The sequence below is a fragment of the Paenibacillus sp. J31P190 genome (assembly GCF_059692075.1).
The window spans coordinates 115343-346028 of sequence record NZ_JCAUAS010000005.1 but is presented as its reverse complement, the minus strand read 5'-3'; the positions used below and the strand labels follow the sequence as shown (position 1 = coordinate 346028).

The window sequence follows — 230686 nt, the reverse complement described above, 5'->3', positions numbered from 1 at the left end:
TTCACTTGTTCTCGAAAAAGGAAGAGGAGCAAGTCCTGAAGCGATATTCAGCCAACTCTATACGAATCCTGACTACACCTATGACTTCTGGAAACGGGAGTTCGACCAAAAAGTCTTCTTCAAAATGTATCCGGCGGCTACCTTTACGGAGGCTCCCAATCTTAGTCCTGTTTCACAAACCGGCCTTGTTTTTCCTTTAATGATAAAAAGCGATTTTTATCCCGACTATATTATGCTTGCCTTTATCGATACCAATAGGTTATACAAGGCGTTTCATCAATCGATCAACGATAACTTTTATATGTTGGACAATCTAGGGCATCCTTTGTTCTCATCCGATTCAACCAGTCGGCATCAGCTTCCGGTTTTGGAACCCGGTAAAGATTGGATCAAGGAAAACGGGAATTACTATTTTTATAAAAAAGGGGAGGTTACTGGATTTACGTACGTCAATATTGTCCCGGATGCCGCGATTTCGTCTCAAGTATTCCGTTTGAACATGACACTGATTGCGCTCCTCGTCATTTCGGTCCTTATAAGCATTGCAGCGTCCGTCTTCTTCAGCGTGAGGTTTAACAATCCGGTCAAAAAAATAGTGGATTCGATCCGACATTTTAACGAAAAAAATACGCTCGCCAAACACACGAACGAATTTGAACTGATTAAAGAAAATATTGGTTTCATGTTGAAATCGAATCAGGACGCCCACATGAACTTGGAGAAAAAAACATCTCTACTACGTTATTACGCATACATGAAGCGGTTAAAACGTATTCATAGTGATTCCGACGAAATCCATGCTTCAGATGAAATGAACCAGCCGTTTCGCTTTGTCTTGTTTCAACTAACTTTCAAAATGCAGTTTTCTCAGGATATCAGCGAGGAAAAGGAACGTGCCACTTATTTTATTAGGGAGTATGTCAACCAAGCGATGGGAAAAGAATTAAACGGTGCCCACACCTTTCAGATCGAAACGGATCAAATATTGTCTATTGTTTATATGAACGATCAGACCCAGCAATGGATGGAAGTTTTAAATAATATTAAGCACGTCCTGACAACCGATAAGGACTACTTTTTTTTCACAATAGCCGTTAGTGATGTATACGATCATTCTTCTGAACAGACATCTGCCTATGAACAAGTCGTGAAATTACTCAAACATCGCCCATTTGACGATGAAACAAGGATTTTATTTGACGAGGATGTAAAAGAGGAGTCTTTCTTGCTCCCAGGTACCCTTGAACAGGAAATAAACGTCAACCTGCAGGAAGGAAACGATACCCTTGTCCTACAAACGCTGCGCCGTGTTCTTAAGCAAATGAAAAAGAAAGAGGTGAGCACGGCTGTTTTCTATCGGTTTGCGGAGGAAATAACAGATAAAGTCCAGCGCATACTAATCTCTCTGCATCTAGAAACAAACCATGTGGCAGGTTCGGCGAAATCGATCCGACTTATGCATACAATCGAGGAATTGGAACAATATTTCGAGATGATCCTGAATGAAACTGGTCAGTTGATCCGGTTAAAAAAGGAAGAACGCGACCCGATCGTCAGCTTTATAGTCGACTATTTACAGGACCATTACTCGGAGGATATCACATTGGATCTAATAGCCGGTAAACTTAACATTACCGGAGGTTATCTTTCCACTTATTTCAAGGAAAAAACAGGAACCAACTTCGTTGACTTCGTTAATGAGTTCCGCATCAAGCAGGCGGTTAAGCTGCTAATGCAAACAGATATGAAAATTCAAGATATTGCTCTCCAGGCAGGTTATCAAACCATGAGTTCCTTCAACCGTATCTTTAAAAAGTTTCTAGGTGTTACGCCAAGCGAATATCGGAGAAACAACATCCAGCTTAACGAGCGTACGAGCGGTTATTGATGTATAGCCAACTCATATTTCATTATTATGGATAATAGTCGTGAATTTGGTCATTCTAATGCTATCGCCCACTGTGCGACGAATGATACTGAAGACGACGGGGAGTGAACGTAAACGCATGTTACAGGGTAAAAAAAAGCATGTCTGGATTATTCTAATCTGTATCGCATTGTTCTGCTCATCCACAACCACCGCTTTTGCCTATGGTAAAGGGGCTAAGGGACCTGATGTCTATGCGGTGCAAGGGATGCTGAAGTCACTTGGCTACTATAGCGGACCTATTACGGGCTACTATGGTAATCAAACTCAATCGGGTGTTAAAGCGTTTCAAAGCAGATATGGCCTTCCTGCGACTGGGAATGTAGATGATCAAACACTGCAATCCATCCTGTGGGCTTACGGTAATTTAAAAATTGCCAAGAAGCAGACACCAACACCAGCTCCTCCGCCAGCTGCACCTAAGCCTACACCTAAACCGCAAGTCCCATCGACTACGGAATTAACGGTGGAGGAGCAGCAAATGCTGGACTTGGTTAACAAGGAGCGTGCTGCTGTAGGGCTTTCCCCGCTAGCTGTCGATCCGGCGCTTACCAAAACGGCTAGACTAAAAAGCCAAGATATGGTCGATAACCAATACTTCTCCCACGACTCACCGACGTATGGTTCGCCATTCGATATGATGGAGAAATTCGGTATTACGTATAACGCGGCTGGAGAGAATATTGCTTGCAATCAAGGTGTACAAGCAGCTCATGAGGCGCTGATGAATTCTCCAGGACACAAAGCAAATATACTCAGCAAAGATTACACCCATATTGGGATCGGCATCGTAAACGGCGGTCCGTGTGGTAAAATGTTTACCCAACAGTTTATCGGAAAATGAAAATGAAAAAAGAGCCCTTTGGGGCTCTTTTTTCATAAGTATAAAAATTAAGTGGCAGATACCGGCTTAATCGCTTCCGTCCACTCGGTGAATTTTTGTAGGGCAGTCCCTTGCTCAATCGCATGTCGGGCCAAATAAATACCTTCTTCAATGGAGCCGGCCTTTTGGGAAACCCACAGACGCACAGCACTGTTCAGTAAAACCATATTCAAGTAGGGGAGCTCGGCTTCTCCGCGAAGAACGGATAGAGCCGTTTCTCCTTGCAGTTGAGCGGTCCATTCAACCTCCGGCACCTCGACCATTAATTCATAAATCTCAGGATCAACAATGAATAATTCACTGGCGCCCTCTTGAATAAGGTATGTCCGTGTGCGTTTGTCAACGGAGAGGTCTTCGGAGCCTTCCATACCCTGCACAACAATACCGCGAGAGACGCCCAGTTCGATTAATAAATTGGTAATTTTCTCGAACACAGTGCCGTGAAATACACCGATAGCCATGAAGGGTGCTTCCGTAAAGCGCAGCAGTTTCTCTGCTGTGTTGAACACGGTCCGAAGACCGAGTTCCTTGCGCAGTTCGCGCAGCTCGCCGAGCGGTGCACACCAGCTCTCCGTTGGTACGAACAAGAAGCCTGTTCGCGCTGCAGCGGATATGAGCGCTTCACGTGATGCGTCAAGCGCGGGTACATCAAGTGCCGCTAGCACATCGGACAGCGTGATGCCCCATTTGGGCGGCATGCTCGGACTGCCGTGCAGCGTAGTGGGAAGTCCGCAGGCTGCGAGAACGAACGCGGTCGGTAAAGTCGCGATGAACGTGCGTGAGCGTCCATCATAAGGTCCGGCGCAATCCATGCTGCCGGGTACCGGATAGGTATGGATACGCTGGCGCAAGGCATCGATGAAAGCCTTCAACTCATCGGGGGATTCCATTTTGATACGTTCAGCAACGAGAAAAGCACCCATTTGAGCTTGTGTAGCGGCTCCGGTTAGGATGAGCTCTGCTGCTTGGGAAGCCTCTTCATAGGTAAGATCTCTGGCTCCGCGCTTTCCGCGGCCTACTTCTTTTAATAGAGATATCATCGTTTGCGACCTCCTTGGTTCTGATCCTGTAGTATTTGATATACCTTGACGATGGAGGTAGCGACGTCTACCATACGTTTACGTTCATTCATGGCTTGTTTGCGTAAAAAATCATAAGCTTCTGCTTCGGAGATACCCTTGATTTCACATAAGATTCGCTTAGCCTGATCGACCCATTTGCGCTCCTCCAGTTTGGAGAGAAGCTGTTCGCGCTCTTGATGCCATTCGGTTCGTTGGAAGTAATGATTCACACCAAGGAGCAGCGCACAGTGAATTTCTAGAGGACTCATCGTAGAACCGATCAAACCATCAATACCCGCGTCCATTCTACATTCATTAGAAGGAAAAGTGCGGGCATCGCACCACCAGAAAAGGGGGAGGCTGCGATGAGCAAGCACACGAGAGCGCCATGGCTCTACTTGATCAGGGCCTACTGATAATAATACGGCATCGACCTTGGGAATCATAAATGAAATTTCTTTTACATTAGATGCTACATATATGCGAAATCCCAAATCCTTCAATATCGCTTCAGGCAAGGATTCCTTTTCATTATCCGTAACATTCATATTGGTAGTCGACGACGAAGAGGAGGTAGCTGAGCGAGTTTGTTTAAACTCGTCGATCAGAATAAATGATTGTAACATTTGAATACCTCCTATCGTGGATAGCTTAAGACCAGATGGCAACTTCATGTGAGGTTTTGTGGATAAAATGATTTATTATACGGCATTACTATAGCATATGTATCTAAAATTTGTCGATATGTATTAGAAATCTCACATAAAATTTTTTGTGTTATGTTTATTGACACGACGGAAATGTCATACTATAATCAAATTAGAAATCGGCACAATGATGTGCCACTAACGAAGGCAATGGCGCCTATCCCCTTACAAATACGTAACCGGATAGGCTATTTATGTTCTTTTAACTGAAAATCATCTAACATGCTGTTCACGATGAAGTGGCAGCAGTGGCAAAGAGGCCGATAAGCATCCCGTACATGATGGGGGTTGTTTGTCGGCCTTTTCTGTCAAAGAACAGTCAAACACGTCTGGTAGGAAAAAAAAGAAGGCGAAAAGCCTCACAAAAGGAGAGGGAATGCATGGTTGATCGGAAAAGTTTTATGCAAGTGGGGCACAAAGGGTCATTGTTCAGTTCATTCTTATATTTTGACATGAGCTTCATGGTGTGGGTGCTTCTTGGGCCGCTAGCGGTTATTCTCGCTAATGATTTTCATCTGAATGCTGCCGAAAAGGCGAATCTCGTTGCATTGCCTACCTTGGGTGGAGCCGTACTTCGATTGGTGCTGGGTGTTCTGACAGATAAGATAGGTCCTAAGCTTACGGGACAAATCGGATTAACCTTAACCTTAGTACCTTTGTTCTGGGGATGGCAGTTTGCAGACACGATGGGTGATATGTACTTCGTTGCTCTGATGCTGGGTATCGCAGGAGCAAGTTTTGCGGCAGCATTACCACTTGCCAGCAGCTGGTACCCGCCGCAGTATCAAGGATTAGCGATGGGCATTGCAGGGGCAGGCAACAGTGGAACGATCTTCGCTACCTTATTTGCAAACCGAATTGCGCAGCATTATGGAGATTGGCATGTTGTTTTCGGCATTGCGATGATTCCGATTGTGTTAACCTTAATCATCTTTAGTGTCCTGGCAAAGGATAGCCCGAATAAACCAGCGCCCAAAACGATTAAGGAATACGGAAAAGTATTAAAACAGAAAGATGCCTGGTTGTTCTGTATTTTGTACAGCGTGACATTCGGCGGGTTCGTTGGAATGGCATCTTACTTGACCATCTTCTTTAATACGCAATATGGCCTTTCTCCAGTTAAAGCGGCTGATTTTACAACATTATGTGTAATCGGCGGCAGTTTCTTCCGACCAGTAGGCGGCTGGTTGGCAGACAAAATTGGCGGCATTCGGATGTTAATGGTCTTGTACGGCGTTGTCGCTTTGATGATGGCTGGCATTTCCACACTGCCATCACTTTCCTTAACAACGATTATGCTCTTCATCGCCATGATGTCCTTCGGTATGGGGAATGGATCCGTTTTTCAACTTGTTCCGCAGCGTTTCAAAGCTGAAATCGGCGTTATGACCGGAATCGTTGGAGCAGCAGGCGGTCTGGGCGGATACTTCTTGCCCAAGATTCTAGGTAACTTGAAACTAACGACAGGTTCTTTTACACCAGGCTTCCTAATCTTAAGTGCTATTGCGATTACATGTCTCTTGTTGATCGCTATTGTGCAAGGGCAATGGAAGCGTACTTGGATCGGCGAAGGCGGCAAAGTGAAGGCAACTCCTGCTTCTATGGATAGTGTGCATGCATAAGTAATAAGTTCAAGCCGCTGGTCGTATGGCCAGCGGCACAAGAGTAAAAGCTTTTGCGCATGCAGCTTGATAGTCCAGGCTGCATGCGCAAAGACGTTTACGACTAACCGTCTTTGGTAGTTCAGATTGAACTACTCAAGCTCCATATCCCAATTTTGTCATTTGGGAGCGTGAGCTCCCGGATGGCCCTTTTTTAACGGATGTGGATAAGAAAAATGGGATATAGAGATACACATAATAGAGAGGAAGATGGCCATGACTCAAAAAGAAAAGTTGGTAGTAGTCGGAAACGGTATGGCGGGCGTTAACGCCGTTGAACATTTACTTAAACTTACTCCTGATAAATATGAGGTTACGATTTTTGGCAGTGAACCGCATCCGAACTATAACCGGATTTTGTTGTCCTACGTACTTGCGGGGGATTCTAAAGTAGAGGATATCGTCATTCATCCATATGAATGGTATGCGAATAACCACATCACCTTGCACACCAACCAAACGATTACAGACATTGATACTGCAGCTCAAACCGTAACGAGTGACAAGGGACTGACGGTTTCTTATGATAAATTGATTTTGGCTACAGGGTCTAATCCCTTTATGATTCCAATGCCAGGCGCTGATAAAGAAGGGGTTATGGCGTACCGGACCATTCGTGATTGTGAGATTATGATCGAGTCCGCTAAAAAGTATAAAAAAGCGATCGTGATCGGTGGCGGCTTATTAGGATTAGAAGCGGCGAGAGGTTTCCTAAACTTAGGTATGAAGGTTGATGTTGTTCATATTGTAGATACAATTATGGAGCGTCAGCTTGATCGAACGGCGTCCAAAATGCTGCAAGCAGCACTTGAAGAGCAAGGCATCAACTTCCTGCTCGAGAAGCAGTCCGCGGAAATCGTGGGCGACAAGCGGGTAACCGGCTTGAAATTCAAGGATGGTACCGTTGCTGAAGCCGATCTTATCGTTATGGCTGTAGGGATTCGTCCCAATGTTGAACTCGCGAAAAAGGCTGGCGTTGAGTGCAATCCTGGCATCGTTGTGAATGACTATTTGCAAACGAGTGTTCCAAACGTCTATGCGGTTGGGGAATGCGCGATGCATCGCGGGATTGCTTATGGATTGGTAGCGCCGCTCTACGAGCAAGGTGCTGTGCTTGCTAAACATTTGGCAGGTGTGGAAACTGGTCCTTATGAAGGATCTATCCTGTATACGAAGCTTAAAGTTTCTGGTGTTGATGTATTCTCTGGCGGACAGTTCGGCGATACGGAAGGCACGAAAGCCATTCGCATACATGATGAGTTCACCGGTGTTTATAAGAAAGTTGTGATTAAAGACAATAAAATCATCGGTGCGGTTCTCTTCGGAGATACGGCGGATGGTACGCGACTTATGCAAATGATTCGGGAAGAAACAGATGTTAGCGGCTTGGAAAAAACGGCCATTTTGACGGATTCATCCGGGGGCGGAGCGGCATCAGGTGTTGCTGACATGAAAGACGATGCCATCATATGCGGTTGTAACGGCGTCACAAAAGGAACGATTTGTTCAGCGATCAAGGATCAAGGGTTAACGACAGTTGATGAAGTGAAAAATTGTACGACAGCTTCTCGTTCTTGCGGCGGTTGTAAGCCACTGGTTAGTGATTTGTTGGCATTTACACTAGGTGCTTCCTATGATAAAAACGCTGCGAAAGAGACGATTTGCGCTTGTACAGACCATACACGGGATGAAGTCGTTGCAGCAATTCGTGATAAAGGGTTATCCCATGTGCGGGAAGTGATGAACGTCCTTGGCTGGAAAAGCGAAGAAGGCTGCTCGAAATGCCGTCCTGCACTTAATTATTACCTGGGTATGGTAAGTCCAGATACGTATAAAGACGATAGTACTTCACGTTTCGTAAATGAGCGTATGCACGCTAACATTCAAAAAGATGGAACGTATTCCGTAGTTCCACGGATATACGGCGGAGTAACTAATCCAACGGAATTGAAGCGTATTGCAGAAGTAGCTGAGCAGTTCAATGTCCCTACTGTGAAGTTTACAGGTGGACAGCGTCTTGATTTGCTTGGTGTGAAGAAAGAAGATCTAACCGCAATGTGGGAAGCCTTGGATATGCCTTCCGGTTATGCTTACGGTAAAGCCTTAAGAACTGTAAAAACGTGCGTAGGTGAAACCTTCTGCCGATTCGGCACGGGTGACGCGATGGGGGTAGGTATTGAGCTGGAGAAACGTTTTGAACGCTTGAACACACCTGCCAAAGTAAAGTTGGCTGTATCTGGATGTCCTCGAAATTGTGCGGAATCAGGAATCAAAGATTTAGGCGTCGTTTCGGTTGATGGCGGTTGGGAGCTTTATGCCGGAGGAAATGGCGGTGTGAAAGTACGCGTTGGTGACCTATTAACTACAGTTAAGACGGAGCAAGAGATTATCGAATATACAGAAGCTTATCTGCAGTACTATCGTGAAACGGGTAAATATGGTGAGCGCACAAGTGAGTGGGTACACCGACTTGGTATCGAGCATATTCGTGATGTGGTGGAGAATGAGGAAGAGCGCAAACAGTTGTGTGCACGGATGGATCTAGCGCTTTCTGTGACGCAGGACCCTTGGAAACAAGCAATTGATAGCAAAAAAATTCAACGTGACCTTTATGAAGTCGTAGAGCTTAACTAGAAAAAGAGGAAGTCGGGAGGAGCAGACTATGAAAACACAAGAAGAGCAAATGATTTGGGTACAGGCCGTTTCTTATGACGAGTTAGCTGTTAACACAGGAAAAACAATTCGGTATCAAGGAGAAGAGGTAGCACTTTTCAAGCTGAAAAGCGGTAAACTTCAAGCCATCCAGAACCGTTGTCCGCATAAAGAGGGCGTCCTTGCAGAAGGAATTGTATGTGATGACCACGTCTTCTGCCCGATGCATGATCGCAAGATTCATCTTCCTTCCGGTCTCGTTCAAGCTCCGGATACGGGTTGTGTACAAACGTATTCAACGAAAGTTCATGATGGTACGGTATTTATTGGATTTCCGATCAACAAAGAATTAGCCTGCTAATGCTTTGTTGACCGCGTAGGCACATGAAAATACATTGAGATTTCATAGAGAGCTTTATCATCGGGGGTGGGGTGCGTTGAAATCGGCACTATTGACATTACCTAAAGAACAGCCCTCCTCCCATTGTTGCTTTTGCAGCATGCAGTGCGGATTGGAGATTATGCCGAGTGAGAAGACATCAGGTCTCACGATTAAACCAAGCCCTAACTTTCCTGTTGCGACTAGCCGTCTTTGTCAGAAAGGATTGAATGCACTGGATCATGTGCTTCATGCCGATCGGATTCTTGAGCCATTGACGAGGGAAAATGGTGAGCCACGGCGGTGGCGAACGGTCTCTTGGGACCATGCGTTTGCAGACATTGCTGAACGGATTCAAGGCCTTCAAGCAGCGCATGGCCCTGATGCCATTGGCGTTTATGGCGGAGGCTCGCTTACTAATGAAGTTAGTTACTTACTTGGTAAGTTTACCCGAGTAGCACTCAGGTCCAAATATATTGATTATAATGGAAGATATTGTATGTCCTCAGCGGCTGCAGCCAGCAATCAGGCTTTCGGGATCGACCGCGGGATGACAATGCCGCTAACCGAAATTCCAAATGCGAAATATATCATTCTTGCAGGAACGAATATAGCGGAATGCCAGCCGACGATGATGCCTTATTTGCTTGAAGCAAAGAAAAAAGGCGCAGTGATCGTTACGATTGATCCGCGTAATACCATGACTTCGAAGGTAGCGGATATCCATGTTCGGCTACAACCGGGATTCGACTCTGTTTTTATAAACGGACTCCTGCATGTCATGGTAGAAGAGAAGCTCGTTCATCATCGATTCATTGAAGAACGTACGGTTGGGTTTGAGCAATTGAAGGAGGCTGTTAAGCCCTTCACTCCAGCGAGAGTGGAGGAGCTAACCGGCGTTCTAGAAGCCGTAATTCGTACGATTGCTCGTGGATTCGCGAAGGCGGAGACGGGGATTGTGTTTACAGCACGAGGCTTGGAACAGCAAGTGAATGGTGTAGAGAACACGCTGAATTACATTAATTTAGCCTTGATCACCGGTAAAATAGGGCGCAAAGGCTGCGGCTATGGCGCCGTAACGGGCCAAGCGAACGGGCAAGGCGGACGCGAGCATGGGCAAAAGGCGGACCAACTGCCGGGCTATCGTTTGATTGAGGATCCAGCTGCACGTGAGCATGTTGCCAAGGTATGGGGAATCGATCCGAGTGAGCTGCCTGGCAAAGGGGTTTCTGCTTATGAGCTGCTGCAAAAGATAGATGAAGGTGAAATCAAAGCCTTGATCGTTCTCGGATCGAATCCGCTGGTATCCAGTCCTAATAATCGGATGGTGGAGCGGGCTCTGCAGAAGCTGGAGTTGCTTGTTGTCGTTGACATGTTCGAAACGGAAACGGCGCGTTACGCTCATTATTTGTTGCCAGGGTCATCCTTTGTGGAAGCGGAAGGTACGATGACCAATCTGGAAGGACGCGTGTTTCACCGCCAGAAAGCGATGGAGCTTCCAGGAAACAGCAGACTTGATTTCCATATTATTTGTCAGCTAGCGGAAGCGTTGGGTAGGGGAGCCTATTTTCAATATGCGGGTATTGAAGATGTGTTTCGCGAGTTAGCAGCTGCTACGGCTGGAGGGAAAGCGGATTACAGTGGTATTACTTACCAAAGGCTTCAGGAGGAGAAAGGCATATTCTGGCCGTGCCCAGCTCCTGACCACCCGGGAACACCGCTATTATTCGAGAATCATTTTAATCATTCCGATGGCAGAGCCAAATTGTTCGGTATTAAGCCGAAAATGCCGGCAGAACCAATCGATTCAGATTACCCCTTCGTGTTAACAACGGGGAGGCTGGCGAATCATTATTTAAGCGGCGCACAAACACGTCGAACGGAAGCTCTTAATAAGAAGGCTCCCGTTCCCGTTGCCGAGATTCATCCGTGGCTTGCTAAGAGAATCGGACTGAGTATGGATAACAAGATCCGCATTACAAGCCGCCGTGGATCCTTGGTTTTCGAAGTCAAAGTGACGGAAGGTATTCAGCCTCGTACGGTTTTTGTGCCCTTTCATTGGGGTGATGAGCATTCGATTAATCAATTAACGAATGATGCGCTGGATCCCACGAGTCGGATGCCCGAGTTTAAAATATGCGCAGTAAAAGTGGAGCGTGTCGAGTAGACCGCACTCAGCTTAGTTGGCTTGGCCAAAGAACTAAGTTGATGCGGTCTTTTTCTGTGGGTATAGAGAGGTATGAGCTTACAAAGCATGCTTTTTTGAAATCGAATATACAGTAAGATTGGCGTATTCGGCGATAAGAGGAGCCATCTGGCGAAAGCCGATTTTTCCTCCGGTAAGGGGTTTCCCAAATGTTTTTCCGTCATCGGTCCAATGAATGACAGTCAGACCATTGATGGCGAATAAAATTTCATTTCCCCATTTAAACAATTTCATTCGGTATGGACCTTTGGCATCGGTTACGGACGGGATCGGATCTCCCCCCTGCGAAACCAGATGAAAGCCATAGCTTTTACGCAGATTGCACGTATGAAAACTCCGCTCCTCTTCTTCCTTGCGTCTGAAGTAGGATACATGGAAAGCATCGATATCTCCATGGTGATATTGGTCGTACGCACCTGATCTTACGGAAAGCCGGCTGTCAAACAAATCCTCACCGCGGATCCCTTTTGCGGCAAAAAACAAGATGCAAAGCCCCGGCTCATGAATCGGCCAAAAATCCCAAGTGATCGCGATGTTGTCTGGAAATTCAATCGGACACCAATAAACAAAATTCGATTTTTGCCCAAGCTTTGGGTCAAGCTTATTTTCCAGCCGCATTCGATTCAGTGGAAAACTGGCAGCGGCCTGCCCTTCCATGTTGAAATCAAACACATCGCTTTCCATGGCTAAAGGATTTTGATATAAAAGCTCATCTAGCATAAATATTTCGTTCCAATCCATGTTGTACGTCACCCTCACTCAACGATTGGTGTACTACTTATCTTTTGATCCAAACAAGGTTATAAGGCTGCTCCAATCTCCGCCCAACGCCTTCCAAAACCAGGAGCGCTGCTGTTCAGGAAGCATCGAAGGCGGAACTCTGGAATCCCAAGGCATTCGCGAGAACGGCCTTGGGTTCATTTTGGCTTCTTGAGGCTGAAAAGGAATTACTTTCAACTTATAGCCTGTTTCATCGAGTGCAATTTCAGGATTTCCATAGTTTTTGACCCAACTAACGGCTGCCGTTTGATGCTCTTTTTTAACATGCTGAAAGTCTGGATCATCCGCTAAATCAATAAGCTCATGCGGATCACTAAGGAGATTGTACAGCTCTTCGTAACCGCCATTCTGATAAAAGAGGTATTTCCACTCTTTGCTGCGGACATGGAGCATATAGTTGGGTGCCACATAGAATTCAGAACAGACGACATCTCGGCGAACCGAGGAAGGTTCCGTGAGCAGTTCCAATAGATCCAAACCCGACCTTCCGTCGTAATTGCAATTTTCACTGGCCCGATTAACCAGAGTAGGGAAAATATCGAGGAGGGTAGTCAATTCATTACAGCGGGTACCCGGATGAATAACGCCGGGCCACCATGCTAACATCGGGATGTGCAAACTGCCCTCGTGCCCTAAGTTTTTAAACCATAATCGGTGGTCGCCGAGCAGTTCTCCATGATCCGATGTGAAAATAACGAGTGTATGATCCGCCAGCCCCTCTTCCTCTAGCGTTTGCATGATCCGACCTATTTGTTCATCGATAAACGTTATGTTGGCATAATAATAAGCCCTGTTTGTGAGATTAGCGTACTCCGAGTACAAATCGGCTTCCATGGCTTGACGATGCGATTTCAAATAAGGATTTTTCGAAGTTCCATCCTTATCGGAAACCCAAGGCCTCGGCATTTCTTCCGGAGCATATAGATCCGTCAAGTGTGATGGACAATCGAAAGGAGCATGAGGCTTGACGAACGACGTCCATAAGAAAAAAGGTTTGTCTGAGGGTCTTTCCGTTTTTAGCCACTCTACCGTTCGATCCCCGCACCATTGTGTGATATGAAGCTCTTTGGGTAGGCCGTTCACAAGCGGCTTTAGTTCGTTATAACCGATCTCTGGAGGTTTCTCCCACCCCCAGGCACCATGCTCCATCAGGTATCGGTCATAATCATCAAAGCGGATATCCTGTATCCGTTCAGCCGCACGTACGCCCCTCATTTCTTCCGATAAAATGAGATGATCCATGCCATACGTTTGCTCATCTGGTGTAAAATGCATCTTTCCAATGGCCTGATTGTGATATCCTGCTTTGGACAAATAAGCCGCAATCGACTCATCGGCGGCAATAGCAGAGGCTGATTCGTTGTTGAACACATGCGTTTTTCCCGCAGCAAACCCCGTCATCGTGCAGGCTCTGGCAGGAGCACAGAGAGGGTACGGGGTAATCGCATTTTCGAATACTGCACCTTCGCGCGCCAACCGATCCAAATGCGGCGTCTGAATCGTTGTATTTCCGTAAACCCCCAACGTATCCCATCGCTGCTGGTCCGTAAAGATGAGAAGTAGATTCGGTTGTGTCTTCATGTAACTGGCATCTCGGGCAAAGATTCGAATTCCGGCATGTCGACCATGTACAAGTTCCCATATCCCGACATATCACTCGTAAATAGCACATGCTTACCATCCGGGCTTAGCCTCGGATGAACGTGAAGAATTTGTGAATGGAAACTTCCACGATGCTTACATAGTATACGTGGACCATTAAACCCGGATCCGTCATTCCGCCATACCTGCAGCGTATCCTGGAATTGCTGTCCATGATAAGCGCTCGTTTGCTGACCGTCACCGATAACAAGCGATAGATCATTTGAATGTACATGCATATTTTGAAAAGGAAATTCGTACTGCTGGGCATGACTGTTATCAAAAAGGACAGCCCCAATTATTTTCCCGGTGTGATCCTCAAGAGAATTGGTAAAACCGTGGTAGCCGATATGAATGCCGTCTGCCAACCAATATTCGTGGCCGACATATTCATTAGGCTGCTTATCCTTTACCTTCCAATATTGGCCGGTTGCGATATCCAACACCCAGATCCGATGATCGATCTGCTCCCAAGGCCCTTCATGGCAAAATGTCAGCAGATGTGCTTGCGTTGGCGACGTATTGACGTGACCGATCCACAGCTGGTCCTCAAGAAGCTTTTTCACTTTCCCGTTGATAGGGGAAACCGCCATAATCATACTGTGCGGCTTCGCACGGAAATACTCCTCAAAACCCAAGTAACCATTCTTGGTATCCATCGCGATGCTTTGAGTTAAGTCCTTGTTAAGGCCGAAGCATAACCACTGCCCGTCTGCGGTGCAGCTCAAGCTGCCGAATTTATATGTTTCGGGAATCGAATAGAGAGTCCGTTCTTCCATCGTTCCCAAGTCGATTGCCATAATCGAGTGATCATAGTAGAAATAGGCCTCATGTCCTTCAGGATGAAGAAAGGTCCCTTGAATCCGTGATTCACGGCCGCGTTCCAAATCCGTTAATTGGGTAATCACGCCATCGTGCAGATCCATGCTGTACAGATTGGTAACATTCTCGCGATCCGACCCAAAGATCAACTTCCCATCTCCATAGAAGCCGTTATTCGTAAAATAGATATGGTGACTGTGAGAGCAGTGATTCGTTAACTGAGTTACGGTTACGCCTGTTATCAGATCTGTAAAACAACGCCTTTCCGAAGGCCAAACGGTTCCTTTTCCGCCTCTAGCTCTTGTCATTGTCATCGTTTCTGCTCCTTTGGTTATAACGTTATTCGTTCCACCCGGAACCCTTTCGAGATAAAGTCCAGTCCTACTGAGCGACTGGACTTTATCTTCAAAGAGTAATTCTATTCACTTAACTTACTTAGCCTTGCTTGCAGCGTAGGCTTCGCTTATTTCTTTTGTATAGTCGTCACCGCCACTCTTTTTCCACAAATCCATGTCGGCTTTAAAGCCGGCTTCATCGATTTTGCCGACAATAAATTTAATTCGTGCGTCTTCCACCATTTGATCCAACTGCGCGCCTTTTTGCGTATAGGTTGCCGTTGTAAATGGTTCTCCGGGATTTGTAACAATGATTTTTTCATTTGCCTTTTGTACTTCAATCGACTTCGTGCGAAGCGGTGTAGACGGTTTGAACATGTCATTTATAATGTACGGAATCGAAGATAAGATCTGGTTCATATTCTTGTTATTAATATCAGGAGCCATCGGATCAGTTGGAACAATAAGAATAACTTGTTTGCCGTCTTCAACTTTATAATGAACACCTTCAATACCAAAGTTGAGTAACGCTTGCATATCTTTATCGTTGGTCTTATCCAAGAAAGTAAGCACTTTCTTCAGGTCGGCTTCTGTTTTAACGCTAGATTTCGAGATGAGGAACATACCGTTGTGTCCAGCTGTCGGTTGATTATGAAGACCGGTAGGGCCGCTTACAGCGCCAATTAAATCTATACTGCCCTTCGGATTGACTTGTTTCATTTTCTCTTCAATCTGATAGGAACGTTCTGTGACGTCAACCGCTACACCCGCTTGTCCGTTAATAATCGGATCATTCCATTTGGCCGAATCATACACCGCAAAATCTTGATTGATTAACTTCTCATCATATAGTTTTTTGAAGAATTTGAGCGCATCCATGTATTCCGAAGTCAAATGAGCAGGAACCAGCTTACCGTCTTTCTCAGCCCATTTATTCGGAGCACCGAACCAAGTTTGCATGATATCAAAGGGTCCCGCATATTTGGTTATGACCATGCCATACGTGTCATTTTTGCCGTTTTTATCAGGATCATTGGTGGCGAATGCCTTTAACATCGCGTAAAATTCATCGATCGTCTTCGGTTCCTTCATGCCTAAATTATCAAGCCAGTCCTTACGGTAGCTGATTCCCATTCGTCCGATCGGGCGGGATACATAAAGGCCATAGAATTTACCGTTTACCGACGTATTGTTAAGAACAGTGGGGTTCGCTTGTTTAAGATTCGGATAATCTTTGAGATAAGGGCCTATTTCCCAGAATGCGCCTCCTTTGATGGCGTTGGCAACAGCGGGCAATTTCGCATTATTAACAAATAGAAGAGAAGGAATAGAGCCGGAAGCAAGCGTTATGTTCAGTTTGTCGTTATAGCTTGCATCAGGAACAAATTGGAAATCTAGCTTCGTGTTCGTATATTCTTCAACTTTTTTCCATACTTTACTTTCCGGGGTAGCTGTATCATTGTAGTAGCTCTTTAACATGATACTGACGGGGAATGGCTTTTCTTTTGCTGCGGTCGTCGCTCCTGCCGTTGCTTTAGATGTGTCTGTCGCTTTAGACTCATTGGTACTCGAGCTGCACCCCGCTATAACTGTGACTGCTACTATGATGCTAGTAGTGGCAAGCAATGGTTTTTTCTTTTTTTCCCAATTCATATTCATGTTCCTCCCTTTTTCTTATCAAAAATATACTTGTTTATGATGAAGCATGCACCTGTCGTCAATACCTTACTGGACTTGGACCGATGCTGCGACAATCCTAAAATAGTCCTCTGCCGTTATTAAAGGGTTCACCCTTTTACCGCACCAATTAAAACCCCTTTAGCAAAATACTTTTGAATAAACGGGTAAACCATCAAAATCGGTAATGTACCCACGACGATGATTGCCATTTTAATCGATTGATCCGGTGGTTTTACATAAGTGGGGTCATAAGTTCCCATTTCAAGCGCACCCGTTGCCAAAAGTACAATTTGCCGCAATAGAACCTGCATCGGCCACTTTTTGGCGTCAGATAGATAGATCAAAGCATTAAAGAAATCATTCCAATGGGCAACAGCGTAGAAAAGAGCGAATGTTGCGATAACCGGTTTGGAGAGCGGTAAAACAATTCGCCAAAGTACACCTATATCATTACATCCGTCTATTCGGGCCGATTCAATCAATTCGCCCGGAATTTCCTGGAAAAATGATTTCACGACAATCAAGTTAAAGGCGTTGATAGCGACAGGCAGCATGACCGCCCAGTAGGTGTTCAATAGTCCTAAGCCTTTGACAACCAGATAAGTAGGAATAATCCCGCCGCTAAACACCATCGTGAAGATGATTAGGTTCAAGACGACATTTCGGCCAATCATGTGCCGCCGTGATAAAGCATAGGCCATCGTAAAGGTAAACAATAGGTTTACAAGAGTTCCCCCTACGGTTATAAATACGGATACGAATAAACTTCGCGGTAACGTATTATCTTTAAAAACGAACTTGTAAGCATCAAATGTAATTTCTTTGGGAATTAGAAAAAAGGATCTGCTTCCAATCTCAAGATCGCTTGCGAACGACCCCGCCACGATATACATAACCGGAAGGATCATAGTAAGGGCAACGAGAGCAAGAAAGAGATAATTGGCGATATCAAACAATTTTTCGCCTGCTGACGAATGACGCGTGTTCATAGTGCTCTCCTCCTAAGAGTTTTGCGATAGCAAAACTTTCTTCGTAAACATCAAAATATACCGGAATGCCCAGCCCTTTTGGCTAAATAATTCGTTGAAAAGACGAGAATGACGCCGATGATGGCTTTAAATAACCCTACTGCCGCACTGTAGCTGAAAGCGCCCTGTACGATCCCCGCCGTGTAAACATAAGTGTCAAACACTTCGGCCACAGGCCGGTTTAGCGGGTTGATCATTAATAGGACTTGTTCAAATCCACGATCCATAAAGTGACCCATTCGTAGAATCAGCACGATAATGATCGTTCCTTGAATGGCTGGCAGCGTAATGTGCCAAAGTTGGCGAAAACGGTTTGCTCCATCGACGATGGCCGCTTCATACTGCTCTTGATCCACCCCTGCAAGCGCTGCGAGGAAGATGATTGTTCCCCAACCCATCTCTTTCCAAATACTCTGTGTGATAATCATGGGGCGAAACCAGTTTTCACTTGTCAGAAAGTCGATTTTATACCCGAATAGCTTAAGCATCAGTTCATTGATGACTCCACCTTCTGTCGTCAAAAGAAGATAGGAAATACTTGCAACAATAACCATCGAAATAAAATGCGGGATATAAATTAGTGATTGGATAAAGCGTTTGTAAAAAGATTTGCGGACTTCGTTTAACAATACCGCCAGTATGATTGGCGCCGGGAAGAAAAACACCATATCGTACAAACCAAGCAAAAGCGTATTGCGTATCAATCTAAAAAATACGGGATCTTGAAAAAATTGCTTAAAATTATCTAGTCCAACCCACTCGCTTTCAAAAAAACCGACGTAAGGCTGATAGTTTTTGAAGGCAAGGAGGACCCCCCACATCGGAACATATTTAAAAACAATAAAGTAGGCCAATCCCGGCAGCAGCAGCAGCAATAAATATTTATCTCTTAGGACTTTGCCAATTAGCGTATTGCGCTTGGAATTTCTTACGGATGGGACAGGCGCTATGTGCTGTTCAGCACCTGATGCTTTGATCATGTTCTCACTCCTTCGCAAATTGAATTGAAATTGTTGCTTGCGGCTTTGTAAGTTAAACACTATAAGATTCAAATATTTCTGACAACAACACTATTTTGAAACCGTTTTCTCAAAAAAGTATGAAGTTAGAAAAAAAGTATTATCATCATGAGGGGGAGGGAGGAAGTAGAAAACCGGATGCCACGGCAGCCGGTCTCATTCGAAGTATGAATAGGTTGAACATTCCTTTACTCGGTTTGTGAAATGTCTTTCAACCATTTGTACGTTAGAAGCGAAGAGAGGAATACTAAGGTCAGCCCCTGTCCCCAGCCTTGAATCCGTTCATGGGCGACCCCTTTGTAGCCGTCGGCGTCTTTCATAACAGCCGTTCCAGCCGAAACGTCCAACACTGTACCGTTATTCGAAATTTTCGATAATACGGCAGGCACCGCCTTCTGAATATACTTATTGTACATAGGAGCGCCGATGGCTTCGTTATATCGAATCAATCCGGCGGCAAGACCCGCAGAACCCGATGTTTCCTCATAAGAGGTCGGATCATTCAGCACGGTGTGCCAGAGCCCATGATCAGATTGGAGCCGGACGATGCTGCTAAGTTGATCACGCAGCGAATCGTATATTTTCATATAGGACGGATGTGTGACTTCTACGATATGCAGCGCTTCCGACATCGTATAAGCTGCCCATGAATTGCCACGCGCCCAATAGACAGCGGACATGTTGTTCTGGGCGATATGATCCCAACCGTGAGCATATAGATTTGTTTCACGATCCTGCAAGAAGCGCTCGTGTGCATGGTACTGAAGTAAGCCATCCTCGAGCCAATCGTTTCTTTTAAGTAAAGTGCCAATGCGGATGAGAAAATATCCGGCCATAAACATCGTATCGACCCAAGCCTGTTGCGGGAAATCGTAATTTTGCGATACGGTGTGCTGAAACACGCCATCCGCGAATCGTACCGCATCCGTTCTTAAGAACTCCGCCATTTGGATCGCTATATCCAGATAACGTTCCGATTTGGTTTGATTGTACAGAGTAAGCAATGTATGACCAATAGATACAGCATTGACGGTTAACCTAGGAAGGCCGTCCTCCAACTGCTCATCGATCCACGCTTGCAATTGATCCAAATACGTTGATTCACCAGTAGCCAGATAAGCTTGGCCTACGCCGTAGAAAGCGACTCCTGCAGGCCAATCCCATGTCATATCCATCTGAAACGTTCTGCTTACGAGCTTGTCGATGGCTTGTTTAATTTCCGTTTCATTGCTCGTTACGTATTTCAAAACAATTCCTCCTCGAATATTGAAATTTGAAATTTTAGACTGCATCGATTATTTCTTCTGATCCGAAGCATAGGAAGCACTCAGATATTCAGCATTCAGCTCCGTCGGCAGTTCGTTCCCAATTAGCTCCAGGCACATAATCGCGTTCAAGGACCATTGCGACGTTACATTTGTCGTGATGCTCGGCAGTTCTTGAATAGGTCGAACATACGCGTGCTCCGGCACTTGATATGTTCGCGTTGCGTCCTCGCTGCCTCCCGGCAGTCGATTCTCCAGCATGATCCGCCATGTTAACACAGCCAGAGCAGTATTACTGCGTCGGTTGGCTGCGTAAGCCGCCATTGATGCCGCAAACATTGGCCAGCTGAATTTATTATGATCGATGACCCCATTTGTTCGAGCTAACTTTTCCTCAGGTTCTAGGTAATAAAATTCTCCAAATTCTACGAGCATGTCGTCCCAATCAGGATCGGAGAGCAGTTGCGAAAGCTCGATCCACACTTGCGGCGCGCCGAAGGAAATGACCATATGATATCCGTAGTTGCCGTCGCCGATATGGGTAAGAATCCCAGTATTCGGATCGTATCCGAATGTCGTGCCTGATAAGAGCCGGAACGGTGCGGCCTTCAAATTCTTAATCCCTTGCAGGATCTTATCTCGGTATTTCGAATTCTCAAAGCGTTCCCATTGCGACATCCAATTTGAGCTAAAGGCTGCCCAGTCCGGACCGCTCCTCACATGGGTAGGATGCTCGTCCTTCGGGAAATAAGCTCTCATCGGATCGATCCCGACGGTGGCGAAATCTGCATCGGCCACTTCCGCCAAAATATCTCCAATTCGTTCATCTGCAGTCAAGAAGTAATAGTAACGATGCAACCCCGCCATTGCTATGCGCGCTTCCTTGCATCCGCAACCCCAGTGAACGACATTATGCCGAGACCCGAGTCCTGCATATTCTCCGGAATGATAGACATCCACTTCACTCGTATGACGCGTCATGGCCTCCGCCATGCGGAACAAATCTGCACGTCCCGACCGCAAGAACGAGAGCCAAAGCCAGATGTTCGGCACAAGCTCGGTGTTCTGCCAGGCAAACCCGCCTACATCGTATCGCCATTCGTGCCGTACGGGATCGTACGTATGCATGAAATCTCCATAATCCCAGAAACCGTACCACCGCCGCCCCTCGATCTCTTGCTTATAGAAGCTCAAACAAGCGTCCAGTTGCTCTTCAATCCAAGCTTTAGCAGGCGTACTATGATCAGGCAGGCTCCAGATACCGAATACGTTAGTATCATGATAACGTGCTGGCTCACATAAGAGCTGTGGCGGGGTTTGAATATGGCTGGTCATGTTTGTAAGTTCGGCAGCAGCGGGTGTCCCATCGCAGCACCACAGCATAAGCTCGTTCGTATTTCCGATTCCATATGGTGTACTGCGCAGCTCTTCGGATCCCTCATAGGCGGATTCCACATAAGTTGTCGTATCGTAATGACGCATATCCATAGCTGCCGCATCCGGAGACCAGAACCAGAGTGTTAGCTTGGCTTCATCTGTCGTCATACCGTTTACTTCCAAAGAGGATGGATGCTTCTGCCAAAAATTGCGAAGCCCTGCTGCAAGCCCGCCGTGAGTGTCACCGGCATATACGAGCCCTTTCGCACGGTTACCGCTGACGGCCTTCACTGGGCTGCATTCTTCGTATGTTTGCTTGACGACAGAATAGGAGTCGGCGGAAAGCTGCGTCAACTTAAAGCTGTCCCAGGCAGCGGAATCATCAAGCAGTGCTTTGAACTTCGCATCTTTCTCATGATCAAATGCAATGGCTTCTCCAGCTTGCTGACGCCAGAACATGTCCATGTAGACGCCCTTCGTCCGCCATGTCGACAAATGTCGGGGCGATTCACTGAAAAAGCCTGTATCGCCCGCAAAACGAACATACCTGTTATACAGGGGGGCTTTCAGCGGCAAAGCAAAAGAGATGCCAAGCCCTTTCACGAAGTCCTCCTGTGGATCTCCATTGAACAATGTGGTATGGACAATCCGAATCGATGCTTGGTTGGCATAGAAATACAGACGCAGCCGGAAGGGCAGCCAAGAACGATCGGCTTTCTTGGAGATATGCTCGCCCTCTACCATGAGTACGACCCTTAAAGGACCTTCCTGTTCGATGGTTACGGATGTGATCTCGCCACGAAACGATTCTTCCTGGTAAAGACGCCCGCTCGATGTCGTTCGTCGTTCTTCGCGAATACAGACAAGTGAACCATCCGAGCTGATTAGCCTCTCCCCGTGATATAGAGCACGGATGAATGACTTTCCTTGTTTTCCAACGATACACCGGATGACCCCGGTATCAACGGTCACTTCATCAGCCGATAGAGTAACCTTCATACGGGAACTTACATGGATCGCAATAGACTGTTCATCGGCGGCTTGTAGTGTATAGCCTTCACCTTCAGGTTTATCGAACGATGCGGCGTGGGCTGTCCATTTTACGCTGCCGTCAGGCCAATAAGCAGTTGGCCAGCTTTGAAGCGCGAGCGGATTTCCTGACGGATCATGAAGTATGCAAGTACCAGCTTGAGACCGATTTAATTCACCTATGTGCCAAGGTACTCCCCATGTAACACCGCAAGAGTTTGGAAGTTCTTCCTCCAACCATTGCACGCGGAGTTGCTTTTTCTCTCCCATGTATTCTTTACCCCTCTCCGAATTTGTTTCGCGCCTTGGTTCAAGATTAGTATCTGGGGGAATTTCCATCAACTACACTTTCTAACTCCCTGCATGACAGGACATTTCACTTTTTTGCGGGATTAAGACTTTTTTTCCAAACCCAAAAAACAAACCGCCATTGCAGGCGGTTTACGAGTTGAAGCTATTCATTTCTGTTTAACTCCCGATATCGGCTTGGTGTTATATCTTCTTGTTTCTTAAAGATCCGGTTAAAATAGCTTGGCTGATATCCAGCCTTTTCGGCAATATCATTGATTTTCATATCCGTGTCGCGCAAAAGCTCCTTCGCTTTTTCAATACGCAGCTCGGTTAAATAGTCAATAAAATTTTTGCCGCTGACCTGCTTGAACGCTTTGCTTAACGCAACCGTATTCGTGCCCGCGTAGTCGGCGCAGCTATCCAGAGATATTTCCTTCATGTAATTGTTCTGAAGATAAATCATCGCTGTTTCCACAGTCTTTTTCACTTCGGCGTCGGATCGCGATTCCAGCTCCACCATGCATGGACTCACTACTTTATCATGGAACCAAGCGATCATTTTCTGCGGGTCCCCGATTTGCATAAGTTGTTCGTATAAATTAGCCGATTTAAATATTCGGTTTGGATCCAAATTCGCAAGTCGAATAGCATGCAAGATACTACCGAGTAATTGAAGATTACCTTGCTGAATGTCGATCACCTTAGCTCCGCGTTCGAGCAGTTCTTCCATGAAAGCCTGAATAAGCTGCTTCGCTTCTTCATTCTGGCCGATTCGAATAGCCTGAATAATCGCTCTTTCGAGTGCGAAAGGATAATGAATTTCGTGGTTCTCTTTCTCGAGTTCATCCAGAGATTCCAGGTCGATAATTTGGTTCCGGCTTTCGAAGCGGCGTCTGCTTGATGCCTGCATCGCTTCCTCGAAGCGAGAGGGCACATGTACGATAGACATAGCAAGATTGCCGATCGTGACCGATACGTACATTTTCAGCGTATGATGAATCCCTTGAGCCAGTTCTTGACTGAACGTTTTGATTATTTCCGGCTTTTCAATTTCTTCCGGAAGGATGATGAGAATACCGATCGACAAATCGTGAAAGTTCAACACTTCCGCTTGATCGAAACGACTCGATGCGAGCTCCTTCGTAATATTGGCAGCAGCGAAAGTGACAAGTCCCTCATCACCTGACGAGAAGCGCCCCTCCAAGTTTTCAAATCCGCTTAATTGAATATACAGCATAGCATATTGCCTATTGTCCACTGACCAGCCGAAATTGCGCATTCTCTCCAGAAGTGATTGCTCGGAGTATGAGTATAGATACCCTTGAACAAGTTGAAGCAAGAAGCCTTCCTTGAGATGAGGGAGCTGCTCCTCCAGCTTATTCTGAAGCGTTATACTCTCTCTAGTCAAATGCAGCCATTCTTTCTCAATGATTTTAAAATCATCATTTTGTTCTTTCCGGAGCGCTGCTAAACCTGTCTTTCCAGTTAACAAGTTGACTAATTGTGCGATAGGTGAATAGATACGCCGTGAAGCCAGCCAAGATAAAACGAACGCGAGCATCAGCATCGCGATGCTTAGCGTCAAGACCAATTGAGAAATAAAAACGACAGGCTTGGTAATTGCGCTAATCGGCGACGCAGTGACATAAGTCCAATCGGCACCGACACGCGACATGGTGCCGAAGGCTACAGTGTACGTCGTTTGGTTCCAATCAAACAGGAATGAGCCTGATTTCGCCTTACTGGTAAGTACCTCTCTCTTAATAGCTTCATCTAGCTGCGATGCAGGTTCTTTCCCTGAGCTAGACAGTAATTGATCACCATTTTCCTCCAGCAGAAACGTACTCCCGTCGTTATAAGGGGCTAACGTTTGCAGCAGTTTGGCAACCTTCGCGGTGTCGATCCGAACCGCAATGACCCCATACGGGTTCTCGTTAGTTTCAGGTATTTTTACCATTAAAGACAATGAATGATCACGCGGAAGTCCGGACTCCGAAGTATGCTGGGACCAGAAAACCTTCTTATCATTCGCGAGCAAATTCCTGTATCCTTCGATCTGTACAGCGCTGGTTAATGCCTCGTATTGCGGGTGAAACCGCACGGGCGCTGCCCCTTCCAAGAACAATTCTGTTTCCGCAGCCAGTGGATTGGCGCCTTTCATATTGGCTAGTGTCTGTGTCATGTTGCGAGCAATCTCGAAATCACGCGATAGTTTTAAACTCGCTAATGAGTAACTGAAGCTTGGATCGAAAGCCCAATGCATAACCGACGTCTCCAAGTAAGAGAACTGCTCGTCAATATTGGCAGCTCTAAGTTGAATCTGCTTATTGTGCATCTGAAGCAGCTCGTTCTCAAGACGCTCGCCGGCAAGCCAATAAATCACACCGCCGAAGATAAGTCCGGGAATACTGGAGATGATCAGAATTAAAATCCAATTGTCTCGGAAGCGCTTACTTCTGAACACGATTTATTCCCCCTGACATCTTCTTTTAAACTTATATGGATATGGATAGATTGCAGTTGTAACCCTTCAACGATAAAAGGTTACTTCATATAATACCATGTGAATGGTCAACCGAGAATTGACTTTTGATCCTATTTTTAAAGCAGAAGGTAAGAGCAGGCCGCACTCAGCTTAGTTGGCTTGGCCAAAGAACTAGACTGGTGCGGTCTTTTTCTGCGCCTAGAAGTTTTAAATATTCCTGTTCGGGCGCTTCTGCGATACGTACGCCGTTCCAAGCTTCGATAACGATTTTACGTAGTTGATGTTGTTTAAGAAACTGGCGAAACATACTTTTTAGCTCAAGGACGATGGTCATCTGATCGTCGTTTTGGTTCGTTTCTGGTGCAATTTGATAAATCCGCTTGCCATTATTCTCGATCCAATACAACCACTCACTGCCTTTGAGGGCTAAGTAATTTCCGCTTTTACGTGAAAATGAGATGTTTGAAACCTCAGGCCATGGGACAATCAGTCCAAAGGGATTAGCCGGATCAGTAGCACTTAAAAGCGTGAATTTTTGTTGACTATCGGAAGCGTTACCTGCTTGCTGGTACAGGTGAGTGATGAATTCTTTGGATGCGAACTGCAGAGCATGTAAATCGGAAATGAATAGCCCTCTGACGACAAGACCCCATTCTTCCAACTGACGAAGCGCTGTTTGAATGGCTTCCCATGGAAACGGGCAGTGAGCAGAGACGAGATCTTTGGTGATGATGCCAAAACGCTCCAGCAGATGATGCGTCCACTGCATGGCTGACGATTGCTTATCGAAAGCAGGGCTAAGCAGGGAATCGAGAGGATACCATCGACCAAGACCTGACTGGAATTTATCCGGTTTCTTAGAAGCTCCTGCGGCATGTAATCGAAGCGGAGCGAATTGGTCGTTAGCAGCCTGTCCATCCCACACTAATTGCAGAAGCTCCTCTAACAAGGAAGAAGGAGCTCGCCCTGTTTCAATACCCAGCTTGCTCAGAAAGATGGCCCCTTTTTTCTGCAAAAGGCTAAGGAGCTCAGGGTGTGAGGCTGGTCTTTGGTTGGCTAAAGTGAGGCAGGGCTCATACAGCGAGCTGCTTTCTGCCAGAAAGAAGGCGATGCGGCCTTCCTTTTCGTCGGGCTCTTTGCGGCCTATCCAGACAATTTGACCTGACGAGCACAAGGTGTCTAGGTCCTGTTTGCGGTACGATAGCTGACGCGTAGGAAATAAGACAGTCTCCCAAAGTGAGACGGGCAGGAAGAAGCCTTGCAAATCTTCAATAATCTCGCGGAGATGGTCCATTCCAGGCACGTCAATTCTATCTGCGAGTTTGCGCCTTAGCGGCATATGCGTCATATAGTTCAGTGGGGATACGGCCTCGCCGCCACGTCGATAGGACTGAAGGGACAGGCGAATTAATCGTGAAGCAACCTTGCTGCTTGTCCACAGCTCCTCGATTTCTGGAACGGCAAAAGGTGCAACAGATAACATACCATCTTGAACGGCGCTCTGAACCCAATCAGCTGCAATGGCAGAATCTACCTCAAAACGGGCTGCCAATTCTGCCGTTGTGAAAGAGAGCTTCCCGTCGGCAAATCTTTGAAACACAAACGATCTGGCAACCATAGAATCCGAGAGTGAAGAATAGAACTCCAATTCATCACTGCAGATATAGCGGGTCTCTTTCGAAAAAAAGGCTGTTGCTGCCTTACCTTGCCCAAGGAGATCATTGATCCATGCTGTGACAGTTACTTCGGATGCTGAACTAGCCAGGACGAGTTCAGCCAAAGAGGAATCGCCACGTTCTTTCAAATAACGAAACACCTCTTGTGCTGAAGCTAAAGGATCATCCGTCAGGGCGAGTTTATGTTCCTCTGCCTCGATGACTTGAGGGCTAACGGCGCTGCGGATCGCCTCAGATCCGAAAATATCGGCTGCCATTTGACGGCTAAAGCCAAGTAATTCAACCTGCAAATCCTGCGTTAACGCATCGGATTCATATAATTTCTGCGACACGTAGTCGAATTTAAACTGCGCAGCGAGCGGCGATGGGAAATGGTTGCGATGAACGGCAAATTGGATATTTCCTGAATGAATGGCTTCTAAAATGCGCTGAAGATGCTGAATATCAACATGCTCATCCAGGCATTCTCGCATGGCTTCCTGAAACAAAGGAAAACGTTCTTTAAAGGGCAGAGCCTCTTTCATGAGTTCTTGTCCGCGCAGTCGCTTAATCCAAGCAGGCATACGTGTGAAGCTGCGGGAAAGAAGCAAGGACGTTTCTGCGAGTCGCTGGAAAGCTGCTCCGAACATACCGGATTCAGCCACAGCCTCAATGACGAACTGTTCTGCTTCTATAGAAGAGATGGACATAATGGCATGCAAAATCGACTGATGGAAGCTAGGGAAAATTAGCTCGATGCCATTGTCTTTGGCATTGGTATAGAGGGCGGTATGCCCTATTTGTTTGAGATGCCTATCGATAGCCATTAACCAAGTTCGGTTGAGCATGCGACCAAATAGGCTGTGCAAAATATAATGGGTTTGATTATTTTCATCGGTGAAAGTTTCGATGACAACGGTTGTATCTGTCGGCACCGTATTTACAGCAATCTGATTGCGAACGAGACTGATGAGCGCATGGCTAGCATCCGAATCAAAGTGAAAATACTCCAAGAGCCAGTCTTGGACGTCGAGATCGGCTTGAGTGTGAGGAAGCGGCTGCAAACGATCACGCAGTTCTCGCCATAGTTGACCCGTTTGAACGCCGAGCTCAAACGACTTTCCGCCGGTTTCCCCGCGCCAGAAGGGGACTTCGCTGTAACGATTGTCGGCTTCCTGGACATAGATACGCTCTGGACGCTTGCGGACGATACGCCAAGATGCCGTACCCAATTGAAATACGTCCCCAACAGACGATTCGTGGATGAACTCTTCATCCAGCTCACCGAGGTGAAGCCCGGTTTCATTGTGATGCACAGGGTATGCCGTGCTCTGAGGGATTGTGCCCGCGCCAGTGAGTGCAGCCATCTGTGTGGCCGCCAACCGCTCTAAGCGGCCGTTTTCACGATCCCATGCGATGAGAGGACGCACGAAGGGGTACAGGCCTGCGAGCACCTCGAGCATCGCGAGCCAGCGTTCGCGCGGCAGCTCGCGAAAGGAGTCGCTCTGCGCGAGAAGGCGCTCTAGGCGAGTCACATCCAGCTCGTCGCCCATGGCTGCCATGGCGACGAGCTGCTGCGCGAGGACATCGAGGCTGCCCCGCGGGATGCGGATGGCCTCGATGTCGCGCGCCGCGATCCGCCGGCTGAGCACGGCCAGCTCCGGCAGCAGGCTGCGGCTGCGCGCAAGCAGCACGCCGCGGCTGACGCTGCCGACGGCGTGGCCGGCCCGGCCGATCCGCTGGATGCCTGCGGCAGCGGTGAAAGGCGAGTCGATCTGGATCACCAGATCGACATGGCCGACGTCGATGCCGAGCTCCAGCGACGACGTGGCAACCAGGCAGCGAAGCTCGCCGGCCTTGAGCAAGCGCTCGACCTCGAGCCGCTTCTCGCGGGCGACGCTCCCGTGGTGGCTACTCGCGATCTCATGACCGACATGGTCATTGAGTCGCAAGGTCAAGCGTTCGCAAAGCCTGCGGCTATTTGCGAAGATCAGCACTGTGCTGCAGCCTTCCATGAGCTGCAGCACACGTTCGACAAGAGGCGTCCATATCGCCTCTTTATCAGCCCCAGCCCGCGCAGGTTCCGGCATCGTCACCTGAAGTGCATACTGCTTCTCGGCTTTGCTCTCGATAATAGCTACATTGCGAGGCTGGTCAGCTTCCCAGCCGCCAAGATAACGAGCGACCCGCTCGATAGGCTTTTGTGTGGCTGACACGCCGATCCGCTGGACGGATCGCCCGCACCACGCATTGAGCCGTTCCAGCGTGAGCGACAAGTGCATGCCGCGCTTGTCCGCTGCCAGATCGTGGATTTCGTCGACGACGATCTGTTCCACGCTCTTTAGCATTTCTCTCGCGCGCGGAGAAGTCAGCAGTAAATACAACGATTCTGGCGTGGTCACCAGCAGATCTGGCGGCTGCTTCAGCATCGATGCCCGAGTGCTTTGTTTGGTATCGCCGGTACGAACCCCAATCGTGAGTCCCCGCCAGGGGGTTTCCTTTTCCTTTATGAAAGAGGAAGCAGTCTCCTCAATTTCTGCCATAAAATGAATCAAATGATCATGAATATCATTATTCAACGCTTTAAGCGGTGTCACGACAAGCACGCGAACACCGGCTGTGTAAATGTCCTCAAGTTCCTGTTTCTTTTTAAGAACTCCGTCCAAACAAGGCAGTAAGGCTGCCAATGTTTTACCTGAGCCTGTAGGGGAAGAGATGAGAGTGTGCGTGCCAGAACGTATTTGTTTCCATGCCTGCTTCTGAACATCTGTAGGTTCACCGAAACGAGAAGCAAACCAAGCCCTCAGAACGGGATGAAAATGAGATAGATCCAGCGCAATTTCCGTCATTGCCTTCGCTCCCTTACTCACAATTTCTTCCAACATAGCACATTGTGAGGGTCATCGCCAGCGGGACAGAATATGACAGTTTATTTGCATCTCGTATGCTAAAGTGGTTAAAGATGTACTTGATCACTTTGTTGGATAAATGAAGGAAAAATTCTTAATGGAAAATAAAAGGCCACCCTCCTAAAAATAACCAATCAAACGAATTCTTCTGATACATGTAGTATTCAAATAAAGAAGGAGAGTGTGTAAAGCGTGACGTTCAAAAAAGTAATCGCGACAGGACTTGCATTCGTTATGATCATGGGAAGCGGCACAGCAGTATTAGCCAAAGACAATGGAAATAAAAAAGATGACAGTAAGGTTGAGATACATCTCACCTTTGACGATTTGCAATCGGCAGAATGGGCGATACGCTATATCGCGAGCTTAGCATCGAAGCGTGTGTTTGAAGGGTATGAGGATGGTACCTTTAAGCCTCATAATACGGTTTCCCGAATCGAAGCGATTACGGCTGCCGTTCGTTTGATGGGACTTCGCAGCCAAGCAGAATCAGCAGCAGAAATGAGCACTCATTTGAATTTTAAAGATGCGGATAAAGTTCCTTCTTGGGCTGTCGGTTATGTAGCTGTAGCATTAGAAAATGATTTGTTCTCGGAAAATGATGATATGGTTCAGCCTCAAAAAGAAGGCGACCGGCTTTGGGCGACAACACTTTTAGTTAAAGCTTTGAAGTTGGAAGCTCAAGCGAAAGCGAAAATGAACACGACACTGCCATTTAAAGATGCGAAACAAATTCCTGCAGGCGCTGTGGGTTATGTAGCTGTTGCCATCGAGAAAGGTTTGATCGATGGTTTCGAAGACAATACGTTTAGGCCTAATCAACCGGTAACACGGGCTCAGCTCGCAGCTTTGCTCGATCGTACGGGCGGTCAATTGCCAGACCAAGTGAATAACACGATAAATGGAACTGTAAGTAGTGTTGTGACCAACAACACGCTTAGTATTACAAGTTCAGGCACAACATCAACCTATCCTCTGCATCCAGACGTTTTCATTTATCGGAACGGGGCCAAAGTAAACGCATCTGCGTTGCAGGTAGGGGACGTAGTGAAAGTACGAACATTTAATGGTCAAATTGTCTTCATCGAAGTGACCAATGCCGTACAATCAATTATCTACAGCGGCACCGTAAGTGCGGCAGTTACGAATAATACATTGACGCTAACGAAGGCTGGAGCTACCTCTACACTACCGCTTCATCCAGATGTCGTCGTTTATCGCAACGGCATTAAAGTGAGCGCGTATGACCTAAAAGTGGGTGATGAAGTTAACATTCGCACTTCGGATAATAAGGTCATCTACATCGAAGTCACTAAATCGATTGTACCTATTTCAAGCAGCGGTACAGTTAGCGCGACCGTTAGTAACAATGTACTTAAGCTTACGAAAGCAGGCGTTACAACTTCATACACCCTGCATCCAGATGTGGTCATTTATCGGAATGGCGTGAAAGTCACTGCTGCCTCCCTGCTGGTTGGCGATGAAGTGAACGTTCGCACATCCGACAATAAAGTCATTTTCATTGAAGTAACGCAAACGGCACAAGCCATTACGAATAGCGGGACAGTTAGCGCAGTTGTCAGCAATAACGTACTTAAGCTTCAGAAGTCAGGTGTTACATTTGAGTTAATACTTCACTCGGATGTTATCGTCTATCGGAATGGGTTGAAAGTCAATGCTTCCGATTTGAAAGTTGGAGACGAAGTCAATATCCGCACTACCGAAAATAAAGTCATTTATATTGAAGTGACCAAAATGGTTCAACCCATTACAAACAACGGTACGGTTAGCGCCTTGGTGAGCAACAATGAACTGAAGCTCACGAAGTCGGGAGTTACAACTGTATTCACCCTTCATCCGGATGTCGTTGTTTATAGGAACGGTGTGAAGGTCAGGGCTGTTGATTTAAAAGTAGGCGATGAAGTCGATATCCGCACCTCTGATAATAAAGTCATTTACATTGAAGTCACCAAATTGATTGATGCGAATCTACCATTTGAACTTTTAGGAAAGTTAAAAGGAACCACCCTCAATGCCAAAGGTGAACTTGCTACGATTTCCATCACTCAAACCATTAATGGTGTGGAACAAACAACGATCTATCAGGTATCCTCTAGTGTTACGCTTTCCGGTAACCTGGCCTTATTTAAGGAAGGGAATCTTATACAGCTTAAAGGTGTTAATAGGCTCGTAACCTCCATTACGATCAAATAAAATGCGGAATGAAGCCCACTCAGATTTATGGGGGCTTCTTTTTTTGGTTTTGTTTTGCCGTAAAGCCTAACTCACAGTCATCTTCAGGGACTTTTTGCACGGCCACTTTTTCTGCAATGATGTATTTGCGCTTATTCAAAACGAACGCGCGTGACGATCTGCTGAGACAACGAGTCCTCATGAAGGACCAATTAGATTACGATAATTTTTTTACATGGAAGCACAAAGAAAAAAGCCCTTCAGTAATGGGCCAGGATAACAGCGATATCTCTATCATTAAATTGAAGGGTACCCTCTTCCGATTTCGTAAAGAAATATCCTCTAGATTCAATATAATGGCAAAGTTTAAGCAGAATTTTGGGTTCTATATTCAGAAGCGTTGAAAGTGAAAAAATGTTTTTTTGATCATTGGTTGCTTCAACCATTTAACATAATAACCTCCTAATAATGAATGATATATGTATCATAGTACATGCCCCAAGTCACTTGTTGTCGAAACATCGGGTTAACAAAACTTTCAATATTTGGATGATTTCTAATCATTCTGCCAAACATAAAAGCCCTTGAATCCTCCACAGGGAGGCTCAAAGGCTTACATGGATCCGTCTGTTGACGGAATCAGATCTTTAATTCCCCAAGCTTGATCAGTTCTACAACCGCTTGTGAACGACCCTTTACGTTCAGCTTTTGCATGACGTTAGAAATGTGATTCCTCACAGTCTTTTCGCTTATGAAAAGCTGCTGCGCGATATCTTTCGTGGTTTTGTCTTGTACTAAGAGTTCGAATACTTCTCTTTCGCGGTTAGTAAGTAGAAATTTGTTTTTGTGGTCGCTGCCCATGGATGTGTGTCACCCCTCCTTGCTCGGGTATTGGGAATTACAAGGTTTAGGGATACAGTCAAAATTAGTTTATGAAGGGCTGTTGTCAATGGTGCGGTATATGCATAAAAATAGGCGGTATCCCCTTTTGAGTTTCCTTCCGAGGCGTGGTAAGCTAAAATGAAGCATTTCTTTTGAACAAAGGAGGCTCAAATGATGTTCAAGCGTGATTATTTTATGCGGCAGATTGAGCAAATGACCGTGGTGCTGCATCGCATACTTTTTAATAAGGAACATATTCCATTAGAAGATGCCCAGCAGCAGCTGGATGAGGCAAGTCGCCATCTATTGGGGCTGAATATTCGCTCTTTGCAGGCATTATCGAGTAAGGATATCCTTGATTTATTGTCCTATCATGGCAGCGTGGATACCGCCAAAGCCCTGGTGCTTAGCGATATGTTTGTAGGACAAGGCGACCTGCTTCAGCGGCATGAACAGACTGACGAGGCTTATCACGCTTATCTGAAATCCGTTGATTTGCTGCTTCACCTATCACTCTCACCGGAAGTTGAACCTAGGGATGAAGTGAACGATGAGATCACGTCCCGATTGAACCAGAGCTTGGAACGTCTTCAAGGATGGATCATCCCGGAGGAGATCAAGAGGCTTCTTTTCGCGCATTATGAGAAACAGGGCAATTTTGCCAAAGTAGAGGATGTTCTATTTCATTATATGGAAGATCATCCGGACCGATCGGTAATACTCGAACAAGGGGTAAGCTTTTACGAAAAATTAATGGATATGGAAGAAGAACTCCTGCAAGCAGGCAATTTTAGCAAAGAAGAAGCGTTTGATGGTTTGCGTATTGTGAAGCAGAAATTGCAATCATTTGAACTTCCTAACATTTATAAATCGTAGAAATTGAAGGTGTAAAGAAATGGCTTGGTATCAGGAAAGTTTTGGGAATGATTATTTAATTGTTTATAAACACAGAGATTTGCAAGGTGCTTACCATGAAGTGAAGAAGATGATCGATTGGCTGGGGCTGAAGCAAGGGGCCGAAGTGCTTGATTTATGCTGCGGCATGGGCCGCCATTCCATGGCGCTGGCTGAGTTCGGTTACGATGTAACAGGCGTTGATTTATCCGAGGTGCTTTTGAATGAGGCGGTTAAGATAGACGATGGCAAGCAAGTAACATGGCTGCGCGGAGATATGCGTGAAGTACCGCTCGATCGGCAATACGATGCTGTTGTGAATTTGTTTACTTCGTTTGGCTATTTTGATGAGGATGAACAGAATGAGAAGGTGCTTCATGAAATTCATCGGCTTCTAAAAGAGGGCGGCCGTTTCATCATCGATTTCTTGAATCCGGTTTATGTTCAGTCGAATCTCATTCCTCAATCGGAGCGAACGGAAAAAGATTTATTGATTCGTGAAGTAAGAGCCATTGAAGATGGCTGTGTGCGTAAACGGATTGTGATTTCGCAAAAGGGTACTGCTGATCGGCATTATGTGGAGCAGGTTAAGTTGTATGATCGAACGGCGTTTGAAGCTATGCTGTTAAAAGCGGGTTTACATATTGATTATGTCTACGGTGAATATGATGGACAGGCTTATGATGCTGAAGCATCTAGCCGGTTGATTTTTGTAGGGCATAAGGAAGGATGAGTACTTGGAAATGAACATCGTGACTGAACATACGGATGAGATCACGCAAGTGAAAGTTCCGCTGCCTTTTCCTCTGCGATGGGTGAATGCTTACCTCGTACGAGGCAGCAGCGGGTATACCGTGATTGATCCGGGGCTCCACACCCCGGATGCGGAGGCGCTCTGGCAGCAGGTGCTGCAGGAGCGCGGGATTGGATTTGAGCACGTTGAGCAAATCGTGCTCACCCATCACCATCCCGACCACTATGGGATGGCGGGTTGGTTCCAGGAGCGCACGGGCGCGCCGGTTCTCCTCTCGGAGACCGGCCTAGCGCAGGTGCAGCTCCTGTGGGGCCCGGAGCAGCCGATGTCGGCGCTGCTCCTGACGCTCTTTGCCCGGCACGGCTTCCCGGAAGCCGGGCTGATCGAGATGACGAAGCACATGGTGAGCTTCGTCTCGCTGGTGTCGCCGCAGCCACAGGTGACGGTGCTGCGTGAAGGGCCTGTGCGCCTCGGGGACCGCGTGTACGAAGCCATCGAGACCCCCGGCCATGCCGCGGGTCATCTGTGCTTCTACGACGCCGCGGCGGAGGTGATCTTTTGCGGCGACCATGTCCTGCCGCAAATATCGCCGAACGTTTCCTTCCTCCCTCAGGTGGAAGAAAACCCGCTCGGCGCTTACCTCAGCAGCCTGCAGGAGATCGGCAGGCTGCCTGTGAAGATGGCTTACCCGGGGCACCGGGAGCCATGGTCCGGCTTTGGCGCACGCGCAGAGGAGCTTGTGCGCCATCATCATGAGCGGCTTGCGCTCATGGAGGGGCAGCTAAGCGCGCCGCTTAGCGCTTATGAGGTGTGCCGCGCGGCGTTCGGCGACCGGCTGAGCATACACCAGATGAGGTTCGCGCTATCGGAGACGATCGCTCACCTCATTCTGCTGGAAGCAGAAGGCCGCATCCAGCAGGTAGACCCAGCCGCGGAGCTCATTCAATATTTAGCAGCATCGAAATAATAACGAGAGCCCCAACCGAGAATGAATGGTTGAGGCTCTTCAATTCCGAAAGAAGTACACATTTAGTATATTTAGGGAACCAGAAGCCTCTATTTTTGTGAAAACCCACGTATTTCTATTCTTGCGGAACTAGAAGCCGCTAATTCAAGAAAATAAGGTTCTCTGGAAAGAAAAACAGTGAAATAACGACTCCTAGTTCCTCTTAATCATGAAAAGGGGTCATTTTACTGAAATAAGGTCCTCAGGTTCCGTCAATAATTGTTTGACCAACATTCGTCCCATATTCTTTAATCCTCCCAATAGCACAACACACAATTCCCTCACAGGCACCTTACTCTACCGCACACGGCGCAATTTACCCACATCACTTCACTCTACCTCAAAACACGTAATTCACCCATAGGACTTCACTCTACAGCTAACACTTAATTCTCTCCACGTCATATCACACGCATTTGAATGACAACCAGACTCACTTCAAAGGCTTACTATAAGTAGGAATATTATTATGCGCCAAACGGCCACAGGCAGCAGCAACGATGCCGCAAACCATATCATCAATAAACGTATTGCATTTTCCTTCGGAATGATCGCTATCGAGATCTTTAATAATCCCGATTTTCTCTTTGTCCAGGTAACCGAAATTAGTGAGAGCGATAGTCCCGTACATGAGTGGAACAGCTGTTGCGATGCTTTCATCTACCCCGAAAAGACCTTCGTCTTGTCCGACAATATGATTGTATTGGGGATTGAATTCTCCTGCTTCAACAGCTGTATCAATTTTGATAGCCAACTGGAGGGCATGGAATGTTTGCTGTTTTCGTAATACAGCAAGAACATGCTCTTCACAGAGGCTGCGCTCCATATCTGGATTGTAAGGACGTTGAAGCTGATCCAGAATATCCACCATATCCTCCAAAGCTACGCCTCTCGACGCGAACAGAGCCAGGTTACGCGCGGTGTAGTCTTCTTTCACATTTTCAGAAATGATTGAACTGGCTGTTGATGCAACAATGGCACAGATCCCTTTGGAAATGAAAGATTTAGGACGTTTGGTCGGAAAAAAGAAACGGAATTTACAATCCATAAATCCAAAAAGAGAAATCGCGCCGCTGCCATATAGGCCACAGATAGACATAGCAATGGTGCGATGAACATTATATGCGGGGTCTTTCATACTAGCTAGCAGCTCGGAATCATGTTTGACCTTCTTTTGGAGCTCCATGAGCGTGGACATAACGTTATAGGTTTCTGTTTTGCTTAATACACCTAGCAAGGTTGTTGTGATCGTTTCATAGGGAATTTTCTTAATTCCTTTGATTTCGACGAGTAAGCGAGCAACAGCTTCTTCGATGACAGCTTGGGAATAGTGACTGAAAACCTCTTCACGGAATTCGTTGAAAATGTTTGCTTTTTCTTTAAGGAATGTTCTCATTGAAGCGCCTCCGAATTAGGTTAATTCTTTATTTTTGAGTATAGCATATCTTTAAAAAATGCCGAAGGAAGGTAACTCCCAGAATTTTACTTGTTGCTATGTTCTACAGGTGCAGGGGTTAAATCCTAGTGCATGACTTTTTTTCAAGTGAGGACAAAAAGTAGTTATAAATCGGACAAAGCCCCGTATACATAATAATACGAAAAAGCAGTGTACAGGCCATGCAAAGAAAATACAGGGCAGATGCTTCAGAAAGCTTCTGCGAAAACTTGGAGGAGGAAATAAGCTAATGAAACATCAACATTGGATTCGTTCAGCCGCTATCGCGGGGGTAATTGCCTTGCTGACCACGGGATGTTCGGTTCTGGGCACTGGGAAGAAAAGTGACATCGATGCACCTCCGACAACGGGTGCGGAAGCTGACGCGAAGACGACATCAGCGGCCGTTACGATCGATATGATCGAGGACAATTCATCACAGATGACGGTTTATGTGAAAGATGCTAAAGGATTCGTTGCTCCACTTAGTCTTGGATTACCAAAAACGGTTTCTGTCGCCAAAACGACTCTCGAGTATATGGTGGACGGAGGACCGGTTGCAAGTTTGCTTCCATCGGGTTTCCAAGCACTGCTGCCTAAAGGTACGAAGGTCGTTAGTTTGAATGTTACATCAGACAAGCGTGCCATTGTTGATTTCTCTAAGGAGTTCCTCAATTACGATGGGCCGAATGAGAGAAAGATTTTGGAGGCCATCACTTGGAACCTGACGAGCTTCCCAACCGTAGAGAAAGTACAGCTGCGTGTAGATGGGAAAGATCTGAAGGAGATGCCGAAAGGGAAGACACCGCTGGATACACCTCTTGCACGCTCTATGGGGATCAACATTGAGAAGGCTGAGGACGCTGAATTTGGTCAGTCCACACCGGTTACACTCTATTTCTTGAATCAAAATGATCAAAATTACAAATATTATGTACCTGTTACAAGGCTGGTCAAAAGGACGGATGATGTCGCGAAAGCGGTCGTCGAACAATTGATCAAAGGGCCTGACCAGAAGAAAGGTCTGGCTGCTGTTCTGAATGCTACAACGGAAGTGAAGAGCATTAAGCCGGCAGATGGCGTTATAACGGTTGACTTCTCCAACAAATTCCTTGGCGCCGATCAGAAAGCATCCGCAGAGGCTATGCAGTCTGTTATTCTTTCATTGACGGAGAACACAAGTTTTAAACAAGTCCAAATTAAAGTGGATGGCGCAGTGAAACCTGTAACTAAAACTGCTCATATTAATCCGGCTAAGCTTTAAGAAGCTTGCCCGGTTCTAACGACCTCTATGCAAAAGCGCTGACTTTGACAAGGCGCTTGCATAGGGGTTTTCTCAGCATTATAATCATGTTCGACATCATTGTTTATGGCTTGGGGTGCTTTTCGCTGGCTACTTTGCTACAATGGGGCGTAGGAACAAAGCTTCTGATGGAAGCAACAGGAGGAGAACAACATTTATGAGAATTGGCGGAAGAACGAATCAAGAACTGCGACCTATGAAAATAACCCCTCATTATATAAAACACGCGGAAGGCTCGGTGCTTATTGAGGTCGGGGATACCAAAGTGATTTGTACAGCGACGATAGAAGAACGCGTACCGCCTTTTATGAAAGGTCAAGGGAAAGGTTGGGTAACAGCCGAATATTCGATGCTGCCTCGGGCTACGCAGGTTAGAAATCAGCGTGAAGCTGCCAAAGGTAAGCTGGGTGGTCGTACGATGGAGATTCAGCGTCTTATCGGCCGTGCGCTTCGTTCCGTGGTGAATTTGGAAGCATTAGGCGAAAGATCCATAACGCTGGATTGCGATGTTATTCAAGCGGATGGCGGTACTCGTACAACGTCAATTACCGGTGCTTTTGTTGCAATGGCATTTGCCATGGACAAGTTGGCGACAGACAAAAAACTAGCCAAATTCCCGATTAACGACTTTCTGGCTTCTGTGAGTGTTGGTGTTATCGGCCAAACACCGCGGCTGGATCTGAATTATGAAGAAGATTCACATGCTAAAGTAGATATGAACGTCGTGATGACGGGGCAGGGTCAATTCGTAGAAATCCAAGGAACGGGCGAGGATGCTCCTTTTTCCCGTAAGGAACTGGATGAATTGCTCGCTCTTGCTGAAACAGGTATCCATACGATGATTGAAGAGCAATCTAAAGTATTAGGCCCGATCGCTGATCGCATTCGAGGTGTACATCATGCTGCTACAAAGTAATTTCGTCGTTATTGCGACGCGTAACGAGGGCAAAGTCAAAGAGTTTGCGAAGCTTTTTGGAGCAAAAGGCTATAAAGTTCGCAGCTTAACGGACTATACGGATCTTCCGGAAATCGTGGAGAGCGGGACGACGTTTGCAGAAAATGCACGGATAAAAGCGCAGATTATTTCGGCACATCTCCATGTGCCGGTTCTTGCCGATGATTCAGGTTTGTGTGTAGAGGCTTTGAATGGCGAACCGGGTGTTTATTCTGCTAGGTATGCTGGAGAGGATGCTACGGATGCGGACAATAATGCTAAGTTGCTGCAAGCATTAAGCGAGGCAGACTCGGTCGAAGGATTGCCTGATGGTGCAGAGCATCCAAAGCTTCTTAGCGAAGCATCCTATGTTTGTGCGCTTACACTCATCGATCCTGTAGCGAATGAAGTGATTGAAGCGGAGGACTCATGCCGTGGTTACATCATCGGGGAAGAACGTGGCGAAAGCGGCTTCGGCTATGATCCGTTATTTTATATCCCATCTCTTGGGAGAACGATGGCTGAATTAACGATGGAAGAGAAGAATGAGATCAGCCATAGAGCCAAAGCTTTACGCATGTTTTTGGATAGACTCCCTGATCAGAACGGCTAATATCATAAAGAAAACCTGCTTCCACTTTATAGGTGGGTAGCAGGTTTTTCATTTATCGGATGGATATTTTATAGGAACGTAACCAAGTATCTACTTGTGCCAAATAGGCGAATAGTTGAGGACCCGTCATCAATTGACCAAACCATGGGAGATCGAAATCATTCGTCTCTGAGCTGGCAAGTGCTCGGATTTTCTTAACATCAATGAAGGGAAGTAAGGGTGAGGTTGGGTCATCCAGAATTTCCAGTACCCATTTTCTCACAGCTGCTAAGTAATTAGGATTGTGCGTTTTTGGATACGGACTTTTCTTGCGAGTTAGCACATCCTCAGGAAGAACACCTTTGAGTGCTTTGCGCAAAATGCCTTTCTCCCGATCACCCGATGTTTTGATTTCCCAGGGAATATTCCAGACATACTCAACAAGACGGTGATCGCAGAAAGGGACGCGGACTTCAAGTCCGACGGCCATACTCATACGATCCTTTCGATCTAGAAGTGTCGGCATGAACCGGGTAATGTTTAAGTAAGACATTTCCCGCATACGGTTTTGCTGCTGCGTTTCCCCAGCTAACCGCGGCACTTCGCTGAGCGCTTGCTGGTATCGATTATTGACATACTCGACTGGTTTGATCCAATCAACAAGATCCGGAGCCAGCAGGTCGACGCGATTGTTAAGTTTTAAAGACCAAGGGAACGTATTTGCTGCCAAAGCTTCATCGTTGTGGAACCAAGGGTATCCACCGAATATTTCGTCAGCTGCTTCGCCGGAAATGGCAACCGTCGCTTCTTTTTTGATCTCACGGCAAAATAAATAAAGAGACCCATCAACATCAGCCATCCCTGGGGTATCGCGGGCAAATACGGCTGTTTTCAGAGATTCCACAAGCTCGGGTGTGTCGAATTCAATATAGTGATGCTCGGTTCCTAGATGCTCTGTCATCCGTTTAATCCAAGGTGCATCTGAATTTGGCTGAAATATGTTGGCTTTAAAATGCTTGTCATTATCTTTGTAATCAACGGAAAAAGTATGCAGAGCGCCTTGCCCGCTTTCCTTGTAATGAGCAGAGGCAAGTGCAGTAAGTGCACTAGAATCCAGACCACCCGATAGAAGGGTACAAATAGGTACATCAGACACAAGTTGACGCTGGGATGTGTCTCTAAGCAGTTGTTGAACTTGCAATGCCGTAGCAGCGATATCGTCGGAGTGCTGGTGGCTTTCGAGCTTCCAGTACGTACGGATGGATAAGCCATTGCGGTCAAATACAGCGCATTGTCCTGGTTTGAGCTCTGACATGTTGCGATAAATGCCATGACCCGGTGTGCGAGCCGGACCTACTGCGAAAATTTCGGCCAAGCCTTCAGCACCAACCTCTGCTTCAAAGTCGGGGTGCGCGAGTATGGCTTTCGGCTCAGAGCCGAATAGAAGCACACTATTTTGATGAGAATAAAAAAGCGGCTTTACGCCAAGCCGGTCTCTGACCAAATAGAGGGATTGTTCTTGATCATTCCAGGCCGCGAAAGCGAAAATACCATTCAGTCGATCTACACAAGCTCTACCCCACTCAATAAAGGCAACGAGCAGCACCTCTGTATCACAGGTTGTGCGGAAATGATGTCCACGAAGTTCGAGCTCCTTTTTGAGTTCAGGGGCGTTATAGAGTTCGCCATTATATACGATCGTATACGTGTAGTCTCCTTGTTTCCGTACCATGGGCTGAGCGCCGTTTTCCGGATCCATTACACTAAGACGTCGATGGCCGAGGGCACAATGCTGTGAAATCCATGTACCAGAAGCATCAGGTCCACGCAAATGGAGCGTTTCCGTCATATTTTCTAGAATGGACGGGTACCCGGTCAAGTCTTTCCGCCAATCTATCCAACCCGTTATTCCGCACATAGACGTTCCTTCCTTTCTTTATAAAGAGAGCATGATGATAAAAGGTATGCAAACTGAAGGTAGATAATGTCTGTCCAGAAGTGGATGGGCGCAGTCAACCGGACGGATTTTGTGTTTTGTTGACAGGCCTGATACAATAAACCCAATTCTTACTTACTAAAGGACAAAGGTGATGACAATGAAAAAGAAACACTCTAAAGCACAAATTGATTATTTGGCCTCAAGAGAACATTTTTTGCAAATCAGTAACCAAGCGGATAAACGAATTGCGGAATTAAAAGAAGAAGGTAAAGAAGTAGGGCAAGCAGAAATGGAAGAAATTATTGAGCGTGTCGGCTTGCACCGTGCTTACAACGAACTTACCCAAGCGGAGAATGTCTTGATTAACTGGACACAAACGGCTATTAAAACAGAGCCGGAATTTATTCAAAACCGCACTAATTTTGAGGAACTCTACGAAAAAGTCAAAACAGATGCAGAAGCAAGAGGCGCGATTCTTAATCTTGCCATGCGTTTAAATTTAGAGCTTGTGTGACATTCTAAAGAGGTAGTGCCATTCTTTCTTCAGGAGGCGAATGCTCATGGATAGTCATTTCATTAGCAAGCTGCACGACAAGCAGAGGAAAGCCGCGAAGAATTTCAGGACCCAAGGTGACGGTCAGCCAGGCAGTAATTTGCCGCACAAGAAGCACTAAAGTCTAATGGCACCATCAAGAGCCTGTAGGGAGATTTCCTTACAGGCTTTTGCTTTTATTATCGATTTGCCTTCGTCCGTTATGGGTATTATATACAGCATATTTGAGGTTGTATCTCACCATACTAATCAAGTGATCATTATTTCAACTCATAGGAGGATTCCCAACATGAGCAAAAAGAAAAGTAAAAGTATGGATCAAAGGATACAGAGCACAATCGATCATTCGAAGCAATCTTCTCGCATTCAGTCGAATCTAGATTCAACAGAGCCTGGACATCACCAACCGAATCGTCCTTCCGTTTAAACGAGTGATTTGAAATCGTAAATACAGCTTCGATGAAGTCCCTACCATTTGTTGGGGGCTTTTTCCTTGTATATAGATAGACTTATGAGGTATGATGATTGAGTTTAAAAGATTTGCATAAGCTCGAACAATTTCAATTCGAAATAGGTGCTTACAATCCGCTTTCCAAGCGAGAGTAAGCTTAAAAGGGAAGATCGGTTAGAAGCCGACGCGGTCCCGCCACTGTAACAGAGGAGTCAACGTCTCTATGCCACTGATCGACCGATTGGGAAGGCTGACGTTTGATGAAGATCCTGAAGCCAGGAGACCTGCCTATTTCAGCAGCACAGTTTATATACCTACGGGAGATAGGGAGGTGTTCTTATGAGTACGTGGGATCTATCAACAGTCCAACATCATGTACTTATCTGTAACGGGGGATCTTGCCTGAAAAATTCAGGAGATGAAACAACGCTAGCCATTCGAGATGAAATTTCGAAGCACGGAGCCGAGCATCTTATACATACCACTCGGACTAGATGTAATGGCCGCTGTCAGGATGCAGGTGTTGTTACGGTGTATCCGCAAGGGATTTGGTACAAGGAAATGACACCAGAGACTGGGAGAAGGCTTGTTCGAGAGCATTTACTGGAGGGTAAACCACTCCAAGAACATATGATTTATAGCTTTGAGGAACGCTTTGTGCCAACCGGAAAAGGAAATAAGGGCATTAGTCGCGTTCAAAATCAATAACCAGATAATGATAGTTGTAAAGGGGGCTATCCCAAAAGGTTTATAAACCTTTTGGGATTTCTACCTTAAAGTACGCAACCATAAGGACTTCTGCCAATAGGTGGAGGTCCTTTTTGGTCAGAATTAATAGGTTTCAGGTAAGGGGTAAGCAAAGCGTACCCCTTACCTATTCGGACGCTCCAGAATAAGGGACTGTCTCAAAAGCCAATTTATGATTTTTGAGCACCCACTAAGAGTCGAATTTCATAAATAAATGAAGCTCCATCTCGCACTGTACTAGTGGAATTGGAGGTTCTTTTGTGTAATATTTGGGACGTTCTCTATCATTGCGAATACTTTTGAGACAGCCCCATTTTCCATACTCGGGAGTGAATCCATCCCCCCCAAGTCTGCGCTTGGGGACCCGTTTAACGCGGTTCGATACGGACAATAGGGCAACTTAAGCTGCTTATTTGTTCGAATAGCTCTTGTTATGGATACTTAAGCAAGCTATGTTTGCTTATTGATCGCTAATGCGCCCAGAATGTCATGCTTTTGCAGAACATTAGCACGATCTGTGGTCTTATCTCACGAGATACCTCGATAGTTAGAAGGAATTAGCACACCTAACTTGCCTATTCATTTCTATCGCAATGTAGATATTTTAAATGACCCAGCCGCAGTCTAGGTTTGTACTCGAGATAGATATGGATATGTTTCACATGCCAAATCGGCTATAAAGAACCTCCATCTCCCACTGTGCTAGTGGAATTGGAGGTTCCTTTGCGTAAAATTCGGGACGTTCTCAATCATGCGAACACTTTTGAGACAGCCCCAGGATGGCCTACTGAGAAGTCAATTTCCGACTTCTCAGACTCTGTCGGCTCGTCGAGCTCTCACTGAAAGTGCGGTTTTCGCGCTTATTGGTTCGGACGCTCCAGAATAAGCGCGTTTTCCGCGCTTATTCTGGGCGGACACGCAGGATGGCCTACTGAGAAGTCGATTTTCAGCTTCTCAGACTCTGTCGGCTCGGCAAGCTCTCGTAGTGAAAGAGCTAAAAATTGAATCAGCGGAACGAGAGAGCCTACCATTGATAGATGGATGTATGTATACATGAAGAGGCTGTCCCTCTAATCACAGTTGGGACAGCCTCTTTTTAACTCTATTTATATTCGTTAATGATAATTATAAATAGACCTTTTGTAATAATGTTTTAAAATCACTCACATTCTTAGGTGCTGAGATTCCCTGACGATTAGCTTCGGGCAATGCTTCCCACAGATCTAGCAGCATGGGCCTATCAAGACCAAGACCAATAATAGCCTTGCTATCTTTGAATATGTCATCTGGCGTTCCTTCCATGACGCACTGTCCTTGATCCATCACGAGAATCCAATCAGCCCATGAGTAGGCTAGGTTCATATCATGTGTGGCCATGACTAACGTGATTCCGCGACTATGTATACGGTCAAGTTCCTCGACAAGCTGTTGTTCCGATATGCGATCCAGATAGGCCGTAGGTTCATCCAGAAGCAGCAGCTTCGGTTCAAGCACAAGCACACCGGCTAAGGCTACTCGTTTCTTTTGGCCGAGGCTCAAGTGGTGAATGGGTGTGTGTGCTAAGTGCTCGAGCCCCATCGTTCTTAATATAGCTTCTACTCGGCGGTTAATCTCAGGCTCAGGAATGGCAGCATTCCTCAGACCGTAGGTGACATCCTCATAAGGAGTATTCAGAATGAGCTGTTGTTCCGGATCTTGAAAGACAAGTCCAACGTCTTGACGTAATTGTTTGAGTTCTTTGCGGGTGTAAGTTAAAGCTTCGTTCTTCCATAAAACTTGACCTGATGAAGGTGAATGAATGCCAATAGCTTGAAGAAATAAAGTTGATTTGCCAGAACCGTTATGACCGCAAATAGCTGTTTTTTTTCCCTCGGGGATGCGGAGCTTTAATTTGTTTAAAGCCATGTTCTGTGAAGCCGGATAGCTGAAACTCACTTCTAAGGTTTCTAGAATCGTGCTCATCGGATACTCCTCCAATTCCAACGCAGCCAAATTTCGAGCAGCAGTAAGAGCGTGATCCCTACATAACTTTCCAATTTATATCGAAAAGGTATAGGGTTAGCTCGGTAGGGGGCCATGTGAATGTCATCCGTAAAACCTCGGGAGACAAGGCCATTTGACAATGATTTATACCGCTGCATCGTTTTGATAAACATTTGAACAATAATAATGGCTGTATCCTTTAGTCTATTTCGGAAACCTGTCTGACCGCCTCTAGATTGCTGAGCTACATACATGTTATTGGCAATTTCAAATAGGATGAACAGAAATCGATACATAATAAGCATAATTTCTAGAACCAGCTTGGGGACACGAACTTTTTGTAAAACTTGCAGCAATTCGGAAAAAGGTGTACTGAACATAATAAAGGACACGCAGCTTAGGCTCGCTATAATACGAACGAATAATTTGCCAATTAGCAAAAGACCTGTTGAAGTAACGGACAACTTCCATTCGATAAATGTAAATGCCGCCACCTCATGGATATCAGGCAAGGCTTCTTGCAAAGGACGGATCTCTACGACTAATGCGGGTACACTACCTACAAAAAATAGGCATGCAGCACCGATGACAGTTACATAATATTTAATTGGAACGCGAGCATAGCCTACTGTCCATAGGGCCATCCAAATCGCTATAATTACCTGCACCGCCGGGTGCGTTAAATAAGAAAACAGCAGCATAGTGACTGCAAAACCGCACTTCCACATCGGTGATAGGGGGCGTAAGTTATTTTTATAGGAGAGAGAATCGATCAATTTCATCATTGGTTTTTGGATTTAGACGCTTTCCCTTTGAAAAAGCCAAAGGCAAACCCGATGAAGCCAGCCCCGATGGCAGCTTGTAAGGCGAACAGCATACTTTCCGTCTCAGCTGGGAGCTCGAATAATGAAGAGAACCATGGCGTATAGGAAGGCTCAATACTTTGGATTAATTGTTCAGCGGCATCATCAGATCCACCAAATTCGCCTTTTGCGAAAATAAGGGGTAAGACTGCCAATAATACAACGGCAATTAACATCAGGGTGTTCATAGTACGAGTTTTCATAGCTCAGAAGCTCCTTTCATTTTATGTTGTAGAATGGATAGCTCTTTTGGGCTGTAAGATTGTAACCAATTCCATATTAATACGGTTAAAATACCTTCACTAATGGCAAGAGGAATTTGTGTAATGGCAAAAATACCGCCGAATTTCAAAAAGGATGCTATAAATCCACCTTGTTCAGCTGGGAATGCAAGAGCTAATTGGACAGAAGTAACAATGTATGTGGATAAGTCGGCAAGAGCAGCTGCCAAAAATATCGACCATTTTTGTTTGCCGGTTGTTTTCATCATGGACTTATATATGAAGTAACCAACTATTGGACCGGAGAGGGCCATGGAGAAAGCATTTGCCCCGAGTGTAGTAAGTCCTCCATGAGCAAGTAAAACCGCTTGAAATAACAAAACAATCGATCCTAGGACGCTCATAGGGAGCGGTCCGAACATTACGGCTCCTAAACCTGTACCTGTTGGGTGAGAGCTGCTTCCGGTTACAGAAGGGATCTTCAATGCCGACAGTACGAAGGTGAATGCGCCAGCAAGGCCAAGCATAATTTTGAGCTCTGGATGTTCTTTCGTAATTTTGATAAGCGCTCTAACACCTAGAAAGAAGAACGGAAGGAAGGCTGCCCACCAAAATATAGCCCAACCTACAGGGAGAAATCCTTCCATAATGTGCATGCCGTAGACGGTTTGCGGTTCATTAATGAATAGATAGAGGGCTAACCCTATAACCACTAGTAAGAAGCTAGTTATCTTGGTCTTTTGTGTCTTTGTTTGCATGTTTTTTAATTCCTCCTAATTTAAAGTTTGAGTACGAACAAAAAAGACCAATCCTGATGGATTGGCCGTGGGTACGTACGAATAAACGACAACTATAAGCTAGATGTCGAAAGACTTGACGTACACCGCTCCTTTCCGCGAAGGTTTCTGGGTGCATAAATGAAGGTAGGTCTCCTGGCTCTCGGATCATTGTATTCTTTCAGCCTTCCCTGAATTTTCATCAAGTGACATGATAGAAAGAAACTCCCCGAATACAGTGGCGGGACCGCTCGGGATTTGCACCCGATTCCCTGTTACCCCTTGCTTGCTACGCAAAGGCACCTCATTTATTCGAAAAAATATGTAATTGAAAAGAGTATAACACAATATGAAAGATTCGTAGCATAGCGAAATTTTATTTTTTAGCAAATGTAGATAAACAAAAAAAGGATCGCGATTTCTCGCGATCCTTTGCCGTGCATGAACGTCCCAGGAGGGATTCGAACCCCCGACCGCACGCTTAGAAGGCGTGTGCTCTATCCAGCTGAGCTACTGAGACATAGACCTCTTCTTACCTTGCGGATGTGATCCGTTTAGCGAAGCAAGAGTTATATTATCATATAGTTTAAAGTGAAGTCAACCCTATTTTATATATTTATTTTGCAATCACTTGGACAATCAAGTAAACTGTCACCAGCGAGAAGATTTCTGAGGTGATCATCATAACAGACCCATCCATCAATAACTTAATTCTTTTTCCGAAAACAGAGCAATATTACGAAGAGGAACTTACTCGGTTCCTAAAAACAGAGCAGTATAGTGATGCGCTCCAATTGCTAACCTTTCTACTGCAATTTCCGACAGTAGACCAACACAAAACTGAACAATGGGAAGCTCTGAGGAATTGGCTGTATACCATGTATCCAGAAACCATGTTTCCTATTACGTCTCCATTGGAAGATGATCCAGAAGAAGAAACGGATCTATTACGGCAGTACATACAAGATAAGACGGCCGATGATGGCGCCTTTGCGCTTAAACTTCTGGATATGCTAAGAGAAGGTACGTTGGAGCAGCAAGTCAATTCCCTTGAACAATTGGCGTTCATTGATCAATCTGACGTGAGCGACCGTGTAAAAGAGTGGCTATGTGAGAAGCCGCGGCACCCTCACATTCAGTTTAAAGCTTTGCAGGCGCTTAAACAGATGGGTGAGCGAGGATTTATTGAGTTTCCTAAGAATGGGGAAAAGATCCTTGTCGAGATCGAAGAGACACCGCTGTGCCCGGAGGATTTTCCATCACGCATTCGTGATATGATTCGCAGAGTCGGGGACATTAGTGAAATAAGCCAACCTGATTTTGTCTATTTTGCCAAGCAGACCTGGCAGGAATTTCTAGCCTATGCTTATGGGACATCGATCTATACCGATCTTCAGAAAGCGGAAGAAGGCGCTGTTGATGTGTGGGCATCTGCACTTCATGCGATTCTTCAAGAGAAATTGTTTGGCTCGGTGAATCGTGAAGAATTACTAGATAATTACGGGATTGTTGATTCCATGAAGCTTCAGTGGAAGCGAGCTAACCTTGTGCTGCAAGCGTTTGTGAAGCAGTTTAATCCGGACCCATCATAAGGCAAGAAAGGCTGCCTTGAAATGAAAATCTTATATGGTATAATAGAATGGTTGTAATGAGCGTAACGTGAAAATATGTCATCGTACATTTTTGGAGGGGAAAGCATAAAATGAAAGCAAGTTGGGAAAAAATAGAGAAGAACGTAGGCGTTCTTGAAGTGGAAGTTGGCGCAGAGCGCGTAGCAGATGCTTTGGATAAAGCATTTAAAAAGGTATCCGCGAAAGTGAATGTTCCAGGATTCCGTAAAGGGAAAGTACCTCGTTCTATCTTTGAAGCTAAATTTGGTGTAGAAAGCTTGTATCAAGATGCTTTAGATATCATTTTGCCTGAAGTTTATGTGGAAGCGATTGAAGAAGTTAAAATCGAGCCTGTTGATCGTCCTGAAGTAGACGTTGAGCAATTCGGCAAAGGACAAGTACTGAAGTTCAAAGCTAAAGTAACTGTTAAGCCTGAAGTAACTCTTGGCGAATACAAAGGTATCGAAGTTGAAGCGGTAAGCGCAGAAGTTACGGATGATGAATTGACTGAAGAGCTTACACGTTTGCAACAACGTCATGCTGAATTGGTTGTACTTGAAGAAGGACAAGCAGCAAATGGTGACGTCGTTGTCCTTGATTTCGAAGGATTCGTTGATGGAGAAGCGTTCGAAGGCGGTAAAGCGGAGAAATACTCCCTTGAGCTTGGTTCCAACTCCTTCATTCCAGGTTTCGAAGAGCAACTCGTAGGTCTTGGTAAAGGCGAAGAGAAAGAAGTTAACGTTAGCTTCCCTGAAAACTACCACTCCGAAGATTTGAAAGGCAAAGCAGCTGTGTTTAAAGTGAAAATTCACGACATTAAACGCAAAAACTTGCCAGAGCTTGATGATGAGTTTGCTAAAGATGTGAGCGAGTACGATACACTTGTAGAGTACAAAGAAGAACTGAAAAAACGTCTTCAAGAGCGCAAAGAAAAAGATTCAGAAGCTGCTCTGGAAACAGCTGTTGTTGAAAAAGCTGCAGCAAATGCTGAAGTTGAAATTCCAGCTTCCATGGTAGAAGCAGAGCTAGATGTTATGGTGAAGGAATTCGAAAGACGTCTTCGCTCCCAAGGCATGACGCTTGAGATCTACTTCCAGTTCTCCGGTCAAAACGAGAGCGTGCTGAAAGAACAAATGAGAGAAGATGCTGACAAGCGTGTTCGTAACAACCTTGTTCTTGAAGCCATCGCAGCTGCAGAAAAAATCACAGTTTCCGATGAAGAAGTTGACACGGAACTTGAGAAATATGCACAATCCTACCAAAAAACAACGGCAGAACTTCGTGAACTGTTTGCTTCTAACGGCAGCTTAGAAGGTCTGAGCAACGATCTTGTGATGAGAAAAACGGTTGACTTCTTGCTTGAAAATAGCAAGCATGTTTCCGCAGCAGTATAAATAAGGTTAGTAAAGGCACGTACGTAAGCAACGTGCCTTTCTTTTACCCTATTTTAGCCTCCAAACTGCCCAAGACCATAAGAAATACCCTCATACATAGCAGTTCTCTGAAAAAATGACTTTGCTGTTCAAACGTGTTAAACTGTATCTGAATCTCAATTGAGAGAACTTGGCTATTGCCGCAAAAGGAGTTGGTACAATGAGTCTTATTCCTATGGTTGTTGAACAAGAGGCTCGTGGGGAACGTTCTTACGATATCTACTCACGTTTATTAAAGGACCGCATTATCTTCATTGGGAGCGCTATTGATGACGATGTGGCTAATTTGGTCATTGCCCAGCTGCTCTTTTTATCCGCACAGGATCCCGATAAGGATATCCACTTATATATCAATTCACCAGGTGGATCTGTAACAGCTGGAATGGGTATCTTCGATACCATGCAGTTTATTAAACCAGATGTATCTACGATTTGTGTAGGTATGGCTGCAAGTATGGGCTCTCTGTTATTAACAGCAGGTGCCAAAGGTAAGCGATACGCGCTGCCGAATGCAGAAGTTATGATTCACCAACCGCTCGGCGGTGTAAGAGGTCAGGCAACCGATATCAAAATCCACGCGGATTGGATTATCAAAACGAAACAAAAACTCAACCAGATCTATGTGGACCGTACGGGACAGCCGCTTGAAAAGATCGAAAGAGACACCGACCGGGATAACTTTATGAGCGCTGATGAAGCGAAGGCATACGGGTTAATCGACGAGGTTATCACTCGAAACGACTTGAAATAAAGGAGTGATCCCATGTTTAAATTTAACGATGAAAAAGGCCAACTCAAATGTTCCTTTTGTGGAAAATCCCAAGACCAAGTTCGCAAACTTGTTGCAGGTCCGGGAGTTTACATTTGTGATGAATGTATAGAGCTATGCACGGAGATTGTGGAAGAAGAATTAGGGCATGAAGAAGAGCTTGATCTGAAAGATGTTCCGAAACCAAAAGAAATTCGCAATATTTTGGATCAGTATGTGATCGGGCAGGATCAAGCGAAAAAATCGTTGGCTGTAGCGGTTTATAACCACTATAAGCGTATTAATTCGCAAAACAAATTGGAAGATGTTGAGCTTCAAAAAAGTAACATCGTGCTTCTAGGACCTACAGGAAGCGGTAAAACGTTGCTAGCGCAAACGCTTGCCAAAATTCTGAATGTTCCTTTTGCAATCGCGGACGCCACTTCATTAACAGAAGCTGGTTATGTGGGCGAAGACGTTGAGAATATTTTGCTCAAACTGATTCAAGCTGCAGATTATGATGTAGAAAAAGCCGAACGCGGCATTATCTATATTGATGAGATCGATAAAGTGGCACGTAAATCCGAGAACCCATCCATTACAAGAGACGTTTCCGGAGAAGGTGTTCAACAAGCTTTGCTCAAAATTCTTGAAGGTACGGTTGCCTCTGTTCCTCCACAAGGTGGACGTAAGCATCCGCATCAAGAATTCATTCAAATTGATACAACCAACATTCTGTTTATTTGCGGCGGAGCCTTTGATGGCCTTGAGCAAATTATCAAACGCAGAATCGGTAAAAAAGTAATTGGCTTTAGCACAGATGGGGCTAAAGTTGATTTGAAACCAGGCGAGTACTTATCCATGGTGCTTCCGGAAGATCTCTTACGATTCGGTTTAATCCCGGAATTCGTTGGTCGTTTACCGGTCATCTCTACACTAGAGCCGCTGGATGAACCAGCTCTTGTGCGTATTCTTTCGGAGCCTAAGAATGCGCTCGTGAAACAATACCAGAAGATGCTTGAGATGGATAACGTATCACTCGAATTTGACGCAGAGGCGCTTGATGCCATTGCTAAAGAAGCAATCAAACGTAATACTGGCGCGCGCGGTCTGAGAGCCATCATTGAAAGCATTATGCTTGATGTGATGTTCGAAGTCCCTTCGAGAACAGACGTCACAACATGTGTGGTATCTAAGGAAACGGTTCAAAACAAGATCACTCCTGTTTTGACGACCAAAGATGGCGCGCAGGCGACTGGTAAGAAGAAAGAAGAAAGTGCGTAACCCATAATTTCACAAATTACACACAGCCTCCAATCCGATCCCTGTTAATGGGATTGGAGCGGAGGATGTTTGGTGTCATGGGGAGAGAAACCATAATGTTCCATAGAAAAGATACGCGGGCCGTTCGTGTAGGCGATTTGACGATCGGTGGCAGTAATGAAGTCATCATGCAAAGTATGTGTACAACGAAGACAGCGGATGTGAAGGCGACAGTAGCAGAAATCCTTCGTTTGGAAGAAGCAGGCTGCCAAATCGTTCGTGTCACCGTGAACAACAAGGAAGCCGCAGAGGCCATCAAAGAAATCAAGAAGCAAATTCATATTCCACTCGTTGCGGATATTCATTTTGACCATCGCTTAGCGCTTGCTGCTATTGAGAATGGCATCGATAAAGTACGTATCAATCCAGGTAATATCGGCCGCCGCGAGAAGGTAGAAGCGGTTGTTAAAGCTTGTAAGGAACGTGGCATTCCAATTCGTATTGGGGTCAATGCTGGCTCACTAGAGAATCATCTTCTCGAAAAGTATGGATACCCAACGCCTGAGGCTATGGTAGAAAGTGCCTTGTTCCACATTAACATTCTGGAAGAGCTTGATTTCCATGATATTATCGTTTCACTCAAAGCCTCCGATGTTCCTATGGCGATTGCAGCTTATTCTCAAGCGGCTAAAGCATTCAACTACCCACTTCACCTTGGGATTACAGAGGCTGGAACGCTCTTTACAGGGGCTGTGAAGAGTGCGGCAGGTATCGGAACGCTGCTCAATATGGGACTCGGTAACACACTCCGTATTTCACTTAGCGCGGATCCTGTTGAAGAGATTAAAGTAGCTCGTGAGCTGCTCAAAACGTTCGGATTGATTACTAACGCTGCAACTCTTGTTTCCTGTCCTACCTGTGGCCGCTTGGATATTGATTTGTTCTCGATCGCTAACGAGGTTGAGGATTATATTGCAAAGATCAAAGTGCCGATTAAGGTATCTGTACTTGGCTGTGCAGTAAATGGTCCAGGGGAAGCGCGTGAAGCTGATATTGGGATTGCAGGAGCTCGTGGCGAAGGAATGCTGTTCCGTTATGGAGAAATGATTCGCAAGGTTCCTGAAGCTGAACTGCTCGATGAGTTAAAGAAAGAAATTGATATCATCGTAGATTCTTATGAAAAAACTGGTGTTATCCCAGGACGTAAGCACTAATAGCCTATATTTAAAAAAAGATAGCCGTTAAATGTGCCTAGGGTGAGGTGCTTTTAACGGCTTTCTTTGTGTCTCGGAGACAATGAGCTCGTGATTGAAAGGAATTGTTACAGATTTCCCAATTATGGACGGATAAGCAGGTAAATAACCATAAATCCTTTTTTAAAGGGAACGACAGTGCCCTATTTTGGGGAAATGCACTAGAAATTTGAATTAGCGGAACATGGATCAGCTATTTCTAAAAAAAAGAGAGGTTTTTAAAGGAAAACAACGAAATAGCGAACTGTAGTTCCTCGTGCTCATGCATTTGAGCATTTTTAGCTCAAATAACGAATCGTAGTTCCCTTTGAGAACTTTTTTTATCGGCACTGTTCTCTCTCACTTATTCCCTCGTTTCGCACCCATCTGCATTAGCTCTCCCATCCGATCCGGCCCCGCATCCACCCCCACACTCTAAACCCAAACCCACACCCACACCCACACCCACACCCACACCCACACCCACACCCACACCCACACCCACACCCACACCCACGCCCACAGCGCACCCGCCACCTGGCCCCACCCCCGCACCCGCCTTGAACTCGCACTCCCACCCGTACTTACATCTGAACCAGCTCCCCTAACGCCATTTAATTCCTTTTACGCATATTTGTAGCGCAAGAGAAGCATAATGAGTAAAACTGGAAAGCTTGTTCATTTGAAGTAAGTTTTTCTAACGATTACATGCAAACAAGGAGAATGCTATGAATTTGCTAAGCAAGTATAGGACTGCTCGTCACATTACCCTTACAGTAATCGTAGGGATCTTTTTGCTTCTTTTACCTTGGCATACGGGTGCTTCAGATGTGGGAATGCCTTCACAGCAAGCAGCCGAGATCAAGTCGAAGAAGGTGGCCATTGTCATTGATGACTTTGGCAATAATATGGACGGCACTAAAGAGATGATGGATCTACCCATCCCTTTCACCGTCGCTGTCATGCCTTTCTTGCCCTCCACTAAACAAGATGCTCAATTAGCACACGATAGGGGGCATGAAGTCATTCTACACCTGCCTATGGAGCCTGTGCGGGGCAAGAAGAGCTGGTTGGGTCCAGGAGCCATTACTACGGACTTATCGAATGATGAGATTCACAAACGGATCGTAGCGGCAATCGAAGATATTCCCTATGTAATAGGAATTAATAATCATATGGGATCCAAGGCTACTGCAGATGAGAGAGTAATGAAAATTCTCGTTGAAATCTGCAGAGAGAAAAATCTCATTTTATTAGATAGCCGTACTTCTCCAAAAAGCCTAATCGGCAAGCTAGCGGGGCAAAATGGAGTTCCATTTTCAGAGAATCAACTCTTCTTCGATGATCTTTACACGTACAGTCACATCAGCAAGCAAATGGTGAAGTTTAAAAAATTAATCCATCAACGAGATATGGTCATCGCGATCGGACATGTGGGTCCACCAGGGAAAAAAACAGCCCAAGTGATCAAAGAGGCCATTCCCATCATTCAAAAGGAAGCTACCTTTGTTCCAATTTCGCAAACAATGAAGGTAAATGCTAATTAGGATGAATCATAGCAAAGTATTGATCTACCGCTTGAGTAATGGCTTTTGCTAACTTGGCTTGATGATGAGAATCATTCAGCAGCTTGCGGTCTGATTTATTGGAAATAAATCCTAGTTCGACGATAACAGCTGGGCTTTTCGTGTGCTTGAGCACATAATACTTTTTACCGAGAACAGGCAGTTCTTCCGTGCCATAAAGACGATTCAGAGATTCTTGCAAAAGTTGAGCAAGCAAAATGCTGTCTGATTGATTTTGATAAATGACAAGTGGTCCTCTACGATCGGATTTACCTGACCAATTGATATGCATGCTTAGCATCATTTTGGGCTTAATTGTGTTGGCGAGTCCGGAACGCTGAGCTAAATCCTTGCGGTGTCTTCCACCGAAGGACCACTTATTATCTTCACTTAAAGCGTAGTCATCAGTCCTGTTGATGATAACGCGATATCCCCTTTTCTTAAGTAACTTGTATGTTTTTTTGGATATGGCTAAATTCATATCTTTTTCTTGGTATTTACCGTGTAAAGCACCGCTATCTATGCCCCCGTGCCCTACGTCGATAATAATATCTGCATTAGGCAGTAGGGGATCATTCGCCAAAGCGGATGCATCTGACGTTTTACAAAGACAGAGGAAAACAAGTAGAATCATCAAGTTTTTCTTCAAGCGAACCACTTCCTTTTGCATGAATATCTACTCTTATCCTTCTTCTGTAAGGGGGCTATCATACGTCACGCAAAAGTTTGCATGAATTGGATTAACCTTCTTTTTCACGGGAATAATGGAAGCTATGACAAAAAACTGAGCTGTTTGACGAAGTTAGCATGACAGCTTATGAAGTAGTTTTCTTACGAAATCTAAGCATATGCTTACGATGACAGTTTGCTAAAGCAAAGCTCTTAGGAGGTATGACAAATGAGTTTAAGTATTATTCTTATGGTAATTCAAGTTTTCTTTGCCGTTGTGATTGGGTTGTATTTCTGGAATTTGCTGCGTAATCAACAGACGAACCGGTCTGCTGTAGATAGAGAATCCAGGAAAGAATTGGAAAAGTTAAGAAAGCTAAGATCCATTTCGCTAACAAAACCACTCTCAGAGAAAACAAGACCGTCTTCCATGCAGGATATCGTTGGCCAGATTGAAGGATTGAAAGCCTTAAAAGCTGCACTATGCGGTCCCAATCCACAGCATGTCATTATTTATGGTCCGCCTGGGGTTGGTAAAACGGCTGCGGCTCGTGTCGTCTTAGAAGAAGCTAAGAAAAATCAGGAGTCACCCTTCCGTCCAGATTCCAAATTTACAGAAATCGATGCCACGACAGCACGCTTTGACGAAAGAGGAATTGCTGATCCATTAATCGGTTCAGTTCATGATCCAATTTATCAAGGTGCAGGTGCAATGGGGGTCGCGGGGATTCCACAGCCTAAACCAGGTGCCGTAACGAAAGCGCATGGCGGCATATTGTTTATCGATGAGATCGGTGAATTACACCCCACACAAATGAACAAATTATTAAAGGTGCTGGAAGATCGTAAAGTATTTCTAGAGAGTGCGTATTATAGCTCTGAGGATACGAATATTCCAGGCTATATTCATGATATATTTCAAAATGGTCTGCCTGCAGATTTCCGTTTAGTAGGGGCTACAACACGTACACCTAGCGAGATTCCTCCAGCTATCCGTTCGCGCTGCTTGGAAATTTATTTCCGTCCTCTTTTACCGGGTGAGGTAGGGGAAATTGCTCGGAAAGCCTTGGATAAAATTGGCTTCAAGAAATGTGAAGCTGCTGTTCAAGTTGTAACGAAATATGCAACGAACGGCAGAGAGGCTGTGAATGTGATTCAGCTTGCCGCGGGTATTGCCTTAACGGATAAGCGAGATGAGATTACCGCAGCTGATATTGAGTGGGTTGTCAATTCATCGCAAATTCCACCTAGACCAGAGCGGAAAATACCTGCGCAACCGCAAATTGGATTCGTCAATGGATTAGCGGTGTATGGTCCTAATTTGGGTACACTACTTGAGATCGAAGTGACCGCGATACCAATTGCCGCTGCAGGTACTGGGAAATTTAATATTACAGGTGTTGTAGATGAAGAGGAAATGGGAGGAGGCTCTCGAACCATCCGCAGGAAGAGTATGGCGCGCGGATCAGTGGAAAATGTTTTGACAGTCCTTCGCAAACTTGGATTTAATACGTCAGACTATGATTTGCATATTAATTTCCCTGGCGGAGTGCCTATCGATGGACCTTCTGCAGGTATTTCCATGGCGACAGCTATTGCATCTGCAATACATAAAATACCTGTGGATAATAAATTGGCAATGACGGGGGAAATGAGTATCCATGGCAAAGTTAAACCCGTTGGCGGCGTTGTAGCGAAGGTCGAAGCTGCATTCCAAGCGGGAGCTACCAAAGTCATTATCCCCAAAGAAAATTGGCAAGAAATGTTCGCTAACTTGCCTGGGGTAGAGGTGCTTGCTGCTGACTCGATCGAAGAAGTGCTGGAAGTTGCCTTAGGCTTAGAGCTTCATGATAATGTGATTCACTTGCCTTTTACCTCAGAAAGGACGATTCCAGCTTCAACTTTACCTATTTTACATGCTAATTCACAACATACAATTGACTCCTAAATCAGAGTTGAGATAACCTTACATGGCACGTCAGAGTGCCAGTTGGTGTTTTGTTTGCAGTTTTGATAAAATGTAAAGGGCAACGAGGGGTACAGAAATAAATGACTTTGAATATTGTTCAAAGATCCGAAGCGGAGAGACTTCGAACTCCGTTCAAAGATCCGAAGCGGAGACAATTCGAACTTCGCTCGAAGATCAAGATCCATATATTAGGAGGTGCAGAGGATGGGACCCGGAAAAATCAAGGTGCGCAGATTGCCGCTATTGCCTCTAAGGGGACTGCTGGTTTATCCGAGCATGGTTCTACATCTGGATGTAGGGCGAGAAAAGTCGGTTAAAGCACTCGAGCGGGCAATGGTGGATGACAGCATGATTCTCCTCTGCTCTCAATCTGAGATCAACATAGAAGAACCTGCCAAAGAGGATATTTATCGCATTGGGACAATTGCTAAGGTAAGGCAAATGCTGAAACTACCGAATGGAACCATTCGTGTCTTGGTAGAAGGTGTTTTGCGTGCTGAGATTGTTGAATACCTTGTGAATGATGAATATTATGAAGTCACGGCTAAGGAACTGCCGGAGCAAGAGATCACCGATCCTGAGATCGATGCGCTCATGCGAAGCGTACTGAGTCAATTCGAGCATTACATTAATTTGTCGAAAAAGGTTACACCAGAAACGCTTGCTGCTGTGTCGGACATTGATGAACCAGGCCGTTTAGCAGATGTTATATGCAGCCATTTATCGCTCAAAATTAAGGATAAACAAGAGATTCTGGAGACCGTAGATGTACGTGAGCGTCTCGAGAAAATGCTTAATATCTTGAATAATGAGCGAGAAGTGCTTGAACTTGAACGTAAAATTAGTCAACGTGTTAAGAAACAAATGGAAAAAACGCAGAAGGAGTACTACCTTCGCGAACAGATGAAAGCCATCCAGAAGGAACTTGGCGATAAAGAGGGCCGCGCAGGAGAAGTGGATGACCTACGCAACCAGTTGACGGAAGCTGAATTGCCAGATAAAGTCCGCGAGAAGGTTGAGAAAGAAATCGACCGTTTAGAGAAGATGCCAGCGACTTCTGCCGAGGGAGGCGTCATCCGCAACTATATTGATTGGCTGCTAGGACTGCCTTGGTCCAAAAATACGGACGATGATTTGGATTTGGATAAAGCCGAGGAAATCTTGAATGAGGATCACTTCGGACTTGAAAAGCCAAAGGAGCGCGTACTCGAGTACCTAGCGGTACAGAAGCTGGTTAAGAAGCTGAAAGGACCTATCCTTTGTTTAGTTGGTCCTCCGGGCGTTGGTAAAACCTCGATTGCTCGTTCAATTGCTAGATCCATGGGAAGACAGTTCATTCGTATTTCGCTTGGCGGGGTCAGAGATGAAGCCGAAATTCGAGGTCATCGTCGTACGTATGTTGGGGCGATGCCAGGACGGATTATCCAGGGGATGAAGAACGCTGGAACGAATAATCCTGTTTTCTTGCTTGACGAAATTGATAAAATGGCAATGGATTTCCGCGGCGATCCGGCTTCGGCATTGCTTGAAGTTCTTGATCCCGAGCAGAATAGCACTTTTAGTGATCATTTCATTGAAGTTCCGTTTGACTTGTCCAATGTCATGTTCGTGACGACGGCAAATGCTGTTCACAATATTCCTCGCCCGCTGTTAGATCGGATGGAGGTTCTCTACATTCCTGGCTACACAGAGATTGAGAAGCTTCAAATTGCGAAAAAGTATTTGCTGCCTAAGCAGAAGCGTGACCATGGTCTAGAAGAAGACCAACTTATTGTAGATGAAGATGCCTTAATGAAAATCGTTCGTGAATATACACGTGAAGCGGGCGTTCGTAATTTAGAGCAGCAAGTCGCAGGTATGAATCGTAAAGCGGCTAAAAAGATCGTATCTGACCCAACTACACCGGTACATGTAACGGAAGAAAACTTGAAGGACTACCTAGGACCGAGCAAGTTCCGCTATAATGTAGCAGAAGAGAAAGATCAAATAGGTGCTGTGACAGGCCTTGCTTGGACGGAAGTTGGCGGGGATACCTTAGTTATTGAAGTCACCGTTATGCCCGGAACAGGCAAATTGACTTTGACGGGTAAACTCGGTGATGTGATGAAGGAATCCGCTCAAGCAGCTTTCAGTTATACACGCACACGGGCCGATGTATTTGGCATTGCACCTGACTTTCATGAGAAGAACGACATCCATATTCACATCCCGGAAGGCGCCATTCCAAAGGATGGTCCCTCCGCAGGAATTACGATGGCAACGGCATTGATTTCGGCATTGACGAATATTCCTGTTTCTCGTGTAGTTGCGATGACCGGTGAAATTACATTGCGCGGACGAGTACTTCCAATCGGAGGGCTCAAAGAAAAGGCGCTAGCTGCACATCGAGCTGGTATTCGTACCATCCTGCTGCCTCAGGATAATGAGAAAGACATCAATGAAATTCCAGAAAGTGTCCGCGCCGAGATGACCTTCATTCCAGTTAGCCATATGGATCAAGTGCTTGAACATGCGCTTGTCAAAAATAAGCCTCCCGTGCAAGTCGGATAACGATAGAAAGTAGTTGAACATCCATGAAAGTCAATCAAGCTGAGTTTATTATCAGTGCGGTTGGACCTAGCCAATATCCAGAGGATGCCTTGCCAGAGATTGCTCTGGCAGGGCGTTCTAATGTCGGGAAATCCTCACTCATCAACTGTTTGATCTCCCGCAAAAATTTGGCCAGAACCAGCTCACAGCCCGGCAAAACCCAAACGCTTAACTATTATAAAATCAACCAGGACTTATATTTCGTAGATCTTCCAGGTTATGGCTACGCCAAAGTTTCCAAAACAAAACGGGAGCAGTGGGGAAAATTCATTGAGAGCTACTTAATGAATCGAGAAACACTGCGCCTTGTCATGCAATTAGTTGATTTGCGGCACCCTCCTTCCAAAGATGATCAAGCTATGTACGAGTGGCTAAGACATAATGATGTACCAGTCATCGTCATTGCGACCAAGGCCGATAAGATCCCGAAAAGCAGATGGCCGAAGCATATTAAGATTGTGCGAGAAACACTGGGGATGGATAAGGGTGTCCAGCCGTTGATGTTTTCCTCGGAGCTTGGGCTTGGCAAAGACGAGCTGTGGGGGATTCTAGAGCAAGCTATTGCTTATGGAGAAACAGAGCCTGAGGAAGCAAATGAACTCGTGACCCAGCAAGAACAAGATAGAGAACAAGAACCGTCCTGATTTATAGGGCGGTTTTTTGTGTAGTAATAAGAAGGACGTCAAAAGACAGAGAAAATCAAGAAGAAGCACACGGGAAAGCGAGGTTTACTGGGGAAAATTTGCTGGCATTCCGTAATTCCTTGGTTTTTTCAGAATATTTGGCTGATTATAATGAATTGCACGCAGGAATATTAGAGACGCATGTAGTATAATAATAAACAAGGTAATAGTTAATGGCTTGTAAACAAAGAATCGAGGGATTTTTATGGCACAAAGGTTAGCGACTGAATATGTCAAAACCTGCCTCCAGTTAACAGAAGCCGAGATGTTCAGGTTTTTTCAAATGTTTGTGGATCATCAAGTGACATTGCAAGTGAAAGTCTTGGAGAATGGCAACCAAGAGGTTGTTTTTCAAGATGGAGCAGGTCAGGAAATCGTCCTTTCATTTGAGAAGAAATCGGGCCTATATGAATGCACAGGATCCTGCAGATTAAGTAACACCTTACTGGCTAATTTGATGCGTAAAGCAGTGTCAGAGTTTAAAGGAAGCGCAAAAGTAAACCGAATTTATCCAAGCTACACAATGGTTTACTACTACGAGCGTGGAACCGTCGTTAAAATCGAGGAAGTCAAAGGGCAATTGTTGACCGTTATCTATGAGTACAAAGACACCATTGGTCTCATGCAGCAAATGTTCCAAAAGAGAGAAGTCGAGCAAGAGATTGAAATGATCTACGATCAAATTAACCATCTACTTGATTTACGAAATATGGTGCAGGAACAGGAAGAACATCAGCAGATCGACACTCGCCTCAATGAGCTAACGCATCGTTTGTTTATATTGGAGGCTTAACCACACATATACTCACAATTATAATAGACCCTTTTTAGGGTCTTTTTTGTTTAAAGGCATTTGGTAAAAAAAACTATTGCATTTCTCGTCGATAGATGTTATTTTTATTCTCGTTGAAACAATATAGGAACCAGGATTCACTCAGGACATTGAATGTTGCGAGAGATTATACCCTCGGGAAGTGAATGACGTAGGTCCTAGCGGATGAAATTTTTTTCAGACATTTTATTCCTAGGAAGGGGGAACCGAAAGATGGAAACAGAATACTCAACTTTCGGAAGACACGTTGCTGTAGATACTTGGGGGGTAGATTTCGAACTTCTGAACAATGCAGATTGGCTGCAGGCTCAGATGGTAGAAGCTGCCGAGGTATGCGGAGCAACCGTACTATCTGTACAATCCAAGCAATTTGAACCACAAGGAGCAACTGTACTTGTTATGTTGTCCGAGAGTCATCTCTCCATTCATACTTATCCTGAGAGAGGTTTTGCCGCGCTTGACTGTTATACATGCGGTGAGACAGTGGACCCTCAATTAGCAATTGACTTTATGGTATCCGTATTGAAACCAGAAACATTCTATGCGAAGAAATTAGTTCGCGGAATGGGTGAACTGCAAGTAGAAACTCCAGAAATGAAGCAAGCAGAGCTTGTTAAATAAGAATCTGCGCATAACAATAACGATAACCACGGAGAAATCCGTGGTTATTTGTTTGTCCAGATACCCATACAATGTTATTGCGACACATGTCCGAACATGAAGCAAACATGAACTGGGGGAACGGATTTGAAAAAGAAAATCGTTAGAAAAGCAGTGATTTACAGTATTGTACTCTTTGTCATCATCTGGCCCATCTATCAGCTCGTTCAAATACTTGGTCCTCATAAAGAAGAGCATGATGCTACTCATCTACTGTATCAAGTATCTCTGTTTCAGATGGAACTTCTGAAGAGCTATCTGGAGGAAGCTGCTCAAAGCAAAGATACCGAAGGATTGGACGCTGTGGGGCAAGCCCTTTACTCGGCAAGTTATACGCATGAACGCCTGGTGCTTGCTGCGGGAGGAAGCGAATATCTGACTTCACTGGACAGTATGACCCAGCTAACACAGTACTTGAAGCGTCTGCAGGTGGGGGGAAAGCGAACGTTAAAGCCAGATGAGATCCAGACTTTGAAGGAAGTTTGGCTTCAGTACAAGAGTCTGTACGATCTGTATGAGAAACTCATGGCTTCGAATGGCGATATTATTTCGTCCCAAAATACGAAGCTGACTGAACTGGATCGAAATTTAACCTCTTTTATACGAAAAAAAGCACTTCAATAAGGATATATAAGGATTTTTTTTGAATGAAGCTCAAAGATCCCAAAGCGGAGAGATTTTGAGCTACGCTCAAAGATCCCTAAGCAGAGAGACTTTGAGTTACACTCAAAGATCCCAAAAGCGGAGAGATTTTGAGCTACGCTCAAAGATCCCTAAGTGGAGAGATTTTGAGCTACGCTCAAAGATCCCAAAAGCGGAGAGATTTTGAGCTACGCTCAAAGATCCCTAAGCAGAGAGATTTTGAGCTACGCTCAAAGATCCCTAAGCAGAGAGACTTTGAGTTACACTCAAAGATCCCTAAGCAGAGAGACTTTGAGTTACACTCAAAGATCCCTATATTAGGTATATAGAAACGAAATGCTGTTAAAACTAACGAGCAGTATGAAGCATTCATAAATTCTACAAAAAATTTGTCGGATTGCTTGTTTTGCTGTGCTATAATGGTTCATAGAAATAGACGGAAAGGCAGGTGGTACCTTTGCATATTATCGCACTTGGCTTGAATTATCGTACGGCCCCGGTAGAAATTCGGGAGAAGTTCGCTTTTTCCGATCAGGATTTACCTAAGGCATTGGCAGAATTGAAAGACACGAAAAGCATATTGGAGTGTGTAATCGTCGCCACCTGCAATCGCACGGAAATCTACGCTGTTGTGGATCGACCGCAGATGTGCAGCCATTACTTGACTCACTTCATTGAACGTTGGTTCCAAGTCAGTAAGGATCAATTCCAAAAGCATTTATATATGTATGAAAATGAAAAAGCGATTGAACATTTATTCCGCGTAACAAGCGGATTAGATTCTATGGTTATTGGGGAAACCCAAATTCTAGGACAAGTGCGTGATGCTTTTTTATCATCTCAAAATATGAAAGCAACCGGGGCTTATTTCAATACGTTGTTTAAGCAATCCGTGACACTTGCCAAAAAAGCACACTCCGAAACAGGCATTAGCAATAATCCAGTTTCCGTCAGCTACGCCGCGGTGGAACTTGGTAAACGAATATTCGGTACCTACATGAACAAGACAGTTATGATTATTGGTGCAGGTAAGATGAGCGAACTCACTGTGAAGCACCTATATGCGAATGGCGCTAACAAAGTTATCGTGGTTAACCGCACGTTTGAACGTGCAGTTGAATTGGCTGAGAAATTTAACGGCATTCCATGTACCATCGATAACATGCTGGAGCATTTAGCAGAAGTGGATATTATTATAAGCTCAACAGGCGCTCCAGGATATGTTCTTACGAAGAATGACATTCAGTCCTATGTTCAAAAGAGAAAATCACGTCCGCTTTTCATGATGGACATCGCGGTCCCTCGCGATCTAGATCCACAAATTAGCGGCTTACCTAATGTTTTCCTTTATGATATCGATGATCTGGAGAATATCGTAGATAAACATTTGCAAGAGAGAAAGAAAGAAGCAGCAAAGATTGAAACGATGATCGAGTCTGAAATGGGTGTTTTCGAACAATGGACGAAGACGCTAGGTGTAAGTCCAGTTATAAGTGCTCTTCAAACAAAAGCAAGCCAGATCCACGAAGAGACGATGGATAACATGTTAAAGAAGCTGCCAGACCTCGATGAACGTGAAATTAAAGTTATTCGTAAATTGACGAAAAGCATTGTGAATCAAGTGCTGCGCGACCCAATCCTTCGTATTAAGGAAATGGCTGGAGAGCGTCATGGTGATGAAGCGCTTGAGCTATTCACGAAACTGTTTGCCCTGGAAGAGACCCTTGAACAACAAGAGCAAGCCAATCAGTTAGCACAAGAACTAGAAGCCGGGCATAAAGCAGTTGAAGCTAAGCAGATGCTGGATGATAAGTTGTCCGTGCTTAGTTTACAAAACGCTGATGTTCTAGCCCAATCTTGAAGAAAAGGGCGCTAATCGCCTAGGAGAGGTGCCATGGTTACACGTAGCTGGTTGTTTGATGCGATGATTTATATGTATGCCCTGAGCCTATTGTTTTACTTTTCGGATTTCGCTAATGCGAACCGAAGCGCGAAACGGATGGGGACGGGGCTGCTTTTGTTTGTATGGGTTCTACAAACCGCTTACTTAGGCATTAACTTGTATGGTCATTTGACGGAATGGGCATTTGCCCGGTCGGACGTACTATTTATGTTTTCGTGGTTGATTGTCACGATTTCACTGTTGATTAACCGATTTTTCCGCATTGAATTGTTTGTGTTTTTTGTGAATGTGCTCAGTTTTGCCATTTTGGCTTTGAATGTTTTCGGTAATCCGAATGTAACGCCAATTAAGCCCGATTGGAACATCAATGATGAGCTATTATTTATCCATATTACCTTAGCGATTGGCAGCTATGTGGCATTCTCGATTGCAGCTATTTTCTCAGGCATGTATGTGTTTTTACACAAAATGTTGAAAGCGAAGAAATTCTCTCAAACGGTTATGAGATTACCTTCACTTGAGAAAATTGAACATTACACCTATCTCTCCGTTATTATTGGAGCACCGTTGCTGCTTATGGCTTTAAGCCTGGGTGTGGTTTGGGTTGTACTGGAGGGAGATCGTAATTTACTTTATGATCCTAAGGTGATTAATTCATTCTTTGTATTGGCAGCGTACGCTTTCTATTTATTTCAGCAACATTCTATGCGTATTTCGGGCAATAAGCTCGCAGCTTGGAACCTCGCGGCATTCTTGATTGTTGTTCTCAATTTTGTGGTTTCTAATCTGGTTTCAGGTTTTCACGGCTGGATATGGAGCTAACGACGATGAATCATCCCTATCCAATTATGATGAATCTGTCTGGACGCCGATGTTTAGTAATTGGCGGCGGGGCTGTGGCTGAACGAAAGGTGAAATCACTGCTGCAAGCAGGTGCCCATATAACGATTGTAAGCACAGAATTTACTGAGGGGCTTATGGAGATGGAAAATCATGCTGACGTGGTTCTATATAGGCAAACGTTTGATCCATCGATCATGATCGACAAAAGCTCGGATTTTACGCCCTACATCTTGGTTGTAGCTGCAACGAATGATGCGAAAGTAAATGCTCATGTGCATGAGATAGCATCACGTATGGGGCAGCTAGTCAACGTTGTTGATCAACCTCAATTGAGCTCCTTCATCGTGCCTTCTGTTGTTCGAAGAGGGAAGTTAGTTATTGCGGTTTCAACAGGTGGGGCAAGCCCTTCGGCTGCTCGTAAAATCGCTCAAGAATTAGACAACGCTTATGGTGAAGAGTATGAAACTTACCTCGATTTCCTTAGCGATTTGCGGTTATTGATTCAGAGCAGGGTGACCGATAAACAAGCCAGACAACGTGTGTTTAAAGAGATGCTTGAATGGGATGTGCTTGCCAAAATACGGGACGGCACGTTTGAAAGTTGGAAAGAGAAGCTCTACATAACCTTAGAGAAAGAACCTTGGATGCAGGAGTAAGTTGGAGATAGAGGTACGGATTTATCTGCTTGTTCAGCTATCAAGGATATCGGGCAGCAAGTACAGGGAGGCGGGTAGAGATGAGAACAATCATCGTAGGAACTAGGCAAAGCGCATTGGCACTTACTCAGACAGGGCAAGTTGTGGAGCTCTTAAAACAACTTGCAGCTGAACATGGAATTGCTTGTCAATTTGAAATAAAGAAAATTGTCACGAAGGGCGACCGCATCTTGGATGTTACCTTGTCCAAGGTAGGCGGTAAGGGTCTGTTCGTCAAGGAAATCGAACAGGCACTCGTGGACGGCGACATCGACATGGCCGTCCACAGCATGAAAGATATGCCCTTCGAGCTACCCGAAGGGCTAGTCGTTGGAGCGGTGCCGAAGCGTGAGGATCCGCGCGATGCGCTGATCACACGCGGGCACCGCTCCCTGGACGAGCTGCCGCAAGGCGCGCTCGTCGGTACCAGCTCGCTGCGGCGCGCCAGCCAGCTGCAGCACCTACGCCCGGACCTCCGCATCGAGTCGGTCCGCGGGAACATTGATTCGAGGCTGCGCAAGCTCGATGATGAGAACTTCGATGCTATTCTGCTTGCCGCGGCCGGTTTGCACCGGATCGGCTGGCAGGATCGCATCAGCGCGTACTTGCCGCCCGAGATCTGCCTCCCTGCCGTAGGGCAGGGGGCGCTGTGCATCGAGTGCCGGGGCGGCGACGCCTTCATGCTGGACCTGCTGAGCAGGTTCCAGCATGAGCCAACCGCGCTCGCGGTGCGAGCGGAGCGGGCTTTCCTAGGCAGACTCAATGGAGGCTGCCAAGTGCCGCTCGGCGCTTACGCGAGCATAAGCGAAGACAGCAGCGGATCAGAAGTGCCGCTGCTCACTTTAACGGGCATGGTCGGTACGCCGGACGGCGTCACCATGCTCAAGGAAACGGCTTCCGGGAGCGATCCGGAAGCGCTAGGTTTGCTTGTTGCTGATAAGCTTATTGCGCAAGGCGCTGAAGGTATCCTGGCTGAGGTAAGGAAGTGAGCATCGTGAACAAAGGAAGAGTCTATCTCGTTGGTGCGGGTCCCGGAGATCCTAAACTCATCTCGGTTCGCGGTATGGAAGCCATTCAGAAAGCCGATGTCATCGTTTATGATCGGCTGGCTAACCCTCGTTTACTCAAGCATCGTAGACCGGAAGCTGAGCTGATCTTTGTCGGCAAGCTTCCGGACAAACATATACTAAAGCAAGAAGAAATTAATCAATTGCTCGTAGATCTGGCCCTACAGGGGAAAGTGGTGACTCGTCTCAAAGGCGGCGATCCCAGCGTCTTCGGTCGAGTGGGCGAGGAAGCGGAGCTGCTCGCAGATAACGATGTGATCTTCGATATTATACCGGGTATCACTTCCTCGATTGCGGTTCCTGCCTATGCGGGTATTCCAGTCACTCATCGTGACTTCACTTCGTCTTTTGCGATTATTACCGGTCATGAATATCCGAATAAGACCTATTCCAGTTTGGACTGGGAGCATCTGGCCAAGGCGATTGGCACCATGGTCTTCTTGATGGGTGTAGCGAATCTTGAACAAATTTGCCGTGAATTGATTCGCTGCGGCAAACCGCCGGAAATGCCTGTTGCGCTCGTCAGGTGGGGAACATGGGCGGATCAACAAACGATAACGGGAACTTTGGCTGATATTACGGAGAAGGTAAGAGAAGCTAATTTCAAATCCCCAGCCGTTATTATTGTTGGTGAAGTTGTTAAGCTTCGTGAGAAGCTGGCTTGGATTGAGAAGAAGCCGCTCTTCGGGCGTCGCGTGCTTGTCACAAGAGCAAGAAGTCAAGCAAGTGAGCTTGTGGATTTAATTGATGACATGGGTGGAGAAGCGGTCGAATTCCCGGTTATTCGACTACAACCGCCAAGTCGCCCTGAGGCCATTCAAGCATTGGATTTGGCGCTAGACAAGCTTCATGAATTTGACTGGGTGTTACTGACAAGCGTGAACGGTGTGGAGTATTTTTTCCGCAGGCTGCGTGAAAAAGGGATTGATGTTCGCAAAATGGGGAAAGCTCGCATAGCAGCCGTAGGCCCTAAAACAGCCGAAGCGCTAGCTGAGCGTGGCATCATTGCGGATGTACTCCCGGCCAAATATCAAGGCGAGGGTATCCTGGAAGCCATTCAAGCAGATTTAAAAGCCGGTCAGAAGGTGCTATTACCTACGGCTGACTTGGCACGTGATTATTTGCCTGGTAAGCTCAGAGAGCTCGGACTTGAAGTCACCGAAGTCGATGTCTACGAAAATGTACTCACAACAGACGATGGGGATGAAATTATTCATCTTCTGCAAAATCAAAGCATTCATATCATAACTTTTACAAGTTCATCTACGGTAACAAATTTACTTGAAGCCTTGCGTCAGCTGGGTGTGGAAGATCCGCTATCCTTGCTGCAAGGGGTTGAAATTGCTTGCATTGGACCCAAAACTGCAGAGACCGCAATTCAATGTGGACTGTCGGTTACTTATATGGCGGAAGAGGCTACAGTTGCTTCATTGGTACAAAGTATTACTCAACATAAATAATAAAAATGTCTCAGATGCAGTTTCTTAAGGAGCTGCATCTGATCACCAATAAGGAGGCGGAATTCTTCATGAGTTTCCCTATCGTTCGTAATCGCCGCTTACGCGGCAATGCAGCTATTCGTAATCTGGTACGTGAAAATCAAGTGACTGTTCACGATGTTGTACAACCGATTTTTGTTACACATGGTACGAACATCAAGTCAGAAATTGCTTCGATGCCAGGTGTTTATCATTTTTCTTTAGACAGAATGCAAGAAGAAATCGAAGAAATTACAAAGCTCGGCATTCAAGCTATACTTTTGTTTGGTGTTCCGGATCATAAAGATGCGCAAGGAACATCCGCTTTTATGGATGATGGCATTGTGCAGCAAGCGACTCGTTTAATTAAAGAATTGAACCCGAATTTGCTCATTATCGCCGATACGTGTTTATGTCAGTTTACGGATACAGGCCACTGTGGTGTTATTCATCATCATCCGGTGACAGGACAGGCGGATGTGGCAAATGATGCTTCCTTGGAGCTGTTGGTTCGTACGGCTGTATCGCAAGCCAAAGCGGGTGCTGATATTATCGCTCCTTCCAATATGATGGACGGCTATGTACATGCGATTCGTTCAGGATTAGATGAAGCAGGCTACGAGAATACACCGATTATGGCATATTCCGTAAAATATGCATCGGCTTACTACGGTCCATTCCGGGATGCTGTTGATTCAACACCGCAATTCGGTGACCGCAAGACGTATCAAATGGATCCAGCCAACGGGCGCGAAGCTTTGCGTGAAGCGGAAAGTGACGTTGCAGAGGGTGCTGATTTCCTTATGGTGAAACCAGCTCTTGCTTATATGGACATCATTCGGATGTTGAAGGATAACTTCGATTTGCCGGTAGTAGCCTATAATGTAAGTGCGGAGTATTCGATGATTAAGGCTGCAGCCTTGCAGGGCTGGGTGAATGAAGAGGCCATCGTGATGGAAACAATGACAAGCTTCAAACGTGCCGGTGCTGATATCATCTTGACTTATTTTGCCAAAGATATTGCTAGATATTTAAAAAAATAGCTAATTTCCAATAAGAGCCATTCACCTAAGATGCAGAGGCGAGCAGTTTCCGCTGGAAACGATCAGCATGTAGTCTTAGTGCGGATGGTTCTTTTGTCATACTTTTGTCGCAAAACCTAAGCTTACTTCAGTTGTGACAAGGGTATAATTAGGGCATAATGAATGAGAATAGATGGAAACCAATCGGAGAGACTTTGGCTTAGGGCCAAAGATCCCTATATATGGAAGGTGCCTCATGACCTACAACGATAATTTTATTAAAGCATGCCGAAAAGAACAGGTGGATACACTGCCCGTTTGGTATATGCGCCAAGCTGGACGTTACGATCCGGATTATCGCAAAATCAAAGAAAAGTACTCACTGCTCGAAATTTGTCAGCAACCAGAGCTAGCTGCGGAAGTTACGATGATGCCCATTAAAAAGTTGGGTGTTGATGCAGCCATTTTATATTCGGACATTATGAATCCCGTTGCTTCTCTTGGGGTTGATTTTGATATTGTCAAAGATGTCGGTCCTGTGATTCATACACCCGTTCGGACAGCGCAAGATGTTGAGCGCCTGCGTCCTATCGATGTGGAGAAAGATTTATCGCATATTATTCAAACGATCCGTATCTTAGACAAGGAGCTTGAGGTTCCCCTCATCTCATTTGCGGGTGCGCCCTTTACGATTGCGAGCTATTTGATTGAGGGTAGGCCATCCAAAAGCTATATTCGTACGAAGCAGCTAATGTACTCCGAACCAACCGTTTGGTTTTCCTTAATGGAGAAGCTTGGCGATATGGTCATTACATACTTGCGAGCGCATATCGCAGCGGGTGCCAAAGCTGTTCAAGTATTTGATAGCTGGGTTGGCGCGCTTTCTCCTGCAGATTTTCAAATGTATGTACTGCCTACAATGACGAGAATTTTCAAAGAACTTGCGGACTTGAAGGAGCCAAAGATTTATTTCCCAGGCGTGAGTTCAGGGGAGTTACTTCCTTATCTCAAAGATATCCAAGCGGATGTCATTGGTCTAGATTGGCGGATTCCAATTTCTGTAGGCCGCGGGAGAGTTGGCGAACGCTTTGCCGTACAAGGCAACTTGGATCCCTATATTTTAACAGCTCCGATGAGCGTTATTGAGCAACAGGCGAAAGCCATTATTGATGAAGGGATCCAGCAACCAGGCTATATCTTTAACCTTGGCCATGGTCTATTCCCGGAAGCATCGCTTGAGAAGCTAAAGGATTTGACTACATTCATTCATACTTACTCACATTCCGTATTAACGCAGCAAGCAGAAAAGAGTGGTGTTTAGCATGGCAAGTCAGCGTATTGGTGTTTTAGTCATGTCTTATGGTACTCCGGAAAGTTTGGATCAAGTTGAAGCTTATTACACACACATTAGACGTGGGCATCCTCCAACGCCTGAGCAGCTGCATGAACTAACGGCTCGTTATGAGGCAATTGTAGGAGGGTTCTTCCCGCTGCGTGAAAATACGAACAAGCAGGTTAAAGGCTTAGAAGATACACTTCGTCAAGAACATCCAAACCTTGAATTCGTCTGTTACCAGGGTCTGAAGCATGCTCAGCCTTACGTAGAAGACGGTGTGGAGCAAATGGTTAAAGACGGTATTACGGAGGCTGTGGGAGTCGTTCTAGCCCCTCACTACTCCACGATGAGCGTTGGCGGCTATGTCAAAAGAGCGAAAGATAAAGCAGAGGCGCTTGATCTGAAGATTGATTTCGTACTTGACTACCATCTTCATCCTAAATTGGTGGAAGCCCTTAGTGCACGTGTTGACAAAGCTTTGGAGAAATTCTCGGGTGTGAATCGAAATGATGTGCGCGTTATCTTTACTGCGCACAGCTTGCCTGAGAAAATACTTGAAATGAAAGATCCATATCCAGATCAATTGCTTGCCACTTCCAAAGTTATTGCTGAACGTGTAGGGCTGACGAATTGGCAGTTTGGTTGGCAAAGCGCAGGGCAAACGGCGATGCCGTGGCTCGGTCCGGATATCTTGGATGTTTTGCGGAAGATCAATCAAGAAGAAAACGTCAAGAATGTACTCCTATGCCCGATCGGCTTTGTTTCGGATCATCTGGAGGTTCTCTACGACATCGATATTGAAGCACAGGCTCTGGCCAAAGAGCTTGGACTGCATGTGGAACGAACAGAATCACTAAATACAGACCCTCTGTACCTAGAAACATTGAGTGATGTTGTCTACAAGAAATGGAAAGAGGTCACCCGTTTATCATGAGTACGACGATTCCTCACTACATGATTGTTGGCGGGGGGATTACGGGGCTTAGCGCAGCTTTTTACTTAAAGAAAAGGTTGGAGTCTGCGGGAGCCCCTTTTCGTATTTCTGTGGTGGAGAAGTCCCCGACATTTGGCGGGAAAATTCATACCATAGAACGAGAGGGTTTCGTTATTGAAAAAGGGCCGGATTCCTTCCTTGCGCGGAAGCGTCCTATCATTGATCTGGCTTATGATCTTGGGCTAGAACATGAGCTTACGGGTACCAATCCCGGGGCGAAAAAGACCTATATTGTACGTCAAGGCAAGCTGCACCGCATGCCGCCTGGCTTAGTGCTAGGCATACCAACGCAAATGACACCGTTCATGCAGACGGGCCTCATTTCCCCATTAGGTAAAATGCGAGCCGCATTGGATTTGATCCTTCCTAAGCAAGATGTATCGACAGATGAATCTCTTGGGCATTTTCTGGAGCGCCGCTTAGGGAAAGAAGTGCTCCAGCGTATCGTGGAACCGCTTCTAGCGGGGATTTATGCAGGTGATACGTTTAAGCTTAGTTTGAAAGCAACGTTCCCGCAGTTTCGAGCGATGGAGCAGAAGCATCGAAGTTTAATTCTAGGGATGATGGCCAGTCGTAAAAATGTAGGTGAAGAGAGTGCTCACTTACCTTCTGCTGTTCGTAACTCGGTTTTTGTAACGTTTAGGAAGGGACTTCAGACGTTGGTTTCGGGCTTAGAAGACGCCTTGAAGACGGTGGATCTACGAAATGGCGTTGGGGTTGTATCCGTTCGTAAAATGGGACAGCAGCAAGCAGAGGTTGTCTTTGAGGATGGACATAGTGAAATGGTAGATGGCGTAATCCTAACTACGCCTACTTATCAGGCAGCGCAGGTGTTATCCGATTTTCCAGCAGCAAATCAGCTTAAGAAAATTGACTACATTTCCGTGGCGAATGTTATTATGGCTTTCGATCGCAAAGACATCCCTTTTGAACTAGACGCCTCGGGCTTTCTAGTGCCAAAAACCGAGGGCAGGACGATAACTGCGTGTACGTTAACATCTGCTAAATGGCTGCATACAGCCCCAGACGGGAAGGTGCTTCTGCGCTGTTATATCGGTCGTGCAGGCGAGCAAGAGTGGCCGGAGTGGTCGGATGAACAACTAGTTAGCAAAGCACGTCATGATCTGCGGGAATTATTAGGACTAAAGGCGGAACCGCTTTTTGCGGATGTAACTCGCCTCATGCATTCAATGCCACAATATCCTGTCGATCATCTGGAGCAGATTGCACAGTTCCGTGAAGAGCTTGCTGCGGCTATGCCTCAAGTCCTTGTCGTGGGTGCCGGGTTCCATGGAGTGGGTCTCCCTGACTGTATAAGGCAAGGTAAAGAGGCTGCGTGGCAGCTAGCGGACCTGATCCAAAACCAGTCTCGGGAAGCCGTAGAAACAGTCAGTTCGATTTAACGAAGCTTGGCTAGATCTAGTTTGAAATCTGATGGTGAGATCATTAAGATTTGTTTTTCTTCTAGATCACGAATCACCTGCATGAGCGTCACTTTTTGTACGCCGGCCAATTGAGATATTTCATCAAAGTTAAGTACCAGCTTAATCTTAATCGTATTCCCGTTACGCAACCCATGTTTGTTCGCCATTTTGATCAAACTTTTGATGACACGCGTTCTCGCGTCTAAGAAGGTCAAGTCGAATACTTGTTGATTCGTATCGCGCAGTCGACTGCTGAGCTCTTGCATAATGCCCATGGTAATGTCAAAATGAGTGCGTAGCAGATCGAGGAAGCTTTGTCCTGTCAATGTGAGAAGCATGCTGTCCTCCAAAGTTTGGGCTGATGCTGATCGCGGTTTGCCGTCAATCAGCGAAAGTTCACCAAAGCTTTCGCCTGATTTGCAAATGGACAATATTTTTTCCTCACCTGAACTGCTTGTTGTGAAAATTTTGACAGAGCCGCTGAGGACCATATAAAAGACGGAACCGACTTCTTTTTCGGAAAATAGAACGGTACTCCTTGAAAAGGAACGTCTTGTACAAATCTGAGCTAGAGCGTTGAATTGATCTTCATTCAATTGCGAGAATAAAGGTACTTTTTTGATGATATCGATCATATGGGTACCGCCTTTATATGTAGTAAGTCAACTCATTTTATCATAGATAGATTACTGGGGGTATGAAATTATGGAAAATTCGAGTAGAATCGACACGCGCTCTTCGGCCGCCTTTCAAGAAGCTAAGAAGATCATTCCCGGTGGAGTCAACAGTCCAGTTCGCGCCTTCAAGTCGGTTGGTTTAACACCTTTGTTCATGGAGAAGGGCTCAGGTTCTCGCGTAACGGATATTGACGGCAATACCTTTATCGATTATGTAGGATCTTGGGGCCCGTTAATTGTAGGACATGCTCATCCTGTCGTGCTGGAAGCCATTAAAGGAGCGGCAGAAAAAGGGACAAGCTTCGGTGCTCCAACGCTTCTAGAAACGGAAATGGCAAAGCTGGTCATTGAACGGGTGCCGTCCATTGATATGGTTCGGATGGTGAATTCAGGGACAGAAGCGACCATGAGCGCGCTACGGTTAGCCCGTGGATTTACGAAACGCGACAAGATCATGAAATTCGAAGGAAGCTACCATGGTCATGCTGATGCCTTACTGATCAAAGCTGGTTCCGGTGTAGCCACACTAGGCCTTCCAGACAGTCCAGGGGTTCCGAATAGCGTGGCTTCGAATACGATCACCGTGCCTTACAATGATTTGGCTTCCGTTAAATTAGTGTTTGAAAAGTTCGGGGAAGAAATCGCGGCAATAATCGTTGAGCCGATTGCAGGGAATATGGGAGTAGTGCCTCCAGCTGAAGGGTTTTTACAAGGATTGCGATCCATTACTCAGCAATATGGCACCCTGCTAATCTTCGATGAAGTGATGACAGGCTTTCGCGTGCATAAACACTGCGCTCAGGGCTTGTACGGCGTTACACCTGATTTAACATGTCTAGGTAAGGTCATTGGCGGAGGACTCCCTGTTGGCGCTTATGGAGGTCGACTGGACATCATGGAGCAGATTGCTCCTGCAGGTCCAATCTATCAGGCGGGAACCTTATCCGGTAATCCGCTAGCGATGGCAGCAGGCTTCGCAACGTTATCCTTATTGGGCGAGCCCAATGTCTATGAGGAACTGGAACGCAAGTCTGCGAAGCTGGAAGCTGGATTCGCTGCGAATGCCGCTGAATTTGGCGTAGCAAGCACAATTAACCGCGTTGGATCCATGATATGTCCATTCTTCACCGAGCAGGCTGTCACGAATTACGATTCAGCCAAAACGTCTGATCTAGCTAAGTTTAATGCTTATTTCGGCCACTTGCTCGATTTGGGGGTTTCGGTTGCACCTTCGCAATTCGAAGGGATGTTTGTATCTACGGTTCATTCCGATGAAGATATTGCTGCTACAATCGATGCTCATCGTGAAGCATTGAAGCAATTATAAATCTGTGAACATACAAAGACCTGGCCAATGCGGCCAGGTCTTTTGCTGTTTATGTAGAAGATTTAGTTTGTTTTTGTAGTTGGAGCAACAGTAGTAGATGGCGGAGGTGCGCTAATCCCAGTGTTTGTTTGTCCTTGGTTAGGGTTAGGGCTTGTACTCGGTGTAGGCGTCGGGCTCGGCTTTGATGATGTGGAAGCTCCTGGTGAGGAGCTTCCTGTGCCAGTGCCGGAACCTGTGCCGGCATTGCCTGTACCTGTCCCAGAGCCAGTGCCTGTACTCGGAGAAGGACTTGGCTTCGTAGAAGGTGTCGGTGAAGTTTCAGGCTTCGCTGAAGGACTTGGTTTGACAGCTCCATTATCTGATCCTAAAGGAGGATTGGACGTGCCGTTTTTACCAGCTTCCGTGCTGGATTCAGGCTTGGTTGACGTTGTTGACTTCGGTGTAGCTGTTGCTTTAGGCGGGTTTGCTTTTTTGTTCGCTTGTTCTTTCAAGAATTCAGGGTGGTCATAAGCACCGCCTGGATCAATTGTCTTAAGTCCTTCCCAAACATTCTTGACTTTTACTTGGTCAGGATGATCAAAAACTAGGAAAGCAGAAGGTAAGCGACGCTCCCCATAACGACTGGAGGGCTTCGTGATCAGCTCATCGTTGTATACCATCTCGGAGGATGCTCCGCCATCTAAGAAGCCAGCGTTAATGACGCCATCTGCGAGAAACATATCCTGTACCTCTTTGAGAGTCGCACCTACACTGTGCGTTTGTCGGCCGTCGATCACGATGAAGATAACCGTTCCGTCGGCTTTTTGTCCCACAGCTGTACGAGGTGCGCGTCCCCAGCCTCCGTCTCCGCTAGTAATGAGCGGTTTTCCGTTAGCAATAACTCGCGGATAGAACGATACGGCGTCAGTGACACCAAGTTTAAGCAGCTCGTCAATCGTATATTTGCCGATAATGAGTGTGCCTTCTTTAGTGAATCCAACGATATGTTGAGGAACGCTGCCTTCTTGGTCAGTATAAAGAATTTCTCCGCCGGACATAATAGCACCAATTGGAGCAAATCCGTTTCCAAGTCCGTCTGGATCGTTGAAGCCTCCGCCATTTACGCCGGCAACAGCGCCAGTACGCTCTACCATGGATGTAATTCTTTCCCCTTCACCTTGCTTTGCGGGGACAACCACACGAATCGTTCGCGGGTCATAAACATACATTTTCTTGCCCTTCCAAAACTGACCAGAAATATCTTCGACTTTCACAAGACTTTCTGTAGAACGATTTTTATTGAATTGAACTGCCCGCAAATCTTGTTTTTCAACAGAGTTGATTTCGGTCAAATTTTGCATTTCGAGAACCAACTGATCTCTGCGCTCAGCACCAACGAAAATCCAAGCCCAGTCACGATGCTGCGTCGTAATAACGGTTTTAGCCAAATACTCGCGGATATATGCCCCAGGCGGGGTTAGAAATAAGAAACTTGAACTCAGAAAAGCACAAACAGCTATAACGAGAAAAGTGCGTTTCAGCCAACTATAATTCCGAAAATGCTCTAATATTGAACTACCCAAGGTTGTTCCTCTCCTGCTCTATTATTCTATTTTGGTATTAGATATTTTGATAAGAAATGTCGAAAAAAAACAATACAAGATTTATATTATCATATTTTTGCATGCAATTGTTAATGGTAATTGTTAAAATAAAGTGTACATAATCCCTATTTTCTTAAGGAGTCTTGAATTCTATGAAACGATATTACTTTTTCGATTTTCCAATAGATTTAATGGCCGTTGTTTTTGTCTTTCTAGTTATTTTGCTCGTAATCTATTTATCTTTTCGTAAAGGAACACTTAAATGACAGAGTGGAAGCGCAGCGGTGAATGGTTGGAGCTCCCGATTCCAAATCCGTTATGGAAACCTCTTAAACCGGGGGCAATAGAAGAATTAGCAGCTATACTGCCTGTTCCTAGAAAGTATTTTCTTCGACTAGCCTCCCAAGGTCTTATTCGGATTCAGGATGACAAAGTTCGACTTCATGCTTTTCCTGAAGAGAAGGCAGCTTTCAGACCCGAACCTTATGATCTTGGCATTTTGTATGAGGACGACTTTTGTCTTGTCGTTAATAAACCGGCAGGCATGTCCGTACATCCGGCTGAAGCAGGGCAAAGCGGTACGTTGGCTTCTGCGGTAGCCTTCTATTTTGAGTCGACTGGCCAGACTTGTGGAGTTCGGCATATACATCGTTTAGATCAAGATACGACCGGAGCTGTACTTTATGCCAAAAATGAGTGGGCGCATGCGCTTCTTGATGAAGCAATGCGTGATAAACGGATTGATAGACGCTATGTAGCGCTAGCTGAGGGCGTATTCCGAACAAAGCAAGGATCAATAGATGAACCTATCGGTAAAGATCGCTATATTTCAGGCAAGCGAAGAGTTTCACCAAGCGGTGATCAAGCGGTAACGCATTATCGGGTCTTAGAGCAAATGAAGAAAGCAGCTTTCGTGGAACTTACGCTAGAAACAGGGAGAACCCATCAAATTCGGGTCCATCTCAGTCATTTAGGTCACCCACTCGTAGGGGATTTCCTATATGGGGGTTCATCGCGTTTATTTCATCGACAAGCCCTGCATGGGGAGAGGCTTTCGTTCGATCACCCTGTTACTCAAAAGCACGTGATCGTGCATGCTCCTCTGCCGCAAGATTTCAAGCTTTTGCTAGAAGAAGTTTCAGCCCCGTAAAAATGTAGTCATGCCTAGCCCTTCCCACCCATATACTTTTAGAGACAAACAAGTAAATGGCCAAACAATCCGAATGCTGTCCAGCATCTGGATTTGATGGAAGGGAGGATTAATTCGGTGTCTGAACAACAACCAGGTTTAAGGTTCGATATCTATGAACGCGTTCATTTGCAAGAAGATTTGGCGGGGATACAAGAATTAAATGATGTAGAATTGCTTCCTCATATTCAGGTAATTACTTTGGATGATCAGGCAATCCTAAAAGGGAATTTGCTGCTCACGGGCAATTATTTCAGTGAAGAAAGGGATTCACCCAGATCACTAGAGCATCTGATTCCAGTTGAGATCACCTTACCTTTAAATCGCATTCATCGTGTGGAAGATATTCAGGTCGAAATTGAAAATTTTGATATTGATCTTTTATCAGCGCGAAGTCTGAACGTTACAGGTGTGCTTTCCCTACAAGGCGTCGAAATTGTTTCGGCTCCGCTGGAGAGCTGGCGGGAAGAAGAGGAAGTTACTTTCGTTCATGAGGTTAACATCCCAAGTTTCGAGCCGCCTATGCCCTATCAGCCACAGCCTTTACAGGAACTACCGGCAATTCCAACCATACGAGAACCTGTAAATGTAGCGTCTTATGCTGCAGTTCCTCCAAATGTGGCTCCTTTTCAAGATGAGGTTGGTTCTGACGATGGTGTAGTTGTTGTGGAGATTGAACAAACCGAATTAAAGGTGGCACCCCATCAAGAAAACACGGTGGTTACGGAAGATAAGAAAGAACTTAAAGTCGCCTTTGGCAAAAAGGCGGATGAGGCTGTGGACATCAACCCGTACGGTATTAAATCGCTTCTTTCTAAGGCAGGCTCGTATCTTACCGATAAGAGGAATGCAGAAGCAGAAGCGCAAGCTGCGCTTGCGGAAGAGACGCGAATAGATGCTGTGGAGTGGAAGCGGCTCTTTCTACAAAGCAACACAGGATCGCAAGAGTTTAGGAAACTAAAATTGTGCATTGTTCAAAAAGAAGATACGTTGGAATCCATTGCCAAACGATATCAACTCAACCCGCGTGAGCTTCAACTTCTGAACCGTATGAGCGATCAAGAAATTTCAGTTGGGCAGGTTATTTATCTGCCTAGATAAATAACAGGTACATAGGCAAGAGCCTTTGGCTGCTTATAGCGGCTGGGGGCTCTTTTTCATTTTCGTAACATCTTTCGGAATCAAGCATAATTTATGTATAAACGGTAATACTGGAATGATATATTGACTCTATTTCAAATGTTCGATATCATATGATGTAAACCATTTTGAGTAATATTGGAAACGTTGATAGGGAGTAGTAGGCGGTAAGCCCTTCAGAGAGTGGAACTGGTAGCGCTGAAAGGTTCCATAGGAAGCAACCGAACGAAGTCGCCCTGGAGTTGTGAATGTGAGTGTATGCGCCCGTTTATGCGGTGAGCAGCATTAGCATTCGCCGGCCGCAGCCGTTATCTGTTTGAGAGCCACGCGCTTCTATTGAAGCTGCGCGGAATGAAGGTGGTACCACGGAAGCAAGCCTTTCGTCCTTTGCGGGCGGAGGGCTTTTTTTGTTTGAATGGACGCCGATGTGAGAGGACTTACAGGCCTTATAAGCCTGTTTAACAGAGATAATAGTAATGGAGGTAATCTTATGACAGAAGCTAATGAGACTAAAGAACAATTGCAAATGCCTACTACGTACGATCCTAAAGAAGCTGAGCGAAAGTGGTATGATTACTGGATTAAAAATGAATTTTTCAAAGCGGGCACCCGCCCTGATGCAGAAACCTACACCATTGTGATTCCGCCTCCGAACGTAACAGGTATGCTGCATATCGGGCATGCGCTTGATTTTACACTGCAGGATATTTTAATTCGTACTAAACGAATGCAGGGTTATGACGCACTTTGGCTGCCTGGATCTGATCACGCGGGTATTGCTACCCAAACTAGGGTAGAGCAAAAGCTCCGCGAGCAAGGACAATCACGCTATGATCTTGGACGCGAGAAGTTCTTGGAGAAGGTGTGGGAGTGGAAAGAGCTATATGCGAATACAATTCGTGAGCAATGGGCTAAAATGGGCTTCTCGCTGGACTATTCGCGTGAGCGATTCACCTTGGATGAGGGTCTTTCACAAGCTGTTCGTGAAGTATTCGTAAGTCTTTATGAGAAAGGCCTCATCTATCGCGGGAAATATATTATTAACTGGGATCCAGCGGCTCGTACAGCGCTATCTGACATTGAAGTAGAATATAAAGAGGTGCAAGGCGCCCTTTATCATTTAGAATACAAAACGACGGACGGAACAGGTTCAATCGTTGTTGCCACTACACGTCCTGAGACGATGCTCGGCGATACAGCGGTTGCTGTTCATCCGAAGGATGAGCGCTATCAGCATCTCATCGGCAAAACGCTGCTACTTCCTATCGTGAATCGCGAGATACCGATCATTGCGGATGAGTATGTTGAAAAAGAGTTCGGAAGCGGCGCCGTCAAAATTACACCGGCCCATGATCCGAACGACTTCGAAGTCGGGAAGCGTCACGACCTGCCGCAAGTTCTGGTAATGGACGAAACCGGCACGATGAACGCAAATGCGGGTCCATACCAGGGAATGGATCGGTTTGAATGCCGCAAGCAAATTGTTGCTGATTTGAAAGAGCAAGGCGTTCTTATCAAAATTGAGGAACACATGCATCAAGTAGGCCATAGCGAACGCAGCGGCGCCGTGATTGAGCCTTATTTATCAACGCAATGGTTTGTGAAAATGCAGCCGCTTGCTGAGAAAGCGATTGATACGCAAAAATCAGGCAATGGCGTTAATTTCGTACCGGATCGCTTCGAGAAAACGTACTTGAACTGGATTGAAAATGTTCGTGACTGGTGTATTTCTCGTCAATTGTGGTGGGGACATAGGATTCCAGCATGGCACTGTGCAGATTGTAGTCAAATCACGGTAACACGTGAGGACGCTACGGCTTGTTCTCATTGCCAAAGCACGAATTTGAATCAAGATAATGACGTACTTGATACATGGTTCAGCTCGGCATTGTGGCCTTTTTCAACATTAGGCTGGCCTAATGAAACAGAGGATTTGAAGCGTTTCTACCCGACGAATGTGCTTGTAACGGGCTATGATATCATTTATTTCTGGGTATCTCGCATGATCTTTACGGGGCTGGAATTTACGCAGCAAATTCCGTTTAAAGATGTTTTGATGCATGGTCTTGTACGGGATTCTGAAGGTCGCAAAATGTCAAAATCACTTGGTAATGGTGTCGATCCGCTTGAAGTCATCGAGAAGTATGGCGCTGACGCTATGCGCTATATGATTTCGACTAGCAGCACACCGGGGCAAGATCTACGTTTCCGTTGGGAACGTGTAGAGCAGGCGCGGAATTTTGCCAATAAGATCTGGAATGCATCTCGCTTTGCTTTAATGAATCTCGAAGGTGTAAACGCAGCAGATATTGATCTAACGGGTCAACTGGGTACGGCAGACCGCTGGATTCTGCACCGTCTGAACGAAACTGTTCGTGACGTGACTCGTCTAATAGACAGCTATGAATTCGGTGAAACTGGCCGATTACTGTACAATTTCATCTGGGATGATCTCTGTGATTGGTACATTGAGTTCAGTAAGTTAAGCTTATACGGGACAGATACAGCTGCGAAGAGTAAAACGCAGTCCGTACTTGCGTATGTACTTGACCATACCCAACGTTTGATTCATCCATTCATGCCGTTCATTTCGGAAGAGATCTGGCAGCATCTTCCGCATGTGGGTGAGACGATTACATTAGCATCTTGGCCAGTAGAGAATAAGGCTTTCGAATCGCCTGATGCTGTTCGTGAGATGGAACTGTTGATGGACGTTATTCGTTCGGTTCGTAATATTCGGTCCGAAGTGAATGTGCCGATGAGTAAGAAAGTTGAACTGCTTGTAAAGCCAGCTAGCAGCGAAACACTGAGTATTCTCCGCAGCAATGAAGAATACCTGAAGCGTTTCTGTAACACTTCCCTCCTCCAAATCGACGCAGAAATGGCAGCACCAGAGAAAGCCATGACAGCTATCATTACAGGAGCTGAGCTTTTCTTGCCGCTGGCTGGTCTTATCGACATTGCGCAAGAACTCACGCGCTTGGATAAAGAATTACAATCTTTGCATGGTGAAGTAGAGCGTATCGAGAAGAAACTGGGCAATGAAGGCTTTGTGGCCAAGGCACCAGCCAAGGTCATCGAGGAAGAAAAAGCAAAGCTTGCTGATTATGCCGATAAGCGAGACAAAGTGATTGCGCGTTTAGCGGAGTTAAAAGGATAATTGTAGTAAAACAAACGATTGCCTAGTTACGAAAACAAGCTGATTCATATAGTAAATGAGGATGAAATCGATGGATAAAATCAAAGATACCCCTTCGGCTGAATTCCAGACAGCGCAAGAAGCCATTGCTTGGATTGTCAGCCGGATGGAGAAGCTCGGTATGAAACCGGGACTTCAACGAATGCAGATGTTAATGGAGAAACTAGGTCACCCCGAACGTAGGCTGAAGTTCATTCATGTGGCTGGGACGAATGGCAAAGGCTCTACATGTGCCTATCTATCTTCTGTTTTGCAGGCTTGCGGTTATGACGTGGGTACATTCACGTCTCCTTATTTGGAGAAGTATACGAATCGTATCCAAGTGAACGGAGCCGACATTCCGGACGACGTGCTGCTCAGACTGGTGAATGAAATGAAGCCAATCGTTGACGAAATTGCAGAAACTGAGGTCGGACCTCCGTCTATGTTCGAAATTTCGACTGCGCTCGCGATTATGCATTTTGGCAAAGTGGCATATCCCGATTACGTAGTATGGGAAACAGGTCTCGGGGGAAGGCTGGATAGCACGAATATTGTGAATCCCGTCGTAACCATCATTACGAATGTAGGCCATGACCATATGGAAATCTTGGGTGATACACTCGAATTAGTTGCAGCTGAGAAAGCGGGTATTATTAAAGCGGGTGTGCCCGTCATTACCGCTGCCCAGCCCCATGAGGTTTGGAGTGTGATCGATCAAATTGCCAAGGAGAAAAAAGCGACACTCTATACACTTGGCGGACAATTCAATTTCACGAATGTGAGAAGCGAGCTAGATAGCCAAACTTTTGATTTTAGCGGGCCGTTTCGAAATATTCATGGTGTGCCGATTACGTTAAACGGAGAGCACCAATTGAAGAACGCAGCAGTAGCCGTAATGACGCTTGAAGTTCTTCGTCAATATTATGCCTGCATCGTTGATGATGAAGATCTGTTCAAAGGACTCAAGGAGACACGTTGGCCGGGCAGACTTGAGATGGTTTCGAGCGAACCTCGTATATTACTCGATGGCGCTCACAATCCAGAAGGGGCCGCTACGCTGGCTGCCGCGCTCCAAAGTGTATATACTTACCGTAAGCTTCATATGATGGTAGGAATGCTTTCTACAAAGAATCATCCAGGCTACCTGAGGCATATACTACCATTGGTGGATACTCTTATAATTACGGAACCCGATTTTCATAAAAAAGGCGACGCTTCTATGATCGCTGAGATTGCAAGAGAGCTGCTGCGCGAGATGAACCGTGAGGTAGATATCATTGTCGAGCGAGATTGGAAGCGAGCCTTAGAAACACTAACAAGTAGAACTGAGCAGGATGATCTGGCGGTCGTATCCGGCACGCTGTATTTAATCTCTGATGTTCGTTCTTGGATTACCTATCAAACCGATTCTGAAAAAGGATGGTGAGAACGGCGTGAGTCAAGCAGAACACGTACATTTTATTGGCATCGGCGGATACGGCATGAGTGCCATTGCCAAAGTCATGCTGGAAATGGGATACCGGATATCTGGTTCCGATCTGGCACAGCAAGAGCTTACAGAAAAGCTGAAAGCGAAGGGTGCGCAAGTTTTCATCGGACATGAAGCTAGGAATGTGTCAGGGGCCGATTTGGTTGTGTATTCAACCGCTTTAGCCAAAGACAATGTAGAAATGCAAGCTGCGGAAGAATTGAATATTCCGATTATTCATCGCTCACAAATGCTTGCTCGGCTCATGAATGAACGCAAAGGCATTGCGGTAGCTGGAGCCCACGGCAAAACAACAACATCATCAATGATTGCTTTAGTCATGGAGATTTGCGGAATTGATCCGACCTATATCATTGGTGGCGAGATCATGAATGTAGGCAGTAATGCCAAAGCTGGCAAGGGCGAATTCGTCGTGGCAGAAGCGGACGAGAGTGATGGAACCTTCCTTCAATATCACCCAACTCTCGCACTTGTGAACAATATCGAAGCGGATCACTTGGAGAATTACAATGGTGATTTCGAGAATTTGAAGAAAGCTTATAAGCAATTCCTCAGTCAAGTTAGACCTGGCGGGAGAGCTATTGTTTGTCATGATGATGCGTTCTTACGTGAAATGATTCCGCAAATTCAAAGCGAAGTTATTACGTATGGCATAGATACTGAGGCTGATTATGTCGCAAGCGATATTACGTTAGGCGACCGTAAGGTTACGTTTACTGTACAGTTCAAAGGGGCTACACTCGGTCAGGTTAGCTTGTCCGTACCAGGTAAACATAACGTATATAATGCCTTAGCGACGCTTATCACCTGTCTGGAAGCAGGGCTTTCTTTCGAGCAAATTGCAGAAGCTATTCAGGAATTCCGAGGGGCAAAGCGTAGGTTCCAAGTGCTGGGAGAAGTTGCAAACATGTTGGTTATTGATGACTACGCGCATCATCCTACGGAGATTCAAGCAACGATTTCCGCAGCCAAAGCAACAGGGAAACGCATCATAGCTGTATTCCAACCCCAACGCTATACACGAACCTATTATTTATTTGAACAGTTTAGCCGTTCATTCGATGAAGCTGATGAGGTTATTATTACCGATATTTACTCACCTGCCGGCGAGCAGCGAATTGAGGGAATAGATTCAGTTAAACTGGTTGAATTGATCCGCAGCAACAGCAACCCGAATGTTCAACATATTGCAACTCGGGATGAGGTACTCACTTATTTGATTCAGCATGTGCAGCCTGGTGACTTGGTGTTAACCATGGGGGCTGGCGACATCTGGAAAGCAGCTGATGGTTTAGCGAAATCGCTGCGTAAAAAGTACGAATTGACTAGTTAGAAGAAAGATCGCTGCAAGCCAAATGGCTGGAGGCGGTCTTTTTTTGCTGAAAGAAACATAATGGGGTTCTCTCAATCATAATCTAGTAACAGAAGATTTGGACAAGACGACGCGGCGCTATGCCCGTTTCCAAATAAATTTTACGAGGAGTGATTGAGAGATGAACAAGAATAAAGCAAGAATAACCTACCGTTTCGATCCGCAAGAAAGCTCGGAATCCAACCGTAGAGCATCGCGAGTACCAGATAAAGAGGAGAAAGTGATACCACTCTATCAGGAAGAATTTAAGGTTATAGATTCTACGATTGACCGTCCTACGTCGGATGAGGTGACTCCTTATCATCAAGCGGAGAGGGAGCAAGTCGAACATTTATTTGAACCACATGCTTTAAATACGTTCACGACGGACTTTGGAAGCTGGAATAGTCAGATTGAAACGGAAGGTGAGCGAGTGGAACGCATCATTCGTGAGTCACAGGCAGCCCGAGAGAATCCAGCTGTTAGAAATCCGTCAACAGAGAGAGCTGAGCCTACTTCTGACAGAGATCGGGATGAGTGGACTTCCTGGACGTCTAAGGAACCATATAAGGAACCGGGGACAGGTGCCAGATACGCGAAATCAACGGGTACACCTTGGATTCGAATTGCAACATCAGTGGCAGGAGCGGTGGTGACGGGGATTGCGTTTGGTTTCTTTGTTCTCTCCATGTTTTCAAGCGATCGTGATACCAAAGATACGGCATCGATTAAGAATACGATAACAGTTCCTTCACCCAATGTACAAGCAGCAGCACCATCGAAAGCGCCAACAGGAGCAACTAAAACGACTACAGATCAAGCGCCTGCTATTCCGGCGTCTGCCTCTGCTGTCACAGCGGTTCAAATTCCTGCGAAATCGTATACTTTTCTTCAAAACGGTGTATTTAGTACTTTACAGGGAGCTCAAGCTATCCAAGATACACTGAAGAAGAAAGGATTAGGCACTGCGCTTGACACGACAGATAAGCTAACCGTATTCGTCGGATTTGCCAAAAACCGAGATGACGCTCTCGCATTAAGAGAACAACTGCAAACAACGGATAAAACCATTGAGGTTTATATGAAAAATGTGGATATCCCTGCGGCCACAGGGATTCGTTGGAGCGGTCAGAAACCGGAGTCGGTTCCAACGTTCATTAGTGAAGGTGATAAACTAGTGAATACGATCAATGGTTTAGCGCTGGTTCATTTGGCTGAAACGAAGCCAACCCCGCTTGCTGAAACGTCGCTGCAATCGATTCGCACTTCCCATCAGCTGCTTACGACATTGTCGGCCTCTCTAGGCGAGGGGGTAGGCGATGACACGAAGGCATTCTTGCAAAAAATGACCACATCGATCAACAGTGCGGTTCAATCGATGGAAGAGTACAAGAAGAGTCCTTCTACGGCTATGCTTTGGCAGGCTCAATCGTCCATGATGCAGTACATTATTGCTCAGAGAGAGCTGCTTAAGAAAATCAGTGTATCCTAACGAAAAAGCAGTGTGCCCAAAACTCTCAGGAGTTTGGACACACTGCTTTTTATTTGTAGATAAGAAAGTATAAGTTTTATACTTTTGCTTCGCAGCTACCTTGACAAACACGCTCATCCCTGAAGGACGACGGAGTCGTTTATCCTTGGTAGTAGCGATTGAGCATGGCAGCAATCTCTGCACGTGTAATGGTCTGACTAGGTTTAAACGCGGTATCACTTATACCATCAATGATGCCCATATTTCTTAGCGCATAAATCGCTTTAGCACTCCATAGTGTCTCAGGTACATCGTTGAAAGATGCAGATGCTGCTGCAACAGGCAGGTTATTCGTTGTGGAAGACGACATTTGTAAAAGACGATCGAAGAGAAAAGCGACTTCACCTCTCGTAATTGATTGATCGGGTCGGATCGTTCCATCGGAATAGCCCTGCAAGAGGTTTAAGTTTTTGGCTTTGTCAAATACGGGGCTTGCCCAATGAGAAGACGGCAAGTCTTTGTAACTTTGCTCAGCGGCAGCTTGGCAGCCATAAACGATAGATGTCACGGTTTTGCCCGGCTCGCAGACAGCTTTCAATTTGCTGAACGTAAACACCCGATCCATTAATGTGAGAAATTCTGCTCTTGTTAAAGCACGTTCCGGTTCATAACGATTAGCTATGCCTTCAATGATCCCCTTATTTTTCATCCGCAAAATCGCTTCTCTGGCCCAATGACCAAGTGAATCTGTGAACAAGGGCGGCGTGTAGGCAGCGATACCATCCGCAATACCTGCAGCCATTTTAGACCGAACGGAGTCACTTGCTAGCAAAGCTGCATCGCTTGTTTGGCTGAGAAAGGCGGTTTCTACGAGAATACTCGGAATGGTTCCCATTCTGGCTACATAAACAGCGCTTGGAACAAGACCTAGGTTTTTGGTTCCGGCAGCAGCGACGAGTGAATCCAAAACACGCTGTGCGAGGTCTTTGCTGTACGGAGTTAATTGTTTCATTGCTTCACTTGCTGGATAATCTTCTTGTGGATAATTATTGTCGTAGTAGAGAACCATAGTTCCTTTCGTTTTACCGTCCGGATGCGCATTGGCGTGGATAGATACGAATAAATCCGCTTGCAGAGTATTTGTAAATTCGACGCGCTGTGCGAGAGACCAATAGGAGTCATCTGTTCTTGTTAAGACAACTTCGTAACCTTTTGCGACTAGCTCGTCCCTTACCTTCTGGGTGATGTCCCAATTGACATCTTTTTCACGCAGACCGTTTATACCGGTTGCTCCAGGATCACTTCCGCCATGTCCGGCATCGAGGACAACTTTGTAAGCGAATGCTTGATAAGGAAATGCAAATGTAAGCAATAAGGATAAAAGGATAAGTCTTTTAAGTAGAGTCATAAGTTGAAATACCTCCGCTAACTATCTTACTAGGATGGGCTTACGTTGTAAGCTGGTAAGAATCACCACCCTATCTTATTTTTACTTGGAAAAAAGAAGAGTCTGCCCGTATAATAGGGCTTGTACATAAAGAGAGGATGACAGGAATGAAAAAAGGTACCTTCACATTGATCGTATTTTTAATCGTTGGTTTAATTACCGGGATTATCATAGGCCAGCTGCTGGCTGCAGTGCCTGCTCTCGCATTTTTGACCAAATCGGCGCAAATTTCATGGGAGCCCAAAGCCGATTTACAAGTAGTGAAATATGAGTTCCACCTTTTGGTGAAGCTAAACCTGTGCAGTATTCTTGGATTAGTGGGGGCGTACCTCCTGTATCGTAAGGTGTAACTGGATTGTTTTGGAAAGCCAAATATTACAATCAGCTAGGAGTTGTTTCTTTTGAGTCATTCCCCTAAACAAAGACTTATTCTTGCTTCGTCTTCGCCGCGGAGGCAGGAACTTATTCAATCACTTGGTTTACCCTATATCATTCGAGTGAGTGGCGCAGATGAGACCGTCGAAGGAAAAATATCGCCTGCTGAGCTCGTAGAGGTGCTCTCTTTGCGTAAAGCTGGGGCTGTTTTGGAAATGCTTGAAGCCAGTGAGAAAGAAGGAATCATCATCGGTTCTGACACTGTTGTTGTCTATCAAGATGAAGTTTTAGGTAAGCCGGTGGATGAACAGGATTCTTTCCGGATGCTTAAAGCACTGCAAGGCAGCACACATCAGGTTTACAGTGGAGTTGCTTGTGTGGACGCGGCTACAGGTAAGCAGGTAGTCTCTCATCGTGTGACGCATGTGAAGATGAAGATCATGTCTGACGCACAAATTCTACGTTATATCGCCACAGGAGAACCAAAGGATAAAGCTGGTTCTTATGCGATTCAAGGGATCGGGGCAACGATCGTGGAATCTATTGAAGGTGATTATTTTACCGTGGTCGGTTTGCCGCTTTCTCTGCTCAGTGACCTGCTGCTAAGCTTTGAAATTCAAGTTCTATAATCATCAGATCCAGGCTGGAATATATGTCCAAAATAGGACGCATAGATTGACTGTGTAATCTGTAACGGTTACAATGACAGTAAGCGACATGACTTCGCATTCTTCAGGGAGGTATTTGCCATGAACAGCGAATTTACAATAGCCGTCCACAGTCTCGTATTTCTGGCTCATTTACCGGATCATATGGCAACCAGCGAAGAAATTGCTGTGAATGTATCTACCCATTCTGCTCGTATACGTAAAGTTATGGGCTTTCTACGAAAAGCAGGTTACGTTTCGACCAAAGAAGGAATCGGTGGCGGATTCATACTTAGCTGCAACCCGAACGAGGTAACACTCGGCGAAATTTACCGATTAACTTGTCAAGGTTCCTTGAAACCGAGCTGGTGCTCTGGTGATGAGAACAAGACCTGCGTCATTTCATCCAAAATGGATCTATTGATGGGGAAAGTTTTCATTGACGCAGAGAAGCAGATGGAAATATACTTTGATGGACATACCATCGGCAGTATGCTGGAACAAATCAGAGCGTTCGAATGCCCGCAATCGAATAAAGAGCAATTGTCCTAGAAGCCCTCGGATCTTATAAATCCGCGGGCTTTATTTTGTTTTTATGAGCACTTATCCGTATGAATGGGATGCGTTTAAGTAACACAACCTACATAATGAAAGAGGGGAATTCATGGAAGTCACAAGTTTGATGTTACGAGAAGTACCGCAAGAGGAAAGACCTAGAGAGCGCATGCTCCAATACGGAGCAGGTGCATTAAGTCATGCAGAACTTCTGGCCATTTTACTTCGAACAGGGACAGTGTCGGAATCAGCGCTGCGTCTAGCAGGTCGTATATTAAGTGAGAGCGGCGGGCTGCGCAGCCTTGTTGATATGAGTAAAGACCAGCTTACCCAAATCAAGGGAATCGGCGATGCGAAGGCGCTGCAAATTCAAGCCGGAATTGAGCTCGGACGCAGACTGGCCAAGAGTACATTTGCCGAGCGAGTTACGATTCGTTCTCCCAAGGATATTGCAGATTTAGTGAGTGAAGATCTTCGCTATTTGCAGAAAGAACATTTCGTTTGCTTATTTCTCAATACCAAGAACCATTTGCTTGCGCAGGAAACATTATCGATGGGCAGCCTGAACGCGTCCATTGTTCATCCTCGTGAAGTTTTTCGCGCGGCAATCAAGCGCAGCAGTGCTTCAATCATCTGTGTGCACAATCATCCTAGCGGTGATCCAACTCCAAGTCCAGAGGATATTCAGCTCACGCATCGTCTTATGGAGGCAGGAACTATAATTGGTATTGAAGTGCTTGATCATGTTATCATTGGTGATCAGAGATTCATAAGTTTGAAGGAACAAGGCTTTATGTAATATAATAGATAACGCAATAGGAAAGGAGCAACTGCCATGTTCGGTGGTTTTACGAAAGATTTAGGAATTGATTTAGGTACAGCGAATACACTGGTTTATGTAAAAGGCAGAGGAATTGTCGTTAGGGAGCCGTCCGTGGTTGCTCTACGTACTGATACAAAAACAATCGAGGCTGTCGGAGATGCCGCTAAAAAAATGATCGGCCGTACACCAGGCAACATTCGCGCAATTCGTCCAATGAAGGATGGGGTTATTGCTGATTTTGAGACGACCGCGACGATGATTCGCTACTTCTTAAGACAAGCACAGAAGCAGCGTTGGTTGTTCCCGCGTCACCCGAATGTGATGGTTTGTGTGCCTTCAGGCATCACAGCTGTTGAGAAGCGTGCTGTTGAAGATGCAACGAAGCAGGCTGGAGCACGCGAAGCTTACACGATTGAAGAACCTTTCGCAGCAGCGATTGGTGCCGATCTTCCCGTCTGGGAACCAACTGGAAGCATGGTTGTTGACATTGGAGGGGGAACAACGGAGGTGGCAGTCATCTCTCTTGGAGGGATTGTAACGAGCCGTTCCATCCGAATTGCAGGCGATGAAATGGACGAAGCCATCACTCAATACATTAAACGTACGTATAATTTGATGATCGGGGAACGTACATCCGAGACGCTTAAGATGGAAATCGGGTCGGCACTTCCTATGGACAAGCCCGAGACCCTCGAAATACGGGGACGCGATCTTGTTTCCGGATTACCGAAAACGTTAAGCGTTACTTCTGATGAAATTACGGAATCGTTGACGGATACGGTGAATGCGATCGTTGACGCTGTGAAGGTTACTCTCGAGAAGTGTCCGCCTGAATTATCTGCGGATATCATGGATCGGGGAATTGTGCTGACCGGCGGCGGCGGCTTACTGCGTAATCTTGACCGTCTGCTTGCCAGAGAAACCGGAATGCCAGTACTCGTCGCTGAGAATCCGCTAGATTGTGTGGCGATTGGAACGGGGCGCGCTTTGGAAAATATCCATTTGTTCAAGAATAGATCAGGATCCAGTTCGAGATATAAGCGTTAATATTCGTTAGAAGGTGCTAATTTGTTTAAATTTATGGGCAACAAGAGGTTGATTTTTCTGATGTTCGGTCTAGTCTGCTTCTTTATATTGATGGGGCTGACACTCGGGAACCGGGCACCTATGACGTGGCCGGAGAAATTTGTTAAAGACTCGGTATCATGGACGCAAGGAATCCTCTACAAGCCCGCTGCGCAGGTAGCGGGTTTCTTCGAAGATATCCGTCAGCTAAGAGTTATCTACGAGGAAAATAAGACGCTGAAACTGACGCTTACGCAGTATGCACGAGATACACAGCGTTTGAATGAGCTAGAATCACAAAACAAGCGGTTAATGGAAGCTCTTGGCTTCACAGAAAGACAGCGTCAGGCTAACTTGTATACGTACCGTATTGCTGAAGTCGTAACGATTGATCCAGACCCATACAACAAAACGGTCACGATTAATCTAGGCGATAAAGATGGCATCAAAGAGAATATGGCCGTCATGACCGTCGACGGTTTGGTCGGCAGGGTGAGCAAGGTGTTTGGTTTCCACTCTAATGTACAACTACTCAATGAAATCAATGATACCGATAATAATTCTAAGGCGATTGCTGTCACAGTGAAGGGGAATGAGAGTCAACCCTTCGGGATGATTGAGTCTTATGCTAACACCGGTGAACTTGTGATGAACAAGGTCGAACATGCTGACGATATGAAAATCGGGGATACCATCATCACATCAGGCTTGGGGCAAGTATTTCCTAAAGGCATTGAGGTAGGGACAATCTCTTCTATCGGTCCAGGTGAATTCGGCATTACATACAAGGTTATGGTGAAGCCCAAAGCTTCTTTCAACCATATCCGCGAAGTGTTTGTTGTCGAAGTCCCGGAAGTGAAATGAGGTGAGCCGTTAAGTGATTCGACATCTATTGTGGCTCATTCTACTCGGTTTGTTTATTCTGCAAGGAACGTTGCTTGTGTGGCTGATCCCTTCATCATGGCAATCTAACGTTAATGTTACACCCCATTTAACACTTGTATTCATTTTGTTTATCGGACTTTTTCATCATCGTCATACCGCTTTAATTTATGGGCTTTTGTTCGGACTATTGCACGACTTTAACTATTATGGATCGATGCTGGGTGTATATTCCTTCGGTATGGGGCTTACTGGCTATTTGGCTGGACTGGCGCAGCGAAGGCAGCCTAATTTGATTTTTTATAACTTACTCATAACAGGCGTTGGTTTGCTGTTGTTTGAGTTTATTAATTATGGTATCAATCGGTTGTTCAAGCTCATTGATATTGATTTGAAGTTTGCTCTCACCCATTACATGCTTCCGAGTGTTCTATTTAATCTGCTAATCGCCTTGATTTGCTACGTTCCCATCCGCAAGCTGCTTGAAGGAAAGCGGATTGTGCCGTCTGGAAACGAAGATTAATTTTCCAGGCTCTAGGCAGGAGAATTAAGGACATGAACCGAAATGTATAGGTTGGGAGGTCGTAGCGCAATTATGTCTGTAACAAAGCACCATGTGATGATAAAAGGGGTCAAGGATGGCCTTGTTTTTTTGCTTAACGACGCATGCGAATGGCAAATCTTGCTGCAAGAGCTGCAGCATAAGCTTGAGAAGACGCATCAACAAATATTGACTGGACCGATTATTCATGTGCACGTTAAATTAGGCAGCCGAGAAGCGACCGAAGAACAGAAGGAAGAAATTCGGTCCGTCATCAGGCAAAAAGGCAACCTGCTTATCCAATCGATCGAAAGTGAGTCGCCTAAAGAGGAACCTGCGGAGGAGTCTGCGGTTTCTATGACAACGCTCAAAGGAATGATTCGATCGGGACAAACCCTACACAACGAGGGTGATTTATTATATTTAGGCGATGTTAATCCTGGCGGAACGATTACCTCTACAGGGAACATTTATATAATGGGGTCTCTACGCGGCATGGCGCATGCGGGGGTGGATGGCGATGAGAAAGCGATTATTGCTGCTTCTCATATGCGTCCCACGCAACTTAGGATTGCCGGAATCATTAGCCGTCCACCGGATGAATGGGGTATCGACGAGGCTTTCATGGAATTTGCTTATGTAAAAGAAGGTAAAATGGAAATCGACAAGCTACACCAGCTTCATCGTATTTGGCCGGAATCAATGTAAAATAATCGTTGTATATGTGAAAATAGCGTGTGGGGTGAGAAAATATGGGAGAGGCAATCGTAGTCACTTCAGGAAAAGGTGGCGTTGGTAAAACAACGACATCTGCGAATCTTGGAACGGCACTAGCGCTTTTAGGGAAAAAAGTTTGCATGGTAGATACCGACATTGGACTGCGTAATCTGGATGTGGTCATGGGTCTGGAAAACCGTATTATTTATGATCTTGTGGATGTTGCAGAAGGCCGTTGCCGGTTACCGCAAGCATTAATTAAGGATAAGCGCTTTGATGAGCTTTATCTTTTGCCAGCTGCTCAAACGAAGGATAAGCATGCCGTATCGCCAGAGCAAGTAAGAGATATTATTTTGGAGCTCAAAAAAGATTTTGAATTTGTCATTATCGACTGTCCAGCTGGCATCGAACAAGGCTTCAAGAATGCCGTAGCCGGAGCAGACAAAGCGATCGTTGTTACCACACCGGAAAACGCGGCAGTACGTGATGCTGACCGCATTATCGGTTTGCTGGAGAATGAGAAAATTTCCTCACCTAAGTTAGTCATTAACCGCATTCGTCCATTGATGATGAAGAAAGGCGAGATGCTGGATATTGATGAAATATGCTCGGTACTCGCCATTGATTTGTTAGGGATAGTTCCAGATGACGAGCATGTGATCAAAGCAGCCAACTTAGGGGAACCCACCGTGATGAATCCGTCGTCGCGCGCTGCTATTGCTTACCGCAATATCGCTCGTCGCATATTAGGCGACACGGTGCCTCTTATGCAGTTGGAGGACAAAAGCGGCTGGGTCAAACGTATGAAAAAGTTTATCGGAATAGGTTGATCGTCCAATGCTTGCCAAACTTAAAAATATAGATATTCCTATTGTTGTCATTTTGATTGCCTTTATGGTCATTAGTACGATGCTTGTGTACAGTGCATCTATCGATCATCCAAAAATTAATGTTAGTATCACGAAAATACTCGTCTTATATGGCGTAGGTCTCGCAGCGTTCGTTGCAAGCAGTTTATTTGATTATCGAGTACTAATCAGAATCGCTCCCTATCTTTATGGCATCGGCATCTTTTCTTTGATTACGGTCTACTTTTTTGGGACGAAAATTCATGGGGCGCGTGGCTGGTTTGAGCTCCCTGGAGGCTTGACCTTCCAACCGGCTGAGTTAGTGAAGTTAATTCTAATCGTGGCTGTTACTGCTCTGTTGGCAAGGCGCAAAGGTGATTTACTGCAAATCAAGAATGATATTATTCCAGTCGGTGTGGCTGTGTTGCTCCCGTTTATCTTGGTCCTCATTCAACCTGATCTAGGGAATGCGATCATTTTTGTCATCATTCTTTTGGGTATGATTTGGATTGGCAATATTAAATACTCGCATGTCTTACTTAGCACAGTCGTACTAATTGGCGCTGGATTCTTGCTCTTGACGTTATATAAGTATTTCCATCAATCCTTGTTTGATATGCTTAAGGGTTATGGTTTTAGTCATTGGATGGATCGTATCGATACGTTCCTTTATCCGCAAGATGTGTCTGCTGATGATAATTATCAAGTCCGTAATGCGGTAAGAGCGATCGGTTCAGGAGGTTTGGAAGGCGAAGGTTTTCTAAAAGGTACCTCTGTTCATAGTAATTTCATTCCATTCGCGTATTCCGATTCGATTTTCGTCGTCGTTGGTGAGGAATTCGGTTTCCGCGGATCAGCGGTTCTATTGTTGATCTATTTTTTACTCATTTACCGCATGATCCTCATCTCGATCCAGAGTAGTCAGCTTAGCGGAGCTTATATTGTGGTGGGTGTGGTTTCCATGTTCGTCTTTCAAATTTTTGAAAATGTCGGGATGATGATAGGTATCATGCCGTTAACGGGAATCACTCTTCCATTCGTCAGTTATGGGGGAACTTCTCTACTGATTAACATGCTTTCACTAGGCCTCGTGATGAGCGTAAAGCTGCATCAGGAACGTGAACCTGAATTTTTCTAAATGTATATGAATGCAGTGCCCTTGACCTTTGGTCAGGGGCTTTTTTTGTCCACATAATCTTGTCCCTCTTCTCATAGGCTGTACAAAGGTAAACGATGGGGAGGGGCTTCCATGGAAGTCAAAGATAAAGTGAAACAGCGAAGGATGGAACGACTTCGCAATTTGCGCGAAACGTCAGATGCTTCTAGCGGGAGTGAAAGTCCGGTGAAACCCTCTGGATTTAGGGGGAATTCGTTGCCAGTACATCATCATGCCGAAGTACCGCTCTATGTGGACTCCGAATGGAAACGGCGAATGGAGGATCCTGAGTATGCATGGCAGCAAAAATTATTAATGGATACAGCATTAGTCGGGCGAGATTATCTGAGGGATGGTGAAAGAGGCTTGTTCGCGCCGCCTTCGCCTCGTAAGATTGCGGTCAAGCTGTTCATTAGTTGTGTTATGTTCGCAGCACTTTACGGGATGTTCCAGCTTAATCAGCCTTGGGCTAATAAAGGGAAGCAATTCGTGACCGCTTCACTTACGCAGTCGTACGATTTCAATGCACTGTCAGCTTGGTATAGTGACCAGTTCGGCGGCTCACCTTCATTCATTCCTAGCTTTAATCGAGAAGGGAATGAGGCCATAAGAGTGAATGCCTCTAATCGCACCTTTTTTTCCCCTGCAAAGGGAAGCATTGTTACACGTTATGACGGAACTTCCCACATGGGAGTTCATTTGAATACCATTGAATTTGCACCGGTGTATACATTGGATACAGGTCAGGTCATTTTCTCCGGAGTAGCTGCAGAAACGGGCCTAACAATTGTGATACGCCATCCAGGAGGTCTTCAATCTTTGTATGGCGGATTGAGTGAGGCCAATGTTGAGGTAGGTGACTGGATGAAAGTTGGCGAACCCATCGGTAAGGCTTCCAAGAAGGATCCTGCGAAGGGGACGCTGTACTTTGCCGTTACGAAGGACGGGCATCCCGTCAATCCATCGGATGTGATCAGCTTTGATTAAATGGGCCGGAACTACGTATCGATTCCACCCCTTATTTACACTCATTATGATCGGTTCTGCCATTACAGGCTACTTCCTGGAGGCCGTTACGCTATTTGGCATCGTACTGGTTCACGAGCTTGGTCATTTGGCTGCGGCGAGCGGCTTTGGCTGGAGGGTGCGGGAAGTGCAGCTGCTGCCTTTTGGGGGAGTTTTGATCGTAGATGAGCTTGGAACGGCTCCGACTCGTGAAGAGCTGATTGTCTCACTAGCTGGGCCGCTGCAGCACGTATGGATGATCCTCGTTGCGTTGCTGATGAAATGGGCGGATGTGGGCGCAAGCAGCTGGTGGGATTATTTCATTGAAGCTAATTTGATGATTGGCTTATTTAATCTTATTCCAGTCATGCCGCTCGATGGTGGCAAAGTGATGCAGTCATTATTAGGGTATTTATTGTCTTACCATAACACGATTTTATATACAGCATGGATCAGTATGATCTTAAGTCTGGCCATAATAGTCATAGCTATTATCCAACTGATCAACGGACAACTCCCGCTCAATATATTAGTCATCGGTATTTTTTTGCTTGTATCCAATTGGTATGCCTATCGACAGCTGCCCTATCATTTTTTTCGCTTTCTTATTGGTCGCGGGAACCGAATGAGCAAGTTGTTGAGCCGCGGGACGTTAGCGCAGCCGATTGTTATTACGAGACATCGCACAATGGCGGAAACACTGAAACTTTTTATGCGGGAAAAATATCATTTAATCTATATCGTAGGAGAAACAGGGCGCATTCAAGCCGTATTGCCGGAACAGCAATTAGTGAGCGGTTATTTGGATGGGAAAAAACCGGGGAGTGCAGTTTCCGATCTTTTCATGTAAAATAACTGTTGAGGTGAACGTGTATGAAGCAACTTATAATTCACTGCGCACCTGATCTTATACAAGCGGCATTGCTTGAAGAAAGTCGTCTTGTTGAGTATGATACGCAGTATCCGCTTGATTCTCAAAGAGCAGGCAGCATCTACATGGGTCGCATCGTCAACGTCCTTCCCGGCATGCAGGCGGCATTCGTCGATATCGGTCTTGCGAAGAATGCCTTTCTATATATAGACGACCTCCTACCCGTCCACTTGGACAAGCAGCCTAAGATTAAACCCTCAATAACGGAGCTCGCCGAAGTCGGTCAGACGTTGATGGTGCAGGTGACGAAGGATCCGCAAGGTACTAAAGGTGCAAGAGTAACAACGCATATTTCCATTCCTGGCCGCTGGATCGTTTACATGCCAGACGCTGATTATATTGCTATATCCCGTAAAATTGATTTGGATGTAGAACGACAGCGCCTCAAACAGCTTGCCGAAGGCAGCTTGCTTCCTGGTGAAGGAGTTATTATACGAACGGGTGCTATTGGTCAAAGCGAAGAAGCTATTCGTGATGATTTGCAAAATTTACGAGAATTATGGAGTGCCATTGTATCCAAAATGGAAGAGGCACATGCGCCTGCGCAGCTATATCAGGATCTTGATCTTCTGCCTAGATTAGCCCGTGATGTCATTACGGATGACGTTCATGAAGTTTGGCTAAATGACGCCAAAGTGTACGATGAGATGAAACAGATACTGCGTAAGCAGCAGCCGAGTTGGCGGGGACGTATAGCTTATTATGACCGCAAGATACCGTTGTTTGATCAATTTGGTGTTACAGAAGAGCTGAATCAGAGCTTTAGGCGTAAAATTTGGCTGCCTAGCGGCGGGTATTTGATATTTGATCAAACCGAAGCACTGACTGTTATTGATGTGAATACAGGAAGGTATACCGGATCCATTGATTTAGAACAGACAGTCACCGATATTAATCGAGAAGCGGCGAGTGAAATTCCAAGGCTTCTGCGTCTTCGTAATATAAGAGGCATTATTATTGTTGATTTTATAGACATGAGTTCGGAAGTGAATCGAGCAGCCGTGATGGAGAACATCACACAAGCCGTTCGTAAGGATCGTTCCAAAACGATTATTGTCGGTTGGACCAAGCTAGGCCTGCTTGAGATGACACGTAAGCGGAAATAATAATTGCATTACAAAATGTTTCTGTGATATAATACTCGGAGTGTGTTGTTTAGGCATGCTGTAACCGCACGAATCGGGTCTAAGCACGGATTTGGATTTATCCTAACCGTCACCTGGACAAGGCGAGTCTGAGACATGAGGAGGTAATGAAAATGTACGCAATTATTGAAACAGGTGGTAAACAGTACAAAGTTCAAGAGGGCGATGTTCTTTACATCGAAAAATTGAACGCAGCTGAAGGTGAAGTTGTTTCTTTTGATCGTGTGTTCTTGGTTTCCAAAGAGAGTGGCTTAGTAGTAGGTGCTCCATTGGTTGCAGGTGCTTCAGTTTCCGCGAAAGTGGAGAAACACGGCAAAGGCGCTAAAGTCATCGTTTATAAGTACAAGCCGAAAAAGAACTATCACAAAAAGCAAGGTCATCGTCAACCGTATACAAGAGTAGTAGTTGAGAAAATCCAAGCGTAAGAGGCAGCCTTATGATCTATGTGACCATAGAGCGTCTTGCACCGGATTCACCTCAGATCTCATCTTTTGTAGTGGAAGGCCATGCTGAATATGACGTACCTGGCAAAGACTTAGTCTGCGCTGCGGTATCAGCGGTAACGTTTGGTACTTACAATTCGATTGAATCACTGACAGGCGTAATTCCCATTCACGAGATGGAACGAGGCTTGATGGATGTTACAATTCCAGAAAGTACACAATCTGTTCCGGAGACATGGAATAAGGTCCAATTGATTCTAGAATCGATGGTCGTCATGCTACAAACCATTGCAGACAATTACGGTGACTATATAACGATTGAAACAATCTATCACAAAGGAGGATAACACCATGTTGAAATTGGATCTCCAGTTTTTCGCTTCCAAAAAAGGGGTGGGTTCCACAAAGAACGGACGTGACTCACACTCTAAGCGCCTTGGCGCTAAACGTGCTGACGGTCAAACCGTTACTGCTGGAAGCATTCTCTACCGCCAACGCGGTACGAAAATTCATCCAGGAACGAACGTAGGCATCGGTTCGGATGATACACTTTTCGCTTTGGTACAAGGCGTAGTGAAATTCGAGCGTTGGGGCCGCGATCGCAAAAAAGTGAGCGTATACCCAGTTGATGTAGCTCCTGTGGCTGCAGCTTTAGAAGCGTAATATGAATCCCTGGCGAGCGATAAGCCCGCCCAGGGATTTTTTTCTACTACGAAACAATATAGGGATCTTTGGTCGGAGACCAAAGTCTCTCATCTAAGAACGCGGTCACTCATCTCGAATGGCCGAGGGCAGAGGTTTTCTCATTTGTTTGGTGAAGTTTGCTAGTAAATCATGATATACTGGATGAACGGCTACAAAGCAGGGAGAACGGAGCGAACGGGGAATGAAGCAAGCAGGCAGCGCGCAAGTTTATTTATTGGCACTAGTGCTTATAGGTTTGACGGGGATGATGTTTGTGGAACCCTGGATTGTCAGGGGCGCATTACTACTGATCGTAGTCTTTTGCGGTTATACCGCCTTCAAGTTGGAAGCGAGCAGATTGGAAGAAAAGAGGAGCCAAGAGCTCCGCCAACAGGAACAACAGTCTCAACAGAAGTTAATTCAGGTCATAAATCGCTTACGTCACGATTGGATGAACGATACCCAAATTTTGTTTGGTTATATTCAGTTAAAGAAGTTTGATAATTTACAGCCTTATATGGAAAAAATAAAAATGACTATGCAGCAGGAAAGTAATCTCTCCAAGTTAGGTGTTCCATCGTTAATTGCTTTCTTGCTGCTGTTTCGCGTCCAGTCGAAGTCATTAGAGCTGGAAGTTGAATTAGATCAAGAAATCAATCTTGGACAACTTCCTCTGCATGACGGCCTTATCGAAAGATTGGTACGTCTAACCGTGGAATGCGTTCAGGAGCATGCTGCGGCAAGTGACGGTGAAAGCGGTACACTCAGCTTGGAATTTGATGTTCAAGAAGATGGCTTACTGCTTGATTTTGTATATCAAGGCCCCTATAATCGGGAGCAACTTGAAAAAGCTGTGAAGGAAACCCTGCTTTCGAAAGTGAATTCTTTTTCGCTGGAGCAGAGTGAATGGCAAGAGGAAGAAGCGGTCATCACATTGCGGTTACCGTTTCTTACATAATAAAGGGATCTTTGGTCCAAGACCAAAGTCTCTCCTTAGTTGAGGTGTAGAAATGTTTGTTGATAAAGCGAAGATATTTGTTAAAGGTGGGGACGGTGGGGACGGTTTAGTTGCTTTCCGCCGTGAGAAATATGTACCAGAGGGCGGACCTGCAGGCGGCGACGGAGGAAATGGCGGCGACGTTGTATTCCGTGTAGACGAGGGTCTGCGGACATTGATGGATTTCCGCTATCAGAAGCACTTTAAAGCGGAGCGCGGCGAGAAGGGCCGCAACAAGTCGATGCATGGTGCTAACGCAGAGGATATGGTTGTACGCATCCCGCCGGGGACAACCATCATCGATGATGACACTGGGGAGGTTATCGCCGACTTGACGCGTCATGGACAAGAGGTTGTTGTGGCCAAAGGCGGTCGAGGCGGCCGAGGCAACACACGCTTCGCAACAGCACGCGTAACTGCGCCAGAAATTGCTGAGAACGGCGAAGAGGGCGTGGAGCGTTGGGTTGTGCTGGAGATGAAGGTCATGGCCGACGTCGGCTTAGTAGGCTTCCCAAGCGTTGGGAAATCCACGTTATTGTCGGTTGTCTCTGCCGCGAAGCCGAAAATTGCGGCGTATCACTTTACAACCCTTACCCCGAACCTCGGGGTTGTGGATGTTGGTGATGGACGCAGCTTCGTCATGGCGGACCTTCCCGGTCTTATTGAAGGGGCACACGAGGGCGTGGGACTCGGTCATGAGTTCTTGCGTCACGTAGAACGGACGCGAGTGATTGTGCATGTCGTGGACATGTCTGCTGCAGACGGCCGCGATCCTTATGAAGATTTCCTCAAGATTAATGAGGAAATTAAGCTCTATAATGCTAAGCTGGAACAGCGTCCGCAAATTGTTGTTGCCAATAAGATGGACATGCCGGAATCAGAGGACAATCTGGCTTTATTCAAGGAGCAGATGGCCGCAGATGGCAAAGAGGTTGAGGTTTATCCGATCTCTGCTTTGACACGAGGCGGTGTGCAGGAGCTACTCTACAAGATCTCAGACATTGTAGAAAGTATCCCGAATGCTCCTGAAGTAGAGGGTGTAGCTGATAAAGAAGAGCGTAAAGTGTATCGCTTCGAGAAACGCGAAGAGAATGATTACACGATTCGTCGTGAGAACGATGTATTCATTGTTGAAAGTCCGTCGATTGAGAAATTGATCAAACGAACAAACTTCAGTACACAGGACGGCGTCGCTCGTTTTGCTCGTATTTTGCGTAATATCGGGATCGATGATGAATTGCGTAAACGTGGAGCTGTCCATGGGCAGACGATCCAAATTGGTGATTTTGACTTCGAATTTGATGAGAAGCATTAAAACGATAGAAACACTTATCCTAAGGATGAGTGTTTTTTTGCGTTTAAGGAGTTAATTTTTGGGGGTTAGGGGGCGTGGCTTGCTCCTTATTTAGCTTGGTAAGCTATGGATTTTGCTGAGCTGATGAGATTAAGTAATGTTTCGGTAAATAACTATGGTTTTCTGTGTTTGGTTATTCAGTATTTTGATTTCTGTTTTCTGGTTTGTGGGAGAAATGGGAATTAGATATGTGAAATGGGCTATAGTGGCTGCCAATGTTGTATTTTATACAACAATTTGCAAGCCCAAAGGCTATTTAGCAACTTGAAGTTGCAGTTGGTACAACATTTTTAGCCCATCTGTTGCGAAATGGCTTGTATAGGACCAAATTGTTGTACATGATGCAACAACTAATGGAAAAAGGCGAGATTTAGGTAGTAATTGTTGCAGTTTGTACAACATCATTCAACCGCGAGCATGAATTCATTCATCTAGCAACCTCAATTGAGCCTAGTTGACGATTGAACATGATCTAAGACACCTCCATGCAGAGCAAGATTAGATGAATGAATCGATGGTCTCAATAATACAACATTGGCGCATCTAGAATAGTCGGATCTACCCTCACTAAGCTGCTAAAAGACTTTAGAATCAAATTTTGGAGTCATGCCTATCAGTGGTTAGCTGGCATCATGCATGGATCGACAATCTCCAGAGTACAACATTAGACGGATGAGAAAGCGATTATTGGGGCTAACGCGGATTATCTTGCTCATGTACAAAGTGCAACGACACCTGTACAAGCAAGTTAATGCTAAAGCATATACGTCTCGCGCGTTGTAGCTTACTTTGCATCAAATTTTATAAATACTATCACTCGAGGGCGGCGTAAACCGTTCATTTAATGTTAAAATGCGGATATATGTCATAAAACTTGACACAAATCAAGAAAAAGATTACGATTTTATTAATTAACATAACTAAATGTAAATAAATATAACATTGTATGAAGTGTATCTATGAAGTTAATCCATGAAGTGAATCTATGAAGTGAATCTATGAAGTGAATCTATGAAGTATACCTATGAAGTGCAACGATATGAGGAAGGAGGAATTTTGATGAAAAGATGGATTCAAGCGATGGGAACTGGTATGCAAGGATCACGTGATTTATCTTATGAAGAAGCTGTAGAAGCCGCACATGAGATGGCCAGAGGAGATTCGACAGAAGCTCAATGCGCAGCTTTCCTAATGGCCCTGTGTATGAAAGGGGAAGCTGACGAAGAGTTGATGGCATTCATTGATGTTTTCCGCAGCTATTCTTTGAATTACCATACTTTTGCGGATTCACTCAATTGTGCGGGACCAACGGAAGGCCGGCAATATTTTCCCATTACACTGCCAGTTAGCCTCCTGCTTGCTTCAGTGGGTTTCTCCCAGGTACTGCATGGAGGTGATTCACTTCCGCCGAGACAGGGAACCGCAATGAAAGAACTATTAGAAAGCTTCGGCGTTGCGATAGATTTATCAGTGAAAGCATGGGAAACGATGTTGTTTCACCTGCATATTGGATTTCTTCATACAGAACAGCTTTGTCCACCGCTTGGGAAGCTGAAACAGGTTCGCGAGCAGTTAGGATTGCGAACTGTGATGAATACCGTTGAGAAAGTTATAAATCCCGTACGTTCAATGAATATGATTATAGGAGTCAATCAGCGAAAAGCAATGGAATCTCTGATTCCCATATCTATCCGATCTGGCTTTCAAAATGTATATATTGTCAATGGGATAGAAGGATCCGAGGATTTGCCGATCTACCAGAACAGTACAATAAGGATCGTGACCCCTTGGGGAGATGAGTCGCGAGTGGTTGAACCGCAGAAATTTGGCTTTCTAAGTGAGCCCCTGCTGCCTTTAAGTAAAGATGATCAGGTTGCCATGGTGCGGCGCATTATTGCTGGAGAAGATTCAGAGGAATTGAAGCGGGAACGTGATCATGTCATTTTTAATGCGGGACTTCGGTTGACGTGGTTTGATAAAGTTGGGAGTTATGAAGAAGGTTTTCAACTGGCGGAATCGCTGCTGCAAAGGAAAGAAGCCCACAAAGTTATGCAGCGTTGGGTGGATCAGAGTCATCACTTTATGCTTCAAGATCATCCGAAAATCCATGATTCCTCCGCCAAAATTGGATAAAGGTTTTCCTAGATGCTGTAATGTATCAGCTAAAGGAAGGCTTTTTTTGTTTCCATCTACCAGAGGAATTAGAGGTATGTTTCCTATTAATTGTGATCTTACCCCCCAAAAAGGAGGCCTATATTACGAATAAATATGAAGGACAACTACTTTCGAAGGTAGGTAGTCTGGCGAAATGGAAGAAGATGCGAATGATGCTCGTTCTGCAACATAAAATGCTAGGAGGCCAACATCATGAAAAAACAACTACTGACCCTCGTACTTGCTCCAGCCCTTATCTTTGGCGCTGTGACAATTCCTTTACCTAAAGAAGTTTCGGCTGCATCGACAGGCCAAATTATTAACAGTGTCAGTTTTCGTCAAAGTGCAGATGAGAATTCTACGCGTATCCGTTACTTGAAGGAGGGCGAGAAAGTTACTATCCTGTCCAAAGTGAACAGTTGGTGGTACAAAGTGAGAGCTTCTGATGGCCGTGAGGGTTACATAAGCACAAGCGCCAAATACATAAAAGCAACGGGTGTTACATCGCCTGGAGATTCCAACACGAATGGCGGTTCCGGCAGCGGTTCTGGAGCTTCAACAAGTGCAAATGTTCAAAAAATTATTGCTGCGGGGAAAAAGTATCTAGGCACGCCCTATGAATATGGATCAAGTCGCGATAATACAAGAACGTTTGATTGCTCTGACTTTGTCCGACAAGCTTTCTTGGATGGTATTGGAAAGAAGCTGCCAAGTGACTCTAGAGGCCAGGGGAGTTATGTGAAATCTCTCGGGCATGCCAAAACAAATTGGCACGATCTGAAAGCTGGCGATCTCATGTTCTTCATGTCTTACAAGGGGACAAGCAAATCGAATTACAGCGGTATTAATAAGTCTACTCAGACCATTACGCACGTGGCAATTTACTTAGGAAATGGACAAATTTTGTCGACATACTCCAATGACAGCGGTGGTGTTCGGATTGATTCTATCGAAAATCGCCACTGGGAGTATCGTTTCTTATTCGGAGGCAGCGCGTTATAATTAGCAGTTCAAAAAGGCAGAACTCGAGCAATCGATGTCTGCCTTTTTTGCTATTCTTATTAAGTCTGCAGGGGGTCTACTAATGGGTTCCAGTGAATAGTAGGTTCACCTGTGTCCAGTTGAATTCCTGCTGAGCCTACCCAAGGGTGCTCAGTAAGGCCTACGCTGAAATAATGTTCAAGCAAGCAACGAAAAATAAAAGGGATTGGGCGCTCCAGCACCTGTTCTTTAGGAATCCAATGTAGATCCCCTTCGGGTGTGACGATCCGCGGGTTCACATCAGTCGTTCCGATATAGAAAAATTGCTGGCGAACTTCTTGTCCATTTAATCGAAGTAAAACATACTGCATGCGCAGCCCTTGGATTTCATCATGCTCAATGCCAGTCTCCTCCCATACTTCGCGCAAGCAGGCTGCCCGCGGATTATTCAATTCACTCGGCTCCAGGTGACCGCCAATAGCAGCCCATAAACCTGGCGACAGCGAACGCGTTAAGGAGCGTTTCATCATTAGTAATTCGTTCTGGCTGTTCCAGAGGAGAGCCGTAGACATCATGCGTAATGTAATCATGGAGGCAATCCCTTTCTAATCTAGTACTATCAGCTTATCATAGTGAAGTAAGTTGCTGCAAAAGATGAAATATTAAGATGTGAATTGCCTATTGCTTCAATCCGTATGATTCGATATAATGTCCTCTATAGAGGAACATTGGTCTTTCCAGAGAGGACGGTGGTGAAGTGCCGGAAAGCAAAGATTTTTTACAAACGATCAAGCACACCGGTCCTGAGAGGTACTACTTAGTCCGGGAAGATATTTTGCCAGAAGGAGTACTCAAGACAGCTCAGGCTAAGGAGCTGCTTGCACGGGGTGAAGTGAAAACGATCCACGATGCCGTTGAACAAGTCGGACTCAGCCGCAGCGCTTTCTATAAGTATAAGGATGGTATTCACCCTCTCAGCAAACTGGAACGAGAGCGCATCATCACAATATCCATGGATTTAGAGCATCGGTCCGGGATTCTGTCTCGTGTACTGGCTCTCATTGCTAATTTGGATGGGAATGTATTAACGATACATCAAACAATTCCTCTGCAAGGAATGGCGAATGTCGTCATTTCGGTAGAGACTTCCTCGATGGGGGAAGAGATTCGTCAAATGCTTAATCGACTTCAAGCGCAAGAAGGGGTCAAGCGTGCCATGGTCATCGGTCAAGGCAGTTAAGATAGAAAAAATATTCAGGAGGTAACATACATGAAACCCATCAAGGTTGGTTTGCTCGGATTAGGTACAGTAGGAACAGGTGTAGTCCGCATTATCGAAGGACATCAAGAGGATTTGCAGCGTCAAACAGGCTCGTCCATTGAAATCTCAAAAATTTTAGTACAAGATAAATCAAAGCTTCGCAACATTTCCGTGGATGCAAATAAACTGACAGAACAAGTATGGGACGTTATTAGTGATAGTGAGATTGATGTTGTCGTTGAAGTTATGGGCGGAGTTGCAGCAACCAAAGAGCATATTTTAACTGCGCTAGGCAATGGCAAGCACATCGTGACAGCGAATAAGGATCTTATGGCCATGCATGGCGCTGAAATCTTGGCAAAAGCAGCTGAACACGGCTGCGATGTATTTTATGAAGCTAGTGTTGCCGGCGGTATTCCGATCATTCGTGCACTCGTAGAGGGCTTCTCCTCTGACCGTATTACGAAGATTATGGGCATCGTGAACGGTACAACCAATTACATTTTGACTAAAATGAGTCAAGAAGGCGCTGCATATGCCGATGTCTTGAAAGAAGCACAGGATCTTGGCTACGCAGAAGCAGATCCAACATCTGATGTTGAGGGGCTGGATGCCGCTCGTAAAATGACCATTTTATCGACACTTGGCTTCCATGCCAATGTTGCTCTTAGCGATGTTGAAGTAAAAGGCATTTCGAAGGTATCCAAAGAAGATATTCAATACGGCAAAAAATTAGGCTACGAAGTGAAGCTGCTTGGAATTGCTGAAAATCATGATGGTCATATCTCTGTGAGTGTACAACCTACCATGGTGAAAAACTCGCATCCGCTTGCTTCCGTGAATGGTGTGTTCAATGCTGTATATGTAACAGGCGAAGCAGTAGGTGAAACGATGTTCTACGGTGCTGGAGCAGGCGAGCTGCCGACGGCAACATCTGTCGTAGCAGATTTGGTTGCTGTTGTGCGCAATTTGAGGCTGGGCGTGAATGGACGTACGGTGCTGGCGCCTTACAAAGAAATGAAGCTGAAGACGGACGAACAGATTGCTTCCAAAAACTTTATTCTTCTGCACGTTGAAGATAAAGCGGGTGTACTTGCACAAATTACGCAAATTTTTGCTCAGCACGAAGTTAGTTTGGAGTCTGTGTTCCAACACCCGAACCAATCCAATCCGAAGGCTGAAATTATTATTATCACACATGATGCGAACCAAGCCAGTATGAAAAATGTGCTGAAACAATTCGAATCTATGGATGTTATACACGCCATCAAAAGCGTTTATCGCGTAGAAGGCTAAATTATTGAAAAGAGGCGCAATTTCGAAATGAGTTATAAGGCAGTGAAAAAGGTAAGAGTGAAAGTGCCGGCAAGCACGGCAAACTTAGGTCCTGGCTTTGACTCACTGGGGATGGCCTTGAACTTATATGCCTGGATTGACATGGCGATTTCGGATGAAACGACGATTCATTTAATCGGCGATCAGATGAACGGAATTCCAACGGACAAGTCCAATTTAATTTATAAAGTCGCGCAAATGGTATTTGAACAGGCAGACGTTTCTCACCCTGAGCTGGACATTGCCATGTACAGCGATATTCCACTCACACGCGGTCTAGGCAGCAGCGCGTCAGCCATTGTTGGTGCGCTAGCCGGCGCCAATGCCCTAATCGGGAACAAGCTCACGCAATATGAGCTGTTCCAAATCGCTAGCCGCCTGGAGAAGCACCCGGACAATGTCGGGGCCAGCTTGTTCGGCGGGATCGTGGTTGCGTTCTGGGACGGCGAGAAAGCCGAATCTATTCGAATAGAGCCGGACGCTAATTTGGAAGTGCTGGTGGCGATACCAGCGTTCCAGCTTGCTACAGAGAAGGCGAGAAGCGTCATGCCGAAGCAAGTACCCATGAAGGATGCGGTGTTCAACCTCAGCCATTCATCCTTGCTTGTTGCCGCGCTAGCTACCTGCAACCTGGGGATGATCCGTCATGCGATGAAGGACGCGCTGCATCAGCCTTACCGTGCAGAGCTCATTCCGGGCATGAAGACGCTGCTTGAGCAAGCGGAGAACCATGGTGCGTTAGGGGTTGCACTCAGCGGAGCTGGACCGACGATGCTTGCGTTAGTGGATGCACGAAGCGGCCAGAAAGAGGAGCTCGAGGCATTCCTGAAGGATACGCTTGCTAAGGAAGGAATTGAAGCGCAGACGTTATGGTTAAAGCCGAGCGGAGAAGGTGTGGCGGCAGTTCTGCTGCAAGAAGGTGACGGGGATCTGTTATCCTTCGTTGAAGGGGAGGTTCTTGCATGAAGCGGGTTGCCATCTTAGGACCGAGTACCTTTTCGGAAGAAGCCACCCGTCATTTTTTGGGTGAAGACTTTACTTACGTTTCATACAAGCTAATTTCTGAAGTGTTCAATGCGACAGCGTCAGGGGAAACAGATTTAGGGGTCATTCCCATTGAAAACACACTTGAAGGATCCGTTCATTTACATGTTGACTGGCTCGTTCACGAGGTTGATCTGCCCATTCGGGCGGAGTGGGTTTTTCCCATTGATATGAATCTCATAGGGTTTCCGAATCCTGACGGACAAGTGGAAGCTTCGAATCCATATGGACATATTCGTAAGGTATTATCTCATCAGGTCGTTCCTGCACAGTGCAGTAGATTTATGAAACAGTATTTGAGCGGGGCGGAGTTTGAGCAAGTAAGCTCCACGGCAGAGGGAGTACGAATAGTATCAATGCTGCAGGACCATACCGTGGCTGCTATCGGTACGGCTATTGCATCTACAAACTATGGTGTTCCTATGCTGCAAAGAGAAATACAGGATCATAAAGACAACATGACCCGGTTTTTGCTGGTTGGTACCGAAGCATCAGAACTAAAGTCCTCGGAAGACATGAAAACAACTATTCTTGTCACACTGCCTGAAGATTACCCAGGTGCCCTGCATCAGGTGCTCTCTGCCTTCGCTTGGCGCAGAATTAATCTTTCAAAGATTGAATCCAAGCCGACGAAGAAGAAACTTGGTACTTATTATTTCTATATCGATATTGCTGGTTCCCTGGATTCCGTTCTCCTGCCATCTGCCATTCAAGAAATTGAAGCGATTGGTTGTCAGGTTCGAATTTTGGGTTGTTATCCGAGTTATTCATACACGAGTTAATACCTTTCTTCCCTTGCGTTCATCACGCGAGGGATTTTTTTTGTCCAAAAGGGGCAAAAGCCTAGGAACCTGCATAAACTGTAATATCATTGTGACTAAGCGAATGCTTACGAAGCAAGTTTTCTTGCGAGAACTCGAGATTATGCTTACAAAGCAGTTTTTTAAGGAAACTCGAGTTTATGCTTACGAAGTAAGTTTTCTAACGAAAACTCTAAGGAGGTATGGTGTTGAAAATCCACATTGTCAAAAAGGGCGATACCCTGTACGAGCTTGCAAAAAAATATCAAACCACGTTGGACGAAGTCATCGCACTTAATCCGCAAATTGCACAACCGGATCATCTTGACATCGGGATGAAGGTGAAAATACCTTCCAAACCGAAGCCAGTTGATCCGCCTGCTTCAGATTACGTTTATAAACACGTTGTGGAGCAGGGTGATAGCTTATGGAAGCTTGGTAAGGCTTGGGATGTACCCCTTCAAGATATGATTAAAGCAAATCCTCATCTGAAGAATCCCAATGTACTTATGACAGGTGAAATTGTTTATGTGCCCAAGATGCATCATGAGCACGTAGGAATTAAGCCGTTATCGACGTCTAAACCATCGACAGAACCATTTGCGCAAGTCCCATCAGCTCAGCCATGGGAGGTTGCAGAATCGTTTCAGCAACCATTTATGCCCATTGCAGAAGAGCCGATAAGCCAAGCGCCGCCTGCGCCGTATGTAGAATCGATGCCGTTGGCTGAGCAACCGTTTGTACCTTCGCCGATGTCTTCTGAGCCAGCCATTCCTGCGCCTGAGCCTGGGGTTATAGGTCTCCATGCACCCTACGAGCAGCAAGCGGTCCATCCCTTCCAGCAGTTTCACATTAAAGCGACTGAGGTATTTGCCTATCCAGGTTCCGAGCAACAAGAGGTGCCAACATATCCGGAGTTTTCACCGTATCAGCAGTCACCATATGAGCAATTTCCGTATCATACAGAGCCGACCTCCTATCCAATGAGTCAAGATGGCTGTGGCTGCGGAGGCCAATCGATGATTGAACAGCCTTGGACGACATTCCCGGCGGGTTATCCAACCGGAACCGTAGAAAGTCCATGGGATGGTTATCAGCATGGGTTTCCAACAGTTCCTGGGTTATATCCTCCAGCTTCTCCCTATGACATGCAACATACAGCACATAATCCGTTTGACTACCAGCAGGCTCCTTATGGCATGCAACATACTGGACATAATCCATATGATTACCAGCAAGCTCCTTATGGGATTCCTTATGCTGGAGCTCATTATCAGGCTCCTTATGAGTCGCCTATTATGCCACAGGTCCACACGCATGAGCTAGCGAAAGAAACCGATACAGAAGAAATTGTTGAAATTGACATCCGTAATGATAAAAAGGCAAATAGGTCAAGCAGCAGCAATTCTTCAAAAAAAGTGAAATTGTCAGGTACAGCAGCACTCAATGCTTTCTTGAAACGTCAACAGAGAGCTGCTGAAAAGCAGGACGCCAAGCAAAATGCACCTTGGATTAACTTCTGAGAATGAACAAGAAGCCTCCTAAACCACAGGATTTGTGGAATAGGAGGCTTCTTAGTTTCGTTATGCTATGGATTAGGCGATCATACCCAATGTGAAAAAGGTCATTAAACCGACAACGAAATTCATGCCCCATTTTTTGCGAAGCAATTCACGTCCGCGGTGTAAACGAGTTTTCACTGTTGTAATCGGTAGGTTCAGTTTATCACTTATTTCCTGAAGAGAGAGCTCTTCCAGATAATATAGCGTAATGATACTTTTATATTTGTCAGCTAATTTATTAATGGATGTATGCATATGCTCTTGAACTTCTGTTTGGAGAACAACATGCTCAGGCGACTGATCTTGGCTTGCAAGCTTACTGTAATAGCTGTAATCATCGTCATAATCGTTCAGCTCGGCATCTAAGGATTGAACAGGTCTTTTTTTACGCAGCAAGTCAATGGCGACATTTTTACCAATTCGATAAATCCAAGTAGAGAAGTTCTGACTTTCATCAAAGTGGTTTAAGTTCAAATAAACACGGATAAATGTTTCCTGAACAATGTCCTCAGAATCAGGCCTGTTATGCAGCATACGAAATGCAAGTTTCTGTATTTTGTTTCGGTATAACTCGACTAGCTCCACGAAAGCGTTGCGGTCGCCCCGTCTGGATAATTGAATTAATTGAAGTTCTGCCACATTCATGCTGTTCCCCTCCTAATATAGGGATCTTTGAGCGTAGCTCAAAGTCTCTCTGCTTTGGGATCTTTGAGCGTAGCTCAAAGTCTCTCCGTTTATAGTTTTCGTAAGAAAACTTATATCGTAAGCTTAGCATTTGCCTTTTGAAATATATATCGGTTTCCCTGGATAAGTATGAGAATATTTCATCTACTTCTGACTATATCATTTCTGTGGCTACAGTCAAATTATAAAGCTAGTGAGAGCTCATTTTATATCCATTTGTTACCGAATTCATGGATGTTTGGTGACTTTTCTGAGATGGAGATGGATATGAGGCTGAGGTTGAACGCGGTGAGGTTACACCTGTTTCAATTTTTTGTACTTCATTCCAAATGGCGACTGCCCCCCATAACAGGACAACTCCTATAATTAGGAGTGTTGTACGTTTGATTCGTTTCCTACCGTTCATGATTGGGCTTCACCGTCCGTCTTGATTGGTTTCATACTCTCCTTCTATGGTAAATGATGTATAGTGCCTCATGCAAATGGAAACAATACGGAAAAACGAGAATAGAAGGGGATATCGGTGAATGTACTGCAACTTTTGAGGCACTTGAAAAGAAAGCTGCGTTGGAAAAGAAGTTGGTTGACTTTAGGAATGTTCTTTACCGTGGTTATGGTTAGCTATATATTATATGCAACTGGGAGCCGTCTAAGTGCTGGTGATAGCCCTGGAGCGGTTAGATCGACCTTTGCTGGTCTTACACCGGTTGACGATCAACGTCTTCAAGAAGCGACAACAATGTTGAAAAGTATAACGGATAACAGAGAGGGCTATTTGCTTAAGAAATATGTTTGTGGCGAAGAGCGAAGTCAGTTGGGTCTGCAAACCCCTCAAGAATTATTGGAAATGCAAATGAAGCACCCTAGTTGGTTGCTGAGCATAGGTGCGAGTGGAGAGGTCACTTTTACCGAAAATATCGATGATTTATCGCCGGAATGCAAGGAAAAGGCGGTATTCGGCATCGACGGCAGCAGCAATCTGTCCCTATTTAATGGAACGCCGGCCAAGGATAATGTGATCCGAACATTTTTTCAATTGAATATTAAGCATTTAGAAAGCAGTCTTCCACGCGAAACGGTGGAGCAGCTCCATGAAGGGATCCGAGTCACTGATTTGGAGGAGTATAATAGCGTATTATCAACTTTCAGCGATTATGCCATGCCGCCCCAAGAGACTGAACGGGCAATGACAAGACCTGGTGTACTAAGATGAAGAGGTAGATCGGGAGATTCCTGAGTCTATCTCTTTTTTTTGTTATCTGCTATAATGAAATGACTACATATGTTCGCTTTTTTAAAGATGGGAGAGAATTGCAGTGCGTATTCTGGGTATTGATCCGGGGATCGCGATTGTTGGTTTTGGCTTTATTGATAAGATCGGGAGTAAGCTCATTCCTGTGCAGTATGGTTCAATTCAGACCGAAGCACATACGGACCCTGGGATCAGGCTGAAAGATGTCTATGATGCTACGACGCAATTAATAGAGAAGTATAAACCGGACGCGATGTCGATAGAGAAATTGTTCTTTAATCGGAATGTAACGACGGCATTTACAGTAGGACAAGCGCGGGGTGTTATGATTCTTGCGGGTGTTCAGGCTGGGTTGTCGATTGCTGAATATACTCCGCTTCAAGTTAAACAATCCGTTGTTGGCTACGGGAAAGCGGAGAAACACCAAGTACAGGAAATGGTCAAAATATTACTTAAACTGTCCCAAGTGCCTAAGCCTGATGATGTGGCCGATGCGCTTGCTATTGCTATTTGCCATGCCCATTCTTCTGCTTTGCAATCTAGGATAAATGAGGTCAGGAAAAGATGATAGATTTCTTAAGAGGGAAAGTTGCTGCACGCGAGAGCGACTATGCGGTGCTGGATGTAAATGGGGTAGGTTATCGTGTGTTTTGTCCGAATCCCTATGCGCTGCCGCATAAGGAAGATGAAGCTGTCACGATGTTCATTCATTATCATGTGCGTGAAGATGCTCATTTGCTATTCGGCTTTATTTCACGGGATGAGCAGTCCTTGTTTCGTTTATTGCTTGATGTAACGGGTATTGGACCAAAGGTTGCGCTGGGCATTCTTGCTGCAGGCGGAAGACCAGAGGCTGTGATTCTAGCAATTAGCCAGGAGAATCTAGCGTTCTTGACAAAACTCCCTGGCATCGGAAAGAAGACAGCTCAGCGGATTATATTGGATCTGAAGGACAAATTGGGTTCGGTAAGCTTCTCAAGTCCGGAAGCTGCGGTAGCTTTAAGTGTGGTCGGATCGGCGCAGCTGACTGATGGCGGTCATGCCTGGAGCGAAGCGAAGGAAGCGTTGATGACACTTGGCTACACGGAAGCTGAAGCTGATCGTGCATGGTTGCAAGTGAAACCAAAAGCGAATCCGTCGGATTCTGTTGATGTGTTGATGAAGCTTGCGCTGCAAACTTTGTATACGATGTAGTTGAAGAGGATTGGGCATGACTTAGCCAGTGCTTATGAAGTTAGTTTTGCTAGAGCAAAACTCAGCGAATGCTTACGAAGTTAGTTTTGCTTTAGCAAAACTCTTAGGAGGATCAACATGGACAATGACCGGATTATATCGGCTAATTTAATGATGGAGGACAACACGATTGAGTACAGCCTACGTCCTCGTTATTTGGCCGAATATATCGGCCAGAAGCAGGCGAAGGAGAACCTCAAGATCTATATTGAAGCTGCCAAGATGCGTAAGGAAGCGCTTGATCATGTGCTGCTGTATGGGCCGCCTGGGCTTGGCAAAACGACGCTGTCCAACATCATCGCCAACGAACTTGGCGTGAACATAAGAACGACATCCGGCCCTGCGATCGAGCGGCCGGGCGATTTAGCTGCCATCCTGACGAATTTGCAGGAGGGCGATGTGCTCTTCATCGACGAAATTCACCGCCTCCACCGTACGGTGGAAGAGGTGTTGTATCCGGCGATGGAGGACTTTGCCCTTGATATTATCATCGGCAAGGGGCCGAGCGCGCGCTCGGTGCGTCTAGACTTGCCGGCGTTTACCTTGATCGGCGCGACGACACGCGTCGGATTGCTTTCTGCGCCGCTGCGCGACCGTTTCGGGGTCGTCAGTCGGCTGGAGTTTTATACGGTGGAGGAGCTCACCTACATCGTCAGCCGAACGGCCGACATCCTACAGGTCGGCATCGTCGGTGAAGCTGCGCGCGAGATCGGCATGCGCTCGCGGGGAACACCGCGAATCGCGAACCGCTTACTGAAGCGGGTGCGCGACTTCGCGCAAGTGAAGGGCGATGGCATTATCACGCTGGACATCGCCAGAGAGGCACTCAAGCTCCTACAGGTCGATGACCTTGGGCTTGATGAGATTGATCATAAGATGCTGCGCGCCATCATTCAGAGCTTCCAGGGCGGCCCAGTAGGGCTCGAAACGATTGCCGCAACCATCGGCGAAGAGAGTCAGACGATCGAAGACGTCTACGAGCCTTACTTGCTGCAAATTGGATTCTTGCAGCGTACCCCTAGAGGCCGGATGGTAACGCCTCAGGCCTATCATCATCTAGGTTTACCGGTGCCGGAACAACGGTAATTCATGATCTTTTGCCGCTGCTGAAAGGCGGGCAAAAGATTTTTTTGTTTCCGTCAAGTTGTTCGGCGCTAGAAAGTAGTTTTTTCTGTCGAGCTTAGCGGTACAAGAAGTTTTTTTGTTTTAGTCGAGCTTTGCTTGTACAAGAAAGATTTTTGTACTTTTATACGAAAATAAAATGCATTGCATCGGAGGAGCATATTATTTTCATTCTTCTTGGGGGTGCCGTCGTAGACGTCATGATTGTTTCTACAAAGTTGAAGTGTGTAGGGGGAATCTCTGAAGCCCAAGCACAATGTAGAGCTATGTTGTACAATCTGCAACAATTTCGGTGCTTTACATGGTTTTACTCAGCGATTGTTGTACTAAGTACAACAGTTTAAGGCCGCACCTGTCCATTTAGTCTTCTACAGTGGAAATTGTTGTATGTTTTGCAACATGAGGAGGAGAGTGGGGGAAATTCGATAGCAATGTTTTACATGCTGCAACAATCGAAGTCCTTTCTCAGAAGGCTTTAGATGAAGGATTTTTTCACATAGGAGTTTAAATGCATAAAATCGTTTGGTTTATGAAATTGACTCAAAGATCAACTTTTTAGAGCACTGGTATCGGGGGGTGGGCTCTTTAGCAGCTTCAACAAACAATTTACTAGAGAAATTATTGTTAATTTTGCAATGTTACACGTGATGCAGCAATGAATGCATGATGTTTTTTGCCTATGTAAATATTCTATCTACCAAAACTTCTTCCAATTTCTAGAGTCTAATTTAGTAGAATGCTGCGAAAGAAAGGAAATTGTGTCGAATGAATTGGAGAAATAAGCTGCTTACCCCTAAGAGAATAGCTTTGATAACGACGGCCGCTTTGACCTTTGGAACATGTCCTGCGCTGGTGCCCCATGCAAATGCTGAGGGGATCAAACATTTGGATCAGATTCGTGTTGCACTTTTGATAGATTCAACCAAATATAAGAAAGTAGAACCTGTAGTTACCCTTACTGCATCTGGAGGACTGGATATTGCTGTACGTACTTCAGCCGCTACTGCTGCTAAGCCGTGGGCGTCGATTCCGGATGCTTCGATTCGACTGTCGATTGATCAATATAGTGTGATTATGCTCGAAACAGTGGACTATATAGCAGCCAAAGCCTTATATGCTAAATTAGCTGCGATGCCCGAAGATAGCTATGTGTTAAGTAGAGTGAAACAAGGCAGAACGGTGTACCAAGTTTATTACGGCAGCTTCCCCTCTAAGGAAGAAGCCGAGGGCGCTGCGGCGCAGGCGCTTAAAGATACAACGGTTTTGGCGTTAACGAAATCGGCTCTTCCTGTATTTAAAGGTCCACTGCATTGGAATGCGGGTACGTTTGCTGATGAGGCTTCTGCTTTGCAGCAGTTGCTTTTGTTTAACCAAGCGGGACTCGAGGCAGATATTGCGCTGCAAGAAGATGCAGCAGGTAAATTAACCTATAGCGTATGGGTAGGTAATGAAGCTACTACAGGACAGTTAGAAGCAGTGAAACAGGCGGCGTTACGCGCAGTTCCCAACTTGCCTTTACTACCCGCGAATACGAAATCATCCTATTTACTTCGCAGGTCGGATGTGACGGCTTCCTCGAATGGCTCCGCTTCGGTGCTTCATTATGCCGCGGCAGCCGGTGATCAAAAGACGGTGATCCATCCGAAGAGTCAGGGAATTGCAATCAAGGAGCGAGCTAACCTCAGTTACCGCGGAGACATGGAAATAAGTACGTATCATGGTAAGTTAGCCTTGGTGAATGAAGTGCCGATGGAGCAATATTTATATGCTGTCGTAGGCTCTGAGCTTAGTTCCGGTTGGCCAACAGAAGCGTTGAAGGCACAAGCTGTAGCTGCCCGTACATTTGCAATCAAACAGGGAAATAAGTATGAGATAGCACAAGTTACGGATACAACGTTAGATCAGGTTTACTTTGGGATACAAAAGGAATTTACTGCGGGAATACAAGCTGTTGATGCGACGAAAGACGAAGTATTATCAGACAAAAATGGACTGATTTCACCTGTGTTTTCTTCGAATTCAGGCGGGATGACTGCGGATCCCTCTGAAGTGTGGGGGAATCCATTAGCTTATTTGCGTAGTGTACCAAGTCCGGATGATGGTGCTGAAAAAGGGAAGGCAATATGGTATCGCATTCAGTTAACCGATGGTCGAACGGGCTACGTACACAGCATGTATCTCAAAGACAGTGGTCAGAAGGGTAAAGAGGGCGCTTCCTACTACGAGGCAACGGAACAAGGTGTAAATGTCCGGACAGCACCTTATGTAGATAATACAGCTAATCCTTCGATCGCTCAGCTTTCCAATAAGGAGAAAGTGTTAGTGTTGGGCCAAGAAAAAGAGTCGAATGCCTATTCTTGGATTAGAGGTCCTTATACAGGTAATGAGATCAAAAGTAAATTGGCGGCAGCAAATGTAATTGTAAGCGGAGATCTGCAATCACTTGAAATATCGAAGCGAGGACCTTCGGGGAGGGTGACCGAACTTAAAGCGAACGGAGTTGTGGTGAAGGTGCCTTATCCCGATGCATTACGTGCGGCACTCGGAGGATTACCCAGCACCCGGTTTGAAATTGTACAAGCAGGAAGTTATACTGGTAATACCCCAAATCCTATTGGCCTAACGATTGCTGGTGCAGGAAGTAGTGAGACAAGTAACGCTGGCTCTGATTCGGTCTATGTGCTGTCGGGTGGTCAATCACTGCCTACAGCCTTGAAGATAACCGATTTAACTGCTCTAGGCACAGCGGGACAGTCGAAACCGACGTCTTCGCAAGTAACCCCTGTGACTCCTCCTAATCCACAAACATCAGGTCAAGGCAATCAGTTCATTTTCCGTGGAACAGGCTTTGGACACGGACTTGGCATGTCTCAATGGGGTGCAAGAGGCTATGCCGAATTAGGTTACGATTATAAGAAAATACTTCAGTCTTATTATGCTGGAGTCAACATAACTAAGGAATGAATACACAACATGGATGTACAAGCTTTCGATTTCGAACTACCTGAATCATTGATTGCCCAGACGCCGTTGCTTGATCGCACGGCGTCTAGACTGCTTACGCTGAACAAAGAATCAGGTGAGATACATCACCGGACTTTTGAGCAGCTAATTGATTATGTAGAAGCCGGGGATTTACTCGTGATGAATGACACACGAGTCATTCCAGCACGGCTTTTTGGTGCGAAGAAAGACACCGGCGCCAAAGTGGAGATTTTGCTCCTGAAGCCCCTGGGTGAGGATCGTTGGGAGGCCCTGGTAAAACCTGGGAAACGTATGCAATTAGGGGCCGTGGCGGTTTTCGGCGTGAACGCTAACTCAACCGGTGGTGAACAACCCTTGTTGACGGCGGAGGTTGTGGAAGTTGGAGATATGGGTGGTCGTGTGCTCCAATTTAGTTATACAGGCATTTTCAATGAGATTCTAGACCGATTGGGCGAGATGCCGCTTCCTCCGTATATTAAGGAGCAGTTGTCCGAGCGGGAACGCTATCAAACCGTATATGCAAAGCATGAAGGCTCAGCTGCTGCACCAACGGCAGGGCTGCACTTTACCGAAGCCTACTTGGATAAACTGCAAGCTAAGGGTGTCCGTCTTGCATTTGTCACCTTGCATGTCGGGCTCGGGACATTCCGTCCTGTATCTGTGGACACCATTGAAGAACACCAAATGCACGAGGAGTATTACATGCTGTCAGCTGAAACGGCGGCACTAATTAATGAAACCAAAATGAATGGTAAGCGTGTGATTGCTGTAGGGACTACATCTGCACGTACGTTAGAAACGGCAGCGGGCTTGAGCCGTAAGCATGCAGGCAACGACGCTAACGAAAAATTAGTTATTCAGCCTTCACAGGGCTGGACTTCAATTTTTATTTATCCGGGGTATACGTTTGGTGTTGTGGATTCCTTGTTAACCAATTTCCACTTACCTAAGTCAACACTGCTTATGCTCATAAGCGCAATGGCTGGCCGAACGAATGTGTTGCAAGCTTATGAAGAAGCTGTTCGAGAGCAATATCGCTTTTTTAGTTTTGGAGATGCTATGTTAATTTACTAAGATCAGTAGTCAGAAAGACGCTTAGAATAGGAAGTGGATGTATTGGCAGCAGCAGTTACTTACGAACCAATCAAAACCTGTAAACAATCCGGAGCACGTCTTGGACGCGTTCACACCCCTCACGGTGTCATTGAGACGCCTGCCTTTATGCCAGTTGGCACACAAGCGACAGTGAAGACGATGAGCCCTGAAGAATTAAAAACGATGGATGCTCATATTATTTTAAGTAACACGTATCATCTCTTCATCAGGCCGGGTCATGATATTGTGAAAGCCGCTGGCGGTTTGCACAAATTCATGAATTGGGACCGACCTATTTTGACAGACAGCGGCGGGTTTCAAGTATTCAGTCTAAGTAACATGCGTAAGATTACGGAAGAAGGCGTACAGTTTAAATCCCACTTGAATGGGGACAAGCTGTTTCTCTCCCCAGAGAAGGCAATGGAAATTCAGAATGCGCTTGGTTCTGATATTATGATGGCTTTTGACGAATGTCCGCCTTTCCCGGCAGAGTACGATTATGTGAAGAAATCACTGGAGCGTACGACGCGCTGGGCTGAGCGCTGCTTGCAAAGTCATAGCAGACCGAATGATCAAGGATTGTTCGCCATTATTCAAGGAGGCATGCATGAAGATCTTCGGAGGTTGAGTGCCGAGCAGTTGACTTCCATGGATTTCCCGGGGTATGCTATTGGTGGACTGAGTGTTGGAGAACCTAAGCATTTGATGTATGAAGTGCTTGATTACACAACACCTCTTATGCCTGCGAACAAACCTCGCTATTTGATGGGCGTAGGTTCACCTGATGCCCTAATTGAAGGCTCTATCCGCGGTATCGATATGTTCGATTGCGTACTGCCAACAAGGATAGCCAGGAATGGGACATGTATGACTAGCGAAGGCCGGCTTGTTATTCGTAATGCTAAGCATGCGACCGACTTTGGTCCTCTGGATCCCAAATGTACCTGTTATACCTGTACAAACTATAGCCGGGCTTATATTCGTCATTTAATTAAAGCGGATGAGACCTTCGGAATCAGATTGACTACGATTCATAACCTTCACTTTCTACTACAGCTCATGCGTGATGTAAGAGGAGCCATCCAGGAAGATCGGTTACTTGATTTCCGTGATGAATTCTTTGCCGCTTATGGGCTGAATGATAATGAAAGAGGATTTTAAGAAAGGAGGATACCTATGTTACTATCAGCAGACACTGCGAATACAGGTGCAGTTGGGTATTTGTATACATACGGACCTTTAGTGCTCATGTTTGTCGTTCTTTACTTCTTACTTATTCGTCCACAGCAGAAAAGACAGAAAACACGTAATCAAATGCTTGGAGGATTGAAAAAAGGGGATAAGGTCGTTACGATTGGCGGGCTTCACGGAACAATTATGGAAATCACAGATGACATTTGCGTACTTCGTGTCAACGATGCGACGAAAATGACATTTGATCGTTCTGCGATCAATGCTGTTTCTCAAACTACAGCAAAAGAATAAAATAAAAAAGCGAGATCCTTCAATCAGGTTCTCGCTTTTTATTTGGTTTTCTAAAGGTTATGAAAGTTATTATAGTTCATTATTCTTTAAGCGTTTTAGCAAAGCTTGCTCGCCAAGAACGAGACGGCCATCGGATATACGTAAGCCCACTCTGGCTGCTACGACACCAAGCACAACTCCGGCACACATGTCAGATAACCAGTGGATGCCCAGATAAAAGATTGTGAAAATAATAAATGCTGATGAGCAGGGCACGAATAGTTTCCAAAACATACTTCGGCTTTTGACTGCAATTACAGCCATCGAAACTGAGATCGATGTATGTAAGCTTGGAAAACAATTGTCAAGTCCGGAAAGTGGCCGATAATCTTGTTCAAAGGTTGGGAACACATCCAATATCAGAAGCTTAACATTAGGATGAAACGACCAAACTTCGTTCACTGGGAAAAACAGATAGAATGGAATAGCGATCATATAGTTGAACATGAGTGCGTAGCAAATGGCATAAAAGAGTCTATAATTTTTCTGGTACGTATAAAGCGCAATCGATGTTATCATTACAGCAGGAAATACGACCACATAAAAATAACTGCTAACTAAAGTCAATGTATCATTATGGAAAAAATGCTGAATGGATGAAACAAAGTTGCCTTCAATGCCATAGATCGACTTGGTGAAATCGGTTTTGATATCGATCCCTTTTTCAACCCACATCTCAACTTTATTAAAAAATAGGATGGTAATCAGTGCAGCAAAATGAAGGAGATACTTACGAGAAGTAAATATTTCTTGAACAAAGCTTCCGGCAATATTAAATGGACTTTTACGTGTCGCAGCGATCAGAAAAATTAAAACAGTGATAACTATATAGACCGTTGCATGCGTCATCGAATGAAAAGGGCTCATGGTGTTTTCCCCCTAATATTGGAAATTATTTGCGGCAATAACTATGATATTATACCACAATCTAAGGGGGAAAGTGATATCTTCACGGAAACGTCTTATTTTTGCGTGTTAACGCCAAGTATTCCGCCCAATGCTCCTGACACGAATAGAATGCTAAGTAATTGAAGGGATTGAAGATTCAAACCGGCATCGAAAGCAAGAAAACCAACCAAAAAAATGAGGATAAAATAGACAAAGCCTACAATACCCCCGTGATACCAGCCGCGGTTTCCAGCTCTTTTGCCTGAAACCCAGCCGCCAATAAATAGGGAAACAGCATGAATAATCGTAGTTAACATATGCAGAGAGCTTTCTTGTGTGCTGGTTAAAAGAAGAAATAATGACGTCACTATTGTTCCAATTGTCATCATGCTTAATGAATAAACAAGTCCGGAAAATAAAGGAGACGTTATTCGAACCTGACTGACCGTTTTCATAGGGTTCACAGGCCACCAATCCTTTCGTATATTCGATCGTTTCATTAACATCATTGTATGGCCAAGCACATAGAATTAGTACAGACTGTTCAAAGGGAAGGGGATAATTATGACGGAATTTTCTCAAGGTCCTGCTTTATGGCAAGCTATCGTTGCCTTGATCATTTTTGCTGCGGCTTATGTTTGTATCTTGATTGAGAAATGGGATCGGATGTATACAGCATTAGGTGGAGCCCTTCTGATGATCATTATGGGGATTGTTCCTCTTGGCAAGGCAGTTACAAGTTACGCGAACTGGCATGTTCTTTTACTTATCACTAGCTTATTTGTTATTTCTGCCGTTTTTCAGAAAACAGGAATTATCGCTTATTCAGCAACTTATATCCTTCGAAAGTTTCGAATACAGCCAATTACGATTCTACTTAGTTTGTCAGTCCTTTCAGCGATAATATCAGCGCTTTTGGATGGTTTGCTAGCCATAGCTGTACTGGTGCCGATCCTGCTAAAGACAACGAAATTGATGAAATTATCTCCAGTTCCTTTTTTGATTAGCATTCTCTTGTCTGTGAATATTGGGGGAGCTGCAACACTCATGGGGAACATGCCTAACCGAATGATTGGGGCAGCAGAGAACATATCCGCTGGGGAGATGCTACTAAAGCTCGGCCCACTTGTAATCATACTGCTAGCTCTGGTATATCTCGTGATATGGTTGATTTACGGGAAGAAGATGATTGTAGCAGAAACGTATAAAAGAGAGCTGCTTACGTTACAACCCTCCTCCTATTTGGCTTTAGATCGAGGATTTTTTACTGGGAGTTGTTTAATCACTATACTTACGCTGATGGCTTTGTTGCTTCAAGGCGTTCTTGGATGGAATGCCTCGTATATTGCTGCGTGTGGGGCGGTGGCCCTATTAGCATTAAACTACAAAGAACTAGTCGAATTGGTTAAACGAAGAGACTATCTTTCCATTTGGGAAGGTTTGAGAGAAACACAATTGCTATTTTTCTTTGGATTATTCATCATGATCGGCGGTTTAACGTATGCCGGGATTACCGGATTTATTGCTGTGAGAGGTTTAGAAATCAGTCAAGGAAACATCCCCTTCTTATCCATTCTTCTGTTATGGCTTACTGGCTTTGGCTCTGCCATGATGGACTACATTCCTTATACAGCTGCTATGATTCCAGTCGTAGATCATATGGGCAGTACGCTGCAAAGTACAGCCGGAATCTCAACAGTTTCCTCTTTATGGTGGTCCTTAATCGTAGGAACTGCCATTGGCAGCGGAGTAACTCTACTGAGTTCAATGACTAGCATGTACGCGGCCGCTCTTTCTGATCAGGAGGGAGGAGGGCTAACGCAGCGTGGATATATGATTGTGGCCGCCCCGATTTCCTTGCTTTTATTCATAACAGCTACAATTTATTTCAAGTTATTTCTGTAGGAATTGCCAACAATTGAATACGTAAATTCTGCATGACGAAGTGCATGCGCGGTCAGAATACCATTGAACTCCGAGAACAAGCAAGAGCTTAGATCAGGGGAGGCTATCAATGGATATTCTGACCATTTTTTTACGTACCGTGCTGATCTACTTTGTCGTTTTTCTCATGTTAAGGATCATGGGGAAACGTGAAATTGGTAAACTTTCGCTGTTTGATCTTGTTATCTCGATTATGATTGCGGAAATTGCGGTCTTTGTTCTTGAGGATTCCCATAAACCGCTCATGGATGGGCTTGTTCCAATGGCAACGCTGGTACTCATCCAAATCTTCATTGCGTTTATAACGTTAAAAAGTAGAGCAGTTCGAATTCTCTTTGACGGAAAGCCGAGCGTCTTAATCAACAAGGGTATGATCAACCGAGAGGAAATGAAGAAGCATCGCTATAATTTAGATGATTTGATGCTGCAGTTAAGACAAAATAAGATTATGAACGTGGCAGACGTGGAGTTCGCGGTGTTAGAACCTTCGGGGAAATTAAGTGTAGTGGAGAAAGAAGTGAAAGAGACAGCTGAAGTCAATGATGGAATGAAGGGTACGATTCGCTATGAAGGACTTCCGCTGCCTCTCATTATGGATGGTAAAGTACAGGACGAGAATTTGGAGAAAATAGGAAAAACCAGGTTTTGGCTGAAGAATCAACTTCAAGTTAAAGGAGCCCGTGATTTTAAGGAAGTATTTTACTGCTCCATTGATCATAGAGGGCGAATGTTTTTGGATCGTAAAAGATAAGCTGCTCATCAGCGAATGATTTTTTTGCCCATGTTCATAAGCCGGCTAATATCCTTTAAGCTAATCAGACGAAATACAGTGATGAACAATAAATATACGAGAAACCCTATGAGAAAAGAGGTTACAAAACGAAGCCAATCAGTTGAAGTCCAAGATGTATACATGACGATGTAACTACAAAGTCCGGAAAGCGCCATAGCCGCCCCAATTTTACCGAAATCACTGCCTTCCATGCGGAATTTCAACAAGCGTACAACACTATTCCAATGCAGCAGTGTTACTAAGACGATGTTCACATTGATGGCGAAAACAGCTCCGTGAATACCCATTTCCGGCTTGCTGGCCAGCCAATATATGAGAATAAGCTTAACCGATGAGCCAATCAAGGTGTTGATTAGGGCGGCTCCTGGCTTGTTCAAAGCCTGTAAAGCGGACTGCAGCGGAGCTTGAAAATAAATAAATAGGGCGATAGGAGCCATCATTTTCAGCATGACCCCTACATCGGGTTGATTGTACATGTATGTACAGATCGGCTCAGCAAGAACGAACATAAGGACAGCGAATGGAGCGCCGGTTACTAAAGCCAGTTTCAAGGATTGATGAAGACGCATGTGAATCGTTTTGATGTCTTTGCGGGCAAGGGCTTCGCTTAAGGAGGGAACGAGTGAGACCGATAATGACATTGTAAGAGCGCTAGGCAGAAGTATGATGGGGATAATCATCCCTTGTAAGGCGCCGTATTGGGCTGTAGCCAATGAAGTTGAGATACCCGCTATAGCTAGACTTTGTGCAATCAGAATGGATTCGAACAGGTAGGAACTTGCCCCAATCAATTTACTGCCTGTTATAGGGATCGCAATTCGCATAATCCTACGAAAATTAGAAAGTCTGCCATTCGTTTTATTCGTACCAATTTGAGCAATAGGGGCTTTTGGAGATGCTTTCTTGTCGTACTTGAAATGGATGGCTAAGACGACTAGGCCGCCAATTTCTCCTGCTAGGACACCCATCATTGCCCCGGCTGCTGCATATTCGATCCCATAGGGGATCATTACATATGAACAAACGAGAACCATGACAATACGGATGAGTGTCTCCATAATTTGAGAAGTAGCGGTAGGGATCATATTCTGTCTTCCCTGAAAATAGCCGCGATACACGGCGGAGATTCCGATGATCGGGATCATTGGACTCATACACAGGAATGTGTAGTAAACTCGTGAGTCTGTTAATAAATGAGATGTAATCCACGAAGCTCCTACAACACAAGCGATCGTAAATACGACACTGAGAGAGAGAGTAATGGCTAACGAAATTTTTAAAATGCTGCGGATTCTCGCTTCGTTGTGTTCAGCCTCTGCTTCTGCTATCAACTTGGCAATCGCGACAGGTATACCGCCTGTTATAATGGTTAAGATGACGGACAAAAATGGCCAGCCCATATGATAAATACCGATACCTTCAGCACCGATGACACGCGGTAATGTAATTCTAGGTATGAAGCCAAGAATACGGTTCAAAATGCCTGCGGCTAACAGGATCATCGTGCCTCTAATAAACGACTGCTTGGTCACTGCCATTCCCTCTTCCGATACGTGTCATATCCTATGACTATGCGAAGGCTGGCCAAGCTCATGCTAACATTTTGCGGACAGGTCGCAGTTTGGCAGGAAAATGGTGGATGAACAGCGAATTATTCTAATGAGTAAAGGTAAATCACACCTTAGGAGGTTCTCCCAATGAACGGAGAAGATAACGATCAAGTACCTCATCATCCTGAGGACAATAAGAATGAACAGGCAGAGGCTAGCGAAACAGCATTCATAGAAAAAGAGGAAGAAGAGGTTTCCCTTACTGATATAGAACTTAATGAGCTTATTGAAAGCTTATGTTTAAGCAAAGTTGAAGAATTCGTAATGCTTGGCTACGAGCATGTGAGTGGTAAAGATATTTGGGATTGCGTTAGCGACAAATACCGTAAAACAGGTGTCCCTTCGCTTCATCAAATCGTAAATGACATTTTGTCGCTCAAATCAACGGCGTTCATGAACTGGATGACGATTAGTATGTATAAAGGAGCCCAATTCTAAGAATGGGCTTATTTTTCATGAAACGACTTAAATTGACTCGATTTTCAGACCTGAGTATAATAGGCATATTGAGTATGGAAGGGAGACAAGCAAGAGATGGTGGATTGGAAAAGAATATCGTTCTTTTTTCTAACGGTAGTTATTGTTCTCGGAGCGATCGGAGCAACAAGCCCTAGTCTTGTAGACCGAATTAAGCTTGGATTGGATTTAAAGGGCGGGTTTGAAATTTTATACACCGCAGAGCCTTTGGCAGCAGGTGCACCATTGACGAAGGAAACGCTTACGCAAGCAGCAGAAAGTCTTGCGAAACGAGCTGACTCCCTTGGTGTAGCCGAACCTGAGGTTTATCCGGAAGGATCGGATCGCATTCGTGTACGTCTTGCGGGTGTGAAAAATGAGGAAGAAGTTAGAGGCTTAATGTCTAAGCCTTCGGTTCTTACCTTTAGAGGTCCGGATGGAACGGTTTATATGAACGGAACAGATTTCGTAGAAAACGCAGCTAAATTAAGCTACGATCCGAATACGAAGCAACCGATTGTCGAAATCAAGATGAAAAGCAGAGAGAAATTTAAAGAAGTAACGACGAAGCTAGTTGGCAGCACCTTGTCCATTTACTTGGATGATGAAGTGAAGTCGACAGCATCTGTTAATTTTCCCATTGACAGTGATTCGGCGATTATTACACAAACGAGTGTAGCGGAAGCAACGAAAGTAGCCAAGATGATTAACTTGGGTGCGATGCCGTTGAAATTAACAGAGAAATATATTCAGCGTGTGGATGCCACTTTAGGTACAGCGTCGTTGCACCAAACAGCTAGAGCTGGTTTGATTGCTTCGATCCTAATCTTCATCTTCATGGTACTCTATTACCGTGCACCAGGTCTTGTGGCTGCCTTTACACTGATTACTTATGTATGGGTGCTATTGGCTATATTCGACTTTATGAATGCAACACTAACACTGCCAGGTATTGCGGCCCTCGTCTTAGGAGCAGGTATGGCGGTCGATGCGAACATTATTACTTATGAAAGAATCCGTGAGGAAATACGTGCCGGCAAGAGCATTCTTTCATCTTTGAAATCAGGCTCCAAACATTCTTTTCGTACAATTATGGATGCTAACGTTACGAATTTGATTGCTGGTATTGTTCTGTACTACGTCGGAAACGGCGCTATTCGCGGTTTCGCGGTTATTACGATGATGAGTATTATTATCAGTATCTTAACGAACGTATTGTTCTCCAGATGGCTGCTGCATCTTATCATACGGGGCAACTTGCTGAAAAAGCCAAGTTATTTCGGTGTGAAGGAGGCAGATATCCGTGGGCTTTAAGAAAAAATATGATTTTGTGAAAAATCGTAATAAGTTTTTCATTATTTCGATTGCTCTTCTTGTTATTGGTCTTTCCGTTATGCTGTTTTCTGGCATGAATTTCGGTGTTGATTTCAAAGCTGGAACGAATATTGATCTTGTCGTTGGCAAACAACTAGACAAGGCCAAGGTTGAAGAGATCTTGCATACTCTTACAACTAATGGCGATATAAAATCGAACTATGCGGATCCAACAATCGGCGGTAATAACAGTGATCGTGTCTCCATCCGATTCGATGATGTGTTGAATGATGATGCGGTTAATAAGATCCAAAAAGCATTCGCAACCGCATATGGCACTGAGGTTTCCAAAGAAATCAACACAGTTGATCCACAATTAGCGAAGGAATTATTGCTAAAGGCGGTATATGCCGTCGCCATTTCCAGCGTGTTGATTTGTTTATATGTAAGTATTCGTTTCGAGTGGCGCTTTGCCGTAGCAGCGATTATTGCCATTCTTCATGATGCTTTTATGGTTATCGCTATGTTTGCGATTTTCCGCTTTGAAGTGAACCTACCGTTTCTAGCGGCAGTTTTGACCACAATCGGTTATTCCATCAATGATAAAATTGTTATTTTTGACCGTATTCGTGAAAATCTGCGATTTGCTAAACTCAAAACGGACGAAGATCTCGTTGCATTGGTCAACGATAGTATCTGGCAGACGATGGCGCGTAATATCAATACTGTACTAGTGGTATTGTTAGCCGCAGGATGTTTGTATATTTTCGGTAGTGAGTCCATTAAACTTTTCGCACTTGCGAAGTTAATCGGTTTAACAAGCGGAGCTTATTCGTCTATTTTCATTGCATGTTCACTGTGGTATTTATTGAAAAGAAAAACTTTGCGTAGTTCTAAAAAGAAAGCTGCAGCGTAATAACCATAATAACCGGCCGCGTGAATGTTGCGCGGCCTTTGTATCCGTTCAGGGGGAGTGTCCACGTGAATGACGAGCGTTTTCAAAAGACAGAACTCACTGTCTGGGTAGGTATTGCCGGGAATGTTGCACTTGCCTGTCTTAAGGTAATTGTTGGGTTTATGTCGCAAAGTAAAGCACTTCTCGCTGACGCGGTACATTCCGTATCTGAGGCAGTGAGTTCTATTGATGCATTAATTAAACTAAGAACTGCTGAAGCGGTGCCTCAAGATGCTTACCCCAGTCGTCAAGAAAAGAAGGTATCCATTACATCTATTCTATTGTCGATTGTTATTCTAGTCTTAGGTGTTGAACTAGGTATCTCTACCTTTAAATCCATATGGGTCGACGTAGAGCATGCTCCTAAGGTGTATGCACTTGTTGCAATTGGGATTTCGCTCTTAATTAAAGAGATCATGTTTCAATATACATACCGGATGGGGAAGCGTTTAGGATCTCAGGAATTAATTGCTAATAGCTGGGGACACCGTTCCGATATATACTCTTCTATTGTAGCTCTCATTGGTGTGTTAGGAGCTTTAATGGGCAATTACCTAAACATATCTTTTCTTTATTATTTGGATTCACTTGCGGGATTATTAATATCTCTAATGGTGTTGAAGATGGGGTATTCGTTACTTAAGGAAACCTTACATACGAAAATGGATTACGTCCTGCTGCAGGAAGATGCCGCTGAACTGATTGCTGCCGTACAGATGATAAAAGGTGTAATAACCGTTGATGACTTGCAGGCAAGGGAACATGGGCATTATGTCGTTGTCGATATCAAAATTAGCGTGAATCCAAGGGTATCTGTAGGGGAAGGACATGAAGTCTCCAAAAAGATCAAACAGCAGTTGATGAAACGATTCCATCATGTTTCCGATGTTTTTGTTCAGGTAAACCCTTATGATGCAGGATATCCTTACAAAAATAATACGGATACCGAGTTAAGTGAGTTTCCATCCGTTATTCACTAAATAAGCGTTAAAAACTAAGCTTACGAAGAAAGTTTTGCACAGCAAAACTCGAAGACTATGCTTACGAAGAAAGTTTTCCATACGGAAAACTCGAAGGAGGACACACCAAGTGCTAGCACCGAAGGCAAGATGGAGCATAGGAAATGCGGATGAAATGCTCGTTGAAACATTTGTGCGCGAGCTGCAGATAGACCCGCTCGTTGCCAGAATGCTTGTTCTTCGAGATATACGCACCGTGCCAGATGCTGAACAATTCTTGCATGGCGGAGTCCACTATTATCATGACCCGTTTCTGCTTGACGGGATGCTCCCAGCTGTAGAACGCATCCGAAAAGCTCTTCAGAACGATGAATTAATACGTGTCTATGGGGATTACGATGCAGATGGTGTAAGCAGCACCTCATTGATGGCTCATTTGTTAAAGGGGCTAGGCGCTCGTTTCGACACGTATATCCCTCATCGCATTCGAGAAGGCTATGGGCTGAATCGTTCTGCGATCGAATTAGCCAAAGCGCAAGGCGTCACACTATTAATCACCGTTGACACAGGCATTAGTGCCGTTCAAGAAGTTGCCTATTGTCAGGAATTAGGCCTAGATGTTATCGTAACGGATCATCATGAGCCTCCTGAGATACTGCCTCAAGCTTTAGCCGTCATTAATCCGAAGAAGCCAGGTTGCCCATACCCTTATAAACATCTTGCAGGCGTTGGTGTTGCTTTTAAGTTAGCCCATGCCATCCTTGATCGATTGCCTGAAGAACTGTTGGAGTTTGCAGCGCTCGGAACGGTTGCTGACTTGATGCCTCTTACGGGGGAGAATCGTTTAATCGTCAAGCAGGGGCTGCAGCGTATGCAGGATTCTACTTATGCAGGATTTCGTTCACTCATTGGTGTATCCGGTATTGATAACAAGGAAGTGACCGCATCTCACATTGGTTTCTCGCTAGCACCTAGAATTAACGCAAGCGGCCGATTGGAAGCTGCAGACATTGCCGTGAAGCTGCTCACAACATCGGATGAGAAAGAAGCGGAGCAAATTGCCTTTGAACTGGATATGCTGAATAAAGAACGTCAACTTATCGTAGAAGACATGGTGCAAGAAGCTTTTGTTCTAGCCGCACAGCAGCAAGCCAAAGGTTTAGATAAAGTGATTGTTGTCGCTAAGGAACAATGGAACGTCGGTGTTGTCGGTATTGTTGCATCCAAGATCGTAGAGAAATTTTACCGACCGACCTTAGTGTTAAGCATAGATCCACAAACAGGTATGGCCAAAGGTTCTGCGCGCTCGATTACCGGCTTTGATTTACACAAAGCTCTGACAGCTTGTGATGAGATGCTCGACCACTACGGCGGCCATCAAGCGGCTGCGGGTATGAGTCTGAACAGCAGCCATTTGGAGGCATTCACTCAGAAGTTGAACGAACTAGCAGCAGCTGCACTTACGGAACAGGATTTCATTCCTCTTCTGAAAGCAGATGCGGCGTGCAGCTTGTCAGAAGTTCCGATTGCAAGTATTGAGCAGTTAGAGAAGCTCGCGCCCTTCGGTATGGGCAATCCTGCGCCGAGGTTCATGTTCACCGACTTATCACTCGGCGATATTCGGACGATGGGCAAGGAGAAACAGCATCTTAAGCTAGCCCTCTCCCAAATGAAGGAAGAAGTAAGCTGCTCAGTGGAAGCCGTCGGTTTCGGCAAAGGGAGCTTGGCTGGTCTGATCGCGCCTGCCGCTAAGGTAGACGTGCTGGGAGAGCTTTCAATCAACGAGTGGAACGGTGTGCGGAAGCCGCAAATCATGATGCAGGATCTTCGTATAACGCATATGCAGCTGTTTGATTGGCGCGGAGCGGGTCAATTAAGCTCTAAGCTTAGCGTGCTTCAGAACACGATTGCTGCGGGGAATGGTAACCTCACACTAACACCAGCTATCGTTCTGTTTGACGAATCAGATGCAGCCTTGTTTACTTCAACAGCGTTTCAGTTAGGCGGCTCTGTGCCCTACTGGATTGTTCAAGATAGCGAACAATTACGGCCTGGTAACGAAACAGCCCGGCAATTGGAATTTGCTAACATGCAGGACATTATCTTGTACACGATCCCACGCAGCGTTGCTAGCCTACAGAGTGTGCTTCATCAAGCCAGTGGCATGATGCGCTGTTATCCAGTATTTGCAGAGCTAGGGCCTGACAGCGGCAGCACGCTGCCATCTCGAGACATGTTTAAAATGCTGTATGGCACTTTGCAAAAAGAAGGATCGCTGAATGTCCAGGATGTGCGATTAATGACCTCGTTTAGTAAACGATCGGGGCTTTCTCCTGCAATGATTCAATTTATTTTATCCGTTTTTGAGGAGCTTGGTTTTGTTGAAAGACAAGGCGGCTTCGTTAAACTTCATGCGTCACCGGCAAAGAGAGATCTCACAGCATCCCGCTTGTATCAGCATAGATTGCATCGCCAGGAAGTTGAATCCATTGTCATGTACTCCTCAGCCAAAGAGCTGGAGGAATGGATTGCCGATCAAATAAAAAAAGAAAATCACATTTTGGAGGAAATTATATGAATTTCAAAGAGCACATTCGCGTCATCCCGGACTTTCCACAACCAGGCATTCGTTTCAAAGACATCACAACGTTATTGCAAAATGGACCGGTTTATAGAGAAGCTATCGATCAGATGAAAGCATTAATTAAAGAAAAACAAATCGATGTTATTGCGGGTCCTGAAGCTCGTGGCTTCGTAATTGGCGCTCCGCTCGCTTATTCACTTGGAATAGGCTTTATTCCAATCCGCAAAAGTGGCAAATTGCCTGGCGAGACGATAGAGGCTGACTACGCTCTTGAATATGGCAAGGATAAATTAGCCATGCATAAAGATGCTATTAAACCAGGTCAAAAGGTACTGATTGCGGATGATTTACTTGCAACAGGTGGAACGATTCAAACATCGATCGACTTGATTAATCAGCTTGGTGGGGAAGTTGTAGGTGCTGCCTTCTTAATCGAGTTATCCTACTTAGACGGTAGAAGTAAGTTTAATGGGATTGACGTGGTTTCCTTAGTTCAATATTAAAATTAAAGCTGAGAATCGAATGCTAGTGTTCGATTCTTTTTTATACAATGAAAGCTAATATTTCAGGAATACGTTCAGTGATTTGCGAGAAAATGCTGCTTTTTGTCGAATGCATGGTGCGAACAGTTGACGTGGGGCCTGCCTTGCAGGCATAATGAATAAAAATCGATTAAAGGGAATGGGTAGATGCATGGGTATAGAGCAGCTGATGGAGAAGGCCGCCACCTATCTGAAAGAGAATGATTTGCAGAGGATTCGGGAGGCCTATGAATTCGCGGATGAAGCCCATCATGGCCAAGTACGCAAATCGGGTGAGCCCTATATTCTGCATCCACTCGCTGTTGCAGATATATTGGTGAACATGCAGATGGATGTCACATCCATCATTGCTGCGCTTCTGCACGATGTCGTTGAAGATACAACAGTTTCGCTGGAAACTGTTCTAGATAAATTCGGGAAAACTTGCGCGATGCTAGTGGATGGCTTGACGAAGCTGGAACGGATCAAGTTCAAGTCCAAAGAAGAGCAGCAGAACGAGAACTACCGCAAAATGTTTGTTGCTATGGCGCAGGATATTCGCGTTATTCTCATTAAATTGGCGGACCGTTTGCACAATATGCGGACATTGAAGTACCAATCCGAAGAGAGCCAGCGCCGTATTGCGGAGGAAACGCTGGAGATCTTCTGTCCGATTGCGCATCGACTCGGTATTTCCACGATTAAATGGGAAATGGAGGATATTGCCCTCCGTTATTTGAATCCGCAGCAGTATTACCGGATCGTTAATCTCATGCAGAAGAAACGTACTGAGCGTGAGCAATATATTGAGGACGTTATTCACAGCATTAAAGAAAAGCTGGAAGAGATGGGCATTCAGGGAGATATTTCCGGAAGACCTAAGCATCTTTACAGTATTTATAAAAAAATGAGCTCCCGCGGCAAGCAATTCAATGAGATTTACGATCTCATGGCACTTCGTGTTATTGTCGACGGGATCAAGGATTGCTACGCTTCATTAGGTATTATTCATACCTTGTGGAAACCAATGCCCGGACGTTTCAAAGATTATATTGCGATGCCGAAGCCGAATATGTATCAATCTTTGCACACGACGGTGATTGGTCCTAAAGGAGAGCCGTTAGAAGTACAGATTCGCACATGGGAAATGCATAGGACGTCAGAGTTTGGTATCGCTGCGCATTGGGCCTACAAAGAAGGCGGTTCTGTTGTACCTTCGGGCACTTTCGAAGACAAAATGAGTTGGTTCCGTGAAATATTGGAACTGCAGCACGAGACCAATGACGCCTCCGAATTTATGGAATCCATGAAGATGGATTTCTTCTCAGACCTTGTTTTCGTCTTTACGCCAAAAGGGGAGGTTATCGAGCTTCCTGCTGGTTCAGTACCTCTGGATTTTGCTTATCGGATTCATACCGAAGTCGGTAATCGAACAATTGGTGCTAAAGTAAATTCCCGGATCGTTCCCTTGGACCACAAGTTGAAAACAGGGGATATTATTGAAATTCTGACTTCTAAGCATTCTTACGGACCTAGTCAGGATTGGATTAAAATCGCGCAATCCTCTCACGCTCGCAGTAAAATTAAGCAGTGGTTTAAGAAAGAGAAGCGTGAAGAGAACGTCGAAAAAGGGAAAGACATGATTGAGCGTGAGCTCAAACGATTGGCGATCGATCCTCCGACATTGATGAGCGACGATAAAATGCTTGAAGCCGCGAAGAAGTTTAATTTTAGCGATATTGAAGATATGCTGTCAGCCGTAGGTTTTGGCGGTATTACAGCTGCACAAATATGCACGAAGTTAACGGAGAAGCTGCGTAAGGAAGCTGAAGAAGCGCAAGTGCTGAAGCTTACTAGTGAGGTCAAGGAAGTCAAAGCTCCGACCTCATCCGAGCGCAAAAGCCGTCCAACCAACGGTGTCCGTGTCAAAGGCGTTGACAATCTGCTTGTCCGCTTCGCTCGCTGCTGTAATCCGGTACCTGGCGATCTGATCATTGGGTACATCACGAGAGGACGCGGTGTGTCCGTGCATCGTTCTGATTGTACGAACATTCCTTCGAGTATGGGCGAAGAGGAACGGGTCATTGAGGTCGATTGGGCCGAAGCTGTTGAATCCAATTTCAATGTAGAGATTGAAATCACAGGACATGACCGCCGTGGATTCTTAAACGAAGTACTCCAAGCTGTTTCTGAAAGCAAAACGATGATTTCCGCCGTATCCGGGCGATCAGATAAGAACAAGATGGCTACGATTCATATGACCATTTTAATCAAAAATATAGACCATCTGCAGTCCGTTGTTGAGAAAATTAAACGTGTCAAGGATGTCTATTCCGTTCAGCGTATTATGCAAAGTTAGGCTATGTAATAAAGTTAAGGGGATTCAAAGGCAATGAGAGTAGTTGTTCAACGTTGTAAACGTGCCGAAGTAACTGTAAATGATACAACCATTGGTCGTATTGAACAGGGCTTGATGCTTCTAGTTGGGATTACCCATGACGATACCGAGCACGATGCGAAGTATTTGGCGGATAAAGTGGCTGGGCTGCGTATTTTTGAAGATGAATCCGGCAAAATGAATCTTTCCGTACTAGATACGGGAGGACAAATTTTATCCGTTTCACAGTTTACTTTGTATGGCGATTGCCGTAAAGGGAAGCGGCCCAATTTCATGTCAGCGGCAAGACCAGAGCTTGCTGAGCCATTGTATGATAAGTTTAATGAGCTGCTAAGGTCTCAAGGCATACACGTGGAAACGGGTGCTTTTGGTGAAATGATGGATGTATCTTTGACGAATTGGGGACCTGTTACGTTGGTTATTGACAGCAAATAAGTTGCTCCGAAGGATAATAAGCTATCTGACTGGTAATACTTAATGTGTATATACTAGCGGTTAGGAGCACCCAGATGCGTCAATCGATCAAACACAGAGCCATGACGGCACCGGAGCAGCAATTGCTCCATACCACACTTGCTGAGCGGATGAGTCAAGCACCTGCGCTCGCTGATGTAGAAATTAGTGCAGAATTCACATCAGAACAAGAAAAGATGAAGAGCATTCCCAAAAAATCCTATCGGTAACCATAAAGCCACGCGTGCTGTTCATTCAGCCATGCGCGGCTTTATTTGTTAAAGCCGCAATATTTCTCTACACGTTCGAAATGTGGTAAACTAACATGTGATGTTTTTTGGCTGGAAATTAATCAATTGCTTCAAAGAAGCTTATCAAACCTATAACTGGTAAGCGTATAAAAAGCAGGAGACAAGGTGGGTGCTTTCGTCCTAATGGCAAATTCGAATCGTAAAAATTCCACATCCAAAGGATGGCTTTGGTTGATGGGGACATTGATTGTACTTGCGGTGCTAGCAGCTGCTGCATCTCTCTACTATCAGTATAAACACCTTTCACATGGTGAACATAGCTTTGTTAAGCAAGCTATTCAAGAAGTGAAAACAGTAAAGAAAGCCAAAGAGGCGTACGATGTCATTGTAGTAGGTACGGACCCGGAGGGGGTTGCAGCTGCCGTTTCGGCTGCTCGTAATGGATTAAGTACGTTGCTCATTGACGGCCGGAATCGTCAGATCCTAGGGGGGCTGATGACGCTTGGTTGGATTAATTCCCTTGATATGAACTATTCGCCGAATAAAAACCTCCTAGGTAAAGACGATGTGTTTAATAAAGGAATTTTCTCAGAGTGGTATGCCAAAGTTGAAGGTGATTCGTTTGATGTCAATACGGCTGCGAATGTTTTCAATGACCTAGTTAAAAATGAGAAGAATATTGACGTATTGCTTAAAACTAAAAAGATAGATCCTCTCCTCGCACAGGGTCAAAATGTTGTACAAGGTGCTACAATTACCCTCGAGAACGGCAGCACCCAAGTCGTCAAAGCATCATCTGTGATAGACGCTACTCAGGATGGAGACTTCGCTGCTGCAGCAGGCGTTCCGTTCACAATGGGGCATGAGGATATTGGTGATCCGAAATCTAAAATGGCTGTGACACTCGCGTTTCGTCTTAAAAACGTAACACCAGAAGTGTGGAGCTTAATGGCCAAAAGATTGAATGGCGATAATGATGATGGTTCAGGTGTCACGGAAGTAAGCGTGTATGGGTATAAAGAAATGAGCAATTATCCGCCTCTGAACAAAGATAGAGCCAAAATGAGAGGGCTCAATATGGGAAGAGAAAATGATAATACAGTCCTTATTAATTCCTTGCAAATTTTTGGTGTGGATACGTTTGATCCTGAATCTGTAAAAGAAGCATTTGAGATCGGTAAGAAGGAACTGCCTAATGTCGTTGCCTATATGCAGAAGACGTTTCCAGAGTTCGCTAGCCTCGAGCTTGCTGGAACAGCTCCAGAGCTATATGTGAGAGAAACGCGTCATATGCAAGGGGAATACCGCTTGAACATTGTTGATGTTTGTACGAACAATGATCAGTGGGATCGCATTGGTTTTGGCTCTTATCCTGTAGATATTCAAAGAATCTCACCTACGGATTCGGGTAATGTGGTTTGTAAACCGAAGCAGTACGCCATACCTTTCCGCAGTATTGTACCGCTGAAAGTAGATGGACTGCTTGTTGTTGGCAGAGCAGCTAGTTACGATACGCTTCCGCATGGGAGTGCTCGAGTAATGCCAACTGGGATGGCGGAAGGCGAAGCGGCAGGGGCTGCTGCTATGTTCGCTAAGCAAGAAAAAATGACATATCGTCAATTAGCCGGCTCCAAAGAAGTTATTGCTAAATTGCAGGATCATTTGATTAAACAAGGCATGGAGCTTCAGCCTATTTCTCTCAAGCCTCAACCGTTTATGGAGCATAAATCCTATGATGGTTTGAAATCTGCTCTGATGCTGGGCTTAGCTTCAGGTGCTTATGACAATAACTTTCACTTGGATGACGCGGCTAATCCAAAGCGGATGGTTAATCTCGTCGGCGGTGCGAAGAAGATGAAACCTGATGCCTGGGTTGGTGATGTCAATCAGGCTATTACGAATCTGCAAAACGCAGATAAGATACCGCTGACACTAGAACAGGCCAGTTATACAATCACACAAGCGTTAGGGTTGAAAGCTGCCTCTACGGAAGCACAATCCAAACTGTTGGAGAATAAGCTGCTCACAGAAACGACCGTTAAACTTATTGCCGACAAGCAAAAGTTAACGAATGCCGACACGTATTTGCTTATTAAAGATTTAAAAGTTGGCGTTACAGGTAAGCCATAGAACAACAAATAAGAGCCTTAGTGCCGCTTGTAGATGTGGCATTAAGGCTCTTAACTTTTCGAAGCTAAGGAAGTTTTTGTGACTACGCTTACATTCTTACTTGGATCAGTCTGCGTCAGCAGCATCCTCTTCAGCTTGCACGGAATCTTCCGAATCTTCTTCGGCTGATTCTTCGCTTTCCGCTTCGGCATCCTCCTCGGACACATCCTCAGCTTCTATTTCTTCCTCATCAGATGCTTCTTCTTCCGCTTCGTCAGCTTCGTCCGACTCTTCAATGGCCTCTTCTTCGGCTGCTTCTTCAGCTACTTCATCTTCAACTTCGGCTTCGGCTTCGGAATCTTCAGAGAAGAGCACCACTAGATCTTGCCGTTCCTCTTGAAACTCGTTTGGTATTGTCATTGTTACAGCCTCCTGATGATAAATTCAAGGCCATTTGCCTTGTTGTACATGTATATGTGAAAATGGTCTGAATATACGGTGAAAATAAATGAAAATAATTGAAAATACGGAGAAAATGCTGTAATGAAATTGTAATTTATTTTTCATATCCCTTTAATCAAGAGCGGATATAATAATAGTCGACCCCCTTTAAAATATATTTACTTGAGGCCTGCAGCCCTTGTGCTGCAGGCTATTTTCTTTACGCAAAAAAACCGTCTCAGCTTGGGCTGGACGGCTTAACATCATTTTTACATCAAAGCATCTAAGGAATATTCACCGGCTCCGATAAGTGCAACACCAACAGCGATAGCGAGCAGCGTTAAATTGTATTCATAACCATTGGAAGTTACCCAGTAACCATTTTTGCCATGAACTTTAATAATAGCACCAAGCATAATCAGTGCGATAAGAGCAGCACCAAATGGTGTCCAAAGACCTGCGGCGAAGAGCAGGCCACCTACAATTTCCGCTAAACCTGCAAGAACAGCCATGAACACACCCGGTTTGATTCCAATAGAATCGAAGAAACCTCCCGTACCTTTGGGACCATAGCCACCGAACCATCCAAATACTTTTTGTGAACCGTGCGCCGCGAATGATAAACCGATCACTAAACGAATAATAAGTAGACCCAATGCCATTACTAACAACTCCTCTATTGATATATTTTGTTTAATAACTTACTTTATGTTAGTATATTATTACGAAGCACTTACTTTTGTCAAGCGACTATGTTAAAATTGTTTATAAGGAGATGATTTATATGGAAGACTATCAACTGTGTCCCAAATTCGAGAATGCTTTTGAACTTCTAGGAAAGCGTTGGACAGGACTTATTGTTCATGTCTTGCTTTCTGGACCGAAGCGCTTTAAAGATATATCAGTTCTCATCCCGAGTATGAGCGATCGCATGCTTTCGGAGAGATTCAAGGAACTCGAAGCTGCGGAGATCATCATCCGTCATGTATACCCAGAAACGCCAGTTCGGATTGAGTATGAATTAACCCCCAAAGGAAAAGGGCTAAAACCCGTTATGGACGAGTTGCAAAAATGGGCGGACTTACATTAACTAATATAGTGGAGATATAGGAGGATTAGTACCTCTATCTCTTGACTTTGTATCTGCCAATGTTTACAATAAACAATAATGTAATTCGATACTTTTGTGATCCGTTGAAGGGACAAAGTAATTCGCCCCCACATAAGCAGAGAAGGAAGTCTAGGCTGCAAGCTTCCTATGATGAGCGAACGAAAAGACCTCCCCGAGGACCGGCTGGGAAATGCATATTGGCTAATGTCAACTTGCCTAGTAGCAGCTGTGCGTGTAGCGGGCGTTATCCGTAAAGAGCAGAATTCTGTTTCGTTGCCACTGGCAAACGATAGCAGCATTTCTGAAATGTGGGTGGTACCACGGGTGAATTTGTTAATCAAATCTCTCGTCCCTGACGTCAGTCGGGGGTGAGAGATTTTTTTGTTGTTATTTGAAAGGCACGACAGATAAGAGGAGGCCCAGCACATGAGCATACAAAAGCCAAAAGGCACACAAGATCTTCTTCCCGGTGAAGTGGAGAAGTGGCAGTATCTAGAGAGCAAAGCGAGAGACTTGTGCCAAAGGTTTAATTACAAAGAGATTCGTACGCCGATATTTGAGGAAACCGATCTGTTCATTAGAGGCGTCGGTGAAACGACAGATATCGTGGGTAAAGAAATGTACACCTTTCTCGACAAAGGTGACCGCAGCATGACGCTTCGTCCCGAGGGAACAGCCGGTGTTGTTAGGGCTTATGTTGAGAATAAGCTTTACGGGATTCCTGATTTAACGAAGCTTTATTACGTAGGACCCATGTTCCGCTATGAGCAGCCGCAAGCTGGGAGATATCGCCAGTTCCATCAATTCGGTATTGAAGCTTTCGGGTCCGTTGATCCAAGCATTGATGCTGAAGTGATTGCGCTTGGTTATACGTTCTATAAAGAAATTGGTCTTAAGGAAGTAACCGTTGAAATTAATTCCGTTGGTACACCAGCAGTTAGAACGGTTTACCGTGAGAAACTGCAGGAGTTTTTCGCGCCTGTGAAGCATTTGCTTTGTAAAGATTGCCAGTCTCGATTTGATCGTAATCCGATGCGTATTCTTGATTGCAAAGTGGATCAAAAGTATGGCGAAGGCGCTCCAGAAATTTTAGATTACTTGGATGAAGAGTGTACATCGCATTTCGCTCTAGTTCAAGAGCATTTAACAGCGATGGAAATCCCCTATCGGATTAATCCTCGCCTCGTTCGCGGTCTTGATTACTACACGCATACTGCTTTCGAGTACAAAGCTGCCGGGATCGGCGCGATTGATACGATTGGCGGAGGCGGACGGTACAATGGTCTAGTTGAGCAGATTGGCGGCCGTGGCACCGATCAGCCGGGAGTTGGTTTGGGGCTTGGTCTTGAGCGTATTCTGCTCGTATTGCAGGCACAAGGTGTCGAAATTCCGAAGCCAGAGCCGCTCGATGTCTATTTGATCGGTCTTGGAGACGCAGCGGAGAAGGAAGTAACGAAGCTTCTGCACCAGCTTAGAGTTCAAGGGCTGAAGGCGGAGAAGGATTACCAAGGCCGTAAAATGAAAGCTCAAATGAAATCAGCAGACCGCTTTCAGGCCACTTATGTGGCGATTCTTGGAGATGACGAATTGGTGCGCGGCGAAATTACTTTGAAGAAGATGGATACAGGCAGTCAATTGACTGTGAATTTAGCCGATCTTGCCTCGAACGCTGCAAAGACACTTTTCGAATAGAAAGACAACAAAGAGAGACTTTGAGCTCCGCTCAAAGATCCCAACAAAGGAGAGGCTTTGAGCTCCGCTCAAAGGTCCCTATATTAGGAGGAAAATAATCATGATGCTCAAAACACATCATTGTGGGCAGCTTACTAAAGCTCAGGTAGGACAGACAGTAACACTAAACGGTTGGGTGCAAAGAAGACGTGACTTAGGCGGAGTTCTATTCATCGATCTGCGCGATCGCAGCGGGCTTGTTCAGACTGTATTTAACCCAGACTTCTCAGGGGATGCACTTGCCATTGCTGACCGTGCTCGTAATGAATACGTACTAGCGGTAAAAGGGAAAGTTGTAGAACGTGATGCCGAAACGGTTAACAAAAATATTACAACCGGTGAAATCGAGATTCAGGTGACTGAAATCGAAATCATGAATGCAGCCAAAACACCTCCGTTCTTCATCGAAGACGGTGTAGATGTGGATGAAGCCGTTCGTTTAAAATATCGTTATTTGGACCTGCGTCGTCCGGAAATGCAAAAAACATTAATGCTTCGCTCCAAAGCGTCCAAAGTATTCCGCAATTTCTTAGATGATCAAGGATTTGTTGAAGTTGAAACACCGATTTTGACGAAAAGCACACCGGAAGGCGCTCGCGATTACTTGGTGCCAAGCCGCGTGCATCCGGGCGAATTTTTCGCGCTGCCGCAGTCCCCGCAAATCTTTAAACAATTGTTGATGGTTAGTGGTTTGGAGCGTTACTACCAAATCGCACGCTGTTTCCGCGATGAGGATCTTCGTGCAGACCGTCAGCCTGAATTTACACAAGTCGACATTGAGACTTCTTTCATTTCTCAGGATCAACTGCTTGAAATCTTGGAAGAACTCGTAGTCAAATTAATGCAAGAAACAGCTCAAGTTGAAATCCCGCGTCCATTCCAACGTATTACGTATGCGGATGCCATGGCGAAATATGGTTCGGATAAACCGGATCTACGTTTTGGTCTAGAACTCGAAGATGTTTCTGATATCGTTGAAACTTCTGGTGTTCAAGTGTTTGCAAACGTCGTTAAAGGCGGCGGTCAAGTAAAAGCTTTGAATGCTAAAGGTTGCGGCACATGGAGTCGTAAAGAGATCGATGACCTTTTACCGTTCGCAGCACGTTATGGAGCCAAAGGCTTAGCTTGGATTCAAGTGAAAGACGGCGAGTTCAAAGGGCCTATCGTGAAATTCTTCAATGAAGCTGAAATCGCTGCGTTAACTGAGCGTTTGGGAGCTGAAGAAGGGGATTTGCTTCTATTCTCCGCTGATAAGAAAAAAGTTGTAGCTGATGTACTTGGTAACCTTCGTCTGAAGATCGGCCGCCAGCTTGGTCTTATCGATGACTCGAAGTTCAAATATGCATGGGTTGTGGATTTCCCACTTCTTGGGTACGACGAAGAAGCCAAACGTTATGTGGCTGAGCATCATCCGTTCACGCGTCCTAATGAAGAGGATGTTCATTACTTCGATACAGACCCAGGTCAAATTCGTGCACAAGCATACGATCTTGTCTTGAACGGATATGAAGTAGGCGGCGGCTCGATGCGTATTTACCAACGTGAAGTTCAGGAGAAAATGTTCGGTGCGCTTGGCTTCTCCAAAGAAGAAGCAGCTGAGAAATTCGGCTTCCTACTTGAAGCCTTTGAATATGGAACACCTCCGCACGGCGGATTTGCTTTTGGTTTTGACCGTTTGGTGATGCTGATCACAGGCCGCACGAACCTCAGAGAAACGATTGCATTCCCGAAAACAGCAAGCGCAACAGACCTGTTAACCGATGCACCGGGTACAGTAGACGACAAACAGCTTGAACAACTGTCGATTCGCTTAGCGCTTAAGCAGCCTGCTGCTAAAGCCTAAGAACATAGAAGAGGAAGTGTTTCTATGCTTCACCAATTTTCACGAACGGAACTAGCGATTGGTCCTGAGGGGCTTGAAATCATGAAGAATAGCACGGTTGCCGTACTAGGCATTGGCGGTGTAGGTTCAATCGCTGCTGAAGCACTAGCACGCACAGGGGTTGGACGTCTTATTCTGATCGACAAAGATGTTGTCGACATCACGAATATTAACCGTCAGATTCATGCGCTCACGACAACGGTTGGTCAGCCAAAGGCTGATCTGATGCGTGATCGAATCAAATTAATTAATCCAGAATGCGATGTTATCGCCCTCCGGATGTTTTATACAGAGGAAACGTATGAGGAAGTATTCGCCTATCCAATCGATTATATGTTGGACGCAAGTGATACGATTTCCTATAAAATCCATCTGATTAAGCAGTGTCTGGAGCGGAAGATCCCCATCGTTTCCAGCATGGGCGCAGCCAACAAAATGGATCCGTCACAGTTCAAAGTAGCGGATATCTCCAAAACGAGCATGGATCCTATTGCGCGTGTGGTGCGTCAAAAACTGCGCAAGGAAGGGATCAAAAAAGGCGTGAAGGTTGTATTTTCCACCGAAGAGCCGATGAAACCCCGCGAGGACGTAACGCAGCAAATCGTTCCTGCGAATGCACCTGAAATTCGTAAGGCGAAACAACCGCCAGCGAGCAATGCGTTTGTTCCGCCTGTGGCAGGACTGATCATGGTGAGTGTAGCTGTGAAAGAACTATTGGAAATTGGTTTGAAGAAGAAATAAAAAACGGATGCCCTCGAAAGCGGGCATCCGTTTTTTATTTGCCTAATGGTTGGAGCATCCTATTTATGCACTGCCTACGAGTACGGACGAATGGAAAAGGATGTACAGGAGTGGAATCGGCAAAATTTGCTGCTAATCTAAGGCTGGGGGGAACGAGGATTCGCTATTGCGGCTAATATGTCAGTGTTGGGCCAGTATGTGGAACGTGTGTGCGCTATTTGGGTGTTTTGGCGGCTTTTACACCGCGAAACTGGGAAATAGAGGATCCACGTTCCGCGAAAACGAGAACTATGCAGTTTTAGAGGAAATAAGGCATCGTTGTTCCCTTTCACGAGGCTTCTAGATGGTTGGTAAGAAACCCACACCTTATACAGTCCTTGTATGAGGGGTAATCAACCACGATGAACCTGTTCGTATATCGAAAATTTATATATCAATTATATATATGTTGACTCGATATATATAATTTGGTAAATTGTAAGAAGCACAATCAAGAAAAAAAGGAGGACTAACAGCATGACCAGTCAGGATGTCATTTTAGGTATTTTAATGAAGCGCAATCTATCGGGATACGACATCAAGCATATGTTTGAGACGGTATTTTCTTATTTTTACAATGCAAGTTTTGGCACGATTTATCCTACGCTTAGCAAGATGGAGAAGGAAGGTCTCATCACGAAAGAAAGTGTGATTCAAGAGGGAAGGCCGAATAAGAATGTCTATTCCATAACGGAGGAAGGCCAAAAGCATTTCAAAGCTTACATGTATAGTCCCATGCAAGCCAATGAGTTCAAGTCTGATGCGATGACTCGCTTGTTTTTTGGTGAATTTATTGAGGTCGAGGTCATTATTGAATATTTGGAATATGGCGTATCGAGTACGAAAGATGATCTTGAACGTTTGAGGAAAATGTATGAGAACGGTAAGTCTAATTCATTAATGTCTCAGACACAGGAAATTTGTATTCAGATTGGTATCGAAAATATGGAAAGTACGCTGCGAACATTAATGGTCGGAATAGAACGTTTGAGTAATTTAAAAATAGAAAAGGGGCAGAACGATAGTGGGTAATAAAAAAACAGGTTTTATAATACTGGCAATGGCTCTAGGGCTATTGATGTCTGCGTTAGATAATACAATTACGGCTGCTGCAATAAGTCACATAATAGGCGACATTAATGGTTTTGATAAAATCAGTTGGGTATTCACAGCATATATGCTTGCGTCTACGAGCACGATGCTTGTTTTCGGAAAGCTGTCGGATATGTTTGGCAGAAAGCTCTTTTATTTGATTGGAATTTCTATATTTTTGATCGGTTCGGCACTCTGTGGTACAGCCCAGGATATGACACAGCTGATCGCATATAGAGCAATTCAGGGGATAGGTTCAGGAGCTATTTTCCCCATTAGTTTCACCATTATTTATACGCTTTTTTCAGATCCCAAACAGGGGGCTAAGCTGTCAGGGGTATTCGCAGGGATATTCGGTCTATCATCCGTAGCGGGACCGCAAATTGGTACATTACTCGCCGAATCTTGGGGTTGGCGCTGGTGTTTCTATGTTAATTTACCGCTGGGTATACTCTCATTCTTTGTTTTGCTTTTTGCTCTTAAGGAAACTCGATCGACTCGTCGTCCGAAAATTGATTATTTAGGGACATTGTTACTCGTTATCTCTACTGTCTCACTCATGCTCGCATTAGAGTTCGGTGGTAAAGATTATACTTGGGCGTCCTGGCAAATTATTAGTCTGTTAGCTGTTGCCGTTGTTATAGGCTTTCTTTTCATTATGGTTGAACGCAGGGCTCAAGAACCCATGCTGCCTTTACCTTTATTCAAAAACCGAATGGTTCTTGGCATGATGTTAGCTTGTCTTTGCCAAGGAGCAATCATGTTCTCGGCAATTGCTTACTTGCCTATTTTCTCTACTGCCGTGCTCGGTCGGGCGAATTCAAATGTGCTTTTGACGCCGATGATGTTTTCATTAATGGTTGGAGCTGTTTTGTTCGGTTTCCTTCAACGTTTTTTTAGCTTCCGTGCGGTTATCGCGTCCAGTATGATTACGGGTATTGTTATTAGCTATTTGTTGAGTGTAGTCAGTCATGACGCAAGTAATCTGTATATGATCACCCTGATGGTTATACTTGGCGTAGGGGCGATTGGTCCGTTAATGAGTGTTGCTCAGAATGCCGTTGCTCTCAGCGTAGATCACAAATATATAGGAGTCAGCTCCTCCATCATTGGCTTTTGGCGTAATATTGGAGGGGTTCTCGGGGCTTCGATTATGGCGACTATTGTCAACACTAGATACAACAGTCTTATTCACGAAGGTGCAGCCGAGCACAACATGCCTCTAAATCAATTATCGACTTTAGCTAATCCAGAACATTTGATTCGGGCGGGATCTGCATTCCCTAAGGAAACGATGAGTTTCCTCCGAGATTCACTGGGAACAGCGATTAACCATGGCTTTATCATAAGTATCGTGTTTGGTATTGTCGGACTTGCGGCTACATTCATAGCTGGGCCCCTTCGTTTCACAGTACCTGTCCAGCGTCCGGAACCGCAGAAGGACAATGCAACTCCTCAGTCTGTATAAATAGTATCAAGAAAGATCCTCCTGGTTTCGTAACAGGGGGATCTTTTAGTGACAAAACATGACATGATTTCGTATACGAGTTATAATAGAGTTTATATCTTTCAATGCAAAGTAAAGGATAAACGATATGGACTTGTTTACATATGCTTCTTCACAAGAACCAACAGGAAAGCTGCTAGCTGATCGTATGCGGCCAACAACGCTCGATGAGTATATTGGCCAAGAGCAAATCGTCGGAAAAGGAAAACTGTTAAGAAGAGCGATTGAGGCGGATCAAGTGACCTCAATCTTGCTCTACGGCCCACCGGGCACAGGCAAAACAACTTTGGCCAACATCATTGCGAACCGAACGCAGGGGGAATTCATGAAGCTGAACGCCGTAGATGCTTCGGTCAAAGATGTGCGAGAGATTATCGAGCTAGCGAAGACCAATAAAGCGATGTACGGTCGTAAGACGACCTTATTCTTGGACGAGGTGCATCGCTTCAACACCTCGCGGCAGGATGCGCTGCTCCCTGCGGTAGAGCAGGGCATCCTCATCTTCATCGGTGCGACCACAGAGAACCCGTTTCACCATGTGAACGGGGCTCTGCTGTCGCGCTCGACGCTGTTTCAGCTAGAGCCTCTCACGGCGGAGCATGCGCTCATCGCCATGCGAAGAGCCATCGCCGACCCCGTGAAGGGGCTCGGCTTCATGCGCCTCCACGCAGATGAGGAGGCGCTGGAGCATATTGCGCGGATGGCGGGTGGCGACATCCGCCGTTCGCTTAATGCGCTGGAGCTGGCAGCGCTGACGACTTCACCTGAACCGGATGGAACGGTTCAGATTACGCTTGAGGTGGCGGAAGAGTCGATCCGCCGCCCCATCGTGAAAGCGGACGAGTCGACGCAATACGACGTCTTGTCCGCTTTTCACAAGAGCGTGCGCGGCTCCAGCGACGCCGCGCTGTTCTGGTTCCTATATGCCGTCGAGAAGCTCGGCATGGATCCTATGACGTTCCTGCGGCGCCTTATCGTCGCCTGCAGCGAAGATATCGGCCTCGCCAATCCGCAGGCGATGGTCCAGTCCGTGACGGCCATGGACGCTTATCATAAGATTGGCTGGCCGGAATCCAAATACATCATTTCCCAGGCAATTTTGTTCGCTGTGGAGAGTCCAAAGTCAAATTCGATACCGATGGCCATCTCTCGTGCGGAACAGTTAATGGACCAAGTGAAATCGGCGAATGTACCGCTTCATCTACGGGATACGCACTACAAAGGTGCTGATCAGCTCGGACATAAAGGCTACATGTATCCGCATAATTATCCGGGACACTATGTGAAGCAGCAGTACTTACCTGATGAAATTCGAAATGAGATCATTTTTGCTGCTAGCGAACAGGGAACAGAAGAAAAGATGAAGCTAAATCAGCATAAAAGAAGAGGGACACCTACAGGTTTATAAAATCAGTAGGTTCCCTCTTTTTTCTTGTTCCATATCGATTGTGAAAACCTTCTCTGTAATAGGATCGTACCGAATCGAAACAATCAGCGGAAATTCGACACCATGATGTCTTACCCAGAAGCGAAACTGCTGTTGTGCAACACCCGGAGCGATAGTTGAACGCCCTAAATACTTATAATCTAATAAAGTATATAGTCTTCCAGCCTCCTGAAAGGCAAGTCGGCTCCATTTGGCATAACCAGGGTCTTGTACTGGCTTATATGTTATTATAATTTCTTCTGCACTTGCTTCTGCACTTGCCTCTACCCTCGCTTGCAAACATCCTGACCAACCAAACCAAATAATGAGAAGTACGGCTAAGATTCTATCCATTCGCTCACACCTTTCGCGATTATCCTGTGCTTAGAATTAAGCCTGCATACTTGAAAGGTAAACGGTAAATTTCTACAAGATGCCAGATTATAGGTTAGTTAGCGACAGTGCTAAAAACAGAAATAGGAGCCCTTAGGGCTCCTATGAATGCATTTCTTTTTTGCGTTCCGATACTGAAACTCGCACATTTTATAATTTAAAAACCTTCCCTAAATAAACACCCGCGGCAGCACTAAACCGTTCTTGAAGCAACGTTCTGAGTTGGCTTTTCGCTTCCGGAGTTGGAAGTGTATTCGGCTTAATCCCATGAAGCTCCATCCAATGCTTAGCGGTCATATAGCAGGTGCTATTCCAGCCGTTCTTGGTACCATTGGCATTCAGACGCTCGCTTATTCCAGCTATGACGATATCTGTCGTACTTTGTAGTTCTATCAGTGCGCGGTCGAATTCATTTTTCGACTCCTTGGCTTTCATCCCAGTTTTGGAGCGAAGCTCTTTAACATCGATGCCTTCATTCTCTTCAACCGCTTGAAAAAGCTCGACAGCTGATTTGGGAAGCTCTCCATCGGCATAACGCTCCTCAATAGAATATGGCTCGTCTAACAAATTTTTAATCAATGGAAAGAGCTCAGCAGAAATCAACATTGGCTTCTTTGCAAAAAAGCGACCATAAGCGGCAATGCCGTCGCCAGGCAGACGATCTCGCCATAACCATGGATCGGTCTCTAGTCCGGTATGCCATTGTTCCTGCACAGTTATAGATTCAAGTGAAGGATGATCTGGTATGAAGGAAGAGAGAGGGAGAATACCGACCTCTTTCACGATCTTCGTAACATCCTCATAAGCAGCAGCTTTCCAACCAACATCATTCACTTTAACCAAAACGATCATCCTTTCTGTTTCTATTTCCACCGATCAAACTTACTTATGAACTTTATCAATAACTCCGCCGCCTAAACACACGTCTCCATTATAAAAAACAACGGATTGCCCCGGCGTTACGGCTTTTTGAGGCTTATCGAAGACGACTTCACATGTTCCATCCTCCATAAACGTAAGGACTACGTCTTGGTCTGGTTGACGGTAACGGAATTTGGCTGTGCAGGCATACGCGCCCACTGGTCTGCTTGATGATATCCAGTTCACATCGGTGGCTGTTAAGCCCTTAGAATATAGTCCTGGATACTGCTCACCTTGAACAACAAGCAGTTGATTGCTTTCCAGATCTTTATCTACAACGAACCACGGCTCGCCTGAGCCTGAACCGCCAATACCAAGTCCTTGTCTTTGGCCAAGGGTATAGTACATCAAGCCGTCGTGACGGCCTTTGACTTCACCGTTACGAATATCGACCATATTGCCGGGTTTAGCAGGCAAGTATTGGCTTAGGAACTCTTTAAAGTCTCGTTCGCCGATAAAACAAATTCCCGTGCTGTCTTTCTTCTTAGCTGTGGCTAAACCTGCTGCTTCAGCAATTTCACGAACCTTTGGTTTCGGTAGGTGGCCAATCGGGAACATGGCTTTGGACAGCTGCTGCTGGTTGAGCACATTAAGGAAGTATGTTTGATCTTTGTTGGCATCATTCCCGCGCAAAAGTACATATTCACCATCTTGCTCTTTCACTTGGGCATAGTGACCTGTTGCAATGTAATCCCCACCTAAATCAATGACCTTCTGAAGCAATTCTCCGAATTTTATTTCTCGGTTACACATCACATCCGGATTCGGCGTACGGCCCTTGGTGTACTCGTCCAAGAAATAGGCGAAAACTTTGTCGTAATATTGCTTCTCGAAATTAACTGTATAGAAAGGGATGTCGAGCTGATCGCACACTCTTCTAACATCCTCTGCATCTTCTTCTGCGGTACAATGGCCAAACTCATCGGTATCGTCCCAATTTTTCATGAAAATGCCAATAACCTCGTAGCCCTGTTCCTTAAGCAACAGCGCGGCAACCGAAGAATCGACACCTCCGGACATTCCCAATATGACACGTGCTTTTTTACTCATAGCTGTGAACCTCTTTTCTATCTTGTGAGACTTTTTTTTAAAACTCTTACTATTATACCTCTCTATTGTTCAAAATTAAAATATTTCATGAGAATGTCATTGTTTTTCCCCCACAGAAGAAGGAATTTATGATACCATATATACGATATACGGATGTTTAGGAATGTTTTTGCGAAAAATGGAAACGCTGTGTACCAAGATAGGGAAGACCATAGTGTCTGAACGTGGATAAAATAGATGGTAGGCAACAGAAGTTTTAGCAATATCGATCAGACTCCTTGATGGCATATAATGTTGAATGAGGTGTAACTTTGAAAATTTCTACAAAAGGCCGCTATGGTTTAACGATCATGATGGAGCTGGCCAATCGATTTGGTGAAGGACCGACTTCACTCAAAAGTATTGCCGAAAAGCATCAGCTTTCTGAGCATTATCTGGAACAACTTGTAGCGCCGCTTCGCAATGCAGGATTGGTCAAAAGTATTCGAGGTGCTTACGGTGGATATATTCTCTCGAAATCCGCTGAACTAGTAACAGCAGGCGAGGTTATTCGTGTATTAGAAGGGCCCATTAGTCCTGTCGATTTTACCGAGGAAGATGATCCGGCTAAGCGTGATCTGTGGATTCGTATTCGCGATAGCATTGCGGATGTGTTAGATTCTACGACACTTGCGAACTTGATTTCTTTCGAAGACCAAGGCAAGAACGACAATTACATGTTTTACATTTAAGGGTGTCCTATGAATCCCATTTATCTTGATCATGCAGCCACTACTCCCGTGCATCCTGAAGTTATGGAAGCAATGCTTCCATTTTATACAGCCTTTTTTGGGAATCCTTCGAGTACACATAGCTTCGGCAGAGCAACTAGAACAGCACTGAATCGGTTTCGTGACGCAATGGCGAAATCGTTAGGCTGTTTACCTGCTGAGCTTATTTTTACAAGCGGAGGAACCGAAAGCAATAACATGGCAATCTTTGGGATCATGAATGCAAACAAGGATGGCAAGAAGCACATTATTACGACTGAGATCGAACATCATGCTGTGTTGCATCCCTGTGAGCGATTGGAGAGCCTCGGATACGAGGTGACCTACCTTCCAGTAGGTCCGACCGGTCTTATTCAAATAGAAGATGTGGAAGCGGCTATTCGTCCTGACACAGCTCTCATTTCCATGATGTATGTGAATAATGAAGTGGGTACGATTCAACCGATCGAGCAAGTAGGTCTTCTGGCGCGGAGTCGGCAAATTCCTTTTCATGTAGATGCGGTGCAAGCTTTAGGTAAGTTGCCGCTGAATGTTAGTGAACTTCCTGTTGATTTAATGAGTTTCTCGGCTCATAAAATATACGGACCCAAAGGTGCAGGCGCATTATTTGTATCGAAGAACACGAGGTTGACACCTAACGTCTACGGCGGTTCTCAGGAGAGAAAGCGCCGCGCAGGTACGGAGAATGTAGCGGCAATTGCAGGCTTTGCCAAAGCTGTGGAAGTTACTCTCCCGATGATGGACAGCATGCAATCCAAAGTCATAGAGCTTCGCGGGATTATGATAAGCATTCTTGAACAACAATTAGGCTTTGACAGCTTCACGATTAATGGCCACAAGGAACAGTGTATCCCGCATATTCTAAACATCAGCTTCCCAGGTATCTCAACAGAAACACTTCTTATGAATCTTGATATAGAAGAAGTGGCTGCCGCAAGCGGTTCTGCATGCACATCCGGTTCACTTGAAGTATCGCACGTATTACAAGCCATGAAGCTCCCAGAAAATGTTACAGCCTCCGCGGTTCGATTTAGCTTTGGAATGGGGAATTCTAAAGAACAAATCGAAACAGCTGCCCAGAAAATTGCAACCATTGTCAAGCGGTTGCGTACTACATAGTACCGGGTGGTTCTAGGAGGAATAAAACTTGCGCAAAGCGCATGATTTGATCGGACTTCCCGTTCTAACGGTAGATTCCGGTAAACAAATAGGTCAAGTTAAAGATTTGTTGATAGGCCCTGATTGGAACATACGAGGTATCATGCTCGAAGTGAAGAATTGGTTCTCCTCCTTACGTTACATACCGTGGGAGGGAATCGTTGCTGCCGGAGAGGATGCCATTACCATACCGAACGAAAGTGTCATTCGCGAGTTTGAGCATGTGGAAGAGTGCCATGCTTTTCTTGAAGGAAGCCGCAAAATTAAAGGACTTCCCGTCATTACGGTGGGAGGGCACAAATTAGGCGTGGTAGAAGATGTTTATTTAAACCAGAATTGGGGTAAACAAATAGTAGGTTATGAATTGTCCGAAGGGTTTATTTCTGATTTAAAGGAAGGGCGTAGATGGCTTCCCATGCCGGCAGCGGCAACCAAAGGGGAAGATGCCATCATAGTGCCTGTACATTGCGCTCAGGAAGTAGAAGAACTCTTCGTATCCAAAGAAGAATAGGGTGAGCATTATGCGTTGTCCAAACTGTAATTCCAAAGATATTGGAAAAATCGGTTCCCATCAATTCTACTGCTGGGGTTGTTTTATCGAACTCAGTGTTAACGGAGAGAAAATGTCCGTATATCAAGTAGAGGAAGATGGTACGTTGAGTTCTCTGGATGATTTATTTTTTGAGGAAGAAATTCCTCAAGTCCACGAACATGCCAATTAATCGTTAATACACGTTACAAAACGTTATTTTTTGAGCGCAGCGGCGCTTAAGAAGTAGCGTTTTTTCTTGTTTAGCTCATGTGTTAACGGGTTAATTTGGGCGGGTTGTACATATACTGTATGAGCGCATGTTTATAAGGATTAACAGAGGTGAAGAGAATGGAACGTTTTTGGAAAAATAAATGGTTTGTAGGGCTGGTCTACCTCTTGCTTATTCTGGCCAGCTTATATATGCTGCTGCAAATAAAGCCTATGATGTTAAGCGTATTTACCTTTATTAAAGCTATCGTGACGCCATTTTTCATAGCTGTGATTATTTCTTACATTTTAAACCCGATCGTGAATATTCTTAACCATCGGAAAGTGCCAAGAACCATTGCTGTTTTGCTTATTTATAGTGTCTTTCTCTCCTCTCTGACCGTTATTATCATGAATATGACACCGATGTTTATATCCCAAATAGCGGAACTCAATGAGCATATGCCGCAAATGGCAATGCGTGCGCAGTCGTTTGTAGACGGCTTTAATCAAAATCAATTGCTGCCCGATAGTGTGCGCAATGGATTTAATCATTCATTTACGAAGCTGGAAAATAGCATTTCCATGGCCATCTCGAACTATATGAATCAGATTGGAAATACCATCAATATGCTGTTCATCGCTTTTATCGTTCCGTTCGTTGCTTTTTATATCTTAAAGGATTTTCAAATTATTGAGAAAACAGCCTTGGCTATTGTGCCGCGGGAGCATCGTAAGAAAACCATCAAGTTGCTCATTGATATTGACACTGCTCTTGGCAATTATATCCGGGGCCAACTGTTAGTTTGCGTGATTATAGGAGTTCTTGCCTATTTGGGGTATTGGCTTATTGGCATGCCATACGCCTTGCTGCTCGCTAGCGTTGTAGCGGTGTTTAATATTATTCCTTACTTGGGCCCTTTTTTTGGAGCAGCGCCCGCAATCATTATGGCTTCAACAATCTCTTTGAAAATGTTGTTATTCGTCGCACTCGTTAATTTAGCTGTACAAATTCTCGAAGGCAACGTCATCTCCCCTCAGGTGGTAGGAAGAACGCTGCACATGCATCCATTGTTTATCATTTTTGCATTACTTGTAGGTGGGGAAGTCGCGGGTATTGTGGGGTTAATATTGGCTGTACCCTTCTTTGCCGTCATGAAGGTTATCATTCAACATGTTTTCCTTCACTATGTTCATAAGCCCACGACATAAGGTTTCATTATAAGTGGACGCACAGAACCCCTCTGAGCCATGACTTGCGGGATCATGGTTCAGAGGGGTTCTGCACGAGGGTTGAGGATATGAAAGGTGTGGCCATGCGTAAACCAACGAATGGGCTACGGAATAAGTATACGAATTCTTAGCATATGTCCTAGTTCGATAATGAAAATCATTATCATTAAAATCAGTATACTTTCAATGAGAATGATTGTCAACTATGATTTTTAATTTTCTATCCTTGTCGTCGCCTTGGTCGTCCTTCTCTTCTTTTTGCTCTTTTTGTTCTTGAAATTCTACGCGAGTTTGACCTGTTATATAATCAAAAGGATTGTAACGGCTATCGGGTATTTCCTTTTTGATAAGCGTCTTGGTCATGATGTAGATGACTAATACAAAGATGGGTACGATTAACCCAAGTAGGATGAGGGTAGAGAAATCCAATTGAAACACCTCCGAGAATCAACTAAGAGAGACGAACTTACGTTACATACGATTCCCATAAAGGTTTGGTTCCACTAATATTCGTTACATGAAATGGAATTCAAGCCTAAAACTGCTCATGAATATTGACAGGGTTCTAGCATATAGTTATAATTTGCCTTATCTATATCTGAATTAAAAGCGTTGATGAAACTTAAGTAAGCCATAGTCCATCGTCAGAGAGAAGGTTCCGCTAGAGCAGTGTTACTGTGAGTAGTGGCTGAGAGAACCTTTCGATGCTAGGATGGCCCAAAGCTCGTTTCGGAGTGTGGATGAACTCCACCGGCTGGACCCGTTACAGATCCGCACAAGGAGATTGCGTTTGTTTCCTCTTGCTATAAGCGAGGGTTGGCCGAGCACAATAACCAGGGTGGTACCGCGATTATTCGTCCCTGTATGTTACAGGGGCGTTTTTTGTTTGTTTTTCGAACAATTGATAAATATGGAGGCTTGAAAAAGATGAAAGCAAGTGAAATTCGTTCCAAGTGGTTGCAGTTCTTTGCAAGTAAAGGGCATAAGATAGAGTCAAGTTCATCACTCGTCCCACATAATGACCCCTCACTCTTGTGGATTAATGCAGGGATTGCTCCTTTAAAGCCGTATTTAGATGGACGCGAAATTCCTGAAAATCCGCGAATTACAAATGCTCAAAAATGTATTCGTACCAACGATATTGAGAACGTAGGTAAAACACGCAGACATCATACGTTCTTTGAGATGCTGGGGAATTTCTCGATCGGAGACTACTTTAAAAAAGAAGTCATTCCTTGGGCTTGGGAGTTTTTGACGGATCCGCAGTGGATCGGCTTTGATCCGAATCGTATTTCTGTCACTGTGCATGAAGATGATGAAGAAGCTTTTGAAATTTGGAACAAACAAATTGGTATTCCCGAAGAGCGTATTTATAAGCTCAAAGAAGATAATTTTTGGGATATTGGCGAAGGTCCATGTGGTCCTTGTACAGAGATTTTCTATGATCGCGGTGATAAATACGGTGATTTGGCAGATCCGGAATGCTGGCCAGGCGGAGAAAATGAGCGTTTCCTAGAAGTTTGGAACCTCGTGTTTACGCAATTCAACCATAATAAGGACGGCAGCTATACACCGCTTCCTAACAAAAATATTGATACTGGGGCAGGATTAGAACGGTTTGCTTCGATTTTGCAAGATGTGGACTCGAACTTTGACACGGATTTGTTCAAGCCGATTATTGATAAAACATGTGAGCTTACAGGTGTGAAATATCATGTGAACGAAGAACACGATGTTGCACTCAAAGTCATCGCTGACCATATCCGTACTGTTGCTTTCTCCGTTGGTGATGGCGTTCTGCCTTCTAATGAAGGACGCGGTTATGTGATCCGCCGATTGCTGCGCCGCGCAGTACGGTACGGCAAAGTGCTTGGACTTGATAAGCCGTTCCTGCATAAGCTCGTACCAACCGTTGGAGAAATAATGGGCGTTTACTACACGGAAGTTGTAGATAAACGAGAATTTATCGAGAAGGTGATCCGAACCGAAGAGGAGCGTTTCCATGAAACGTTAAGCGACGGCTTGATCATTCTGGCTGAGATGGTAGAAAAGACTCGTCAAGCGGGTACGAATCAGATCAGCGGACCGGATGCTTTTAAGCTGTATGATACGTATGGCTTCCCATTCGATTTAACCGAAGATTTTGCTTCTGAGAAGGGTTTAACGGTTGACCGTGCCGGATTTGATGCTTCCATGCAGGAACAGCGTGACCGTGCTAGAGCGGCCAGTCATAAAGAAGGCGGCATGAAGGTGCAAGGCGGACCGCTGTCTGAATTGACGATTAAAAGCGAATTTGTTGGTTATAATGAATTGGTAGTTACTGCTAGTATCGTGGCGATCGTTCATGAGAATGAACTCGTTGACATTGTCGGGGTCGGTGAGACTTGTCAAGTCGTATTGGATCGGACTCCTTTCTACGCTGAAAGCGGCGGTCAGGTAAGTGACTATGGTATAATTCGAAGTAACCAAGTGTCATTGAAGGTTGAAGATGTTATCAAAGCGCCTCATGGCCAGCACGTTCACAAAGTTCTTGTTGTATCGGGTGTTCTTCGCAAAGGTGATTCGGTAGAAGCTATTGTTGCTGCTGCAGAACGTGGAGACATTGTTAAGAACCATACAGCTACACATTTGCTACACAAAGCGCTTAAGGAAGTACTTGGAACGCATGTTAACCAAGCGGGGTCTTTGGTTGAACCTGACCGTTTGCGGTTTGACTTCTCGCATTTCGGAAGCATTAGCAGCGAAGAGCTGCAGGATGTTGAGCAGCGTGTGAACCGTCAGATTTGGAACAACACGAATGTGGATATTTCACTCCAAGCAATCGCTGACGCCAAGGCAATGGGAGCAATGGCTTTATTCGGTGAGAAGTACGGTGATATCGTTCGTGTTGTGCAAGTTGGCGATTACAGCTTAGAGCTGTGCGGCGGCTGCCACGTCCAGAATACGGGTCAAATTGGCTTATTCAAAATCGTTAGCGAGTCCGGTATCGGTTCAGGTGTTCGTCGGATCGAAGCGGTGTCTGGCCGCAGCGCGTATGAATACCTTGATCAGCAATTACATTTACTGAAAGAATCCGCAGGCTTGCTCAAATCAAATATTCAAGATGTACCTAAACGAGTGGAAGCTACGCTTCAGCAAGTGAAGGAACTGACACGTGAAAACGAGTCGCTGCGGAGCAAACTTGGGCGAATCGAAGCGGGTTCTCTTACAGACCAAGTGAAGCAAATAGCAGGGGTTTCGGTGCTGGCAGCACAAGTCAATGCGGCGGATATGGATTCACTTCGTAATATTGTAGATGAGATGAAGACGAAGCTAGGTTCCGCTGTTATCGTACTCGGCGCAGTTGCTGATGACAAAGTCAATTTGGTAGCTGCTGTAACGCCTGATCTTGTGGCTAAAGGCTACCACGCTGGCAAAATCATTAAAGAAGTGGCTCAGGCTGTTGGCGGCAGCGGAGGCGGTCGCCCGGATATGGCGCAAGCAGGCGGTAAGGATGCCTCCAAATTGCAAGCTGCATTGTCCGGAGTTGAAGGACTTCTTTCCCAATTTGCATAATTATTTTTCTGTGGGACAGGAATTTTTAAACCCATAGAGAATATAACCAGTATACATGGATTGATTTTCAAATATTTCACAAATGGTATCACAAGGAAAGTGAGGTGCTCCTGATGAGTTCCATGGATAAAACGATGAAGTTTAACGTAAAGGCAGAAGAAATAGAGACATCGCCAAAAGACGTGTTATTAGCGGTGTACGATGCTCTTCAGGAAAAAGGGTATAATCCGATCAACCAGATTGTCGGGTACTTGCTTTCCGGAGATCCTGCCTATATTCCACGGCATAACAATGCTCGGAGCCTCATTCGTAAACGGGAACGGGACGAACTCATTGAAGAATTAGTTCGTGCTTATCTGGGTCAACACAAATAGAAGGAAAAGAGAACCGGCATGAGATGGATAGGCTTGGATTATGGGGACAAGACGATTGGTGTAGCGATGAGCGACGAGCTTGGTTGGACGGCTCAAGGGCTTGAAGTCATACATCGTCGTAAGCCTGGGGAAGACATCGCTCGGCTGGAGGCCATTGTCAAAGAGTATGGTGTTACTCAAATCATTGTAGGCTTACCCAAGAATATGAACAATACAATAGGGCCACGCGGCGAGCTTGCTATCGCATTTTCGCAAGAATTAGAGCAAAAACTAAGTGTACCTGTACACTTGTGGGATGAGCGGTTAACGACCGTAGCTGCGACACGCACACTGCTAGAAGCTGATGTGAGTCGGAAGAAACGCAAGTTGGTTATTGATAAAATGGCCGCACAGCTCATTTTGCAAGGGTACATGGATGCCAATATGAAGAGGTGAACGAATATGTCCAAAGAAGAATTGCATGAAGAACAACCAGAAATCATTTACATCCCGGACGATGAAGGCAACGAAGAAGAGTTCGAGGTTATCATGAAATTCGAAGTGGACGGTTCTGACAAGAAGTACATGATGGTAGTGCCTACAGACGGCGGAGATGAAGAATCCGATGAAGTGTACGCATTTCGCTATGAAGAGGATGATGACGGCGAGGATTTAAAGCTGTTCACCATCGATGATGAAGAGGAATGGGATATTGTTGAAGAAACATTCAATACTTTAATGGCAGAATTCGATGAGGAAGAAGAAGCATGAGTACGACGCCTTCTGACGTATTGCGTAAAACTTACGGGGATGATATTATTTTGTTTGATGAGCAAAATGAATCAACGGTGTATCATCTTCTTAAAGAATTCGTTTATGGAAATTATACGTATGCTGTTCTGCAATCCGATGAACTCAAGAAGGAAGACGAGGTTGCTGTCTTCCGAGTGACGACAGATAGCGACGGACAGTATGAATTGGAAACCATCGAGGATGACGAGGAATGGGAAACCGTTTCAGAGCTCTACGACGAGATGGTATTTCCAGAACAGGATGAATTGTAAGAAGCATACAACCGAGCGGAGCGCATCCGCTCGTTTTTGTTTGCTTTGGGGTATACAAATGCTTACGAAGTCAGTTTTGCTAAAGCAAAACTCTTAGGAGGATTATTGTGAACAACATGCTTGAACAAGAGAATGAACAGAATAAGCCTAGACGAAGTAAGCTTAAGCTCATCCTTCTTGTCATTGGACTATTGCTTCTCATTATCATTGGCACTGCAGGCGGCATCGGATTGTATATCGCGAGTGCTCTTCAGCCTGTAGCTGCTTCAGAGCAAGAAGTAAGGGTTTCAATCCCACAAGGCGCCGGGTCTTTACAAATCGCCAAGGAGCTTGAAACGAAGGGACTTATTAAAAATTCTTCGGTTTTTACGTATTATTTAAAGGTGAAGAAACAGGGCTCCAGACTTCAAGCAGGCGAGTACAGTATGAAACCGGGCATGACATTCGAAGAAATGATTAATAAACTGAATAAAGGGGATACCGTGAAGGAAGAAGTCATTCGTATTACGATCCCTGAGGGCTATACCATTGATCAGATTGCAGCGAAATTAAGTGAACAGACCCCTTGGAAAAAAGAAGTTTTTCTACAAATGGCAGATGCACCTGCTGGGTTGAAGGGGGATACGATCGCAACGATTCCTGATAATAAAAGCATCAAACACCGTCTCGAAGGGTATCTGTTCCCGGAAACGTATGAGTTTAAGAAGGACTCCACGGAACAAGATTTTATTGAGCGAACACTGCAGCAGCTGGATAAGAAGCTGACGACACTTCCGCCAGACTGGAAGGACAAGCTGAAGGAGCGCGGACTTAACGTACACCAGATGTTGACTATTGCCTCTTTAATTGAACGTGAAGTGGTTGTAAACGAAGAGCGTGCACTGGTTTCCGGCGTTATCCAGAACCGGTTGAAGAAGAATATGCCCCTGCAAATTGATGCAACCGTCCAATATTTATTCGATAAGTCCAAAGAAAGATTGCTGGAGAAGGATCTACAAATACAAAGTCCTTATAATACGTATCTAAACACAGGTTTACCTCCGGGACCGATCGCGAGTCCGAGCTTAGCCTCGATGAAAGCAGCTATTTATCCGGAAGAGACGAAGTATTTATTTTACGTAACAAAAAAGGACGGGACCAAAGGGCATTTATTCGCAGAAACTTTTGAAGAGCATAAGAAGAATATTGCAGAAAGTAAGAAGGCTGCGAATTAGTAGTACGAACTTATGATAGGAAGCTGACAGAAGGTAGGGTAAGCAATTGAAAAAACCAGAGTTAGTAGTAAGCTGCAGCACTGTGGCAGAACTGAAAAGATTGATCGAAGCAGGCGCAGATGCGGTTATTATTGGCGAAGCGCGCTACGGCATGCGTCTGCCGGGAGAAGTGAAACTGGATGAGATGCAGGAAGCTGTGTCCTGGGCACATGAACAGAAGGCTAAAGTATATGTTGCTGTAAACAATATTTTCGACAATAATGCCCTTGAAGGGCTGTTTGATTATTTAGCTAAATTACAAGAATACGGTGTGGATGCTGTCATTTTCGGTGATCCCGCGGTACTTATGACTGCCCGCAGCTTACCTAAGCCGCTAGCGCTGCACTGGAATGCTGAGATGACATCAACCAATTACGCGACTGCGAACTATTGGGCTAAGCAAGGAGCTACCCGTGTGGTCCTGGCTAGAGAACTGAATATGGAGCAGGTTTTGGCTTTTAAAGAGAAAGCGGAGCTGGCTGTTGAAGTACAAGTGCATGGCATCACCAATATTTATCACTCTAAGCGTGAGCTAGTGAAGAATTATATCGAGCACCAAGGAAAAGATGCAGCTGACCAGGATCGTTCCATAGAGCGAGGGCTTTTCCTCATTGAGCATGAACGCCGTGATCAGCGTTACCCTGTATACGAAGATAGTAATGGCACGCACATCATGAGCTCCGAAGATATATGCATGTTGGAAAATTTACCTGAGCTTATGGACGGTCAAATAGATAGCTTGAAAATCGAAGGTCTTTTGAAATCTGCTCTGTATAACGAAACGGTTGTGAGAAGCTATCGGGCTGTAATCGATGCTTATGCAGCTGATCCTGAGGGATATAGCTTTCAACAGGAATGGTTGGATGCGATCGTTAAGCTGCAAGATCCTGAACGTGAATTGTCATATGGGTTTTTCTACAAAGAACAGGTATATTGATAGATGAAAGAAGGTGCGTTATCGTGATGACGACAGCCATAGAAGCTCGAGCTAGAGGAAAGCGTGTTAGGCTTAACAAGCCGGAATTACTGGCTCCGGCAGGCAGTTTAGAGAAGCTGAAATTTGCGATCCATTACGGAGCGGATGCGGTTTATATCGGTGGTCAGAAATATGGTCTTCGATCCAACGCGGATAACTTTTCACTGGAGGAAATGCGCGAAGCCGTAGAGTTTGCTAATCAATATGGGGCAAAAGTATTCGTAGCAACGAATATTTACGCTCATAATGAGGATATAGAAGGTCTTGATGATTATTTGAGAGGACTTCAAGAGGTGGGGATTTCTGCTATTATTGCAGCTGATCCAATTATTATGGAGACATGCAGAAGAGTTGCACCTAAGCTGGAAGTTCATGTGAGCACACAGCAATCCGTTATGAACTGGCAAACCGTGAAGTTTTGGAAAGACCAGGGTATTGAGCGAGTTGTTCTAGCCCGCGAAGTCAGCATGGAAGAAATCGATGAGATTAAAGCTCATGTTGATGTAGAGATTGAAGCCTTCATTCATGGGGCTATGTGCAGCTCGTACTCGGGCAGATGCGTGCTTTCTAATCATTTCACTGACCGAGATTCCAATCGTGGCGGCTGCTCGCAATCATGTCGTTGGAAGTACGATTTATTTGCCAAGGATCAACCTCTTTCCGCTCCTTTGGCGACAGATTTGCCTATGTTTGGCGAGGAAGATGATGCTTTCACAATGGGTTCGAAGGATCTGAGCATGATGGAACATATTGCGGAGATGATCGAATCTGGCGTAGACAGCTTCAAGATTGAGGGCAGGATGAAGAGCATTCATTATGTGGCTACGGTTGTTAATGCTTACCGCCAAGCGATTGATGCTTACTTTACCGATCCAGAGCATTTCGAGGTTAACCCTGTATGGCAGGATGAAATATATAAAGCGGCAAACCGACCTTTGAACACTGGTTTCTTCTATGAAGCGCCTGGACATGAGGATCATATTTTTGAGCCAGAAGATAAAGTTGTTGGATTTGATTTTGTTGGTCTGGTTATGGGATATGATGCTGAAACGGGCACGGCGCTCATACAGCAAAGAAATCATTTCAAGCCTGGCCAAGAAATTGAATTTTTCGGGCCGGATGGTACGCACTTTAAGCAAAAGGTTGGCATAATACGCAATGAAGATGGCCAAGAATTAGATGCAGCTAGACATCCACTTCAATTGGTTAAATTACAAACGGACAAGCCTGTAAAAAAATGGGATATGATGCGAAAGAAAACAGGAAAATAGTACCATGGAAACTTCCTCCAGACTCAGTTATATTGGAGGAAGTTTCTTTTTTATTATTTTAGATCGGATTTTGAAGGATAATGGTAAACTATGTCGAAATTATTAAAAAACGTAAAGTGAACCCTTTACATTCTAGTTCAAAAGTATGGTATTTGTAGGAAGTAGAAACTAATGGCGGTGAACAAAATGAAAGAGAAACTTCAAAGTATTTTAGACAAAGTAGTTCAAGCAATTCGTAATGTTCCATGGGGGCGTATTGTAGGCGTGGCAAGCAAGAAATCTAAACAAATGGGTTCGATTGCTTTTAAAGAAATGAAACAAGTCAAGGTAGAAAACCCCGTAAAATCCGTAGGTATGAAGCTGTTTTTAATGTTTTTTGTAAGCATTCTTTTTTTCGTCATCACTGTGGGTCTGATTTCTTACTCGGTATCGAAAAATGTGATTAAAAACAAAGTGTCTGAATCCAGTCTTCAAACCGTAACCCAGGCGGGGCAAAAATTAGATTTCCTTTATCAAACTTTTGATGAAGTATCTCTGCAAATTATGCTTAACAAGGAACTGCAAGATTTACTTGGGTCAATTCCTACCTTAGATCCATCCTCTTACGAAGCTCTTGACGTTACTCGTCAATTGACAGAGAAATTGAATGTAGTGACTTTCTCGAACAAGGCAATTAAAACGCTTCATCTTTACAAACCTGATGGTAAACTGATTGTCATTACCGGTTCTGGAGGAACTGCATTTAGCGACAATTCAAGCACGAATGATTGGTTTAAGAAGATTGTTGAGAACGGTGGAAAAGTGACTTGGTTAGATAGTAAAGTCAAAGGGTATTCCAGCAGCTCGTCCAATACATTTGCCATTGGTCGTGTGATGAGAAATACACTTACGAATTCCACATCCGCCATTCTTCTGATTGAGCTTAATACAGATCTTCTAACAAAAGAGATTACTGGAATGTCATTAGGTGATGATAGCAAGGTTGTCATTACGAATGCAGGGAACAAATACATAGCTAATAAAGAAATCTCAGAACTAGAAAAAGATTCTGACATCAAACTTACGAAAGAACAGTTAGATGAAGAACACGGTTCTTTTACAACAAAAGACGATCACTTGGTTGCCTACTATAAATCGACCGTATCAGGTTGGAATCTAGTTGGTGATATACCTGTGAGCTCACTGGTGAAGGATGCTAAGAAAATCTTCAATTATACGATTCTAATCGCCTTGTTCGCCGCTATTGCTGCTGTACTAATCGGATTATTCGTAGCTAGAATGATCGGACGTCCTTTGATTAATCTTCGTAATTTGATGCAGCAAGGTGCAAAAGGAAAGCTTACCGTGCGTGCGAACTACAAAACGCAAGATGAAATTGGACAACTAGGTGCCAGCTTTGATGTGATGATGCAGCAGATTACAACCTTGGTTCAACAAACAAGTACTTCTGCCCAAGCTGTTTTCGAAACGGCACAAGAATTAACGAATTCCTCTAAGGTAACGGCTACAGCTGCAAGAGAAATTGCAGTGGCGACGGATGAGATTTCCAATGGTGCTGGAGGATTGGCGACGGAGTCTGAGAGAGGCAATGAGTTGACTTATCATATTGGCGAGCAAATGAAGCAGGTCATCGAAGCCAACCTCGAGATGGGAACAGCTGCTGCGGATGTTCAAAGCTCCAGTGAGCAAGGAACGAAGTATATGACTGAACTTATTTCGAAAACGAACCTGACGGAAGAAATGATCCGCTCGATGGTTGATAAAGTCGATAATTTGAAAGACAGTACCCGTTCCATCCGTAAGATCCTGGATGTTCTGAATAATATGACGAAGCAAACGAATATTTTGTCTTTGAATGCGACAATTGAGGCCGCACGCGCCGGTGCAGCTGGTAAAGGCTTCATGGTGGTTGCAGATGAGATTCGAAAACTAGCGGATCAATCCAGACAATCTATTGATGTCGTAGGTCAAATTACAGAAACCATTACGAAAGAAATCGATGAGACTGTGAAAGTGCTTTCGACGGCAACACCAATTTTCCAAGAACAAATATTAGCTGTTAAAGAAGCTGACACCATCTTCAAACAAGTAACGAACCACATGGGTGGGTTCATTACACAGCTAAGTACGGTAAGCGATTCGATCTCCACATTGGAGCAATCACAAGTTGTACTTTCCGATGCCATGACGAATGTCAGCGCGGTAGCAGAGGAATCACTAGCTACATCGGAAGAAGTTGCTTCTTTGAGCTCAGAACAGCTTAGTATCAGCGACGGTCTAGTTAAACTATCGGACAAACTGGATCAGCTGTCCAAATCGCTTAACGACACTTTATCCAAATTCGAAGTATAAGTATCATAGAATACGTAGTCCACTCTCCATTTAGGAGGGTGGATTTTTTTGTTTTATGGAGCTTTAACGTGGAGCGGGCAGTTTGACCATGATCAGGAATGACGATACTGAAAGCAACAGCAGTTATTGTTAAATAGAAGGAGTCAGGAGCATGGGGATTAAACCATTATCGTCTTTAGAGAAACGTCGAATCTTTCTTGTTCTGCTCACGATCTTACTCTTGTTTATAGGGATCGTTGGCAAGCTTTTTTGGATACAAATTGCCACAACGGAAAGTTACTCCTCACGAGGGGTTAATTTGGTCAAAAACTCGGTCGTACAAAGGCAGCGGGCCCTTGTCCTGGAAAGCGGCCGTGGAGAAATCTTAGACCGTGATTTAAAGCCGATGACGGGGAAAATCATTAAAGCCCTAGTGGCGTTTCCTATTAATAGCTACTACCAAGGTAATCCTCAGCAAATAAACCAGCTCGCTAGCATTTTGCGGACGAATACGGCTGGGTGGCTTGCTTTCTCTCGTGATTTGAAAGAACCGCAAGTGTGGCGTACGGCTGAAGGTGGGAAACCGGTCATGTTAAGCGATCAACAGGAGGAGCAAATTAATGCCCTCGGCTTGCCCTTTTTGAAAGTCGTGAAGATGGAGGATCGCTATCCGTCAGGCATGACAGCGCGCCAATTGATCGGGTTTATTGGGCAAAATCCGGATAGAGTGATGAGTATCTACGGTGATGATCTGGAGAAAGGAAAGGTTGCGCTAACCTCGAAAATCGGAGGTGCAGGACTGGAGAAAACGTTCGATTTGTGGCTTCGAGGTATTGGTGAGACATCAATCTCTTATTTTACAGACGCAGGAAAAAGACCGCTAGCTGGCCTAGATGCCCGAATGATTGCACCTGAAAATACCTTCTATCCAGTCAAATTAGTGACAACACTGGATTTAAGCGTGCAGCAACGAATTGAAAACCTAATGGATAAGCTAAATATTCGTGAAGGTGCAGCTGTTGTTCAGGAAGTGGCACAAGGCGACATCGTCGCGATGGCGAGCAGACCTAACTTTGATCAGACAGAAGTCGATCTGGCTAGCAATAACTGGAGCAATTATGCGCTCAAGGCGACAGCGCCTGGCTCGATTTTCAAAACAGTTGTAGCCGCAGCCGCATTGGATAAAGGGATCGTTGATCCCAAAGAAACTTTCAATTGTGAAGGCGCTCTTGGGAAATATGGCTTTACGTGCTGGAGAAGAGATGGACATGGGCCTTTAACTTTAGAGCAGGGCTATGCGCAATCCTGCAATATTGTCTTTGCCAGAGTGATGCAGCGGTTGACGCCTGCTGAGTTGGAAAGCTATGCACATAAGCTTGGTGTATTGAATGAAGTGGGCTGGACGGGGAAGACGGATAGCGAGCCAATCCTCCATCAATTGGATACGGAGGAGCAAGGACAGCTATTTGGAGCCCATACCCCGCATAACGATGAGGGAGTGCTTATGCAAACGGCCATTGGCCAAAGAGATGTCAGGATGACCCCTTTGCAGGCGTCTAATATGGTCGTTACCTTGCTGCATGGTGGAAAGGGCTATTCACCAAGAGTAGTACAAGAAATTCGATATCAGACGGATCGTGTGATGGAGAAATTTCCAGTTCAATTATTAGATTCTGAGGCGGGGCGGGTTTCAGCGGCAACCAGTCGTACATTAGTAAACTGGATGAGAGAAGTGGTAACCGAAGGAACAGGACAAGGCTTAAAGGATGCCAAGTGGAAGCTGGCTGGGAAATCCGGTACCGCACAAATCGAGATCGGTAAGCAAGAAAAGGTGAATCAGTGGTTTATTGGTTATGGACCTGTTGATTCACCGAAATATGCCGTTTCCGTTGTTATTAAGAACATGGATCCAACTGAGAGCAATAAGTCCATTCCGTTGTTCAAAGGGATTATGGATATTTTAGCAAGTGATTCAGACAGCAGGTAATGAAATCGTGAAGCAGGTTCCCTGGTCGGGCTGGCTTGTTACTTCAATGAGTCCGCCAAATGTTTTGATGATTCTATAGGAGACCATCATGCCAAGACCGGTTCCTTTATTTTTCGTGGAGTAAAAGGGTGTTCCGAGACGGTTCACCTGCTCTGGAGTCATGCCAACACCGTTATCTTTAATTTGTAAAATAACCTTACCGCTTTTCTTGAAGCCTGTTATTTGCAGAGTACCTCCGCTGGGCATAGCCTCGATGCCGTTTTTCGTTAAATTAACTAAGCATTGAATCATTTTCTCGCTGTTGGCATTTACCACAAGAGAAGACTCCATATCGATAAGAATTTCTACACCGCGCATTGACGCGTAAGGATTTATGAGATTGCTTAATTTGAGAGATAAGGTGGACACATCCACCTCTTCAAGCTTCTCGGCTTGCGGTTTAGCGAAGGATAAGTAATCCGTGATAATGCTTTGTGCTCGGTCGATTTCTTCAATAACCATGGTCGTATAGATGCGTTTCTTCTCTTCTGTCACTTCAGACTGGCTAAGTATTTGCATAAAGCCGCGGGCAACTGTCATTGGGTTGCGAATTTCATGAGCGACAGAAGCAGCTAATTCGCTTAACACATTCAGCTTTTCGGAACGCTGGACTTCTTGACGCATCGCTACATTTTCACTGATACGAACAATTAAATAGGTTAACATCCACATCGTCAGCATTTGAACCATACAGAACATTAAGCCATATAGTAGAAAGCTTTTATCCACGGGTACATTCGAATCTATGCGATAAAGCATCGTCATACAGAAGGTTGCTAGAGCGCTAATAAAAGCTAGAAGACTTGGAAACATCACTTTGGGGGTTAGATGCTTCCAATTGCTAAGTGCAATGAAAGCTAAGATGAAGGGTACAAGCAGAGCGGACAACGTAACAATCCATAAAAAATCAGAACCGTCGACATAGTAGCTGTAGGCTAGAATAATTGCGAAGACTATAAGTCCTGAACGTATGCCGCCATAAAGGAAAGCAATCAGTACAGGGATTGTGCGCAGATCAAAATTGTTGCCTGTTGTTGTGAAAAAGGGATGAGACATGCTGAATATGGCTGCTAGTGAACAAATGAGCCCAATAAATGCTTGATTTGAAACATTAAAGCGGAAGGGATCGGGTCGATCCAACACTAAAATGTGGCAAAGCAAGATGGGGAGTGTCAAAGCTAGTATATTGAGAAGTAAGTCGTCAATTACATTCAAGGATCTCGCCTACTTAATTGAAAATTTTGGGTTTATTTTTATTTTCGACAGAAAACTTGAAATTCCTTTGATTTCTTTTCCAAATTTTTGATGTTTTTTGACAAGTTTTGACGGAAACTTGCTGTTTATCCATTTTTCAGGCAAAATGTTGCTCTTCCTGTACATGCTCTTTATTGCAGCAAAGGTTTATATCGCTTACAATTCTGTACATGGATACAAATCGTAGGCTCAGGAGATTAAGCAAATGACGACTTTAGAACTACCCTCTTCAATGGTCATTCATGATCGATCCGGTGAAACTGCAGGGCAACCGATTTTATATGCTTTTGCTCTGGAAGAACTTTTATGTCGAGCAATAGGTAAAACAGCACCGCCGATTCTGCACATATGGAGGCATCCACGAGCCTTTGTGATGGGACTGAGAGATAGTCGCCTCCCGAAAGCAGCCGAAGCTAACGATTGGCTGCTAAGTCAAGGCTTTGATACGGCTGTAAGAAACTCTGGAGGTGCAGCAGTGCCTCTCGATTTGGGTGTCGTGAATGTATCCCTGTTGTTACCGAAAAGTGCGGGTGACATGGAGCATCGCAAGGATTTCGATTTAATGGTAGCTTTGATAAGAGATGTCATGAGCACAATAACCAATCGTATCGATCAGGGGGAAGTGATGGGTTCATTTTGTCCGGGGGAATTCGATCTAAGTGTTGGTGGACGTAAGTTTTGCGGCATTGCACAGCGCAGACAACAGCATGCCTTATCGGTTCAAGCATTCATTATCGTGGAAGGTTTGGGTGAAGCAAAAGCATCTTTGGCCAGAAGCTTTTACGAGCGCGCGGCGGGCTCAGCATCACCAAATGACTATCCGGCAGTGGCGCCAGGGAGTATGGCGAGTTTATCGGAATGCTTACATATAGAGTTAAGTGCAACGCGTTTCACAGACAATTTGGTACAGGTGATGGCCGCAAAAGGAGTGAAAGTACAGAGTCCTAGGGATATCTCAGGCTATCCGAGTGAAGATGAGATACAGGGTATGATGGAGCTTTTGAAGCAGCGTTATGCGATTAAAGTATAAATAAATGCGGCCCAATTTGCGTCAGGAGACGGAAAGTGGACCGCTTTTTTAACGTTATCATGCTAGAAAATAATGCAGGGCCGCGTCCAACTCTCCTTGCCAAAATCCCCATAAATGTTTCCCAGGCTTCTCGATATAGTGAAGGGTAACATTTTTATTTTCCATCTCAGCTTTGGCTAGACGGTTTTCTCTTACGAAATCAAAAGTTCCTCGTTCCGTTTTTACATCTGTCTCATCCAAGCCAATTAACATATACAGCTCCAGCCACGATAAGTCGTCCTCTGCTTTGATACGTTCTCTGGTAATGTCGAAAAATGCGCCCGATAAGGATATAACACGGCAAAAAAGGCTAGGATAATCTAAGGCGAGATGCAAGGACACGGTCCCCCCAAGGGAATCACCCGCCACAATGCGTTCGTTCCGTTCGGATCGAATCGGATATCGGCTTTCTACATAAGGGAGGAGTTCCTCTGCAAAAAAACGGCAGTACGCATCATGGCGTTCACCCTCAGGCGCATATTCCGAAGTGCGGTTACGATTATTCACATCCACACCGACAACAATGGCGGGTTCTAAGCCTTCATCTAGAATACAGCGTGTGATCGTAGTCGCAATTCGGCCGAAATTAAAGAATTGCTCACCATCTTGGCAATAAATGACCGGATAGGAGAGCAGTTCGTTGTATCCGGGAGGGAGATATATGCGCAGGGAGCGATTTTCTCCGAGAAGGACAGAGGTGAGTTCATCTTTCACAATCGTTCTTTTATAAAAGCGAGAGTCATCCGACATGGTTGTGCTCCTTTAACTTTCTCTTAAACCTAATTTGGTGTAGCGAGTGTAAGCTTGTCATTTAGAGGGTAAGGTGTATTATAGCAGTTGTAAATTTTGTGTTAACTGTATTATACATTTTCGGGAACTGTACTATTCACTCCGTTGAAAAAAGGTCATATACCACAGGGATGCTGGTGTACAATTCACAAAAACAGGTTTATAATAATACTATAACAGAAGTGAAGCTAGCAGGCATCAAAATCATATAAGAGGTGAAATGGTATGAGTAAGCCACTTGTCAGCCAAGCGAATTATGAAGTGACCACAGAGAAGGTTGAGCCTTTACAGGTTCTAGCTCCAGATGGCACCATTGTTAATTCCGACAAAATGCCTAAACTTAGTGACGACCAATTGAAAGAATTAATGAGAAGAATGGTATTCACCCGCGTATGGGACGAAAGAGCAGTTAATCTTGGTCGCCAAGGACGTCTTGGTTTCTATGCTCCGGTATCCGGACAAGAAGCTTCGATGATCGGTAGTGAATTTGCATTAAATAAAGACGATTTCATTTGCCCGGGTTACCGCGATATGCCGCAGCTCGTTTGGCACGGACTTCCGCTTTATCAAGCATTTTTGTATTCTCGTGGTCATCAGCATGGCGGACAAATTCCGCAGGATGTACACGTACTTATGCCGCAAATCATCATCGGAGCTCAAATTTTGCATGCTACCGGTGTAGCTATGGCATTCAAGAAACGTAACCAACCGCGTGTTGCGATTACGTACACAGGCGACGGAGGAAGCTCCGAGGGCGATTTCTACGAAGGCATGAACTTTGCAGGAGCATTCAAGTTGCCTGTCATTTATTTTGTACAAAACAATGGTTACGCAATTACGACTCCTTATTCGAAGCAAACAGGTGCGCTTTCTGTGGCGCATAAAGCACTTGCTGCCGGTATCAAAGGCGTGCAAGTTGACGGAATGGACGTATTGGCTGTTGTTCAAGCTGTTACCGAAGCTGCTGAAAGAGGACGCAGAGGCGAAGGCGCTACATTGATTGAAGCATTAACTTACCGTTACCGTCCGCATTCCTTGGCGGATGATACGACAAAATACCGGACCAAAGATGAAGAGAGCGACTGGGAGCCTAAGGATCCGCTTACGCGTATGCGTCTGTTCTTGACTAAAAAAGGTCTCTGGAGCGAAGAAGAAGAAGCTGGAGTGAAAGAAGAAGCGAAAGCAACGGTTGCTGAACATATCAAAAAAGCGGAAGAAACAGAGAAAATGACGGTTGCAGGCCTAATTGACTCTATGTTCGAAGTAACACCGGCACATCTCGAAGAACAGAAGCAAGCGTTTAAATAAATCAGGCTTACGATGCCAGTTTTTCTGGCGAAAAACTCAGCTTAAGCTTACGAAGCAAGTTTTCTCACGAAAACAATTAGGAGGCACGGAGAAGTCATGGCACAAATGACGATGATTCAAGCGATAAAAGACGCAATGCGCGTTGAACTGGAAAGAGATCCTAATGTAATTTTGTTCGGCGAAGACGTTGGCCATGTTGGTGGCGTATTCCGTGCTACGGAAGGTTTACAAAAAGAATTCGGCGAAGAGCGCGTATTCGATACGCCTCTTGCTGAATCGGCTATCGGCGGACTTGCGGTTGGTCTTGGAGTTCAAGGCTTTCGTCCGATTGCAGAAATTCAATTCGTAGGTTTTATTTATGAAGCACTGGACCAAATTTGCGTGCAAGCAGCTCGTATGCGTTACCGTTCCGGCGGCCGTTACAACGCTCCAATCGTATTCCGTACACCTTTTGGCGGCGGTGTTAAAGCGGCTGAGCTTCACACAGATGCACTCGAAGGTTTGCTTGTTCAAACGCCAGGTATTAAAGTTGTTGTTCCTTCCAATCCTTACGATGCGAAGGGACTGCTCATTTCCGCGATTCGTGATAATGACCCTGTCTTCTTCATGGAGCATCTGAACTTATACCGTGCATTCCGCGCAGAAGTACCAGAAGGCGAATATGCCATTGAGCTTGGTAAAGCAAATGTTGTTCGCGAGGGCTCAGATGTAACGGTTATTACTTACGGCGCTATGGTTCACACATCTGTGAAAGCGGCGGAAGAGATCGAGAAAACACAAGGTGTGAAAGTTGAAGTTATCGACTTACGCACACTGATTCCTCTTGATATCGAAACAATTGTAGCTTCGATCAAGAAAACAAACCGTGCGATTATCGTACAAGAAGCACAAAAAACATCCGGTGTAGCAGCAGAGGTTATTGCACAGATTAATGAAAAAGCGATTCTGCATCTGGAAGCTCCAGTCTTGCGTATTGCACCGCCAGATACAATCTATCCGTTCGCTCAAATCGAAGACGCTTGGTTGCCTAGTCCAGCAAGTGTCATTGCAGGCATTAATCAAGTACTCGAATTCTAATCAAAGTCGAAGGTAATAGGAGGTTGTGCACGTGGCATTGTTTGAATACAAGTTCCCAGAGCTTGGTGAAGGCATACATGAAGGCGAGATCGTAAAGCTGTTGGTTAAAGCGGGTGACACCGTAACAGACGAAACGATTCTTATGGAAGTACAGAATGATAAAGCGGTTGTTGAAGTTCCTTGTCCGGTTGAAGGTAAAGTTGTCTCCGTTGCCGTAAAGGAAGGACAAGTTTGTAATATTGGCGAGCTTGTTATGACAATTGAAGTGACAGGCGAACTGCCTGCTGAATCCATGCATCACAAGACCGACAGCCACGCTGCGCCTGCAGCTGCGGCGGCTCCAACAGCTGCACCAGCGGCGGCAGCACCGGCACCTACAGCAGCGCCTGTGGCAGCTGCTGCTGCAGTAGCCGCGCCAAGCGCTGGCGCAGGCCGCGAAGTGCTTGCGACGCCTAGCGTACGCAAGCTCGCAAGAGAGCAAGGCATCACACTCGCAGAGGTGACGCCTACAGGTAAGCACGGCCGCGTAACACGCGAGGACGTGCTTGGCTTTAACGGAGCTGCGGCGGCAGCTCCGGAAGCAGCAGAACCAGCTGCGTCATCAGTAGCAGCTGGCGAAACGGCACCTGCGGCGGTAGCGCAGCAGGTTGTTGTAGGCGATCGCGTCGAAGAACGGGTTCCATTCAAAGGAATCCGTAAAATTATCGCGAACGCTATGGTTAAATCCGTGTACACGGCTCCGCACGTGACATTGATGGACGAAATCGACGTATCGGCACTTGTCGCACTGCGTGAGCGCACGAAGCCACTCGCCGAGAAAAAAGGCGTGAAGCTGACTTACCTGCCTTTCATCGTGAAAGCATTGGTTGCGGCTTGCCGTCAATTCCCTGCATTGAATGCGATGATCGACGAAGAGAAACAAGAAATCGTCTACAAAAAGTACTACAACATCGGAATTGCAACAGATACAGACAACGGATTGCTCGTTCCTGTTATCCATGATGCAGACCGCAAAAATATATGGTCGATCGCTTCTTCGATTAAAGATCTTGCCGTTCGCGGACGCGAAGGCAAATTGGCTCCGAACGAAATGAAAGGCGGCACGATTTCCATTACGAACATTGGTTCCGTAGGCGGTATGTTCTTCACACCGGTTATCAACTTCCCTGAAGTTGCGATCCTAGGTGCAGGCCGTATCACAGAGAAACCAGTTGTGAAAAACGGGCAGATCGTTGCAGCATCGGTTATGGCGCTTTCCTTGAGCTTCGACCACCGTATTGTGGATGGAGCAACAGCACAAAGCTTCCTGAACTACATCAAACAGCTTCTGGCTGATCCAGAGCTTCTCGTCTTGGAGGTGTAACAGCATGGTAGTAGGAGATGCTTCTTTAGATATTGATTTGTTGGTTATTGGCGCAGGTCCCGGCGGTTACGTAGCTGCCATCCGTGCGGCTCAGCTTGGGCAAAGCGTTCTAATTGTTGATAAAGCGGAATGGGGCGGCGTGTGCTTGAACCGCGGCTGTATCCCATCCAAAGCTTTAATCTCTGCAGCCCACACGTATGAGCATGCACAGCACGCTGACAGCATGGGTATCTCTGTTGAGAATGTGAAAGTAGACTTTGCAAAGGTACAAGCATGGAAAAACAGCATTGTTGCAAAACAAACGGGCGGCGTTGGCGCGCTGCTCAAAGGTAACAAGATTCAAACGTTCCAAGGCGAAGTGATGTTCATCAATGAGCATGAGGCACGTGTATTCAATGATGCAGAAGCTCCTCGCTACCGCTTCAAGCACTGCATTATCGCGACGGGATCCCGTCCGATCGAGCTGAAAGCATTCCCTTACGGCGGAAGAATCATTTCTTCCACGGAAGCGTTGAACTTGCCTGAAATTCCAAAAAGCATGGTCGTTATCGGCGGCGGCTACATCGGAATCGAGCTAGGTCAAACGTATGCGAAGTTCGGTACAAAAGTAACCGTGCTTGAAGGCTCCGATCATGTGCTTCCAGGCTTCGAGAAAGAATTTACGAAGCTTGTTGCACGCAGTCTGGATAAAGTTGGCGTAGAGGTTCATACTGAAGCTTTGGCACAATCCTGCACGAAGACGGAAAACGACGTTACTGTCACGTTCACTGTAAAAGGCGAAGAGAAGCAAGTAACGGCCGATTACGTATTAGTCACCGTCGGTCGTCGCCCGAATACAGATGGCGAGCTTGGTCTTGATCTCATCAACTTGAAAATGACGGACCGAGGTTTGATTGAAGTGGATAACCAAGGCAGAACGAGCATTCCGCATATCTTCGCGATTGGTGATGTTGTACCTGGTCTTTCATTGGCACACAAAGCTTCCTATGAAGCTAAAGTGGCTGCTGAGGCGATTGCAGGTCACTCCAGCATCGTAGATTACAAAGCAATGCCTGCTGTTGTTTTCTCGGATCCGGAAATTGCTGGCGTAGGTCTAAGTGAAACAGAAGCCAAAGCACAAGGCATCAATGTTACAATTGGTAAATTCCCTTATGCTGCTAACGGTCGCGCTAACTCTTTGAACGCAGGTCAAGGCTTCGTGAAGCTGGTCGGCGACAAAGAAACAGGCCAACTGCTTGGTGGTCAAATCGTTGGTCCGGAAGCATCTAACTTGATCGGTGAGCTTGCTCTTGCCGTTGAGATGGGCGCTAACTTGGAGGACATCGCACTTACGATTCATGCGCATCCAACATTGACAGAAATGATCATGGATGCCGCGGAAGGTGCGCTTGGTCATCCGATTCACCAACTTGGTAAATAATTAGCTTTATTCCTTTAGTTTCCCTACCTTTAGATAAAAAGTCCCGAGAGTTTGGCATTAGCCGCTCTACGGGACTCTTTTTTTTATTCTTTGAATCTAGGATTTTTGATACCCTGCAGAAGCTTCTCTACCGTCTTGATGACTCGCGCGCTGCGTGTTTCCTCACGTTTGGCTTCCGTAATCCACTGCGCATATTCCTTGCGGTTGCTGTAGGAAAGCGTTGCAAAGAAATCAGCTGCCGAAGGATTCACGCGAAAGGCTTCTGCGAGATCATCGGGTACAATAACGACCTTCTCACTGGGAGCAGATTCCGTATTAGCATTAGCCCGGTTAGCTAATCGTTCGCTGCGCGGCGTCTTCACGAGGCCGATAGGGCGAAACCGCATAGCTGACCACGTCTCGTCAATGGACACCAAACTAACGCCTTCAAAATGCAAATCGGTGACCGTTTGCCAGCTAGAGTCTCGATTAATGTCCGTTTTTATTTTAGAGGTTCCTTTGGGATAGTTAATCCATAACATGCCCTCAGGTGTTACGGCCTCAATGGCTTTGGGAGCTAGCTGCTGGACCTCAGTAAGCGTGTGGACGAATACCTGGACAAAGTCATAAGCCTCAGTGCCTTCTAATCGGTCCGTCAGCAGAACGCCTTCAGGGAGGGGACTCAGCATATCGAGATAACCCTCTGGCGCGTTCATGATGAGTGCTCGTTTACAACTTCCTAAACGTAGCTTCTTAGCGAGTGCGTTTTCCATTGAACTTCCTCATTTCTTTATCATTTAACCATTTCTTCGTGCAAAATCTACCATGAAATCGGCTAGATCCTGACAGGCTTCTAATGGAACTGCATTGTATGCCGAAGCGCGCAGCCCCCCTACACTTCGATGACCGGCCAAACCTTCAAAGCCATTAGCTTCTGATTCTTTGATAAACTGATGCTCGATTTCTTCATTGGCCATCCGCCAAGTGATATTCATATGCGAGCGATCGCTAACTTCGATGACTCCCTTGTAAAATCCGCCGCTATGATCAATAACATCATAAATTAGGCCAGACTTTATGCGATTAAGTTGTTCTAATTGCTCTACGCCGCCTTTGTTCACTGCCCATTTTAGCACTAAATTCATCATGTAAATGGCGTGAACAGGCGGCGTATTGAACAATGACTTGTTTTTGGCGAATGTTTCATAGCGCATGATCTCAGGGATCTTCTTGGAAGCTTTCTCCAGCCAGTCTTCGCGGATGATGGCAACTGTAACGCCTGCTGGTCCTAGATTTTTCTGGGCGCCGGCATACATCATCGAAAACCTCTCTAGATCCAGCTTTCTGCTTAGGATTTCACTCGTTAAATCGGCAACTAGAGGCGTGCTGCCCACTTCCGGAATGCCATTGTAACGGGAACCTTCAATCGTATTGTTCATGGTGATGTGAATGTATGCCGAATCCGGTGCTAATTGGGCTGCAGATATCTCAGGAATACTACGCCAATGCTGGTCTTTGGAGCTTGCTGCGACATGTGAGTGGCCAACAAAAGAAGCTTCTTTATAAGCTTTTTCCGAAAAGCTCCCCGTCAATGCATAGTTGGCCGTCTGATTCGTGTTTAAAAAGTTTAACGGAAGGAGAGCGAACTGTGTGCTCGCCCCTCCACCCATAAAAAGCACCTCATACCCGCTAGGCAGGCCAAGTAGTTTCAGAAGAAGTTGTTGGGTTTCCTGATTCAGATCTTCAACCGTTTGGCTTCGGTGAGACATTTCAAGCAGTGAAATACCTGTCCCTTGATAGTCCACAAATTGCTCTTGTGCCTCTTCAAGTACCTCCAAAGGCAGTGCAGCGGGTCCTGGGTTAAAATTGTACCGTCGTTTCGTCATTTCTAATTACCTCCCGTATGAATGTAGTAAAAATAACACAATTACCCCACAAAGTGATGTGTACCCTTCGAAGCATATTCCTTCCGCTTCGAGCGAGGCTCGATCGGCGTCTAAACCTTCCAATAAAAGCGGTCATTCATCCTAGAATTACATCGAAAGAGGTTTAGACATTACATTGCGGGGGCCCCGAAAATAACACAAAAAACGCCCTCATCCGATTGGGACGAGGAGCGTTTGCTCGCGGTGCCACCCAATTTAAGAAACATTCTGGTGAATGCTTCTCCACTTGGTTCCGCGGTAACGGGCGGTGCCGGTTAACTTAGAATGACTGACTTTGCTGAGCGCAAAGGGTTGTTCTTGGCGAAAACGCCTCCGAGTTGGAATCTCATCATAGGCACGATCAAGTATGTATATTGAGTAGAAGTATAAGCGTATTTGTAGAAAAGGTCAATTATTTTGGTGAGTTTCCAGTCGTTCCGTTTTTCATGTAGGGGTTGAAGTTCATACTATTGTCCTGTACTCTTGTCATTGAAGAGAATTCATTAGATAAAGATAATGACGATTGAAATAAACGGAGGGAGTAAGGTTATGTCCAATTTGCGAAATCGACTACAGAACTATTTACTTGGAACAAGCCTTCAGAAAAAGCTCATTATCCTATTCCTTCCGTTGGCTATAATCCCCTTATCCATTCTGGGAACTTTCTCCTATTACAAATCGTCACAGGTCGTACAAACGCAAGTGAGCAAGACGATTCTTGAAAGCTTGTCTCAAGTGAATTACAGCTTGAATTATTTCGTTAAAGATATCGAACAGTTGACCATGTACATTTATAGTAATAGAGAAATACAAGATATACTGTCTAAAGATCAGGGCAGAACATTAGCGGAGAAGCAGCAGGATGAGAAGAGGGTCAATGATATTCTCGATACCTTCCTGGGTTTCAAAAACTGGAATATCGCCATCTACCTGCTTGGGGAGAACGGGGATCGTTATTTTACAGGCAACCTTCTTCCTAGTCAGTACGACGATTATAACCTGAATTGGGGATTGTTTCGTAAAATGCGGCTGGCAGGCGGCAATATCATATGGGATACGCATTACAGCATGAAGAAGACAGAGGATTTTGGTATTGTGTTAAGCAGCGGCAGGCTGCTGAAGAAGATTGATACGAACAAACCGCTCGGTTTCATGATCGTGGATATTATGGAGAACGCTTTGGCTGACAAGTATAATAAGGCCCATTTACAGCCTGGCGGACAAATGCTGCTGTTGGATCGCAATGGGTATGTCATTTCGAGTACGCCTTCCAAGCATATCGTGGGCACGAAGTTAAACGAACCTTATTTAGATAAAGTATTATCAGGTAACAAAGGATTTTTCGAACCACCCAGCAAAGGTTCTGCCCCTGTTATGGTCATTTACGATACTTCTGAGATTACGGGATTCAAGCTGGTTAGTATTGTGCCAGTTGCCGTTTTGACAAAGGAAAGCATCAGCATCCGAAATTTGATGTTATTTATTATGATCTTGTTCGGTGTTGTGTCTTGCTGGGTTGCCTATGTGTTATCGGTGACGATTACGAATCCGCTGCGGAAGCTGAAATCATTGATGTATCTGGTGGAAAACGGCAACATGGACGTTGCATTTTCTTCCAAATATAGGGATGAGGTCGGGCAATTAGGTCTCAGTTTTAATAAAATGGTACAGCGGATCAAGCAGTTGATCGATGAGGTCTACAAGAAGCAATTGATGTTGAAGGAAGCAGAGATCAAGGCGATTCATGCTCAATTCAACCCTCATTTTCTCTATAATGCTCTAGATTCGATCAATTGGATGGCACGAATTCATAAAATGACGGATATTAGTCAAACGGTTATTTCGCTTGGAGAGCTTCTGCGGTTTAGTATCCGCAAAGGTCAACCCTTCATCCAAGTGAAGGAAGATATGCATCAAATCCGCAATTTTCTAATCATTCAACAGATGCGCTATGGGGACAAGTTGGAAGTCGAGATTCATATCGATGAAGAAATCGAGTCCTTATATACGCTCAAACTGTTGATTCAACCGATCGTGGAAAATGCCATCACGCATGGATTAGAGATCAAACCGGGAAAAGGGCTGCTTTCCATTAGGGGATGGCGGAGCCGGGAATGTGTACGCTTCGAAATCCGAGACAACGGTGTAGGTATGTCATCAGAAATGGTGGAACGTATTCTTAACGGCAAATACGTTTCGGATAGTGAGCAGAATACAGGTATAGGACTGGAAAACTCGATCAAACGGCTTCAGCTATACTTCGGCTCAAACTATCGCTTTGAAATCGAGAGTGAGATCATGCAAGGAACGACTATTCTTATCGAAATTCCCATTATGCGCTCAGGAGAGGATCATCGTGTATAAACTATTCATAGTGGAGGATGAGTGGCTCGTCTTGCAGGGGCTGAAATTGACAATTCCTTGGGAAGAAATGCGCTGTTCCGTGATTGGCGAAGCAAGGGATGGACAAGCAGGTTTAGAAGGAGTTATTGCTAACCCGCCTGACATCCTGCTGACGGATATTCGGATGCCTGCGATGGACGGTATTCAGCTTGCTGAGAAAGTGGCGGAGATGCTGCCACAAGTGAAAATTGTATTTCTGACAGGTTTTGATGATTTTATATATGCCCAGAAGGCAGTTAAGCTGGGGGCTGCTGATTTTGTGCTTAAGCCTACCAACCCGGACGAGCTCATCCAAGTTATTGGCCGTATTACATCAAAGCTTGATGAGGAACGCCGATTGCAATCACACCAGGAACGATTGAAGCTTAAGTATGGATGGGAGCAGCCGCTGATTGAAGAAAAGGTTCTCTATGATCTTATGCTGGATTATGCGGGAACGCTTGAAAAAGAATGGTTTGTAGAGTTTGGCACAGGGATAGAAAACAAAGAAGACGGAGTTGTTATCCCTCCATATCGCGTTTTATTGCTGCAAATGGAAGGTCTTAAAGATATGGGGACGGATAGCAGACAGCTTCGGGATCAGATCAAGGAACGGATCAAAGAGCTGTCCACCCTTACTTTGGTACGAATAAACGAGACGCGTTATGCGCTTCTGGTCAATCGTCAAGTTGAACGAGACGAACTGGCCGTCTTATTTGATAACCTAATGTTGTTATTAGCTTCCTTTGCGCATAGATGCGTTCTAACGGTCAGCCATTCGTTTACAACGATCGATTTGATTCCGGCTGCCTATATTCAAGCCATGCGTGCCTTGTATCAAACTGTCTTTTTAGGTGGCGAGAAAATGATTTGGTTTGAAGATATCGAACGGCAGCAAGAAACGGTAAGTGTAAATCACACCACGCTGAAGGAATTGATCGAATTGGTCAAATGGGGAAGTCCGTCATCCATCGAAGTCCACACTCGGTTGTGGTATTCGCATCTCATACACCTCCATGCAGATGGACTTACGGCAAGAAGAAGCTTTTTCGAATTTATCGTAACCTTAAATTCCCTCCTGCTGAGAGATAACGAATTGCATAACATCGTCGTCGATAGCGGGTTACTCCTAACATCAGCTGAACGAGTAGATGACTCGCTTGAACAATGGCTGATTCGCTTAAACGAAACGTTATTTGAGTGGAACCGGCAATGTACGGAGCAATCCGATCCTCAAAAGAAGAGCGGGTTTGAAGAGATCGAGCAGTTTATCCAAAAGCATTACGCTGAAGATATATCTCTGCAAGGTATCGCAGAGCGCTATCATATGAGTGAAAGCTACTTCAGTAGACTGTTTAAAAAGCAGGTTGGAACCAGCTTTCTCGAATATGTGACTTTGATTCGAGTACAACAAGCAAAGGAGCTTCTGACGAATCCCCGTCTTAAAATTTATGAGGTCTCCGTACAAGTCGGTTACCAGGATCCGCGATATTTCAGCCAACTATTTCGCAAGTATACAGGGGAAACTCCTACAGAGTTTCGTAAACGGCTCGGGATTGAGAGCCTTCCGCTATAGGCATAATAGGAATTCTCCACTTCATGACTTGGTGGAGTTTTTATTTTGAGCAAAAATTTCAACAAATACGAAAATTCGTCACATTGAGAGTGCTTTCATCTGAACGTATAGTAAAACTAGAAAGATAAAGACACAAATCATATGGAGGGTTAACAAAATGAAAAAATCACTAACGAGTCTTTTATCCCTGCTGCTTGTCGGTTCTCTGATCGGATGCGGTGCAAAAGAGACCCCAACGGCGAAACCAGCCGAATCTTCTGGACAACCTGCGTCAAGTCAACCCTCACCAAAAACGGGCGGTAAGCTTACCTTATATTCCCCGAATGCAGCTGAGCTTAATAACCCGATTATTAAGGAGTTTCAGGATCGTACAGGCATTGAGGTACAGTTGATTTCTGGTGGTACAGGAGACCTCCTGAAGCGTGTACAAGCCGAGGCTGCTAATCCGCTGGGTGATGTATTTTGGGCTGGCGGTGCTGATTCTCTTGAAGCCTATAAAAAATATTTTGAACCTTATAAAACAAAGGAATATGACAATATTTCTTCGCAATATGTAGACAAGAACAATGTGTGGACACCATTCGCCGCACTGCCAATGATCATCATGTACAACAAAGAGCTGGTTAAAGCAGGCGAGGAGCCTAAGGGTTGGACAGATCTTCTGGATCCGAAATGGAAAGGGAAGATTGCCTATGCGGATCCTGCAAAGTCCGGTTCTTCCTATACGCAATTAATCACCATGCTGACAGCAAACGGGAAAGACCAAGGTTGGGGGTTTATTAAGAAGTTTGTAACCAACCTGGATGGTAAAGTATTGTCGGGTTCCGGCCAGGTGTATAAAGGGGTAGCAGACAAAGAATTTGCGCTTGGAGTTACGCTTGAGGAAGCAGCGTATCGTTATGTGGAAGGCGGCGCTAAAGTCGGCATTATATATCCTACTGAAGGAACTTCAGCTGTACCTGATGGAGCAGCAATCATCAAGGGTGCTAAAAATATGGAAGATGCGAAGAAATTTATCGATTTCCTAGTTAGTAAAGACGTGCAGTCTCTCATTCAAAAGGAATTCAAACGCCGTTCCGTTCGTAAGGATGCGGAAGTGATTCAAGGTATCGCCCAAGCCAAGGATATCAAGCTCGTCGACTATGATTTTGATTGGGCTTCCAGCAAGAAAGACGAAAATATTAAACGTTTTGGCAAAATTGTATCTGGACAAGAATAAAGAGTTGATCAAATGAGCGGTGCCTTACTTTAACGGTCTAGGCACCTTTTTTTAGACATCGGAGGTAAAATAACATGCAAAAAATCGTCTTTGATCACGTGACCAAATATTTCGGAACCGCCAAGGCGGTCAATGATGCTCATTTAACCATCCAAGAAGGAGAATTCTTCACCTTACTGGGCCCAAGCGGATGCGGAAAAACAACGCTGCTGCGGACAATTGCCGGCTTCTACCGTCAAGAGGAAGGCGATATTTACTTCGGTGATCGTAAGATTAATGATGTGCCGACCCATGAAAGAAACATTGGGATGGTTTTTCAAAACTATGCAATTTTTCCACATATGACCGTGTTTGAAAATGTGGCTTATGGATTAAAGGCTCGGAATGTGAATAAGAAAGAAACGGAACAGCGTGTAATGGAAGCGTTGGAGATGGTTCAGCTGCAGCACTTGCGAGATCGTGTTCCTTCTAATATGAGCGGCGGTCAGCAGCAGCGTATTGCATTGGCAAGGGCTATCGTTATTCGTCCAGGCTTGCTGTTAATGGACGAGCCTTTGTCCAACCTTGACGCCAAATTACGCATCAAGATGAGATCGGACATCCGGCGACTGCAAAAGGAACTGAATATCACAACGATTTACGTGACGCATGATCAGGAAGAAGCTTTGGCTGTTTCCGATCGCATTGCCGTAATGAGTGAAGGCATCATTCAACAAATTGCGCCACCAGAGGACATTTATGCCTATCCAGCTAACCAATTTGTAGCCAACTTTATCGGTACATCTAACTTTATCGAGGCTGAGTGCCGCGGCAGTAAAAGCGATCAAGGTGAAGCTGAGATTCAACTGCTTGGAACGTCCTTCCGACTGCCGCTCTTGAAGCCATACGAAGGAAAATCACTGTTTTCGCTGCGTCCCGAGCGTATTCGGCTTGAATCCGAGAACACAGGCCAGAATTTGATTCGAGGTACTGTTGAATCTGTTACTTTCCTTGGTGAAAAAGTAAGCTATTTAATTGAGCTTCCAAATGGCTTTGTGATCGACGTGCAAGAGCATGCTGTAGAACCTCATCAGCTGCGTAAAGTGAAACAGGTTGTTTATGTGAATTTACAGTTAGATAAAGCAACGATGTTTGATGAAAGCGGCAAGGAGGCGGTCTACCGTGCAAGCCGTTAAGAGAAGCCGGTGGTTCTCCTTCAAACAATGGGATTTCTGGTCATGGGTAACATTGTTTGTGTATCTCTTTCTATTCGCTTTTATTGTATACCCTTTATTCTCCTTGCTGTTCAACAGCTTTTTTAATGACCAAGGGATGTTCTCATTAGCCAATTACGCGAATTTCATCAAGCTGAAGTATTATTATAGTGCTCTATGGAACAGTTTGAAGGTGTCCGTACTTACAACGGTGTTCTCTATCCTAATAGGTGTTCCACTCGCGTATATCACGACTCGCTACAATGTGAAATTTAAAGGCATTATTCAAATTCTTGTAATTATGTCCTTACTTTCCCCTCCTTTTATCGGAGCGTATTCTTGGATTTTGATGTTAGGGAATAACGGCTTTCTAACACGCTTCCTGCATGATATTGGGATTCCATTCTCCTCTATCTACGGATGGAAGGGCATTGTATTCGTCTTTACACTTCAGTTCTATCCGCATATTTATTTATATGTTTCTGGTGCATTGAAAACGATTGACACTTCGCTCGAAGAAGCGGCAGAAAGCTTGGGACGTTCAAGCTTCCACAGGCTGCGTACGGTTACGATTCCTTTGATTTTTCCTACACTTTCAGCTGGAGCATTGATGGTGTTCATGGCATCGTTTGCAGATTTTGGTACGCCGATGCTGCTAGGCCAAGGTTTCAAGGTATTGCCAATCTTAGCCTATGAGCAGTTCATCAGTGAGATGGGTGGAAACCCCGCCATGGCTAGTACGTTAAGCGTAATCCTTATCATTTGTTCTACGAGTATTTTGTTTCTTCAACGATACTTTGTCTCCCGCAAAAATTATACGATGACGGGGATGCGGACACCGAAAGTAGAAATACTGGGGCCGCTGAAGAAATGGCTGTTTACTGGCTTTGCTTTGTTGGTCGCGTGTGTATCGATTATTCCTCAGGCGACGGTCATTGTGACCTCGTTCATCAAGACAAAGGGACCGGTATTTCAAAATGGATTTAGTTTAGACAGTTATAAAGAAATTTTGTTCCGCGTACCCAAGGCGATCTTGAATACGTACACCTACTCCTTAATATCCATCGTGATCATGGTAGTAATGGGGATGTTAGTTGCCTACGTGTTGGTTCGCAGGAAATCGAAGTTGACGGCGATGCTCGATTCCTTGATCATGATACCTTATGTCATGCCGGGAACAGTTCTGGGGATCAGCATGATCATTGCTTTTAATAAGCCTCCTGTAGTGCTGACGGGGACATGGGTCATTCTGGTCATCGCTTATGTAGTTCGCAAGCTGCCATACACGATTCGTTCCAGTACGGCGATCTTGTATCAATTGGATCGCAGCGTAGAGGAAGCTTCGATCAGCCTCGGCGTTCCGCCGATGAAGACATTCTTCAAGACAACGGGACGTTTGATGGCACCCGGTGTTTTGTCCGGAGCGATTCTGAGCTGGGTCACAACCATTAATGAATTAAGTTCTACGATTGTTCTTTATTACGGGGCGACAGCAACCATTACCGTGACGATCTACAGCGAGGTATTTACAGCTAACTACGGTACAGGTGCAGCTCTAGCATCGATCCTGTCTCTCACCACGTTAATTTCCTTGATCATAGCTAATAAGCTTAGCAAGAAGGGGCTGCAGTTGTAACGGCTTGAGTGAGAAACGTCTTTCGTGAAGGCTCATGATTTCGGAAACTTGTCGTGCTACAATGAAAATGATTGTCATGATGAGCTTTTACCGGGAGGAACCATGAAGCTAAATAAATGGATAATTTGGGGCATAGCATTACAACTGATCCTTATAATTGCAACCTCTTTTATGTTTAATTATAAGAAATCGACGAAAACAAGCGAAGAATCTGTTCGTGGAACGGCTTTATCCATCTGGGTTTACAGTCAAGACTTGGAAACCTCTATTAATGAGTTTCATCAAACTTATCCGAACATTGATGTGGATGTGAGATACTTCCGCTCAAGTGATCATTTATTTACAGAGTTGATGGCGGCAATATCCGCTAATGCGGCGCCACAGCTCGCTGAAATTAAAAGTTATTATGGAATTACCCAGTTAGTGGATGCCGGAGCGGTGCTTCCCGTAGATCATCTATCCATACCGGAATGGAAGAAGCTGCAGCCTGCGCTTACTGAGCCTTTTCATTATTCAGACCTGGATTGGGCAGTGCCGATCGGTGGGAGCATACCGATGCTATATTACCGAGAGGAACTGTTAAAGAACTCTCAGAAGGGCTCGTTTACTGGATGGAATGAAGTGTCGAATGCTGCAATGGAAACAAACTTGATTGGGAACGACGGAGGTATCAAAGGGCATTGGGGAATTGCCATCGACAAGGAATTGCCTTGGTATCTGGAGAGCTTAAACGTAAAGGAAAGCCATGGCGAAACCGAGGAATATGGTAAGTTCGACTCTGCGATATCCATGTGGGGAGAGTGGGTTCATAGTTTGAATATTATGAAGCCGCTCACTCACCGTCGGGCTGCAAGTGATTTTATTAATGGAAAAATCGGTTTATTCCTAAGTACTTCTGAACAACTGATGACGGTAGAACGATATATTGGCGGTAAGTTCCAATATAATGCTCAGTTGCTGCCTGGGCTGGAGCAACAGGGGATTGTGCCTAGCGTTGATGGGATGATTGTTTTAAATTCAACACCAACCAAAGTGAAAGCGGCTAACAGCTTTATTTCCTATATGATCAATGAGAACACGCAAAATGCTTTATGGCGCAGCAATGGTTTAATTCCTTCGCGGTCCGATGTTCTACTAAAGCTGCAAGAAGAAGGACAGTGGAATGCGAGTCAAAAGATGATTCTCGATTCGGTGCGAATGTTCTCGGCCAAGAGGCCCGCAAAGATAGACTTCGAACGGTGGAGCTACACCCAATCCATGCTGGAGCAGTTAGAACAAGAACCAAACGATACGAAGGAAAAGCATTTTGAGGATGAATACGAGACTTGGCTTCGCAAATAGACGTAGAATATACAGACATGAGATGAAGGTGGCGTACAACTATGCATGTAGAAAAAATATCCTTACCGGGCAGCGGTGAATGGAATGAAGATGCACTCGTTGACAATGAACAGTTACATTTATTTGGGGTACTGGACGGTGCAACTTCTCTGCATCCGTTTCGTGGTCCTAACAACGAAACGGGGGGGTACTTGGCCTCGCAAGTGATCAAACAGTACTTGGAGTCGCTTCAAGCGGAGGATGTCGCTGATTTGGATCTCAAGCAGCTGGTTGTTCAAGCTAATATCCGGTTGAGAGAGAAAATGGAAGCAGCCGGGATCCATACATCGGATAAAGGTGCTTTGTGGACGAGTTCGCTCGCTCTCATCCGGATCGAGAATAACTATATCGATTATGCACAGGTTGGAGATTGTATGATCGTGGCTGTTTATCAGGACGGTTCGCTTCGGACGATTTCGCGTGATCAGGTCGCGCATATCGATCTTGAATCCAAGCACATTTGGGAGCAAGGCATCGAGAAGGGCATTGTGAAGCGAGAGGACCTTTGGGAACTCGTTAAACCGATCATTTTACAAAATAAATCGAAGATGAATACGATGGCCGGCTACTCCGTGATGAGCGGTGAACCGCATCTGGCCGAATTCATCGAATACGGTAGAATCAACCGCATTCAGTTGAAGTCATTGCTGCTTGTTACCGACGGTCTTTTCCCGCATACAGAACGCGGAGGAGAGCCGATTGACGTCATTCAGGAGTTGACTACTTCCATTACAAATAGCACATTGGCTAGTTATGCGGATTGGTTGTTCAATCTTGAATTAGATGATAAGGATTGCCTGCGTTATCCTCGTTTCAAGATATCGGATGATAAGACAGGGATATGGATTCAATTTGATTAGAGTGAGCAGCCATTTGAATAGAAGGTAGTTGATATATGAGATTATCTGTCGGAAAAAAAATCATGCTCGGAATTGCCATCATTTTTGTGTTAATGCTTATCATGGCTCTATTTTCAATCAATCGAATGAATATCATGAAGGAACGGATTGATTCCATAACGGCTGTCTCTTTGCCCGGCGTAGAGTTAATCAATGAGTTGAATTTCGAGGTGGAGCATGTCATGCGGTTGACAATGATGCATCTAGAAGAAACGCTTAAGACAGGCAAAGACAGACAGGAAAGCAGTATTGCTCAAGTATACCGAAAAATCGATCTAACCATGACCGAGTATGATAAAAAGGTTGTCTTGGAAGAAGATCGCAAAAATATCGATGATTTTATAGGTAAATGGAATGAATATAAAGACCTCAACAAACAGATTTTAGAAGCAAGTCAAAATAAGAATGGCGCCAAGGCTGCACAATTGCTTGCAGAAGCAGAAGGGCTAAATGTAAGTGTGCAGGCTATTTTTGACAAAATGAAAATATATAATAAAGGCGAGGCCGTCCATGCGACTAATGAAGCCATCGATGCTTTTTCTTCCGCGAAGACAGGTCTAACTTTATTATTGATCTTTAGCTTGGTTACAGCGGCAGCAGTCATTGTAAGTGTTCATCTGCTAGTTTCCAAAACCTTACATAAGGTTACTTCCCATATCGTTCAAGTAGCCAAAGGGGAACTAGATGTCCAGCCTTTAAAAGTAAGAAGCAAGGACGAGTTGGGGCAATTGGCCAAAGCAGCAAACGACATGGTTGTTCATTTGAGGGAAACTCTGCAGCAAACGGCAACAACCTCCGCTCAAGTCGCTGCTTTATCCGAAGAGCTTGCAGCGAGTGCTAATCAAACAGCCGCTTCTTCGAGACAAGTTGCTGCCGCCGTTCAAGAAGTTGCTGGAGGGGCATCTAATCAGCTCATTAGTACGGAAGAAGCAGCAAAAGCCATGGAAGAAATGGCAATAGGAATCGGACGAATTGCAGAAACGTCATCCGTCGTTTCAGAAAAGTCCGTTGAAACCTCGACGCAGGCCGAGCAAGGAAATGAAGCTATCCGTCAAGTCGTTGCTCAAATGGGTTTAATCAAAGATTCAGCTACTACAACAGCAGACTTTGTTGGGCGGCTGGGGCAGCGATCGGAAGAAATTGGTGCGATTGTATCGATGATATCTGACATTGCAACTCAGACAAACTTATTGGCACTGAATGCTTCCATTGAAGCAGCAAGAGCGGGGGCAGGAGGTAGAGGGTTTGCGGTTGTCGCGAATGAAGTGAAAAAATTATCTGCACAATCCAGTTCATCCGCTAACGAAATTGCTGCGTTAATCCATGAAATTCAAACAGAAACAAGACATGCTGTAGAAGCGATACAATCCGTTACTCGTGAAGTTATGGTAGGTATCTCAGTGGCTGAAACGACTAGTGAAAAGTTCGGTTCCATACTCGATTCTATTCAGCATATCAACAACGAAATTCAAGAGGTTTCAGCGATCTCAGAGCAAATGGCCGCCTCATCCGAGCAAATCACTGCATCTATTATCTCAACTGCATCGATTGCCAGAAATGCTAATGATAATACCCAGTCTGTAGCCAGCGCATCAGATCTGCAGTTGGTTTCCATGGAAGGTATTTCCTCATCTGCCTCACATCTGTCTGGTATGGCTGAAAGTTTGCAGCGCTTGATCCTCAAGTTCAAGCTGTAATTATGCTTAAAGAGATTAAGATCTAACTGTTAGAAGTTAGGTCTTTTTTTATATGACAAACTGGCGTCGGTGTATTACCGACGCCAGTTTGCTCCCAAAGTGCTTTTTCTACAGGTTGTTCCAATTCCAATTATTTCACTGTCTTATTATAAGCGCCAATTTTCTCCGTGATACTCTTCGCAGCGGCATCCAGCGCTTCCTTCGGCGCCTTCTTACCTGTTAGAGCTTCTTCGACAGCTGTTTCTACAAGCTGCCGTGCTTCTGGAAATACACCCATTACAGCCCCTTGTGTGGCTTTATTTGTTTTTGTATTGTGCAGTTGATCAATTGCGGTTTGGAATTGCGGATATTTGGCAAGGTTATCCTTCACGAGCTGCTCGTCATAAGCTTTCTTCGTAATTGGGAAGTAGCCAGTGTTAACGTGCCACCAAGCTTGTGTTTGTGGGGTTGTAAGGAATTTAATGAACTCCCATGCGCCTTTTTGCTCAGCTTCAGATTTGTTGTTTAGGATGTAGAGACTTGCACCTCCGACAACAACACCGCCATCCTTCGCATCAGCTGGTTTAGGCAGGGTGCTGGTTCCAACTTGGAATTTGCCGTCAGCACCGCTCACGATTCCGCGTAGTGAGGCTGTGGAATCTAAAGTCATAGCGACTTGGCCAGCCAAGAACGCTTTCTTCGTATCATCAGTCTTGCGTCCTAGGTTCGTAGCTGTTTTGCTGTCGACCATTTGCTTCCACCACGTCAAAGTCTTCACGCCTGCTTCACTGCCCACCATAGATTCCGTAGCTGCGGCCGTACGACCGTTACCATTGTTAAGGTATTCGGCACCTTGTCCAGCAAAGAATTGCTCCATGAACCAACCGTAGATGGCAAAGGATGCGCCAGCTTTACCGTCTTTGCTTAATGCTTGAGATGCTTTGGCAACATCTTCAAATGTTGTTGGCGGCTTTTCAGGATCTAGACCGGCAGCTTTAAACATATCTTTGTTGTAATAAAGGATCGGATTCGAAGTGTTGAAAGGCATGGAATACAGTTTGCCATCGAATTTATAGTAATTCAGAATGTTATCTTCTAGTTGGGAGAGATCGAATTTATCAGCATCGACATACTTTTGGACTGGCGTAATGGCCTTGGAGTCGATCATGAAACGGGAGCCGATTTCGTATACTTGAATAAGAGAAGGACCGCTTTTGCTATCCATAGAAGCTTTCATTTTATTTAAGCTTTCATCATATGTGCCTTGAAAAACAGCTTCAACTTGCACATCTTTTTGGGAAGCGTTGAAGTCTGCAACAAGTTTATCTACGGCTTTGCCGAGCTCACCGCTCATCGAGTGCCACCAGATTACTTTAACCGGTTCAGCCGATTTTTTCGTTTCTGCGGCAGCAGGAGAAGCGGATGATTTGGTATCTGTTGTACTGCCTGATGTAGTCGGTTCAGCCTTGCCACATGCGCTAGTTAATAGCACCATGAGTGCTGTAACTGCGATAGCAGAACTTCTCATTTTCAATGTCTTCATTTTTTTTAGTTTCTCTCCCTTTGGTTTCTTTATTTTTTATTTATGGAAATCTGGGTCAGCTTATTGCTGAACAGAGCAGCCATCACACATGGGGACTAGCCTTTCACAGCACCAGCAGTAAGCCCTCGAACGAGCTGCTTCAACCCGAGTACTAAAAGCAATAGTGAAGGCAGCAAGACGATAGTTACACCTGCTAAGACCAAGTTCCAAACGGTTAATTCTTCGAATTGGAGCATGGCGATGCCAATTTGAACCGTTCGCATTGCCTCGCTGTTCGTAATGAGAAGCGGCCATAAGTAGCTGTTCCACGAGCTAAGGAAGGCATAGACGGCTAGCGTTGCAAGTGCTGGGCGACCTAGGGGAAGCACAATTCGGAAAAAGCAGCGGAAGTGCCCACAACCATCAATACGCGCTGCTTCGAACAGCTCCTTAGGCAGTTGTAAGAAAAATTGGCGCAGCAGGAACGTGCCGAAAGCAGTAGCCAGGAATGGAACGGTTAAGCCCTGAATGCTATCGAGCCAGTCCCATTTTTTGACCGTCAAATAGTTTGGAATGATGGTGACTTCCCAAGGAATCATCATGGTAGCCATGAATATCGCGAAGATGGCGGCTTTACCCTTGAATCGAATATTTGCAAAAGCATAAGCAGCCATGCTGGATGTAATGAGCTGTCCAGCCGTAATGATGATCGAGACGACTAAACTGTTGGCAATAAATTTGCCAATAGGGACTAACTGGAACACGGCGACTATACTGCCCATATAAAAGCTGCTCGGCCAGAAGCGGGGCGGATAGGCGGAAGCTTCCTCAGGTGTCATGAATGCTGCAGTAAACGTATAGAAAATAGGATAAAGAACGAGTGCAGCGAATATGACAAGCAGAACATAAACGAAGGTATTTAGTAATCGATGGGTCATTGATAGTGCACATTCCTTTCAAAAACTTTAAATTGCACAACGGTGAAAATAAGGATGATAGTGAACAGGACAAGGGCTTGAGCACTACCCGTCCCGAATCGGAAGTTAATGAAAGCATCCTGATACAAGCTGTATACAAGGACATCTGTGGAATTAACAGGACCGCCTTTGGTCAAAATGTGAATCTGTCCGAAGGACTGAAATGCACCTATAATCGACACAATGGTGACGAAGAACACCGTCGGTGAAAGCAAGGGGAATATGATTTGGATAAAGGTACGGAATGGACCTGATCCGTCGATTTTGGCGCTATCATAGATCTCTTCTGGAATTCCTTGTAGGCCACTTAGAAGAACGATGTAAGTAAAGCCAAGATTCATCCAGACCGTCATCATTGAAACGGAAAGCAGTGCCCAACTTGGATCTGTTAACCAAGCCACTGGCTCTAAGCCAACAATACTCAGCAAGTAATTCAACATTCCAACACTTGGGTGAAATAACATCATCCAGATCACCGCAGAGGTTCCTACGGACAGAACAACAGGCAGCGAGAAGATGAATTGGAAGATTCGCATGCCCTTCAAGTGATTATGTGTAAGTGCGGCAAGCAAAAGAGCTAGAACAATACCTGTTGGTACGGTAAGAAGTGTAAAAAGACCTGTGACTTCCAAACTTTTATAGAATCGCTCGGAAGTGAAGATAGCAAAGAAGTTATCGAAACCAACGTAAGAAGCAACTCTTCCTCGCGGATCCGTCTCGTGAAAGCTCAAATAAAAGGTTTGAAGCAAGGGGTAAAAAAGAAAGATAGCAAACAGCAAAAGCGAAGGGAGTAAGAAAACATAGCCAAGCAGCGTTTCCGCCAATTTCTGATTGAGAAGCGCGCGGGGAGGTTGCTGCACTTTTGCTTTTGGCTTGGTTGTTGAAAGCGGCAAATCTCTATTCATCGTATTCATGTAGTGCTCCTTCACGAACGTTATTAGACTAGTACTATGTTATTAGCTTAACGATGCTTTATTTGACCCGTGTTAAATAGAGATTAACTTATTGTGTATTTTTCCAATATATTTACGTAACCTTTACGAATAAATACTGGGCAAAGGCAAGTCATTTCATCTATAATTTGAGCATAGTAGACGAAGCTTACACGTTGGGAGTGTTAACAATGAACAAGCATAAACCGATTGTAATTGGACATCGCGGAGCCGCTGGGGAAGCGCCGGAAAATACGCTAGCTTCTTTTGCATTGGCTTTGGAGCAAGGGGCAGAAGGCATCGAACTAGATGTACATATAACGAAAGATGGAGAGATTGTCGTCTGTCATGATGCTACGTTGGATCGTACGACGAATGGTTCTGGACTTATTTGTGATCACAATTGGAGTGAATTGAAGTCGTTGGATGCTGGGGCTTGGTTTTCAGAGGCGTTCAGGGGGGAAAGGTTACCACTTCTGCGTGAAGTGTTCGATTTATTGCCGCCTGGGTTCTTCATTAATGTGGAAGTGAAGCATGCTTATGAAGGGCGAATGGAGAAGGCGCTTCTAGCATTTTTGCGTGAAAGCAGAAGAATGGAAGATGTGGTCATTTCTTCTTTCGATCACAAGGTGATTCGCCGAATTAAGCAAGCCGAGTCTGGGGTGAAGGTAGGGTTGTTGTACGCAGCAAACCTTATTGACCATACTGCTTATGCAGGGCAAATGGGTGTAGATGTGTTTTCGTTGCATCCTCATCACCACTGCATAGAACAAGAAGATGTTGCTGCGGCAGTAGCCTCTGGGCTTGCTGTTTATCCTTATACGGTAAATGACTTGGGCGATTATCATAGGATGATTGCTTCAGGTGTTTCCGGAATAATTACCGATTACCCAGCTAGACTTAGGGAGCTATTGAACCTGTAGTATGGTAGAATATGGGTATCATAGTTTGGAAGGGGAAACGTATGAGCGAAAACAGCTTAACTCAAATTGGGCAAATCTCCGTAAATGCAGCTGACATTCCTAGAGCTGTTGCTTTTTACCGTGACACATTAGGCATGAAGTTTTTGTTTCAAGCTTCTCAAATGGCTTTTTTTGATTGCAATGGCATTCGATTGATGCTAAGCCTTCCTGAAAATCCTGAATTTAAACATCCTGGGTCTGTCATTTATTATAAGGTTGGGGACATTAAGCAGGTCTATGAGGCTTTTCTAGAACGAGGTGTGTCCTTTATTAGTGAGCCGCATGTGGTAGCTAATATGGGCAGTTTCGATATTTGGATGGCTTTCTTCCGCGATACAGAGGGAAATACTTTGGCGATTACCAGTGACGTCCCTAATGGAAATTAAAATGTTTTTAGAGAGAGACTTATGCGGGTTGGATGCATAGGTCTTTTTTTTGTTGAAATCGATTGTTAGCGGAACGTAAGTTCGCTATTTTGGAGTTTTTTGACGATAGGCTCGGATTTCAAGCTTTCAGATAGAGGTGGTTAAGATAAGCGCGGAATCCTCGCTTAAATAAGCTGGAGAGCCCGGTGAAGTTGGAGGAAGTGAGCTGAGAGGTTGATTTTGCAACCATTAGCGGAACGAGAGTTCGTTATTTCGGTGTTTTTTAGCGAAAACAACCAACTAGCGGAACGTCAGTTTGCTATTTCTCTCAAATGCTGTTCAATCAAGCGGTAAAAGGGGAAATAGCAGATCGTCGTTCCTCTTCGAACCGGAAAATGGCTATTTCTACATAAATAGCGAACTGACGTTCCGCCTAACAAGCAAATTGAACGATTAAAGTTATAGAAAATAAATCCTCCAAGAGCGGGTACTACGCAAAGTTAGTACTATCAGATTCCAGGCAGATGCATACAATGGAATTATGATCAGGTATTAAGAGAAGCCCAAAAGCTTATGCGTACGAATCCAGTTCAGCACAAGCAAAGCTCAGTTGATGCTTACCAAGATAGCTTCGCTAAAGCAAAGCTCAGCCGATGCTTACGAAGATAGCTTTGCTAAAGCAAAGCTCTTAGGAGGAGTCCCAATGATCAAATGGTTGTTTGTTGCTCTGTTAAAGCTGTTACTTCCCCTATTGCGTCCAGTTTTGATGGCAAGCTTTAAGGTTAAAGTTAGGGGGTTGGAGCGGCTCGATTTGACGGAGAAAACGGTGCTTATTCCTAATCACGTATCTTTACTGGATGCTGTACTTTTAGCGCTGATACTGCCGAAGGATGTGGCATTTGTTGTTAACACCAAGATTGCAAAACGGTTTGCTTGGCTGCTACTTTTTCGGGCGAATATCGCGGTAGATCCTTTGAATCCCTATTCGGTACGGACGATGCTCAGAACAGTTCAAAACGGAACACCGCTTGTTGTTTTTCCAGAAGGACGAATCACAACAACCGGGGGCATGATGAAAGTGTATGGGGGGATTGGTTACATTGCTCTGAGATCACAGGCACGCATGCTGCCAATTGCGATTAATGGACTTGAACATTCGAAATTATCTTATCTTCGCGGCAAAATGAAGCAGTTCTGGTTTCCGGCAGTGAGCATCACGTTTGGTGAAGCTTTTCAAGTGCCCATGAGTGAACATATCTCGAGGCGAATTCAGAAGGAGCGGGCAACGGATATCATTCGCAGCCGCATGCAGAATCATTTGCTGGAAAGTCGAATGAAGCCTGAGATTAATTTATTCAACGAGATGCTGATAGCTGCCAAACTTCATGGCAATTCTACGGTAATTTGTGAAGATATCATAAGTGATTCCGCATTAACATACCGCAAATTACTGCTCACAACGTATACGATGGCGGGGCTTCTAAAGCAGCTTCTTAAGGAACAAAACCGTGCCGCAGTTTTACTGCCTAATGCTGCGGCACATGTAGTCACTTTATTTTCATTATTCCGATTAGGAGTAACACCGGCGGTATTGAATTATTCGGCTGGTAAGCAGACGATGTTGGATGCTTGCGAAACAGCCGCTGTAAAGACGATTATTACGTCCAAAGCGTTCGTCGACAAAGCGGGACTTGCTGATTTTATCGAGACCGCTAGCGGCGCTTTCAAGATTGTTTATCTTGAAGATGTTAAACAAAGGATCAATTTTAAACATAAATGTGTCGGGATTTTTCACTATATAAGGAAAGTAAAGGGACCTCTTGGTTCCGGAAAAAACGAGGTTGTTCTTTTTACATCAGGAAGTGAGAGTAAACCGAAGGGGGTCGTCCTCACTCACCGCAATGTATTTGCTAATATTCAGCAAGCCAAGGCTGTAATTGCCTTTAATGGGTCGGATATTGTGCTTGGCGCGATGCCGATGTTTCATTCCTTTGGACTAACCGCAGGAACGATGCTGCCCATCCTTTCCGGTATGAAAGTGGTGCTTTACCCTAATCCCTTACATTATAAAGTCATTCCGGAGCTAGTCTACGATCGCAATATTACGATTCTATTTGGGACTTCAACTTTTCTATCGGCTTATGCAAGAACCGCGCATCCGTATGATTTTGCCCACTCGCTGAAATATGTCGTGGCTGGTGCTGAGAAGTTGAAGGAGGAAGTACGTCAAACCTGGTCTGATAAATTTGGGATTCGTATTCTGGAGGGGTATGGCACAACGGAGACAGCGCCCGTCATTTCGCTTAACACACCTATGTACGCAAAGAAGGGTACAGTGGGGCGAATGCTGCCAGGTATCGATTACCGTTTAGAAAAGGTGGAAGGCATTGAGCTTGGCGGTAACTTGTGGGTGAAGGGCCCGAATGTGATGAAAGGTTATCTCATTCATGGTCAAGGCTTCGTCCCATGCCCAGAATGGTATAGCTGCGGAGATGTTGTTCAAATGGATGATCAAGGATATATCTCGATTCAAGCAAGGCTGCAGTCTTTTGCCAAAATTGGAGGGGAGAAAGTGTCACTGCCGATGGTGGAGGAGCTTGTGACTGCGAGCATGCCGCCTCAAGCGATATGCGCCGCGGTTAGTGTGCCTGATCAGCGAAAAGGGGAGCGGATTGTTGTGTATCATAATATCCCAGATCTTCAGCTTCAACAAATCAGAGAGTCGATGAAACAGCAGGGTCATCCCTCCTTCTACATGCCTTCGGAGCTTCGTTATGTGGAAAAACTTCCGCTTCTAGGGAGCGGGAAAGTAGACTACGTGACGATCAAGCGATCGGCGCTAAAGGATGATCATGAAACCTAAAGGGAGCGAAATGTTATGAAAATGAATCCACTTCAGACACTGTATGTGACGCAATTTCTTTCCGCTTTTGCCGATAATATGATTCTCTTCATTACCCTGGCGATCATTAAACAAAATGCATTCCCTGATTACTATATTGGCGTTGTGCAAGCCTGCTTTCTTATTGCCTTCGTCATTTTCGCTCCGTTCGTTGGGGCTTTTGCAGATAAAAATGCGAAATCCCAGGTCCTTCTCGTCGGAAACGCCATCAAAGCCATTGGAATTATAGCCTTGTTCCTGCATCTTGATCCTGCTATCAGCTACGGAATTGTCGGGATAGGAGCCGCGGTTTATTCACCGGCTAAATATGGCATCCTGCCTTCGCTTACGCATTCGGAAAGCGAACTATTGAGAGCCAATGCACGCATTGAAGGCTATACGATTATGGCTATTCTCATTGGTTCTGTTTGTGGCGGAGTTTTGGCCAAAATCTCGCTTACCGGGTCTATTGTTGCTTGCTTCGGTCTATATTTGATTTCATTACTTTTAACGCTGCAAATTCCTAGAATTTCAGGCAATTCGAGCATACGTTACGTCAAAGAGGCCAAGGCATTCCTAACGGATATGATGCTCTTGTTAAAAGATCGCACGACTCGCTTTTCTCTGGTAGGTACGGGCTCATTCTGGATGACTTCCTCCGTCGTCCGACTTGCGATTATCGCATGGGTGCCGGCACATTTAGGCATAAAGTCTGTCGATCAGATATCGATGCTCGTTGCTGTCACGGGCATAGGCATTATGGTTGGGGCACTTATGACGCCCAAATTAATTCCAGCACGCAAATATTATAATTCCTATGTTTTTGGGATTGTTATGATTATCAGCATATTGTTATTCCCGCTTATTTCTAACTTATATGTGACCATAATTCTTCTACTTCTCGTAGGCTTCAGCGGCGGCGTATTTATCGTACCGATGAATACCGTGCTGCAAGATAAAGGACAGAGAATGGTGGGGGCTGGCAAAACGATTGCTGTTCAAAATTTTCTCGAAAATTCGATGATGCTCGCAGGTGTAGGCATATATACACAAATATCCAAGGATGGTTTATCACCTGATATCTCGATCACGGGAATTGCCCTTATACTGGCTGGCTTCGTAGGATACCTGATTATACAGCGTCAACGATTGAAAATAGTCGTGTAGTTAACCTTCCTTCAGAGATGACCCGATAATGGTTAAGGCAGAAGGTACAATCTCGACTTGGAGCGGTGTTGATCCGGCGAATTCCCCGTCCGCTTGGACGAGTAAAGGAATTTGGGTACGAAGTGAAATCGACTTCCCTTTGTAGAAAGTAACTGCAGGATGTTGAATATGATTGCCTTGATAAACGGTGAAAAGAATAGGCAGCAGTCGGAATCGCCCTCTGCTTTGAATCACGACAATATCGGCTATGCCGTCGTGAGGAGAGGCAGCAGGGCATATTTGTATGGAGCCACCGTAAAAGGGAATATTGGCGACAGCTGCCAGCCACATGTCAGGCAATTCGTGAACCGTGCCGTCAACTTCTAACCAAGCTGTGCAGGGTTGATATGTGGCGAACACTCTTAAGATCGAGATAAAGTAGGACAGCTTACCGAGTCCAATGCGATTGAGAAATTTTTTGTAGCTTGCCTCGTTTGTCAATTTAGCCACCATACCATCGAAACCTGCCCCAATGCTATTCACAGCAATGATACCGTTCTTAGTACGCAGAAGATCAATTTGAACTTTTTTAGTCTCCGATATAGCGGATTCCAGGGCTTGTATCGAATGAGTAGGAATGCCGTAAGCCTTGGCGAAATCGTTACCTGTTCCCGCAGGGATGACCGCAAGTGGACAGTTTAGCCCGGTCTTTTGTATGTGCCATAACCCCCCGGCAGCCTCATGAATCGTCCCATCCCCGCCGATCACGATCAGCTTATCGACACGGTTTTCTTGAACAAGTGTGATGGCGTGTTCCGTAGCTTCTCCTGCCTTTGTCGTTATTTTTGCCATATAAGAGATATGGTTTAACTGTAAATAAGTCTTTATTTCTTTCCAAATGCTAGCTCCTCTACCATCCCCCGAAAGAGGATTCACGATAATTCCGATCAACTTCATTTCAATTACCTCCGAACTATCACGAAAATGGAATAAATTGTATGCGTGATTTCTTGATTTATGATACTTTTTACCTAATTTTGTCTTTACATCGTGAACGCTGTTTTGTAGAATAAACCGTAGGTTAATTAAATAATCTTTCGTGTAAGGTTTTATCACATCATGACTACAAGATCTATCACTCGGGAGGAGAACGGGAGACTTTGAAATTCAAAACGAAATTGAAAGTGAGCAACTTGAAGAACGTAAGAAATATGAGAGCTAACCTGTCCATCCTTCGAAACCTTAAACTTCGCTTTAAACTGCTGCTTATGAACGCTATCGCTATTTTATTCCTACTAATTGTAGGTATTACGGGTTATTATTATATGGATAAGATGTCTAGTAATTCTACTAGAATGTACGAGGAAAGTCTGCTATCTGTCAAATGGATTAATCAATTGAAATCAAATTTTAATGAAACCGAAGCCAATCTGCTAGAGATGATGCTTTCGACTGATGTGAAATACAAGGTCAAATTAAAAGTTAAATTAGATGAAAACAGTGCCAAGAATAAAGAATTGGTTACAAAAATAGAGGGAATTGCCTTAAATCAAGAGGAAACTGACGCTTTTAAAAGCTTTGAGGAACTGAATCTGAAGTACCGCGATGTTATCGTCAGAACGATTGAACATGCGACCCAAAATAATCAAGTAGCCTATCAAGTGTATAACAATGAGGTTTCACCTCAAGGTGATAAAACGATTGAAGCACTGGACAAATTGGTACTGCTCAAAGAGTTTGCTGCTGAACAATTTCAGCGCTCAAGCAGTGCAGACTCAAAGACTTCACACTGGGTCATTATCCTTACCATTGTTATCGCAATCATCGTAATGACAGCAAATGCACTAGCTTTAAATATGATTATTACGATGCCAATTCGCAGATTACAGGATCATATGGAGAAAGCGGCGAGAGGTGATCTCTCTGTAAAAGGTGACTACCCTTATGAGGATGAGGTTGGTAAATTGACCGGCTCCTTTAATGTCATGACCGAAAGTCTGCGCAGCTTAGTCAAACAGATCGCTGACAATGCGTTGACACTCTCGGCGAGTTCGGAAGAACTTCTAGCGAGTTCGGAGCAAAGCTCCCTGGCTGCCAAGCAGGTAGCGACATCCAGTCAGAAGCTATCCGAAGATTTCGATAAGCAGTTTGCTGGCGTGAATCAAGCGAACGAGGCTGTTCAGCAAATGCTTACAAGTACGAAGCTCATTGATGAGTCAGCCCAAGAGGTTGCTGAGCTAGCAGAACAAGCAACCCAAGCAGCACAAAACGGCAAACAATCCGTTGTTTCGATTGCTGGTCAAATGACTGAAATCTCCGATGCTGTTCGCGAAGTCAACGATGTGATTGAGGCATTAGGTAAAAATGCGCACAAAATCGGTGAGATTGTCAATGTCATCAACGAAATTTCTACTCAAACAAATCTGCTCTCTTTGAATGCTGCTATTGAAGCAGCTCGTGCCGGAGAAGCGGGTCGCGGGTTCGCGGTTGTAGCAGGAGAAGTGCGTAAGCTCGCTGAGCAATCATCTTCCTCCGCACGCAACATAACACAGCTTGTTTCCACGATTCAAAGACAAATCAATCACGCTGTAAGCTCCATGCATGCCGGGGCAGGCAAAGTAGAAGTTGGATTATCGATTTCGGGGAAGGCGCAAGAATCCTTCGTCCATATCGAATCATCCGTTGAGAAAGTGAATGCGAAAGTGGAAAGTGTGAACACGAATATTCACCAACTTGTTGATGCAAATTTACGCATAGAACAAGTAATGGGTATCGTGAGTGCTGTTTCGGAAACAGGGATATCCGTCAGTCAAGAGACATCGGCTGCCAGCCAACAGCAAATGTCGACGACGGAGGAAATTGAGAATTCGGCCAAATCCTTGGCAGGGCTGGCCGAGGAATTACAAATTTCCTTGCAGAAATTTACGGTGTAGAAAGATCTCGCGGTATAGCCAAAAAAGGACGATACGCTGCAATATAAATAAGCTGACCTTAACCCATTCAAAGATGGACGAGGTCAGCTTTTTTGGTTTTTTTGATTTGGAGAAGAATGTAAACAGTCCAATTGAGCTTATTAAGCCCGGCGTCTTCTTGAGGCAGCCAGCCATTCTGGCAACCAGGCTTCAGCTAGTCTGTTGTGGGCAAAAGAAATGACTATTAAACGGCAGCTGCCACTATTTTGCTTTTGCGAATTTTCAATGCGATTATCGCTGCAATCAGGCAGACGAAACCAGCAGCTACGAACGGTACGGTATAACTGCCAAGCAAATCGCGCATGTATCCAGCCCCATAGGCCGCGAAGGATGCGCCTGCTTGGTGTGCCACTAAAATCCAACCGAAAATCATTCCCGCTTTCTCCCGACCAAATGTATCAGAGGTGAGTTTTGCAGTAGGAGGTACAGTGGCAATCCAGTCTAACCCGTAGAAGACAGCGAAAATCGTAAGCTGCGTAACCCCAGTATCAAGCGCGTAGGGAAGAAAGATAAGCGATAACCCTCGAAGGCCGTAATACCAGAAAAGCAACCATCTGCTATCGAATCGGTCTGATAACCAACCTGACATCGTAGTGCCCACGAGATCGAACACTCCCATTAATGCAAGCAGTCCTGCAGCTGCTATGATTGGAATATTATAATCTCCACATGCAGGAATTAAATGTGTGCCAATTAAGCCATTTGTAGAGAAGCCGCAAAAGAAGAAGGTGCCTGCAAGAAGCCAGAACGTTCCATTTCGCATGGCTGCGCCTAGTGTGCGTATAGGTGTAAGAAACAGATTCCCTTGGAAAGGAATTGGTTTGGTGATTTCTGTGCTGCCGAGAGGGGCAACCCCTACATCATACGGATGATTTCTCATCCAGATTGCGATAATAGGTATAAGCAGAATCAGAGCAGCCATTATCAAGTAAACGGCATATCGCCAGCCGTTTTCACTTGTGATTTTAGCCAGCAAAGGAAGGAAAAGCAGTTGGCCTGTCGCGGCGCTTGCCGTCAGCAAGCCTATGACTAATCCTTTATGCTTAACGAACCAACGATTCGCAACAGTTATACCCAAAACATTGGCCAATACACCTGTACTGAGACCACCTAGGACGCCCCACAGCAGCATAAGCTGCCAAATTTCCTTAATAAATGAAGTCAATCCTAAGCTGATGAGCATTAAAATAATGGCAGATACCATCATTCGGCGAATACCGAATTTGGCCAACATAGCGGCCGAGAAGGGTCCTATTAAGCCGTACAATAGAATGCGGATGGAGATAACCCCGGATATTGCTGCGCGATTCCAGCCATATTCGTTCTCCAGAGATTGTATTAAAACACTCGGAAAAGAGCTGATGCCTGCGGAAACTAACAACGTTAAGAACACAATAAAGACGACAATCCAACCGTAATGTAATTTTGAGACCTTTTGTTCTTTCACATAACCCTCCTTTATTTTTTAAAATGCAATAATCACATGTTAACTTACTAGTAGATAAGTGTCAATTCATCTTTTTTTCAAACATTTGACACTTACCTACTAGTTAATTTAATATATCCCTATGGAAAATAGAAAAACACAAATCGTTGATCTGGCGCTTAAACTCATCCGAGAAAAAGGTTATGTTGCCATTAGTTATGATGATTTTTCGAAACAGCTGGGCGTAACCAAGGCAAGTATTCATTATCATTTTGAAAAAAAGGAGGATTTAGGAATTGCCGTGTTAGAACGGATACTAAATAATCTTCAAAATATAGTAAACTCTTCAGGAACAGCTGAAGAAAAGCTGCAACGCTACATTGCTTACCGAACTGAAAAAATAGGCTGCAATGAAATATGCCCAATTTCATCTTTTCAAACTGATTTCGAATCTCTACCAGATATCCTTCAGCAAAAGGTACAAGCGGTTAGTCAACATGAGGTATCCCTGCTGATTACAATCCTTCAAGAAGGAGTAAATGAAGATTTTGTTCAAGATTCTGAGGATATTGAATCATTGGCTCTGACCATTTTGGCCTGCATGAAAGGGATTTTACAGTATAGACGGGTTTTGGGAAAAGATATATATCCCCAAGTCATAAATCAAATAAATCGGCTTTTTGTTAAAGAATTTGAGCCAAATAAACGCTAGAACCAGTCGAAAACTGTGGTCATATGTTATAAATGCAAAACAAAAAGGAACGGTGTCCCCGTGCCTTTTTGCTTTTTTTACCTTAGGTAAGGTTTCGTCCAGAACCTCCGAGAAGCGTGCTGAGACGATGAATTTCATCGTTAAAGTTAGGGGAATGTGAGAAAGTGACTCCATAGTGATGAAAAACATGCTTAAAGTAAGAGACTAATTAAAAGTATGTAAATTTTGAAGCATTGTTGTCGTGACGAATAAAAAAGTGTTGAAAATTAAATGATTTTATATGTTGACATTTCACTTAATTTCATATACAATTTATGAATTGATTGAAATGAACCATATAAACACTTAAAACCAAACCTCATTTACCCCACACGAACGATTAGCGAGAAGAAAGTAACCCCCTCTCCTTGTTTGTTTTTCTCCCAATGTGCAGTAAAAATCAGCTCATTTATGGTAAACCCGAGGCTACGTCAAGTGTTTCGGCAGCAGGTGTTTGTTAAGCAATTCGTACTGGCGCGGTCATTGGAGCCGCAAGGATGGAAGAGAGGTAGGGCTTTCATTGTTTTGATTCCAACACATTAGTTATGCATTTTTCATAGATATCAATGATAGCAGGTATAAGGCTGTTTTTATCTAATTTAGGGATAAGGATGGCCTTTTTCTATTGCCAAAAAACAAAATCGTTCCAGGTCCTGACACCAGGAGTGAGAGCGATTTTTTGCTTACTGGTGAAACCCAATGCATTCCTTTACAATTATAATTAACAGTTTATACGTAAAGGATGATTGCTATGATTTGGAATATGAATTGGACTTTTTTACTGCTGGCCATACTATTTGAAACAGTGGGAACGACGGCCATGAAGATGTCGTCAGGCTTTACAAGATTAGGTCCGGCTATTGTTATGGGCATCTGCTATATTCTATGTTTCACCTTGCTGACGCTGGCTCTGAAGCAGCTCGATGTCAGTTTGGCTTATGCCATATGGTCTGGTGTAGGGACAGCACTTATCACAATAATCGGTATCTGGTGGTTCAATGAATCGGTTTCTACTCTGAAGGTGCTTTCCATTGTTCTCATCATCTTAGGGGTAATTGGTCTACATATAAGCAGCACTGGGGACGAAGATCAATCGAAGGTCTCGCAAGCGCAAAATTCTTCAACGGCAATAAACTCGGACACGAAGGAATAGATGAAAGTGAGGCTCAAAAACCTATGAGCGAGCATCGTTTTGAACTAAAAGCGGAGTGGTCCGGAGGCTTGGACGGCACAGGACACATTCGAACAGGTAACCTAGTCACGCCGATCTCAGTACCAAGCCAATTAGATGGTCCTGGCATTGGGACGAATCCAGAGGAGATGCTGCTTGGCGCGGCTGCAACCTGCTATTTAATCACACTTGGCATGCTGCTGAAGCGTCAAGGCATTTTAACAATTGAACTGAACTCAGAGATATTCGTCCATAGCAGTCCGGCGATGAAGGTGGATAAAATCATTCACAGGCCGCGAATCTGTATCCCAGCTCATACTACAGAAGAGATTACGGATAAAATAAGCAAAGCCGCCTATCGTGCTGAGCAGACTTGTATGATAAGTAAAGCTTTAAAAGGAAATGTTGAGGTCATCGTGGAACCTGAGATTCATTTACTGAAGGAGTAGAGGATTTTATCCCTATAGCATCCAAACCTATCCCTAGGAGCATAAAATGCGGGGCATTTATAATTAATAGTAAGCAGTGTAAAGGCGCCAACTCTAGGATGGTGCCTGATTCGGTTTGGAAGGAGTCTGCCATCGTCGATGAATTTGAACAAAAAAGTGTTTATCGGTTTTTTAATGTTCATTATTATTCCTTTGTTCGTACTAGGATCCGCGGTTTATACGGTTTCTCAGCAGCTCATTGAGAAGAAGTACGGCGATTTGACCGAGGTCACTTTGCAGGCGATTTCCCGTAATATTTATTACATGTTCAAGGAAGCCAATTACTTTTCGGATTTTTGGATGGTAAAAGAGAGTATTCAAGGTATTTATCGAACGATCGATGAGGTGAAGCCGAATGAAAATACGCTCTCGTCTTATGACTTGAATACGTTTGATACCTTGCTGCGCGGCTCTATATTGACTTATTCACCTGTGCAATCCGTCGCGATTTATAATAATGTAGGCAAATCGTTTAGCGCGGGGCGCGGGGGGGGAAGCGCTTTGCCGTGGACAGCGCTGACGCAAAGTACAGCATTCCAACACATACAGGAATTGAACGGAAGTCCACTCTGGATTGGACCTTCCGAATATAAGGAATTCGGGACGGGCCGCGGGGAATTTTATCAAGCGAGATTGGTCAAAGATTTCTGGACGATGGACAACCTGGGGTTCATGCTGCTGAAGTTCAAATTTAATGAGCTTGATCAAATTTTCAAATCATTCAATACGAATGAGGAAAGCTCGAAGCGTTATTTACTCGTCAACAAAAGCGGACTTATTTTCTATGATAATAAGCAAAATCTAGAAGGTGCCAATGTGCTGCAGCTGCTGCCTGGCAAATTGGATCTGCAGCTAAACAATAACAGTTTCCAGGCGAATTTTCAGAATGAAAAAAGCTTAATCTCACTCTACCATTTAAATATTAATCAGATGGGGGTTCAGGATTGGAGCGTCGTGTCGATCACCTCATGGAAGTATGTGGCTGGGGAAATTGAGACGATTATGAAGCTGGTCGCTGGGATTACGTTCGTCTGTTTATTTTTTGCACTTGTGTACAATCTGGTTTTCGTAAGACGAATTGTTCAGTTGATTCTGCGTATGCTTTCTTCGATGAAAAAGGTTGAGCGCGGCGATTTGACGACCCGCATGGAGGAAAGCGGTAAGGATGAAACGTCCGCTCTCGCTAGAGGGTTCAACAGCTTGGTTGTGCGTGTGGAGGATCTTCTGGAGGAAGTCAAACGTCAGCAGGACCGTAAAAATAAGGCTGAGCTTATGCTGCTGCAAGCCCAGATCAAGCCGCATTTTCTTTTTAATACACTGGAATCCATCAATGTGTTAGCAATCCAAAACCAAGGGAAGAAAGTCAGCCAAATGGTGTATCGACTTGGGAATCTGTTACGGATTGGAATGGAAAACAGAGAAGAAATTTCACTAAAGCAAGAGCTCGAGCATTTGAAAAGCTACCTCGAAATTCAGGAATTCCGCTTTGAAGATCAATTTCAATATGACATTCAAGCTCCGCCTGAGCTGTTGGATTATTGCATTCTCAAGCTTACTCTTCAACCTTTGGTAGAGAATAGTTTGCAGCATGGCTTTGAACCCATTGATTATATGGGCATGATCGCCATAAAGGTTGTGGATGAAGGAGAACGGATTGCTCTTTATGTCACGGATAACGGCGTTGGTATAAGTGCGGAGAAATTAGCTAAATTCCATTATAAAACAGAGCTAGAGACGCCATTTCACGAAATATTGGGTGCAAATGAAGAGCGAAGAGGACTTGGTGTCAGCAATGTAGCTGACCGTATAAGGATCCAATATGGCGCACATTATGGCATGTTCATCTGCAGTCAAGAAGGTCATGGTACGACGATGAAGATCTTGATCCCAAAAAATAAGGGGGAAGGCTTATGAGGCTAAAAGCGATATTGGCAGATGATGAGCCTAACATTTTGCGTAACTTGCAGGCGGTTATTCCTTGGAATGAACTGGGGATTGATATCGTTGGAACGGCCAAAAACGGAGTGGAAGCACTGGAACTTAGCTGCCAGCATATACCGGATCTGGTTATGAGTGATATTCGTATGCCGCTAATGGATGGCATTACGTTCGTTCAGAAGCTGCGTGATATTAATGAGGATTGTACGGTGCTTATGGTAACGGGTTATCAGGATTTCGAATATGTACGCACGTTGATGAGAGTTGGCGTGAGCGATTATATACTGAAGCCTATTAACTATGAAGAGTTAGAGAATTCTATAAGCAAATTGGCGAATGAAATCAGGGTTAAGAAGCGAAGTGAGCAAGAGGAGCAGCAAAAGTGGGGCAAAATGAAAAATTTGGCCTATGAGAAAATCCTGCAGGACGTTTTGATGAATTATACGGAAATTACGCCGAAGACGCTGCTTCCGATTGATGATATGGACTTTGAAATGTTGACCTATTTATTTGCGATGATCGATGTCGATGATTACTCACAGAAATCACTGCCTTGGACGGAGCAGGAGCGGAAGCTATGGAATTTCGCAGTACGAAATGTATTACAAGATTCGCTAACGGATGAGAAATTGAAGTTCACAGTACTCCAGATCCGCGAAGGGGAGTGGTGTGTAATCATCCAATGGGATGAAAAGGGCGAAAGTACTGCATTGGTGAAGTTAAATGAAATAGCTGCTCAACTGCAGCATAACGTTTCCCAATCGGTTAAATTAGGCATTAGTGTCGGCATCTTCCCGGCAGCTGTTGGACTCCGTCAACTCTCTGAGACCTATCGGAAGCTTCAGCGATTCATGCAGCTTAATCTGGGGAAGCAGGAATCCGTGTTGTTGTATAAAGAGTCCAAAGAGCCAGCTGATGCAAACAGCTCCTTATGGTATTTAGTGGAAGAAATTGTAACAGGACTTAAACAGCTAAACCGTCTCAAAACGGAGGATGCCTTAAAGCGCTTGAAATTACTGCTTGAAGGTTTGTCTGACAGCTCTTTTGCCCGGGCCTATCAGATGCTGCATTTCCTTATTCTTCATCTGCTCCGCGAACTGCGAGAAATGAATTCCCTTGATTATCAGGAGGAAGAACAGATCTGGTGTCAGCTGGACAAGAGCGAGAGCATTCAACATTTGCTTCAGGTTATGGTACAGCTTGTAGCACTTGGGCTGGAAGGGACGAATAAGAAGAAAAACAGCGAGCTGCTTATGACAGCGGCAAAGGAATACATAAGAACTCACTATTCAAATGATTTCGGGATCGAGGATATAGCGAGTTCCCTAGGAATTAGCTCCAGTTATTTTAGTTTATTATTTAAGCAGCATTTTGGAGAAACCTTCGTTGAATATGTCACGAAACATCGGATGGAATTGGCGAAATCGATGCTGCTCCATAGTGATAAAAGTATTACGGACATCGGAAAATCAGTAGGCTACATCGAACGGCGATATTTTACCAAAGTATTTCAAAAGTTTACTGGCGAGATTCCGTCGGAGTATCGCGAAAAGCGCAAAGAAGTGAAGTAGAGGATTTTGCCCCTTTATAAGGAATTTGTGGGTCTTTAGGACAAACAACGGTTATTTTATACTTAGATGGCAAGCAAAAAGGAGATCAATCAAAGATGAGAAAAGGAACGTTGATTTCGGTAGCGGCGGTAGTGGCTATGACGTTCATCATAACTGCTTGCAACAGCTTATCTTCGAACAAGGAACAAAACCTTCATGCTGGCGAGACTCCCGACCCCGCGGGGACTAAAGGAGAGCCAATCCTACTGACACTTCGTCATACGCAGGTGAAGGATACGCAGAAGAAGCGCTTCGCAATGCTGCAGGATGTAGTGAAAGCAACGGAGTCGAAGGTGCTTGGCTTATCGATTACATTAGATGGGGTGGAGGATAAGGTCAATCGCTTCGAGAAGCTGAGATCAGAGATGGCGGCTGGGAATCCACCGGAAATATTCGACTTGTTTGGCGGAACGGATACGAAGGATTACGTCAAAGCGGGCAGACTGCTTGATCTTACGCCCATATTGAATGAGCTTGGCTTAATCAATAAGTTTTATAGCTTCGAGGAGTTTACGGTTAACGGTAAAATTTATGGTATTCCTATGGCAGGGTACGTCGAGGGCTTGTACTATAACAAAAGGATTTTGGCGGATTATCACATAAAACCGCCTCAAACGTGGGAGGAACTGCTCGCTGCTGCCGCGATACTAAAAGCTCAAAAAATAACGCCTTTTGCCATGGCGGCTAAAGATTCATGGGTCATTAACATGATGAGCAATACCATGTGGGTACGTACGGCAGGGCCAGATTCTATTCAAGGCTTATTGGATGGAAGCAAGCGGTGGACGGATCCGGATGTTGTGGATGCTTTTGAGAAATACCATACGTTGATTCAAAAGGGGTATCTCCAGGAAGGCAGCTTAGCACTGGCCTATGCCGAGCAGCAAAATAAATTTAGCAGCGGTGAAGCGGCTTTCATGTTCGATGGCAGTTGGGCGAATACGCCGCTGCTTGACCCTGAGAAGTCATCCATCGTAAAGGATGTAGGCTTCATGAGTTTCCCGGATATGGGGGGGGCAGGAGATGGTTATATCAATGGAGGATGGTCTAATGCCTACGGATTCTCTAAAAAGGTGACGCCAGATCAGCTGGTGGCCATCAAGGAGTTTATCAGGCAAATGTATAACGAATCCATGCAAAAAAGACAGCTCGTCGAAGAAGGTATGCCACCTGCCATGAAGCTGCAGGATACGAGCAATGTAAACCCGCTCATTACAGAAATTTTGAATGTATTTGCAAGCAGTAAAGGTGCCTTTCCCGCATTCGATTCACGTATTCAAACGAAAGTTCGAGAAAAATTGGAGCGCGGTATGCAAGAATTAATAGGCGGAAGAACAGACCCAGCCACCTTAATGGCGGACATACAGAAGCAGCAAGAGGCTTCGAACAAGGAAGAAACCCATACGAAATAGTAGGATGAGACATGAATAAGATAGGAAGAAACCCTTTTGCTTATGCGCTTTTTACGCTGCCGACACTGCTGCTATTCGTGATCTTTTTCTTATATCCCATGATCATGTCGCTGCGCTACGGTTTCACGGAGTGGAACGGAGTATCGCCGGCGAGATTTAATGGCTTGGATAATTTCGTTACTGCTGTTCAAGACAAATATTTCTGGATGGCTGTGCGGAATAACCTGTATTTCATTGGTTTTTCTGTTGGATTGCAAATCCCATTTATACTCGGTTTAGCCCTGCTGGTGAGCAAAGTTAGACGGTGGACTAGCTTCTACAAAACGATGATTTTCCTCCCGACAGTTCTTTCTACAGCTGTGGTCGGCGTATTGTGGGGGTTCATCTATCACCCGCAGGCGGGGCTGCTCAATCAAGCATTAGAAGCTATAGGGTTAATAACTTGGCAGCACGTATGGTTAGCAGAGGAAGCGACAGCGATGCTCTCTGTGCTTGTTACCAACGCATGGCAGTGGATTGGATTCTATGTCGTGCTGGTTTTATCGGCGATCTATGGGATCCCCAAAAATATCTTGGAAGCCGCTGAGTTAGACGGGGCGACGAGGCTACGAGAGGCTTGGTCGATTACGCTTCCGCTGCTCCGTCCTGTTATCATGGTTATGATTTTGCTATCGATTACTGGAGCTATGAAGGCCTTGGACATCGTCTTTGTGATGACTGGCGGCAATCCGTATGGGATTACAGAAGTGATGGCCACGTATATGTATAAAAAAGCTTATCGCATTGGTGAATATGGGTATGCAAACGGTATTGCCGTACTTATTCTCCTTTTAACCGGCATGTTAACTTCCTTGTTTGGCTGGTTCACAAGGAAGCAGGAGGAGGTGCAATATTGAAGGGGATTTCCTATCGCCGTGTTTTCCTGCATGTTGTACTGATGTTGTACATAGGCATTATTTTGTTTCCTCTTCTTTGGGTATTGAACTCCTCTTTTAAAACAAATAAAGAAATCATTGCCTCGCCGTGGTCCCTTCCAGAACAACTCTCCTTTTCGAATTATTGGAATGCCTGGACTGGAGCCCATGTAAGTCACTATTTTACGAACAGTTTGGTGATTTCTGTGGTATCCGCCATAGCAACGCTGTTTCTTGGTACGGCAACGGCGTACGCCATAACTCGAATGGAATTCCCGCGATTAAGCAAGTTCTTGCAGCGTATATTGATGCTCGCATTGCTTGTTCCCGCGGGTTCCTTGCTTGTTCCTTTATATATGCTGCTTCGCAGCATGCACTTATACAATACGCCGCTAGCCTTGATCCTGCCCTATGTAACGATAGGTTTACCTTTGACTGTGTTTATTTTCAGTGCTTTTTTGAAATCCATACCGAGTGAGTTGGAAGAAGCGGGAATCATGGATGGATTATCGATCTATGGACTTTTGTGGCGAGTCATTATGCCAATTACGATACCTTCACTCGTCACGGTTTTTATGCTCAATTTCCTCAGCAATTGGAATGAGTTTATGATGGCCAATCTGTTTCTAGCGAAGGAGAAGTTTAGGACGCTTCCTGTGAGGATGGTAGCCTTTTACGACCAATTGAATATGAACTACGGTTCGCTCTGTGCGGCCATCCTGTTTAGCGTTATTCCAGTCGTGCTGATCTATTTTATTTTGCAGAAACGTATCATTGAAAGCATTAAATTCTAACTCACTCATTCAAGGAGCGTGTATTCATGTCATCTTCATTGCGCAATAACCAACATCCTTTAACCTTGCGTCAAAAAGTGGGTCAAATGTTTATTTGCGGTTTTGAATCTTTGGAACCAAATGCGTCCATTACCCAATTAATTGGGGAATACGGACTTGGCGGAGTCATCTATTTTCGTCGAAATGTAAAAGATGCTCACCAATTGGCTCATTTGTCAGCCGAATTGCAGGCGATGAGTCTCCGCAGCGGCGGACAGCCGTTATTCATTGCCGTAGATCAAGAGGGAGGCATGGTTTCCCGGATTGAAAAAGGAGCAACTCTGCTGCCGGGGAACATGGCTTTAGGGGCTGCTTTTGCGCCAGCAGGTGTTTATGCCAGTTCAAAAGTGATGGGTAAAGAACTACGCCAAATGGGCGTGAACATGAACTTCGCCCCTTGTTTAGATATCAATAATAATCGACTAAACCCTGTTATCGGCGTACGCTCTTATGGTGAAACATCTGCGCTAGTGGGTGATATGGGTACACATGCGGTGAAAGGCTTGCAGGATATGGGCGTTATAGCCACAGTCAAGCATTTCCCAGGGCACGGTGATACGTCAGAGGATTCTCATCATGACCTTCCCGTTGTTCCGCATAGTATGGAGCGATTGATGGAGCTTGAGCTAGCCCCTTTCATTAAAGCGATTGAAGGCGGTGTAGACGCTATTATGACTGCGCATGTCGTATTTGCGGCACTAGAAGAGAACGGCGTTCCATCGACGTTGTCTTATCGCATTTTAACGGAGTTGCTTCGTGAGAAGCTTCATTTCAAAGGGTTAATTGTAACAGACTGTCTGGAGATGAAGGCGATCTCAGAAGGAATTGGTGTGGCGGAAGGCGCTGTTCGGGCTATTGAGGCTGGATCGGATCTTATTCTGGTTAGTCATTCACTAGATCGCCAAGTGTCTGCCATTGAAGCTGTTATTGCTGCGGTGGAAAGTGGACGGATTCCGGAGTCGCGCATTGATGAGTCCGTGCTGCGGATTATGACCTATAAATATAAGCGAGAGATTCGATATGATACGTTAGAACCCATCCCGACCGAACCTATCTCTACACCCGAGCATCAACTGCTCGCCAAAGAACTGAGCCGTAAAAGTATTACACGGGTTAAGGATGAAGTAGGTAAAGTGCTGGATCTGAACGAGCCGACCTTGGTCATTTGGACGGAAGTACAAACGGGAACTGAGATTGATGAAGTTGTGGAACGGAGCGGTACACTGGGCAGTGTCTTATCTGAGATAGCCGGAAAGCCTATTAAGGAGGTTTACTTGGGGCTATATCCTTCGGATACGGAGATAGCATCGGTTCTGGAAGCTTGTGAGGGTAACAAGCAAATCGTCATTGTCACATATAATGCAACATTCTCAGCAGGACAAACCAGGTTGGTTAAAGAATTAGTTCAAAGGAAAGAGCCGTATGTTATCGTCGCTGCCGGGAGAAATCCTTATGATTTACTTGAATTTCCTGAGGTAAAGACTTATTATGCTTGTTATGAAAACCGTCCGCTTGCGATGGTTTCTCTGGCGAATGTGCTTCTTGGGAAAGAGAAAGCGGTTGGAAGGCTGCCTGTGACATTGTCGGAGGAGTATCCGCTTGGTTGGAGACTGGATTGATGGGGAAAGGGGAAAAAGAGATGACATTGGAGCAAGACAATAAGCAGGATGTTTTTGTAAAGAATAACAGCAACATCGGAGAAGAACAAGATGTCTTCGTTCGAGAATATTTTGTTGGGGTAGATCTGGGAGGCACGAAGATGTTGGCCGCCTTGGTTGCGTACGATGGCAGCATCATCGCACGGGAAGAGATCCCCACCCTTGCGCAGCAGGGAGAGGTAGCTGTGCTCGATCGGCTGGGTAACCTGATCGAGGGGATTCTTGCGGCTGTGCCCGGCAGCCGCAGCGCTCTCCGCGGTATTGGCGTCGCCACCGCGGGCACGCTCGATACGGCGAACGGTGTCGTCACCTTCGCCACGAATCTCGGCTGGCGCGACGTGGCCGTCGCCGCCGTGTTGTCGGACCGCTTCGCTTGCGAGGTCCGGCTCGAGAACGACGCCACCGCCGCAGCGGTCGGCGAATGGCTGGCCGGCGCAGGCGAGGGCGCGCCGGACTGTATCTTCGTGACGATCTCCACGGGGATCGGCGGGGGCATCATCTCCGGCGGCCGCTTGATCGCCGGAGTCAACCATAACGCAGGGGAGCTCGGACACATTTCCATTGATGGAAATGGGCCGCGCTGCCTCTGCGGGAATGTGGGGTGCCTGGAGCTCTACGCGTCAGGCACTGCAATAGGCCGCCGCGGCGCCGAGCACGTGCGCCGTGTTGCGGGAGGCGACGGCGATGCTGCCGGCGCCCTCACAAGGCTTGCGGGAGGCGATCCAGACCGCGTCGATGCGCGGTTGGTCGCGGCCGCAGCCGCGGAAGGGGATGCCGATGCGAGCGGCATCCTGCGCGAAGCAGGGCGAGCCCTCGGCATCGGGCTCGTGAGCATCCTCCACCTGCTCAATCCACAGGTGGTCATCCTTGGCGGCGGAGCTTCGCACATCGGCGAGCCGCTTCTAGGTCCGATGCGTGAAGTCATCGAGGATCGCTGCCTGCCTTCGATTCTAGGCCCTGTCCGATTCGTAACATCCGCTCTTGGTTCCTCCGCAGGAGCTGTAGGCGCAGCACTGCTCATGTCGAGGGATGGACGCTAAGTCATTTCAATTTATGACCGGTCATATGACAAATTGCACTAGACGTTAGACACCTTTTTCGTTACATTAGATGAGGCTTATGAAACTTACTTTGTTCCTTTTACGTCGGAATGAAGTTAACGTTTTATCGACCAATCTATTGTCGAAGGGGTGTTTTTTTTCTATGTCTCAAACCGTATCAAATTCTGCGCCAACGATGCGTTCTTTTTTTGCGAATCGTTTCGTGCAGTCCATTATGTTATCGGGTCTTTTTCTCCAAATCGGGATTTGGATTCGTAACTTCGCGATTCTCCTCTATGTAACCGACATGACCAACAACGATCCCTACTCGGTTTCCTTGATTTCCGTTGCCGAGTTTGCGCCGATATTTATTTTCTCTTTCATTGGCGGTGCCTTTGCAGATCGATGGAGACCTAAACTCACGATGGTCTGGTGCGATATTCTCAGCGCTGCCTCGGTGTTTATCATTATGGTTACCCTGTATTATGGTTCATGGAAGGCGATCTTTTTTGCCACATTAGTATCGTCCATCCTATCCCAATTCTCTCAACCGTCTGGGATGAAGCTGTTCAAGGTTCATGTGCACGAATCCCAAATGCAAATGGGCATGTCACTGTTTCAATCGATGATGGCTATCTTTATGATATTGGGTCCAATTATGGGGACTTTCGTGTACTATACCTTTGGAATCGAAGTCGCTATAGCGATCATGGGAATTTGTTTCGTGCTTTCCGCTCTTGTCCTAACGTTTCTACCATCTGACCGTAAAGCTGAAAAAGGATCCGAAGGACCATCCACGCATATTTTTGCTGAGATGGGTGAAGGTTTCCGGTATGTGCTCAAGAATAAAATGCTTGTCACTCTGGGAGGCTGCTTTGCCGTTGCCGGTCTTGCGATTGGTCTAATCAGTCCGCTTGGTATCTTTCTTGTTACGGAAAATCTAGACTTGCCTAAAGAGAACTTGCAATGGTTTATGGCCACGAATGGTGTCGCGATGATTATCGGCGGAGGCCTGACAATGGGCTTTTCAAAAAAAATGTCGTCGCAAGCGCTGCTTATACTCGGGATGTCCGTAAGTGTCGTGGCATTCGCGGTCATTGGTATGACACATCTGTTATGGGTAGCACTTGTTATGCAATTCCTGTCCGGTCTTGTCATGCCCGCTATCCAAATTGGTATCAATACGATGATTCTTGGCAACACAGAGGAATCATTCGTGGGTCGCGTGAATGGTATTCTAAATCCTTTGTTTATGGGAGCAATGGTCATCACGATGAGTTTGGCCGGAAGTATTAAGGCTTCCTTCTCGCTTGAAACGATTTATCTAGTGAGTGCTGCTTTATTTTTAGTTGGGGTCTTCATTATGGTGCCTTCGTTGAAATATAAGCAAAATGTGGTGCCGCAAGCTAGTAGTGAGTGATGCATAAACCCTCCCGATATTCGGGAGGGCATTGAATAAAGACCATGTTTTCTATAAACCGAGCAAATACCCGGAAGATGGTCACTTTGAAAAAAGTGGCTTCTCTCGGGTCTTTTTACGTTTATAATCGATGAATTAAGAAAGGTTTAGGATTACGCGTGGGAATAGTTGAAGTAGGGGGAAATAAGGTTTAAATGAAGGATCTGTCTTCTCGGTTGAATGATATTGCATAATGTACAACAATTCTGCCAAGATCCCGCCCATTTCCCTTCGTTGTTGCATAATGTACAACAATTGCTCCCTATATAGGCTATTTTGCAGCAATTGGGATAGTAATGTTGTACAGACTACAACTTCTACTTACAAAATAGCCTTTTGGCATTTGAATTGTTGTAGAAATTACAACATTGGTAACCACTATAGCCGATCTTCCTTCACAGAGCTGCTGAACGGCTCTGAAATCGAATTTGGAGTTATGCCTAAAAGTTTTGAGGCGGCATAATCAATGAACAGACATTCTCTATTCAACTAGCCGTCTTTCTATTAAGTATCCACGAATGGGCTCACACTTCAAACGTAGAAACCATGGTCTTTTTTACTGCAGGGAGACCCGATTTCTGCTAGGATTATTTTAAAAGATATTAAAAGGTGTGTGAACGATGCTCCAGTTGTTCGTCGATATGATTGAAAGGGTTGGATTCCTGATAGCGCTTGCATTTGCCTTTTCTCGCAGTCGTTGGATGCGAAGTTATATGAGCTATCAAGGTAACAGGACTTATCAATGGCGTTTTCTTTTCTTTTTCACAGCTTATGCGATTCTCGCAACCTACTCAGGTGTGACGGTTTCCGACTATACGTATCGACCGGCACCATGGATCGGCGAAGTTTCCCCAACAGCGGCCATTGCCAATGCACGAACCGTTGGCGTCGTCATCGCAGGCTTGCTTGGCGGTGTGAAAAGCGGGCTCATCGTTGGTGTAGCAGCCGGCCTCCATCGCTACAGCTTGGGTGGATTTGTTGCCGTAGCCTGTATGATTGCGCCTATTCTGCAAGGTGTCTTGGCTGGACTTTGCCGCAATGCGTTCAAGAAACGTTTCCGCAAGGTGGCGTCCATTCAACTCGCCTTTCTTGTAGGATTCATGGCTGAAGCGCTGCAAATGGCACTCATTCTTGCACTCGCTAAGCCCTGGGGGGACGCTTTAAACCTGGTTTCGCTCATAGGTTTACCTCAGACACTTGCTAACAGCATCGGGGTAGCCCTTTACTTCGTGCTGTACAATACGATGGAGCGCGAAGAGGATCGCATCGGCGCAGAGCATGCTCACAAAGCACTGCAAATCGCGGATATGACGATGCCGCTTTGGCGATTGGAATTCGAGAAGGCGGTACGTGAAATTGCGAAGGTTTTGAATGAGGAGATGAAGGCAGTTGGTGCATTTTTCAGCAAGAACGGCTCGGCATGGGTAGCGGAGGGAAGAAAAACAAAGCATTGGATCGACCTGTTCATTCATATTCCGAATCAGCGTCCCATTGGGCAATTTCGCTTGTATTTCGAACGAGAGCAGGATGATAATCCATCTCGCAGACGAATGTTGTCCTCGCTTGCTGGTCTGCTTTCTCAGCAGTATGCATTTGTCGAGTCTGAGAGACAGTCGCAGCTGCTGGCCGATGCGGAGATTCGTTCGCTGCAGGCGCAGATGAATCCACACTTCCTGTTTAATGTGCTGAACACAGTCAAATCTTTTATTCGCACTAAACCGGAAGAAGCCCGTCAGATGGTGATGCATTTATCTAAGTTTTTACGCAAAAACATGAGCCATGGTAACCAACGCATGATCACGATACGTGACGAATACGAATTGGTCATGTCTTACCTCAGTTTGATTAAATCACGTCTTGGGGATCAACTGGAATTTTATGCTGATATTGACGAAAGGTTACTGGATCATCAGATACCTCCGTTTACAATTCAACCTCTTGTCGAGAACGCCATTGTTCACGGCATCAATAATAGGAAGGGAATCGGAGTTATCAGGCTTGCTGTGAAGGAGGAGTTGAACGACGGAAAGCTGCATGCGCGGATTACCGTCGAGGACAATGGAGTTGGCCTAGAAACTGTCCGGCTTCACAGTCATGGGGAACACGCAGGTATGGCTTTGCGAAATATTGAACAGCGTCTAAATTACCATTACGGAAGAGAGCATCCGCTTGAAATCGAGAGCAAGCCAGGTGAAGGTACAAAAATTAGATTCTGGGTGAGGTGATGGTTGGTGGGCTGGAATATCGTGATCGCAGATGATGAAGCACCGGCAAGGGAAGAATTAGTATATCTCTTAGAGCAGTGCGAAGATGTAGAAAAGGTGACACCGGCGACCAGCGGAATGGATGCAATTAAGAAGGTAAAAGAACAAGCGCCGGATGTCTTATTTCTCGATATGAACATGCCGGATCTTAGCGGGCTTCAAGTGGCAGAAATCGTAGGAGAGATCAATCCGCAGGTGAAGATAGTGTTCTCCACTGCGTACGATCAATATGCCGTCCATGCATTTAAGCTTCGTGCTTTTCACTATATGCTCAAGCCGTACGACGAAGAAGATTTAGCTATCGTCTTCCGAGAGCTGCGTAAAATTCGAATACAGAGTGGACAGGACGCCTTGTTCCAACCTTCTACTGGAATGACCAGTGCAAAACTAGCGCTAGAATTGGATGATGGCATAATCTATGTGCCCCCAAAAGACATCACGTATATTAGCAAAGAAATCAAACATGTACAGGTTCATCTTCACGATAAAACCTATAACGTTTCCTATACATTAGCAGAGTTGGAACAAAAGCTGGAGCCATTTGGTTTTTTTCGCTGCCACAAAAGCTATCTTGTTAACCTGGCATCCATTGTTGAGATGAAGACCTGGGTGAACGGAGCCTACAATCTGAGGATGGATGATGCGTTGCGAAGCAGCATACCTGTTAGTCGAAATTATGTGAAACTGCTGCGTTTGAAACTCGAAATTTAACATCATAACGCTATATTATGGCATGTTGCGCTCCAGATGTTTCGCTCGGAAACCAAACAAGCTATACTCCTTGTAAGCGTTATCAACCAAGAGTCAATTGAAGAAAAAACACTTACTAGGAGTGATGGCAATGAAAAACAAATTTACTTCGTATGTGATATGGGGAGCGATTGCGGCATTAGGTGCAGCAGGTTTTGCTATGCTCGCGCTTTCGAGTGGCGAGAAGATTTCGGCCGTTTGGTTAATCATTGCGGCGATCTGTACGTATGCTTTTGGTTACCGTTTTTACAGTCGGTTCATTGCTAGGAAAATTTACGAGTTAAATGACAAACGGGCAACCCCAGCACATGTTCATAACGATTCCAAAGATTACGTCCCGACGAATAAATATGTTCTCTTTGGCCATCATTTCGCGGCCATCGCTGGAGCAGGACCGCTAGTTGGTCCGATTTTAGCTGCGCAAATGGGGTATTTACCCAGCATTCTCTGGATTATTATCGGGGCCGTTCTTGCTGGCTGCGTACAAGACTTTGTGACCCTTGTCGGATCCATGCGTCGGGATGGAAAGTCACTGGGTCAAATGGCCAAAGACGAAGTCGGTCGATTCAGCGGTACGTTAGCATCCATTGCAACGTTAGCGATCCTCATTATTATCGTCGCTGTTCTTGGACTCGTCGTTGTGAAAGCGCTAGCAGAATCGCCGTGGGGCTTGTTTACGATTGCCATGACCATGCCAATTGCCATATTCATGGGCTTTTACATGCGTTATATTCGACCTGGTAAAGTGATCGAGGGCTCCATCATTGGTTTCGTTTTATTGATGATTGCTTTATGGTCAGGACAGTACGTGGCGGAAAGTCCAATGCTGTCCCAAATGTTTACCTTCACCGCTCCGCAAATCGCCATTTTAATGGTCGTCTACGGCCTTATTGCTTCCATTTTGCCGGTTTGGGTCCTTCTTGCACCGCGTGACTATTTGAGCTCTTTTCTGAAAATCGGTGTTATCATCTTACTGGCTGGCGGCATCATGGTCCTTTTACCGGATCTAAAAATGCCGGCTGTGACCCAATTTATTGATGGAACAGGTCCTGTATTTTCCGGTAATTTATTCCCGTTCTTATTCATTACGATAGCTTGCGGCGCAGTTTCTGGATTCCATTCTTTGATTTCTTCCGGTACGACTCCGAAAATGATCGATAGAGAAAGTCATGCCCCTTTTATCGGTTTTGCCGGTATGGCTGCAGAATCCTTCGTCGCTGTTATGGCACTGATCGCTGCGTGCTCCTTAGAGCCTGGCGTTTACTTCGCGATGAACTCTTCACCTGCTGTGATTGGAACAGATCCGGCTGCCGTCGCGGCCAAAATCTCGTCATGGGGCTTCACGTTGACTCCCGATCAGATTACAAGCACGGCTAAAGCAATTGGTGAAAAGACGATCCTTTCGAGAACAGGCGGGGCACCAACGCTTGCCGTAGGTATGGCTGAGATCTTTTCAACGTTCCTAAATGGAGCCAAAGCATTCTGGTACCATTTCGCTATATTATTTGAAGCGGTCTTTATCTTAACAGCTGTGGATGCAGGAACGCGCGTTGGACGTTTTATGCTGCAGGATTTGATCGGTAACTTCTACAAGCCATTTGGCCAAACGAAAGATTTCAAATACAATTTCATTGCTTCACTGCTTGTCTGCTCGGCTTGGGGATACTTCTTGTATCAAGGGGCGATTGATCCGTTCGGAGGTATCAATTCCTTATGGGCTTTATTTGGAATCGCGAATCAAATGTTAGCTGCCATCGCCTTAGCTGTAGCCGTAACGATTATGGTTAAAATGGGCAAAGCCCGGTACGCTTGGGTAGGTATCCTTCCTTTTGTGTTCCTCTCCGTGACGACATTGACCGCCGGCTTTCAAAAAGCATTTTCCGGTAACGCAAGTATCGGGTTTTTAGCGGCAGCAAAGAAATACCAAGCAGGAATTGACAAAGGCCAAGTCATCGCACCTGCTAAGAATATGGATGTCATGCATCAGATTGTGACGAATAACTATATCGATGCAGCGCTGACGATCTTCTTCGGTATTGTAGTCATTCTAATGATCATCATCTCTTTACGGGGTTGGTACAATATCTTGATTCAAAAGCAGAAACCTCACTTGAATGAAGCGCCTTTTGTACAATCCACATTTGGAGCCTGATGCCATGAAAAAAATAACAAACTTTACAAACAAGGTCAGCACCACAATCAAGGTCATTTTCAATATCCCGGACTATGAAAGATACATGAAGCATCAACAGGACCATCATCCCAATGAGACACCATTGACGGAAAAGGAGTTTTACATGCTTTCCCTTCATGAACGTTATGAAAGCGGCAAAATTAATCGCTGCTGTTAAAAGAGAAACGGAGCATTACGGGAGGAATGAACCCGAGATGCTCCATTTTTATTTCTTTATAGAAATGGCGCTCCGGCTTCCTTGAAAGCAAGCTTCATTTCTGGTGTTATGGCTGAATCGCTTATAATCCCAATGGTTTCTTGGACTTCTCCTATCACAAACAGGGAGCTTCTGCTGAACTTGGAATGATCGGCAACGAGGTAAGTTTCCATAGACTGCTTCATCATGCGCCGATTGGTCTCGGCTTCCAGCTCATTATAAATCATCATACCGCGGGATAGCGAGACACCGTCCACACCCATGAAAGTTTTGCGAATGCTGAGATTTTCTAACGTTGCATTGGCGAGTGGTCCCGATAGCTCGAAGGTTTGGGTGCGAATCACTCCACCCGTTAGAATGAGCTGAAGCCCTGGCGTTCCGATCAGTTCATAGGCGATATTCACCGCATTCGTGATAACGGTAAGGTTCTTGAATTGGTTAAGCTTTTTAGCGATAAATGTCGTTGTCGTTCCACCGGTTAAACCGATAATATCGCCATCTTCAATATAGCGCAGCGCCTTGTCGGCGATTTCTTTCTTCTCATCCGTGTAGAGGTCCATTTTGTTGAAAAAAGGGACTTCGACCTTCAAGCTTTCAAGCACGGCGCCTCCAAAGGTGCGGATGCAGCGCTTTTCTTGTTCGAGTATCTCAAGATCCCGTCTAGCCGTTGCTTCCGATACAGCAAACTGCTTGACGATATCAGTCAAGGCAATGGAGCCTTTATCTTTAATAGCTTGCATAATCGCATCGCGGCGAATGTCTGTCTTTCCCATGGTACCTCCTAAAAGCAGATCCTTATTCTTCCTGTAGATAACGCTTACTTATATCTTATCATTCAATGGATAAGCCGTCCATCGGATGGCCTCGAAGATTGGAGGCGCGGAGCGAAATGCGCCACATAGGGGTTGCTGGAGACTCTTATTTGAGTGGAAAGTGCTAGAAAAGCAAAAATAGCAGTCTCTAGAGGCTCTTATTTGCTCAGATTTTATTCAATTCGAGCTCAATTTTCTAGATAAGAGTCTTTAGAGACTCTTATTTGAGTGGAAAGTGCCAGAAAAGCAAAAATAGCAGTCTCTAGAGGCTCTTATTTGTTCAAATTTTATTCAATTTGAGCTCAATTTTCTAGATAAGAGTCTTTAGAGACTCTTATTTGAGTGGAAAGTGCCAGAAAAGCAAAAATAGCAGTCTCTAGAGGCTCTTATTTGCTCAGATTTTATTCAATTTGTGCTCAATCTGCAAGATAAGAGACCCCAGAGTCATGTGTCACTTTAGCGATGATTTACATCGCTAAAGTGAGTGGGAGTGCGAAATTTGCTGCGGTAGCGATGATTTATAGCGTTAAAATACTGGAAGTGAGTAGTTTGGTTGTCATGTGTCACTTTATTGATGCATTTACATCGCTAAAGAGAGTGGGAGTGCGAAATTTGTTGAAGTAGCGATGATTTATAGCTTTAAAGTAGCTGACAGTGGGTAGGCGGAAGTGGAAAGTGAGTAGTTTTGAGAGTCTGGAGGAGAGAGAGAGGCTGATATCCATTATGTGGGTACATATACAAAACACACGAAGCCCCCGGCCCAAAATAGGCCGGGGGGAGGTCTTCAAGCGGCACCTTTGCGGCACACAAGCGGCACCCTTTGCGGCACCACAAGCGGCACCCTTTGCGGCACCACAAGCGGTGCCGCAAAGGTGCGCAGCTTGCTACACCGTAGCTGCGGTCAGATCAAGCCATGCCAGCTCCTGCGGAGTCAGCACAAGCTGCGCGCCGTCACGGCATGAGTGCATTTCGGCTTCGCTGCGCGGGCCAATGAGCGCGCAGGCCGGGAACGGCTGGCTCAGCACATAGGCGAGCGCGATTTGGATCGCGCTGACGCCTTTTTCCTGCGCCAGCTGTTCGGCGCGGCGCAGCCGCGTCCAGTTCTCGTCGCTGTAGAAGACACGGACGAGGTCGGCGTTTTCGCGGTTCTCCGGTGTGAACCGTCCAGTGAAAAATCCGCGTGCCTGCGAAGACCAGGACAGCAGCGGAAACTGCTTGGCTTCGTGCCAGCGCAGCGCCTCTTCATCGGTTGAGACGCAGCCGGCCCAGAATGGCTCGTTCGCTTTGGCGAGGCTTAGGTTAGGGCTGCTAAACCTGAAGCCAATTAGACCATGCTGCTCGGCATAATCAGCTGCTTCTTGCAGACGTTCATGTGTCCAGTTGGACCCGCCAAAGGCGCGGATTCTTCCAGCTTCCACATGTTCATTCAGTGCTTCGAGGATAACGCCGACGGGTGTTGCCGGGTCATCGCGATGAAGCGCATAGAGATCAATATAGTCAGTGCGCAGTCTCTCAAGACTTGTGAACAGGTCACTGCGAATCGCTTCCGGATTCACTCGGGGCCCGTTAGCATCATGGTGTGCACCCTTGGTAAAGATATTGATGTCATCGCGATTGCCCATTTCATTCAGCCAAATCCCAAGCGCTTGCTCGCTCTGGCCGCCACAATAGATGAAGGCAGTGTCAATTGTATTTCCGCCAATAGATAAATAATGCCCAAGGATATCGCTGACTTCTTGACCATTGTCTAGTCTAAAAAAGTCCGATCCCATGATCAGTTTAGATACGGGTTTATCTAATCCTTTAATTTGAATGTGCTTCATAAGAAATTATCCCTGCTTTCTTTGTATGAATAATTATTGATTAATTACAATTCGCGAGCGCTCTCTAGCTGACTTCAGACATGCATCAATCACTTTCATGTTGTTAATGGCATCACTCGCTGGGAAACGAGGTGCTTTCTCACCCCAAGCAGCATAAGCCATATCGTCTGCCTGTAGTGAATATTGGTTCAGGAACGGAACCTCTTCTTCACGTTGGTCATTTCCAACAAATACGTTAAAGTGGCCAGATTCTTCCGTTGGCGTTATAAAAGCCGAAGGGATTTCAATGCGTCCCAGTGTGCCTAACACTTCAATCTTATTTCGGAAAGCAGCCCACATCCCGCAGTCAAAGGTTAGCGCGACATTACCGCTAAATTCAACTAAGCCGGACATCATCATATCGACATCATCATGCTCAGGTGAGAAGAAAGCATGGGTGGTTACAGCCTCAGGTTCTCTGCCTAACAGCATTCTAGCTGCACTTAATGGATAACAGCCTACGTCATAGAGCGCGCCGCCTCCCCATTCGCGTACGAAGCGAACATTTTTGCTATCTCCCGGATTACTGAAGGTAAAAACACTATGAATTCCACGAATATCACCGATTTCACCCGAGTCCATAATAGCTTTGATTCGCTCGTACCGCGGGTGGTGTCTATACATGAAGGCTTCGGCAAAAAGCACTCCTGCTTGCTCGCATGCCGTAACCATTTCTTGAACATCATCTGAAGTAAGAGAAGCTGGCTTTTCGCATAATACATGCTTACCTGCCTGAGCAGCACGAATCGTCCACTCTTTGTGCAGATGGTTCGGAAGCGGTATGTATATGGCATCAATTTCTGGATCCTCGATCAATTCTTCATAACTGCCATAAGCCTTAGGAATATCAAGCTTAGCCGCAGTTTCCTGTGACTTCTGTAAATTGCGGCTGGCAATAGCGCTTACAATTCCAGTTTGAGACTGCTTGATACCAGGAATACAAGCCCTTATGGCTATATTGGCGCAACCTAAAATCCCCCAACGAAGCTTTGTCATTACAGCACTTCTCCTTTTGTAAAATATTTGATAACGGTATATTGTTATTATAAAACGAGTTATTTAAAATGAATATGATAATATATTGCACCCAGTATCGGAATATTGTCATTTAGAAGAGGAGGCGTAAAGATGCAAAGGCATGTCATGCTGCCAAGATTGCAGCAATCTTCTCATTTCATTTTTCCAGAATCTGTTGGCTGGTACCAGGATCTCTCCAATCATTCTGTCTATCGACCCGAAGGGTTGTGCGAGACATTTAGCTTGCATTTCATCGTTTCAGGTAAAGGGTACGTCGAGATCGAGGGGGAACAGTATCCTATTCAAAAAGGGGATGCTTTTCTGTATTTTCCGTACCAAGAACAAAAATACTACAGCTCGAAGGAAGATCCTTGGGATGTCCGATGGTTTCATTTTTATGGAAATCATATCAAGGAGTTTATGCTGGAACGAGGATTTCTACGTACCTTGTGGACGTTAAAGCGTTGGAATGAGCTTGAAGAAGCGTATCATGAGCTTTTGCTGGAGGCGGAGACGAATAGCATCCTTCGGACAACGAATCTCTCGACGCTGACGTATAAGATATTGTGCGAATTCATGAGCTATGCGGCGCCTTTAACGGGAAATCGCGGGATGGAATCCGTGGATCGTATTCTCGCCTTACTTCCCTTGATGCAGCAAAAAGCCTGTGAACCGTTCATCTTGGAAGAATGGGCGGAGCTCACAGGCGTAAGCACATACTATTTCTGTAAATTGTTTCGTAAAGCCATGTCGATGACACCGCTCTCCTTCATTACACTTTGCCGCATTCAATTTGCTAAGCAGCGATTAATTGAAAAGGAAAACTGGCCGATCAAAGACATCGCCAAGGAGTCAGGTTATGCCAGCGCGAGTTATTTCAACCAGCGGTTTCAGGAGCATGAAGGAATGACGCCAAGCGAGTTTCGAAGCTTTTATGCCAAAAGCTTATTTGGATAAACGAGAACGAATCGGTTTCCCGTCCCAAATGATTTCGGTCACTGCTTGGCGCGCTTTTACTTCCGGTTCTTCCAGCAGGAGGAAGAAATTTTTCGTTGGCAATTCACCTAGTTGATGCTTGGCTGAGAGCATGTCCAAAAAGGGGCGCATATTGTCTAATTGACCCGACATATTGCTGCTGCCTTGCTGCGAAAATGCATAGAGTACGCTAGCTATTGGCGCACGTTTCACGCGGAATTGTTCGGCTGCCCGTAAGAAGAAATCCCAGTCCCAATAATGAAATACGTCCGTGTCAAAAGAGCCAAGAGCATTGATAACATCGGGTCGAAATATACAGCCGGAAGAAAAGAAGGTCGAAAACCTGCGCATCGCAGGCACATCGAATTCATAAGCAAAAACGAACCGATCTGTGATGGAACGGGCGTTATTTTCATAAACATAATCGAAAATTTCTACATCTGGATAGACGAGGTCATAGCCTTCAATTTCTTGCAGCATGCGCTCGATATGGATCGGAAGCAGCAGATCGTCGTCATCACAAAGCATGATGTAATCGCCTTTCACCTCTTGCAATCCGCGGTTGCGCGCATGAACATGCTTCAAGTTTTGCGGCATATTGATGATCTGAATAGCCAGTTCGGGGTATAATTCCTGAATGAAATCGACGGAGGGGCCGCAATCGTTAACGATGATGATTTGCAGGTTTTTGTACGTTTGGCGGTATAATGATTCTGCAAGCTCAGCGAGTTCAATTTGGCGATTATACGTGGGGATAATAATGGACACTAATGGCTGAAATGACATGAAAAAGCGCACCTCCGAATTATGGTAGTTTAAGCTTACCTCAATTTCGGTGTACTTCTCAAATATAAGTTACAAAGAATAATTAGGGAGGTTCCTAATGCTAGAAGTACCGCATACAAGTATAAGCTTTACCGATCTTCATTTATGGAAAAAGGATCGTTTTCTAAGCGGTTTGATTGGCGAAATCGACGCGATTGAGCTGCTCAGTTTGGATATTTTCGATACGCTATTATTTCGTACATGTGCGAATCCTTCTGATGTTTTTGTTCTGGTTGCAGAAAAAGCTCACCGTATTGGCTGCCTGAAGGCATCCATAACGCCAGCTGTTTTCAAAGAGATGCGGATTCGTGCTGAGAACAAAGCTCGTCATAGGCAAGCTGCCGCAACGGGATTTGGCGAGGTCACTTTGGAACTCATTTATGCTGAGATGCCGGAAGGAATCTGCAACACGGATAAGATGGCTCAGATAGAAGTCCAAATAGAGGCGGAAGTTTGCTATGTGAACCCGCATGTGGCGTCATTGTTAGCTGCTTGTAAAAGCAAACAGATTCCGGTAGCGCTGTTATCGGATATGTATTTATCCTCAGCGCAGCTGCGTTGGATTCTTGCATCAGCAGGTCTAGATTTATCAAGTGTGGATACGCTGCTCGTTTCTTCGGAGGAGCATGAAGGGAAGTCATCGGGGCATTTATTCGCCCGGTTGAAGGAACTTTACCCTAAGATCGCAAGTCACGCTATTGTACATATTGGCGACAATATAGCCGCAGATGTAGAAGGTGCCTCCAAAGAAGAAATAAGGAGCATTCACTACAATGTCATTCCTGAGCATTTCGAGAGCTTGCATCACTGGGAATATGTTAGACATGGACATGTACTGCCGGAATGGAAATCCCTGCGGAAGTTAGCTGAAACCTCGGATATGACGGTTGGAATGGGGGAGCTTGAACGTTTTTTTTATAGGATGGGTACCCGTGTAATAGGACCGTTCTTGCAAGCCCTGTGTGAATGGGTCATTGATCAATGCGTGGATGAGGGCATCCAGACTGTACATCCTTTAATGAGAGAAGCTTATTTGTTAGCTCCGATGCTTGAAAATGCTGCGCGTATTCGAGGTGTTGACCTCGAGATTAAGCCGATCTATGTTTCCAGACAAGCTACTTTTTTGGCAGGACTGGAGAGCTTTGGTGATGATGAGCTAGCGTTTTTGCTCGGCATTCACGGTTTGAAAATAGGCGAGCTATTCGAGGTGCTCGATATCAGTGAGGAAGGCGTTCATTTTAAAGCGTTTTTGCAGGAAAGAATTGAAAATTGCAAGTATAGGGTAGGCGAAAATGGAAGCTCAATCTACGATCAAGTTGCGGGTTTTCTACGAAGTACACCTATACAAACTAAGATTATGGCGTCTGTGCATCGGCATAGGCAGCTTTTTGTAAGTTATTTGAAGCAAGAATTTGGTTCGCCTGAACGGTTGGTAACGGTCGATATTGGCTTCCATGGAACGATTCAGAAATCACTGGAAAAAATCGTGAGTCTAGCGGGACATAAGCCGCAGATGACGCATTTGCTTGCTGTTGGCGCTAATCGGCTGGATGAGCTGAGCATGCGCGGTATGGATATCCGTAGTATGCTGCGTTCGGGTAGCGGGGGAAGTGATGAGGGGAAACGCATCGCAAGGACGCCGGCTTTTTTGGAGGAGCTCATGATGGGCGATTTCGGTTCGACGCTGCGTTATGCTGAAGGTGAGCTCGGTCATATCAGGCCGATTACGGCAGAGTTGAAACGTACTGACGAAGAGTATGCGATGAAACGGGCATGCCAAGAAGGTGCTTTGGCGTTCCAAGGTTATTATGCCTATCTGCTGCAGCAGAAAGTGGGGCGATTGCAGCGCGCTTCCTTACAGCCTGTGGAGTGGAGCAAGCCGCTGCACCGTGTTCTCGATATGCCGAGACCCGAAGAAGCACGGTTGCTGGGGGATTTAACGCATCAGGACAATTTCTGTACCGAGTACATTGCACCGATTTGTGAAGATGTGGCCGAGGAATGGTTCGCGCAGGGGCCGGAAGCATTTATGAATTCCTGTAACTATGGGCCGTCGATTTTGAATGCGAATTGGCCGCAGGGCCTTGTGACTAGACGATTTCCGTATTATTTATATACATACTATTTGCGGCTTCAAGATGGGTTCGGCAGCCAGGTGATGCTGTTTGAGACGATCCAAAGGGTGAAAGATGATGGCATAAGTGCCTTTCATCTTTATGGAACTGGCGCTTTTGCCGAGCAGGCCTTGAAAATGGCTTGGTTTTACGGACTTCAGATTCGTTATTGGATTGATCCGCAAGTTGGACTTACTGCTTCGCCTTGGGGGCGGTTTGCTTATGTTACTTTGGAACAGGTGAGAGATGGGGGGACAAACGCAGAGAAAGTGGAAGAGACAAGGGCTGAGACTGGATTTGGGACAGAGACAGAGAAAGAGACAGAGAGAGGAACTGCCCCTCACGCTTTCTTGATCGCGACGTTATCTGAGATGAAGGAATATAAGAACCATATTTTGCATGTATATGAGGGTAGTGAGGTAACGCCGATCTTTTACGAGCTTCGTCCTTAGGAAATTACACCTAATATAGGGATCTTTGGTCGTAGACCAAAGTCTCTCCTCGTTTAAGTCATTGAACCAAATCGATGGATGGAACATCTTAATTAGAGATTTATTAGCTCGCAGGATGAACCTATTTTTGGTTGAAAAAGGAAGGTGAATGGGATGAAGCAAAAGTTACTAAGCTTGTTTCCCGTGCTTTATCGCTTGCGAATTGCCCAGTTAAGACTTAAACGGCACTTCAAGAATTTGAATCCATCCATTACATACGCTAAGCATAGAGTTGTCCATTCGCTTCCCTATACTT

General features: G+C 45.2%; 198 protein-coding genes, 1 tRNA gene, 2 riboswitches and 2 other annotated features (2 of these 203 cut by a window edge). Of the genes, 148 read left to right on the top strand and 51 right to left on the bottom strand.

Annotated features, from left to right (window positions below; all coding sequences use genetic code 11):
* Positions 1–1888, top strand: partial view of a helix-turn-helix domain-containing protein gene (locus AC58U0_RS13135; protein ID WP_497379437.1) — the 3' portion only. Its footprint begins 371 nt before the window's first position; only the last 1888 of its 2259 coding nucleotides appear in the window; its start codon lies off the left edge, out of view; it ends in the stop codon at positions 1886–1888.
* A 118-nt stretch (positions 1889–2006) separates the two neighbouring features.
* Complete coding sequence (locus AC58U0_RS13130; RefSeq protein WP_497379436.1) at positions 2007–2771, top strand: peptidoglycan-binding protein; 765 nt, start codon at positions 2007–2009, stop codon at positions 2769–2771.
* Positions 2772–2818: 47 nt separating this feature from the next.
* On the opposite strand, the gene AC58U0_RS13125 is transcribed toward AC58U0_RS13130, so the two are convergent.
* On the bottom strand, positions 2819–3850 hold the full coding sequence (locus tag AC58U0_RS13125; RefSeq protein WP_497379435.1) for an anthranilate phosphoribosyltransferase: 1032 nt from the start codon (positions 3848–3850) through the stop codon (positions 2819–2821).
* The gene (locus tag AC58U0_RS13120; RefSeq protein WP_497379434.1) at positions 3847–4497 is read right to left on the bottom strand and encodes an ANTAR domain-containing response regulator; all 651 of its coding nucleotides are present in this window, start codon (positions 4495–4497) and stop codon (positions 3847–3849) included. The genes AC58U0_RS13125 and AC58U0_RS13120 overlap by 4 nt, the downstream gene beginning before the upstream one ends.
* 461 nt (positions 4498–4958) lie before the next feature.
* Between AC58U0_RS13120 and AC58U0_RS13115 the strand changes: the two genes are divergently transcribed.
* The 4 genes from AC58U0_RS13115 to AC58U0_RS13100 all read left to right on the top strand — a co-directional run bounded on the left by AC58U0_RS13115 (position 4959) and on the right by AC58U0_RS13100 (position 11437).
* Positions 4959–6200: a nitrate/nitrite transporter gene (locus AC58U0_RS13115; protein ID WP_497379433.1), complete on the top strand. Its 1242-nt coding sequence runs from the start codon at positions 4959–4961 to the stop codon at positions 6198–6200.
* Positions 6201–6455: 255 nt separating this feature from the next.
* Positions 6456–8873 carry a nitrite reductase large subunit NirB gene (gene nirB, locus AC58U0_RS13110; RefSeq protein WP_497379432.1) on the top strand — a complete coding sequence of 806 codons (2418 nt, stop codon included), beginning with the start codon at positions 6456–6458 and terminating at the stop codon, positions 8871–8873.
* 28 nt (positions 8874–8901) lie between these two features.
* Positions 8902–9252 carry a nitrite reductase small subunit NirD gene (nirD, locus tag AC58U0_RS13105; RefSeq protein ID WP_063860271.1) on the top strand — a complete coding sequence of 117 codons (351 nt, stop codon included), beginning with the start codon at positions 8902–8904 and terminating at the stop codon, positions 9250–9252.
* Between the two features lie 76 nt (positions 9253–9328).
* On the top strand, positions 9329–11437 hold the full coding sequence (locus tag AC58U0_RS13100) for a molybdopterin oxidoreductase family protein (protein ID WP_497379431.1): 2109 nt from the start codon (positions 9329–9331) through the stop codon (positions 11435–11437).
* Positions 11438–11515: 78 nt separating this feature from the next.
* Here AC58U0_RS13100 and AC58U0_RS13095 read toward each other — a convergent pair whose 3' ends face one another.
* From AC58U0_RS13095 to AC58U0_RS13050, 10 genes are all read right to left on the bottom strand, one after another.
* The gene (locus tag AC58U0_RS13095; protein ID WP_497379430.1) at positions 11516–12217 is read right to left on the bottom strand and encodes a DUF1961 family protein; all 702 of its coding nucleotides are present in this window, start codon (positions 12215–12217) and stop codon (positions 11516–11518) included.
* 33 nt (positions 12218–12250) lie between these two features.
* Positions 12251–13837 (bottom strand): sulfatase family protein, encoded by a 1587-nt coding sequence (locus tag AC58U0_RS13090; RefSeq protein ID WP_497379429.1) that lies wholly within the window; start codon positions 13835–13837, stop codon positions 12251–12253.
* Positions 13834–15033, bottom strand: a complete 1200-nt coding sequence (locus AC58U0_RS13085) for an oligogalacturonate lyase family protein (RefSeq protein WP_497379428.1) — start codon at positions 15031–15033, stop codon at positions 13834–13836. Before AC58U0_RS13085 ends, AC58U0_RS13090 begins: the two co-directional genes overlap by 4 nt.
* A 117-nt stretch (positions 15034–15150) precedes the next feature.
* Positions 15151–16707, bottom strand: coding sequence for an extracellular solute-binding protein (locus tag AC58U0_RS13080; RefSeq protein WP_497379427.1), 1557 nt, complete (start codon positions 16705–16707; stop codon positions 15151–15153).
* Between the two features lie 134 nt (positions 16708–16841).
* Positions 16842–17723 (bottom strand): carbohydrate ABC transporter permease, encoded by an 882-nt coding sequence (locus AC58U0_RS13075; RefSeq protein WP_497379426.1) that lies wholly within the window; start codon positions 17721–17723, stop codon positions 16842–16844.
* A gap of 50 nt (positions 17724–17773) precedes the next feature.
* Positions 17774–18739, bottom strand: a complete 966-nt coding sequence (locus AC58U0_RS13070; RefSeq protein WP_497379498.1) for an ABC transporter permease — start codon at positions 18737–18739, stop codon at positions 17774–17776.
* Positions 18740–18969: 230 nt separating this feature from the next.
* Positions 18970–20028 (bottom strand): glycoside hydrolase family 88/105 protein, encoded by a 1059-nt coding sequence (locus tag AC58U0_RS13065; protein WP_497379425.1) that lies wholly within the window; start codon positions 20026–20028, stop codon positions 18970–18972.
* A 48-nt stretch (positions 20029–20076) separates the two neighbouring features.
* On the bottom strand, positions 20077–22722 hold the full coding sequence (locus AC58U0_RS13060) for an exo-rhamnogalacturonan lyase family protein (protein ID WP_497379424.1): 2646 nt from the start codon (positions 22720–22722) through the stop codon (positions 20077–20079).
* A gap of 184 nt (positions 22723–22906) precedes the next feature.
* Positions 22907–25207 carry a helix-turn-helix domain-containing protein gene (locus tag AC58U0_RS13055; protein WP_497379423.1) on the bottom strand — a complete coding sequence of 767 codons (2301 nt, stop codon included), beginning with the start codon at positions 25205–25207 and terminating at the stop codon, positions 22907–22909.
* A 166-nt stretch (positions 25208–25373) separates the two neighbouring features.
* Complete coding sequence (locus AC58U0_RS13050) at positions 25374–29732, bottom strand: DEAD/DEAH box helicase (protein ID WP_497379422.1); 4359 nt, start codon at positions 29730–29732, stop codon at positions 25374–25376.
* Between the two features lie 252 nt (positions 29733–29984).
* Here AC58U0_RS13050 and AC58U0_RS13045 point away from each other — a divergent pair, with 252 nt between their 5' ends.
* Positions 29985–32006: an S-layer homology domain-containing protein gene (locus tag AC58U0_RS13045; protein WP_497379421.1), complete on the top strand. Its 2022-nt coding sequence runs from the start codon at positions 29985–29987 to the stop codon at positions 32004–32006.
* 239 nt (positions 32007–32245) lie between these two features.
* Here AC58U0_RS13045 and AC58U0_RS13040 read toward each other — a convergent pair whose 3' ends face one another.
* Positions 32246–32431 carry a hypothetical protein gene (locus AC58U0_RS13040; RefSeq protein WP_057306199.1) on the bottom strand — a complete coding sequence of 62 codons (186 nt, stop codon included), beginning with the start codon at positions 32429–32431 and terminating at the stop codon, positions 32246–32248.
* A 193-nt stretch (positions 32432–32624) separates the two neighbouring features.
* A complete protein-coding gene (locus AC58U0_RS13035; protein ID WP_028556998.1) occupies positions 32625–32846 on the bottom strand; it encodes a helix-turn-helix domain-containing protein in 222 nt (73 codons plus the stop codon).
* A gap of 192 nt (positions 32847–33038) precedes the next feature.
* On the opposite strand from AC58U0_RS13035, the gene AC58U0_RS13030 reads away from it, so the two are divergent.
* From AC58U0_RS13030 to AC58U0_RS13020, 3 genes are read left to right on the top strand one after another with little or no spacing between them, the layout of a single operon-like run.
* A complete protein-coding gene (locus AC58U0_RS13030) occupies positions 33039–33743 on the top strand; it encodes a DUF6483 family protein (protein WP_497379420.1) in 705 nt (234 codons plus the stop codon).
* A 19-nt stretch (positions 33744–33762) separates the two neighbouring features.
* A complete protein-coding gene (locus AC58U0_RS13025) occupies positions 33763–34494 on the top strand; it encodes a class I SAM-dependent methyltransferase (RefSeq protein WP_497379419.1) in 732 nt (243 codons plus the stop codon).
* 10 nt (positions 34495–34504) lie between these two features.
* On the top strand, positions 34505–35482 hold the full coding sequence (locus AC58U0_RS13020) for an MBL fold metallo-hydrolase (protein ID WP_497379497.1): 978 nt from the start codon (positions 34505–34507) through the stop codon (positions 35480–35482).
* 472 nt (positions 35483–35954) lie between these two features.
* Here AC58U0_RS13020 and AC58U0_RS13015 read toward each other — a convergent pair whose 3' ends face one another.
* Positions 35955–36917 carry a phosphatidylglycerophosphatase A family protein gene (locus AC58U0_RS13015; RefSeq protein WP_497379418.1) on the bottom strand — a complete coding sequence of 321 codons (963 nt, stop codon included), beginning with the start codon at positions 36915–36917 and terminating at the stop codon, positions 35955–35957.
* 289 nt (positions 36918–37206) lie between these two features.
* On the opposite strand from AC58U0_RS13015, the gene AC58U0_RS13010 reads away from it, so the two are divergent.
* The 3 genes from AC58U0_RS13010 to AC58U0_RS13000 all read left to right on the top strand — a co-directional run bounded on the left by AC58U0_RS13010 (position 37207) and on the right by AC58U0_RS13000 (position 39806).
* Positions 37207–38220 (top strand): GerMN domain-containing protein, encoded by a 1014-nt coding sequence (locus AC58U0_RS13010; protein WP_057306195.1) that lies wholly within the window; start codon positions 37207–37209, stop codon positions 38218–38220.
* A gap of 196 nt (positions 38221–38416) precedes the next feature.
* Positions 38417–39175 (top strand): ribonuclease PH, encoded by a 759-nt coding sequence (gene rph / locus AC58U0_RS13005; RefSeq protein ID WP_057306194.1) that lies wholly within the window; start codon positions 38417–38419, stop codon positions 39173–39175.
* A complete protein-coding gene (locus tag AC58U0_RS13000) occupies positions 39159–39806 on the top strand; it encodes an XTP/dITP diphosphatase (RefSeq protein ID WP_497379417.1) in 648 nt (215 codons plus the stop codon). The genes rph and AC58U0_RS13000 overlap by 17 nt, the downstream gene beginning before the upstream one ends.
* 52 nt (positions 39807–39858) lie before the next feature.
* Here AC58U0_RS13000 and asnB read toward each other — a convergent pair whose 3' ends face one another.
* Positions 39859–41703 carry an asparagine synthase (glutamine-hydrolyzing) gene (gene asnB / locus AC58U0_RS12995; RefSeq protein WP_497379416.1) on the bottom strand — a complete coding sequence of 615 codons (1845 nt, stop codon included), beginning with the start codon at positions 41701–41703 and terminating at the stop codon, positions 39859–39861.
* 178 nt (positions 41704–41881) lie between these two features.
* Here asnB and AC58U0_RS12990 point away from each other — a divergent pair, with 178 nt between their 5' ends.
* The 4 genes from AC58U0_RS12990 (at position 41882) to AC58U0_RS12975 (ending at position 43436) form a co-directional block, all read left to right on the top strand.
* Positions 41882–42238, top strand: coding sequence for a hypothetical protein (locus tag AC58U0_RS12990; protein ID WP_056836396.1), 357 nt, complete (start codon positions 41882–41884; stop codon positions 42236–42238).
* A 46-nt stretch (positions 42239–42284) separates the two neighbouring features.
* Positions 42285–42398 (top strand): DUF4023 family protein, encoded by a 114-nt coding sequence (locus tag AC58U0_RS12985; protein WP_082562468.1) that lies wholly within the window; start codon positions 42285–42287, stop codon positions 42396–42398.
* Positions 42399–42566: 168 nt separating this feature from the next.
* Positions 42567–42704 carry a hypothetical protein gene (locus AC58U0_RS12980; protein WP_156390195.1) on the top strand — a complete coding sequence of 46 codons (138 nt, stop codon included), beginning with the start codon at positions 42567–42569 and terminating at the stop codon, positions 42702–42704.
* A 128-nt stretch (positions 42705–42832) separates the two neighbouring features.
* A riboswitch (cobalamin riboswitch) is annotated at positions 42833–43034 on the top strand.
* A gap of 33 nt (positions 43035–43067) precedes the next feature.
* Positions 43068–43436, top strand: coding sequence for a (2Fe-2S) ferredoxin domain-containing protein (locus AC58U0_RS12975; RefSeq protein ID WP_497379415.1), 369 nt, complete (start codon positions 43068–43070; stop codon positions 43434–43436).
* Between the two features lie 899 nt (positions 43437–44335).
* On the opposite strand, the gene AC58U0_RS12970 is transcribed toward AC58U0_RS12975, so the two are convergent.
* From AC58U0_RS12970 to AC58U0_RS12945, 6 genes are all read right to left on the bottom strand, one after another.
* Positions 44336–44530, bottom strand: coding sequence for a hypothetical protein (locus tag AC58U0_RS12970; protein ID WP_497379414.1), 195 nt, complete (start codon positions 44528–44530; stop codon positions 44336–44338).
* 70 nt (positions 44531–44600) lie between these two features.
* The gene (locus AC58U0_RS12965; protein WP_497379413.1) at positions 44601–45437 is read right to left on the bottom strand and encodes an energy-coupling factor ABC transporter ATP-binding protein; all 837 of its coding nucleotides are present in this window, start codon (positions 45435–45437) and stop codon (positions 44601–44603) included.
* Positions 45434–46243: a cobalt ECF transporter T component CbiQ gene (gene cbiQ, locus AC58U0_RS12960; protein WP_497379412.1), complete on the bottom strand. Its 810-nt coding sequence runs from the start codon at positions 46241–46243 to the stop codon at positions 45434–45436. The genes AC58U0_RS12965 and cbiQ overlap by 4 nt, the downstream gene beginning before the upstream one ends.
* Positions 46240–46524 (bottom strand): energy-coupling factor ABC transporter substrate-binding protein, encoded by a 285-nt coding sequence (locus AC58U0_RS12955; protein ID WP_497379411.1) that lies wholly within the window; start codon positions 46522–46524, stop codon positions 46240–46242. Before AC58U0_RS12955 ends, cbiQ begins: the two co-directional genes overlap by 4 nt.
* Positions 46521–47300 carry an energy-coupling factor ABC transporter permease gene (locus tag AC58U0_RS12950; RefSeq protein WP_497379410.1) on the bottom strand — a complete coding sequence of 260 codons (780 nt, stop codon included), beginning with the start codon at positions 47298–47300 and terminating at the stop codon, positions 46521–46523. Before AC58U0_RS12950 ends, AC58U0_RS12955 begins: the two co-directional genes overlap by 4 nt.
* 146 nt (positions 47301–47446) lie before the next feature.
* Positions 47447–47640, bottom strand: a riboswitch (cobalamin riboswitch).
* Positions 47641–47764: 124 nt separating this feature from the next.
* A tRNA-Arg gene (locus AC58U0_RS12945) sits at positions 47765–47838 on the bottom strand.
* Positions 47839–47992: 154 nt separating this feature from the next.
* Between AC58U0_RS12945 and AC58U0_RS12940 the strand changes: the two genes are divergently transcribed.
* The 5 genes from AC58U0_RS12940 to ispG all read left to right on the top strand — a co-directional run bounded on the left by AC58U0_RS12940 (position 47993) and on the right by ispG (position 53586).
* Positions 47993–48910, top strand: coding sequence for a hypothetical protein (locus AC58U0_RS12940; RefSeq protein WP_497379409.1), 918 nt, complete (start codon positions 47993–47995; stop codon positions 48908–48910).
* A 110-nt stretch (positions 48911–49020) separates the two neighbouring features.
* Positions 49021–50322 carry a trigger factor gene (gene tig / locus AC58U0_RS12935; RefSeq protein WP_497379408.1) on the top strand — a complete coding sequence of 434 codons (1302 nt, stop codon included), beginning with the start codon at positions 49021–49023 and terminating at the stop codon, positions 50320–50322.
* 199 nt (positions 50323–50521) lie between these two features.
* The gene (gene clpP, locus AC58U0_RS12930) at positions 50522–51112 is read left to right on the top strand and encodes an ATP-dependent Clp endopeptidase proteolytic subunit ClpP (protein ID WP_057306184.1); all 591 of its coding nucleotides are present in this window, start codon (positions 50522–50524) and stop codon (positions 51110–51112) included.
* 12 nt (positions 51113–51124) lie between these two features.
* A complete protein-coding gene (gene clpX, locus AC58U0_RS12925) occupies positions 51125–52393 on the top strand; it encodes an ATP-dependent protease ATP-binding subunit ClpX (RefSeq protein ID WP_057306183.1) in 1269 nt (422 codons plus the stop codon).
* 95 nt (positions 52394–52488) lie between these two features.
* The gene (ispG, locus tag AC58U0_RS12920; protein WP_057306182.1) at positions 52489–53586 is read left to right on the top strand and encodes a flavodoxin-dependent (E)-4-hydroxy-3-methylbut-2-enyl-diphosphate synthase; all 1098 of its coding nucleotides are present in this window, start codon (positions 52489–52491) and stop codon (positions 53584–53586) included.
* Between the two features lie 382 nt (positions 53587–53968).
* Here ispG and AC58U0_RS12915 read toward each other — a convergent pair whose 3' ends face one another.
* Positions 53969–54151, bottom strand: a complete 183-nt coding sequence (locus AC58U0_RS12915) for a hypothetical protein (protein ID WP_497379407.1) — start codon at positions 54149–54151, stop codon at positions 53969–53971.
* Between the two features lie 181 nt (positions 54152–54332).
* Here AC58U0_RS12915 and AC58U0_RS12910 point away from each other — a divergent pair, with 181 nt between their 5' ends.
* Entirely contained in the window at positions 54333–55151 is an 819-nt protein-coding gene (locus AC58U0_RS12910) for a divergent polysaccharide deacetylase family protein (protein WP_497379406.1), read from the top strand.
* On the opposite strand, the gene AC58U0_RS12905 is transcribed toward AC58U0_RS12910, so the two are convergent.
* Positions 55144–55839 carry an N-acetylmuramoyl-L-alanine amidase family protein gene (locus AC58U0_RS12905; protein WP_497379405.1) on the bottom strand — a complete coding sequence of 232 codons (696 nt, stop codon included), beginning with the start codon at positions 55837–55839 and terminating at the stop codon, positions 55144–55146. The genes AC58U0_RS12910 and AC58U0_RS12905 overlap by 8 nt on opposite strands.
* A 228-nt stretch (positions 55840–56067) precedes the next feature.
* Between AC58U0_RS12905 and lonB the strand changes: the two genes are divergently transcribed.
* From lonB to hemG, 15 genes are all read left to right on the top strand, one after another.
* Positions 56068–57786: an ATP-dependent protease LonB gene (gene lonB, locus AC58U0_RS12900; RefSeq protein ID WP_497379404.1), complete on the top strand. Its 1719-nt coding sequence runs from the start codon at positions 56068–56070 to the stop codon at positions 57784–57786.
* Between the two features lie 225 nt (positions 57787–58011).
* Entirely contained in the window at positions 58012–60357 is a 2346-nt protein-coding gene (gene lon, locus AC58U0_RS12895; RefSeq protein ID WP_497379403.1) for an endopeptidase La, read from the top strand.
* A gap of 23 nt (positions 60358–60380) precedes the next feature.
* Complete coding sequence (gene yihA, locus AC58U0_RS12890) at positions 60381–61040, top strand: ribosome biogenesis GTP-binding protein YihA/YsxC (RefSeq protein WP_497379402.1); 660 nt, start codon at positions 60381–60383, stop codon at positions 61038–61040.
* A 244-nt stretch (positions 61041–61284) separates the two neighbouring features.
* On the top strand, positions 61285–61872 hold the full coding sequence (locus AC58U0_RS12885) for a non-ribosomal peptide synthetase module (protein ID WP_497379401.1): 588 nt from the start codon (positions 61285–61287) through the stop codon (positions 61870–61872).
* A 252-nt stretch (positions 61873–62124) separates the two neighbouring features.
* Positions 62125–62532 (top strand): adenosylmethionine decarboxylase, encoded by a 408-nt coding sequence (speD, locus tag AC58U0_RS12880; protein ID WP_057306176.1) that lies wholly within the window; start codon positions 62125–62127, stop codon positions 62530–62532.
* A 126-nt stretch (positions 62533–62658) separates the two neighbouring features.
* Positions 62659–63195: an S-adenosylmethionine decarboxylase gene (locus tag AC58U0_RS12875; protein ID WP_497379400.1), complete on the top strand. Its 537-nt coding sequence runs from the start codon at positions 62659–62661 to the stop codon at positions 63193–63195.
* Between the two features lie 475 nt (positions 63196–63670).
* The gene (gene hemA / locus AC58U0_RS12870) at positions 63671–65074 is read left to right on the top strand and encodes a glutamyl-tRNA reductase (protein ID WP_497379399.1); all 1404 of its coding nucleotides are present in this window, start codon (positions 63671–63673) and stop codon (positions 65072–65074) included.
* A gap of 33 nt (positions 65075–65107) precedes the next feature.
* Positions 65108–65938 carry a cytochrome C assembly family protein gene (locus AC58U0_RS12865; RefSeq protein WP_497379398.1) on the top strand — a complete coding sequence of 277 codons (831 nt, stop codon included), beginning with the start codon at positions 65108–65110 and terminating at the stop codon, positions 65936–65938.
* A 5-nt stretch (positions 65939–65943) separates the two neighbouring features.
* Complete coding sequence (locus AC58U0_RS12860; protein WP_497379397.1) at positions 65944–66615, top strand: precorrin-2 dehydrogenase/sirohydrochlorin ferrochelatase family protein; 672 nt, start codon at positions 65944–65946, stop codon at positions 66613–66615.
* An 80-nt stretch (positions 66616–66695) separates the two neighbouring features.
* Complete coding sequence (hemC, locus tag AC58U0_RS12855; protein WP_497379396.1) at positions 66696–67643, top strand: hydroxymethylbilane synthase; 948 nt, start codon at positions 66696–66698, stop codon at positions 67641–67643.
* Between the two features lie 5 nt (positions 67644–67648).
* Positions 67649–69181: a uroporphyrinogen-III C-methyltransferase gene (gene cobA / locus AC58U0_RS12850; RefSeq protein ID WP_497379395.1), complete on the top strand. Its 1533-nt coding sequence runs from the start codon at positions 67649–67651 to the stop codon at positions 69179–69181.
* A gap of 68 nt (positions 69182–69249) precedes the next feature.
* On the top strand, positions 69250–70242 hold the full coding sequence (gene hemB, locus AC58U0_RS12845; RefSeq protein WP_497379394.1) for a porphobilinogen synthase: 993 nt from the start codon (positions 69250–69252) through the stop codon (positions 70240–70242).
* A gap of 235 nt (positions 70243–70477) precedes the next feature.
* Positions 70478–71542 carry a uroporphyrinogen decarboxylase gene (gene hemE / locus AC58U0_RS12840; protein WP_497379393.1) on the top strand — a complete coding sequence of 355 codons (1065 nt, stop codon included), beginning with the start codon at positions 70478–70480 and terminating at the stop codon, positions 71540–71542.
* Between the two features lies 1 nt (position 71543).
* Complete coding sequence (hemH, locus tag AC58U0_RS12835) at positions 71544–72491, top strand: ferrochelatase (protein ID WP_497379392.1); 948 nt, start codon at positions 71544–71546, stop codon at positions 72489–72491.
* Positions 72488–73954, top strand: a complete 1467-nt coding sequence (gene hemG, locus AC58U0_RS12830; RefSeq protein WP_497379391.1) for a protoporphyrinogen oxidase — start codon at positions 72488–72490, stop codon at positions 73952–73954. Before hemH ends, hemG begins: the two co-directional genes overlap by 4 nt.
* Here hemG and AC58U0_RS12825 read toward each other — a convergent pair.
* On the bottom strand, positions 73951–74610 hold the full coding sequence (locus AC58U0_RS12825; RefSeq protein ID WP_497379390.1) for a Crp/Fnr family transcriptional regulator: 660 nt from the start codon (positions 74608–74610) through the stop codon (positions 73951–73953). The two genes, hemG and AC58U0_RS12825, sit on opposite strands and share 4 nt — an antisense overlap.
* A gap of 70 nt (positions 74611–74680) precedes the next feature.
* Between AC58U0_RS12825 and hemL the strand changes: the two genes are divergently transcribed.
* Positions 74681–75979 (top strand): glutamate-1-semialdehyde 2,1-aminomutase, encoded by a 1299-nt coding sequence (gene hemL / locus AC58U0_RS12820; RefSeq protein WP_497379389.1) that lies wholly within the window; start codon positions 74681–74683, stop codon positions 75977–75979.
* Positions 75980–76041: 62 nt separating this feature from the next.
* Here the strand turns inward: hemL and AC58U0_RS12815 are convergent, their stop codons facing one another.
* Complete coding sequence (locus tag AC58U0_RS12815; RefSeq protein ID WP_497379388.1) at positions 76042–77541, bottom strand: phosphodiester glycosidase family protein; 1500 nt, start codon at positions 77539–77541, stop codon at positions 76042–76044.
* 283 nt (positions 77542–77824) lie between these two features.
* Between AC58U0_RS12815 and AC58U0_RS12810 the strand changes: the two genes are divergently transcribed.
* The 6 genes from AC58U0_RS12810 (at position 77825) to AC58U0_RS12785 (ending at position 87404) form a co-directional block, all read left to right on the top strand.
* Entirely contained in the window at positions 77825–78712 is an 888-nt protein-coding gene (locus AC58U0_RS12810) for an RluA family pseudouridine synthase (protein ID WP_497379387.1), read from the top strand.
* 117 nt (positions 78713–78829) lie between these two features.
* Positions 78830–79852: a LysM peptidoglycan-binding domain-containing protein gene (locus AC58U0_RS12805; protein ID WP_497379386.1), complete on the top strand. Its 1023-nt coding sequence runs from the start codon at positions 78830–78832 to the stop codon at positions 79850–79852.
* Between the two features lie 177 nt (positions 79853–80029).
* Positions 80030–80282 (top strand) — a binding site (T-box leader).
* Between the two features lie 99 nt (positions 80283–80381).
* Complete coding sequence (locus AC58U0_RS12800; protein WP_497379385.1) at positions 80382–83051, top strand: valine--tRNA ligase; 2670 nt, start codon at positions 80382–80384, stop codon at positions 83049–83051.
* Between the two features lie 61 nt (positions 83052–83112).
* The gene (locus AC58U0_RS12795; RefSeq protein ID WP_497379384.1) at positions 83113–84498 is read left to right on the top strand and encodes a bifunctional folylpolyglutamate synthase/dihydrofolate synthase; all 1386 of its coding nucleotides are present in this window, start codon (positions 83113–83115) and stop codon (positions 84496–84498) included.
* 7 nt (positions 84499–84505) lie between these two features.
* Positions 84506–85894 (top strand): UDP-N-acetylmuramate--L-alanine ligase, encoded by a 1389-nt coding sequence (gene murC, locus AC58U0_RS12790; protein WP_497379383.1) that lies wholly within the window; start codon positions 84506–84508, stop codon positions 85892–85894.
* Positions 85895–86054: 160 nt separating this feature from the next.
* Positions 86055–87404, top strand: a complete 1350-nt coding sequence (locus AC58U0_RS12785) for an SPOR domain-containing protein (RefSeq protein ID WP_497379382.1) — start codon at positions 86055–86057, stop codon at positions 87402–87404.
* Positions 87405–87543: 139 nt separating this feature from the next.
* Here the strand turns inward: AC58U0_RS12785 and AC58U0_RS12780 are convergent, their stop codons facing one another.
* On the bottom strand, positions 87544–88791 hold the full coding sequence (locus AC58U0_RS12780) for an N-acetylmuramoyl-L-alanine amidase (RefSeq protein WP_497379381.1): 1248 nt from the start codon (positions 88789–88791) through the stop codon (positions 87544–87546).
* A 146-nt stretch (positions 88792–88937) separates the two neighbouring features.
* Here AC58U0_RS12780 and AC58U0_RS12775 point away from each other — a divergent pair, with 146 nt between their 5' ends.
* The 20 genes from AC58U0_RS12775 (at position 88938) to AC58U0_RS12680 (ending at position 106154) form a co-directional block, all read left to right on the top strand.
* On the top strand, positions 88938–89180 hold the full coding sequence (locus tag AC58U0_RS12775) for a DUF4321 domain-containing protein (RefSeq protein WP_047675969.1): 243 nt from the start codon (positions 88938–88940) through the stop codon (positions 89178–89180).
* Between the two features lie 51 nt (positions 89181–89231).
* On the top strand, positions 89232–89834 hold the full coding sequence (locus AC58U0_RS12770) for a Maf family protein (RefSeq protein ID WP_497379380.1): 603 nt from the start codon (positions 89232–89234) through the stop codon (positions 89832–89834).
* A gap of 120 nt (positions 89835–89954) precedes the next feature.
* Positions 89955–90404, top strand: a complete 450-nt coding sequence (locus tag AC58U0_RS12765; RefSeq protein WP_057306156.1) for an RrF2 family transcriptional regulator — start codon at positions 89955–89957, stop codon at positions 90402–90404.
* Positions 90405–90516: 112 nt separating this feature from the next.
* Positions 90517–91206, top strand: a complete 690-nt coding sequence (gene radC / locus AC58U0_RS12760) for a RadC family protein (RefSeq protein ID WP_047675978.1) — start codon at positions 90517–90519, stop codon at positions 91204–91206.
* A gap of 36 nt (positions 91207–91242) precedes the next feature.
* Positions 91243–92277, top strand: coding sequence for a rod shape-determining protein (locus AC58U0_RS12755; protein ID WP_497379379.1), 1035 nt, complete (start codon positions 91243–91245; stop codon positions 92275–92277).
* Between the two features lie 21 nt (positions 92278–92298).
* Positions 92299–93159, top strand: coding sequence for a rod shape-determining protein MreC (gene mreC, locus AC58U0_RS12750; protein ID WP_497379378.1), 861 nt, complete (start codon positions 92299–92301; stop codon positions 93157–93159).
* 13 nt (positions 93160–93172) lie between these two features.
* Positions 93173–93700: a rod shape-determining protein MreD gene (mreD, locus tag AC58U0_RS12745; protein WP_047675983.1), complete on the top strand. Its 528-nt coding sequence runs from the start codon at positions 93173–93175 to the stop codon at positions 93698–93700.
* A gap of 72 nt (positions 93701–93772) precedes the next feature.
* On the top strand, positions 93773–94426 hold the full coding sequence (gene minC, locus AC58U0_RS12740; protein ID WP_057306154.1) for a septum site-determining protein MinC: 654 nt from the start codon (positions 93773–93775) through the stop codon (positions 94424–94426).
* A gap of 44 nt (positions 94427–94470) precedes the next feature.
* Entirely contained in the window at positions 94471–95265 is a 795-nt protein-coding gene (minD, locus tag AC58U0_RS12735; RefSeq protein ID WP_057306153.1) for a septum site-determining protein MinD, read from the top strand.
* Between the two features lie 7 nt (positions 95266–95272).
* Positions 95273–96421 carry an FtsW/RodA/SpoVE family cell cycle protein gene (locus AC58U0_RS12730; protein WP_497379377.1) on the top strand — a complete coding sequence of 383 codons (1149 nt, stop codon included), beginning with the start codon at positions 95273–95275 and terminating at the stop codon, positions 96419–96421.
* Positions 96422–96532: 111 nt separating this feature from the next.
* The gene (locus tag AC58U0_RS12725; protein ID WP_497379376.1) at positions 96533–97426 is read left to right on the top strand and encodes a peptidoglycan DD-metalloendopeptidase family protein; all 894 of its coding nucleotides are present in this window, start codon (positions 96533–96535) and stop codon (positions 97424–97426) included.
* On the top strand, positions 97419–98294 hold the full coding sequence (locus AC58U0_RS12720; protein WP_497379375.1) for a M50 family metallopeptidase: 876 nt from the start codon (positions 97419–97421) through the stop codon (positions 98292–98294). Before AC58U0_RS12725 ends, AC58U0_RS12720 begins: the two co-directional genes overlap by 8 nt.
* Before the next feature lie 23 nt (positions 98295–98317).
* Entirely contained in the window at positions 98318–99481 is a 1164-nt protein-coding gene (locus AC58U0_RS12715) for an Rne/Rng family ribonuclease (RefSeq protein WP_497379374.1), read from the top strand.
* A gap of 52 nt (positions 99482–99533) precedes the next feature.
* Positions 99534–99621, top strand: a sequence feature (ribosomal protein L21 leader region).
* Positions 99622–99633: 12 nt separating this feature from the next.
* Positions 99634–99945, top strand: a complete 312-nt coding sequence (gene rplU / locus AC58U0_RS12710; RefSeq protein ID WP_029194673.1) for a 50S ribosomal protein L21 — start codon at positions 99634–99636, stop codon at positions 99943–99945.
* Between the two features lie 11 nt (positions 99946–99956).
* Entirely contained in the window at positions 99957–100310 is a 354-nt protein-coding gene (locus AC58U0_RS12705) for a ribosomal-processing cysteine protease Prp (protein WP_497379373.1), read from the top strand.
* Between the two features lie 4 nt (positions 100311–100314).
* On the top strand, positions 100315–100626 hold the full coding sequence (gene rpmA / locus AC58U0_RS12700; RefSeq protein ID WP_029194675.1) for a 50S ribosomal protein L27: 312 nt from the start codon (positions 100315–100317) through the stop codon (positions 100624–100626).
* A gap of 223 nt (positions 100627–100849) precedes the next feature.
* A complete protein-coding gene (locus AC58U0_RS12695) occupies positions 100850–101605 on the top strand; it encodes a Spo0B domain-containing protein (protein ID WP_497379372.1) in 756 nt (251 codons plus the stop codon).
* A 52-nt stretch (positions 101606–101657) separates the two neighbouring features.
* The gene (gene obgE / locus AC58U0_RS12690) at positions 101658–102959 is read left to right on the top strand and encodes a GTPase ObgE (protein ID WP_497379371.1); all 1302 of its coding nucleotides are present in this window, start codon (positions 101658–101660) and stop codon (positions 102957–102959) included.
* Between the two features lie 1098 nt (positions 102960–104057).
* Positions 104058–105131, top strand: coding sequence for an anthranilate phosphoribosyltransferase (locus tag AC58U0_RS12685; protein WP_497379370.1), 1074 nt, complete (start codon positions 104058–104060; stop codon positions 105129–105131).
* Positions 105132–105365: 234 nt separating this feature from the next.
* Complete coding sequence (locus AC58U0_RS12680; RefSeq protein WP_497379369.1) at positions 105366–106154, top strand: C40 family peptidase; 789 nt, start codon at positions 105366–105368, stop codon at positions 106152–106154.
* Between the two features lie 59 nt (positions 106155–106213).
* Here the strand turns inward: AC58U0_RS12680 and AC58U0_RS12675 are convergent, their stop codons facing one another.
* Entirely contained in the window at positions 106214–106723 is a 510-nt protein-coding gene (locus AC58U0_RS12675) for an NUDIX domain-containing protein (protein WP_057306144.1), read from the bottom strand.
* Positions 106724–106890: 167 nt separating this feature from the next.
* Here AC58U0_RS12675 and AC58U0_RS12670 point away from each other — a divergent pair, with 167 nt between their 5' ends.
* The 5 genes from AC58U0_RS12670 (at position 106891) to AC58U0_RS12650 (ending at position 112096) form a co-directional block, all read left to right on the top strand.
* Complete coding sequence (locus tag AC58U0_RS12670) at positions 106891–107373, top strand: ACT domain-containing protein (protein WP_082562464.1); 483 nt, start codon at positions 106891–106893, stop codon at positions 107371–107373.
* 30 nt (positions 107374–107403) lie between these two features.
* The gene (locus AC58U0_RS12665) at positions 107404–108690 is read left to right on the top strand and encodes a homoserine dehydrogenase (protein ID WP_497379368.1); all 1287 of its coding nucleotides are present in this window, start codon (positions 107404–107406) and stop codon (positions 108688–108690) included.
* Between the two features lie 27 nt (positions 108691–108717).
* A complete protein-coding gene (gene thrB / locus AC58U0_RS12660; RefSeq protein ID WP_497379367.1) occupies positions 108718–109695 on the top strand; it encodes a homoserine kinase in 978 nt (325 codons plus the stop codon).
* The gene (gene pheA, locus AC58U0_RS12655) at positions 109692–110555 is read left to right on the top strand and encodes a prephenate dehydratase (protein ID WP_497379366.1); all 864 of its coding nucleotides are present in this window, start codon (positions 109692–109694) and stop codon (positions 110553–110555) included. The genes thrB and pheA overlap by 4 nt, the downstream gene beginning before the upstream one ends.
* Positions 110556–110782: 227 nt before the next feature.
* Positions 110783–112096, top strand: coding sequence for a LysM peptidoglycan-binding domain-containing protein (locus AC58U0_RS12650; protein WP_497379365.1), 1314 nt, complete (start codon positions 110783–110785; stop codon positions 112094–112096).
* Between the two features lie 72 nt (positions 112097–112168).
* On the opposite strand, the gene sigW is transcribed toward AC58U0_RS12650, so the two are convergent.
* Positions 112169–112780: an RNA polymerase sigma factor SigW gene (gene sigW / locus AC58U0_RS12645; protein ID WP_497379364.1), complete on the bottom strand. Its 612-nt coding sequence runs from the start codon at positions 112778–112780 to the stop codon at positions 112169–112171.
* A gap of 562 nt (positions 112781–113342) precedes the next feature.
* On the opposite strand from sigW, the gene AC58U0_RS12640 reads away from it, so the two are divergent.
* The 8 genes from AC58U0_RS12640 to yajC all read left to right on the top strand — a co-directional run bounded on the left by AC58U0_RS12640 (position 113343) and on the right by yajC (position 121991).
* Positions 113343–114032 (top strand): BofC C-terminal domain-containing protein, encoded by a 690-nt coding sequence (locus AC58U0_RS12640; protein WP_497379363.1) that lies wholly within the window; start codon positions 113343–113345, stop codon positions 114030–114032.
* 103 nt (positions 114033–114135) lie between these two features.
* Positions 114136–114639 carry a crossover junction endodeoxyribonuclease RuvC gene (ruvC, locus tag AC58U0_RS12635; protein ID WP_057306137.1) on the top strand — a complete coding sequence of 168 codons (504 nt, stop codon included), beginning with the start codon at positions 114136–114138 and terminating at the stop codon, positions 114637–114639.
* Positions 114636–115265: a Holliday junction branch migration protein RuvA gene (gene ruvA, locus AC58U0_RS12630; RefSeq protein WP_497379362.1), complete on the top strand. Its 630-nt coding sequence runs from the start codon at positions 114636–114638 to the stop codon at positions 115263–115265. Before ruvC ends, ruvA begins: the two co-directional genes overlap by 4 nt.
* A gap of 117 nt (positions 115266–115382) precedes the next feature.
* Entirely contained in the window at positions 115383–116390 is a 1008-nt protein-coding gene (ruvB, locus tag AC58U0_RS12625) for a Holliday junction branch migration DNA helicase RuvB (RefSeq protein ID WP_060648577.1), read from the top strand.
* An 801-nt stretch (positions 116391–117191) separates the two neighbouring features.
* A complete protein-coding gene (locus AC58U0_RS12620) occupies positions 117192–119390 on the top strand; it encodes a SpoIID/LytB domain-containing protein (RefSeq protein ID WP_497379361.1) in 2199 nt (732 codons plus the stop codon).
* Positions 119391–119399: 9 nt separating this feature from the next.
* A complete protein-coding gene (queA, locus tag AC58U0_RS12615) occupies positions 119400–120485 on the top strand; it encodes a tRNA preQ1(34) S-adenosylmethionine ribosyltransferase-isomerase QueA (RefSeq protein ID WP_307446564.1) in 1086 nt (361 codons plus the stop codon).
* A 42-nt stretch (positions 120486–120527) separates the two neighbouring features.
* On the top strand, positions 120528–121667 hold the full coding sequence (gene tgt / locus AC58U0_RS12610) for a tRNA guanosine(34) transglycosylase Tgt (protein ID WP_057306132.1): 1140 nt from the start codon (positions 120528–120530) through the stop codon (positions 121665–121667).
* Between the two features lie 15 nt (positions 121668–121682).
* Positions 121683–121991: a preprotein translocase subunit YajC gene (yajC, locus tag AC58U0_RS12605; RefSeq protein ID WP_029196927.1), complete on the top strand. Its 309-nt coding sequence runs from the start codon at positions 121683–121685 to the stop codon at positions 121989–121991.
* A gap of 69 nt (positions 121992–122060) precedes the next feature.
* On the opposite strand, the gene AC58U0_RS12600 is transcribed toward yajC, so the two are convergent.
* Positions 122061–122897, bottom strand: coding sequence for a phosphatase PAP2 family protein (locus AC58U0_RS12600; protein WP_497379360.1), 837 nt, complete (start codon positions 122895–122897; stop codon positions 122061–122063).
* A 95-nt stretch (positions 122898–122992) separates the two neighbouring features.
* Positions 122993–123373: a TIGR04086 family membrane protein gene (locus AC58U0_RS12595; RefSeq protein ID WP_307555965.1), complete on the bottom strand. Its 381-nt coding sequence runs from the start codon at positions 123371–123373 to the stop codon at positions 122993–122995.
* 109 nt (positions 123374–123482) lie between these two features.
* Between AC58U0_RS12595 and AC58U0_RS12590 the strand changes: the two genes are divergently transcribed.
* Together AC58U0_RS12590 and AC58U0_RS12585 are read left to right on the top strand one after the other, a co-directional pair.
* Positions 123483–124823 carry an ArsB/NhaD family transporter gene (locus AC58U0_RS12590; protein WP_497379359.1) on the top strand — a complete coding sequence of 447 codons (1341 nt, stop codon included), beginning with the start codon at positions 123483–123485 and terminating at the stop codon, positions 124821–124823.
* A gap of 109 nt (positions 124824–124932) precedes the next feature.
* Positions 124933–125613 carry a DUF421 domain-containing protein gene (locus AC58U0_RS12585; protein WP_497379358.1) on the top strand — a complete coding sequence of 227 codons (681 nt, stop codon included), beginning with the start codon at positions 124933–124935 and terminating at the stop codon, positions 125611–125613.
* Between the two features lie 8 nt (positions 125614–125621).
* Here the strand turns inward: AC58U0_RS12585 and spoVB are convergent, their stop codons facing one another.
* Positions 125622–127187 carry a stage V sporulation protein B gene (gene spoVB / locus AC58U0_RS12580; RefSeq protein ID WP_497379496.1) on the bottom strand — a complete coding sequence of 522 codons (1566 nt, stop codon included), beginning with the start codon at positions 127185–127187 and terminating at the stop codon, positions 125622–125624.
* Between the two features lie 165 nt (positions 127188–127352).
* Between spoVB and AC58U0_RS12575 the strand changes: the two genes are divergently transcribed.
* The 10 genes from AC58U0_RS12575 (at position 127353) to AC58U0_RS12530 (ending at position 139286) form a co-directional block, all read left to right on the top strand.
* Positions 127353–127703, top strand: coding sequence for a post-transcriptional regulator (locus tag AC58U0_RS12575; RefSeq protein WP_497379357.1), 351 nt, complete (start codon positions 127353–127355; stop codon positions 127701–127703).
* 96 nt (positions 127704–127799) lie between these two features.
* Positions 127800–129035 carry a protein translocase subunit SecD gene (gene secD / locus AC58U0_RS12570; protein WP_497379356.1) on the top strand — a complete coding sequence of 412 codons (1236 nt, stop codon included), beginning with the start codon at positions 127800–127802 and terminating at the stop codon, positions 129033–129035.
* Positions 129025–129951, top strand: coding sequence for a protein translocase subunit SecF (gene secF / locus AC58U0_RS12565; protein WP_497379355.1), 927 nt, complete (start codon positions 129025–129027; stop codon positions 129949–129951). Before secD ends, secF begins: the two co-directional genes overlap by 11 nt.
* Positions 129952–130016: 65 nt before the next feature.
* The gene (locus tag AC58U0_RS12560) at positions 130017–130970 is read left to right on the top strand and encodes a cation diffusion facilitator family transporter (protein ID WP_497379354.1); all 954 of its coding nucleotides are present in this window, start codon (positions 130017–130019) and stop codon (positions 130968–130970) included.
* Positions 130971–131079: 109 nt separating this feature from the next.
* Positions 131080–133527, top strand: a complete 2448-nt coding sequence (gene recJ / locus AC58U0_RS12555; RefSeq protein WP_497379353.1) for a single-stranded-DNA-specific exonuclease RecJ — start codon at positions 131080–131082, stop codon at positions 133525–133527.
* On the top strand, positions 133524–134036 hold the full coding sequence (locus AC58U0_RS12550; protein WP_057306122.1) for an adenine phosphoribosyltransferase: 513 nt from the start codon (positions 133524–133526) through the stop codon (positions 134034–134036). Before recJ ends, AC58U0_RS12550 begins: the two co-directional genes overlap by 4 nt.
* Before the next feature lie 190 nt (positions 134037–134226).
* Complete coding sequence (locus AC58U0_RS12545; RefSeq protein ID WP_060648564.1) at positions 134227–136413, top strand: RelA/SpoT family protein; 2187 nt, start codon at positions 134227–134229, stop codon at positions 136411–136413.
* A 33-nt stretch (positions 136414–136446) separates the two neighbouring features.
* Entirely contained in the window at positions 136447–136887 is a 441-nt protein-coding gene (gene dtd, locus AC58U0_RS12540) for a D-aminoacyl-tRNA deacylase (protein ID WP_497379352.1), read from the top strand.
* A 74-nt stretch (positions 136888–136961) separates the two neighbouring features.
* On the top strand, positions 136962–137135 hold the full coding sequence (locus AC58U0_RS12535) for a hypothetical protein (RefSeq protein WP_154669611.1): 174 nt from the start codon (positions 136962–136964) through the stop codon (positions 137133–137135).
* 204 nt (positions 137136–137339) lie between these two features.
* The gene (locus AC58U0_RS12530) at positions 137340–139286 is read left to right on the top strand and encodes an FAD-dependent oxidoreductase (protein WP_497379351.1); all 1947 of its coding nucleotides are present in this window, start codon (positions 137340–137342) and stop codon (positions 139284–139286) included.
* Between the two features lie 105 nt (positions 139287–139391).
* On the opposite strand, the gene AC58U0_RS12525 is transcribed toward AC58U0_RS12530, so the two are convergent.
* Both AC58U0_RS12525 and AC58U0_RS12520 read right to left on the bottom strand, forming a co-directional pair.
* Entirely contained in the window at positions 139392–139685 is a 294-nt protein-coding gene (locus AC58U0_RS12525; RefSeq protein WP_497379350.1) for a hypothetical protein, read from the bottom strand.
* A 290-nt stretch (positions 139686–139975) separates the two neighbouring features.
* A complete protein-coding gene (locus AC58U0_RS12520; protein ID WP_497379349.1) occupies positions 139976–140368 on the bottom strand; it encodes a DoxX family protein in 393 nt (130 codons plus the stop codon).
* A gap of 122 nt (positions 140369–140490) precedes the next feature.
* On the opposite strand from AC58U0_RS12520, the gene AC58U0_RS12515 reads away from it, so the two are divergent.
* The 7 genes from AC58U0_RS12515 to AC58U0_RS12485 all read left to right on the top strand — a co-directional run bounded on the left by AC58U0_RS12515 (position 140491) and on the right by AC58U0_RS12485 (position 149217).
* Complete coding sequence (locus tag AC58U0_RS12515; RefSeq protein WP_029196913.1) at positions 140491–140796, top strand: winged helix-turn-helix transcriptional regulator; 306 nt, start codon at positions 140491–140493, stop codon at positions 140794–140796.
* A 447-nt stretch (positions 140797–141243) separates the two neighbouring features.
* Positions 141244–142509: a histidine--tRNA ligase gene (gene hisS, locus AC58U0_RS12510; RefSeq protein ID WP_497379348.1), complete on the top strand. Its 1266-nt coding sequence runs from the start codon at positions 141244–141246 to the stop codon at positions 142507–142509.
* Between the two features lie 100 nt (positions 142510–142609).
* Positions 142610–144391 (top strand): aspartate--tRNA ligase, encoded by a 1782-nt coding sequence (gene aspS, locus AC58U0_RS12505; RefSeq protein WP_057306115.1) that lies wholly within the window; start codon positions 142610–142612, stop codon positions 144389–144391.
* Between the two features lie 24 nt (positions 144392–144415).
* Positions 144416–145171, top strand: coding sequence for a tRNA threonylcarbamoyladenosine dehydratase (locus tag AC58U0_RS12500; protein ID WP_057306114.1), 756 nt, complete (start codon positions 144416–144418; stop codon positions 145169–145171).
* A gap of 516 nt (positions 145172–145687) precedes the next feature.
* Positions 145688–146242, top strand: a complete 555-nt coding sequence (locus tag AC58U0_RS12495) for a PadR family transcriptional regulator (RefSeq protein WP_497379347.1) — start codon at positions 145688–145690, stop codon at positions 146240–146242.
* The gene (locus tag AC58U0_RS12490) at positions 146235–147770 is read left to right on the top strand and encodes an MFS transporter (protein WP_497379346.1); all 1536 of its coding nucleotides are present in this window, start codon (positions 146235–146237) and stop codon (positions 147768–147770) included. Before AC58U0_RS12495 ends, AC58U0_RS12490 begins: the two co-directional genes overlap by 8 nt.
* 127 nt (positions 147771–147897) lie before the next feature.
* Positions 147898–149217: a replication-associated recombination protein A gene (locus AC58U0_RS12485; protein ID WP_497379345.1), complete on the top strand. Its 1320-nt coding sequence runs from the start codon at positions 147898–147900 to the stop codon at positions 149215–149217.
* Here the strand turns inward: AC58U0_RS12485 and AC58U0_RS12480 are convergent.
* From AC58U0_RS12480 to mnmA, 3 genes are all read right to left on the bottom strand, one after another.
* On the bottom strand, positions 149212–149589 hold the full coding sequence (locus AC58U0_RS12480) for a DUF3889 domain-containing protein (RefSeq protein WP_497379344.1): 378 nt from the start codon (positions 149587–149589) through the stop codon (positions 149212–149214). The genes AC58U0_RS12485 and AC58U0_RS12480 overlap by 6 nt on opposite strands.
* A 189-nt stretch (positions 149590–149778) precedes the next feature.
* The gene (locus tag AC58U0_RS12475) at positions 149779–150462 is read right to left on the bottom strand and encodes an AlkZ-related protein (RefSeq protein WP_497379495.1); all 684 of its coding nucleotides are present in this window, start codon (positions 150460–150462) and stop codon (positions 149779–149781) included.
* A 48-nt stretch (positions 150463–150510) separates the two neighbouring features.
* Positions 150511–151599: a tRNA 2-thiouridine(34) synthase MnmA gene (mnmA, locus tag AC58U0_RS12470; RefSeq protein ID WP_497379343.1), complete on the bottom strand. Its 1089-nt coding sequence runs from the start codon at positions 151597–151599 to the stop codon at positions 150511–150513.
* A 311-nt stretch (positions 151600–151910) separates the two neighbouring features.
* Here mnmA and cymR point away from each other — a divergent pair, with 311 nt between their 5' ends.
* The 5 genes from cymR (at position 151911) to AC58U0_RS12445 (ending at position 155478) form a co-directional block, all read left to right on the top strand.
* Positions 151911–152330 (top strand): cysteine metabolism transcriptional regulator CymR, encoded by a 420-nt coding sequence (cymR, locus tag AC58U0_RS12465; protein ID WP_029196904.1) that lies wholly within the window; start codon positions 151911–151913, stop codon positions 152328–152330.
* A gap of 9 nt (positions 152331–152339) precedes the next feature.
* Complete coding sequence (locus tag AC58U0_RS12460; RefSeq protein WP_497379342.1) at positions 152340–153488, top strand: cysteine desulfurase family protein; 1149 nt, start codon at positions 152340–152342, stop codon at positions 153486–153488.
* A 28-nt stretch (positions 153489–153516) separates the two neighbouring features.
* A complete protein-coding gene (locus AC58U0_RS12455; RefSeq protein WP_057306106.1) occupies positions 153517–154038 on the top strand; it encodes a PRC-barrel domain-containing protein in 522 nt (173 codons plus the stop codon).
* A 10-nt stretch (positions 154039–154048) separates the two neighbouring features.
* Positions 154049–154249, top strand: coding sequence for a YrzR-like zinc ribbon domain (locus AC58U0_RS12450; RefSeq protein ID WP_200957476.1), 201 nt, complete (start codon positions 154049–154051; stop codon positions 154247–154249).
* A 158-nt stretch (positions 154250–154407) separates the two neighbouring features.
* Positions 154408–155478, top strand: coding sequence for an AI-2E family transporter (locus AC58U0_RS12445; RefSeq protein ID WP_497379341.1), 1071 nt, complete (start codon positions 154408–154410; stop codon positions 155476–155478).
* 204 nt (positions 155479–155682) lie between these two features.
* Here the strand turns inward: AC58U0_RS12445 and AC58U0_RS12440 are convergent, their stop codons facing one another.
* Positions 155683–155928, bottom strand: coding sequence for a DUF3951 domain-containing protein (locus tag AC58U0_RS12440; RefSeq protein ID WP_497379340.1), 246 nt, complete (start codon positions 155926–155928; stop codon positions 155683–155685).
* Between the two features lie 498 nt (positions 155929–156426).
* Between AC58U0_RS12440 and alaS the strand changes: the two genes are divergently transcribed.
* The 10 genes from alaS (at position 156427) to AC58U0_RS12390 (ending at position 168289) form a co-directional block, all read left to right on the top strand.
* Entirely contained in the window at positions 156427–159054 is a 2628-nt protein-coding gene (alaS, locus tag AC58U0_RS12435; protein WP_497379339.1) for an alanine--tRNA ligase, read from the top strand.
* A gap of 113 nt (positions 159055–159167) precedes the next feature.
* On the top strand, positions 159168–159428 hold the full coding sequence (locus tag AC58U0_RS12430) for an IreB family regulatory phosphoprotein (RefSeq protein WP_028555746.1): 261 nt from the start codon (positions 159168–159170) through the stop codon (positions 159426–159428).
* An 18-nt stretch (positions 159429–159446) separates the two neighbouring features.
* Positions 159447–159863: a Holliday junction resolvase RuvX gene (ruvX, locus tag AC58U0_RS12425; protein ID WP_057306102.1), complete on the top strand. Its 417-nt coding sequence runs from the start codon at positions 159447–159449 to the stop codon at positions 159861–159863.
* A 6-nt stretch (positions 159864–159869) separates the two neighbouring features.
* Positions 159870–160178, top strand: coding sequence for a DUF1292 domain-containing protein (locus AC58U0_RS12420; RefSeq protein ID WP_057306101.1), 309 nt, complete (start codon positions 159870–159872; stop codon positions 160176–160178).
* Positions 160175–160471 carry a DUF1292 domain-containing protein gene (locus tag AC58U0_RS12415; protein WP_057306100.1) on the top strand — a complete coding sequence of 99 codons (297 nt, stop codon included), beginning with the start codon at positions 160175–160177 and terminating at the stop codon, positions 160469–160471. Before AC58U0_RS12420 ends, AC58U0_RS12415 begins: the two co-directional genes overlap by 4 nt.
* Positions 160472–160587: 116 nt before the next feature.
* On the top strand, positions 160588–161685 hold the full coding sequence (mltG, locus tag AC58U0_RS12410) for an endolytic transglycosylase MltG (RefSeq protein ID WP_497379494.1): 1098 nt from the start codon (positions 160588–160590) through the stop codon (positions 161683–161685).
* Positions 161686–161731: 46 nt separating this feature from the next.
* Positions 161732–162661 carry a peptidase U32 family protein gene (locus AC58U0_RS12405; RefSeq protein WP_497379338.1) on the top strand — a complete coding sequence of 310 codons (930 nt, stop codon included), beginning with the start codon at positions 161732–161734 and terminating at the stop codon, positions 162659–162661.
* A 26-nt stretch (positions 162662–162687) separates the two neighbouring features.
* The gene (locus AC58U0_RS12400) at positions 162688–163971 is read left to right on the top strand and encodes a peptidase U32 family protein (protein WP_497379337.1); all 1284 of its coding nucleotides are present in this window, start codon (positions 162688–162690) and stop codon (positions 163969–163971) included.
* Between the two features lie 171 nt (positions 163972–164142).
* Positions 164143–166323 carry a methyl-accepting chemotaxis protein gene (locus AC58U0_RS12395; protein ID WP_497379336.1) on the top strand — a complete coding sequence of 727 codons (2181 nt, stop codon included), beginning with the start codon at positions 164143–164145 and terminating at the stop codon, positions 166321–166323.
* A 151-nt stretch (positions 166324–166474) separates the two neighbouring features.
* The gene (locus AC58U0_RS12390) at positions 166475–168289 is read left to right on the top strand and encodes a peptidoglycan D,D-transpeptidase FtsI family protein (protein ID WP_497379335.1); all 1815 of its coding nucleotides are present in this window, start codon (positions 166475–166477) and stop codon (positions 168287–168289) included.
* Here the strand turns inward: AC58U0_RS12390 and AC58U0_RS12385 are convergent.
* A complete protein-coding gene (locus tag AC58U0_RS12385) occupies positions 168275–169543 on the bottom strand; it encodes an ATP-binding protein (protein ID WP_497379334.1) in 1269 nt (422 codons plus the stop codon). The two genes, AC58U0_RS12390 and AC58U0_RS12385, sit on opposite strands and share 15 nt — an antisense overlap.
* Before the next feature lie 244 nt (positions 169544–169787).
* Here AC58U0_RS12385 and AC58U0_RS12380 point away from each other — a divergent pair, with 244 nt between their 5' ends.
* Positions 169788–170612, top strand: a complete 825-nt coding sequence (locus tag AC58U0_RS12380; RefSeq protein WP_497379333.1) for a lipoate--protein ligase family protein — start codon at positions 169788–169790, stop codon at positions 170610–170612.
* Between the two features lie 57 nt (positions 170613–170669).
* Here AC58U0_RS12380 and AC58U0_RS12375 read toward each other — a convergent pair whose 3' ends face one another.
* Entirely contained in the window at positions 170670–171401 is a 732-nt protein-coding gene (locus AC58U0_RS12375) for an alpha/beta hydrolase (RefSeq protein ID WP_497379332.1), read from the bottom strand.
* Between the two features lie 264 nt (positions 171402–171665).
* Between AC58U0_RS12375 and pdhA the strand changes: the two genes are divergently transcribed.
* The 4 genes from pdhA (at position 171666) to lpdA (ending at position 176608) form a co-directional block, all read left to right on the top strand.
* Positions 171666–172748, top strand: a complete 1083-nt coding sequence (gene pdhA, locus AC58U0_RS12370) for a pyruvate dehydrogenase (acetyl-transferring) E1 component subunit alpha (protein ID WP_497379331.1) — start codon at positions 171666–171668, stop codon at positions 172746–172748.
* Between the two features lie 96 nt (positions 172749–172844).
* Positions 172845–173825: an alpha-ketoacid dehydrogenase subunit beta gene (locus tag AC58U0_RS12365; protein WP_497379330.1), complete on the top strand. Its 981-nt coding sequence runs from the start codon at positions 172845–172847 to the stop codon at positions 173823–173825.
* 31 nt (positions 173826–173856) lie between these two features.
* Entirely contained in the window at positions 173857–175188 is a 1332-nt protein-coding gene (locus AC58U0_RS12360; RefSeq protein WP_497379329.1) for a dihydrolipoamide acetyltransferase family protein, read from the top strand.
* A gap of 4 nt (positions 175189–175192) precedes the next feature.
* Positions 175193–176608 carry a dihydrolipoyl dehydrogenase gene (lpdA, locus tag AC58U0_RS12355; RefSeq protein ID WP_261304889.1) on the top strand — a complete coding sequence of 472 codons (1416 nt, stop codon included), beginning with the start codon at positions 175193–175195 and terminating at the stop codon, positions 176606–176608.
* Positions 176609–176691: 83 nt separating this feature from the next.
* On the opposite strand, the gene AC58U0_RS12350 is transcribed toward lpdA, so the two are convergent.
* Positions 176692–177360: a YdeI/OmpD-associated family protein gene (locus AC58U0_RS12350; protein WP_497379328.1), complete on the bottom strand. Its 669-nt coding sequence runs from the start codon at positions 177358–177360 to the stop codon at positions 176692–176694.
* Positions 177361–177384: 24 nt separating this feature from the next.
* On the bottom strand, positions 177385–178473 hold the full coding sequence (gene serC, locus AC58U0_RS12345) for a 3-phosphoserine/phosphohydroxythreonine transaminase (protein ID WP_497379327.1): 1089 nt from the start codon (positions 178471–178473) through the stop codon (positions 177385–177387).
* 588 nt (positions 178474–179061) lie between these two features.
* Here serC and AC58U0_RS12340 point away from each other — a divergent pair.
* From AC58U0_RS12340 to AC58U0_RS12305, 8 genes are all read left to right on the top strand, one after another.
* Complete coding sequence (locus AC58U0_RS12340; protein ID WP_497379326.1) at positions 179062–180876, top strand: sensor histidine kinase; 1815 nt, start codon at positions 179062–179064, stop codon at positions 180874–180876.
* On the top strand, positions 180869–182470 hold the full coding sequence (locus tag AC58U0_RS12335) for a response regulator (protein ID WP_497379325.1): 1602 nt from the start codon (positions 180869–180871) through the stop codon (positions 182468–182470). Before AC58U0_RS12340 ends, AC58U0_RS12335 begins: the two co-directional genes overlap by 8 nt.
* 157 nt (positions 182471–182627) lie before the next feature.
* Positions 182628–183689 carry an ABC transporter substrate-binding protein gene (locus AC58U0_RS12330; RefSeq protein ID WP_497379324.1) on the top strand — a complete coding sequence of 354 codons (1062 nt, stop codon included), beginning with the start codon at positions 182628–182630 and terminating at the stop codon, positions 183687–183689.
* Positions 183690–183763: 74 nt separating this feature from the next.
* Positions 183764–184864 (top strand): ABC transporter ATP-binding protein, encoded by a 1101-nt coding sequence (locus AC58U0_RS12325; RefSeq protein ID WP_497379322.1) that lies wholly within the window; start codon positions 183764–183766, stop codon positions 184862–184864.
* Positions 184851–186518: an ABC transporter permease gene (locus AC58U0_RS12320; protein ID WP_235549389.1), complete on the top strand. Its 1668-nt coding sequence runs from the start codon at positions 184851–184853 to the stop codon at positions 186516–186518. The genes AC58U0_RS12325 and AC58U0_RS12320 overlap by 14 nt, the downstream gene beginning before the upstream one ends.
* 102 nt (positions 186519–186620) lie before the next feature.
* Positions 186621–187859, top strand: coding sequence for an extracellular solute-binding protein (locus tag AC58U0_RS12315; protein ID WP_497379321.1), 1239 nt, complete (start codon positions 186621–186623; stop codon positions 187857–187859).
* Positions 187860–187900: 41 nt separating this feature from the next.
* On the top strand, positions 187901–188758 hold the full coding sequence (locus AC58U0_RS12310) for a protein phosphatase 2C domain-containing protein (RefSeq protein ID WP_497379320.1): 858 nt from the start codon (positions 187901–187903) through the stop codon (positions 188756–188758).
* Between the two features lie 35 nt (positions 188759–188793).
* Positions 188794–190494 carry a methyl-accepting chemotaxis protein gene (locus tag AC58U0_RS12305; protein WP_497379319.1) on the top strand — a complete coding sequence of 567 codons (1701 nt, stop codon included), beginning with the start codon at positions 188794–188796 and terminating at the stop codon, positions 190492–190494.
* Positions 190495–190624: 130 nt separating this feature from the next.
* Here the strand turns inward: AC58U0_RS12305 and AC58U0_RS12300 are convergent, their stop codons facing one another.
* The 3 genes from AC58U0_RS12300 to AC58U0_RS12290 all read right to left on the bottom strand — a co-directional run bounded on the left by AC58U0_RS12300 (position 190625) and on the right by AC58U0_RS12290 (position 193886).
* Positions 190625–192016 (bottom strand): ABC transporter substrate-binding protein, encoded by a 1392-nt coding sequence (locus AC58U0_RS12300; protein ID WP_497379318.1) that lies wholly within the window; start codon positions 192014–192016, stop codon positions 190625–190627.
* Between the two features lie 95 nt (positions 192017–192111).
* Positions 192112–192933, bottom strand: a complete 822-nt coding sequence (locus AC58U0_RS12295; protein WP_057306079.1) for a carbohydrate ABC transporter permease — start codon at positions 192931–192933, stop codon at positions 192112–192114.
* On the bottom strand, positions 192930–193886 hold the full coding sequence (locus AC58U0_RS12290; RefSeq protein WP_497379317.1) for a carbohydrate ABC transporter permease: 957 nt from the start codon (positions 193884–193886) through the stop codon (positions 192930–192932). The genes AC58U0_RS12295 and AC58U0_RS12290 overlap by 4 nt, the downstream gene beginning before the upstream one ends.
* Positions 193887–194095: 209 nt before the next feature.
* Here AC58U0_RS12290 and AC58U0_RS12285 point away from each other — a divergent pair, with 209 nt between their 5' ends.
* The 4 genes from AC58U0_RS12285 to lplT all read left to right on the top strand — a co-directional run bounded on the left by AC58U0_RS12285 (position 194096) and on the right by lplT (position 199279).
* Positions 194096–194827 carry a glycerophosphodiester phosphodiesterase gene (locus AC58U0_RS12285; RefSeq protein WP_497379316.1) on the top strand — a complete coding sequence of 244 codons (732 nt, stop codon included), beginning with the start codon at positions 194096–194098 and terminating at the stop codon, positions 194825–194827.
* Positions 194828–194868: 41 nt separating this feature from the next.
* The gene (locus AC58U0_RS12280; RefSeq protein WP_497379315.1) at positions 194869–195252 is read left to right on the top strand and encodes a VOC family protein; all 384 of its coding nucleotides are present in this window, start codon (positions 194869–194871) and stop codon (positions 195250–195252) included.
* 682 nt (positions 195253–195934) lie between these two features.
* Complete coding sequence (locus AC58U0_RS12275) at positions 195935–198094, top strand: AMP-binding protein (RefSeq protein ID WP_497379314.1); 2160 nt, start codon at positions 195935–195937, stop codon at positions 198092–198094.
* Between the two features lie 15 nt (positions 198095–198109).
* Entirely contained in the window at positions 198110–199279 is a 1170-nt protein-coding gene (lplT, locus tag AC58U0_RS12270; RefSeq protein WP_497379313.1) for a lysophospholipid transporter LplT, read from the top strand.
* On the opposite strand, the gene AC58U0_RS12265 is transcribed toward lplT, so the two are convergent.
* A complete protein-coding gene (locus tag AC58U0_RS12265) occupies positions 199280–200215 on the bottom strand; it encodes a diacylglycerol/lipid kinase family protein (RefSeq protein ID WP_497379312.1) in 936 nt (311 codons plus the stop codon).
* Between the two features lie 203 nt (positions 200216–200418).
* Here AC58U0_RS12265 and AC58U0_RS12260 point away from each other — a divergent pair, with 203 nt between their 5' ends.
* Positions 200419–202191, top strand: a complete 1773-nt coding sequence (locus AC58U0_RS12260; protein WP_497379311.1) for a methyl-accepting chemotaxis protein — start codon at positions 200419–200421, stop codon at positions 202189–202191.
* Between the two features lie 223 nt (positions 202192–202414).
* On the opposite strand, the gene AC58U0_RS12255 is transcribed toward AC58U0_RS12260, so the two are convergent.
* The gene (locus AC58U0_RS12255) at positions 202415–203677 is read right to left on the bottom strand and encodes an MFS transporter (protein ID WP_497379310.1); all 1263 of its coding nucleotides are present in this window, start codon (positions 203675–203677) and stop codon (positions 202415–202417) included.
* Between the two features lie 121 nt (positions 203678–203798).
* On the opposite strand from AC58U0_RS12255, the gene AC58U0_RS12250 reads away from it, so the two are divergent.
* The 15 genes from AC58U0_RS12250 to AC58U0_RS12180 all read left to right on the top strand — a co-directional run bounded on the left by AC58U0_RS12250 (position 203799) and on the right by AC58U0_RS12180 (position 222295).
* The gene (locus tag AC58U0_RS12250; RefSeq protein ID WP_497379309.1) at positions 203799–204368 is read left to right on the top strand and encodes a TetR/AcrR family transcriptional regulator; all 570 of its coding nucleotides are present in this window, start codon (positions 203799–203801) and stop codon (positions 204366–204368) included.
* 790 nt (positions 204369–205158) lie between these two features.
* A complete protein-coding gene (locus AC58U0_RS12245; RefSeq protein WP_497379307.1) occupies positions 205159–205560 on the top strand; it encodes a DMT family transporter in 402 nt (133 codons plus the stop codon).
* 23 nt (positions 205561–205583) lie between these two features.
* A complete protein-coding gene (locus AC58U0_RS12240) occupies positions 205584–206027 on the top strand; it encodes an OsmC family protein (RefSeq protein WP_497379305.1) in 444 nt (147 codons plus the stop codon).
* A gap of 138 nt (positions 206028–206165) precedes the next feature.
* The gene (locus AC58U0_RS12235) at positions 206166–207980 is read left to right on the top strand and encodes a sensor histidine kinase (protein ID WP_497379304.1); all 1815 of its coding nucleotides are present in this window, start codon (positions 206166–206168) and stop codon (positions 207978–207980) included.
* Positions 207977–209575, top strand: a complete 1599-nt coding sequence (locus AC58U0_RS12230; RefSeq protein WP_497379303.1) for a response regulator — start codon at positions 207977–207979, stop codon at positions 209573–209575. Before AC58U0_RS12235 ends, AC58U0_RS12230 begins: the two co-directional genes overlap by 4 nt.
* A 95-nt stretch (positions 209576–209670) precedes the next feature.
* Positions 209671–211026: an extracellular solute-binding protein gene (locus AC58U0_RS12225; RefSeq protein ID WP_497379302.1), complete on the top strand. Its 1356-nt coding sequence runs from the start codon at positions 209671–209673 to the stop codon at positions 211024–211026.
* An 11-nt stretch (positions 211027–211037) separates the two neighbouring features.
* Complete coding sequence (locus tag AC58U0_RS12220; protein WP_497379301.1) at positions 211038–211922, top strand: carbohydrate ABC transporter permease; 885 nt, start codon at positions 211038–211040, stop codon at positions 211920–211922.
* A complete protein-coding gene (locus tag AC58U0_RS12215) occupies positions 211919–212734 on the top strand; it encodes a carbohydrate ABC transporter permease (protein ID WP_497379300.1) in 816 nt (271 codons plus the stop codon). Before AC58U0_RS12220 ends, AC58U0_RS12215 begins: the two co-directional genes overlap by 4 nt.
* A gap of 26 nt (positions 212735–212760) precedes the next feature.
* Positions 212761–214392 (top strand): beta-N-acetylhexosaminidase, encoded by a 1632-nt coding sequence (gene nagZ / locus AC58U0_RS12210; protein WP_497379299.1) that lies wholly within the window; start codon positions 212761–212763, stop codon positions 214390–214392.
* Positions 214392–215471, top strand: a complete 1080-nt coding sequence (locus AC58U0_RS12205; protein WP_497379298.1) for an ROK family protein — start codon at positions 214392–214394, stop codon at positions 215469–215471. The genes nagZ and AC58U0_RS12205 overlap by 1 nt, the downstream gene beginning before the upstream one ends.
* A gap of 163 nt (positions 215472–215634) precedes the next feature.
* The gene (locus AC58U0_RS12200) at positions 215635–216891 is read left to right on the top strand and encodes an MFS transporter (RefSeq protein WP_497379297.1); all 1257 of its coding nucleotides are present in this window, start codon (positions 215635–215637) and stop codon (positions 216889–216891) included.
* Between the two features lie 752 nt (positions 216892–217643).
* Positions 217644–219155 carry a LytS/YhcK type 5TM receptor domain-containing protein gene (locus AC58U0_RS12195; protein ID WP_497379295.1) on the top strand — a complete coding sequence of 504 codons (1512 nt, stop codon included), beginning with the start codon at positions 217644–217646 and terminating at the stop codon, positions 219153–219155.
* Positions 219156–219161: 6 nt separating this feature from the next.
* Entirely contained in the window at positions 219162–219905 is a 744-nt protein-coding gene (locus tag AC58U0_RS12190) for a LytR/AlgR family response regulator transcription factor (RefSeq protein WP_057306060.1), read from the top strand.
* Positions 219906–220035: 130 nt separating this feature from the next.
* A complete protein-coding gene (locus AC58U0_RS12185) occupies positions 220036–222096 on the top strand; it encodes a carbon starvation CstA family protein (protein WP_497379294.1) in 2061 nt (686 codons plus the stop codon).
* Between the two features lie 4 nt (positions 222097–222100).
* Positions 222101–222295 carry a CstA-like transporter-associated (seleno)protein gene (locus tag AC58U0_RS12180; RefSeq protein ID WP_497379293.1) on the top strand — a complete coding sequence of 65 codons (195 nt, stop codon included), beginning with the start codon at positions 222101–222103 and terminating at the stop codon, positions 222293–222295.
* Between the two features lie 56 nt (positions 222296–222351).
* Here the strand turns inward: AC58U0_RS12180 and AC58U0_RS12175 are convergent, their stop codons facing one another.
* The 3 genes from AC58U0_RS12175 to AC58U0_RS12165 form a co-directional block, all read right to left on the bottom strand.
* A complete protein-coding gene (locus AC58U0_RS12175; protein ID WP_057306057.1) occupies positions 222352–223107 on the bottom strand; it encodes a DeoR/GlpR family DNA-binding transcription regulator in 756 nt (251 codons plus the stop codon).
* A 923-nt stretch (positions 223108–224030) separates the two neighbouring features.
* Positions 224031–224969: an aldo/keto reductase gene (locus tag AC58U0_RS12170; protein ID WP_497379292.1), complete on the bottom strand. Its 939-nt coding sequence runs from the start codon at positions 224967–224969 to the stop codon at positions 224031–224033.
* Positions 224970–225002: 33 nt separating this feature from the next.
* Positions 225003–226004, bottom strand: a complete 1002-nt coding sequence (locus AC58U0_RS12165; protein WP_497379291.1) for a Gfo/Idh/MocA family protein — start codon at positions 226002–226004, stop codon at positions 225003–225005.
* A gap of 132 nt (positions 226005–226136) precedes the next feature.
* Here AC58U0_RS12165 and AC58U0_RS12160 point away from each other — a divergent pair, with 132 nt between their 5' ends.
* The gene (locus AC58U0_RS12160) at positions 226137–226982 is read left to right on the top strand and encodes a helix-turn-helix transcriptional regulator (RefSeq protein WP_497379290.1); all 846 of its coding nucleotides are present in this window, start codon (positions 226137–226139) and stop codon (positions 226980–226982) included.
* Here AC58U0_RS12160 and AC58U0_RS12155 read toward each other — a convergent pair.
* On the bottom strand, positions 226971–227786 hold the full coding sequence (locus AC58U0_RS12155; RefSeq protein WP_497379289.1) for a glycosyltransferase family 2 protein: 816 nt from the start codon (positions 227784–227786) through the stop codon (positions 226971–226973). The two genes, AC58U0_RS12160 and AC58U0_RS12155, sit on opposite strands and share 12 nt — an antisense overlap.
* Before the next feature lie 97 nt (positions 227787–227883).
* Between AC58U0_RS12155 and AC58U0_RS12150 the strand changes: the two genes are divergently transcribed.
* Together AC58U0_RS12150 and AC58U0_RS12145 are read left to right on the top strand one after the other, a co-directional pair.
* On the top strand, positions 227884–230391 hold the full coding sequence (locus tag AC58U0_RS12150) for an HAD family hydrolase (protein ID WP_497379288.1): 2508 nt from the start codon (positions 227884–227886) through the stop codon (positions 230389–230391).
* Positions 230392–230544: 153 nt separating this feature from the next.
* A protein-coding gene (locus AC58U0_RS12145; protein ID WP_497379287.1) for a VanW family protein crosses the window boundary here: on the top strand, positions 230545–230686 show its 5' end (the start). Its footprint extends 662 nt past the window's final position; 142 of the gene's 804 nt are visible here — the first part of the coding sequence; it begins with the start codon at positions 230545–230547; its stop codon lies beyond the right edge, outside the window.

Excerpts from the sequence above, each read along its gene's own strand:
- AC58U0_RS13130 (WP_497379436.1), top strand. The coding sequence starts at position 2,007 with ATGTTACAGGGTAAAAAAAAGCATGTCTGGATTATTCTAATCTGTATC.
- AC58U0_RS13125 (WP_497379435.1), bottom strand. The coding sequence starts at position 3,850 with ATGATATCTCTATTAAAAGAAGTAGGCCGCGGAAAGCGCGGAGCCAGA.
- AC58U0_RS13120 (WP_497379434.1), bottom strand. The coding sequence starts at position 4,497 with ATGTTACAATCATTTATTCTGATCGACGAGTTTAAACAAACTCGCTCA.
- AC58U0_RS13115 (WP_497379433.1), top strand. The coding sequence starts at position 4,959 with ATGGTTGATCGGAAAAGTTTTATGCAAGTGGGGCACAAAGGGTCATTG.
- nirB (WP_497379432.1), top strand. The coding sequence starts at position 6,456 with ATGACTCAAAAAGAAAAGTTGGTAGTAGTCGGAAACGGTATGGCGGGC.
- nirD (WP_063860271.1), top strand. The coding sequence starts at position 8,902 with ATGAAAACACAAGAAGAGCAAATGATTTGGGTACAGGCCGTTTCTTAT.
- AC58U0_RS13095 (WP_497379430.1), bottom strand. The coding sequence starts at position 12,217 with ATGGATTGGAACGAAATATTTATGCTAGATGAGCTTTTATATCAAAAT.
- AC58U0_RS13090 (WP_497379429.1), bottom strand. The coding sequence starts at position 13,837 with ATGAAGACACAACCGAATCTACTTCTCATCTTTACGGACCAGCAGCGA.
- AC58U0_RS13085 (WP_497379428.1), bottom strand. The coding sequence starts at position 15,033 with ATGACAATGACAAGAGCTAGAGGCGGAAAAGGAACCGTTTGGCCTTCG.
- AC58U0_RS13080 (WP_497379427.1), bottom strand. The coding sequence starts at position 16,707 with ATGAATTGGGAAAAAAAGAAAAAACCATTGCTTGCCACTACTAGCATC.
- AC58U0_RS13075 (WP_497379426.1), bottom strand. The coding sequence starts at position 17,723 with ATGAACACGCGTCATTCGTCAGCAGGCGAAAAATTGTTTGATATCGCC.
- AC58U0_RS13060 (WP_497379424.1), bottom strand. The coding sequence starts at position 22,722 with ATGGGAGAGAAAAAGCAACTCCGCGTGCAATGGTTGGAGGAAGAACTT.
- AC58U0_RS13050 (WP_497379422.1), bottom strand. The coding sequence starts at position 29,732 with ATGACGGAAATTGCGCTGGATCTATCTCATTTTCATCCCGTTCTGAGG.
- AC58U0_RS13040 (WP_057306199.1), bottom strand. The coding sequence starts at position 32,431 with ATGGTTGAAGCAACCAATGATCAAAAAAACATTTTTTCACTTTCAACG.
- AC58U0_RS13035 (WP_028556998.1), bottom strand. The coding sequence starts at position 32,846 with ATGGGCAGCGACCACAAAAACAAATTTCTACTTACTAACCGCGAAAGA.
- AC58U0_RS13030 (WP_497379420.1), top strand. The coding sequence starts at position 33,039 with ATGATGTTCAAGCGTGATTATTTTATGCGGCAGATTGAGCAAATGACC.
- AC58U0_RS13025 (WP_497379419.1), top strand. The coding sequence starts at position 33,763 with ATGGCTTGGTATCAGGAAAGTTTTGGGAATGATTATTTAATTGTTTAT.
- AC58U0_RS13020 (WP_497379497.1), top strand. The coding sequence starts at position 34,505 with ATGAACATCGTGACTGAACATACGGATGAGATCACGCAAGTGAAAGTT.
- AC58U0_RS13015 (WP_497379418.1), bottom strand. The coding sequence starts at position 36,917 with ATGAGAACATTCCTTAAAGAAAAAGCAAACATTTTCAACGAATTCCGT.
- AC58U0_RS13010 (WP_057306195.1), top strand. The coding sequence starts at position 37,207 with ATGAAACATCAACATTGGATTCGTTCAGCCGCTATCGCGGGGGTAATT.
- rph (WP_057306194.1), top strand. The coding sequence starts at position 38,417 with ATGAGAATTGGCGGAAGAACGAATCAAGAACTGCGACCTATGAAAATA.
- AC58U0_RS13000 (WP_497379417.1), top strand. The coding sequence starts at position 39,159 with ATGCTGCTACAAAGTAATTTCGTCGTTATTGCGACGCGTAACGAGGGC.
- asnB (WP_497379416.1), bottom strand. The coding sequence starts at position 41,703 with ATGTGCGGAATAACGGGTTGGATAGATTGGCGGAAAGACTTGACCGGG.
- AC58U0_RS12990 (WP_056836396.1), top strand. The coding sequence starts at position 41,882 with ATGAAAAAGAAACACTCTAAAGCACAAATTGATTATTTGGCCTCAAGA.
- AC58U0_RS12985 (WP_082562468.1), top strand. The coding sequence starts at position 42,285 with ATGGATAGTCATTTCATTAGCAAGCTGCACGACAAGCAGAGGAAAGCC.
- AC58U0_RS12980 (WP_156390195.1), top strand. The coding sequence starts at position 42,567 with ATGAGCAAAAAGAAAAGTAAAAGTATGGATCAAAGGATACAGAGCACA.
- AC58U0_RS12975 (WP_497379415.1), top strand. The coding sequence starts at position 43,068 with ATGAGTACGTGGGATCTATCAACAGTCCAACATCATGTACTTATCTGT.
- AC58U0_RS12970 (WP_497379414.1), bottom strand. The coding sequence starts at position 44,530 with ATGTATACATACATCCATCTATCAATGGTAGGCTCTCTCGTTCCGCTG.
- AC58U0_RS12965 (WP_497379413.1), bottom strand. The coding sequence starts at position 45,437 with ATGAGCACGATTCTAGAAACCTTAGAAGTGAGTTTCAGCTATCCGGCT.
- cbiQ (WP_497379412.1), bottom strand. The coding sequence starts at position 46,243 with ATGATGAAATTGATCGATTCTCTCTCCTATAAAAATAACTTACGCCCC.
- AC58U0_RS12955 (WP_497379411.1), bottom strand. The coding sequence starts at position 46,524 with ATGAAAACTCGTACTATGAACACCCTGATGTTAATTGCCGTTGTATTA.
- AC58U0_RS12950 (WP_497379410.1), bottom strand. The coding sequence starts at position 47,300 with ATGCAAACAAAGACACAAAAGACCAAGATAACTAGCTTCTTACTAGTG.
- tig (WP_497379408.1), top strand. The coding sequence starts at position 49,021 with ATGAAAGCAAGTTGGGAAAAAATAGAGAAGAACGTAGGCGTTCTTGAA.
- clpP (WP_057306184.1), top strand. The coding sequence starts at position 50,522 with ATGAGTCTTATTCCTATGGTTGTTGAACAAGAGGCTCGTGGGGAACGT.
- clpX (WP_057306183.1), top strand. The coding sequence starts at position 51,125 with ATGTTTAAATTTAACGATGAAAAAGGCCAACTCAAATGTTCCTTTTGT.
- ispG (WP_057306182.1), top strand. The coding sequence starts at position 52,489 with ATGTTCCATAGAAAAGATACGCGGGCCGTTCGTGTAGGCGATTTGACG.
- AC58U0_RS12910 (WP_497379406.1), top strand. The coding sequence starts at position 54,333 with ATGAATTTGCTAAGCAAGTATAGGACTGCTCGTCACATTACCCTTACA.
- AC58U0_RS12905 (WP_497379405.1), bottom strand. The coding sequence starts at position 55,839 with ATGCAAAAGGAAGTGGTTCGCTTGAAGAAAAACTTGATGATTCTACTT.
- lonB (WP_497379404.1), top strand. The coding sequence starts at position 56,068 with ATGAGTTTAAGTATTATTCTTATGGTAATTCAAGTTTTCTTTGCCGTT.
- lon (WP_497379403.1), top strand. The coding sequence starts at position 58,012 with ATGGGACCCGGAAAAATCAAGGTGCGCAGATTGCCGCTATTGCCTCTA.
- yihA (WP_497379402.1), top strand. The coding sequence starts at position 60,381 with ATGAAAGTCAATCAAGCTGAGTTTATTATCAGTGCGGTTGGACCTAGC.
- AC58U0_RS12885 (WP_497379401.1), top strand. The coding sequence starts at position 61,285 with ATGGCACAAAGGTTAGCGACTGAATATGTCAAAACCTGCCTCCAGTTA.
- speD (WP_057306176.1), top strand. The coding sequence starts at position 62,125 with ATGGAAACAGAATACTCAACTTTCGGAAGACACGTTGCTGTAGATACT.
- AC58U0_RS12865 (WP_497379398.1), top strand. The coding sequence starts at position 65,108 with ATGGTTACACGTAGCTGGTTGTTTGATGCGATGATTTATATGTATGCC.
- AC58U0_RS12860 (WP_497379397.1), top strand. The coding sequence starts at position 65,944 with ATGAATCATCCCTATCCAATTATGATGAATCTGTCTGGACGCCGATGT.
- hemC (WP_497379396.1), top strand. The coding sequence starts at position 66,696 with ATGAGAACAATCATCGTAGGAACTAGGCAAAGCGCATTGGCACTTACT.
- hemB (WP_497379394.1), top strand. The coding sequence starts at position 69,250 with ATGAGTTTCCCTATCGTTCGTAATCGCCGCTTACGCGGCAATGCAGCT.
- hemE (WP_497379393.1), top strand. The coding sequence starts at position 70,478 with ATGACCTACAACGATAATTTTATTAAAGCATGCCGAAAAGAACAGGTG.
- hemH (WP_497379392.1), top strand. The coding sequence starts at position 71,544 with ATGGCAAGTCAGCGTATTGGTGTTTTAGTCATGTCTTATGGTACTCCG.
- hemG (WP_497379391.1), top strand. The coding sequence starts at position 72,488 with ATGAGTACGACGATTCCTCACTACATGATTGTTGGCGGGGGGATTACG.
- AC58U0_RS12825 (WP_497379390.1), bottom strand. The coding sequence starts at position 74,610 with ATGATCGATATCATCAAAAAAGTACCTTTATTCTCGCAATTGAATGAA.
- hemL (WP_497379389.1), top strand. The coding sequence starts at position 74,681 with ATGGAAAATTCGAGTAGAATCGACACGCGCTCTTCGGCCGCCTTTCAA.
- AC58U0_RS12810 (WP_497379387.1), top strand. The coding sequence starts at position 77,825 with ATGACAGAGTGGAAGCGCAGCGGTGAATGGTTGGAGCTCCCGATTCCA.
- AC58U0_RS12800 (WP_497379385.1), top strand. The coding sequence starts at position 80,382 with ATGACAGAAGCTAATGAGACTAAAGAACAATTGCAAATGCCTACTACG.
- AC58U0_RS12795 (WP_497379384.1), top strand. The coding sequence starts at position 83,113 with ATGAAATCGATGGATAAAATCAAAGATACCCCTTCGGCTGAATTCCAG.
- AC58U0_RS12785 (WP_497379382.1), top strand. The coding sequence starts at position 86,055 with ATGAACAAGAATAAAGCAAGAATAACCTACCGTTTCGATCCGCAAGAA.
- AC58U0_RS12780 (WP_497379381.1), bottom strand. The coding sequence starts at position 88,791 with ATGACTCTACTTAAAAGACTTATCCTTTTATCCTTATTGCTTACATTT.
- AC58U0_RS12775 (WP_047675969.1), top strand. The coding sequence starts at position 88,938 with ATGAAAAAAGGTACCTTCACATTGATCGTATTTTTAATCGTTGGTTTA.
- AC58U0_RS12765 (WP_057306156.1), top strand. The coding sequence starts at position 89,955 with ATGAACAGCGAATTTACAATAGCCGTCCACAGTCTCGTATTTCTGGCT.
- radC (WP_047675978.1), top strand. The coding sequence starts at position 90,517 with ATGGAAGTCACAAGTTTGATGTTACGAGAAGTACCGCAAGAGGAAAGA.
- AC58U0_RS12755 (WP_497379379.1), top strand. The coding sequence starts at position 91,243 with ATGTTCGGTGGTTTTACGAAAGATTTAGGAATTGATTTAGGTACAGCG.
- minC (WP_057306154.1), top strand. The coding sequence starts at position 93,773 with ATGTCTGTAACAAAGCACCATGTGATGATAAAAGGGGTCAAGGATGGC.
- minD (WP_057306153.1), top strand. The coding sequence starts at position 94,471 with ATGGGAGAGGCAATCGTAGTCACTTCAGGAAAAGGTGGCGTTGGTAAA.
- AC58U0_RS12730 (WP_497379377.1), top strand. The coding sequence starts at position 95,273 with ATGCTTGCCAAACTTAAAAATATAGATATTCCTATTGTTGTCATTTTG.
- AC58U0_RS12725 (WP_497379376.1), top strand. The coding sequence starts at position 96,533 with ATGGAAGTCAAAGATAAAGTGAAACAGCGAAGGATGGAACGACTTCGC.
- AC58U0_RS12715 (WP_497379374.1), top strand. The coding sequence starts at position 98,318 with ATGAAGCAACTTATAATTCACTGCGCACCTGATCTTATACAAGCGGCA.
- rplU (WP_029194673.1), top strand. The coding sequence starts at position 99,634 with ATGTACGCAATTATTGAAACAGGTGGTAAACAGTACAAAGTTCAAGAG.
- AC58U0_RS12705 (WP_497379373.1), top strand. The coding sequence starts at position 99,957 with ATGATCTATGTGACCATAGAGCGTCTTGCACCGGATTCACCTCAGATC.
- rpmA (WP_029194675.1), top strand. The coding sequence starts at position 100,315 with ATGTTGAAATTGGATCTCCAGTTTTTCGCTTCCAAAAAAGGGGTGGGT.
- AC58U0_RS12695 (WP_497379372.1), top strand. The coding sequence starts at position 100,850 with ATGAAGCAAGCAGGCAGCGCGCAAGTTTATTTATTGGCACTAGTGCTT.
- obgE (WP_497379371.1), top strand. The coding sequence starts at position 101,658 with ATGTTTGTTGATAAAGCGAAGATATTTGTTAAAGGTGGGGACGGTGGG.
- AC58U0_RS12685 (WP_497379370.1), top strand. The coding sequence starts at position 104,058 with ATGAAAAGATGGATTCAAGCGATGGGAACTGGTATGCAAGGATCACGT.
- AC58U0_RS12680 (WP_497379369.1), top strand. The coding sequence starts at position 105,366 with ATGAAAAAACAACTACTGACCCTCGTACTTGCTCCAGCCCTTATCTTT.
- AC58U0_RS12675 (WP_057306144.1), bottom strand. The coding sequence starts at position 106,723 with ATGATTACATTACGCATGATGTCTACGGCTCTCCTCTGGAACAGCCAG.
- AC58U0_RS12665 (WP_497379368.1), top strand. The coding sequence starts at position 107,404 with ATGAAACCCATCAAGGTTGGTTTGCTCGGATTAGGTACAGTAGGAACA.
- thrB (WP_497379367.1), top strand. The coding sequence starts at position 108,718 with ATGAGTTATAAGGCAGTGAAAAAGGTAAGAGTGAAAGTGCCGGCAAGC.
- pheA (WP_497379366.1), top strand. The coding sequence starts at position 109,692 with ATGAAGCGGGTTGCCATCTTAGGACCGAGTACCTTTTCGGAAGAAGCC.
- sigW (WP_497379364.1), bottom strand. The coding sequence starts at position 112,780 with ATGAATGTGGCAGAACTTCAATTAATTCAATTATCCAGACGGGGCGAC.
- ruvA (WP_497379362.1), top strand. The coding sequence starts at position 114,636 with ATGATAGATTTCTTAAGAGGGAAAGTTGCTGCACGCGAGAGCGACTAT.
- ruvB (WP_060648577.1), top strand. The coding sequence starts at position 115,383 with ATGGACAATGACCGGATTATATCGGCTAATTTAATGATGGAGGACAAC.
- AC58U0_RS12620 (WP_497379361.1), top strand. The coding sequence starts at position 117,192 with ATGAATTGGAGAAATAAGCTGCTTACCCCTAAGAGAATAGCTTTGATA.
- queA (WP_307446564.1), top strand. The coding sequence starts at position 119,400 with ATGGATGTACAAGCTTTCGATTTCGAACTACCTGAATCATTGATTGCC.
- yajC (WP_029196927.1), top strand. The coding sequence starts at position 121,683 with ATGTTACTATCAGCAGACACTGCGAATACAGGTGCAGTTGGGTATTTG.
- AC58U0_RS12600 (WP_497379360.1), bottom strand. The coding sequence starts at position 122,897 with ATGAGCCCTTTTCATTCGATGACGCATGCAACGGTCTATATAGTTATC.
- AC58U0_RS12595 (WP_307555965.1), bottom strand. The coding sequence starts at position 123,373 with ATGAAAACGGTCAGTCAGGTTCGAATAACGTCTCCTTTATTTTCCGGA.
- AC58U0_RS12590 (WP_497379359.1), top strand. The coding sequence starts at position 123,483 with ATGACGGAATTTTCTCAAGGTCCTGCTTTATGGCAAGCTATCGTTGCC.
- AC58U0_RS12585 (WP_497379358.1), top strand. The coding sequence starts at position 124,933 with ATGGATATTCTGACCATTTTTTTACGTACCGTGCTGATCTACTTTGTC.
- AC58U0_RS12575 (WP_497379357.1), top strand. The coding sequence starts at position 127,353 with ATGAACGGAGAAGATAACGATCAAGTACCTCATCATCCTGAGGACAAT.
- secD (WP_497379356.1), top strand. The coding sequence starts at position 127,800 with ATGGTGGATTGGAAAAGAATATCGTTCTTTTTTCTAACGGTAGTTATT.
- AC58U0_RS12550 (WP_057306122.1), top strand. The coding sequence starts at position 133,524 with ATGAATTTCAAAGAGCACATTCGCGTCATCCCGGACTTTCCACAACCA.
- AC58U0_RS12545 (WP_060648564.1), top strand. The coding sequence starts at position 134,227 with ATGGGTATAGAGCAGCTGATGGAGAAGGCCGCCACCTATCTGAAAGAG.
- dtd (WP_497379352.1), top strand. The coding sequence starts at position 136,447 with ATGAGAGTAGTTGTTCAACGTTGTAAACGTGCCGAAGTAACTGTAAAT.
- AC58U0_RS12535 (WP_154669611.1), top strand. The coding sequence starts at position 136,962 with ATGCGTCAATCGATCAAACACAGAGCCATGACGGCACCGGAGCAGCAA.
- AC58U0_RS12530 (WP_497379351.1), top strand. The coding sequence starts at position 137,340 with ATGGCAAATTCGAATCGTAAAAATTCCACATCCAAAGGATGGCTTTGG.
- AC58U0_RS12525 (WP_497379350.1), bottom strand. The coding sequence starts at position 139,685 with ATGACAATACCAAACGAGTTTCAAGAGGAACGGCAAGATCTAGTGGTG.
- AC58U0_RS12520 (WP_497379349.1), bottom strand. The coding sequence starts at position 140,368 with ATGGCATTGGGTCTACTTATTATTCGTTTAGTGATCGGTTTATCATTC.
- AC58U0_RS12515 (WP_029196913.1), top strand. The coding sequence starts at position 140,491 with ATGGAAGACTATCAACTGTGTCCCAAATTCGAGAATGCTTTTGAACTT.
- hisS (WP_497379348.1), top strand. The coding sequence starts at position 141,244 with ATGAGCATACAAAAGCCAAAAGGCACACAAGATCTTCTTCCCGGTGAA.
- aspS (WP_057306115.1), top strand. The coding sequence starts at position 142,610 with ATGATGCTCAAAACACATCATTGTGGGCAGCTTACTAAAGCTCAGGTA.
- AC58U0_RS12500 (WP_057306114.1), top strand. The coding sequence starts at position 144,416 with ATGCTTCACCAATTTTCACGAACGGAACTAGCGATTGGTCCTGAGGGG.
- AC58U0_RS12495 (WP_497379347.1), top strand. The coding sequence starts at position 145,688 with ATGACCAGTCAGGATGTCATTTTAGGTATTTTAATGAAGCGCAATCTA.
- AC58U0_RS12485 (WP_497379345.1), top strand. The coding sequence starts at position 147,898 with ATGGACTTGTTTACATATGCTTCTTCACAAGAACCAACAGGAAAGCTG.
- AC58U0_RS12480 (WP_497379344.1), bottom strand. The coding sequence starts at position 149,589 with ATGGATAGAATCTTAGCCGTACTTCTCATTATTTGGTTTGGTTGGTCA.
- mnmA (WP_497379343.1), bottom strand. The coding sequence starts at position 151,599 with ATGAGTAAAAAAGCACGTGTCATATTGGGAATGTCCGGAGGTGTCGAT.
- AC58U0_RS12460 (WP_497379342.1), top strand. The coding sequence starts at position 152,340 with ATGAATCCCATTTATCTTGATCATGCAGCCACTACTCCCGTGCATCCT.
- AC58U0_RS12450 (WP_200957476.1), top strand. The coding sequence starts at position 154,049 with ATGCGTTGTCCAAACTGTAATTCCAAAGATATTGGAAAAATCGGTTCC.
- AC58U0_RS12445 (WP_497379341.1), top strand. The coding sequence starts at position 154,408 with ATGGAACGTTTTTGGAAAAATAAATGGTTTGTAGGGCTGGTCTACCTC.
- alaS (WP_497379339.1), top strand. The coding sequence starts at position 156,427 with ATGAAAGCAAGTGAAATTCGTTCCAAGTGGTTGCAGTTCTTTGCAAGT.
- AC58U0_RS12430 (WP_028555746.1), top strand. The coding sequence starts at position 159,168 with ATGAGTTCCATGGATAAAACGATGAAGTTTAACGTAAAGGCAGAAGAA.
- ruvX (WP_057306102.1), top strand. The coding sequence starts at position 159,447 with ATGAGATGGATAGGCTTGGATTATGGGGACAAGACGATTGGTGTAGCG.
- AC58U0_RS12420 (WP_057306101.1), top strand. The coding sequence starts at position 159,870 with ATGTCCAAAGAAGAATTGCATGAAGAACAACCAGAAATCATTTACATC.
- AC58U0_RS12415 (WP_057306100.1), top strand. The coding sequence starts at position 160,175 with ATGAGTACGACGCCTTCTGACGTATTGCGTAAAACTTACGGGGATGAT.
- mltG (WP_497379494.1), top strand. The coding sequence starts at position 160,588 with ATGCTTGAACAAGAGAATGAACAGAATAAGCCTAGACGAAGTAAGCTT.
- AC58U0_RS12400 (WP_497379337.1), top strand. The coding sequence starts at position 162,688 with ATGACGACAGCCATAGAAGCTCGAGCTAGAGGAAAGCGTGTTAGGCTT.
- AC58U0_RS12395 (WP_497379336.1), top strand. The coding sequence starts at position 164,143 with ATGGCGGTGAACAAAATGAAAGAGAAACTTCAAAGTATTTTAGACAAA.
- AC58U0_RS12390 (WP_497379335.1), top strand. The coding sequence starts at position 166,475 with ATGGGGATTAAACCATTATCGTCTTTAGAGAAACGTCGAATCTTTCTT.
- AC58U0_RS12380 (WP_497379333.1), top strand. The coding sequence starts at position 169,788 with ATGACGACTTTAGAACTACCCTCTTCAATGGTCATTCATGATCGATCC.
- AC58U0_RS12375 (WP_497379332.1), bottom strand. The coding sequence starts at position 171,401 with ATGTCGGATGACTCTCGCTTTTATAAAAGAACGATTGTGAAAGATGAA.
- pdhA (WP_497379331.1), top strand. The coding sequence starts at position 171,666 with ATGAGTAAGCCACTTGTCAGCCAAGCGAATTATGAAGTGACCACAGAG.
- AC58U0_RS12365 (WP_497379330.1), top strand. The coding sequence starts at position 172,845 with ATGGCACAAATGACGATGATTCAAGCGATAAAAGACGCAATGCGCGTT.
- lpdA (WP_261304889.1), top strand. The coding sequence starts at position 175,193 with ATGGTAGTAGGAGATGCTTCTTTAGATATTGATTTGTTGGTTATTGGC.
- AC58U0_RS12350 (WP_497379328.1), bottom strand. The coding sequence starts at position 177,360 with ATGGAAAACGCACTCGCTAAGAAGCTACGTTTAGGAAGTTGTAAACGA.
- serC (WP_497379327.1), bottom strand. The coding sequence starts at position 178,473 with ATGACGAAACGACGGTACAATTTTAACCCAGGACCCGCTGCACTGCCT.
- AC58U0_RS12340 (WP_497379326.1), top strand. The coding sequence starts at position 179,062 with ATGTCCAATTTGCGAAATCGACTACAGAACTATTTACTTGGAACAAGC.
- AC58U0_RS12330 (WP_497379324.1), top strand. The coding sequence starts at position 182,628 with ATGAAAAAATCACTAACGAGTCTTTTATCCCTGCTGCTTGTCGGTTCT.
- AC58U0_RS12325 (WP_497379322.1), top strand. The coding sequence starts at position 183,764 with ATGCAAAAAATCGTCTTTGATCACGTGACCAAATATTTCGGAACCGCC.
- AC58U0_RS12315 (WP_497379321.1), top strand. The coding sequence starts at position 186,621 with ATGAAGCTAAATAAATGGATAATTTGGGGCATAGCATTACAACTGATC.
- AC58U0_RS12310 (WP_497379320.1), top strand. The coding sequence starts at position 187,901 with ATGCATGTAGAAAAAATATCCTTACCGGGCAGCGGTGAATGGAATGAA.
- AC58U0_RS12305 (WP_497379319.1), top strand. The coding sequence starts at position 188,794 with ATGAGATTATCTGTCGGAAAAAAAATCATGCTCGGAATTGCCATCATT.
- AC58U0_RS12300 (WP_497379318.1), bottom strand. The coding sequence starts at position 192,016 with ATGAAGACATTGAAAATGAGAAGTTCTGCTATCGCAGTTACAGCACTC.
- AC58U0_RS12295 (WP_057306079.1), bottom strand. The coding sequence starts at position 192,933 with ATGACCCATCGATTACTAAATACCTTCGTTTATGTTCTGCTTGTCATA.
- AC58U0_RS12290 (WP_497379317.1), bottom strand. The coding sequence starts at position 193,886 with ATGAATACGATGAATAGAGATTTGCCGCTTTCAACAACCAAGCCAAAA.
- AC58U0_RS12285 (WP_497379316.1), top strand. The coding sequence starts at position 194,096 with ATGAACAAGCATAAACCGATTGTAATTGGACATCGCGGAGCCGCTGGG.
- AC58U0_RS12280 (WP_497379315.1), top strand. The coding sequence starts at position 194,869 with ATGAGCGAAAACAGCTTAACTCAAATTGGGCAAATCTCCGTAAATGCA.
- AC58U0_RS12275 (WP_497379314.1), top strand. The coding sequence starts at position 195,935 with ATGATCAAATGGTTGTTTGTTGCTCTGTTAAAGCTGTTACTTCCCCTA.
- lplT (WP_497379313.1), top strand. The coding sequence starts at position 198,110 with ATGAAAATGAATCCACTTCAGACACTGTATGTGACGCAATTTCTTTCC.
- AC58U0_RS12265 (WP_497379312.1), bottom strand. The coding sequence starts at position 200,215 with ATGAAGTTGATCGGAATTATCGTGAATCCTCTTTCGGGGGATGGTAGA.
- AC58U0_RS12250 (WP_497379309.1), top strand. The coding sequence starts at position 203,799 with ATGGAAAATAGAAAAACACAAATCGTTGATCTGGCGCTTAAACTCATC.
- AC58U0_RS12245 (WP_497379307.1), top strand. The coding sequence starts at position 205,159 with ATGATTTGGAATATGAATTGGACTTTTTTACTGCTGGCCATACTATTT.
- AC58U0_RS12240 (WP_497379305.1), top strand. The coding sequence starts at position 205,584 with ATGAGCGAGCATCGTTTTGAACTAAAAGCGGAGTGGTCCGGAGGCTTG.
- AC58U0_RS12235 (WP_497379304.1), top strand. The coding sequence starts at position 206,166 with ATGAATTTGAACAAAAAAGTGTTTATCGGTTTTTTAATGTTCATTATT.
- AC58U0_RS12230 (WP_497379303.1), top strand. The coding sequence starts at position 207,977 with ATGAGGCTAAAAGCGATATTGGCAGATGATGAGCCTAACATTTTGCGT.
- AC58U0_RS12225 (WP_497379302.1), top strand. The coding sequence starts at position 209,671 with ATGAGAAAAGGAACGTTGATTTCGGTAGCGGCGGTAGTGGCTATGACG.
- AC58U0_RS12220 (WP_497379301.1), top strand. The coding sequence starts at position 211,038 with ATGAATAAGATAGGAAGAAACCCTTTTGCTTATGCGCTTTTTACGCTG.
- nagZ (WP_497379299.1), top strand. The coding sequence starts at position 212,761 with ATGTCATCTTCATTGCGCAATAACCAACATCCTTTAACCTTGCGTCAA.
- AC58U0_RS12205 (WP_497379298.1), top strand. The coding sequence starts at position 214,392 with ATGGGGAAAGGGGAAAAAGAGATGACATTGGAGCAAGACAATAAGCAG.
- AC58U0_RS12200 (WP_497379297.1), top strand. The coding sequence starts at position 215,635 with ATGTCTCAAACCGTATCAAATTCTGCGCCAACGATGCGTTCTTTTTTT.
- AC58U0_RS12195 (WP_497379295.1), top strand. The coding sequence starts at position 217,644 with ATGAGCTATCAAGGTAACAGGACTTATCAATGGCGTTTTCTTTTCTTT.
- AC58U0_RS12185 (WP_497379294.1), top strand. The coding sequence starts at position 220,036 with ATGAAAAACAAATTTACTTCGTATGTGATATGGGGAGCGATTGCGGCA.
- AC58U0_RS12180 (WP_497379293.1), top strand. The coding sequence starts at position 222,101 with ATGAAAAAAATAACAAACTTTACAAACAAGGTCAGCACCACAATCAAG.
- AC58U0_RS12175 (WP_057306057.1), bottom strand. The coding sequence starts at position 223,107 with ATGGGAAAGACAGACATTCGCCGCGATGCGATTATGCAAGCTATTAAA.
- AC58U0_RS12170 (WP_497379292.1), bottom strand. The coding sequence starts at position 224,969 with ATGAAGCACATTCAAATTAAAGGATTAGATAAACCCGTATCTAAACTG.
- AC58U0_RS12165 (WP_497379291.1), bottom strand. The coding sequence starts at position 226,004 with ATGACAAAGCTTCGTTGGGGGATTTTAGGTTGCGCCAATATAGCCATA.
- AC58U0_RS12160 (WP_497379290.1), top strand. The coding sequence starts at position 226,137 with ATGCAAAGGCATGTCATGCTGCCAAGATTGCAGCAATCTTCTCATTTC.
- AC58U0_RS12155 (WP_497379289.1), bottom strand. The coding sequence starts at position 227,786 with ATGTCATTTCAGCCATTAGTGTCCATTATTATCCCCACGTATAATCGC.
- AC58U0_RS12150 (WP_497379288.1), top strand. The coding sequence starts at position 227,884 with ATGCTAGAAGTACCGCATACAAGTATAAGCTTTACCGATCTTCATTTA.